At 55.7% G+C, this 230,686-nt stretch carries 220 protein-coding genes, 2 tRNA genes, 1 other RNA gene, 2 pseudogenes and 1 other annotated feature (2 of these 226 cut by a window edge); of the genes and pseudogenes, 127 read left to right on the forward strand and 98 right to left on the reverse strand.

All coding sequences use genetic code 11. The features are described from left to right. Positions 1-841: the 5' portion of a porin gene (locus tag FA91_RS08155; RefSeq protein ID WP_034914394.1), read on the reverse strand. Its footprint begins 239 nt before the window's first position; 841 of the gene's 1,080 nt are visible here — the first part of the coding sequence; the start codon lies at positions 839-841; its stop codon lies off the left edge, out of view. A gap of 449 nt (positions 842-1,290) precedes the next feature. Further along, positions 1,291-2,187: a LysR family transcriptional regulator gene (locus tag FA91_RS08160; protein WP_034914397.1), complete on the reverse strand. Its 897-nt coding sequence runs from the start codon at positions 2,185-2,187 to the stop codon at positions 1,291-1,293. Between the two features lie 101 nt (positions 2,188-2,288). On the opposite strand from FA91_RS08160, the gene FA91_RS08165 reads away from it, so the two are divergent. From FA91_RS08165 to spy, 7 genes are all read left to right on the forward strand, one after another. Next, entirely contained in the window at positions 2,289-2,618 is a 330-nt protein-coding gene (locus FA91_RS08165; RefSeq protein WP_034914399.1) for a YciI family protein, read from the forward strand. A 412-nt stretch (positions 2,619-3,030) separates the two neighbouring features. After that, entirely contained in the window at positions 3,031-4,251 is a 1,221-nt protein-coding gene (locus FA91_RS08170; protein WP_034914402.1) for an aspartate aminotransferase family protein, read from the forward strand. Further along, entirely contained in the window at positions 4,248-5,279 is a 1,032-nt protein-coding gene (gene astA, locus FA91_RS08175) for an arginine N-succinyltransferase (protein WP_034914404.1), read from the forward strand. Before FA91_RS08170 ends, astA begins: the two co-directional genes overlap by 4 nt. After that, positions 5,276-6,745, forward strand: coding sequence for a succinylglutamate-semialdehyde dehydrogenase (astD, locus tag FA91_RS08180; RefSeq protein ID WP_034914407.1), 1,470 nt, complete (start codon positions 5,276-5,278; stop codon positions 6,743-6,745). The genes astA and astD overlap by 4 nt, the downstream gene beginning before the upstream one ends. Beyond that, the gene (gene astB, locus FA91_RS08185; RefSeq protein ID WP_034914408.1) at positions 6,742-8,070 is read left to right on the forward strand and encodes an N-succinylarginine dihydrolase; all 1,329 of its coding nucleotides are present in this window, start codon (positions 6,742-6,744) and stop codon (positions 8,068-8,070) included. Before astD ends, astB begins: the two co-directional genes overlap by 4 nt. A 75-nt stretch (positions 8,071-8,145) precedes the next feature. Beyond that, complete coding sequence (gene astE / locus FA91_RS08190; protein WP_034914410.1) at positions 8,146-9,138, forward strand: succinylglutamate desuccinylase; 993 nt, start codon at positions 8,146-8,148, stop codon at positions 9,136-9,138. Positions 9,139-9,394: 256 nt separating this feature from the next. Beyond that, positions 9,395-9,883, forward strand: coding sequence for an ATP-independent periplasmic protein-refolding chaperone Spy (spy, locus tag FA91_RS08195; RefSeq protein WP_034914412.1), 489 nt, complete (start codon positions 9,395-9,397; stop codon positions 9,881-9,883). 69 nt (positions 9,884-9,952) lie between these two features. Here the strand turns inward: spy and cho are convergent, their stop codons facing one another. The 3 genes from cho to FA91_RS08210 form a co-directional block, all read right to left on the reverse strand. Further along, on the reverse strand, positions 9,953-10,816 hold the full coding sequence (gene cho / locus FA91_RS08200; RefSeq protein WP_034914415.1) for an excinuclease Cho: 864 nt from the start codon (positions 10,814-10,816) through the stop codon (positions 9,953-9,955). Between the two features lie 139 nt (positions 10,817-10,955). Then, positions 10,956-11,783 carry an ammonia-dependent NAD(+) synthetase gene (gene nadE / locus FA91_RS08205; protein WP_034914418.1) on the reverse strand — a complete coding sequence of 276 codons (828 nt, stop codon included), beginning with the start codon at positions 11,781-11,783 and terminating at the stop codon, positions 10,956-10,958. 185 nt (positions 11,784-11,968) lie between these two features. Beyond that, positions 11,969-12,739 carry a helix-turn-helix domain-containing protein gene (locus FA91_RS08210; protein WP_034914421.1) on the reverse strand — a complete coding sequence of 257 codons (771 nt, stop codon included), beginning with the start codon at positions 12,737-12,739 and terminating at the stop codon, positions 11,969-11,971. 94 nt (positions 12,740-12,833) lie between these two features. Here FA91_RS08210 and FA91_RS08215 point away from each other — a divergent pair, with 94 nt between their 5' ends. Both FA91_RS08215 and osmE read left to right on the forward strand, forming a co-directional pair. After that, complete coding sequence (locus tag FA91_RS08215) at positions 12,834-13,226, forward strand: hypothetical protein (protein WP_034914425.1); 393 nt, start codon at positions 12,834-12,836, stop codon at positions 13,224-13,226. A gap of 179 nt (positions 13,227-13,405) precedes the next feature. Beyond that, positions 13,406-13,741 (forward strand): osmotically-inducible lipoprotein OsmE, encoded by a 336-nt coding sequence (gene osmE, locus FA91_RS08220; RefSeq protein ID WP_034914428.1) that lies wholly within the window; start codon positions 13,406-13,408, stop codon positions 13,739-13,741. A gap of 50 nt (positions 13,742-13,791) precedes the next feature. On the opposite strand, the gene FA91_RS08225 is transcribed toward osmE, so the two are convergent. The 6 genes from FA91_RS08225 to FA91_RS20980 form a co-directional block, all read right to left on the reverse strand. Continuing rightward, the gene (locus tag FA91_RS08225) at positions 13,792-14,190 is read right to left on the reverse strand and encodes a DUF6515 family protein (protein ID WP_034914431.1); all 399 of its coding nucleotides are present in this window, start codon (positions 14,188-14,190) and stop codon (positions 13,792-13,794) included. 184 nt (positions 14,191-14,374) lie between these two features. Continuing rightward, positions 14,375-16,639, reverse strand: coding sequence for a catalase HPII (katE, locus tag FA91_RS08230; protein ID WP_034914433.1), 2,265 nt, complete (start codon positions 16,637-16,639; stop codon positions 14,375-14,377). Positions 16,640-16,805: 166 nt separating this feature from the next. Further along, positions 16,806-18,203: an L-cystine transporter gene (locus FA91_RS08235; protein ID WP_034914434.1), complete on the reverse strand. Its 1,398-nt coding sequence runs from the start codon at positions 18,201-18,203 to the stop codon at positions 16,806-16,808. A 162-nt stretch (positions 18,204-18,365) separates the two neighbouring features. Continuing rightward, entirely contained in the window at positions 18,366-18,944 is a 579-nt protein-coding gene (locus tag FA91_RS08240) for a metal-dependent hydrolase (RefSeq protein ID WP_034914436.1), read from the reverse strand. 116 nt (positions 18,945-19,060) lie between these two features. Next, positions 19,061-19,744: a hexitol phosphatase HxpB gene (gene hxpB / locus FA91_RS08245; RefSeq protein ID WP_034914437.1), complete on the reverse strand. Its 684-nt coding sequence runs from the start codon at positions 19,742-19,744 to the stop codon at positions 19,061-19,063. Between the two features lie 75 nt (positions 19,745-19,819). Beyond that, entirely contained in the window at positions 19,820-19,963 is a 144-nt protein-coding gene (locus tag FA91_RS20980; protein WP_156103066.1) for a hypothetical protein, read from the reverse strand. A gap of 388 nt (positions 19,964-20,351) precedes the next feature. Between FA91_RS20980 and FA91_RS08255 the strand changes: the two genes are divergently transcribed. Then, a complete protein-coding gene (locus FA91_RS08255; protein ID WP_034914439.1) occupies positions 20,352-20,891 on the forward strand; it encodes a YniB family protein in 540 nt (179 codons plus the stop codon). A gap of 25 nt (positions 20,892-20,916) precedes the next feature. On the opposite strand, the gene FA91_RS08260 is transcribed toward FA91_RS08255, so the two are convergent. Both FA91_RS08260 and ghoS read right to left on the reverse strand, forming a co-directional pair. Then, a complete protein-coding gene (locus FA91_RS08260) occupies positions 20,917-21,804 on the reverse strand; it encodes a fructosamine kinase family protein (RefSeq protein WP_034914442.1) in 888 nt (295 codons plus the stop codon). Between the two features lie 97 nt (positions 21,805-21,901). Next, positions 21,902-22,195 (reverse strand): type V toxin-antitoxin system endoribonuclease antitoxin GhoS, encoded by a 294-nt coding sequence (gene ghoS / locus FA91_RS08265; protein ID WP_034914446.1) that lies wholly within the window; start codon positions 22,193-22,195, stop codon positions 21,902-21,904. A 365-nt stretch (positions 22,196-22,560) separates the two neighbouring features. Here ghoS and FA91_RS08270 point away from each other — a divergent pair, with 365 nt between their 5' ends. The 15 genes and pseudogenes from FA91_RS08270 to FA91_RS08335 all read left to right on the forward strand — a co-directional run bounded on the left by FA91_RS08270 (position 22,561) and on the right by FA91_RS08335 (position 36,056). Continuing rightward, positions 22,561-23,316 (forward strand): DUF481 domain-containing protein, encoded by a 756-nt coding sequence (locus tag FA91_RS08270; protein WP_034914449.1) that lies wholly within the window; start codon positions 22,561-22,563, stop codon positions 23,314-23,316. 270 nt (positions 23,317-23,586) lie between these two features. Further along, positions 23,587-25,515, forward strand: coding sequence for a threonine--tRNA ligase (gene thrS / locus FA91_RS08275; protein ID WP_034914454.1), 1,929 nt, complete (start codon positions 23,587-23,589; stop codon positions 25,513-25,515). 3 nt (positions 25,516-25,518) lie between these two features. After that, entirely contained in the window at positions 25,519-26,070 is a 552-nt protein-coding gene (gene infC, locus FA91_RS08280; protein WP_072016891.1) for a translation initiation factor IF-3, read from the forward strand. Between the two features lie 97 nt (positions 26,071-26,167). Then, the gene (gene rpmI, locus FA91_RS08285; RefSeq protein ID WP_006118955.1) at positions 26,168-26,365 is read left to right on the forward strand and encodes a 50S ribosomal protein L35; all 198 of its coding nucleotides are present in this window, start codon (positions 26,168-26,170) and stop codon (positions 26,363-26,365) included. Between the two features lie 39 nt (positions 26,366-26,404). Next, positions 26,405-26,761 (forward strand): 50S ribosomal protein L20, encoded by a 357-nt coding sequence (rplT, locus tag FA91_RS08290; RefSeq protein WP_016169860.1) that lies wholly within the window; start codon positions 26,405-26,407, stop codon positions 26,759-26,761. A gap of 69 nt (positions 26,762-26,830) precedes the next feature. Then, positions 26,831-26,956, forward strand: a sequence feature (Phe leader region). Further along, a pseudogene (locus FA91_RS21215) lies at positions 26,840-26,881 on the forward strand (hypothetical protein). It overlaps the preceding feature by 42 nt. 79 nt (positions 26,957-27,035) lie before the next feature. Further along, complete coding sequence (gene pheS / locus FA91_RS08295) at positions 27,036-28,019, forward strand: phenylalanine--tRNA ligase subunit alpha (RefSeq protein ID WP_034914465.1); 984 nt, start codon at positions 27,036-27,038, stop codon at positions 28,017-28,019. A 15-nt stretch (positions 28,020-28,034) separates the two neighbouring features. Then, on the forward strand, positions 28,035-30,422 hold the full coding sequence (pheT, locus tag FA91_RS08300; RefSeq protein WP_034914467.1) for a phenylalanine--tRNA ligase subunit beta: 2,388 nt from the start codon (positions 28,035-28,037) through the stop codon (positions 30,420-30,422). Between the two features lie 4 nt (positions 30,423-30,426). Then, positions 30,427-30,726 carry an integration host factor subunit alpha gene (gene ihfA, locus FA91_RS08305; protein WP_017802142.1) on the forward strand — a complete coding sequence of 100 codons (300 nt, stop codon included), beginning with the start codon at positions 30,427-30,429 and terminating at the stop codon, positions 30,724-30,726. Between the two features lie 76 nt (positions 30,727-30,802). Continuing rightward, positions 30,803-31,786 (forward strand): vitamin B12 ABC transporter permease BtuC, encoded by a 984-nt coding sequence (gene btuC, locus FA91_RS08310; protein ID WP_034914471.1) that lies wholly within the window; start codon positions 30,803-30,805, stop codon positions 31,784-31,786. A 26-nt stretch (positions 31,787-31,812) separates the two neighbouring features. Further along, on the forward strand, positions 31,813-32,358 hold the full coding sequence (locus FA91_RS08315) for a glutathione peroxidase (RefSeq protein WP_034914473.1): 546 nt from the start codon (positions 31,813-31,815) through the stop codon (positions 32,356-32,358). Beyond that, a complete protein-coding gene (btuD, locus tag FA91_RS08320) occupies positions 32,358-33,098 on the forward strand; it encodes a vitamin B12 ABC transporter ATP-binding protein BtuD (RefSeq protein WP_034914476.1) in 741 nt (246 codons plus the stop codon). The genes FA91_RS08315 and btuD overlap by 1 nt, the downstream gene beginning before the upstream one ends. Positions 33,099-33,162: 64 nt before the next feature. Further along, positions 33,163-33,621: an NlpC/P60 family protein gene (locus FA91_RS08325; RefSeq protein WP_034914478.1), complete on the forward strand. Its 459-nt coding sequence runs from the start codon at positions 33,163-33,165 to the stop codon at positions 33,619-33,621. Between the two features lie 173 nt (positions 33,622-33,794). Then, positions 33,795-34,538, forward strand: coding sequence for an EAL domain-containing protein (locus FA91_RS08330; protein ID WP_034914482.1), 744 nt, complete (start codon positions 33,795-33,797; stop codon positions 34,536-34,538). Between the two features lie 81 nt (positions 34,539-34,619). Beyond that, complete coding sequence (locus FA91_RS08335; protein WP_034914485.1) at positions 34,620-36,056, forward strand: YdiU family protein; 1,437 nt, start codon at positions 34,620-34,622, stop codon at positions 36,054-36,056. A gap of 32 nt (positions 36,057-36,088) precedes the next feature. Here FA91_RS08335 and FA91_RS08340 read toward each other — a convergent pair whose 3' ends face one another. Both FA91_RS08340 and FA91_RS08345 read right to left on the reverse strand, forming a co-directional pair. After that, complete coding sequence (locus tag FA91_RS08340; RefSeq protein ID WP_034914489.1) at positions 36,089-37,135, reverse strand: 3-deoxy-7-phosphoheptulonate synthase; 1,047 nt, start codon at positions 37,133-37,135, stop codon at positions 36,089-36,091. 145 nt (positions 37,136-37,280) lie between these two features. Continuing rightward, a complete protein-coding gene (locus FA91_RS08345) occupies positions 37,281-38,114 on the reverse strand; it encodes a pyruvate, water dikinase regulatory protein (RefSeq protein ID WP_034914493.1) in 834 nt (277 codons plus the stop codon). Positions 38,115-38,551: 437 nt separating this feature from the next. Between FA91_RS08345 and ppsA the strand changes: the two genes are divergently transcribed. Further along, the gene (ppsA, locus tag FA91_RS08350) at positions 38,552-40,933 is read left to right on the forward strand and encodes a phosphoenolpyruvate synthase (RefSeq protein WP_034914496.1); all 2,382 of its coding nucleotides are present in this window, start codon (positions 38,552-38,554) and stop codon (positions 40,931-40,933) included. Between the two features lie 63 nt (positions 40,934-40,996). Here ppsA and rprA read toward each other — a convergent pair. Then, positions 40,997-41,107: antisense sRNA RprA (rprA, locus tag FA91_RS20480), an RNA gene on the reverse strand. 258 nt (positions 41,108-41,365) lie between these two features. Next, positions 41,366-42,478: an AI-2E family transporter YdiK gene (gene ydiK, locus FA91_RS08355; RefSeq protein WP_034914499.1), complete on the reverse strand. Its 1,113-nt coding sequence runs from the start codon at positions 42,476-42,478 to the stop codon at positions 41,366-41,368. Positions 42,479-42,693: 215 nt separating this feature from the next. Between ydiK and FA91_RS08360 the strand changes: the two genes are divergently transcribed. Together FA91_RS08360 and FA91_RS08365 are read left to right on the forward strand one after the other, a co-directional pair. Further along, positions 42,694-45,747: an FAD-binding and (Fe-S)-binding domain-containing protein gene (locus FA91_RS08360; protein WP_034914502.1), complete on the forward strand. Its 3,054-nt coding sequence runs from the start codon at positions 42,694-42,696 to the stop codon at positions 45,745-45,747. Next, a complete protein-coding gene (locus tag FA91_RS08365; RefSeq protein WP_034914505.1) occupies positions 45,747-46,178 on the forward strand; it encodes a hotdog fold thioesterase in 432 nt (143 codons plus the stop codon). The genes FA91_RS08360 and FA91_RS08365 overlap by 1 nt, the downstream gene beginning before the upstream one ends. A gap of 26 nt (positions 46,179-46,204) precedes the next feature. Here FA91_RS08365 and FA91_RS08370 read toward each other — a convergent pair whose 3' ends face one another. Next, positions 46,205-46,609: a hypothetical protein gene (locus tag FA91_RS08370; protein WP_034914509.1), complete on the reverse strand. Its 405-nt coding sequence runs from the start codon at positions 46,607-46,609 to the stop codon at positions 46,205-46,207. A 391-nt stretch (positions 46,610-47,000) separates the two neighbouring features. On the opposite strand from FA91_RS08370, the gene sufA reads away from it, so the two are divergent. The 7 genes from sufA (at position 47,001) to FA91_RS08405 (ending at position 53,667) form a co-directional block, all read left to right on the forward strand. Next, positions 47,001-47,375: a Fe-S cluster assembly scaffold SufA gene (gene sufA, locus FA91_RS08375; RefSeq protein WP_034914511.1), complete on the forward strand. Its 375-nt coding sequence runs from the start codon at positions 47,001-47,003 to the stop codon at positions 47,373-47,375. A gap of 5 nt (positions 47,376-47,380) precedes the next feature. Continuing rightward, positions 47,381-48,871 carry a Fe-S cluster assembly protein SufB gene (gene sufB, locus FA91_RS08380; protein WP_034914514.1) on the forward strand — a complete coding sequence of 497 codons (1,491 nt, stop codon included), beginning with the start codon at positions 47,381-47,383 and terminating at the stop codon, positions 48,869-48,871. 56 nt (positions 48,872-48,927) lie between these two features. Continuing rightward, a complete protein-coding gene (sufC, locus tag FA91_RS08385; RefSeq protein ID WP_034914516.1) occupies positions 48,928-49,674 on the forward strand; it encodes a Fe-S cluster assembly ATPase SufC in 747 nt (248 codons plus the stop codon). Beyond that, complete coding sequence (sufD, locus tag FA91_RS08390) at positions 49,649-50,932, forward strand: Fe-S cluster assembly protein SufD (RefSeq protein ID WP_034914518.1); 1,284 nt, start codon at positions 49,649-49,651, stop codon at positions 50,930-50,932. Before sufC ends, sufD begins: the two co-directional genes overlap by 26 nt. Continuing rightward, positions 50,929-52,152, forward strand: a complete 1,224-nt coding sequence (gene sufS / locus FA91_RS08395; protein WP_034914520.1) for a cysteine desulfurase SufS — start codon at positions 50,929-50,931, stop codon at positions 52,150-52,152. Before sufD ends, sufS begins: the two co-directional genes overlap by 4 nt. Positions 52,153-52,179: 27 nt before the next feature. Continuing rightward, positions 52,180-52,596 carry a cysteine desulfuration protein SufE gene (gene sufE, locus FA91_RS08400; RefSeq protein WP_034914522.1) on the forward strand — a complete coding sequence of 139 codons (417 nt, stop codon included), beginning with the start codon at positions 52,180-52,182 and terminating at the stop codon, positions 52,594-52,596. Between the two features lie 75 nt (positions 52,597-52,671). Continuing rightward, the gene (locus tag FA91_RS08405) at positions 52,672-53,667 is read left to right on the forward strand and encodes a L,D-transpeptidase family protein (protein WP_034914523.1); all 996 of its coding nucleotides are present in this window, start codon (positions 52,672-52,674) and stop codon (positions 53,665-53,667) included. 131 nt (positions 53,668-53,798) lie between these two features. Here FA91_RS08405 and FA91_RS08410 read toward each other — a convergent pair whose 3' ends face one another. The 5 genes from FA91_RS08410 to FA91_RS08435 form a co-directional block, all read right to left on the reverse strand. Continuing rightward, a complete protein-coding gene (locus FA91_RS08410) occupies positions 53,799-54,035 on the reverse strand; it encodes a major outer membrane lipoprotein (protein ID WP_007374746.1) in 237 nt (78 codons plus the stop codon). Between the two features lie 288 nt (positions 54,036-54,323). Beyond that, positions 54,324-55,736 carry a pyruvate kinase PykF gene (gene pykF, locus FA91_RS08415; protein ID WP_034914528.1) on the reverse strand — a complete coding sequence of 471 codons (1,413 nt, stop codon included), beginning with the start codon at positions 55,734-55,736 and terminating at the stop codon, positions 54,324-54,326. A gap of 404 nt (positions 55,737-56,140) precedes the next feature. Further along, positions 56,141-56,217, reverse strand: a tRNA-Val gene (locus FA91_RS08420). 2 nt (positions 56,218-56,219) lie between these two features. Beyond that, positions 56,220-56,296, reverse strand: a tRNA-Val gene (locus FA91_RS08425). Positions 56,297-56,627: 331 nt separating this feature from the next. Next, the gene (locus FA91_RS08435; protein ID WP_034914532.1) at positions 56,628-58,001 is read right to left on the reverse strand and encodes an MATE family efflux transporter; all 1,374 of its coding nucleotides are present in this window, start codon (positions 57,999-58,001) and stop codon (positions 56,628-56,630) included. A 221-nt stretch (positions 58,002-58,222) separates the two neighbouring features. Here FA91_RS08435 and FA91_RS08440 point away from each other — a divergent pair, with 221 nt between their 5' ends. Next, entirely contained in the window at positions 58,223-58,870 is a 648-nt protein-coding gene (locus FA91_RS08440) for a riboflavin synthase (RefSeq protein WP_034914534.1), read from the forward strand. A 37-nt stretch (positions 58,871-58,907) separates the two neighbouring features. Here the strand turns inward: FA91_RS08440 and cfa are convergent, their stop codons facing one another. Together cfa and punC are read right to left on the reverse strand one after the other, a co-directional pair. After that, positions 58,908-60,056 carry a cyclopropane fatty acyl phospholipid synthase gene (cfa, locus tag FA91_RS08445; RefSeq protein WP_034914536.1) on the reverse strand — a complete coding sequence of 383 codons (1,149 nt, stop codon included), beginning with the start codon at positions 60,054-60,056 and terminating at the stop codon, positions 58,908-58,910. A gap of 258 nt (positions 60,057-60,314) precedes the next feature. Next, on the reverse strand, positions 60,315-61,502 hold the full coding sequence (punC, locus tag FA91_RS08450; protein WP_034914539.1) for a purine nucleoside transporter PunC: 1,188 nt from the start codon (positions 61,500-61,502) through the stop codon (positions 60,315-60,317). A gap of 112 nt (positions 61,503-61,614) precedes the next feature. Between punC and punR the strand changes: the two genes are divergently transcribed. Beyond that, positions 61,615-62,529, forward strand: coding sequence for a DNA-binding transcriptional activator PunR (punR, locus tag FA91_RS08455; RefSeq protein WP_034914541.1), 915 nt, complete (start codon positions 61,615-61,617; stop codon positions 62,527-62,529). On the opposite strand, the gene purR is transcribed toward punR, so the two are convergent. Next, positions 62,526-63,551: an HTH-type transcriptional repressor PurR gene (purR, locus tag FA91_RS08460; RefSeq protein WP_034914543.1), complete on the reverse strand. Its 1,026-nt coding sequence runs from the start codon at positions 63,549-63,551 to the stop codon at positions 62,526-62,528. The two genes, punR and purR, sit on opposite strands and share 4 nt — an antisense overlap. A 283-nt stretch (positions 63,552-63,834) precedes the next feature. Between purR and FA91_RS20990 the strand changes: the two genes are divergently transcribed. After that, positions 63,835-63,924: a YnhF family membrane protein gene (locus FA91_RS20990; protein WP_152601410.1), complete on the forward strand. Its 90-nt coding sequence runs from the start codon at positions 63,835-63,837 to the stop codon at positions 63,922-63,924. Positions 63,925-63,967: 43 nt separating this feature from the next. Here FA91_RS20990 and FA91_RS08465 read toward each other — a convergent pair whose 3' ends face one another. After that, positions 63,968-64,783: a C40 family peptidase gene (locus FA91_RS08465; protein WP_034914545.1), complete on the reverse strand. Its 816-nt coding sequence runs from the start codon at positions 64,781-64,783 to the stop codon at positions 63,968-63,970. A 316-nt stretch (positions 64,784-65,099) separates the two neighbouring features. Here FA91_RS08465 and FA91_RS08470 point away from each other — a divergent pair, with 316 nt between their 5' ends. Further along, complete coding sequence (locus FA91_RS08470; RefSeq protein WP_034914546.1) at positions 65,100-65,438, forward strand: Grx4 family monothiol glutaredoxin; 339 nt, start codon at positions 65,100-65,102, stop codon at positions 65,436-65,438. A gap of 46 nt (positions 65,439-65,484) precedes the next feature. Here the strand turns inward: FA91_RS08470 and rnt are convergent, their stop codons facing one another. The 4 genes from rnt to FA91_RS08490 form a co-directional block, all read right to left on the reverse strand. Next, positions 65,485-66,135: a ribonuclease T gene (gene rnt / locus FA91_RS08475; RefSeq protein ID WP_034914548.1), complete on the reverse strand. Its 651-nt coding sequence runs from the start codon at positions 66,133-66,135 to the stop codon at positions 65,485-65,487. Between the two features lie 95 nt (positions 66,136-66,230). Next, positions 66,231-66,638 (reverse strand): lactoylglutathione lyase, encoded by a 408-nt coding sequence (gene gloA / locus FA91_RS08480; RefSeq protein ID WP_034914551.1) that lies wholly within the window; start codon positions 66,636-66,638, stop codon positions 66,231-66,233. A gap of 94 nt (positions 66,639-66,732) precedes the next feature. Then, positions 66,733-67,836: an alkene reductase gene (locus tag FA91_RS08485; RefSeq protein ID WP_034914554.1), complete on the reverse strand. Its 1,104-nt coding sequence runs from the start codon at positions 67,834-67,836 to the stop codon at positions 66,733-66,735. Positions 67,837-67,867: 31 nt separating this feature from the next. After that, complete coding sequence (locus FA91_RS08490; protein WP_034914557.1) at positions 67,868-68,461, reverse strand: TetR/AcrR family transcriptional regulator; 594 nt, start codon at positions 68,459-68,461, stop codon at positions 67,868-67,870. A gap of 162 nt (positions 68,462-68,623) precedes the next feature. Between FA91_RS08490 and FA91_RS20485 the strand changes: the two genes are divergently transcribed. The 3 genes from FA91_RS20485 (at position 68,624) to slyA (ending at position 70,101) form a co-directional block, all read left to right on the forward strand. After that, on the forward strand, positions 68,624-68,863 hold the full coding sequence (locus tag FA91_RS20485) for a DUF1289 domain-containing protein (RefSeq protein WP_072032301.1): 240 nt from the start codon (positions 68,624-68,626) through the stop codon (positions 68,861-68,863). A 125-nt stretch (positions 68,864-68,988) separates the two neighbouring features. Then, complete coding sequence (gene sodC / locus FA91_RS08500; RefSeq protein WP_034914561.1) at positions 68,989-69,507, forward strand: superoxide dismutase family protein; 519 nt, start codon at positions 68,989-68,991, stop codon at positions 69,505-69,507. Between the two features lie 156 nt (positions 69,508-69,663). Then, positions 69,664-70,101, forward strand: coding sequence for a transcriptional regulator SlyA (gene slyA, locus FA91_RS08505; protein ID WP_034914563.1), 438 nt, complete (start codon positions 69,664-69,666; stop codon positions 70,099-70,101). Between the two features lie 32 nt (positions 70,102-70,133). On the opposite strand, the gene slyB is transcribed toward slyA, so the two are convergent. Beyond that, the gene (slyB, locus tag FA91_RS08510) at positions 70,134-70,601 is read right to left on the reverse strand and encodes an outer membrane lipoprotein SlyB (protein ID WP_034914565.1); all 468 of its coding nucleotides are present in this window, start codon (positions 70,599-70,601) and stop codon (positions 70,134-70,136) included. 278 nt (positions 70,602-70,879) lie between these two features. On the opposite strand from slyB, the gene anmK reads away from it, so the two are divergent. The 5 genes from anmK (at position 70,880) to pdxY (ending at position 75,354) form a co-directional block, all read left to right on the forward strand. Continuing rightward, positions 70,880-71,995: an anhydro-N-acetylmuramic acid kinase gene (anmK, locus tag FA91_RS08515; protein ID WP_034914566.1), complete on the forward strand. Its 1,116-nt coding sequence runs from the start codon at positions 70,880-70,882 to the stop codon at positions 71,993-71,995. Between the two features lie 66 nt (positions 71,996-72,061). Continuing rightward, positions 72,062-72,364 carry an MliC family protein gene (locus tag FA91_RS08520; RefSeq protein ID WP_034919126.1) on the forward strand — a complete coding sequence of 101 codons (303 nt, stop codon included), beginning with the start codon at positions 72,062-72,064 and terminating at the stop codon, positions 72,362-72,364. Positions 72,365-72,387: 23 nt separating this feature from the next. Then, positions 72,388-73,044 carry a pyridoxamine 5'-phosphate oxidase gene (gene pdxH / locus FA91_RS08525; RefSeq protein WP_034914569.1) on the forward strand — a complete coding sequence of 219 codons (657 nt, stop codon included), beginning with the start codon at positions 72,388-72,390 and terminating at the stop codon, positions 73,042-73,044. A gap of 112 nt (positions 73,045-73,156) precedes the next feature. Continuing rightward, positions 73,157-74,431 (forward strand): tyrosine--tRNA ligase, encoded by a 1,275-nt coding sequence (gene tyrS / locus FA91_RS08530; RefSeq protein WP_034914572.1) that lies wholly within the window; start codon positions 73,157-73,159, stop codon positions 74,429-74,431. Positions 74,432-74,493: 62 nt separating this feature from the next. Beyond that, entirely contained in the window at positions 74,494-75,354 is an 861-nt protein-coding gene (gene pdxY / locus FA91_RS08535; RefSeq protein ID WP_034914575.1) for a pyridoxal kinase PdxY, read from the forward strand. Positions 75,355-75,402: 48 nt separating this feature from the next. Here the strand turns inward: pdxY and dtpA are convergent, their stop codons facing one another. Then, the gene (dtpA, locus tag FA91_RS08540; RefSeq protein WP_034914579.1) at positions 75,403-76,866 is read right to left on the reverse strand and encodes a dipeptide/tripeptide permease DtpA; all 1,464 of its coding nucleotides are present in this window, start codon (positions 76,864-76,866) and stop codon (positions 75,403-75,405) included. 195 nt (positions 76,867-77,061) lie between these two features. Further along, positions 77,062-77,313, reverse strand: a complete 252-nt coding sequence (locus FA91_RS20995; protein ID WP_156103068.1) for a hypothetical protein — start codon at positions 77,311-77,313, stop codon at positions 77,062-77,064. 18 nt (positions 77,314-77,331) lie between these two features. Here FA91_RS20995 and FA91_RS08545 point away from each other — a divergent pair, with 18 nt between their 5' ends. From FA91_RS08545 to FA91_RS08595, 11 genes are all read left to right on the forward strand, one after another. Continuing rightward, positions 77,332-78,351: a methionine ABC transporter ATP-binding protein gene (locus FA91_RS08545; RefSeq protein WP_034914582.1), complete on the forward strand. Its 1,020-nt coding sequence runs from the start codon at positions 77,332-77,334 to the stop codon at positions 78,349-78,351. Beyond that, the gene (locus tag FA91_RS08550; protein WP_034914586.1) at positions 78,344-79,012 is read left to right on the forward strand and encodes a methionine ABC transporter permease; all 669 of its coding nucleotides are present in this window, start codon (positions 78,344-78,346) and stop codon (positions 79,010-79,012) included. The genes FA91_RS08545 and FA91_RS08550 overlap by 8 nt, the downstream gene beginning before the upstream one ends. 18 nt (positions 79,013-79,030) lie before the next feature. After that, complete coding sequence (locus FA91_RS08555; RefSeq protein WP_034914589.1) at positions 79,031-79,834, forward strand: MetQ/NlpA family ABC transporter substrate-binding protein; 804 nt, start codon at positions 79,031-79,033, stop codon at positions 79,832-79,834. 446 nt (positions 79,835-80,280) lie between these two features. Continuing rightward, positions 80,281-81,294, forward strand: a complete 1,014-nt coding sequence (locus FA91_RS08560; RefSeq protein ID WP_034914592.1) for a zinc-binding dehydrogenase — start codon at positions 80,281-80,283, stop codon at positions 81,292-81,294. Next, positions 81,291-81,728 (forward strand): PaaI family thioesterase, encoded by a 438-nt coding sequence (locus FA91_RS08565; protein ID WP_034914594.1) that lies wholly within the window; start codon positions 81,291-81,293, stop codon positions 81,726-81,728. The genes FA91_RS08560 and FA91_RS08565 overlap by 4 nt, the downstream gene beginning before the upstream one ends. Then, positions 81,725-83,365: an ABC transporter substrate-binding protein gene (locus FA91_RS08570; protein ID WP_034914595.1), complete on the forward strand. Its 1,641-nt coding sequence runs from the start codon at positions 81,725-81,727 to the stop codon at positions 83,363-83,365. The genes FA91_RS08565 and FA91_RS08570 overlap by 4 nt, the downstream gene beginning before the upstream one ends. A gap of 2 nt (positions 83,366-83,367) precedes the next feature. Further along, on the forward strand, positions 83,368-84,333 hold the full coding sequence (locus FA91_RS08575) for an ABC transporter permease (RefSeq protein ID WP_034914597.1): 966 nt from the start codon (positions 83,368-83,370) through the stop codon (positions 84,331-84,333). Positions 84,334-84,335: 2 nt separating this feature from the next. Further along, the gene (locus tag FA91_RS08580; protein ID WP_034914599.1) at positions 84,336-85,214 is read left to right on the forward strand and encodes an ABC transporter permease; all 879 of its coding nucleotides are present in this window, start codon (positions 84,336-84,338) and stop codon (positions 85,212-85,214) included. Then, entirely contained in the window at positions 85,214-86,230 is a 1,017-nt protein-coding gene (locus FA91_RS08585; RefSeq protein ID WP_034914603.1) for an ABC transporter ATP-binding protein, read from the forward strand. Before FA91_RS08580 ends, FA91_RS08585 begins: the two co-directional genes overlap by 1 nt. Further along, positions 86,227-87,168: an oligopeptide/dipeptide ABC transporter ATP-binding protein gene (locus FA91_RS08590; RefSeq protein ID WP_034914606.1), complete on the forward strand. Its 942-nt coding sequence runs from the start codon at positions 86,227-86,229 to the stop codon at positions 87,166-87,168. The genes FA91_RS08585 and FA91_RS08590 overlap by 4 nt, the downstream gene beginning before the upstream one ends. A 15-nt stretch (positions 87,169-87,183) precedes the next feature. Further along, complete coding sequence (locus FA91_RS08595) at positions 87,184-88,707, forward strand: class I adenylate-forming enzyme family protein (protein ID WP_034914608.1); 1,524 nt, start codon at positions 87,184-87,186, stop codon at positions 88,705-88,707. A gap of 2 nt (positions 88,708-88,709) precedes the next feature. On the opposite strand, the gene FA91_RS08600 is transcribed toward FA91_RS08595, so the two are convergent. From FA91_RS08600 to FA91_RS08610, 3 genes are read right to left on the reverse strand one after another with little or no spacing between them, the layout of a single operon-like run. Then, the gene (locus FA91_RS08600; protein ID WP_034914610.1) at positions 88,710-89,552 is read right to left on the reverse strand and encodes a VOC family protein; all 843 of its coding nucleotides are present in this window, start codon (positions 89,550-89,552) and stop codon (positions 88,710-88,712) included. Next, complete coding sequence (locus FA91_RS08605) at positions 89,552-90,730, reverse strand: amidohydrolase (protein WP_034914612.1); 1,179 nt, start codon at positions 90,728-90,730, stop codon at positions 89,552-89,554. Before FA91_RS08605 ends, FA91_RS08600 begins: the two co-directional genes overlap by 1 nt. A 30-nt stretch (positions 90,731-90,760) precedes the next feature. Next, entirely contained in the window at positions 90,761-91,702 is a 942-nt protein-coding gene (locus FA91_RS08610; protein WP_034914615.1) for a sulfonate ABC transporter substrate-binding protein, read from the reverse strand. A 169-nt stretch (positions 91,703-91,871) separates the two neighbouring features. Between FA91_RS08610 and ssuD the strand changes: the two genes are divergently transcribed. From ssuD to FA91_RS08645, 7 genes are read left to right on the forward strand one after another with little or no spacing between them, the layout of a single operon-like run. Beyond that, positions 91,872-93,032 (forward strand): FMNH2-dependent alkanesulfonate monooxygenase, encoded by a 1,161-nt coding sequence (ssuD, locus tag FA91_RS08615; protein ID WP_034914616.1) that lies wholly within the window; start codon positions 91,872-91,874, stop codon positions 93,030-93,032. Between the two features lie 17 nt (positions 93,033-93,049). After that, positions 93,050-94,267 (forward strand): SfnB family sulfur acquisition oxidoreductase, encoded by a 1,218-nt coding sequence (locus FA91_RS08620; protein WP_034914618.1) that lies wholly within the window; start codon positions 93,050-93,052, stop codon positions 94,265-94,267. Between the two features lie 8 nt (positions 94,268-94,275). Further along, a complete protein-coding gene (locus tag FA91_RS08625; RefSeq protein WP_034914619.1) occupies positions 94,276-95,484 on the forward strand; it encodes an SfnB family sulfur acquisition oxidoreductase in 1,209 nt (402 codons plus the stop codon). Further along, the gene (locus FA91_RS08630) at positions 95,481-96,851 is read left to right on the forward strand and encodes an LLM class flavin-dependent oxidoreductase (protein ID WP_034914620.1); all 1,371 of its coding nucleotides are present in this window, start codon (positions 95,481-95,483) and stop codon (positions 96,849-96,851) included. The genes FA91_RS08625 and FA91_RS08630 overlap by 4 nt, the downstream gene beginning before the upstream one ends. Before the next feature lie 14 nt (positions 96,852-96,865). Continuing rightward, complete coding sequence (locus tag FA91_RS08635) at positions 96,866-97,657, forward strand: MetQ/NlpA family ABC transporter substrate-binding protein (protein WP_156103117.1); 792 nt, start codon at positions 96,866-96,868, stop codon at positions 97,655-97,657. Between the two features lie 2 nt (positions 97,658-97,659). Continuing rightward, complete coding sequence (locus tag FA91_RS08640; RefSeq protein WP_034914622.1) at positions 97,660-98,718, forward strand: ATP-binding cassette domain-containing protein; 1,059 nt, start codon at positions 97,660-97,662, stop codon at positions 98,716-98,718. After that, on the forward strand, positions 98,702-99,352 hold the full coding sequence (locus FA91_RS08645; RefSeq protein WP_034914625.1) for a methionine ABC transporter permease: 651 nt from the start codon (positions 98,702-98,704) through the stop codon (positions 99,350-99,352). The genes FA91_RS08640 and FA91_RS08645 overlap by 17 nt, the downstream gene beginning before the upstream one ends. Positions 99,353-99,369: 17 nt before the next feature. Here the strand turns inward: FA91_RS08645 and nth are convergent, their stop codons facing one another. From nth to ydgT, 9 genes are all read right to left on the reverse strand, one after another. After that, positions 99,370-100,002: an endonuclease III gene (nth, locus tag FA91_RS08650; protein WP_034914628.1), complete on the reverse strand. Its 633-nt coding sequence runs from the start codon at positions 100,000-100,002 to the stop codon at positions 99,370-99,372. Then, positions 99,999-100,700: an electron transport complex subunit E gene (locus FA91_RS08655; RefSeq protein WP_034914632.1), complete on the reverse strand. Its 702-nt coding sequence runs from the start codon at positions 100,698-100,700 to the stop codon at positions 99,999-100,001. The genes nth and FA91_RS08655 overlap by 4 nt, the downstream gene beginning before the upstream one ends. Further along, the gene (gene rsxG / locus FA91_RS08660) at positions 100,693-101,322 is read right to left on the reverse strand and encodes an electron transport complex subunit RsxG (RefSeq protein ID WP_034914635.1); all 630 of its coding nucleotides are present in this window, start codon (positions 101,320-101,322) and stop codon (positions 100,693-100,695) included. The genes FA91_RS08655 and rsxG overlap by 8 nt, the downstream gene beginning before the upstream one ends. Then, positions 101,322-102,383, reverse strand: coding sequence for an electron transport complex subunit RsxD (gene rsxD, locus FA91_RS08665; RefSeq protein ID WP_034914637.1), 1,062 nt, complete (start codon positions 102,381-102,383; stop codon positions 101,322-101,324). Before rsxD ends, rsxG begins: the two co-directional genes overlap by 1 nt. Then, on the reverse strand, positions 102,384-104,666 hold the full coding sequence (rsxC, locus tag FA91_RS08670; RefSeq protein WP_034914640.1) for an electron transport complex subunit RsxC: 2,283 nt from the start codon (positions 104,664-104,666) through the stop codon (positions 102,384-102,386). Further along, entirely contained in the window at positions 104,659-105,234 is a 576-nt protein-coding gene (gene rsxB, locus FA91_RS08675) for an electron transport complex subunit RsxB (RefSeq protein WP_034914643.1), read from the reverse strand. The genes rsxC and rsxB overlap by 8 nt, the downstream gene beginning before the upstream one ends. Next, positions 105,234-105,815 (reverse strand): electron transport complex subunit RsxA, encoded by a 582-nt coding sequence (gene rsxA / locus FA91_RS08680; protein ID WP_034914646.1) that lies wholly within the window; start codon positions 105,813-105,815, stop codon positions 105,234-105,236. The genes rsxB and rsxA overlap by 1 nt, the downstream gene beginning before the upstream one ends. A gap of 124 nt (positions 105,816-105,939) precedes the next feature. Then, the gene (locus FA91_RS08685) at positions 105,940-106,380 is read right to left on the reverse strand and encodes a DUF2569 domain-containing protein (RefSeq protein ID WP_034914649.1); all 441 of its coding nucleotides are present in this window, start codon (positions 106,378-106,380) and stop codon (positions 105,940-105,942) included. Positions 106,381-106,458: 78 nt separating this feature from the next. Further along, complete coding sequence (gene ydgT / locus FA91_RS08690) at positions 106,459-106,674, reverse strand: transcription modulator YdgT (protein ID WP_034919127.1); 216 nt, start codon at positions 106,672-106,674, stop codon at positions 106,459-106,461. Positions 106,675-107,150: 476 nt separating this feature from the next. Here ydgT and ytfQ point away from each other — a divergent pair, with 476 nt between their 5' ends. The 4 genes from ytfQ to yjfF are packed head-to-tail and all read left to right on the forward strand — an operon-like array spanning position 107,151 to position 111,688. Continuing rightward, positions 107,151-108,107 carry a galactofuranose ABC transporter, galactofuranose-binding protein YtfQ gene (ytfQ, locus tag FA91_RS08695; RefSeq protein ID WP_034914651.1) on the forward strand — a complete coding sequence of 319 codons (957 nt, stop codon included), beginning with the start codon at positions 107,151-107,153 and terminating at the stop codon, positions 108,105-108,107. Positions 108,108-108,161: 54 nt separating this feature from the next. Next, the gene (locus FA91_RS08700; RefSeq protein ID WP_034914652.1) at positions 108,162-109,688 is read left to right on the forward strand and encodes a sugar ABC transporter ATP-binding protein; all 1,527 of its coding nucleotides are present in this window, start codon (positions 108,162-108,164) and stop codon (positions 109,686-109,688) included. After that, complete coding sequence (gene ytfT, locus FA91_RS08705; RefSeq protein ID WP_034914654.1) at positions 109,681-110,700, forward strand: galactofuranose ABC transporter, ATP-binding protein YtfT; 1,020 nt, start codon at positions 109,681-109,683, stop codon at positions 110,698-110,700. Before FA91_RS08700 ends, ytfT begins: the two co-directional genes overlap by 8 nt. Beyond that, positions 110,693-111,688 (forward strand): galactofuranose ABC transporter, permease protein YjfF, encoded by a 996-nt coding sequence (gene yjfF, locus FA91_RS08710; protein ID WP_034914656.1) that lies wholly within the window; start codon positions 110,693-110,695, stop codon positions 111,686-111,688. Before ytfT ends, yjfF begins: the two co-directional genes overlap by 8 nt. A gap of 165 nt (positions 111,689-111,853) precedes the next feature. On the opposite strand, the gene araA is transcribed toward yjfF, so the two are convergent. Both araA and FA91_RS08720 read right to left on the reverse strand, forming a co-directional pair. Next, positions 111,854-113,350 (reverse strand): L-arabinose isomerase, encoded by a 1,497-nt coding sequence (gene araA, locus FA91_RS08715; protein ID WP_034914657.1) that lies wholly within the window; start codon positions 113,348-113,350, stop codon positions 111,854-111,856. After that, positions 113,337-115,043: a ribulokinase gene (locus FA91_RS08720; protein ID WP_034914660.1), complete on the reverse strand. Its 1,707-nt coding sequence runs from the start codon at positions 115,041-115,043 to the stop codon at positions 113,337-113,339. The genes araA and FA91_RS08720 overlap by 14 nt, the downstream gene beginning before the upstream one ends. Positions 115,044-115,402: 359 nt before the next feature. Between FA91_RS08720 and FA91_RS08725 the strand changes: the two genes are divergently transcribed. From FA91_RS08725 to FA91_RS08745, 5 genes are all read left to right on the forward strand, one after another. After that, on the forward strand, positions 115,403-116,386 hold the full coding sequence (locus FA91_RS08725) for an arabinose ABC transporter substrate-binding protein (RefSeq protein ID WP_034914663.1): 984 nt from the start codon (positions 115,403-115,405) through the stop codon (positions 116,384-116,386). Positions 116,387-116,458: 72 nt separating this feature from the next. Further along, a complete protein-coding gene (gene araG / locus FA91_RS08730; RefSeq protein WP_034914665.1) occupies positions 116,459-117,982 on the forward strand; it encodes an L-arabinose ABC transporter ATP-binding protein AraG in 1,524 nt (507 codons plus the stop codon). 16 nt (positions 117,983-117,998) lie between these two features. Then, positions 117,999-118,982: an L-arabinose ABC transporter permease AraH gene (araH, locus tag FA91_RS08735; RefSeq protein ID WP_034914667.1), complete on the forward strand. Its 984-nt coding sequence runs from the start codon at positions 117,999-118,001 to the stop codon at positions 118,980-118,982. A 13-nt stretch (positions 118,983-118,995) separates the two neighbouring features. Then, the gene (araC, locus tag FA91_RS08740; protein WP_034914676.1) at positions 118,996-119,913 is read left to right on the forward strand and encodes an arabinose operon transcriptional regulator AraC; all 918 of its coding nucleotides are present in this window, start codon (positions 118,996-118,998) and stop codon (positions 119,911-119,913) included. Positions 119,914-119,991: 78 nt separating this feature from the next. Further along, a complete protein-coding gene (locus FA91_RS08745) occupies positions 119,992-121,032 on the forward strand; it encodes an oxidoreductase (RefSeq protein ID WP_034914678.1) in 1,041 nt (346 codons plus the stop codon). 109 nt (positions 121,033-121,141) lie between these two features. Here FA91_RS08745 and FA91_RS08750 read toward each other — a convergent pair whose 3' ends face one another. Further along, positions 121,142-122,188, reverse strand: coding sequence for an SDR family oxidoreductase (locus FA91_RS08750; protein ID WP_034914680.1), 1,047 nt, complete (start codon positions 122,186-122,188; stop codon positions 121,142-121,144). A 110-nt stretch (positions 122,189-122,298) separates the two neighbouring features. Here FA91_RS08750 and FA91_RS08755 point away from each other — a divergent pair, with 110 nt between their 5' ends. Then, positions 122,299-123,228 (forward strand): LysR family transcriptional regulator, encoded by a 930-nt coding sequence (locus tag FA91_RS08755; RefSeq protein ID WP_034914683.1) that lies wholly within the window; start codon positions 122,299-122,301, stop codon positions 123,226-123,228. 56 nt (positions 123,229-123,284) lie between these two features. Here FA91_RS08755 and add read toward each other — a convergent pair whose 3' ends face one another. The 3 genes from add to malX all read right to left on the reverse strand — a co-directional run bounded on the left by add (position 123,285) and on the right by malX (position 127,210). Next, on the reverse strand, positions 123,285-124,295 hold the full coding sequence (gene add / locus FA91_RS08760; protein WP_034919129.1) for an adenosine deaminase: 1,011 nt from the start codon (positions 124,293-124,295) through the stop codon (positions 123,285-123,287). 101 nt (positions 124,296-124,396) lie between these two features. Then, positions 124,397-125,578, reverse strand: coding sequence for a MalY/PatB family protein (locus FA91_RS08765; protein ID WP_034914686.1), 1,182 nt, complete (start codon positions 125,576-125,578; stop codon positions 124,397-124,399). A gap of 42 nt (positions 125,579-125,620) precedes the next feature. Continuing rightward, positions 125,621-127,210, reverse strand: a complete 1,590-nt coding sequence (gene malX / locus FA91_RS08770; RefSeq protein ID WP_034919132.1) for a maltose/glucose-specific PTS transporter subunit IIBC — start codon at positions 127,208-127,210, stop codon at positions 125,621-125,623. Between the two features lie 180 nt (positions 127,211-127,390). Here malX and FA91_RS08775 point away from each other — a divergent pair, with 180 nt between their 5' ends. Then, positions 127,391-128,422, forward strand: coding sequence for a Mal regulon transcriptional regulator MalI (locus FA91_RS08775; RefSeq protein WP_034914688.1), 1,032 nt, complete (start codon positions 127,391-127,393; stop codon positions 128,420-128,422). 39 nt (positions 128,423-128,461) lie between these two features. On the opposite strand, the gene FA91_RS08780 is transcribed toward FA91_RS08775, so the two are convergent. Beyond that, entirely contained in the window at positions 128,462-130,015 is a 1,554-nt protein-coding gene (locus FA91_RS08780; RefSeq protein ID WP_051937109.1) for a YdgA family protein, read from the reverse strand. A 130-nt stretch (positions 130,016-130,145) separates the two neighbouring features. Then, on the reverse strand, positions 130,146-131,330 hold the full coding sequence (gene manA / locus FA91_RS08785; protein ID WP_034914689.1) for a mannose-6-phosphate isomerase: 1,185 nt from the start codon (positions 131,328-131,330) through the stop codon (positions 130,146-130,148). A 193-nt stretch (positions 131,331-131,523) separates the two neighbouring features. Here manA and fumC point away from each other — a divergent pair, with 193 nt between their 5' ends. After that, a complete protein-coding gene (gene fumC / locus FA91_RS08790; RefSeq protein ID WP_034914695.1) occupies positions 131,524-132,921 on the forward strand; it encodes a class II fumarate hydratase in 1,398 nt (465 codons plus the stop codon). A gap of 58 nt (positions 132,922-132,979) precedes the next feature. On the opposite strand, the gene tus is transcribed toward fumC, so the two are convergent. The 4 genes from tus to FA91_RS08810 form a co-directional block, all read right to left on the reverse strand. Next, positions 132,980-133,909 carry a DNA replication terminus site-binding protein gene (gene tus, locus FA91_RS08795; protein WP_034914698.1) on the reverse strand — a complete coding sequence of 310 codons (930 nt, stop codon included), beginning with the start codon at positions 133,907-133,909 and terminating at the stop codon, positions 132,980-132,982. 156 nt (positions 133,910-134,065) lie between these two features. Continuing rightward, positions 134,066-134,467 (reverse strand): H-NS family nucleoid-associated regulatory protein, encoded by a 402-nt coding sequence (locus FA91_RS08800; RefSeq protein WP_034914701.1) that lies wholly within the window; start codon positions 134,465-134,467, stop codon positions 134,066-134,068. 631 nt (positions 134,468-135,098) lie between these two features. Beyond that, positions 135,099-135,356, reverse strand: a complete 258-nt coding sequence (locus tag FA91_RS08805; RefSeq protein WP_034914703.1) for a DUF1471 domain-containing protein — start codon at positions 135,354-135,356, stop codon at positions 135,099-135,101. Positions 135,357-135,408: 52 nt separating this feature from the next. Further along, complete coding sequence (locus FA91_RS08810; protein ID WP_034914704.1) at positions 135,409-135,663, reverse strand: DUF1471 domain-containing protein; 255 nt, start codon at positions 135,661-135,663, stop codon at positions 135,409-135,411. 279 nt (positions 135,664-135,942) lie between these two features. Here FA91_RS08810 and FA91_RS08815 point away from each other — a divergent pair, with 279 nt between their 5' ends. Both FA91_RS08815 and msrA read left to right on the forward strand, forming a co-directional pair. Next, a complete protein-coding gene (locus FA91_RS08815; protein WP_034919138.1) occupies positions 135,943-136,614 on the forward strand; it encodes a TetR/AcrR family transcriptional regulator in 672 nt (223 codons plus the stop codon). Then, positions 136,614-137,147: a peptide-methionine (S)-S-oxide reductase MsrA gene (gene msrA, locus FA91_RS08820; RefSeq protein ID WP_034914706.1), complete on the forward strand. Its 534-nt coding sequence runs from the start codon at positions 136,614-136,616 to the stop codon at positions 137,145-137,147. The genes FA91_RS08815 and msrA overlap by 1 nt, the downstream gene beginning before the upstream one ends. A gap of 34 nt (positions 137,148-137,181) precedes the next feature. On the opposite strand, the gene FA91_RS08825 is transcribed toward msrA, so the two are convergent. After that, positions 137,182-138,423 (reverse strand): MFS transporter, encoded by a 1,242-nt coding sequence (locus tag FA91_RS08825; protein ID WP_156103118.1) that lies wholly within the window; start codon positions 138,421-138,423, stop codon positions 137,182-137,184. Positions 138,424-138,530: 107 nt separating this feature from the next. On the opposite strand from FA91_RS08825, the gene FA91_RS08830 reads away from it, so the two are divergent. Then, positions 138,531-139,424, forward strand: a complete 894-nt coding sequence (locus FA91_RS08830; RefSeq protein WP_034914711.1) for a LysR family transcriptional regulator — start codon at positions 138,531-138,533, stop codon at positions 139,422-139,424. Positions 139,425-139,548: 124 nt separating this feature from the next. Further along, positions 139,549-140,766 carry an ROK family protein gene (locus FA91_RS08835; RefSeq protein ID WP_034914713.1) on the forward strand — a complete coding sequence of 406 codons (1,218 nt, stop codon included), beginning with the start codon at positions 139,549-139,551 and terminating at the stop codon, positions 140,764-140,766. 5 nt (positions 140,767-140,771) lie between these two features. Here the strand turns inward: FA91_RS08835 and FA91_RS08840 are convergent, their stop codons facing one another. Further along, positions 140,772-141,128, reverse strand: coding sequence for a MerR family transcriptional regulator (locus FA91_RS08840; RefSeq protein WP_034919141.1), 357 nt, complete (start codon positions 141,126-141,128; stop codon positions 140,772-140,774). Between the two features lie 129 nt (positions 141,129-141,257). Here FA91_RS08840 and FA91_RS08845 point away from each other — a divergent pair, with 129 nt between their 5' ends. From FA91_RS08845 to bioD, 3 genes and pseudogenes are all read left to right on the forward strand, one after another. Continuing rightward, on the forward strand, positions 141,258-142,103 hold the full coding sequence (locus tag FA91_RS08845; protein ID WP_231566801.1) for an alpha/beta hydrolase: 846 nt from the start codon (positions 141,258-141,260) through the stop codon (positions 142,101-142,103). Then, positions 142,102-142,218, forward strand: a pseudogene (locus tag FA91_RS21355) (carboxymuconolactone decarboxylase family protein); the annotation flags it as partial. The gene FA91_RS08845 and the pseudogene FA91_RS21355, both read left to right, overlap by 2 nt. A gap of 154 nt (positions 142,219-142,372) precedes the next feature. Further along, positions 142,373-143,038 carry a dethiobiotin synthase gene (gene bioD / locus FA91_RS08850; protein ID WP_034914721.1) on the forward strand — a complete coding sequence of 222 codons (666 nt, stop codon included), beginning with the start codon at positions 142,373-142,375 and terminating at the stop codon, positions 143,036-143,038. Between the two features lie 43 nt (positions 143,039-143,081). On the opposite strand, the gene osmV is transcribed toward bioD, so the two are convergent. From osmV to osmY, 4 genes are read right to left on the reverse strand one after another with little or no spacing between them, the layout of a single operon-like run. After that, positions 143,082-144,215, reverse strand: a complete 1,134-nt coding sequence (osmV, locus tag FA91_RS08855) for an osmoprotectant ABC transporter ATP-binding protein OsmV (protein ID WP_034914722.1) — start codon at positions 144,213-144,215, stop codon at positions 143,082-143,084. Beyond that, entirely contained in the window at positions 144,215-144,862 is a 648-nt protein-coding gene (gene osmW, locus FA91_RS08860; RefSeq protein ID WP_034914724.1) for an osmoprotectant ABC transporter permease OsmW, read from the reverse strand. The genes osmV and osmW overlap by 1 nt, the downstream gene beginning before the upstream one ends. A 9-nt stretch (positions 144,863-144,871) precedes the next feature. Beyond that, complete coding sequence (locus tag FA91_RS08865; protein WP_034914725.1) at positions 144,872-145,807, reverse strand: glycine betaine ABC transporter substrate-binding protein; 936 nt, start codon at positions 145,805-145,807, stop codon at positions 144,872-144,874. Between the two features lie 18 nt (positions 145,808-145,825). After that, positions 145,826-146,542, reverse strand: a complete 717-nt coding sequence (gene osmY, locus FA91_RS08870) for an osmoprotectant ABC transporter permease OsmY (protein ID WP_034914727.1) — start codon at positions 146,540-146,542, stop codon at positions 145,826-145,828. Between the two features lie 383 nt (positions 146,543-146,925). Between osmY and FA91_RS08875 the strand changes: the two genes are divergently transcribed. Further along, positions 146,926-148,383 (forward strand): MDR family MFS transporter, encoded by a 1,458-nt coding sequence (locus FA91_RS08875; RefSeq protein ID WP_034914729.1) that lies wholly within the window; start codon positions 146,926-146,928, stop codon positions 148,381-148,383. A 32-nt stretch (positions 148,384-148,415) separates the two neighbouring features. Here FA91_RS08875 and FA91_RS08880 read toward each other — a convergent pair whose 3' ends face one another. Then, positions 148,416-148,709: a DUF1161 domain-containing protein gene (locus FA91_RS08880; RefSeq protein WP_152601350.1), complete on the reverse strand. Its 294-nt coding sequence runs from the start codon at positions 148,707-148,709 to the stop codon at positions 148,416-148,418. A gap of 52 nt (positions 148,710-148,761) precedes the next feature. Next, complete coding sequence (locus FA91_RS08885) at positions 148,762-149,121, reverse strand: DUF1283 family protein (RefSeq protein WP_034919142.1); 360 nt, start codon at positions 149,119-149,121, stop codon at positions 148,762-148,764. Between the two features lie 131 nt (positions 149,122-149,252). Between FA91_RS08885 and FA91_RS08890 the strand changes: the two genes are divergently transcribed. Together FA91_RS08890 and FA91_RS08895 are read left to right on the forward strand one after the other, a co-directional pair. Then, entirely contained in the window at positions 149,253-149,579 is a 327-nt protein-coding gene (locus FA91_RS08890) for a YnfA family protein (RefSeq protein ID WP_034919145.1), read from the forward strand. 175 nt (positions 149,580-149,754) lie between these two features. After that, a complete protein-coding gene (locus FA91_RS08895) occupies positions 149,755-151,287 on the forward strand; it encodes an MFS transporter (protein WP_034914735.1) in 1,533 nt (510 codons plus the stop codon). A 33-nt stretch (positions 151,288-151,320) separates the two neighbouring features. On the opposite strand, the gene ydfG is transcribed toward FA91_RS08895, so the two are convergent. After that, positions 151,321-152,067 carry a bifunctional NADP-dependent 3-hydroxy acid dehydrogenase/3-hydroxypropionate dehydrogenase YdfG gene (gene ydfG, locus FA91_RS08900; RefSeq protein ID WP_034914737.1) on the reverse strand — a complete coding sequence of 249 codons (747 nt, stop codon included), beginning with the start codon at positions 152,065-152,067 and terminating at the stop codon, positions 151,321-151,323. 155 nt (positions 152,068-152,222) lie between these two features. Between ydfG and FA91_RS08905 the strand changes: the two genes are divergently transcribed. Continuing rightward, positions 152,223-152,858, forward strand: a complete 636-nt coding sequence (locus FA91_RS08905) for a hypothetical protein (RefSeq protein WP_034914740.1) — start codon at positions 152,223-152,225, stop codon at positions 152,856-152,858. Between the two features lie 73 nt (positions 152,859-152,931). Continuing rightward, positions 152,932-153,378, forward strand: a complete 447-nt coding sequence (locus FA91_RS08910; protein ID WP_034914743.1) for a DUF441 domain-containing protein — start codon at positions 152,932-152,934, stop codon at positions 153,376-153,378. A gap of 41 nt (positions 153,379-153,419) precedes the next feature. Here the strand turns inward: FA91_RS08910 and FA91_RS08915 are convergent, their stop codons facing one another. Beyond that, on the reverse strand, positions 153,420-154,694 hold the full coding sequence (locus FA91_RS08915) for a Glu/Leu/Phe/Val dehydrogenase (protein ID WP_034914746.1): 1,275 nt from the start codon (positions 154,692-154,694) through the stop codon (positions 153,420-153,422). Positions 154,695-155,026: 332 nt separating this feature from the next. Between FA91_RS08915 and FA91_RS08920 the strand changes: the two genes are divergently transcribed. Then, positions 155,027-156,349, forward strand: a complete 1,323-nt coding sequence (locus tag FA91_RS08920) for a D-serine ammonia-lyase (RefSeq protein ID WP_034914749.1) — start codon at positions 155,027-155,029, stop codon at positions 156,347-156,349. Positions 156,350-156,458: 109 nt separating this feature from the next. Beyond that, positions 156,459-157,655: an enoyl-ACP reductase FabV gene (gene fabV, locus FA91_RS08925; RefSeq protein ID WP_034914755.1), complete on the forward strand. Its 1,197-nt coding sequence runs from the start codon at positions 156,459-156,461 to the stop codon at positions 157,653-157,655. Here fabV and FA91_RS08930 read toward each other — a convergent pair. Next, positions 157,633-158,544 (reverse strand): LysR family transcriptional regulator, encoded by a 912-nt coding sequence (locus FA91_RS08930; protein WP_051937111.1) that lies wholly within the window; start codon positions 158,542-158,544, stop codon positions 157,633-157,635. The genes fabV and FA91_RS08930 overlap by 23 nt on opposite strands. A 113-nt stretch (positions 158,545-158,657) precedes the next feature. Here FA91_RS08930 and FA91_RS08935 point away from each other — a divergent pair, with 113 nt between their 5' ends. The 8 genes from FA91_RS08935 to FA91_RS08970 all read left to right on the forward strand — a co-directional run bounded on the left by FA91_RS08935 (position 158,658) and on the right by FA91_RS08970 (position 167,332). Further along, positions 158,658-160,049 carry an NAD-dependent succinate-semialdehyde dehydrogenase gene (locus FA91_RS08935; RefSeq protein WP_034914759.1) on the forward strand — a complete coding sequence of 464 codons (1,392 nt, stop codon included), beginning with the start codon at positions 158,658-158,660 and terminating at the stop codon, positions 160,047-160,049. A gap of 48 nt (positions 160,050-160,097) precedes the next feature. After that, positions 160,098-160,517 (forward strand): thiol-disulfide oxidoreductase DCC family protein, encoded by a 420-nt coding sequence (locus FA91_RS08940; protein WP_034914763.1) that lies wholly within the window; start codon positions 160,098-160,100, stop codon positions 160,515-160,517. Between the two features lie 74 nt (positions 160,518-160,591). Then, positions 160,592-161,311: a GNAT family protein gene (locus FA91_RS08945; RefSeq protein ID WP_034914766.1), complete on the forward strand. Its 720-nt coding sequence runs from the start codon at positions 160,592-160,594 to the stop codon at positions 161,309-161,311. 113 nt (positions 161,312-161,424) lie between these two features. Then, positions 161,425-161,865, forward strand: coding sequence for a DUF2231 domain-containing protein (locus FA91_RS08950; protein WP_034914769.1), 441 nt, complete (start codon positions 161,425-161,427; stop codon positions 161,863-161,865). Next, positions 161,862-163,172 carry a sorbosone dehydrogenase family protein gene (locus FA91_RS08955; RefSeq protein WP_034914772.1) on the forward strand — a complete coding sequence of 437 codons (1,311 nt, stop codon included), beginning with the start codon at positions 161,862-161,864 and terminating at the stop codon, positions 163,170-163,172. Before FA91_RS08950 ends, FA91_RS08955 begins: the two co-directional genes overlap by 4 nt. A gap of 155 nt (positions 163,173-163,327) precedes the next feature. Then, complete coding sequence (locus tag FA91_RS08960; protein ID WP_034914775.1) at positions 163,328-164,110, forward strand: siderophore-interacting protein; 783 nt, start codon at positions 163,328-163,330, stop codon at positions 164,108-164,110. Positions 164,111-164,182: 72 nt separating this feature from the next. Further along, positions 164,183-164,704, forward strand: a complete 522-nt coding sequence (locus FA91_RS08965; protein ID WP_034914777.1) for a PadR family transcriptional regulator — start codon at positions 164,183-164,185, stop codon at positions 164,702-164,704. Between the two features lie 252 nt (positions 164,705-164,956). Next, complete coding sequence (locus FA91_RS08970; RefSeq protein WP_034914780.1) at positions 164,957-167,332, forward strand: membrane-bound PQQ-dependent dehydrogenase, glucose/quinate/shikimate family; 2,376 nt, start codon at positions 164,957-164,959, stop codon at positions 167,330-167,332. A 57-nt stretch (positions 167,333-167,389) separates the two neighbouring features. On the opposite strand, the gene FA91_RS08975 is transcribed toward FA91_RS08970, so the two are convergent. Next, the gene (locus FA91_RS08975; protein WP_034914783.1) at positions 167,390-168,283 is read right to left on the reverse strand and encodes an SDR family oxidoreductase; all 894 of its coding nucleotides are present in this window, start codon (positions 168,281-168,283) and stop codon (positions 167,390-167,392) included. A 333-nt stretch (positions 168,284-168,616) separates the two neighbouring features. Here FA91_RS08975 and ycgZ point away from each other — a divergent pair, with 333 nt between their 5' ends. Continuing rightward, a complete protein-coding gene (gene ycgZ, locus FA91_RS08980; RefSeq protein WP_034914785.1) occupies positions 168,617-168,868 on the forward strand; it encodes a regulatory protein YcgZ in 252 nt (83 codons plus the stop codon). A gap of 32 nt (positions 168,869-168,900) precedes the next feature. Next, on the forward strand, positions 168,901-169,200 hold the full coding sequence (locus FA91_RS08985) for a hypothetical protein (RefSeq protein WP_034914787.1): 300 nt from the start codon (positions 168,901-168,903) through the stop codon (positions 169,198-169,200). 13 nt (positions 169,201-169,213) lie between these two features. Here FA91_RS08985 and FA91_RS08990 read toward each other — a convergent pair whose 3' ends face one another. After that, positions 169,214-169,990 carry a MipA/OmpV family protein gene (locus FA91_RS08990; RefSeq protein ID WP_034914791.1) on the reverse strand — a complete coding sequence of 259 codons (777 nt, stop codon included), beginning with the start codon at positions 169,988-169,990 and terminating at the stop codon, positions 169,214-169,216. Between the two features lie 172 nt (positions 169,991-170,162). Here FA91_RS08990 and FA91_RS08995 point away from each other — a divergent pair, with 172 nt between their 5' ends. Both FA91_RS08995 and FA91_RS09000 read left to right on the forward strand, forming a co-directional pair. Continuing rightward, the gene (locus tag FA91_RS08995; RefSeq protein WP_034914793.1) at positions 170,163-170,885 is read left to right on the forward strand and encodes a response regulator; all 723 of its coding nucleotides are present in this window, start codon (positions 170,163-170,165) and stop codon (positions 170,883-170,885) included. Further along, the gene (locus FA91_RS09000) at positions 170,882-172,189 is read left to right on the forward strand and encodes an ATP-binding protein (RefSeq protein WP_034914795.1); all 1,308 of its coding nucleotides are present in this window, start codon (positions 170,882-170,884) and stop codon (positions 172,187-172,189) included. The genes FA91_RS08995 and FA91_RS09000 overlap by 4 nt, the downstream gene beginning before the upstream one ends. A gap of 40 nt (positions 172,190-172,229) precedes the next feature. On the opposite strand, the gene FA91_RS09005 is transcribed toward FA91_RS09000, so the two are convergent. Then, positions 172,230-172,631 carry a hypothetical protein gene (locus FA91_RS09005; protein WP_034914799.1) on the reverse strand — a complete coding sequence of 134 codons (402 nt, stop codon included), beginning with the start codon at positions 172,629-172,631 and terminating at the stop codon, positions 172,230-172,232. A 210-nt stretch (positions 172,632-172,841) separates the two neighbouring features. Here FA91_RS09005 and FA91_RS09010 point away from each other — a divergent pair, with 210 nt between their 5' ends. Further along, a complete protein-coding gene (locus tag FA91_RS09010; protein WP_034914803.1) occupies positions 172,842-173,234 on the forward strand; it encodes a NirD/YgiW/YdeI family stress tolerance protein in 393 nt (130 codons plus the stop codon). Positions 173,235-173,300: 66 nt separating this feature from the next. Continuing rightward, positions 173,301-174,926 carry an FAD-dependent monooxygenase gene (locus FA91_RS20090; RefSeq protein WP_051937113.1) on the forward strand — a complete coding sequence of 542 codons (1,626 nt, stop codon included), beginning with the start codon at positions 173,301-173,303 and terminating at the stop codon, positions 174,924-174,926. Positions 174,927-174,929: 3 nt separating this feature from the next. Here FA91_RS20090 and FA91_RS09020 read toward each other — a convergent pair whose 3' ends face one another. The 4 genes from FA91_RS09020 to FA91_RS09035 form a co-directional block, all read right to left on the reverse strand. Then, complete coding sequence (locus FA91_RS09020; protein ID WP_034914806.1) at positions 174,930-176,243, reverse strand: glycoside hydrolase family 10 protein; 1,314 nt, start codon at positions 176,241-176,243, stop codon at positions 174,930-174,932. 128 nt (positions 176,244-176,371) lie between these two features. Continuing rightward, positions 176,372-176,680, reverse strand: coding sequence for a hypothetical protein (locus tag FA91_RS09025; RefSeq protein WP_034914808.1), 309 nt, complete (start codon positions 176,678-176,680; stop codon positions 176,372-176,374). Between the two features lie 221 nt (positions 176,681-176,901). Then, positions 176,902-177,834: a ribokinase gene (locus tag FA91_RS09030; protein ID WP_034914810.1), complete on the reverse strand. Its 933-nt coding sequence runs from the start codon at positions 177,832-177,834 to the stop codon at positions 176,902-176,904. An 11-nt stretch (positions 177,835-177,845) separates the two neighbouring features. Further along, entirely contained in the window at positions 177,846-178,727 is an 882-nt protein-coding gene (locus FA91_RS09035; RefSeq protein WP_034914812.1) for an SIS domain-containing protein, read from the reverse strand. Between the two features lie 321 nt (positions 178,728-179,048). Between FA91_RS09035 and FA91_RS09040 the strand changes: the two genes are divergently transcribed. Together FA91_RS09040 and FA91_RS09045 are read left to right on the forward strand one after the other, a co-directional pair. Beyond that, positions 179,049-180,002: a sugar phosphate isomerase/epimerase family protein gene (locus FA91_RS09040; protein ID WP_034914814.1), complete on the forward strand. Its 954-nt coding sequence runs from the start codon at positions 179,049-179,051 to the stop codon at positions 180,000-180,002. A gap of 62 nt (positions 180,003-180,064) precedes the next feature. Continuing rightward, the gene (locus FA91_RS09045; protein ID WP_034914817.1) at positions 180,065-181,300 is read left to right on the forward strand and encodes an MFS transporter; all 1,236 of its coding nucleotides are present in this window, start codon (positions 180,065-180,067) and stop codon (positions 181,298-181,300) included. 264 nt (positions 181,301-181,564) lie between these two features. Here the strand turns inward: FA91_RS09045 and FA91_RS09050 are convergent, their stop codons facing one another. Beyond that, positions 181,565-182,176, reverse strand: coding sequence for a class I SAM-dependent methyltransferase (locus FA91_RS09050; RefSeq protein WP_034914819.1), 612 nt, complete (start codon positions 182,174-182,176; stop codon positions 181,565-181,567). A gap of 58 nt (positions 182,177-182,234) precedes the next feature. Continuing rightward, entirely contained in the window at positions 182,235-183,554 is a 1,320-nt protein-coding gene (locus FA91_RS09055; protein ID WP_034914821.1) for a PAS domain-containing methyl-accepting chemotaxis protein, read from the reverse strand. 342 nt (positions 183,555-183,896) lie between these two features. Between FA91_RS09055 and FA91_RS09060 the strand changes: the two genes are divergently transcribed. From FA91_RS09060 to pmrB, 6 genes are all read left to right on the forward strand, one after another. Further along, complete coding sequence (locus FA91_RS09060) at positions 183,897-185,234, forward strand: SrfA family protein (protein WP_034914824.1); 1,338 nt, start codon at positions 183,897-183,899, stop codon at positions 185,232-185,234. A gap of 2 nt (positions 185,235-185,236) precedes the next feature. Further along, positions 185,237-188,221 carry a virulence factor SrfB gene (locus FA91_RS09065; RefSeq protein WP_034919153.1) on the forward strand — a complete coding sequence of 995 codons (2,985 nt, stop codon included), beginning with the start codon at positions 185,237-185,239 and terminating at the stop codon, positions 188,219-188,221. Then, entirely contained in the window at positions 188,218-190,584 is a 2,367-nt protein-coding gene (locus FA91_RS09070; protein WP_034914828.1) for a virulence factor SrfC family protein, read from the forward strand. The genes FA91_RS09065 and FA91_RS09070 overlap by 4 nt, the downstream gene beginning before the upstream one ends. Before the next feature lie 118 nt (positions 190,585-190,702). Further along, a complete protein-coding gene (gene eptA / locus FA91_RS09075; RefSeq protein ID WP_034914831.1) occupies positions 190,703-192,331 on the forward strand; it encodes a phosphoethanolamine transferase EptA in 1,629 nt (542 codons plus the stop codon). Position 192,332: 1 nt separating this feature from the next. Further along, on the forward strand, positions 192,333-193,010 hold the full coding sequence (gene pmrA, locus FA91_RS09080; protein WP_034914833.1) for a two-component system response regulator PmrA: 678 nt from the start codon (positions 192,333-192,335) through the stop codon (positions 193,008-193,010). Between the two features lie 5 nt (positions 193,011-193,015). Beyond that, positions 193,016-194,104: a two-component system sensor histidine kinase PmrB gene (pmrB, locus tag FA91_RS09085; RefSeq protein WP_034914835.1), complete on the forward strand. Its 1,089-nt coding sequence runs from the start codon at positions 193,016-193,018 to the stop codon at positions 194,102-194,104. Positions 194,105-194,255: 151 nt separating this feature from the next. On the opposite strand, the gene FA91_RS09090 is transcribed toward pmrB, so the two are convergent. Next, positions 194,256-195,086, reverse strand: a complete 831-nt coding sequence (locus FA91_RS09090) for an oxidoreductase (protein WP_197060522.1) — start codon at positions 195,084-195,086, stop codon at positions 194,256-194,258. Between FA91_RS09090 and FA91_RS09095 the strand changes: the two genes are divergently transcribed. After that, the gene (locus FA91_RS09095; protein WP_197060493.1) at positions 195,085-196,095 is read left to right on the forward strand and encodes an AraC family transcriptional regulator; all 1,011 of its coding nucleotides are present in this window, start codon (positions 195,085-195,087) and stop codon (positions 196,093-196,095) included. The genes FA91_RS09090 and FA91_RS09095 overlap by 2 nt on opposite strands. Positions 196,096-196,104: 9 nt before the next feature. On the opposite strand, the gene FA91_RS09100 is transcribed toward FA91_RS09095, so the two are convergent. The 5 genes from FA91_RS09100 to FA91_RS09120 form a co-directional block, all read right to left on the reverse strand. Further along, a complete protein-coding gene (locus FA91_RS09100) occupies positions 196,105-196,374 on the reverse strand; it encodes a barstar family protein (RefSeq protein ID WP_034914840.1) in 270 nt (89 codons plus the stop codon). Further along, positions 196,375-196,812 (reverse strand): ribonuclease domain-containing protein, encoded by a 438-nt coding sequence (locus FA91_RS09105; protein WP_034914843.1) that lies wholly within the window; start codon positions 196,810-196,812, stop codon positions 196,375-196,377. Between the two features lie 57 nt (positions 196,813-196,869). Then, complete coding sequence (locus FA91_RS09110; RefSeq protein WP_034914855.1) at positions 196,870-198,450, reverse strand: methyl-accepting chemotaxis protein; 1,581 nt, start codon at positions 198,448-198,450, stop codon at positions 196,870-196,872. Between the two features lie 95 nt (positions 198,451-198,545). Next, entirely contained in the window at positions 198,546-199,559 is a 1,014-nt protein-coding gene (locus FA91_RS09115; RefSeq protein ID WP_034914856.1) for an AI-2E family transporter, read from the reverse strand. A 125-nt stretch (positions 199,560-199,684) separates the two neighbouring features. Then, positions 199,685-200,020 carry a helix-turn-helix domain-containing protein gene (locus FA91_RS09120; protein WP_034914859.1) on the reverse strand — a complete coding sequence of 112 codons (336 nt, stop codon included), beginning with the start codon at positions 200,018-200,020 and terminating at the stop codon, positions 199,685-199,687. A 337-nt stretch (positions 200,021-200,357) separates the two neighbouring features. Between FA91_RS09120 and FA91_RS09125 the strand changes: the two genes are divergently transcribed. After that, positions 200,358-201,521 (forward strand): efflux RND transporter periplasmic adaptor subunit, encoded by a 1,164-nt coding sequence (locus FA91_RS09125; protein WP_051937115.1) that lies wholly within the window; start codon positions 200,358-200,360, stop codon positions 201,519-201,521. Positions 201,522-201,541: 20 nt separating this feature from the next. Next, positions 201,542-204,700 carry an efflux RND transporter permease subunit gene (locus FA91_RS09130; RefSeq protein WP_034914862.1) on the forward strand — a complete coding sequence of 1,053 codons (3,159 nt, stop codon included), beginning with the start codon at positions 201,542-201,544 and terminating at the stop codon, positions 204,698-204,700. 86 nt (positions 204,701-204,786) lie between these two features. Here FA91_RS09130 and FA91_RS09135 read toward each other — a convergent pair whose 3' ends face one another. From FA91_RS09135 to FA91_RS09145, 3 genes are all read right to left on the reverse strand, one after another. Then, a complete protein-coding gene (locus tag FA91_RS09135; RefSeq protein WP_034914865.1) occupies positions 204,787-205,269 on the reverse strand; it encodes an Rrf2 family transcriptional regulator in 483 nt (160 codons plus the stop codon). 169 nt (positions 205,270-205,438) lie between these two features. Beyond that, complete coding sequence (locus FA91_RS09140; RefSeq protein WP_034914868.1) at positions 205,439-206,059, reverse strand: glutathione S-transferase; 621 nt, start codon at positions 206,057-206,059, stop codon at positions 205,439-205,441. A 31-nt stretch (positions 206,060-206,090) separates the two neighbouring features. Then, positions 206,091-206,963, reverse strand: coding sequence for an NAD(P)-dependent oxidoreductase (locus FA91_RS09145; protein WP_034914871.1), 873 nt, complete (start codon positions 206,961-206,963; stop codon positions 206,091-206,093). A 181-nt stretch (positions 206,964-207,144) separates the two neighbouring features. Here FA91_RS09145 and FA91_RS09150 point away from each other — a divergent pair, with 181 nt between their 5' ends. Together FA91_RS09150 and FA91_RS09155 are read left to right on the forward strand one after the other, a co-directional pair. After that, on the forward strand, positions 207,145-207,705 hold the full coding sequence (locus FA91_RS09150) for a flavin reductase family protein (RefSeq protein ID WP_034914874.1): 561 nt from the start codon (positions 207,145-207,147) through the stop codon (positions 207,703-207,705). Positions 207,706-207,837: 132 nt separating this feature from the next. Beyond that, a complete protein-coding gene (locus FA91_RS09155) occupies positions 207,838-209,022 on the forward strand; it encodes a sugar transporter (protein ID WP_034914876.1) in 1,185 nt (394 codons plus the stop codon). A gap of 21 nt (positions 209,023-209,043) precedes the next feature. On the opposite strand, the gene FA91_RS09160 is transcribed toward FA91_RS09155, so the two are convergent. Beyond that, positions 209,044-209,709 carry a TetR/AcrR family transcriptional regulator gene (locus FA91_RS09160; protein ID WP_034914878.1) on the reverse strand — a complete coding sequence of 222 codons (666 nt, stop codon included), beginning with the start codon at positions 209,707-209,709 and terminating at the stop codon, positions 209,044-209,046. Positions 209,710-209,800: 91 nt separating this feature from the next. Between FA91_RS09160 and FA91_RS09165 the strand changes: the two genes are divergently transcribed. Beyond that, the gene (locus tag FA91_RS09165) at positions 209,801-210,544 is read left to right on the forward strand and encodes an SDR family oxidoreductase (protein WP_034914882.1); all 744 of its coding nucleotides are present in this window, start codon (positions 209,801-209,803) and stop codon (positions 210,542-210,544) included. A 98-nt stretch (positions 210,545-210,642) separates the two neighbouring features. On the opposite strand, the gene FA91_RS09170 is transcribed toward FA91_RS09165, so the two are convergent. Beyond that, on the reverse strand, positions 210,643-211,494 hold the full coding sequence (locus FA91_RS09170) for an SDR family oxidoreductase (protein WP_197060494.1): 852 nt from the start codon (positions 211,492-211,494) through the stop codon (positions 210,643-210,645). Between the two features lie 102 nt (positions 211,495-211,596). On the opposite strand from FA91_RS09170, the gene FA91_RS09175 reads away from it, so the two are divergent. Continuing rightward, positions 211,597-212,496, forward strand: a complete 900-nt coding sequence (locus FA91_RS09175; RefSeq protein WP_034914887.1) for a LysR family transcriptional regulator — start codon at positions 211,597-211,599, stop codon at positions 212,494-212,496. Between the two features lie 107 nt (positions 212,497-212,603). Continuing rightward, positions 212,604-213,446 carry a helix-turn-helix transcriptional regulator gene (locus FA91_RS09180; protein WP_034914889.1) on the forward strand — a complete coding sequence of 281 codons (843 nt, stop codon included), beginning with the start codon at positions 212,604-212,606 and terminating at the stop codon, positions 213,444-213,446. A gap of 33 nt (positions 213,447-213,479) precedes the next feature. Here FA91_RS09180 and FA91_RS09185 read toward each other — a convergent pair whose 3' ends face one another. Next, a complete protein-coding gene (locus tag FA91_RS09185) occupies positions 213,480-215,072 on the reverse strand; it encodes an ABC transporter substrate-binding protein (RefSeq protein WP_034914891.1) in 1,593 nt (530 codons plus the stop codon). Between the two features lie 189 nt (positions 215,073-215,261). Further along, positions 215,262-215,690 (reverse strand): OsmC family protein, encoded by a 429-nt coding sequence (locus tag FA91_RS09190; protein ID WP_034914893.1) that lies wholly within the window; start codon positions 215,688-215,690, stop codon positions 215,262-215,264. A gap of 132 nt (positions 215,691-215,822) precedes the next feature. Here FA91_RS09190 and pepT point away from each other — a divergent pair, with 132 nt between their 5' ends. Further along, entirely contained in the window at positions 215,823-217,055 is a 1,233-nt protein-coding gene (pepT, locus tag FA91_RS09195; protein WP_034914895.1) for a peptidase T, read from the forward strand. Here pepT and FA91_RS09200 read toward each other — a convergent pair. After that, entirely contained in the window at positions 217,003-217,941 is a 939-nt protein-coding gene (locus FA91_RS09200) for an AraC family transcriptional regulator (protein ID WP_051937117.1), read from the reverse strand. The genes pepT and FA91_RS09200 overlap by 53 nt on opposite strands. Positions 217,942-218,037: 96 nt before the next feature. Between FA91_RS09200 and FA91_RS09205 the strand changes: the two genes are divergently transcribed. The 3 genes from FA91_RS09205 to FA91_RS09215 all read left to right on the forward strand — a co-directional run bounded on the left by FA91_RS09205 (position 218,038) and on the right by FA91_RS09215 (position 221,618). Then, the gene (locus tag FA91_RS09205; RefSeq protein ID WP_034914896.1) at positions 218,038-218,787 is read left to right on the forward strand and encodes an SDR family oxidoreductase; all 750 of its coding nucleotides are present in this window, start codon (positions 218,038-218,040) and stop codon (positions 218,785-218,787) included. 174 nt (positions 218,788-218,961) lie between these two features. Continuing rightward, positions 218,962-220,956, forward strand: coding sequence for a DUF2235 domain-containing protein (locus FA91_RS09210; RefSeq protein ID WP_051937119.1), 1,995 nt, complete (start codon positions 218,962-218,964; stop codon positions 220,954-220,956). 2 nt (positions 220,957-220,958) lie between these two features. Next, a complete protein-coding gene (locus FA91_RS09215; protein ID WP_034919166.1) occupies positions 220,959-221,618 on the forward strand; it encodes a DUF2931 family protein in 660 nt (219 codons plus the stop codon). 60 nt (positions 221,619-221,678) lie between these two features. On the opposite strand, the gene FA91_RS09220 is transcribed toward FA91_RS09215, so the two are convergent. Further along, positions 221,679-222,455, reverse strand: a complete 777-nt coding sequence (locus FA91_RS09220; RefSeq protein WP_034914899.1) for a transporter substrate-binding domain-containing protein — start codon at positions 222,453-222,455, stop codon at positions 221,679-221,681. 20 nt (positions 222,456-222,475) lie between these two features. Continuing rightward, positions 222,476-223,645 (reverse strand): methionine aminotransferase, encoded by a 1,170-nt coding sequence (locus tag FA91_RS09225; RefSeq protein ID WP_034914902.1) that lies wholly within the window; start codon positions 223,643-223,645, stop codon positions 222,476-222,478. A 107-nt stretch (positions 223,646-223,752) separates the two neighbouring features. Here FA91_RS09225 and FA91_RS09230 point away from each other — a divergent pair, with 107 nt between their 5' ends. Then, positions 223,753-224,598, forward strand: coding sequence for a LysR family transcriptional regulator (locus tag FA91_RS09230; RefSeq protein ID WP_034914903.1), 846 nt, complete (start codon positions 223,753-223,755; stop codon positions 224,596-224,598). Here FA91_RS09230 and FA91_RS09235 read toward each other — a convergent pair. The 3 genes from FA91_RS09235 to FA91_RS09245 all read right to left on the reverse strand — a co-directional run bounded on the left by FA91_RS09235 (position 224,595) and on the right by FA91_RS09245 (position 229,443). Then, the gene (locus FA91_RS09235; RefSeq protein ID WP_034914906.1) at positions 224,595-226,253 is read right to left on the reverse strand and encodes a methyl-accepting chemotaxis protein; all 1,659 of its coding nucleotides are present in this window, start codon (positions 226,251-226,253) and stop codon (positions 224,595-224,597) included. The genes FA91_RS09230 and FA91_RS09235 overlap by 4 nt on opposite strands. Before the next feature lie 226 nt (positions 226,254-226,479). After that, positions 226,480-228,006, reverse strand: coding sequence for a carboxylesterase/lipase family protein (locus FA91_RS09240; RefSeq protein WP_034919168.1), 1,527 nt, complete (start codon positions 228,004-228,006; stop codon positions 226,480-226,482). An 87-nt stretch (positions 228,007-228,093) separates the two neighbouring features. Next, positions 228,094-229,443, reverse strand: coding sequence for a VOC family protein (locus FA91_RS09245; RefSeq protein WP_034914909.1), 1,350 nt, complete (start codon positions 229,441-229,443; stop codon positions 228,094-228,096). A gap of 258 nt (positions 229,444-229,701) precedes the next feature. On the opposite strand from FA91_RS09245, the gene FA91_RS09250 reads away from it, so the two are divergent. Next, a complete protein-coding gene (locus FA91_RS09250; protein WP_034919171.1) occupies positions 229,702-230,625 on the forward strand; it encodes a LysR substrate-binding domain-containing protein in 924 nt (307 codons plus the stop codon). Here FA91_RS09250 and smrA read toward each other — a convergent pair. Further along, positions 230,622-230,686 carry the final stretch of a DNA endonuclease SmrA gene (gene smrA / locus FA91_RS09255; RefSeq protein WP_034914912.1) on the reverse strand. It continues 505 nt past the right edge of the window, so 65 of the gene's 570 nt are visible here — the last part of the coding sequence; the start codon falls outside the window, past its right edge; the stop codon is at positions 230,622-230,624. The two genes, FA91_RS09250 and smrA, sit on opposite strands and share 4 nt — an antisense overlap.

Consider the following 230,686-nt stretch of genomic DNA (forward strand, 5'->3'; position numbering starts at 1 on the left):
GCGCCACAATCTCAATGAGCTGCGCCTTATTGGCGTACCCGTTGCCGCCGGGTATCCAGGCCGCGTTGCGCGTTTCGCCGTACATCGCGGCAAGATAAAGCTGGTTCGCGTCATACTTCAGCGCCGCAGACCACAGTTCCGCACGGTCGCCTTTGCCCAGTTCAACGGCGTTCTGCGCCTCAGTACGCCCGACGCTGGCCCACGCGGCAACGGCGCCAATGCCGGAATCATCCACATACTGAATGGACGCGGCGTAGCCTTCACGGTTTGCACGTCGAACGGCCTCATCGCCGGTGCGCTCATTTTTACCCTGATACTGTGCCGCAATGCTCAGTCCATCCACCAGGCCGAAGAAATTGCTGGTACGCCAGGTTGCCACGCCGGTTGCGCGACTGGTGAGGAAAAGATCGCTGCCTGCGGAATCACCGCCGAACTTCGGCAGCATATCGGTGTAGGCCAGCACGTCGTAAATCAGCCCGATGTTGCGGCCATAATCAAAGGAACCGAAATCGCCAAATTTCAGGCCAGCATAGCCAAGGCGGGTGCGATTGTTCCTGTGTGCGCCTGCGGCCGCGTCTTCACTGTTGTTCAGCTGAAACTGATACTGCCAGACACCATAGCCGGTGATCCGCTCAGAAATCTGCGTTTCACCGATAAATCCGAAACGGGCATAGCTGTCATCCCCCTCTTTATTTTTATCGGAGGAGATGAGCCGGCTGACGTCAACCTTTCCGGTAAGATCCAGCTTGTTTCCGTCTTTATTATAAACGTCTGCGGCGTTGACACTGCTTATTCCAAGAAGGGCAGGGATGGCCCATGCCAGTAATTTACGCTTTATCATATTGAACACCCTGTTCGTTTTATTATTTGACGTCCGTTTGCGTCATGGAGAAATTACACAGCAAGGTGAGAGGAGAGAAATAAATACATGTAACAAAATGTAAAATAAGGACGGCGATCGCGTATTTTGCCGTAAAGCATAATAAATTGAGCATCATTGTGAAGAATATTTTAGTTAATTATTTGAAAATAATGATTTATTTATCATTATAATAACAATTTAAAATCAAATAAATAACGCAATGCTATTGATGGGCGTGAGCTATAAGTAATTATTCAGCGTTATATAAATAGCATTGAATTTTATTTGTAAAACTTAAGTGTTTCGATGTTATCGATTAACGTAATGCAATGGCCGCCGGTTTTTTATGGCGCCTGTTTTGCGCTGCACACGGCAGCGCTTATTTAATGCGATAACGCGCGCTTTCTTGCTGAGGCTGTCGACACGCTTTATTCGTTAAAATAGTCACACAACTCATCAATAAAAATCTTATAGCGGGTTTCGTTTGCCCGCGAAGCGTCATATAACACGTTCATCACCCGTTCGGGAATTTTATAGTCTTCCAACAGGGTAACGAGTTGTCCCTTTTTAACCGGTTGTTCAAGTCCCTTTTCATAACCCATCAGCACGCCCGCGCCTTTTAATGCCGCTTCGAGTATTGCCCCCCAATCGTTAATTGTCAGTCGGGAAGTTACCGTCACTTCTGTAAGCCCGTCGCTGCTGGTAAAGGGCCATTGACAGGTTAACCCCGCCGGCCACGGGGAAAAACCAAGGCACTCGTGATGTTCCAGGTCTGAGGGATGCGTCGGCCAGCCATGACTTGCCAGATACTGAGGGGCAGCACAGACAATAAGCCGGTAGGGCAACAACGGTTTCGCTGCAAGCCTGAGATGCTTATCGGGTTCGCCAATGCGGATGACCATATCAAAATCCTCAGAGGCCGGATTGATAACCTCATCGGACAGGGTGAGTTCAATACTCATTAGCGGATAACGCCCGAGAAACTGGCTCAAAAATTCCGCTAAGGCATAACGCCCGAACGTCACCGGCGCATTCAGCCGCAGCGTACCTGAAGGGATTTCGGCAGCGCCGCTTGCTTCTCTCTCGGCATTATCAATCGCCTGCAAAATGGCTTCGCACCGGCTGAAGTACAGAGAGCCGGTAGGGGTGAGGCTTTGCCTGCGTGTCGTTCTGTTGAGCAGGCGGGTTTCCAGCGTCTTCTCCAGCGCCGCTATATGGCGCGCCACCATTTGCGGAGACATGCTCAGCCTGGCGGCGGCGGCAACAAACGAACCTGTTTGTACCGCAGCAACAAAGGTTCGCATGCCCGTCAGTTTATCAAGCATTAACAACTCCGGGTTGTTTCAGAACGCCATACGGGTTCGTTTTAAAAACTGTGGATACGCATTATGCTTGTTTTTTACTTAATCTACAGGTCGGAGAATTGATGAGCATCTATATCGTAAGAATGGACCATCCGGAAGGTATCGAGTGGAATACCTTTGTTCGTGAACATGTGCTTTACCTGAAAGAGCTGATCAAACAGGGAAAACTGTTAGCGTCCGGCCCGCTGAAGAACACACCGCTGCGGGCTGGCTTTCTTATTTTCAGGGCTGAAACGCGGGATGAGGTTCAGATGATGGTCAAAGCAGATCCGTTTGCTCGTGAAAATCTCATTGCACACCTGGATATTCAGGAATGGGATCCATTATTCGGCCAGCTCAGCGCGCTGTCGAGTCATCTCACTGTCGATGAGTTGCAGGACCTGGTTGACTGAGAAAGGCGCCATTAACTGTTTGCTCTCGCCGCCAACCCAGCTACCTCGCAAGCGCTGTTTCCCTGCCCGCAAATCGTGCAGATGGGCAACAGGGGTGCATTAAGCGCACCCTTTTGAACAACAATGCTGCCAGCGATCACAAAAGCGATATTTTATTTTATAAATGCATAATTCATCTCTTTTCAATCTGGTGTTCCTGTCGCCATCAGACACTTATTCACTAATTATGCAAATTACCTGAATATGGATCGAACGTAACCTGTTGATATTCCGTTGTTGAAATCGATTTATGCATTTTTACCACTGGCTGGCATGAAGCATGCAATTTACAGTGAGAGCGCAATGAATCATTTCATTAACACTATCAATACTTTTCGTTCACCTTCCGGTGAGCGGTCAAACAGAGGCCGCCATGCAATCATCCGTATCACGTAATGATTTCGACCAATGGATTGTTCCAACTTATGCACCTGCCAGCTTTGTACCCGTTCGTGCGCAGGGCTCGACGCTCTGGGATCAACAAGGGAAATCCTATATCGATTTTGCCGGCGGCATCGCAGTCAACGCATTAGGACACGCCCATCCCGACTTGCAACAGGCGCTCACAGAGCAGGCGACGCGTCTCTGGCACACCGGCAATGGTTATACCAATGAGCCCGTACTGCGTCTGGCGAAAAGGCTGATCGACGCAACCTTTGCCGATCGCGTTTTCTTCTGCAATTCAGGCGCAGAGGCCAATGAAGCCGCGTTGAAGCTGGCGCGTAAGGTGGCGCACGATCGGGCAGGGGAAGAGAAAAGCGGCATTGTGGCGTTTAACAATGCGTTTCATGGCCGTACGTTATTTACCGTTTCAGCGGGCGGTCAGCCCGCCTATTCAAAAGATTTTGCTCCGCTGCCCGGTAATATTCAGCATGCCGTTTATAACGACCTTGCTTCTGCGGCAGCGTTGATTAACGACCAGACCTGCGCGGTGATCGTCGAACCGATTCAGGGCGAAGGCGGCGTGGTGCCTGCTGAACCTGCTTTCCTGCGCGGCCTGCGTGAACTTTGCGATAAACATCAGGCGCTGCTGATCTTTGATGAAGTGCAAACCGGCGTCGGTCGCACGGGCTGGCTCTATGCCTATATGCATTACAACGTCACGCCTGACGTGCTGACCACGGCAAAAGCGCTGGGCGGCGGTTTTCCTATTGGCGCGATGCTGACCACCGAGCCGCTGGCAAAGGCGCTCGGCGTGGGTACCCACGGCACCACCTACGGCGGCAATCCGCTGGCAGGTGCGGTGGGCGGTAAAGTCATGGAGCTGATTAACCAGCCAGAGGTCATGGCGGGCGTGGCGGAGCGACATCGCTGGTTTGTGGAGGCGCTGAACGACATCAATCAACGCCTGCACCTGTTCAGCGACATTCGCGGGCTGGGGCTGCTGATTGGCTGCGTGCTTAATCAGGACTTCAGCGGCAAAGCGAAACTGTTTAATCAGGCCGCCGCTGCTGAGGGCGTGATGGTGCTGATCGCCGGCGCCAGCGTGATCCGCTTCGCGCCCTCGCTGATCATCACTGAGCAGGAGGTGAAAGAAGGGCTGGCGCGGTTCGAACGTGCCTGCCGCGCGGTGGTTGAAGGAGCGGGATCATGATGGTGATCCGCCCCGTTGAGCGGGACGATCTTGCGCAGCTGCTGACGCTTGCCGGTAAAACCGGCGGCGGCCTGACCTCACTGCCAGCGGACAGCGACACGCTTTCCGCGCGCATCGAGCGCTCGCTGCAAACCTGGCAGGGTACGCTGCCGCGTGCCGAGCAGGGTTATGTGTTTGTGCTGGAAGAGAGCGAGAGCAGGAAGGCCGTAGGCATCTGCGCGATCGAGGTGGCGGTGGGGTTGCAGGAGCCGTGGTACAACTTTCGCGTAGGGACGCAAGTGCACGCCTCACGCGAACTGAACGTCTATAACGTGCTGCCAACGCTGTCGCTCAGCAATGACCATACCGGCAGCAGCGAGCTCTGCACGCTGTTTCTTGATGCTGACTATCGCAACGGCAAAAACGGCTATCTGCTTTCCAAATCACGCTTTATGTTTATGGCGGCCTTTCGCGATCGCTTTATGCAGAAGGTGGTGGCGGAAATGCGCGGCGTCATCGACGAAAATGGCCATTCGCCGTTCTGGGAAAGCGTCGGTAGCCGTTTTTTTTCCATGTCCTTCAGCGAGGCGGACTATCTTTGCGGCACCGGGCAAAAAACGTTTATTGCCGAACTGATGCCGAAACACCCGCTCTACATTGACTATTTGTCCCCTGACGCGCAGGCGGTAATTGGCGAAACGCATCCGCACACCGCGCCCGCCCGCGCGGTGCTTGAAGCGGAAGGATTTCGCTACCTTCATTACATCGATATTTTCGACGGCGGCCCGACGCTGGAGTGCGAGATTGATCGGGTTCGCGCCATCCGAAAAAGCCGCGTGGTAAAAGCGACGCGGGGCGAGCCAGATGAGACGCAGCCGCTCTGCCTGGTGGCGAACGAACGCTATCACGATTTCCGCGTCACCTTGTTGAATGCCGATCCCAGGGCGGAAACCCTGCCGTTAACAGAGGAGCAGGCAGCTATTTTACGCTGTGAAACGGGCGACGCGCTGCGCGTTGTAACATTGAGCCGGGAGGAAAAAACAGCATGACGCACTTTATTCATGGAGAATGGATTAACGGAGAAGGTGACAACGTCACGAAGTATCAGCCGGTGACCGGCGAGCTGCTCTGGCAGGGCAACGCCGCCAGCTCGCAGCAGGTTGCAGCAGCGTGCCTGGCCGCGCGCAAAGCATTTACCGGCTGGGCGCGACAGCCGTTCAGCTTTCGTCAGGGAATTGCTGAAAAATTTGCCGCGCTTCTGGAGCAAAACAAAGCCCGGCTGGCAGAGGTTATTGCTAAAGAAACCGGCAAGCCGCGCTGGGAAGCGCAGACCGAAGTGCAGGCGATGATCAACAAGATTGCCATTTCCGTTAAGGCTTATCATGAGCGCACGGGCGAAGCCGCCGGCGGCGAATCGTCGCTGCGCCATCGTCCGCACGGCGTGATGGCGGTGTTCGGCCCTTACAATTTTCCGGCTCATCTGCCAAATGGCCACATCGTGCCTGCATTACTGGCGGGTAACACCGTGGTATTTAAACCCAGCGAGCTGACCCCACTGACGGCAGAGCACACCGTGGCGCTGTGGAAAGAGGCGGGATTGCCGGACGGCGTGCTGAATATGTTGCAGGGCGGCCGCGAGTGCGGCCAGGCGCTGGCCGCACAGTCAGACATCGATGGCGTCCTCTTTACCGGCAGTGCGGCAACAGGCTATCAGCTTCATCGTCAGTTTGCCGGACAGCCGGATAAGATGCTGGCGCTGGAGATGGGCGGCAACAATGCGCTGATCGTCGAAGATTTTCAGGATATCGACGCGGCGGTCAACATCGCCATACAGTCGGCGTTTATCAGCGCAGGACAGCGCTGTACCTGCGCGCGCCGCATGCTGGTCAGGCGTGGCGCAGACGGCGATGCCTTTCTTGCCCGGCTGGTGGACGTGGCGGGCAGGCTTCAGGTCGGCGGCTGGGACGAGGAGCCACAGCCGTTTATGGGCAGCGTTATCTCGATTGCGGCGGCGGAACGGGTTTTTGCCGGATGGCAGGCGCGCGTCGATGCGGGTGGTGCGGTTTTGCTGGCGATGCGCTGGCCCGATCGCCGCAGCGCGATCCTGACGCCGGGCATCATCGATATCACCTCGCTTGAAAACGTGCCGGATGAAGAGGTCTTTGGCCCGCTGCTGGCGGTGATCCGCTATGACGATATCGATGAGGCAATAACACGCGCTAATGCCACGCGCTACGGGCTCTCCTGCGGGTTGATTTCGCCGCAGCGTGCGCTGTTTGAAAAGCTGTTGATCGAGGCGCGCGCCGGTATCGTCAACTGGAATAAACCGCTGACCGGCGCCGCCAGCAGCGCGCCTTTCGGCGGCGTGGGCGCCTCCGGGAACCATCGCGCCAGCGCATACTATGCGGCGGACTACTGCGCGTGGCCGATGGCGTCGCTTGAGTCGCCGGATCTGCAACTGCCTGCCGCGCTGTCGCCCGGTCTTGATTTCAGTCAGAAAGGAGGTGCGAAGTGAGCGTGCGTGAAGCCAATTTCGACGGCCTGCCGGGGCTGACGCATCACTACGCTGGCCTCTCCTTTGGTAATGAGGCGTCAACGCGTCATCAGCATCAGTTGTCTAATCCGAAACTGGCGGCAAAGCAGGGGCTGATGAAAATGAAGGCGCTGGCCGATATGGGCTTTGTGCAGGGAGTGATCCCGCCGCACGAGCGCCCGAATATCGCCGCGCTGCGGCAGATCGGCTTTGGCGGCAGCGATGCGCAGGTGGTGGAAAAAGCGGCCCGCCAGGCGCCGCACTTCCTTTCCGCCGCCAGTTCCGCGTCAGCCATGTGGGTCGCTAACGCCGCCACCGTATCGCCCTCTGCCGACAGCGCCGACGGGCGCGTGCACCTGACGGTCGCTAACCTCAATAATAAATTTCACCGCGCAATGGAAGCGCCGACCACCGGCGCGCTGCTGCGGGCAATTTTCAGCGATGCGCAACATTTTACGGTTCACGACGCGCTGCCGCAGGTATCAATGTTTGGCGATGAAGGCGCGGCAAATCACAATCGCTTAAGTACGGCCTACGGCGAACCCGGCGTGCAGCTCTTTGTGTTTGGCCGCGAAGAGGGCAACGGCGGGCTGGTGCCGGCGCGCTATCCGGCGCGGCAGACGCGGGAAGCCAGCGAAGCGGTCGCCAGATTGCATCAGCTTGATGAGGCGCGGACGGTGTTTGCGCAGCAGAATCCGGCGGTTATCGACCAGGGCGTATTTCACAACGATGTGATCGCCGTCAGTAATCAGCAGGTACTGTTCTGTCATCAGCAGGCGTTTTTGCATCAGGAAGCGCTGCTGGAAAGGCTGCGCGAAAAAGTGCCCGGCTTTGTCGCCATTGAGGTACCTGAGGCGCGCGTCAGCGTGGGGGATGCCGTGGCGACTTATCTGTTCAACAGCCAGTTACTCAGCAAAGCGGACGGTAAAATGATGCTGGTGCTGCCGGAAGAGGCGCGTCAGCAGGCGGGCGTGTGGCGCTATCTGTGCGAGCTGGTTGAGCGCGGCGGGCCAGTCGACCAGCTTCAGGTTTTCGACCTGCGCGAGAGCATGTGTAACGGCGGCGGCCCGGCCTGTCTGCGGCTGCGCGTGGTGCTGGATGACGCGCAGCAGGCGGCGGTCAACCCGGCGGTGATGATGAACGATCGGCTGTTTGTCACGCTGAACGACTGGGTCGATCGTCATTACCGCGATCGCCTTTCTCAGCAGGATCTGGCCGATCCGCAGTTGCTGACCGAAGGACGTGAGGCACTTGATGAACTGACAAGGCTGCTAGACTTAGGAAATGTTTATCCTTTTCAGCAGTAGTCATGGTCGACAATGCGCGTCGGAGACGGCGCGCCCCAGCGCAGGGAGGGCGAAAAACAGATAACAAGGAGACTTATGCAGGACTTTTTAGCACAGACATTAAGCGGTGGCGCGCCCACCCAACGCGCCGGTCGCAGCGATCATCTTAGCTGGCGCTGGCTCGACGAAGGCATTCTGGAAATAACACCGCACGCCGATGCGGCGCAGGCGGTGGTTGTGTCTGCCGGCCTGCACGGCAATGAAACCGCACCGGTGGAGATCCTGAATGCGCTGGTCAGTGAGTTGCTGTTGGGCAACCGGCCACTCGCTGTCCGACTGCTGGTGATTTACGGCAATCCGCCCGCGCTACGCGCTGGCAAACGCTATCTGCGCTGCGATATCAATCGGCTGTTCGGCGGTCGCTGGCAGCAGTATGAGGACTGCCCGGAAGCGCGTCGCGCCTGGCGTCTTGAGCAGGCGATGGAGACATTCTGGCAGGCGGGCGGCGGCGAAGAAGTGCGCTGGCACCTTGATTTGCATACCGCGATCCGCGGCTCTTACCATCCGCGCTTCGGCGTGTTGCCACTACGCAGGTCGCCGTGGCCGGATGATTTTATGCACTGGCTGAGCGCCGCAGGGCTGGAAGCGCTGGTGTTTCATCGCGCGCCGGGCGGCACCTTCAGCCACTACAGTTGCCAACATTTCAGCGCTGCAAGCTGCACACTTGAACTGGGCAAAGCGCGGCCGTTCGGCACTAACGATCTCAGTCAGTTCGATGCCGCCCGGCAGGCGCTGGCGGCATTGCTCAGCGGCGAACCGCTGCCTGCGGTAGCCAGCGCGCCGCAGCGCTATCGGGTTTCGCAGCAGATCACCCGCGATGCGGAAAGCTTCACGCTGCATATGAGCGGCGACACGCTGAACTTCACCGCCTTCCCGCAGGGAACGTTGCTGGCCGAGGCGGGCGAAAAGCGGTATTTCGTGCAGCAGGCGCGTGAATACGTGATGTTTCCCAATCCTGACGTGGCAATTGGCCAGCGCGCCGGGCTGATGCTGGTTGAGGATAACGCGCATAATGAAAAACTAAGCTGATACGTTTTCGCCGCACGGAAGCGGCGGATGTTTTATAGTATCTTCCTCCTTACTTTCTGCTTTTTTTACGTTGAAATTCATATCTGTTAGCAATTTCTCACGCAAATCTTCCTTTTTCCTCCACGATCGCTGCGCAATTATCTTTTACGCTTTCAGGGCTTTACTCAGCCTCTGAATTATTGACGTTCAGCGCAGTAAACTTCTCTTCGACAACGCGACATTGCGTCGCCCCAAAAGCAAAGTAAGGAATATAATGATGCGTAAATTAACTTCTCTTGTTGTGGCTGTGACACTGGCGATGGGCGCGGCAAATATTGTGCATGCAGCAGCGGATAACATGACTCCTGCACCGGCAGAAAAAACCACCCTCCCGATGCACAAGCCGATGCGTCCCGGCGGCATGCATGACATGTTTAAAGGCCTTAACCTGACCGATGCTCAGAAAGAGCAGATGCGCACTATTATGAAAGAGGCGCACAAAGATATGCCGCGTCCTTCACTGGAAGAGCGCCGCGCGATGCATGATGTGATTGCCTCAGACAGCTTCGATCGGGCGAAAGCCGATGCGCAGGCCACGAAGATGACGGCAGACAGTAAAGACCGTGCGCTGAAAATGATGGAGACGCAGAACAAGCTCTATAACATCCTGACGCCGGAGCAGAAAAAACAGTTTAATCAAAACTTTGAAAAGCGCCTGACCGAAAAACCAAAGCATGAAGGCAAGCTGCTTACACCAGCAAGTTAATCGTTTTTCTCGTCTCATGAAACCGCCGACGTTGCCCACCTTAAACCGTGGGCAGCATCGGCGGTTTTTTTATGACAACGGAATTATGGGAAATTTGCCGCCGATCACCGGTTTACACAATATTTTATAGCCGTCGCTGTCGAAACCCCGCGGCGTGGAGGTCAGGGCGCTCGCCTGCGACAGATCCTCAACCGATCCCAGGTAAAACCAGTTGTTGATAACGTGAATTTGCGTATGCGTGGCGCCTTCTTCAATGACGGCGACGGCGCCCTCCCACGGCCAGCACTGTACCCGAACCCGCTCCAGCGACGTCAGCAGACGCGCATGATGCGCCTCCGGCGTTTCTTTTCCGCAGCAGGCACCCGCGCAGCGCCCAAGGCTGGCGCGAAAGCAGGCGCGGTGCCTGGAGACGTTTTCCAGCCCCAGCAGGCCCAGACAGAGGCGCTGCTCATCGGCGATTTTTTGCAGCGTCTCAAGCGCCGCCCGGCGACTTGAAAAGAGGCCAAACAGGTCAGGCGTATGGGAAAAATCCACCTCTTTCGCGTAGACCACGCTCGGCTTGTCCTGCGAAATGCGTAGCGAGCAGAGCTGACGGTTTTTGCGCAGTCGTTTATTAAACAGCGGCTGCTGCACCTTAATCATTTGCGCTTCAAGCAGCAGCGCGCCAAGCTCGCCTGCGGTGGTGATATAGCTCACGCGCCGCGACTGTCGCAGCATCTTCGCCTCACCGGCGGTACGGAAATGGGACATCACCCGGCTGCGAATATTCACGCTTTTGCCGATATAGAGCGGCATGGTTTCGCTTTCACCGTGAAAAATATACACGCCCGGCAGCGAAGGTAAGCCTTCCAGCGAGTGTCGTAAGTGTTCGGGATACTGATAGATGGCCGCCGGTTCAAACTCCAGGCGATGGCTTGTTACACGTCTGCCCACATTGCACTCCGGTTACTGGTTACTTGTACAGTGTAACAGGCAAGCGGCGGAGAAAAAAGCAGCGAGTTATTCTTCGAAGGGCGCTGAATAGTTACGATAAAGTGGTAAGAAGAGGGCGGCTGTACGCCGCCCGGCCAGATTACTTCTTCCAGAAATCGTCGAACACCGTCACTGGCGGACGGCGTTTGTGTTCCGTTTTCAGATACCAGTTTTCGATGATCTTCGCCGCATCCGCATCAATCGTTTTCCCTTCCAGATAGCGGTCGATCATTTCATAGGTGACGCCCAGCGCCACCTCATCTTTCAAACCGGGACGATCGTCTTCAAGATCGGCAGTGGGGTGTTTCAGATAGAGATGTTCCGGGCAGCCGAGCGCTTTAAGTAATTGTTTACCCTGGCCTTTATTCAGGCGGAAAATCGGGTTGATATCGGTGCCGCCATCGCCGTATTTGGTGAAGAAACCGGTTACCGCTTCCGCCGCATGATCGGTGCCGACTACCACTCCGGCGGTCATACCGGCAATGCTATACTGCGCCTTCATACGCTCGCGGGCCTTCTCGTTACCGCGTACGAAATCGGACAGCGTAATGCCCGCGTCGCGCAGCGCTTTTTCGCTGGCGGCGATCGCTTCTTTAATGTTAACGGTCAGCACGCGGTCAGGCCTGATAAAATTGATTGCGTCCTGGCAATCCTTCTCATCGGCCTGCACGCCGTGCGGCAGGCGAACGGCGATGAACTGATAATCAGCGCTGCCGGTCTCTTCGCGCAGTTCGGTAATCGCCATCTGGCTGAGTTTGCCGGTCAGGGTCGAGTCCTGGCCGCCGCTGATACCCAGCACCAGCGATTTAATAAACGGAAAGGTTTTGAGGTAGGATTTTAAAAAGTCTACGCTGGTGCGGATCTCGCGATCGACATCGATTTCAGGCTTAACGCCCAGCGCGGTAATAATTTCCTGTTGCAGAGCCATTGACTTCTCCTCTGGTGAAGCGCCGCCGTTGGGCGCCAGGGTCTTAACTGTTTGCATTAAAATTAACGTGCCTGATGTAAAACAACAACTCCGGGTGCGTTTTTCAGGTCGTTACGGTTGCCATGAAGGTGCGTCGCAGGGCCAATCCGGGTTCATTAACAATAGCTTAATGCACTATTATTCAATTATATCTCATTGTTATGCTTCCTGATCTTCGCCTGTTCAGCAGGGGATTTACCGTTCATAAACTGCCCCGGCGTTTTACCGAAACGCTGCCGAAAAACCTCGATATAAGCGCTGACGTTGCTGTAACCGCTAAGCGATGCCACTTCTCCGACGGGGATGCCGGCATACAGCCACTGAAGAGAGACAACCACCTTTGCCTGTTGCCGCCACTGGCTGAAACTGAGCCCGGTTTGTTGACGAAATAAGCGGCTCAGACTCCTGACACTCAGGCCTGCCTGCTGCGCCAGACGCGCCTGATCCAGCATGCAGCCGGGGTTTTTCATTAACGTGTTCGCGACGCTTCGTGCCCGGCGATCTACCGGTAAGATTACCTGAAGCGGCAGCTCCGCCAGGTGCTCTGTTTCGTGGCGTAATACTGTCAGAAGCGTGTTCTGATACTCCACTGTGGAAGGCGCGGGAGCGTTGGTGAAGAGGCGTTCCAGAACGGCCAGGAAAAAAGCATCCATTCCATAGATCGCGGGCTGAGAAGGGAAAGGGATACGGCTCAACGGATTGAGATAGAGACTTTTACCGCTGACATGCGTCGGCACCCAGGCCCGGTGACGCAGACCCGCCGGAAACCACCCCACGGAACCTGGCGTGACAGCCCATTGCGCCAGCGCAGTTTCAATAATGATTATGCCACGACTCAGCCAGTAAAACTGGCCTGATTCATGTTGGTGCCAGGCGGTGGCATGTAGCGCCTCATATTCAAATATGGCGGTTTTCATCGCAATGGCCGATTAGCCGTATATCTTGTCCGAATAAGGATAATACATCACGCAGAAGTTTATGTAATGTTGATGCTTTACATGAGGAGACAAGATGAACGGTAGCAAAGAAATCATTACCGCTATGTTGCAGGATATCATTTGCCATCCTGTCCATGACGAGCAACTCATTGCCCGCTATTTCGATCCGGCGTATCAACAGTGCGTTGATGGCAAGTGGCTTGAGTACCGGGATTTTGTGAAACATATGGCGGTTCTTAAGACGCATGCAAAGGATATGGCGGTTGTCGTCAGGTCTGTTGTGGGTGAGGGCGACACGGTTTTTACCCACCATTATGTCACCGTGGAAAACAGGCAGGGCGTCAACAGCGAATTTGAGGTGCTGGCCTGCTTTACGCTCTCATCAGAAAAAATTGTACGCTGCGAAGAGTTAACCCGAATGATCGGTGGAAGTCATGATGACCATGACCTTGGCAGCAGAGTGTAAATCAGTGGTAAAAGACGTGCGTTTGACGCTGGAAAATTTTCCGTGCCAGCCAGATATGAGGCGCAGACGGCAGAATGTTAAAGAGTCTGAAACGTTTTTTTTCTGCGCCATAAAGTTGATAAATCAGTAGTTATGTTCCAGGCTTTATGTCACATGGATAATAAACGAGGAATAAGAATATGAATAAAGTAACAGGATTTATTGGTGCTGCTGTGGCTCTGGCCGTTCTGTCTGGCTGTACGGCATACGACCGTGCCGAAAGCTATGTGACTAAGCCCGTTGTTCAGGATGTTAAGAAAGGAATGACGCGTCAGCAGGTTCGCGATGTTGCCGGCCCTGCCTCGACTGAAATCACCATGGTTCACGCGCGCGGTACCTGCCAGACTTACGTACTGGGCGAACGTGACGGTAAGCCGCAAACCTATTTCGTAAGCTATAACGACACCGGTCGCGTCATGAACTACGGCTTCCAGAGCTGTAAAGAGTACGATACCGATCCGCAGGCAAACCAGTAAGGGTTGCGCGGACAGAGTGAATAAAAACGGCCACCCAGGTGGCCGTTTTTTTATAACCCCGGCGGACGCGGTACTTCCAGATACCGCCCTGAAATATCGCGCCGATAGTAGTGACCATCCTGCACGTAAAAACGCTCACCGTTATAGTCCAGCGCCTGCATCGAGCCTGAATATCGTTCGACGGGTGGCTCAACCATCACATAGCCATTATTGTTTTGCCGTTGGTAATAGCTGCCGTTCAGCACGTAATAGGTCAGTCCGCCAATCAGCACGGCCGCCGCCGCATCCGGCAGGAAGTTGTAATGACGCGGTCCGCCGCCCCAGCCCGGCCCGCCGCCCTGATGCCAGCCCGGCCCGCCCGGGCCGCCTGGTCCTCCACCCGGATGAGCAAAAACCAGCGTGGGCGAGACCAGCGTTAAGGCGATAAGCGTATTGATCACCTTTTTCATGACGTTTCTCCTGTTATGACTGTACTCAGCATCAGGCTGCCGCGATGAAAACGCAAGCGTCTCAACGTCGCTATTGGCAGCTGCTTACAGCGCTTAACGCATTCTTAACGCTCCCTCCATGAAGTGACAAAAAAAGGCAGCCGTTGAAGCGGCTGCCTGATATTTATGACCCCGTTAAAAAGGGTTAAGCAGGGACGCTTAGCGCCTTCTGACTGCGCGACCAGACGCGGTGGGCAGCCATTGCAGCGATAAACTCGCTCATCAGCACGCCCTCTGCTTTGCTGTCCGTCAGCAGGCCGTCTTCCTCTTCTTCATCGCCCAGGCCGAACTGGGGTTTGAAGCGACGCGCGTCGCCGCTCAGGCCGATAACCTTCAGATGCTTATAGGCTTCCAGCAGGAAGTAACGCGCGTCACCGCTCAGCAGCAGGGCGTCGATATTACCATCCGGCACGATAACCGCATCGAAGGTGAGCGACGGCAGACCGCTGAAGGTCGCGTCAACGGGAAGGTTAGAACCATCGTCCGCACGAACCTGGCCCATATGCGGCGCCAGCAACTTCGCGTGAACGCCTTCGGCTTTCAGCGCTTGCAGGATCGCCAGAACATCGGCGGCAACCACGCCGTCGCTGATTAACAGTGCGACCTGGCGTCCTTTGATCGAGCCGCTTGGAACGGCATACAGGCTCAGGCTCGCATCTTTCTTCAGACCGTTGACGTCTTTCGGCGGTGCGGTGTGCATCTTCTCGTCAGAGAGCGCAATGCCCAGATTTTCCGCCACGCCGTTCGCCAGCGACACGTCGATATGAACCAGGTGATCGACCACGCGCTCACGGATATAAGGGCGGGCAACTTTGCTCAGCTCAAACGAGAAGGCATCCACAATGTGCTGCTGCTCAATCGGAGTCTGGCTGTTCCAGAACAGACGCGGCTGCGAGTAATACTCACCGAAGGACGGGCTGCGCTCGCGCACCTTGTGGCCCTCAATGCGTTCCTGGTGGCTCTCAAAACCACCACGGTGCGGCGCTGGCGGCGTTTCACGCGGCCAGTTGTCGTTGATTGAGTTAGGCTCGTAATTGGCCGGGTTGGTATCGATATCCATCCGGTGCATGCCCTGCCGCTGGAAGTTGTGGTACGGGCAGGTTGGACGGTTAATCGGAATTTCGTGGAAGTTAGGCCCGCCAAGACGGCTGATCTGCGTATCCGTGTAGGAGAAAAGGCGGCCCTGAAGCAGCGGATCGTTAGTAAAATCCAGCCCGGGAACGATATGGCCAGGGTGGAATGCGACCTGTTCCGTTTCAGCGAAGAAGTTGTCCGGATTGCGATTCAGCACCATTTTACCAATCAGCTCAACCGGCACCAGCTCTTCCGGGATCAGCTTGGTGGCATCGAGCAGATCAAAATCAAATTTAAACTCATCCTCTTCAGGAATGAGCTGCACGCCCAGCTCATATTCGGGGAAGTCTCCGGCTTCAATCGCTTCCCACAGATCGCGGCGATGGAAGTCCGGGTCACGGCCGGTCAGTTTTTGCGACTCATCCCACAGCAGCGACGCCTTGCCCGCGACCGGTTTCCAGTGGAAACGCACAAAAGTGGCTTTGCCTTCGGTATTGATAAAGCGGAAGGTATGAATACCAAAGCCTTCCATCGTGCGGTAGCTGCGTGGAATGCCGCGATCGGACATGGCCCAGGTCACGTTATGCAGCGTTTCCGGCTGAAGAGAAACGTAGTCCCAGAAGGTGTCGTGAGCTGACTGACCCTGTGGAATTTCATTATGCGGCTCAGGTTTTACCGCGTGAACGAAATCCGGGAACTTGTGCGCATCCTGAATAAAGAACACCGGCGTGTTATTGCCTACAAGGTCGAAAACACCTTCATCGGTATAGAATTTCGTGGCGAAGCCGCGAATATCACGCACGGTATCCGCCGATCCCGCTCCGCCCTGCACGGTGGAGAAGCGTACAAACACCGGCGTCGCCTGCTCAGGATTGCGCAGGAAATCGGCTTTGGTGATGTCGCTCAGATCGCGATAGGGCTGGAAGTAACCGTGGGCAGCAGAGCCACGCGCGTGAACGATGCGCTCAGGGATGCGCTCATGATCGAAATGGGTGATTTTTTCGCGCAGAATAAAATCTTCAAGCAGCGTCGGGCCGCGTGTGCCAGCGCGCAGTGAATTCTGGTCGTCAGCAATGCGTGTGCCCTGATTGGTGGTCAGAGGGAAATTTTCACCGCCTTTACGGAAGGTTTCCAGCGCATCGATTTTAGCATTATGGGTGTCGGGCGTTTTCAAACTGCCGGGTGCGGTGGGCTGTTTTCCAGGAGGGGTGGGACGCGCATCGGGCTTGTGGGAACCATCTGAGGGCGCAAGAGAATCCATTCCCGGTTTTGCAGAGTCCGGCCCGGTCATCGGGGCATTGTGACTCAGCTCCTTATTATCGGTTTCTTTCGACATGCTTACTTGCTCCTGTAGTTATCGTATCTGACGCAGTTAACTATAGAACAGCACGTCGGATACGCCTGAGAAGCGCAGGGTTTTATCTTAAGAAAAGGCCAATAATTGGAAAAGGCTGCGGCAATTGATAAATAAACGGGCTGAAGACGATCAGCCCGCAGGATAATTAACGTTGTGCCAGTTCGAAATCGTGCCCGGCGTCACTGTTAAGTAACGATTTGTCAGTCTGCTTTAACCACTGGCTGGTAAGCGTGCCGGCAGTGATTGAACCGTTTACGTTCAGCGCGGTACGACCCATATCAATCAGCGGTTCGATGGAGATCAGCAGCGCAACCAGCGTCACCGGCAGGCCCAGCGTCGGCAGCACGATCAGCGCGGCAAAGGTAGCGCCGCCGCCGACGCCAGCCACGCCGGCAGAACTGAGGGTGACGATACCCACCAGCGTGGCAATCCACATTGGATCGAACGGATTGATCCCCACGGTCGGCGCAACCATCACCGCCAGCATGGTCGGATAAAGACCGGCGCAGCCGTTCTGGCCAATCGTTGCGCCAAACGAGGCGGCAAAGCTGGCGATAGAGTCAGGGATGCCGAGGCGACGGGTCTGCGCTTCGACGCTCAGCGGAATGGTCGCGGCGCTGGAGCGGCTGGTAAAAGCGAAGGTGATCACCGGCCAGACTTTACGGAAAAAGCGCTTAGGGTTTACGCCGTTTACCGACAGCAACAGAGCATGCACGGCAAACATGATCGCCAGGCCCAGATAGGAGGCCAGGACAAATCCACCGAGCTTGACGATGTCATTAACGTTAGAACTGGCGACCACTTTGGTCATCAGCGCCAGCACGCCGTACGGCGTCAGCTTCATGATCAGACGAACCAGCTTCATTACCCAGGCCTGAAGCACATCGATTGCCGCCAGCACGCGCTCGCCTTTTGGCCGATCGTCACGAAGGAGATGCAGGGCCGCCACGCCAAGAAACGCCGCAAAAATTACCACGCTGATAATGGACGTCGGGTTGGCGCCGGTCAGATCGGCGAAAGGATTTTTTGGCACAAACGACAACAGAAGCTGCGGCGTGGAAAGATCGGCAACCTTGCCCACGTAGTTGGTTTGCAAGGCAGCAAGACGTGCCGTTTCCTGTGCGCCCTGCACCAGACCGCTGGCATCCAGCCTGAAAAGCCAGGTCACGAACACGCCGACCAGCGCGGAAATAGCGGTGGTAAACAGCAGTACGCCGATGGTCAGCACGCTGATTTTACCCAGCGACGAAGCATTATGCAGACGCGCCACGGCGCTGAGGATCGAGGCAAAGACCAGTGGCATCACGATCATTTGCAACAGCTGCACATAGCCGTTGCCCACAATATTGAACCAGCTAATCGACTCTTTCAGCACCGCGCTTTCTGAACCATAAATAGTGTGTAGTACAAGGCCAAACAGCACGCCCATTACCAATCCCAGCAAAACTTTTTTGGAAAGACTCCAGTTGGCGCTGCCGCTTTTGGCAAGAACAATCAACAGCGCGACAAAAGCCACGATGTTGGCAATTAAAGGAAGGTTCATCCCGGATCTCCAGTCAGGTCGACGCGTATATTCGCGTCGTACAGCAGATAATTTTCTTCGTGCAGCAGAATGCCGCCCGGTGCGGAGCATGGTAACACTCACCAACGGGCGTCTATATATTCAAATGGAATGCTATATAACTAAAGTGGTTTTACCGGCGATTTAATGTGCATATTGCGTGTTTATCAAGCGGGAAAAACCGCTTTGCACCATTTGTAACGCGTCGGCGGGCCAGCTTCTCGCACTAAAAGAGGGCGACCAGATGGCGCAGCCAATCAGCGCAAAGCAGAGCAGCCGCTCCATCTGGTTACCTTTCTGGCTGGTCAGCAGCGGCAGGCGGAATCGCCAGCGGCACGGCCAGAGCAGCGGCACCCCGGCCGGCGTCAGCATATCCGCTGCGATATGGCTCAAATAACCTAATACTAATCCCTGAAAAACATCGGCCGGCACCAGTCCGTTCTGCGGGACTTTGAGCTGAAAAAGCGCCACGCCGCCCAGCACGGCAAGCAGGCTGTGTGTAAAGCCACGGTGACCGAAGGCGCGGGCAATTGGCTGGGAAACCCAGCGGAAACGCTGCCCTAAAAATGATTTAGGGTGATCGATATCGGGCAGCAGGCAGGTAAGCAGCGCGGCAGGAACGATATGCCACCAGTCGCCGCCAGCCAGTTCCGGCGTCAGTTCGATTCGGCGGGCAAAAATAGTGCTGGCGATGGCAAAAAGAAGATGGCCTTCAGCCGTCATGATAACATCCTGCATAACTGTCAATGCATCCAGTATAGAGATATATACAGTGCAGGGCATCAGTGACGGTGTAACCAAAGATGAATAACGATCGGGTTACACCGTTTTTATATCACTCAGGCGGCGGGATGGGCGCCGTGAAGGTGAGCAGCGGTCAGTTCATCAAGCGAACCTAATTTTACGTCTGCCAGCGCCCAGCGTGCATCGACGGCAAACTCTGCCGCTGGAACCACGATGGAACGCATGCGGGCGGCTTTGGTCGCCACCATGCCGTTGACCGAATCTTCCAGCGTCACGCAGTTGAGGGGATCGACGCCGAGACGCGCCGCTGCATCCAGATAAACCTGCGGATGCGGTTTGCTGTAAGGCAGTGATTCTGCCGAGGCCAGCACGTCAAAGTAGTCGCGCAGGTTAAACATTTCCAGCACCCGCTCAAGCATATGCAGAGGAGAAGCGGACGCCAGACCGATTTTCAGCCCTTCAGCACGACAGAGCTTCAGCGCAGACTCCACGCCCGGCAGCAGCGGCCGCGTTTCTTCAACCAGCGACAACGAACGCGCGATTATCCTGCGCGTCACCTCGGCCTGGTCCGGGCCTGACCACGGCAGCGTTTCGTACCACATACGCACCACCTGGTCGATGCGCAGGCCGAGGGTGTCCGGCAGTTCGCTGCGGCGTGACAGATCAACATCAAGGGTGGAAAAGATGTCCAGTTCTGCGCGATCCCACAACGGTTCGGAATCGATCAGCAGGCCATCCATATCGAAAATTGCGGCAAGCACAGGGCGGGTGTAAGACATTTTACGGCTCCGTTCAACAAATTGTGCTCACCATACCATGAACATGCCTCTCACAACATCGCCGCTCAGGCGGCCTTACTGACGGCAGATTTTCGCGCCAGCCAGCCATGAATAAGCAATAAGTAGGGCTTCTGCCTCGTTTCGGGCCTGCGCCAGCGCGTTATTCACCGCTTGTTCAACCAGGCTCGTCGGATTATCGCGCCGATCGCCCGGGGCCATAAGCGCCGGTTCACCCACGGCTCGCCAAACCTGCTCCAGCGTTATTTCGAGCAGATCGCAGCTTAACTGTCAGCCGCCGCGATGACCCTTTTCAGTGCGAACATAGCCGCGCTCTCTCAGGCCCGCCCTCAGGCGGCGAACAACGACCGGGTGAGTGCTCATCAACATTGACCGCTGCTCCGAGGTGCGTACTCCGCCATGCGCACCAGCACATGCAACATAGCGGAAAGCTTACTGTCTCTTTTCATGTAAATTAAAATTTCACATGAAACGCGCCAGGCGCAAACGGTCTTATTGCGCCGCCGGACATGACAGCCTGACTTTTTTCAGGCACATTTCTCAGCCAGTGGATAAACTTAAAGCCTAAAACTAAAGGACAGGAGTAAGCATGACTTATCAACAAGCTGGCAGAATTGCGATAGTGAAACGCATCGCTGGCTGGATCATTTTTATTCCCGCGCTGATTTCAACCGTGATTTCATTGATGCTTTTTCTGGAAAAAAGCCGCGAACAGCGTGAAGGGATTAACGCGGTGATGCAGGACTTTTCGCACGTGATGATTGATATGATCCGCTTTAACACCCATTTTCTGGATGTTTTCTGGAATCGTTCGCCGGTGCCGGATTTCAGTCACGGCAGCAATATCACCTTCTGGATTATTTACGTGCTGATTTTTGTCGGCCTCGCATTGCAGGCTTCAGGCGCAAGAATGTGGCAGCAGTCGCGTCGCGTGCGGGAAGGCATTGAAGACCAGATGATTCTGGAGAATGCTAAAGGCGCAGAAGGGCGTAGTCGTCAGCAGTTAGAGGAGAAAATCGTCATTCCTCGCCACACCATTTTTCTGCAATTTTTCTCGCTCTATGTGCTGCCGATAGTGATTGCCGTGGCCGGTTATTTCATTCTTAAGCTGCTCGGTTACATCACCTGACCTCCGCGCCGGCCCGGCATCATGCTCAGGCCCGCGCCAGATCGGCTTCATCAACGTCAAGCAGCGCGCCCACCGCCCGCTGCGCGTCTGCCAGCCAGCCGCCGCCAAAGACGTTGGCGCGGTTGAGCAAATAGTAAAGCTGGTAAACGGGCTGCCGCTGGCGATAATCTGCCGGAAGCGCCCACGTTGCCTGATAGCTTTCCAGAATCTCCTGCGGCAAATCGCTGTGCCAGGCGAGCATTGCCAGATCGCACTCTCTGTCGCCCCAGTAGCATGCCGGATCGAACAGCCACGGCCCGTCAGCGCTCCCTGCGCAGTTGGCGGGCCACAGGTCGCCATGCAGCAGCGAAGGCTGCGGGTGGTGCGCCACCAGTGCGCGCTGTACGCAGGTAACAATCAGGTCGATATCGCCATACAAAATGCCTTTTTCCGCTGCGAGCTGAAGCTGCCAGCCAATACGCTGTTCGGCAAAAAAGACCGACCAGCGTTTAACCCAGCTGTTTGGCTGCGGCGAGGTGGTGATGTTGTTGTCAAAGTCGAGGCCGAACTGGGGCTGATCGCTCCACTGATGCAGGCGGGCAAGCTGCGCGCCAAGCGTCTGTGCGGCTGCCGCATCCAGCGGATGGGGAGGGATATATTCAAGCAGGAGAAAACTCGTCTCCTTGTCGCTGCCCACGCCGTAAACGCGCGGCACACGAATGGTGTCGGTACGCGCGAGCAGGGCGAGCTGATCCGCTTCTGAGGTGAAATTGTCCAACATATCGCGGCTGTTACATTTTACAAAAACGTCGCGATCCGCGTGACGAATAAGCCAGGCCGGATGGACATCGCCACCCGGAAGCTGCGTGCGATGACTGATTTCTGCGCTGCTACCTGACTGCTCACTCAACAGACGACCAATGGCTGACCACATAGGGGTTTCCTCTTTTCGCTGTATATCGTTGGACGGCCTAACAGGGACGGTTAAATAATAATCAGAACCGGCAGCGTTGTATAGCAGTTACCGCCCGTCAGGCTTTGCTGTCTTTCAGAAATGCGTCCAGGTGCTGTACCTCGACCTCGGGCTTTTGCCCCAGCGCCATCTCACCCAGTCCCTCCGCCTGCTTGCGTATCTCTTCCTCACTCAATGCGCTGACGATACCAAAGCTGTTGGTGCCAAGCTCGTGCGGCTTTCCGTCTTTGTCGGCTAATGACGTGGTGAAGCCTCCATTCACCAACGCGCTGTTCAGTTCAAGAATGTCGGTTAAACCTTCTTCCTGGTAACGTAAAGTGACGACATACTGTGCTACCTGTGATGCGCTCATCGTTTGTCCTCATCGGTGGGGGAATTTTTTTCAGCATAGTTCATCCGGCAGCAACGGTAACATTATCAACGGGCGAAAGGGAAAAGAGCGATTTTCAAACGCGTGGTCGCATTTGGTTACTTTTTGACTTGTTAAGACATGGATTTTTCCATTTTCCAGATTATTACCTGCTGCTTATATGCTGTAAAAGTTTTAACCGCACCCTATAATGCCTCAGGCCTGTTGCGGCAGATGCTACCTATACGCCTGTGAAGAAACGCATAGCGACTTAATGAAATGTTACGATTTTTCGCGTAAAGAGCATTGATCGTACTACCAAATTCTTCACACTCACTTCCTTTAAACTGTTGTACGGATCACACGTAATGAAAGCGCTTAACAAGCTGTCTGTAGTTCTTTTGCTCTCCGGGGGAGCGCTGTGCCAGCAAGCCCTGGCGGATAATAATGTCTTTACCGTCATGGACGATCCGTCCACGGCAAAAAAAGATTTTGAAGGTAATGCGGCCGCCGGTTATCTGGCGCAAACCGGTAACACGACCAGTTCATCGCTTACCGCCAATACCAACATGACCTGGTATCAGACCAAAACCGCATGGAGCCTGTGGGGCAACGCCAACAACACCTCTTCGAACGATGAACGTTCATCTGAGACCTACCAGGTGGGCGGACGTTCGCGCTATAACCTGACCGATTTCGACTACCTGTTCGGCCAGGCAAGCTGGTTGAGCGATCGTTTTAACGGTTACGACGGCCGTTCCGTCTTCGTTGCGGGTTATGGTCGCCAGTTGCTGAACGGCCCGGTACATTCGCTTCGCATCGAAGCCGGTCCGGGCGTACGTTACGACGATTATCACGAAGGCGGCCACGAAACGCAGGCGCTGGCCTACGGCGCACTGAGCTATCAGTGGCAGCTCACCGATACCACGAAGTTTATTCAGGGCGTTTCCGTTCTGGGCAGCGACGACACCACGGTGAACTCCGAAACCGGTTTACAGGTCGCAATCAACGATCACTTCGCGCTGAAGCTGGCCTATAACGTGACCTGGAACCAGAACCCGCCAGAGTCTGCGCCGGACAAAACGGACACCAAAACCTCCGTTATGCTTTCTTACGCTATGTAATACGCACCGGGCCGGATCTCCCGGCCTGGTCTTATCCTCTCTGCGATAAAAATTCTTCTCTGCGCTTTCTTTGACCTGCCCTCTGTAGCGTGTAAGATACTCATCCTTCAGTGCTTTCGCTGATTGCGAAAATAGTGAACGTCTTAGCCAGGCGGAGCACCAAACGGACAACCGTAAGTCGGTTTCAAGTCTCATCGACCTGACACATTTTAAGAATCAACGTTGTATGTAGCCTTGCGTATGGGTTACCACTGCAATTAAGGATGTAACATGCCAGTAATTACTCTTCCTGATGGAAGCCAGCGTAGTTTTGATCGTGCCGTCAGCGTAATGGATATTGCCCTCGATATTGGCCCCGGTCTTGCCAAAGCCTGCATTGCCGGTCGCGTTAACGGCGAACTGGTGGATGCGGTTGATCCCATCACCGACGACGCCAGCGTGGCCATTATCACCGCGAAAGATGAGGCGGGTCTTGAAATCATTCGCCACTCCTGCGCACACCTGTTAGGGCACGCCATCAAGCAGCTTTGGCCCGGCACCAAAATGGCCATCGGCCCGGTTATCGATAATGGCTTCTATTATGACGTTGATATCGATCGCACCCTGACTCAGGAAGATCTCGAGCAGTTGGAAAAGCGCATGCACCAGCTGGCCGAAAGCAATTACGACGTGGTAAAGAAAAAGGTGAGCTGGCAGGAAGCGCGCGACGTGTTCGCGGCCCGCGGTGAAACCTATAAGACCATCATTCTTGATGAAAACATCAGCCATGACGATCGTCCCGGCCTGTATCATCATCAGGAATACATCGATATGTGTCGTGGCCCGCACGTACCTAACATGCGTTTTTGCCATCATTTCAAACTGCAAAAACTCTCCGGTGCCTACTGGCGCGGTGACAGCAACAATAAAATGTTGCAACGCATCTACGGCACCGCCTGGGCCGATAAGAAGCAGCTCTCTGCCTATCTACAGCGCCTGGAAGAGGCGGCGAAGCGCGATCACCGTAAAATCGGCAAGCAGCTCGACCTCTATCATATGCAGGAAGAGGCCCCGGGCATGGTATTCTGGCACAACGACGGCTGGACCATCTTCCGCGAACTGGAAGTGTTTGTGCGCAGCAAGCTGACTGAATATGACTATCAGGAAGTGAAAGGCCCATTGATGATGGACCGCGTGCTGTGGGAAAAAACCGGCCACTGGGAAAACTACAAAGAAGCGATGTTCACGACTTCTTCAGAGAACCGTGAATATTGCATCAAGCCGATGAACTGCCCCGGCCACGTGCAGATTTTCAATCAGGGTCTAAAATCATACCGCGACCTGCCATTACGTATGGCGGAGTTCGGCAGCTGTCACCGCAACGAACCGTCGGGCGCGCTGCATGGTCTGATGCGCGTGCGCGGATTCACGCAGGACGATGCGCACATCTTCTGTACAGAAGAGCAGGTGCGCAGCGAAGTAAACAGCTGCATTCGCATGGTTTATGACATGTACAGCACCTTCGGTTTTGAGAAAATCGCGGTAAAACTCTCAACCCGTCCGACAAAACGCATCGGTTCAGACGACCTGTGGGATCGCGCCGAAGCGGATCTCGCCGCGGCGCTGGAAGAGAACGCTATCCCGTTTGAGTATCAACCGGGTGAGGGCGCGTTTTACGGGCCGAAGATTGAGTTTACTCTGCACGATTGCCTCGATCGCGCCTGGCAGTGCGGCACCGTTCAGCTCGACTTCTCGTTACCGGGTCGCCTGAGCGCGTCCTACGTGGGTGAAAATAATGAACGTCAGGTGCCGGTGATGATTCACCGCGCTATCCTGGGATCGGTCGAACGCTTTATTGGTATTCTTACTGAAGAGTACGCTGGCTTCTTCCCAACCTGGCTGGCACCTGTGCAAGTGGTGGTGATGAATATCACCGATAGTCAGTCCGAATATGTTGCAGAATTGACCCGAAAACTTCAGAATGCGGGCATTCGTGTAAAAGCGGACTTGAGAAACGAGAAGATTGGCTTTAAAATCCGTGAGCACACTTTACGTCGTGTCCCTTATATGCTGGTCTGTGGTGATAAAGAGGTGGAAGCAGGCAAAGTTGCCGTTCGCACCCGCCGCGGTAAAGACCTGGGAAGCATGGACGTAAACGACGTGATCGCGAAGCTGCATGACGAGATACGCAGCCGCAATCTTCATCAACTGGAGGAATAAAGTATTAAAGGCGGAAAAAGAGTCCAACCGGCGCGTCCTAATCGCATCAACAAAGAAATTCGCGCCAATGAGGTTCGCCTGACTGGCGTCGATGGCGAGCAGATTGGCATTGTCAGTCTGAATGAAGCTTTGGAAAAAGCTGAAGAGGCGGGCGTTGATTTAGTAGAAATCAGCCCTAACGCCGAGCCGCCCGTTTGCCGTATCATGGATTACGGCAAATTCCTTTACGAAAAAAGCAAATCTTCTAAAGAACAGAAGAAAAAGCAAAAAGTTATTCAGGTTAAGGAAATTAAATTCCGTCCTGGCACCGATGATGGCGACTATCAGGTAAAACTACGCAACCTGGTTCGCTTTCTGGAAGAGGGCGATAAAGCCAAAATCACGCTGCGTTTTCGCGGTCGTGAAATGGCGCACCAGCAGATCGGTATGGAGATGCTTAACCGCGTCCGTAAAGATCTGTGCGAAGACACGGATTTAGCTATCGTTGAATCCTTCCCTTCAAAAATTGAAGGGCGTCAGATGATCATGGTGCTCGCTCCGAAGAAGAAACAGTAGGCCATAAAGTAATGACAATCCGTTGCGGTTCACGTCGCGCGGATTTTTATTCGCCTGTCTGATTCATTTTATTAACAATGCGAAGTGGATGTTTTAAATGCCAAAGATTAAAACTGTACGTGGCGCGGCCAAGCGCTTCAAGAAGACGGCTTCGGGCGGCTTCAAGCGTAAACACGCTAACCTGCGTCATATTCTGACCAAAAAATCGACCAAACGTAAACGTCACCTGCGTCCGAAAGGCATGGTGTCTAAAGGCGATCTGGGCTTAGTTGTAGCCTGTCTGCCATACGCATAAGTCATTATTTTTTAAATCAGAATATAACAGGAGAGCGTAATGGCTCGTGTAAAACGTGGTGTAGTTGCTCGCGCACGTCACAAAAAAATCTTAAAACAAGCTAAAGGTTACTACGGAGCACGTTCGCGTGTTTACCGCGTTGCCTTCCAGGCTGTTATCAAAGCTGGTCAGTATGCTTACCGTGACCGTCGTCAACGTAAGCGTCAGTTCCGTCAGCTGTGGATCGCGCGTATCAACGCAGCGGCCCGCACTAACGGTATCTCTTACAGCCGTTTCATTAATGGCCTGAAAAAGGCATCAATTGAAATCGACCGTAAGATTCTGGCTGACATCGCCGTATTCGACAAAGTGGCATTCACTGCACTGGTAGAAAAAGCGAAATCAGCGCTGGCGTAAGCCAGTTGAAAGAGGGAGCTTGTCTCCCTCTTTTATTATCTGTAGTCTGCACAAATGCTTATCGAAGGTCACAACATTATGAACGCTGCTTTTCGCTTCTTTTTTTACTTTACCACCTGAATCAGGGTGGCTTAAGCGCAAAGAAAAGAAACGAAAAATCGCGCTGAAAGCCTCCCTTGTGGAGGCTTTTTTGTTTTTGGCGCCGTGAAAATTGGACGAGCACTCGTCTCTGGAAAAAACAGACCGGCCATCGCGGCTGGAAGAAGAGGAAAGCATGTCACAGCTTGCAGAACTGGTGGCGAACGCGACAGCGGCCATAAACAACGCTCCGGACGTTGCCGCGTTAGATGCGGTTCGCGTTGAATATCTTGGGAAAAAAGGACACCTCACGCTGCAAATGACCACGCTGCGTGAACTGCCCGCTGAGGAGCGTCCGGCGGCTGGTGCAGTGATCAACGAAGCAAAGCAGCAGGTGCAGGAAACGCTTAACGCGCGCAAAGAGACGCTGGAGTCTGCCGCACTGAACGCCCGTCTGGCAGAAGAAACCATTGACGTGTCACTGCCGGGCCGCCGGGTTGAAAACGGCGGTTTACATCCGGTCACCCGTACCATTGACCGCATCGAAGCCTTTTTTGGCGAGCTGGGTTTTGCCGTAGCAACCGGCCCTGAAATTGAAGACGATTATCACAACTTCGACGCGCTGAACATTCCCGGACATCATCCGGCGCGCGCCGACCATGATACCTTCTGGTTCGACGCCACGCGCCTGCTGCGCACGCAGACCTCCGGCGTGCAGATCCGCACCATGAAAAATCAGCAGCCGCCGATCCGCATCATCGCGCCGGGCCGCGTCTATCGTAATGACTATGACCAGACACACACGCCAATGTTTCATCAGATGGAAGGGTTGATTGTTGATAAAAACATCAGCTTTACCAACCTGAAAGGCACGCTGAACGACTTTCTGCGCAACTTCTTTGAAGAAGATCTTCAGATCCGCTTCCGTCCTTCCTACTTTCCGTTTACTGAACCGTCTGCCGAAGTGGACGTCATGGGTAAAAACGGCAAATGGCTGGAAGTGTTGGGCTGCGGCATGGTGCATCCCAACGTTCTGCGCAATGTCGGCATCGATCCGGAAGTTTACTCCGGCTTTGCCTTCGGCATGGGTATGGAGCGCCTGACCATGCTGCGCTATGGCGTGACCGATCTGCGCGCCTTCTTCGAAAACGACTTACGTTTCCTCAAACAGTTTAAATAAGAGCGGGTAACACGAATGAAATTCAGCGAACTCTGGTTACGTGAATGGGTTAACCCGGCCATCGACAGCGCAGCATTGTCTGAACAAATCACCATGGCCGGCCTGGAAGTGGACGGCGTGGACGCCGTTGCAGGCGCATTTCACGGCGTGGTGGTGGGTGAGGTGGTTGAGTGCGGCCAGCACCCCAACGCCGACAAACTACGCGTAACGAAAATCAACGTGGGCGGTGAACGCCTGCTGGATATCGTCTGCGGCGCGCCAAACTGCCGTCAGGGCCTGAAGGTTGCCGTGGCAACGATTGGCGCCGTGCTGCCGGGCGATTTCAAAATTAAAGCGGCTAAGCTGCGCGGCGAACCGTCTGAGGGCATGCTCTGCTCTTTCTCCGAACTGGGCATTTCCGACGATCACAGCGGTATTATCGAGCTGCCCGCTGACGCGCCGGTCGGGACGGATATCCGTAAATTCCTTCAGCTTGACGACAGCACCATTGAGATCAGCGTCACGCCTAACCGTGCCGACTGCCTGGGCATCATTGGCGTGGCGCGCGATGTCGCGGTGCTGAATAAGCTGACGCTGAACGGGCCGCGCATTGAGCCGGTCGCCGCCACCCTTCAGGATACGTTTCCCATTCAGGTTGATGCGCCCGAGGCCTGTCCGCGCTATCTGGGCCGCGTGATTAAAGGCGTAAATGTAAGCGCCGCCACGCCGCTGTGGATGCGCGAGAAGCTGCGCCGCTGCGGTATCCGCTCTATCGATCCGGTGGTGGATGTGACCAACTTTGTTCTGCTGGAGCTGGGTCAGCCGATGCATGCTTTCGACCTGGATCGCATCAACGGCGGCATCATCGTGCGCATGGCGGAAGAGGGTGAAACGCTGACGCTGCTCGACGGCACCGAAGCAAAACTCAATGCGGATACGCTGGTGATTGCTGACCACCAGAAAGCGCTGGCAATGGGCGGCATTTTTGGCGGCGAGCACTCAGGCGTGAATGAAGCGACCTGCAACGTGCTGCTGGAGTGCGCCTTCTTCAGCCCGCTTGCGATCACCGGTCGCGCGCGTCGCCACGGCCTGCATACCGATGCTTCTCACCGCTACGAGCGCGGCGTCGATCCTGAACTGCAACACAACGCCATGGAGCGCGCCACGCGCCTGCTGCTGGAGATCTGCGGCGGCGAGGCCGGCCCGGTAATTGATGTTACGCACAATGAGGCGCTGCCGAAGCGCGCCACCATCACGCTGCGGCGTGAAAAGCTCGATCGCCTGATTGGCCATGTCATTGCCGATCAGGACGTCAGCGATATTCTGCAACGTCTCGGCTGTGACGTGACGGTTGCCGACGGCGCGTGGCAGGCCGTGGCGCCGTCATGGCGTTTCGATATGGAAATCGAAGAGGATCTCGTTGAAGAGGTCGCGCGGATCTATGGCTATAACAACATTCCCAACGTGCCGGTGCAGGCCAGCCTGGAGATGACGCGCCATCGCGAAGCGAATCTGTCGCTGAAGCGCGTAAAAACCATGCTGGTGGACAAAGGCTATCAGGAAGCCATTACCTACAGCTTTGTCGATCCTAAAGTTCAGGCGCTGCTCCATCCCGGCGAAGCGCCGCTGGTGCTGCCCAGCCCGATCTCCGTCGAGATGTCGGCCATGCGCCTTTCGCTGCTGACCGGCCTGCTGACGGCGGTGGAATATAATCAAAATCGTCAGCAAAGCCGCGTGCGTCTGTTTGAAGCCGGGCTGCGCTTTGTGCCTGATACACAGGCAAACCTGGGGATCCGTCAGGACGTTATGCTGGCAGGCGTCATCTGCGGCGCACGCCTTGAAGAACATTGGGATGTGGCGCGTCAGCCAGTTGACTTCTATGATTTAAAAGGCGATTTGGAATCCGTCCTCGATTTAACCGGCCGCCTGGCGGAAATCGAGTTCCGCGCCGAACCGCATCCGGCTCTCCATCCGGGGCAGAGTGCGGCAATTTATTTGCAGGGCGAACACGTCGGCATTATCGGTGTGGTACACCCGGAACTGGAACGAAAACTGGATCTTAACGGTCGCACGGTGGTATTCGAACTGGAGTGGGATAAGGTTTCAGACCGCGTCCTGCCTGATGCGAGCGATATTTCACGCTTCCCGGCAAACCGTCGCGATATCGCTGTTGTGGTAGCGGAAACGGTACCCGCAGCAGATATTATTGCGGAGTGTAAGAAAGTTGGCGTAAATCAGGTAGTTGGCGTAAACTTGTTTGACGTGTACCGTGGTAAGGGCGTAAACGAAGGTTTTAAGAGCCTTGCTATCAGCCTGATTTTACAAGATACCAGTCGGACACTCGAAGAAGAGGAGATCGCTGCAACCGTCGCCAAATGTGTTGCGGCGTTAAAAGAGCGATTCCAGGCAACCTTGAGGGATTGAACCTATGGCGCTTACAAAAGCTGAGATGTCTGAATACCTTTTTGAAAAGCTGGGGCTTAGCAAAAGGGACGCCAAAGAACTGGTGGAGCTGTTTTTTGAAGAGGTGCGTCGTGCTTTAGAAAACGGTGAGCAGGTGAAACTATCAGGATTTGGTAATTTTGACCTTCGCGACAAAAATCAACGTCCGGGACGGAATCCTAAAACCGGTGAAGACATTCCGATTACCGCGCGCAGAGTGGTGACGTTCCGGCCGGGACAGAAACTCAAAAGCCGCGTCGAGAACGCTTCGCCGAAAGAAGACTGATTTTTTATCCTGAAAAGGCCGCCTGTGCGGCCTTTTTCTTTGCGGTAACGCGCGTGCTCAACTCAATATCGTACGGATGACTCAACTTTCTACCTGCCGCGAACGTGCGCGGCGCCATCATCAGCGCTGGCTGGCCGGGCTGGTCGCCCTCACGCTGCTGCTTTTGCTGCTCAGCCTGTGCGCGGGCGAACGGTGGCTGCTGCCCGACCAGTGGCTGAATCAGGATGCCAGACTGTTTGTGTGGCAGCTTCGGCTGCCGCGTGCGCTGGCGGTGCTGCTGACGGGCGCATCGCTGGCCGTCGCGGGCGCGGTGATGCAGACGCTGTTTGAAAATCCGCTGGCGGAACCTGGCCTGCTGGGCGTGTCTAATGGCGCAGGAGTTGGGCTGGTGCTGGGCATCTTTGCGGGCAGCGGCTCGCTGTGGCAGCTCAGTATCTGTGCGATGGTCGGTGCGCTGACCGTTACGCTCGTGCTGCTTTTTTTCGCACGCCGCCAGTTGTCTGCCAGCCGCCTGCTGCTGGCGGGCGTCGCGCTCGGCATCATTTGCAGCGCAATCATGACCTGGGCCGTTTATTTCAGCACCAGCCTCGATTTGCGTCAGCTGATGTACTGGATGATGGGCGGCTTTGGCGGTGTCGACTGGCGCCACGGCTGGCTGATGCTGGCACTGTTGCCGGTGCTGATCTGGCTGTGCACGCGCTGGCAAACGCTGAATCTGCTGGCGCTGGGCAGCGTGTCTGCCCGCCAGCTTGGTCTTTCACTGATGTTAACCCGCAGCGGGCTGGTGCTGGCGATTGGCTGGCTGGCCGGCGTCAGCGTGGCGCTGGCGGGCGCCATTGGTTTTATCGGACTGGTGGTGCCGCACATTCTGCGGCTGAACCAGCTGACCGATCACCGCGTGTTGCTACCGGCCAGCGCGCTGGCGGGCGGCAGCGTATTGTTGGCGGCCGACATCGTTGCCCGTCTGGCGATATCCGCCGCTGAACTGCCGGTGGGCGTGGTCACGGCCACGCTCGGCGCGCCGGTCTTTATCTGGCTGTTAGTTAAACAGCGTGCTTAACTTTTTCACCTGAACAGGAGAACAGAATGACGCTTTATGATACCGAACTGATCACGATTGATGGCGACCGCACCCGTCTGGCTGAGTGGCGGGATAACGTCCTGCTGGTGGTGAACGTGGCATCAAAATGTGGACTGACGCCGCAGTATGAACAGCTGGAAAACCTGCATAAAAGATGGCAGGCGCAGGGATTCAGCGTGCTGGGCTTTCCCTGCAATGCGTTTTCAGGGCAGGAGCCGGGCAGCGAGGAGGAGATTAAAACCTTTTGCTCAACCACCTGGGGCGTCACCTTCCCGATGTTCAGTAAAATCGAGGTGAACGGGCCGGATCGCCATCCGCTCTATAAGGCGTTAATTGCCGCGAAGCCGGATGCCGTCGCGCCTGAAAACAGCGGTTTTCTGGAACGAATGAGCAGCAAAGGCCGTGCGCCGAAGCAGCATGGTGACATCCTGTGGAACTTCGAAAAATTCCTGATTGGGCGCGACGGCAACGTTCTGGCGCGGTTTTCACCGGATATGGAGCCTGAAAGTTCCGTCATTGAAGAAAGCATCAGGCAGGCGCTGGCGAAGTAATGCTGCTTTCGTGCCATGATCTGGCGGTACCGTCGCGGCTGGCGCCTGTTAGTGCGGACGTGACAAAGGGCGAACTGATCCATCTGCTGGGGCCAAACGGCGCCGGTAAAAGCACGCTGCTCGCCGCGCTCGCCGGACTGCTTCCGGCAGAAGGAGAGGTGCTGTTCGCCGGCCGGCCGCTTGCGGCATGGTCAGCGGTTGCGCTGTCGCGCCGTCGCGCTTTCCTGCACCAGCAGGCACCGAAGCCGGACATGATGCCGGTCTGGCATTATCTGAGTCTCCATCAACCCGCTGACGCGCCGCAGCGCGACGACATGCTGAACGCGATCTGTCAGCGTTTTCAGCTTGAGGACAAGCTGGCGCGCCCGCTTTATCAGCTTTCAGGCGGAGAGTGGCAGCGGGTCAGGCTGGCGGCGGTGTTCTGCCAGATTTCACAGCCGGAAGGCCAGCTTCTGCTGCTGGACGAGCCCCTCACCGGGCTTGACCTGGCGCAGCAGGCGGCGTTTGACGCACAGCTCGCGGCGCTGGTGGACACCGGCATTACCGCCATTGTCAGCGGTCACGATATCAACCACACGCTGCACCATGCGCGCAGCGTCTGGCTGATGAAAGAGGGAACGGTGATCGCCAGCGGCGCCGCCGACGAGGTGCTCCAGCCTGAACGGCTGAGCGAGGTGTACGCGATCCCGTTCCGTCGTCTGAATGTGGAAGGGCACGCGTTGCTGACCACCTTTTTTTGAGCGCCCGTTGCCTGACGCGCGCTTTTCCGGGTAGAGTAAACCGTCATATTTTCAGGGTTTCCCTATGCGCTGCTGGTTTCTGCTTCTGATTATTATGCTTGCGGGCTGTAGCCATCAGGCACCGCCGCCAAACGGACGCCTGTCTGATTCAATCACCGTCATTGCTCAGCTCAACGATCAGCTTGTGCAGTGGCGTGGCACGCCGTATCGCTATGGCGGTATGGGGCGCGGCGGTGTGGATTGCTCCGGCTTTGTTTTTTTAACCTTCCGCGATCGTTTTGCGCTTCAGCTACCACGAACCACCAGGGCGCAGACGGATATTGGCACGGAGATCGACAAAGACGATCTTCTGCCCGGCGACCTGGTATTTTTTAAAACCGGCGGCGGCGAGAATGGTCTGCACGTTGGCATTTATGACACTGATAACCAGTTTATTCACGCGTCCACCAGCCAGGGCGTTATCCGCTCCTCCCTGGATAACGTTTACTGGAAAAAAGTATTCTGGCAGGCGAGAAGGATCTGATGAAAACTTTTGTCTGCTTATCTGGTTGATATGTTGGTCAGAAGTCATCTTTTTAACGGATAATATGGTAGCGTTGTCATCGGATTGCGGTCGCCCGTTTCATCTCATGAACGTCAGGGATAGCGTGCTGAGAGTGCGGGCGGTGGGAATTGCCACTTTGCCTGGCGATAATAATGAAAATCTATCTGGAAGCGGATTACAAAAGCTACACGGCATTTTATCCCCTCTACAGCTTCGACGGGCGGCTGCTCGCTGTCGAACTGCTCACGCATTTTTCCCACAGTACGGCAAATGTCGCCATCCCATACGATATGCTACTGCCGCAGCTCAATGAAGCACAGCGCGTGGCGCTTTTTCAAAATCAAATAAACTGTGTGGAAAAGCACCAGGTTTTTTTTCGGCAGCACAATGTTAACGTGGCAATAAATATTGATGAGCTACTGGCAAAGGCAATACTTGAAAACGAAATGCTGTTGCACAGAATGGCTGCGCTCGAAATGATTTTGCTGGAAATCAGCGAAACATTTATCGGCATGAAAGAAGCAAAAGGAAATGATTTATTAAGTGGACTGAGTGAAAAATTTGCGTTATCGCTTAAAAACTACGGATCGGGTAAAGCACCCTCAACGGCAATCTACGATAATCTGTTCTGGCAGATTAAGTTTGATAAAGGGTTTATCCAACACAATTTTAATCGCCTTTCTTTCAAACCGTTTATTGGCAGCGTGATCGAGAATATTAAGCCGCACTGTCAGCAAATTATTGTGCAGGGTATTGACGATCTGGCCGCGCTGGAGAAAATCCGGCGCTTTGCGTTTAGCGGTATTCAGAGTTCGCTTTTCTCATTTGCCGGTGAAGAGACGCTTGATGCGCTGCTTCAGCCACCTGCCATACTGATCGAGCCGCCGACGCAATAACCCCGCACTCATTCCGTATTAAGCCACGCTCCTTCGGTCTACACTCAGGTCAATGTATTGAGGCAGTCGCAAGGAGTGAATATGCAATTTAACAACACCTGGCATGATGAGCTGGAGGGGTTCTACACCCGCGTCGCGCCCATGCCGCTGAAGGGTGCCCGGCTGCTTTATCACAGCGGCTCGCTGGCGCGCGAGCTGGGAATGGATGACGAGGCGGTGCGTGGCAATAGCGCGGTGCTGAGTGGCGAAGCACTGCTGCCCGGTATGCAGCCGCTGGCACAGGTCTACAGCGGTCATCAGTTCGGCGTCTGGGCCGGGCAGCTGGGCGACGGTCGCGGGATCCTGCTTGGCGAACAGCAGCTCCCGGACGGCAAAAAGTGGGACTGGCATCTGAAAGGCGCAGGGCTGACGCCTTATTCACGCATGGGCGACGGGCGTGCCGTGCTGCGTTCGACGCTGCGCGAGTTTCTCGCCTCGGAAGCGATGCATCACCTCGGCGTACCCACCTCGCGCGCGCTGAGCGTGATCGCCAGCGACGAACCGGTTTACCGTGAAACGGTCGAGCGTGGCGCAATGCTGCTGCGCGTGGCGGAAAGCCACCTGCGGTTCGGTCATTTTGAGCACGTTTTTTATGCGCGGCAGCCGGATAAGGTGCGCCAGCTTGCCGATTACGCCATCCGCCACCACTGGCCGCAGTGGCAGGAGGAGCAGGATCGCTATCTGCTGTGGTTCAGTGATGTGGTGAAGCGCACCGCGCGAATGATTGCGCGCTGGCAGAGCGTCGGCTTTGCCCATGGCGTGATGAATACCGATAACATGTCAATACTGGGGCTGACGCTGGACTACGGGCCTTATGGTTTTCTTGACGACTACCAGCCCGATTTTATCTGCAATCATTCGGACTATCAGGGGCGCTACAGCTTTGAAAATCAGCCGATGATCGGTCTGTGGAACCTGAACCGGCTGGCCCATGCGCTCTCCGATCTGCTTACTACCGAACAGTTAAAGCAGGCGCTGGCGGGATATGAAACTGAACTGATGCGCAGTTGGGGAGAACTGATGCGCGCGAAGCTGGGGCTGGTCACGCAAAGTCGGGAGGATAACGATCTGCTTACCGGTTTACTGTCACTGATGACGCGCGAAGGCAGCGACTACACGCTGACCTTCCGTTTGCTGAGCGCAACCGAACGGCAGCAGGCGCAGTCGCCGCTGCGCGATGAGTTTATCGATCGCGATGCGTTCGATAACTGGTACACGCTTTACCGGCGGCGGCTGGCGCAGGAAGAGATAAGCGATGCGGTGCGCCAGCAGCAGATGAAGCTCGCCAACCCGGCGATTGTTCTGCGAAATTATCTGGCGCAGGCGGTGATTGAAGCGGCGGAAAAAGGGGATATCAGCGTGCTGACGCGGCTGCATCAGGCGCTGAGCAATCCGTTTGAGGATGCGCCAGCCTTTGCCGATCTGACGCGGCGACCACCGGACTGGGGTAAAAAGCTGGAGGTGAGCTGCTCAAGTTGAAAAGCGCGCGGGAAACCCGTCCCGCGCGGCGATCAAAAACGTGTATCCACCGCCCTGGCGAGGGTGTCCAGCACCGCTTCGCTGTCCTTCCAGCCGAGGCAGGGATCGGTAATGGACTGACCGTAAACCAGCGGCATGCCGGGCTGCACTTTCTGCGTACCTTCCTCAAGAAAGCTTTCAATCATTACGCCGGCGATCGCGCGGGAACCGCCACGGATCTGCGCAGCGATGTCATCGGCCACGGTTTTCTGACGTTGATGTTGCTTCAGGCAGTTGCCATGGCTGAAATCCACCACCAGCTGTTCCGGCAGAGAAAAATCACGCAGCCTCGCCGCTGCCGCTGCAATATCTTCCGCATGATAGTTCGGCTGACGGCCACCGCGCATGATCACGTGTCCTGAGGGATTGCCGCTGGTCTGATAAATGGTCATCTGCCCGTGCTTATCAGGCGAAAGGAACATATGGCTGACGCGCGCGGCGCGGATCGCATCCACCGCAATCTGGATGTTGCCATCGGTTCCGTTTTTAAAACCTACCGGACAGGAGAGCGCCGAGGCCATTTCGCGATGGATCTGACTCTCGGTGGTGCGCGCGCCAATGGCGCCCCAGCTAATCAGATCGGCGATGAACTGGCCGATCACCATATCCAGAAACTCAGTCGCCGTTGGCATGCCGAGCGCATTGATATCCAGCAGAAGCTTGCGCGCCACGCCAAGCCCGTGGTTGACGCGAAAGCTGCCGTCCAGATCGGGATCGGAAATCAGTCCTTTCCAGCCGACGACGGTGCGCGGCTTTTCGAAGTAGGTGCGCATCACGATTTCAAGGCGCGAATGATATTTGTCGCGCAGCGCGGTCAGCCTGGCGGCGTACTCCAGCGCCGCTTTAGGATCATGCAGCGAGCAGGGGCCAATCACGACCAGCAGACGCGCATCGTCACCGGAAAGGATACGGGCGATACGTTGTCGTGACGCTGTCACGTTTTCTGCAATGGCAGAGGTAACAGGGTGCCGTTTAATCAGCTCATCGGGCGTAATAAGGCTTTCGATGCGCGCGGTCCGCAGTTCATCCGTTTTGTTCATAGCAATCTCTGAATTTTTGTCTTCGCAGCGGTGGTAGTACCGGGAAGTGATGGCGATCACAATAAACCAAACTGCGGCGATTTCAACTTAAAGTACGCTCAGATAAAAAGGGTCATTATTCTCGCCCTCTTCGCGGGCAAAACCGTCAGTACATGCGACGGGTCAGACCGGTGATGTCAAGGATGCGTGTGGCAATCTCCTCAACTGAATAGTTGGTGCTGTTAAGGTAGGGAATTTGATGCGTGCGGAACAGCGCTTCCACTTCACCCACTTCCAGCCGACACTGACGCATTGAGGCGTAACGCGTATTTTCGGCGCGCTCCTGACGAATAGCGGCAAGACGTTCCGGATCGATGGTCAGACCAAACAGCTTGTTCTGAAAGGTTTTCAACGCGGGCGGCAGCTTCAGATTATCCATATCATCGGCAATAAAAGGATAGTTGGCGGCGCGAATACCAAACTGCATCGCCAGATAGAGGCTGGTAGGCGTTTTTCCGCAGCGTGATACGCCAAGCAGGATCACCTGCGCTTCTTCCAGCCCGCGAAGAGAAATGCCGTCGTCGTGCGCCAGCGTGTAATCAATGGCCGCGATGCGCGCATCATATTTGCCGAGGTTGCTGGCCGTCAGGCCATGCGTGCGGTTGGCGACCGGCGCTGGCGCAATGCCCAGTTCCTGCTGGAGCGGCGCCACCAGTGACTGCATAATGTCCTGACAAAAGCCGTCGCTTTGCAAAATGATTTCGCGGATCTCCGGCGCGATAATGGAAATAAACACCAGCGGTCGCACGCCGCTGTGCTGATAAAGCGCATTGATCTGTCCCTTTACCGCCTGAGCGCGCTGAACATTTTCCACAAAAGGCAGCGTGACGCTGTTGATACCCACGGGAAACTGCGACAGCACGGCATGACCGAGTACCTCTGCGGTGATCGCCGTGCCGTCAGAAATATAAAAAACGCTGCGTTCGCTGCCAGTGTCCATCTTTTCTCCCGTTATGAAATGTGGTGTTAACCGCAAAACATGATGCCGTATTCGCAGTAAATTAAGAATAGCGACTCTGTGAGAAGAAGACATTCTTTTGCTGATGTTTCCCGTCATAACATTTATGAAATGTCGTTTCTGTAAACTATGCGTAAAAATAGCCCTTTCCTCAAAAAGCATTCTTAATGGCTATCAAAAAAAGCGTTGCGCAAATCCTTTTTCCTGAAAATGACGCTGCAAGTCTATTTCGTTAATTTTTAAGGATTTGTCTTATTTATACTGTTGCGCAACGGAATAAAACCGCGCGGAGTTTTCTTAAAAGTCGTTTTTTTTTCTGCTTGAACGATTCAATAGTTTCTTTCCTGTACGTGAATGTGCCAGGCTCAAAACGCATTATTAATCCCTTATAGTTAATAAATTTTAAAAGGATTGCTTCAATGTCCAATATAGGCGAGTTGCCGCTTGTGCTTTGGTATAACCAACTTGGCATGAACGATGTTGATCGTGTGGGAGGCAAAAATGCCTCCCTGGGTGAAATGATTACCAATCTGTCTTCGCTCGGCGTTTCCGTTCCGAACGGCTTTGCGACGACCTCCGATGCTTTTAATCAGTTCCTCGATCAAAGCGGCGTGAATCAGCGTATCTACGATTTGCTGGATAAGACCGATATTGATGATGTTGACGAGCTGGCTAAGGCGGGCAAACAAATTCGTCAGTGGATCGTGGAGACGCCTTTTCAGCCCGCGCTGGAGGAGGCGATCCGCGAGGCGTACCAGCAGCTCTCGTCTGACGACGCTGAGGCCTCGTTTGCCGTGCGCTCCTCAGCCACCGCAGAGGATATGCCTGACGCCTCCTTTGCGGGTCAACAGGAAACGTTTCTTAACGTGCAGGGTTTTGACGCCGTACTGATCGCGGTGAAGCACGTTTACGCCTCATTATTTAACGATCGCGCTATCTCTTATCGCGTGCATCAGGGCTATGACCACCGTGGCGTGGCGCTCTCTGCGGGCGTGCAGCGGATGGTACGTTCAGATCTGGCCTCAGCGGGCGTAATGTTCACCATTGATACCGAATCCGGTTTCGACCAGGTGGTCTTTATCACTGCGGCCCTCGGCCTTGGCGAGATGGTGGTGCAGGGGGCGGTTAACCCTGATGAATTCTACGTGCATAAGCCTACGCTTGAGGCCAAACGCCCGGCCATTGTCCGTCGTACCATGGGCTCGAAAAAAATCCGTATGGTTTATGCCGATTCGCAGGCCCACGGCGAGCAGGTCAGGATTGAAGACGTGCCGCAGGCGGATCGCGATCGTTTCTGCCTGACCGATGACGAAGTACAGGCGCTGGCCGCGCAGGCTTTGCAGATTGAAAAGCATTATCAGCGCCCGATGGATATTGAGTGGGCGAAAGACGGTCACACCGGCAAGCTGTTTATCGTGCAGGCGCGGCCCGAAACCGTGCGTTCAAACGGTCAGGTCATGGAGCGTTATACGCTTCAGGGCAAAGGCGATGTGGTGATTGAAGGCCGCGCTATCGGTCATCGTATCGGTGCGGGAGAAGTAAAAGTCATTCATGATATCAGCGAAATGAATCGCATCCAGAAAGGCGACGTGCTGGTGACCGATATGACCGATCCCGACTGGGAGCCGATCATGAAGAAGGCCTCCGCCATTGTCACCAATCGCGGTGGACGCACCTGCCACGCGGCGATTATCGCGCGTGAACTTGGTATTCCTGCGGTGGTGGGCTGCGGCCACGCCACGGACGTGCTGAAAGACGGACAGAGCGTGACGGTTTCCTGCGCGGAAGGCGATACCGGTTACGTCTACAAAGAACTGCTCGACTTTGAGGTGAAAAGTTCGCAGGTGGATGAGATGCCGCCGCTGCCGTTAAAAATCATGATGAACGTCGGCAACCCGGATCGCGCCTTTGACTTTGCCTGTCTGCCGAATGAAGGCGTGGGTCTGGCGCGTCTGGAGTTCATTATCAACCGCATGATTGGCGTGCACCCGAAAGCGCTGCTGGAGTTCGACCAGCAAACCCCGGCGATTCAGGCGCAGATCCGCGACATGATGAAAGGTTTTGACGATCCGGTTGAGTTCTATATTGCCCGACTGACGGAAGGGATCGCCACGCTTGGCGCGGCGTTCTCGCCAAAACGCGTTATCGTGCGTCTCTCCGACTTTAAGAGCAATGAGTACGCCAACCTGGTCGGCGGCGAGCGTTACGAACCGGAAGAAGAGAACCCCATGCTGGGCTTCCGTGGTGCAGGACGCTACGTGGCTGACAGCTTCCGCGACTGCTTTGCGCTGGAGTGCGCAGCGGTAAAACGCGTGCGCAACGACATGGGGCTGACCAATGTCGAAATTATGGTGCCGTTTGTTCGCACCGTGGCGCAGGCGAAGGCGGTGGTGGAAGAGCTGGGGCGTCAGGGCCTGACGCGTGGCGAAAATGGCCTCAAGCTCATTATGATGTGTGAAATTCCTTCGAATGCGCTGCTGGCCGAGCAGTTCCTGGAGTACTTCGACGGCTTCTCCATCGGCTCCAACGATATGACCCAGCTGGCGCTTGGTCTTGACCGGGACTCCGGCGTGGTTTCAGAGCTGTTTGACGAGCGCAATGACGCGGTGAAAGCGCTGCTGTCGATGGCGATCCGCGCCGCGAAGAAACAGGGCAAATACGTCGGTATCTGCGGTCAGGGGCCATCGGATCATGAGGATTTTGCCGCATGGCTGATGGAAGAGGGCATTGACAGCCTGTCGCTTAACCCGGACACCGTGGTGCAAACGTGGCTGAGTCTGGCGGAGATGCCTGCTAAATAATTAGCATCGCTAAGTCATAAACCCAAAAGGCCAGATTTTCTGGCCTTTTTTTACGGATTTTTTTTAAAAAAAAGCCCATCACATGGGATGGGCAAAGACTACACACAGCAATTCGTTAATTTTTTTCAAGGGTAAACCGTTGATCAAATATCATCGATTTAGTCGTGAACATGTGACTTATCTTATTAAGGTGGGAAGGATGAGTCTTTAAGAATCCTCTTATTAGTTAACCGATGGTAATCTTTTTTAATGCTTAGCGCTGATGAATACCTTAAAAGCTGTATTAAAGTTAATCAATTAACGCGCAACGTTTCTACAGCGCTCAAATAAGCGTCCGTTATGATAAAAATAACTAATCAAAGTAACTTAACGGGAAAGGAGAAACGTTCAGGAAACAGAGCAGCGGCCATGATTATGGCCGCAAAAGGTTAATTATTTTAATTCATGCTCAATTTCAGCAAGTTCTTCAACCACCTCCAGCGGATCATCGTGGGGCGCTGGCGCATCGTGCATCCAGACCAGCATCAGGCGATAAGAGACGGCCAGCACCACCGGCCCGATAAACAGGCCAATCATGCCAAAGGCGACCAGTCCGCCGATCACCCCGGAGAGGATCAGGATCATCGGCAAATCTGCGCCCATTCTGATCAGCATCGGGCGCAGCACGTTATCCAGCGTGCCCACCACACAGCTCCAGATCAGCAGCACCGTTCCCCAGGTGGTGTCACCGCTCCAGTAAAGCCAGATGATAGCGGGGATCAGCACCAGCAGCGGGCCGAGCTGAACCAGGCAGGAGAGGATCATCAGCACGGTAAGAATGGTGGCGTAAGGAATGCCGCAAATCGCGAGACCGATGCCGCCCAACACACCCTGTACCAGCGCGGTGACCACCACGCCGAGCGCAACGGCGCGGATCGCCTGTCCGGCCAGCAGCACGGCTGCATCACCGCGACGCGATGCGAGACGGAACGCAAAGTGACGAATGCCCTGCGCCACCTGTTCGCCACGCCAGAAAAGCAGCACACTGAACAGCAGCATCAGCCCAAGGTGCAGCATAAAGCGGCCAAAGTGACCGGCCTGGGCAAACAGAAACCCGCTGGTGCGCCCGATATAAGGCTGGATTTGCGTCAGCATCGCGCTGCCGCCGCCCTGGACAAGGTGATGCCAGCCCGAATAAAGCTTCCTGCCGACCAGCGGAATGCTCCTCATCCAGTGCATATCCGGCAGTTGAAACTGCTTTGAGGTTACCCACGCCACCACCGGCCCGCTGTTTTCAATCAGACTGTTGACCAGGATCGCCACCGGAATAATGAACAGGAGGATCAGAATCAGCGTCATGGCGATCACCGCCAGCGAGCGTCGTCCCCACAGCCAGCTCTGGAATTTGATCATCAGCGGCCAGCTGGCGATCACCACCATACTGGCCCAGGCGAAACCGAGAATAAACGGCTGAACCACCCAGACGCAGGCAACAATCAGCAGGGTGATAAACAGCAGGGAGAAGATGATTTGTGGGAAATCCCATCCTTTTTGTGCGATCTTCATGCGTAAACGTAACCTCAATAAAATAAGAACGATGTCGCTTTTCCTTGAAGCGTTCCCGGCTTCATCTTAATGATGCGGCATTAATCGCTTTTAAAACAGATCCGGCACGTTATTCTTTTCGCTGATGATTTTGAAATGGCGACAGGCCATAAAAAAATGTGATAAAACCCTTAAAGCGACAGTTTTTTTCACCTCAATTTTTTGGTCACCCGACAATGATCCCACAGATTTCTCAGGCGCCAGGCCTGGTTCAACTGGTGCTGAACTTTTTGCAGGCGTTAGAGCAGCAGGGCTTCACCGGCGATACCGCCACCAGTTATGCCGATCGCCTGGCGCTTTCAACGGATAACAGCATCTACCAGCTTCTGCCCGACGCGGCGCTTTTTCCCCGCTCAACCGCCGACGTTGCGCTGATCGCCCGACTGGCCGGGGAGCCACGCTTTGAGAGCCTGGTGTTCACCCCGCGCGGCGGCGGCACCGGCACCAACGGTCAGTCCCTGAACCAGGGGATCGTTGTGGATATGTCGCGTTATATGAACCGCATTCTCGACCTTAACGTCGAACAGGGATGGGTAAAAGTGGAAGCGGGGGTGATCAAGGACCAGCTTAACGCCTTCCTGAAGCCGTATGGCTACTTCTTCTCGCCGGAGCTTTCAACCAGTAACCGCGCCACGCTCGGCGGCATGATCAACACCGACGCATCCGGACAGGGATCGCTGGTGTACGGTAAAACCTCCGATCACGTACTCGGACTGCGCGCGGTACTGCTGGGCGGCGAGATACTTGATACGCGCCGGGTACCGGTATCGCTGGCTGAAGCCCTGGCGGCGGAGAAAACGCCGGAAGGGAAAATTTATCGTACGGTGCTGGAAAGCTGCCGCGACGGCAGGGCGTTGATCCTTGAGAAGTTCCCCAAACTGAACCGCTTCCTGACCGGTTACGACCTGCGTCATGCCGTCAGCGACGATCTACAGCATGTCGATCTCACGCGCATTCTCTGCGGTGCCGAAGGCTCGCTGGCGTTCATTGCGGAAGCGCGCCTTAATATCACCCCCATCCCGAAGGTTCGCCGCCTGGTGAATATTAAGTATGACTCCTTCGACTCGGCGCTGCGCAACGCGCCGTTTCTGGTGGAGGCGAAGGCGCTGTCGGTGGAAACTATCGATTCGAAAGTGCTGAACCTGGCACGGGAAGACATTGTCTGGCACTCGGTGAGCGAACTGATCGCCGACGTGCCCAACCGTGACATGCTGGGGCTGAATATTGTCGAATTTGCAGGTGATGATGAAGAGGCAATCAGTGAGCAGGTGACTTCGCTCTGCGCCCGGCTGGAAACATTAATGGCGGCGGGTGAAGCGGGCCTGATTGGTTTTCAACTGTGCGACGACCTGAGCGGCATTGAGCGCATCTACGCCATGCGTAAAAAAGCGGTTGGGCTGCTCGGCAACGCAAAGGGGCGCGCCAAGCCCATTCCCTTTGTGGAGGACACCTGCGTGCCGCCGCAGCATCTGGCGGACTATATTACCGAATTCCGTGCGCTGCTTGATGATCATCATCTCAGCTACGGCATGTTCGGCCACGTTGACGCAGGCGTACTGCACGTGCGGCCCGCGCTGGATATGTGCGATCCGCAGCAGGAGATGCTGATGAAACGGATTTCCGATGAGGTGGTGGCGCTGACGGCGCGCTATGGCGGCCTGCTGTGGGGCGAACACGGTAAAGGCTTTCGCGCGGCGTACAGCCCCGCCTTCTTTGGTGAGGCGCTGTTTACCGAACTGCGGCGAATCAAGGCGGCGTTCGATCCGGAAAACCGGCTCAATCCGGGCAAAATTTGCGCGCCACTCGGCGTCGATGAGCCGATGATGGCGGTGGATGCGGTGAATCGCGGCACCTTCGACAGGCAGATCCCGGTCAGCGTTCGCACCGACTGGCGCGGCGCCATGGAGTGCAACGGCAACGGGCTGTGCTTCAATTTTGACGTTAAAAGCCCGATGTGTCCGTCCATGAAGATCACCGGCGACCGCATCCATTCGCCCAAAGGGCGCGCGGCGCTGACGCGCGAGTGGCTGCGTCTGCTGGCCGGGCAGGGCGTCGATCCGCTGGCGCTGGAAAAGAGCCTGCCAGAGGAGAAGGTGAGCCTGCGCGGAATGATTGCCCGCACGCGCAACAGCTGGCATGCGAAGCGCGGCGAGTATGATTTTTCCCATGAGGTGAAAGAGGCCATGTCCGGCTGTCTCGCCTGCAAAGCGTGCTCAACCCAGTGCCCGATTAAAATTGACGTACCGAACTTTCGCGCCCGTTTCCTTCAGCTTTACCACACGCGCTATTTGCGCCCCGTCAGCGACCATCTGGTGGCCGGTGTCGAAAGCTATGCACCGCTGATGGCGAAAGCGCCAAAGGTCTTTAACTTTTTCCTGCGTCAGCCGCTGATGCGCGAAATGAGCAGGAAGCATGTCGGGATGGTGGATCTGCCGCTGCTCTCGTCGCCGAATCTTAAACAGCGGCTGGCCGGACAACCGGCGATGCGCACCACGCTTGAACAGCTTGAAAAAATGAGCGAGGAGGCGCGTGCGGGCTACGTGCTGGTGGTGCAGGATCCCTTTACCAGCTATTACGAAGCCCAATTGATTGCCGACTTTGTCGCCCTGATCGAAAAGTTAGGGTTTAAGCCCGTGGTGCTGCCGTTTTCGCCAAACGGTAAAGCGCAGCATATTAAAGGATTTCTGCAACGCTTTGCCCGCACCGCACGCAAGACATCCGACTTTCTCAACCGCGTGGCGGCGCTGGGGCTGCCGATGGTTGGCGTCGATCCGGCGCTGGTGCTCTGTTATCGCGACGAGTATCGTGAAGCGCTGGGCGACGAGCGCGGTGACTTCCACGTGCAGCTGGTGCATGAATGGTTGCAACAGGCGATGCCGCAAAGCGAGACAAAGGCGCAAAGCGGCGAAGCCTGGTATCTGTTCGGACACTGTACCGAGGTCACCGCGTTGCCATCGTCTTCAGCGCAGTGGACATCGATTTTTTCCCGTGTTGGCGCACGGCTGGAGAGCGTCAGCGTAGGCTGCTGCGGCATGGCCGGCACCTACGGACATGAAAGTAAGAACCTGAAAAACTCGCTCGGCATCTACGAGCTTTCCTGGCATCCCGCACTGCAACAATTTCCTCGCCAGCGCTGCCTGGCAACCGGCTACTCCTGCCGCAGCCAGGTGAAGCGCATTGAAGGAAACGGAATGCGTCATCCGCTACAGGCGCTGCTGGAGATTATTTGATGGCTATCTGGAAACGTGCGGCCACGCTGGAGACGTTGAACCAGCGCGGGGAGCAGACGCTGGCCGGACACCTCGGCATCGTCTTCACCGCCATCACTGACGACACGCTGGAAGCGACCCTGCCGGTTGATGCAAGAACGCGTCAGCCTTTCGGCCTGCTGCACGGCGGCGCCTCGGCAGCGCTGGCCGAAACGCTCGGTTCAATGGCGGGTTACCTGTGTACCGAAGGCAGCGACGTGGTAGTCGGTCTGGATATCAGCGCCAGCCACGTTCGTTCTGCCAGAGAGGGACGCGTTAAAGGCGTCTGTCGCGCGGCGCATCTGGGCCGCACGCATCAGGTATGGCTTATTGACGTATTCGATGCAGAAGGGCGGTTGTGCTGCGTCTCAAGGCTGACCACGGCGGTTTTGTCAGGCAGGCCAGAAGAGTGATATAATATGCATCTTTAAGACGGTTGCTACATGATCCATGAAGCCTGCTTAACAAAGTCGCTTTGCAGCCGGGTGGCCTGCTCCCAGTCGCCGTCTAACGCCAGTTGATGACATAAACGCGTCAGCGTATGGCGGCCGAGCTGCCAGGCCTGCATGCGAAACAGACGTTCGCGCCCGGCATTGCCTAATTCAAGCAGCAGACGATGATGCAGCTTGCCCAGCGCGTGCAGATAGCTACGATCGTCGCCGTTAAGCTGGCAAAGCTCCGCCATATCGAGGCAGGTATCATTATATTTACGCAATTGTTCAAGGGTGCATTCAGGACGGTTAATTTTTGCCTGGGCCATATAAAAATCGACGGTAATATCACGTACCGAAAATTTATATTCATCAATTTTATGCTGCAACCAGGCATTGACCGACAGCGTCATAAGACAAACTCCCTGTTAAATGATAATCATTATCATATATTACCCGCAGCATTATTCAATATCACCAAAAAAAATTTTATCCATAAATGCTGCCGTTCAGAAAAATTGGTAATAACGATGTAACTTCTCTCTTTATTGCCTGAAACCATGCTTAATTAAAATCGGCCAGGAAGATTTTTTATTTTTTTGTAATTTATCAATGGGTTATTAGTTAATACATTCATCGCGCATTGAATATACTAAACCTCGTGACAGGGTCTAAACTCTATAGAGACGGCGAAAAAAAGCGCTGTAAGCCTTAATCCCTGCAAAACAAGAGGTTGAAGCGATATTCAATATCACTAACATAGAGGCATTAGCCCACAGGGCTATCGACTCGTGAGGTAAATATATGCCATCAGCCACTACCACTTCTTTTTCTCCGGATGACTTCGTCTGGAAAGGCCTGACGCTGACTGACAGCGCTGCGCAGCAAATTATTGCGCTGGCCGGAAACGATCCGCACGTCAAGGGGCTGCGCCTGGGTGTCAAAACGTCCGGTTGCGCGGGCTTCGGCTATACGATGGATCTGGTTAAAGAGCCCGCCGATGACGATCTGGTTTTCGTTAACAACGGCGCGCACCTCTATGTGCCTCTTCAGGCCATGCCCTTTATTGACGGTACGGAAGTCGATTTCGTTCGCGAAGGCCTGAATCAGATATTCAAATTTAATAATCCTAAAGCTCAACACGCCTGCGGCTGTGGTGAGAGCTTTGGCGTTGAGTAAACCTTATGTCTCGTCCTACTGAAGCATCAGATGATGTGCAGATCTGGGAAGGAAACCAGCAGAAATATAAAGAAGGCTTCTTCACGCAACTGCAAACCGAAGAGTTTGAAAACGGTATCAGTGAAGAGGTGGTGCGCGCCATTTCTGCCAAACGCAATGAGCCGGAATGGATGCTCGACTTCCGCCTGAAGGCTTACGCGGCCTGGCTGGAAATGGAAGAGCCGCACTGGCTGAAGGCGAATTACAAATCGCTGGACTATCAGGATTACAGCTACTATTCGGCACCCTCATGCGGCAACTGCGATGACAGCTGCGCGTCTGAGCCCGGCGCGAAACAGGGCGGTGGCGCACAGCCGAGCTACCTGACCGAAGAGGTGGAAAACGCCTTTAACCAGCTCGGCGTGCCGGTGCGCGAAGGGAAAGAGGTGGCGGTAGACGCCATTTTTGACTCGGTTTCCGTTTCCACCACCTATCGCCACAAACTGGCGGAGCAGGGCATTATTTTCTGCTCGTTCGGTGAAGCGATCCACGATCATCCTGAACTGGTGAAAGAGTACCTCGGCACCGTTGTCCCGGCGAACGACAACTTTTTTGCCGCGCTCAACTCGGCCGTTGCCTCGGACGGCACTTTCGTTTACATCCCGAAAGGCGTGCGCTGCCCGATGGAGCTCTCCACCTATTTCCGCATTAACGCGGCGAAAACCGGTCAGTTCGAGCGTACCATTCTGATTGCCGATGAAGGCAGCTACGTCAGCTACATCGAGGGCTGTTCTGCGCCGGTGCGCGACAGCTATCAGCTTCATGCGGCGGTGGTTGAAGTTATCATTCATAAAGATGCGGAAGTGAAGTACTCCACGGTACAGAACTGGTTTGCCGGCGGCGAAGCGGAAGGTGGCATTCTCAACTTTGTTACCAAACGCGCGCTCTGTGAAGGCGAGAACAGCAAGATGTCGTGGACGCAATCGGAAACGGGTTCCGCCATCACCTGGAAATACCCCAGCGTGATTTTGCGCGGCGACAACTCAATCGGTGAATTTTTCTCCGTGGCGCTGACCAGCGGACATCAGCAGGCCGATACCGGCACTAAGATGATTCACATCGGTAAAAACACCAAATCGACCATCATCTCGAAAGGTATTTCTGCCGGAAAGAGTCAGAACACCTATCGCGGCCTGGTGAAAATCATGCCCACCGCGACCAACGCGCGTAACTTTACCCAGTGCGATTCGATGCTGATTGGCGCCGACTGTGGCGCGCACACCTTCCCGTATGTGGAAGCGCGTAACAATACCGCTCAGTTGGAGCATGAAGCGACAACGTCACGTATCGGCGAGGATCAGCTTTTTTACTGCCTACAGCGCGGTATCAGCGAGGACGACGCGATTTCGATGATTGTTAACGGCTTCTGTAAAGACGTTTTCTCCGAACTGCCGCTGGAGTTTGCGGTTGAAGCTCAAAAATTGCTGGCGATAAGCCTTGAACACAGCGTGGGCTGAGTCCTGACGTTTACGGTCATTGCGTGCAGTGCTGATGGCACTGCCAGGGAAACACTATGTTAAGTATCAAAGATTTACAGGTTAGCATTGAAGACAAAGCGATCCTGCGCGGGTTGGATCTGGAAGTGAAGCCCGGTGAAGTCCATGCCATTATGGGCCCGAACGGCTCAGGGAAAAGTACGCTTTCCGCCACGCTGGCGGGCCGCGAAGAGTATGAGGTTGTGGGCGGTTCCATCAACTTTAAAGGCAAGGATCTGCTTGAGCTGTCTCCGGAAGATCGCGCCGGTGAGGGCATCTTTATGGCCTTCCAGTATCCGGTTGAGATCCCTGGCGTCAGCAATCAGTTCTTCCTGCAAACGGCGGTTAACGCCGTACGCAAATACCGCGAGCAGTCTTCGCTGGATCGCTTCGATTTTCAGGACTTTATTGAAGACAAAATCCATTTGCTGGAGATGCCTGAAGATTTGCTGACCCGTTCGGTCAACGTCGGCTTCTCCGGCGGCGAGAAAAAACGCAACGATATCCTGCAAATGGCGGCGCTGGAGCCTGAACTGTGCATCCTTGATGAAACCGACTCCGGTCTGGACATCGATGCGCTGCGCATTGTCGCAAACGGCGTTAACACGCTGCGCGACGGCAAGCGCTCGTTTATCATTGTTACGCACTATCAGCGCATCCTTGATTATATCAAGCCGGATTTTGTGCACGTGCTTTACCAGGGCAAGATCGTCAAGTCCGGCGACTTCTCGCTGGTGAAACAACTGGAGGAGCAAGGCTATGGCTGGCTTACCGACCAGGAGTAGTGACAACGCCCTGCAACAGTGGCACCACCTGTTTGAAAGCCGCGGCGCCAGCCGCTCGTTGCAGGCGCAGCAGCACTGGCAGCAGGTTTTGCGCCTTGGACTGCCCACGCGTAAGCAGGAAAACTGGAAATATACCCCGCTCGACGGTCTGTTTTCCCAAAACTTCGTTCTGCCCGCCGCCGTCGCGCTTAAAGCAGATGAGGCGGCCGCGCACGCGCTCAATATTGATGCAGTTAAAATGGTGTTTGTTGACGGGCGCTTCCAGCAGGCGCTGAGCGACACGGCATTCGATCGGTTTGATATTCAGGTGACCGCGGCCGGCGAGCGTCGTGAACTGAACGCACCGGTGCAGCCTGATGTGTTCCTGCATCTGACCGAGAGCCTGGCGGAAGAGGTAACGACTATCCATCTGCCGCGCGGTCAGTCCGCTGCGCGCCCGCTCTATCTGCTGCATATCAGCAGCGGCAGCGGCGAGGCAGAGATGAGCACCTCACACTATCGTCACCATCTTCAGCTTGATGATGGCGCAGAGGCGACCATCATTGAACATTACGTCAGCCTGAATGAGACAACGCACTTCACCGGCGGGCGTTTTACCGCCAGCGTGGGCGACAACGCTGCGCTGACGCACTACAAGCTGAGTTTCGAGCACAGCAGCAGCTATCACTTTGCTCATAACGATCTGGTTATCGGTCGTGATGCGCGGGTACAGAGCCACAGCTTCCTGCTGGGTGCCGGTCTGTCGCGTCACAACACCAGCGTGCAGCTCAACGGCGAGGGGTGTGAGTTAGGCATCAACAGCCTGATGCTGCCGGTGGAAAAAGAAGTGAATGACAGCCGTACTTACCTGGAGCATAACAAAGGTTACTGCCAGAGCCGTCAACTGCACAAAACCATCGTTCGCGACAAAGGCCGCGCGGTGTTCAACGGCATGATCAAAGTGGCGAAGCACGCGCTGAAAACGGACGGACAGATGACCAACAACAATCTGTTGCTGGGCCGTCTGGCGGAAGTGGACACCAAGCCGCAGCTGGAAATTTATGCTGATGATGTAAAGTGCAGCCACGGCGCGACCATTGGTCGCATCGACGAAGAGCAGATGTTCTATCTGCGCGCGCGCGGTATCAGCGAAGAGTCAGCGCAGCGCATGATTATCTATGCGTTTGCCGCTGAATTAACCGAAGCCATTACGGATGACGTGCTGAAAGAGGCGGTGATGCAACGCATTGCGCAGCGTTTTCCCGGAGGCATTAAATGAGTTTTGATCTCGCCCGCATCAGAGCCGAGTTTCCTGTCCTGACCAGAGAAGTGAACGGTCAGCCGCTGGCCTATCTCGACAGTGCCGCCAGCGCGCAGAAGCCGCAGGCGGTAATCGATGCGGAGAGCCGCTTCTATGAGCATGGCTACGCCGCAGTGCATCGCGGTATCCATACGCTGAGCGCCGAAGCGACAACCGAAATGGAGAACGTGCGCACGCAGGCGGCGCGCTTTCTCAACGCCGCCTCGACGGAAGAGATTGTGTTCGTGAAGGGCACTACCGAAGGGATCAACCTTGTCGCCAGCAGTTGGGGCGGCAGCCAGCTCCAGGCGGGCGATAACATCATTCTGACCGAGATGGAGCATCACGCGAACATCGTTCCCTGGCAGATGGTGGCGAAGCGCGTGGGCGCTGAAGTTCGCTTTATTCCCCTGAATGAAAACGGCGAGCTGGATCTGTCGGTACTGCCGACGCTGATCGACAGCCGCACGCGTTTGCTGGCTTTAACGCACGTTTCAAACGTGTTGGGTACGGTTAACCCGGTCAAAGAAATTATTGCGCAGGCCAAAGCCGCAGGCGTGGTGACGCTGATAGACGGCGCGCAGGCGGTGATGCACCAGAAGGTCGACGTGCAGGATCTGGACTGCGATTTTTATCTTTTTTCAGGCCATAAAATCTATGGTCCTTCCGGCATCGGCATTCTGTACGGACGTAAAGCGCTGCTGGACATCATGCCGCCATGGGAAGGTGGCGGTTCGATGATCGCCACCGTCAGTCTGACCGAAGGCACCACCTATGCCGCAGCGCCATGGCGCTTCGAAGCCGGTTCGCCGAATACCGGCGGCATCATTGGCCTGGGCGCCGCACTGACGTGGGTCAGCGCGCTGGATCTGGATGTTATCCATCAGCGTGAACAGGCGCTGATGCGCTATGCGATGGATAAGCTCGCCACCGTGCCGGATCTGACGATTTATGGCCCGCAGTCGCGTTCCGGCGTGATCGCCTTCAATCTTGGTAAGCATCATGCTTACGATGTGGGCAGCTTTCTCGATCAGTATGGGATAGCCATCCGTACCGGCCATCACTGCGCCATGCCGCTGATGACGCATTACGGCGTTCCGGCGATGTGCCGCGCCTCCTTCGTTCTGTATAATAGCGAAGAAGAGGCCGACCGCCTGGCGGCTGGTCTGATACGTATACACCGTTTGCTGGGCGGCTGAGGCCGTCCGCAGACAAGGGAGGAAGGAATGGCCACGCTGCCGGACAAAGAAAAACTGGTGCGCAATTTTTCGCGCTGCGCTAACTGGGAAGAGAAGTATCTCTACATTATCGAGCTGGGCGCCACGCTGCCAGAATCCTCTGAATCCTTACATAAGCCGGAGAACGCGATTTCCGGTTGTCAGAGCCAGGTATGGATACTGATGCATACCGACGAGGCCGGGCGGGTGGTGCTGTATGGTGACAGCGATACGGCTATCGTTAAGGGACTGATTGCTATTGTTTTTATTCTTTATCAGCAGTTGACGCCCGCCGAAATCGTCGCCTTTGACGTTCGTCCCTGGTTCGGGCAGCTGGCGCTGACGCAGCACCTGACGCCAACACGTTCGCAGGGGATGGAAGCGATGATCCGCGCCATTCGCCACAAAGCACAGGTACTTTCATAACGCCAGATTGCTACACTTCTCCACAGGCCTCCCGTTTCGACGGGAGGTTTCTTTATGTTGAACGGGGAAATTTGCATGAGACCGCTGTTACATCTTGCCACGTTACTTTTTACGTTTACCGCCTCGCAGTATGCTCTCGCCACAGACTATCCATTACCCGCTGAAGACAGTCGCCTGATTGGCGAAAACGCGACTTACACCGTCCCTGCGGATGGCCGTTCACTGGAAGCGATTGCCTCGAAGTGGAAGATCGGTCTGCTGGGCATGCTTGAGGCCAATCCCGGCACCGATCCCTGGCTTCCAAAAGCAGGAACCACCCTGACCATTCCGCAGCAAATGCTGCTGCCGGACACGAAACGGGAAGGCATTGTGGTCAACGTCGCCGAACTGCGGCTCTATTATTATCCAAAGGATGAAAACAGGGTCATCGTCTACCCGATAGGTATCGGACAGCTTGGCGCGAATACGCCTGCGATGGTGACCAGCATCAGCCAGAAGATCCCGAATCCTACCTGGACACCGACGCCGAATATAAGAAAACGCTACGCCGCCGAAGGTAAAACGCTGCCGGTAACGGTGCCGGCCGGGCCGGACAATCCTATGGGGCTGTTTGCCATGCGTCTGGCGTACGGCAAAGGACACTATCTGATCCACGGCACCAATGCTGACTTCGGGATAGGGATGCGCGTCAGTTCAGGCTGCATTCGCCTGCGGCCCGATGACATCGAAGCGTTGTTTAACAGCGTACCGAAGGGCACACGGGTACAGATTATCAACCAGCCCGTAAAGTATGCCGTTGAACCGGACGGTAAACGCTATATAGAAGTGCATCAGCCTCTTTCCCATAACGAGAAAGACGATCCGCAGACAATGCCGTTGACGCTGAGTCCGGCAGCGAAAAAATTCGTTAAAAGTTCGCTAAGCGATCACGCAGTGATTAAGCAGGCGATGGAACGTCGCGCGGGGATGCCAATTCTGGTGAGCACGGGTGAGCCGGTTAGCGAAGCATCGGTAAATCCTCAGCAAAACGCCGTTGAAGCGCCGAAGAACAGTGAGGCTGGCCCTGAGTAGGGTCGATGCTGAACACACGTAGAAAGGGGCCTGAGGCGTTTTAACGCGCTGTACACAAGGAAGTGTCTGGCAGGTTGAAAAAAGGCAAAAAAAATGGCGCACACTGTGCGCCATTTTCAGTACCAGAACTCTTACTTACGGTAAGAGTGAGCCTGGTTATCCAGACGCTGGTTAGCACGAGCTGCGTCATCTTTAGCAGCCTGAACGTCAGAACGGATTGCGTTCACGTCGTTGCTCAGCTGGTCAACTTTAGCGTTCAGAGTCTGAACATCAGAAGACAGTTGGTCGATTTTAGCGTTGCTTGAACAACCGGCCAGCAGAGTTGAACCCAGAATTACCGCGCCCAGTACCAGTTTAGTACGATTCATTATTTATACCCTCTAGATTGAGTTAATCTCCATGTAGCGTTACAAGTATTACACAAACTTTTTTCTAATGAGAATAATTTTTTAATGAGAACGTGCTTAAATTTGATCGTTCGCTCAAAGAAGCATCGTCTTTGACTTTTAATGTAAAAAAAAGAGGGAAAACAGGTGGGTTTAATCGGATATGTCTTAGGTTTGGTGAAAAATCATACACCTCATTTCAGACAGGTTTCCTGCCTGAGCTGTAAAAAAAGCGCCACTGAGGGCGCTTTTTTATTCCTCACGTCATAATTACAGAACGTGAACGGACGACGTGTTGGTCGTACCGCTTGGTACCAGCGCGCCGGAAACCATTACGACGACGTCGCCTTTCTGAGCATAGCCGCTTGCAACCGCCGCTTCTTTGCCAAGACGATAGAAATCGTCAGTCGAGGCAATCTCTTTCACTACGCTGGTGATAACCCCTTTGCTGAGCAGCAGCTGACGCGCGGTCTGCTCGTTAGTGGTTAATGCAAGGATGGTGGCGTTAGGGAAGTATTTACGTACGGATTTGGCAGACTTACCGCCCTCGGTCGCTACCACGATCAGCGGCGCTTCAAGATTTTCAGCCGTTTCTACCGCGCCGCGGCACACCGCTTCGGTGATGCGCATTTTGCGATTCTCCTGCTGAGAATCAATGCGGCTTTTCATGACGCGATCGGTACGTTCGCAAATGGTCGCCATGATGGTGACCGACTCAAGCGGATATTTGCCTTTCGCACTTTCACCAGAAAGCATAACAGCATCGGTGCCGTCCAGAATGGCGTTAGCCACGTCGCCTGCTTCAGCGCGGGTCGGGCGCGGATTCTTAATCATGGAATCCAGCATCTGGGTGGCGGTGATCACCACTTTGCGTGCTTTATTACATTTTTTGATCATCATCTTCTGTGCGAAGATCACTTCTTCCACCGGAATTTCAACGCCAAGGTCGCCACGCGCAACCATGATGCCGTCGGAAGCTTCCAGGATCTCGTCGAAATTGTTCAGACCTTCCTGGTTTTCAATTTTAGAGATGATCTGGATGTGCTCGCCGCCGTGCTGCTTAAGGTGCTCACGGATCTCAAGTACATCTGAACGCTTACGAATAAAGGAAGCGGCAACGAAGTCAACGCCCTGTTCGCAGCCGAAAATCAGATCGCGTTTGTCTTTTTCAGCCAGCGCAGGCAGTTGGATAGAAACGCCCGGCAGGTTAACGCCTTTGTTTTCACCCAGGTCGCCGTTGTTCAACACGCGGCAGACCACGCTGTTTTCCGTCACGTCGGTTACGGTCATGCCGATCAAACCATCATCAACCAGCACGGTGTTGCCCACTTTCAGATCGCTGGTGAAACCGGCGTAGGTCACCGCCACGCGATCGCTGTTGCCAATCACCGCTTGATCGGTGGTGAACGTAAAGGTCTGACCCGCTTTCAGCGAAACGTCACTGCCGCCTTCCAGCTTCATGGTGCGAATTTCCGGGCCTTTGGTATCCAGCAGGATAGCCGCCTGGTGGCCGGTATTCTTCATCACGGCGCGCAGGTTAGTAATACGTTGACCGTGCTCTTCGTAGTCGCCGTGGGAGAAGTTGAGACGCATGACGTTCATGCCTGCTTCGAGCAGGTTAGTTAATACTTCTTCAGATTCAGTTTTTGGGCCGATAGTACAAACAATTTTTGTCTTTTTCATGACGAATTATCTATTAAGTTGTGATGGATGAGAAAGTGACGATCCCGGTACTGATAGTGTATTGCGAAGGACCGGAGAAGAATTTGTGCCTGGATAAGAAAAGACGATACAGACTAAGAATAGGTGACAGTAATGAGACGTGCAGAAGAAGTTGGCTGAAGGGTTCAGCGGGCGTATTGCCAGAGGCTATCGTTTTAAAAAAAGGGTCTACCATACGCTGGAACCATTCAGGTGAAACAACGTTTCGTATTATAGCGATTCAACTGCGTGAAAACCAATTAAAAAACGTGGTCTCATCAAGGAATTAGCGAATTCTTCAGGAAAGTAGCGTGAAAAAAGGGAGGGGATTTCCAGGAATTTATGGAGAACAAGCGCTGCCGTCTGCAATGAGAGGCGAAAGATAATGGTGCGTCCGAGTGGACTCGAACCACCGACCCCCACCATGTCAAGGTGGTGCTCTAACCAACTGAGCTACGGACGCACTGGTGCGTTCTAGAGGACTCGAACCTCCGACCCCCACCATGTCAAGGTGGTGCTCTAACCAACTGAGCTAAGAACGCTTTTTTTACTTCATCTTTCACACTGCGGCTTTGTTGGCTGCACTCGCTCACCCCAGTCACATACTGATGTATGCTCCTGCGGATTCGACGCGTTTGCCGCCGCGCCTCAGCGTGAAATCTTTCGTAAAAGCTTCAACTTTCACACTGCGGCTTTGTTGGCTGCTTCCGCACCACAGTGAAATACTTACGCTGTCCTGACGACAGCGGGGACGAATATTAACGACAGCGCCTGCGGCTGGCAAGCGGAAATCCGCATTTTTCTGCATGACTGCTGCGCAACTGTGCGAAGCGCAGCAATTTTAAACATACTGCTGACAAAACGATCGACAGCTCAGTGCGCTGCCCGCGTCAGAATTGTGCTGGCAGGCTGCCTCTGTAGATAGCGCATGCGGAAAACCATCATCGCCGCAGCGGAGGTAAGACCCACAATAAAGCCTGTCCAGAAGCCTGCCGGGCCCATTGGCTCAACCACCCAGTCGGTCAGCGCCAGCAAATAGCCCGTCGGTAAACCCAGCACCCAATAAGCGACAAAGGTAATAAAGAAGATGGAACGGGTATCTTTATAACCACGCAAAATGCCACTGCCAATCACCTGAATGGAGTCTGAAAACTGATAAATTGCGGCCAGCAGCATCAGATGCGAGGCCAGCGTCACCACTTCCGGGTTGTTGGTATAAAGCAGCGCAATGTGCTCGCGAAAAGTGACGGTGAATATCGCGGTCATTAAGGCAAGCGTGACGCCCACGCCCTGGGCCGTCCACGCCGAGATGCGCGCCGCCTCAGCAGAGCCCTGGCCCAGCCGGAAGCCCACGCGGATCGTCGTTGCCACGCCCAGTGACAAAGGCAGCACAAACATCAGCGAGCTGAAATTAAGCGCGATCTGATGCCCGGCGACGTTAACAATGCCCAACGGCGAAACCAGAATCGCTACCACGGCAAACAGTGTGACTTCAAAAAACAGCGCCAGCGCAACCGGCAGACCGAGCTTAAGCAGCCGCCAGAGCGTGGCGGTGTCGGGGGCGCTGAAATGTGTGGTCAGCCGGATATCGCGCATGGAACGTGCGCGGCGTACCCAAATGCTCATGGCGATAAACATGACCCAATACACCGATGCCGTCGCCACACCGCAGCCAACTCCGCCCAGCGCGGGCATGCCAAAATGACCATAAATAAAGACAAAGTTAACCGGAATATTCACCAGCAGACCCAGAAATCCCATCACCATACCGGGTTTGGTTTTTGACAGACCTTCGCACTGATTGCGCGCAACCTGAAAAAACAGATAGCCCGGCGCGCCCCACAGCAGCGCATGCAGATAGCCGACGGCCTTACTGGCAAGTTCAGGATCGATATCATGCATTGAACGGATCATAAAACCGGCGTTATAGAGCACCAGCATAATGAAAACGGCGACCAGTGCCGCCAGCCAGTATGCCTGACGTACCTGGTGCGCCACGCGATCGCGGCGGCCGGAACCGTTGTATTGCGCCACCACGGGCGTCAGCGACAACAGCAAACCATGACCGAAAAGAATAGCGGGCAGCCAGATGGACGTTCCGACCGCAACGGCGGCCATATCGGTGGCGCTGACATCGCCAGCCATAATCGTATCGACAAATCCCATCGCGGTTTGCGCAATCTGCGCCAGCATAACCGGAATGGCCAGCGCGAGCAGTTGACGCGCCTCTGTAAGGTACTTCTGCACGTTTACACCTGCTTATAATTTAAAATGAAAGGCAACTCTGCACCGTAAAAAAGCGATTTCTTAACGGAAGGCAGGGCAGGCGGCATAGTGTAATGCGCCAGCCGTAAATAGCCAATCAACGAACAGAAAGTCATGTATTTTATTGTGTGGTGGGTCAGAATTTGGATTCGGGCGTAATAAAGGGCAAACTACGCGCAGAAAATGAATAAAGAGGGCTGATTATGTTTACCGGTATTGTGCAGGGCACCGCCGAGGTGTTGTCGATTGAAGAGAAACCGAATTTTCGCACGCATGTTATCAGGCTGCCGACCGATATGCTGCCCGGACTTGAACTGGGCGCGTCCGTTTCTCACAACGGCTGCTGCCTGACGGTAACGCAGGTGGAAGGCGATCGCGTCAGCTTCGATCTGGTGAAAGAAACGTTGCGCATCACTAACCTTGGCGATCTGAAGCCGGGCGACTTTATTAACGTTGAACGCGCGGCAAAATTCAGTGATGAAATAGGCGGGCATCTGATGTCGGGTCATATTATGACCACGGCAGAGATCGCTAAAATTCTTATTTCTGAAAATAACCGCGAGATCTGGTTCAGGCCGCAGGACGCATTGCAGATGAAATACATTCTGCATAAAGGATTTATTGGCATCGATGGCATCAGCCTGACGGTGGGTGAAGTGACAAAGAGCAAATTTTGCGTGCACCTGATCCCCGAAACCCTGGCGCGCACCACGCTGGGCAATAAGCGGTTAAGGGATAAGGTCAATATTGAGATCGATCCGCACACCCAGGCGATAGTGGAGACCGTGGAGCGCGTGCTGGCTCGCCGCGAGCAGCAACTGAAGGATGCCGCAACGCTTGCAGAGCAGTAAATAAAAAGGGCCATAGCGGCCCTTTTTAACGTTGATGTCAGTGAGGAACGCGCATCCCGTCCGCCACGCCGTGACTGAACACCACCTGCCAGAGCTGGAGATCGCGCGCCCGAAAGGCACCCGCACAGGCGTTGAGGTAGTAGGTGAACATGCGTTTGAAGCGCTCGCCGTATTTTTCCGCGAGCTGCGGCCAGGCGGTCAGAAAACGTTCATTCCAGGCCATCAGGGTGCGGTCGTAGTCTGCCCCGAAGTTGTGCCAGTCTTCCATCACGAAATAGGGCTCGTGCGCCTCGGCAATATGGCGCACGGAGGGCAGGCAGCCGTTCGGGAAGATATATTTATCTATCCACGGATCGACATGGTCGCTGGTTTTATTCGCGCCGATGCAGTGCAGCAGAAAGAGTCCGTCAGGTTTGAGGTTCCGTTCCACCACGTTGAAATAGGTGGCATAGTTTTTCGGGCCAACGTGCTCGAACATTCCCACTGACACAATGCGATCGAACTGCTCATTCAAATCGCGGTAGTCTTCAAGCAGGATAGTGACATCCAGATCCGCGCAGCGTTCGATAGCCAGCTTCTGCTGTTCCGCCGAAATGGTCACGCCGGTCACGCGGACGCCATAGCGCTGCGCGGCAAACTGCGCCAGCCCGCCCCAGCCGCAGCCGATATCCAGGAGCGTCATGCCGGGCGCTAATTGCAGTTTGTCACAAATCAGCTTCAGCTTCGCTTCCTGCGCCGACTCCAGCGTGTCGGCTGTTTTCCACCAGCCGCAGGAGTATTGCATAAAGGGATCGAGCATCAGGGAGAAGAGGTCGTTGCCGAGATCGTAGTGCTCTTTGCCCACCAGCCAGGCGCGCTTGCGGGATTGCAAATTGGTCAGGCGCGCGGCGGCCACGCGCAGCGTATCTTTCAGATGATGAGGGAGTTGCTGGTCAAGTTTCGCCAGCAGGGCGCGATGAAAAAACATATCCAGCCGCTCGCACTCCCACCAGCCGTCCATATAACTTTCACCCAGCCCCAGCGAACCTTCCTGCATCACGCGCTTGAAAAAATCCGGATTTTTTATCTGAATATCCCACGGCTGGCCGCCGTTAATTTTTATACCGGCCTTATCCAGCATTTCGCGGGTGATGCGATACCAGTGATTTTCTTCAAAGCTCACTTCTTCTATAAACGATGAACTCATAGCTTCTCCATCACATCTGTGATTGAAACCTGAGAAAAAGAATAGTCAATTTCTACAGGAGTGTGAGAAAGAGCACGGCGCGGCCATGCCTGTTGTTCGGCGCTACAGAGGATTAAGAATTAAAGCAGTACGCCGGGAAACCGGCGTATAAAATCGAAGTCAGGCCGTAAAACATATTATTATTATGGCCGGAAAAAAGTATATGCTCACCCTGTACAATATTCAAATGTTCATTGTTAGCTCGCTAAGCAATAGGCGTTATTGCCGATGGCTGGCCGTGCTCAGCGTCATGCTGCGGCGTTTGCGCGCCTGTAACGCATAGCCCACTATCACCAGCGGCACGGTAGCTGACATCACCACGGCGGTGCCGGAAAGCGGTAAAGTGATGAAACGTGAAACCAGCAGGCTGGCTACGCAGCACAGACCGAGCTGGAGCGTATTTTGCAGCGCCGCCGCCTTGCCGCTTGCCTGCGGAAAAGGCGTTAATGCGCCCGATACCACGATGGGATAGATGGCGCCGTTGGCGGCGGCCATGCCGCAGAAAGGCGTCAGCAGAGCGAAAATTGTCGGCGCGGCCTGCTGCGAAATGAAAAAGAAGGACACAATGCTCAGACTGTAGAGCGCCAGCAGCCAGGGAAGCAGCGCGCGACCTTGTACTTTTTTCAATATCATGCGGCAGCCGTAACCGCCCGTCAGAAATGCCAGCGTCTGCGGGAAATAGCTCAACCCGATATCGCCCGGCGTCATTCCCAGTGCGGACAGAATAAAAGGCGACCCGGTAAGCCAGGCGAAAAAACTGGCGGAGCAGGCGGCGTAGATCAGCACGTTACCCACATAAACCGGTGACCTCAGTAAGGTAAAAAAGCGCGTTGGCTCGCCGTTACCCGCCGACGCACGGCGTACCGGCGAAAGAAACAGCGTGCAGATTAGCAGCACCACAGCGATCGCCATCAGCACGATAAAAATGCCGCGCCAGGTAAAGTGATTCAGAACCCATGCGCCAGCCAGCGGTGCCAGCGCGGGCGAAAGCGCCACCAGCGGCATAATGGTGGCAAACACTTTGTTTGCCTGGGTGGCAGAATAACGGTCAATAACCAGCGCCTGCCAGGTCACGGCGGCTGCGCAGATGCCCACGGCCTGAAGAAAACGCAGCCCCAACAGCGCCCATGCGGAATTCGCCCACCACATCATCGTGCAGCTCAGCGCAAAAATTCCCAGCCCCATCAGTAATACCGGACGTCGCCCGATGCGGTCTGAAAGCGGCCCCCAGATAAGTTGGGCGCTGGCAAAGCCTGCCAGAAACAGGCTCAGGCTGGCGCCGATCACGCCGGGTTGTGTGTGCAGATCCTGCTGCATGTCAGCAAAGGCGGGCAGGTACATATCAGTGGCGAGAAAGCCCACCACGCTTAAAAGCGCGAGGTAAAGGGTAAATCCGGGTGAAGGCATTTTATGCTCTTTATGGCAGATGAATGAAATGGCGCAAAGTGTAAACGCGTGCCACGCGCGCTGTGAAACGCTAATATTTGCATATTGCGTTCAAAAAATTTGCAGGCAGATTATGTGGTCAGAATATTCACTTGAAGTCATTGATGCTGTCGCCAGAAACGGCAGCTTCAGCGCGGCGGCAGCGGAGCTACATCGTGTGCCTTCTGCGGTCAGCTATACTGTTCGTCAGCTTGAAGAGTGGCTGGCTGTGCCGCTGTTTGAGCGCCGCCATCGCGACGTGGTGCTTACCGAGGCGGGAAAGGTTTTCATTCTGGAAGGTCGCACTGTTATCAAAAAAATGCTCGCAACGCGTCGTCAGTGTCAGCAGGTGGCGAACGGCTGGCGAGGCCAGATCAATATCGCCGTTGACCGCATCGTGCGGCCGCAGCGAACGCGACAAATGGTAGTGGATTTTTACCGCCACTTTCCTGATATCGAACTGCATCTGACCGCCGAGGTCTTCAACGGCGTCTGGGACGCGCTGGCGGACGGCAGGGTGGATATTGCCATCGGCGCGACGCAGGCGATTCCGGTCGGAGGACGTTACGCCTTCCGTGACATGGGCGCGCTGAACTGGCGTTGTGTGGTACAGGCCCGTCATCCGCTGGCGCAGTGTACAAAAGACATTGATGACGAGACGGTGCGGGAGTGGCCTTCGCTGGTGCTGGAGGATACGTCGCGTTCTCTGCCGAAGCGCACCACCTGGACACTGGATAATCAGCGTCGGCTGGTGGTGCCAGACTGGGAAAGCGCTGCTGATTGCCTGCTGGCGGGGCTGTGCGTCGGCATGGTGCCGGGGCATTTTGCACGCCCGTTGCTGCAAAGCGGCGCGCTACGTGAGTTGACGCTTGGCGCGCCGTTCCCTGACAGCCCCTGCTGCGTAAGCTGGTCGCGGGCGGCGGACGACTCGCCGGCAATGCGCTGGCTGCTGGATTATCTGGGCGATACCGATACGCTGAACCATGAATGGCTCAGCGAAAAACATTAGCGTCGATAGTCAAGGAACGGCCCGTCAGCGACCGAGCGGCGCTCAATCAGAGTGGGATGCACCTCAATGGTTTGCGGATCTTCGCGCTTGCTGGTGATCCTGTCCAGCAGCATCTCGAATGCGGTTTCGCCCAACTGTTGTTTAGGCTGGTGAACCGTGGTCAGCGCCGGGGTGAAGTAGCGGGCATTGCGCACATTATCATACCCGATCACCGATATGTCTTGCGGCACGCGCAGCCCCATTTCATCGGCCGCGCAAATTGCGCCCATCGCCATGACGTCGCCCCCGCAAAATACGGCGGTGGGGCGCTGCTTCTGCGACAGGATCTGCTGCATGGCGCGGTAGCCAGATTCCGGCTCAAAGTCGCCCTGCACCAGCCACTCGTTGCGTAGCGTGATGCCCGCTTCAGAAAGCGCCTTCAGAAATCCCGCATGGCGACCGCCGCCGGTATTGCGCTCCATCTGGCCGGGGATCACGCCGATATCGCGATGGCCGCGTTCAATCAGATAGCGTCCCACCAGGTAGCCGCCTTCGAAAGCATTATCCAGCACCGTATCGGTAAAATCGCCGCGCGATTCGCCCCAGTCCATCACCACCATCGGAATGTTGCGGCTGTTTTCCAGCAGTTCGATCAGCGCATCGGGATATTCAGAACACATCACCAGCAGCCCGTCGACGCGCTTTTGCGCCATCATCGACAGATACGCCTCCTGCTTTTGCAGATCGTTATGGGCGTTACCCAAAATCAGCGTGTAGCCTTTGGCAAAGCAGCTGTTTTCAATGGCTTCAATAATCTCAGCGAAATAGGGCGCTTCGCTTGAGGTGGCCAGCAGCCCGATGGTTCGGGTGTGATTGACTTTAAGACTGCGGGCAACCGCACTGGGTGAATAGTGAAGTTCTTTGATGGCGGCCCATACCGCGTCCCGCGTATTTTCAGCGACGAAGCGGGTTTTATTGATAACGTGTGAAACGGTAGTGGTGGACACCCCGGCACGCCTGGCCACATCTTTAATGGTTGCCATGAAATAATGACTCCTGCACTTATCGCAACTTATTGATAAGTCATTTGTTAAACGATTGCGTAAAGCGAAATTTCCCCGCCGCCTCTGAGACTGTGCTGCGTGCATGTCGGTGACGTCAGGAAGGAATAAGCGTTGGTGTTTGCGCAACGGCACAGCATTTTATTACGGGTTGCGCAACGAGGCCCGGATTCTAACAAGCTCTGCCAAAGAAAACGAGATTTTTACCGCCAGATATGGGAAAATTGATACCGGTACAACTATCAGGGTTATTAAGAGGGTGTAAATGGATACCGATCTGAAGTTCTCGCTGTTGACGACCTGCGCTGCGCTGTTGATGATTATCGCATTCAGCTTTACCGCCGTGATGCACTAAAAAAAAGGCCGATTAAGATCGGCCTTTTTTATTCTTTTTACACTCAGCGAATGGTTTTGGGCGTCATCACACGGCGCGCGCCAACATAATGACCCTGCCAGTAATCATCCGACAGCGCGCTTATCTGAATATCTTTTCCGGTACGCGGAGACTGAATAAATTTACCGCCGCCAAGGTACACGCCCACATGATCGGCCGTGCCGCGCCCGTTTATGCGGAAAAAGACCAGGTCGCCTTTTTCCAGCTCACCGCGGTCAATCTGCGCCGCGTCGCGCAAATGGTACATCTCGTTGGCGGTGCGCGGGATCTTAAACTTTACCAGGTCTTTGTAGGCATACCAGACCAGTCCGCTACAGTCGAAGCCGGTCTCAGGTGAGGTGCCGCCCCACTGGTAAGGTTTACCCAACTGGCCCATCAGCTTGTTCATCGCTGTTTCACGCGCTTTCTGATAGCGCGCGCGGTGCGCTTTGCTGAGTTTGAGCGGTGAGGAGGTTGCGTTATCGGTAAGCGCTTCACGCTCTTTCAGCGTTTTAATCCCCTGGCGACCGTAGCGTTTTTTTGAAGCATTGTTTTTTGCTGCCGCGAGGATTTGGGATTTGGTGACCTTGTGCGAGGCTGCCAGCTTTTTGTTAAGTTTGGCTTTTGCAGAAGAGGCAGTGCGGGGTTTGCGGGCGACGTCTTTTACTTTTTTCGTTGTTGTACTCTTCACCGTTTTGCGCTTGCGGCGATCGTCATCGCGTTCATTTTTGGCATTCGCCTTTTGGTGTTTTGCATTAACAGGCGTGCCGGGCGATGCGTGCGCCACAGTGACGAAAAGCTGAACAAAAGCCAGCATGATTATCGTGATAAATAGACGCATCGTTACCATTAACAGTTCGTGCTTTCGCCAGCGGCAAAAGCAGGGCAATAAGATTTATCTGCCTGTTGAGCAGACGGGCCAGGCAATTCTAATCTAACTTTTTGCCAAAAGGTAAGGTCTTTTTTGTTTCAATGACTCAGCGCAAGAAACCGTTGGCAAAAAAGCATGTGTTTTATTCAACCTGCCGTGAAAGCAATGACCCTACGAGCAAGGTAACGCGTCAGGAGAAATAACCCTGCTGAAAATGTCGTTTTCATCACGACGGCAGAGCCGCTACAATAAAAAGACACGACGTATCCGTTTGAGGAAGGCATTTATGAGCACTGTTGAAAAAATTGAGCGCCAAATCGCAGAAAACCCGATTCTGCTGTATATGAAAGGCTCCCCGAAGCTGCCAAGCTGCGGTTTCTCGGCCCAGGCCGTCCAGGCGCTTTCCGCCTGCGGTGAACGCTTTGCCTATGTCGATATTCTGCAAAATCCTGAAGTACGCGCTGAACTGCCTAAATACGCTAACTGGCCAACGTTCCCGCAGCTGTGGGTGGATGGCGAGCTGGTCGGCGGCTGCGATATCATTATCGAAATGTATCAGCGCGGCGAACTGCAACAGCTGATCAAAGAAACCGCGCAGAAGTATCCTTCAGACGCGGCGCAGTAAGCTGTTTCGAACGACAAATAAATAAGGCGGGATATCCCGCCTTTTTTTATGCCTCGTTTTCCATTGCCGGCAGCGGCCAGCCGCCCAGGCGCTTCCAGCGGTTAACCAGTTCACAGAACAGCTCGGCCGTCTGCTCGGTATCGTACAGCGCCGAGTGCGCCTGGCTGCTGTCAAAAGGAATGCGTGCCGCCGCGCAGGCTTTGGCCAGCACGGTTTGCCCCAGCACCAGTCCGCTCAGCGCGGCGGTATCAAAAGTCACAAAAGGATGAAAAGGGTTGCGCTTCAGGCTGGCGCGCTCGGCCGCCGCGTTGACGAAACTGAGATCGAAGGTGGCGTTGTGCGCCACCATGATTGCGCGATTGCAGCCCTGGTCCTTAATCCCTTTGCGCACCAGCTTGAAGATTTCATGCAGCGCATGATATTCGCTCACCGCGCCGCGCAGCGGATTGGTTGGGTCGATGCCGTTAAACGCCAGCGCTTCTGGTTGCAGAACGGAGCCGACAAACGGCTCGACGTGAAAGTGCAGCGTGGCATCTTTTTCCATCCAGCCATCCTGATTCATTTTCAGCGTTACCGCAGCGATCTCCAGCAGGGCGTTGCTTCTGGCGTCAAACCCTGCCGTCTCCACATCAATCACTACCGGGTAAAAACCGCGAAAACGGCCGCTAAGAACATTCATTTCGTTTGTTTCAGACATCAGGATCTCACTGGGGGAAAAAAGCAGCGCGCATTATGGCAAATTTCAGCGAGGGATGCAGCAGGGGAAACGGGTGCCGGACGGCACCCGTTGCGTCAGGCGCCGAGGCCGTGACCCGCGTGTTTGTTTTCAATCAGCTCGATTTTGTAACCATCGGGATCTTCAACAAAGGCGATAATCGTTGTGCCGCCTTTCACCGGGCCGGCTTCGCGGGTGACATTGCCGCCTGCCTGACGAATGCTGTCGCAGGTGGCGGCGACATCGTCCACGCCCAGCGCGATGTGGCCGTAGGCGTCGCCGAGGTTGTAACTGTCCACGCCCCAGTTCCAGGTCAGCTCAATGACAGCGCCTTCGCTCTCATCGGTATAGCCCACAAACGCCAGCGTATACTTGTACTCGCTGTTTTCGCTGGTGCGAAGAACGCGCATACCGAGCACATTAGTATAAAAATCGATGGAGCGTTGCAGATCGCCAACGCGCAGCATGGTGTGAAGTAAACGCATAACATCCTCTTGATAAGCGTCATCATCCGATAACGGTAAAAAAACAAGTATAGCGAAATTACCGCGCCGCTTCCGTAAAGAAGCGGGCGCAGGGTTAATCGGCGAGGGTTGGATAATCGGTATAGCCTTCGGCACCGCCGCCGTAAAAAGAATCGGGTTTGGGTTCATTCAGCGGTGCGTTTATACGCAGGCGTTCGACAAGATCCGGGTTAGCGATATAGACGCGGCCAAACGCGGCGGCATCAATCAGGCCCTGTTCAATCAGCGTTTCTGCTTTTTCGGCGGTATAGGCGCCGGCCCCGACAATCACGCCAGGGTACGCCTGACGTATCGCGTTGCGGAAGGCATCGCTGTAAGGCTTGCCACCCGCCCAGTCGGGTTCAGAGAGGTGCAGATAAGCCAGATTACGCTTCGCCAGTTCAGCGATGTAATAGAGCGCCGCCTGCTCCTGATCTTCGCCGTTGTCCAGCCCGTTGAACGGGCCCAGCGGCGAGATACGGATACCAATACGGTCGGCGCTCCAGCCATCGATGGCGGCATCGACCACTTCCAGCGCGAAGCGGGTACGGTTTTCAACGCTGCCGCCATAAATGTCGTCGCGCTGGTTAGAGGCCGGAGAGAGAAACTGATGAATGAGGTAACCGTGCGCAGAGTGCAGCTCCACCAAATCGAAGTCGGCCTCACGGGCGTTGATTACCGCCTGACGGAAGTCATTAACCACGCCGGGGATCTCATCCAGCGTCAGCGCACGCGGCGTGGAGGTTGCTTCACGAATCGCCTGGCCATTTTCATCACGCAGCGAGGTGCGCGTTTCGGCGTTGATTGCAGAAGATGACACCGGCGCCTTACCATCGGGCTGCACGCTGTTATGCGAAATCCGGCCGGTATGCCACAGCTGTACGGCGCTGTGGCCGCCATCCTGATGAATACCTGCGTTGATCGCTTTCCACGCGGCGATTTGTTCGGCTGAGTGCAGGCCAGGCGCGCCCGCGTAGCCTTTTGCCTGCGCAGAAATTTGCGTGGCTTCGGTAATGATCAAACCGGCGCTGGCGCGCTGACGATAGTATTCGCCCATCAGCGGCGTGGGGATGTCGCCTGGCTCAATGCTGCGCAGACGCGTCAGCGGCGCCATAAAAATGCGGTTCGGTACGGTAATTGCGCCTGTTTTTAATGGCGTAAACAGCTTATTCAATGGCATAGGTACTCCTGATAGACCGGTTAACGGTTTTTTAATGTGATCCTGAAAGAAGGCATTCGATATGCGCCAGCGCGTTCTCCAGCGCGGTCGATTCTCTGGCAATTTTGCTTTGCAAACTGGCCCCAAGCCACAGGGTATAAATGGTCTGTGCCAGCGCTGTCGCTGACGTTTTCAGCTTCAGGCTTCCTTCCTGCTCCCCCTGCGCAAGGGCATCGGCAAGAGTGGCAACCAGCGCTTTTGAACCGGTATCAAGCGCCAGGCGCATGGGCTCAGAGAGATCGCACACCTCCGCAGAGAGCTTCACGGAGAGGCAACCGGCAACGTTGTTCTCATAACGCCAGGCGTCAAGTGACTGTCGGTAATAGGCAACAAGGCAACTGCGCCGATCGCCTTTGTCGGCATTAAGCGCATTGAGCAGGCACTGATGATAGTGTGCAAAATAGCGTTCAAGCATCGCGACGCCGAACGCCTCTTTGGAGGGGAAATAGTGATAAAACGATCCCTTCGGCACCTCTGCCACCTTCAGTAGCTCAATCAGTCCCATGCCATTGAAGCCATGCTGTGTACAGAGCGTCTGGCCGATGGTGAGAAGATGTTCACGGGTATTAAATCGTGTTGTTTTCATGAGCGCCACCGTAACAGACCGGTCGGTCTGTTACAAATAGCGGCAGGGCGGACGGCACGAAGTGTTCATCATGAGAAAGCGCTCTCACTGAAATACCGTGGAAACTTGCGGTGACGGCTGATTCGATCTTCAATTAAAGAAAGTACTAAGTCAGGAGCGTCAGTGGCTGAACAGTTAGAGTTTTTTCCGGTTCCCAGTCCCTGCCGGGGAATTTGCCAGTCAGATGACCGGGGCTACTGCCGTGGCTGTTTACGCAGTCGCGATGAGCGTTTTCAATGGATGCAGTTCAGCGACGCGCAAAAGCGTGAGGTTCTCAGGCTCTGTCATCAGCGCTTCCTGCGTCTGCGGCGCGGCGTAAAAACCGAGGCGCCCGATCTGCCTGAGCAGCCTTCGCTGTTTTAATGCGCATACCTTTTCCGCGCGCCTTCGCATCATGTCGTAAAGAATCGTCAGCATGACGGGTTTAACGGGCATTTTTTTGCGCAGAAACCAGGCTTAAAGCTCCGGTAACAGAGACAGGTGAATTTATGAAACGATTGACATTAGTTGCGGCGCTCATCGCGGGCTGTAGCACAGCATATGCCGCCAGTGAAAAAGTAGAAATCAAACTGGCTACGGCGCAGGGCGCGGGCGAGAGTATTGGCTCGGTCACTATTGATGAAACAGAATATGGCCTGACCTTCACGCCCGATCTGAAATCCTTGCCTGCGGGTATTCACGGTTTTCACGTTCATGCGAACGGTAGCTGCGATCCGCAAACCAAAGACGGCAAAACGGTGCCGGCAGGTGCGGCGGGCGGACATCTGGACCCGCAAAAAACAGGTAAGCACCTTGGCCCATGGCAGCAGGGGCATTTAGGCGATCTGCCCGCCCTTTACGTCACCGACGACGGCAAAGCGACCTACCCGGTGCTGGCGCCGCGTCTGAAAAAACTGTCTGAGGTGAAAGGCCATGCGCTGATGGTGCATGTGGGCGGCGATAACCATGCGGACCATCCTGCGCCACTGGGCGGCGGCGGCGATCGCTTTGCCTGCGGTGTGATTTAACTGTCAACCTGCCGGTGCTTAATGCCTGACGTTTGAGCATCGGCAAGGCAATAATGCGAGGTGAACATAAGACGAATTTGTATTTTGTCTGGTAAACTCGCAGAATGACCTTTGATGAGGCATAATACATAGCAAGCTAATTATAAGGAGATTGAATTGGACACACCATTGGGAACAGACCTTGCAAGATTGGTACGCATCTGGCGCGCCCTCATTGATCAGCGTCTAAAGCCGCTTGAACTCACACAAACGCATTGGGTTACACTGCACAATATTCATCAACTGCCGCCAGAGCAGTCACAAATACAGCTTGCCAAAGCCATTGGCATTGAGCAGCCGTCGCTGGTTCGCACCCTGGATCAGCTGGAAGAAAAAGGGTTAATTACCCGCACCACATGCGTCAGCGACCGACGCGCCAAACGCATCAAGCTTACGCCGGAAGCCGCGCCGATTATCAGCGAGGTTGAGCACGTTATTGATGCGACGCGGGACGACATTCTTGCGGGTATTTCCCAGCAGGACGTGGATAAAATGGTGATGCTGATAGCGCATTTAGAAAAAAATATACTTGAACTTCAGCAGCGAAATGATTGAAAAAAACCGGCGGTAGCCGGTTTTTTTATGACTTAACGAGGCGAAACGGTAACCTGGCTGCCGTTTGAAGCCAGCATCACGCGCTGTCCAACGGAGAAGCGGCTTGCGGCCTGCTTTTGCACCACCAGAATAGTGTTGCCGTCGTCCTTGCGCACTTCCAGCTCTACGCCATTTGTTTTATTAACGGCACCCTGCACACCCTGACCGGCAACGCCGCCCGCCACGGCGCCCGCCGCGGTCGCCAGACTCCGGCCTGCGCCGCCGCCGATGGTATTACCCAGGAATCCACCCAGAACGGCACCGCCAATCGCGCCGATAACATTGCTGTCATCACCGCCCTGAATCTGAATTGGCCGGACATGAACCAGCGTCCCGTAGGAAACGCTTTGCACCTGTTTTGCTTCAGATGCGCTATAAACATCCCCGGAAAGCGTATCTGAATTGGTGCATCCTGCTAATGTCACTCCGGTAAGTGCCACGATTAATAAACGTTTTATCATCGTTAAAACTCCATTCTTATGTGCGCGCTGTGAAAAAAATACAGCAGTAACTTCATTATATGGCACGGGCTGCGCCCTGGTAACGTTTTAAAGAAAAAAACCGTCTCAGAGCGTAGCGCAGGTGGATTAAACCAGAAATAAATCAAACCGTAAAATCGTGCCGCGCTGCGAAAGGCCACAGCCAGTTTAAAAATGCACAGTTAATCATAGAATTGACGCGCTAATTTTGCGAATCTGTAGGGCGGATGCTTTGAATACCGTTACCCTGAAGGCAAATAATGAAATCGGGACGTTATATAGGCGTTATGTCAGGCACCAGCCTGGACGGCGTCGATGTGGTGCTGGCCGCCATTGATGAACGGATGGTGGCGCAGCAGGCCAGCTACTGCCATCCCTTTCCTCCGGCGCTGAGGGAAGACGTTCTGGCGATCTGCCAGGGGCAGTCGCTGACGCTGTCGCAAATGGGGCAGCTCGACTGCCGACTGGGTCGGCTTTTCGCTGAAGCGGTACAGATCCTGTTGCACCAGCAGGGATTAGGTAAAGAGGACATTACGGCCATCGGCTGCCACGGACAGACGGTGTGGCATGAGCCGCAGGGCGAGGCGCCGAATACGCTGCAAATCGGCGATAACAATCAGATCGTCGCCCTCACCGGCATTACCGTCGTCGGTGATTTTCGCCGCCGCGATATGGCGCTTGGCGGACAGGGCGCGCCGCTGGTTCCCGCTTTTCATCAGGCGGTTCTGATGCATCCTGGCGAGCGGAGAATGGTGCTGAACATTGGCGGCATCGCTAACCTGTCGTTGCTGATACCGGGAAAAGTCGCGGGTGGCTATGATACCGGCCCCGGCAATATGCTGATGGACGCCTGGATCTGGCGTCATCAGGGTGTCGGCTACGATAAAGACGGCGCATGGGGAAGCGGCGGCACCGTGGTCTGGCCGCTGCTTCAGCAGATGCAGGCCGATCCCTGGTTTGCGCTTCCGGCCCCCAAATCCACCGGCAGAGAGTATTTTAATCTGGCATGGATCGCGCGACAGCTGGCCCATTTTCCCGGCCTGTCACCGCAGGATGTGCAGGCGACGCTGGCCGAGCTGACCGCATCCACCATTGCGGAGCAGGTGAGTTTAAACGGCGGCTGTGAGCGACTGCTGGTATGCGGCGGCGGCAGCCGTAATCCGCTGCTGATGACGCGACTGGCAGCGCATTTATCGGGCACCCAGCTCATGACCACCGACGAAGCGGGCATCAGCGGCGATGATATGGAAGCGCTGGCCTTCGCGTGGCTTGCCTGGCGTACGCTTTCAGGCCTGCCCGGTAATTTGCCCTCGGTGACCGGCGCGCGCGAAGCATCGGTCATTGGCGCAATTTTCCCCGCCAACCGTTCGCGCTAAATACCGTTTTGTCCGCTGCGCAGGTGACGGGCAACGTTGACACAACATGGAGAACTTATGAAATTGCTGCTTCCGGGCCTCGCCCTGATTTTACTGTCGGGCTGTAGCTACTTCCAGCACGAGCAACAGACGCCGCAAACGCTGCATTATACCTGCGGCACGCTGCCGCTGACCGTGGTGCAGGACAATACGCGTCAGGAGGTCAGTATGATCCTCGACGGCACGCCGCTGACGCTTAAGCAGCAGATTGCCGCGTCAGGCACGCGCTACAGTGACGGAAACTATGTTTTCTGGTCAAAAGGGGACGATGCGTTTATCGAACGCAACGACAAAGTCATCATTAACGATTGCCGCCTGAACCACGGCTGATTTTCTGAGCAGAAGGCATTGCGATGAACGAGAGCGATAATTTACAACTGATTGCGCACATGCGCCGCCAGTACATTCGCGGCGGGCTGCGGCGCAGCGATCTGCCTGCCGATCCCCTGGCGTTATTTGAAAAATGGCTGAACCAGGCGGTAGAAGCCCAGCTTCCCGATGCCACCGCCATGAGCGTGGCAACGGTGGATGCCTCCGGCCAGCCCTGGCAACGCATCGTGCTGCTGAAGCATGTCGATGCGCGCGGCATGGTATTTTATACCAACCTCGGCAGCCGCAAGGCGCACCATCTGGAGCACAACCCGCGCATCAGCCTGCTTTTTCCGTGGCACATGCTGGAACGTCAGGTCATGGTGGTGGGACGGGCAGAAAAATTGTCGATGCTGGAGGTGATGAAATACTTTCACAGCCGCCCGCGCGACAGCCAGATCGGCGCATGGGTATCAAAGCAGTCGAGCCGCATTTCCGCGCGCGGCGTGCTTGAAAGCAAGTTTCTCGAGCTGAAGCAAAAGTTTCAGCAGGGCGAGATCCCACTGCCCAGCTTCTGGGGTGGTTTTCGCATCACCATTGACTCCATGGAATTCTGGCAGGGCGGCGAACATCGCCTGCATGACCGCTTTTTTTATCAGCGCGAAGAGGACGGCTGGAAAATCGATCGTCTTGCGCCGTGAAACCATGAAATAATCCCCTTAAGCGCTGGCACAGAGCAAGCCGGCGCTTTATTCTGTACGCCTTATTTTTCCCGAACACGCAACGGGTCGATGTATCAACATGGAGTCTCAGATGGCCAGCAGTAACCTGATTAAACAATTGCAAGAGCGAGGGCTTGTCGCCCAGGTAACGGACGAAGACGCGTTAGCAGCACGACTGGCGCAGGGGCCAATCGCACTCTATTGCGGTTTCGATCCGACAGCCGACAGCCTGCATCTGGGACATCTGGTGCCGCTGCTCTGCCTGAAACGTTTCCAGGATGCCGGTCACCGCCCGGTGGCGCTGGTGGGCGGCGCAACGGGGTTGATCGGCGATCCAAGTTTCAAGGCAGCCGAACGCAAGCTGAACACCGCAGAGACAGTCAACGAATGGGTTGATAAAATCCGTCATCAGGTGGCGCCTTTCCTGAATTTTGACTGCGGTGAAAACAGCGCCGTCGCCGCCAACAACTACGACTGGTTTGGCAGCATGAACGTGCTGACTTTCCTGCGCGATATCGGTAAGCACTTCTCCGTGAACCAGATGATCAACAAAGAAGCGGTGAAGCAGCGTCTGAACCGCGACGATCAGGGCATCTCTTTTACCGAGTTCTCCTACAATCTGCTTCAGGGTTACGACTTTGCCTGCCTGAATGAACGCTATGGCGTGGCGCTGCAAATCGGCGGTTCCGATCAGTGGGGCAATATCACCTCCGGCATCGATCTGACGCGGCGTCTGCATCAGAACCAGGTCTTTGGTCTGACCGTGCCGTTGATCACCAAAGCGGACGGCACCAAATTTGGCAAAACCGAAGGTGGCGCGGTCTGGCTCGACGCGAAGAAAACCAGCCCGTACAAGTTCTACCAGTTCTGGATCAACACCGCCGATGCGGACGTTTACCGTTTCCTCAAATTCTTCACCTTTATGAGCACGGAAGAGATTGCCGCGTTGGAAGAAGACGATAAAAACAGCGGCCGTGCGCCGCGCGCCCAGTACGTGCTGGCCGAACAGGTTACCCGTCTGGTACACGGCGAAGCGGGGCTGGCGGCCGCGCAGCGCATCACCAACAGCCTCTTTGCAGGCAGCCTGAGCGAGATGACCGAAGCGGACTTCGAACAGCTGGCGCAGGACGGCATGCCGATTGTTAAGCTGGCGCAGGGGCAGGATCTGCAACAGGCGATGGTCGATGGCGAGCTTGCGCCGTCGCGCGGCCAGGCGCGCAAGCTGATTGACTCTAAAGCGGTCAGCATCAACGGCGAGGTGCAGCTCAATGCGGACTATACGTTTGAGCAGGACGACCGTTTGTTTAACCGCTTCACGCTGCTGCGTCGCGGCAAGAAAAACTACACGCTGATCGTCTGGCAGTAACGGACGTTTTTTCGGGCCGGTTCGTCCGGCCTCTCTTCAGGGCAGGTTGTTCGGATTTACCCATGAAAAATATACTTTCGATTCAGTCTCACACCGTTTTCGGCCATGCCGGCAACAGCGCCTCCGAATTTCCTATGCGGCGCATGGGCGCAAACGTTTGGCCGCTTAATACCGTGCAGTTTTCCAACCATACACAGTACGGCCACTGGACCGGCGTGGTGATGCCGGCAACGCATCTGACCGACATTGTGAAAGGCATTGCCGATATCGACCGGCTCAGAACCTGCGATGCGGTGCTCAGCGGCTATCTGGGGTCGGCGGAGCAGGGCGAGCAGATCCTGGAAATCGTGCGTCAGGTTAAGGCGGCCAATCCCGACGCGTGGTACTTCTGCGATCCGGTGATGGGCCATCCTGAAAAAGGCTGCATTGTGGCGCCGGGCGTGGCGGAATTTCACGTCAGCGCCGCGCTGCCCGCCAGCGACATTATCGCGCCAAATCTGCTTGAGCTGGAGATGCTCAGCGGTGAGACGGTGGCCGATGTCGACCAGGCGGTTTCCGCCGCGCGCGCGCTGATCGCGAAGGGGCCCAACGTGGTGCTGGTAAAACATCTGGCACGCGCAGGACGTCGCAGCGATCGCTTTGAAATGCTGCTGGTGACCGCAGACGAAGCGTGGCATATCGACCGTCCCCTGGTGGACTTTGGCGTGCGTCAGCCCGTGGGCGTGGGCGATCTGACCAGCGGTCTGCTACTGGTGGATTTGCTGCACGGTAAAACGCTGCGCGATGCGCTGGAGCACGTCACGGCGGCGGTATATGAAGTGATGTTAAAGACGCATGAGATGGGCGAATATGAGCTTCAGCTGGTGGCGGCGCAGGATCTGATTGCCAACCCGCAGCAGCATTTCACCGCGGTTCAACTGTAGTCTCCCCCGAACCATAAAAAAGGCGACCTGCGGTCGCCTTTTTTTCGATTAACCCTGCGTCATCCGATTAAGTTTCGGCGCGGCCAGCAGCATCAGCAGCGCTATCACGCCGGTGACGATACCGATTTGCAGAAAGACGTCGCCGTAAACATGCAGCGACTGAAGCGGATCGGTAATGTTTTCCGGCACCGCCATCAGGTTCGCCACTTTTCCGGCAATCATCGCTGCGCCTGCGGTGGTCAGGAACCACGATCCCATGATAAAGCCCATCAGGCGCTGCGGCACCAGTTGCGCAACCATCGCCAGACCCAGCCCGGAGATCATCAGTTCGCCCGCACTCTGCAACGCATAGCTGAGGATCAGCCAGCTCACAGATACAATACCGAGCTGGTTCGCGAATTTCGCGCCCATCGGCAGCACCAGAAACGCGACAGCGCAGAGGATCATGCCCACCGCAAATTTATGCGGCATGGGCAGGCGATCGCCCATTTTGTTGTACGCCGCCGCTAGCAGCGGACTGAAAATCATAATCCAGAACGGGTTCAGCGCCTGAAACTGCTCTGGCTCAAAAGTCAGCCCGAAAATGCTGTGCTCAACGTTACGAATGGCAAAAAAGTTCAGCGAGGTGGGCATCTGCATATAGAGCACGAAGAAGACGATTGCTTCAACCATCAACAGGAAGGCGACGATCATCTTACGTCGCGCGGCGCCGTGAAGCGTGAAGGCTTCTTTGGCGAACACCAGCACGATGCCCAGCGCAATCACTCCCAGTACCATACGCGCGATGGTCTGATTATGCAGCAGCCAGGTGGAAAGCGTAATCAGCACCACGATGCCCACCAGCGTAGCCAGCAGCTTGCCGATGCGCAGCGGGGCGAAGTCGGGTTTGGAGCCGTACTGGCGTACCCACCTGCGGCAGATCATAAAGTTAACCAGCGTGATAAGCATGCCGACAAAAGACAACGAGAAAGCCACGCTCCAGCCGAATTTTGCCGCCAGCCAGGGCGTGGCCAGCATGGAGAAGAAGGAGCCGATGTTGATCGCCATGTAATACATGGTGAAGGCGCCGTCGAGGCGCGGATCGTTCTTGTCGTAACAGGTGGAAAGCAGGGAAGAGGGATTGGCCTTGAACAGACCGTTACCCACGGCGATGGTGGCCATGCCGACGTAGACCAGCGTGACGTCATGCCCTGACCAGGCGACCAGCCCGTAGCCAGCCGCCAGCACCAGCGTGCCCAGTACGATAACGCGCTTGGTGCCCAGCACTTTGTCGCCGAGCCAGCCGCCAACGGCGACCATGCCATAAACCAGTGCACTGAAGGAGGTGAAAAGCGAAATGGACTGACCTTCGGACATCCCCAGCATTTTCACCAGGTAGACTGCCATAATGCCTTGCAGTCCGTAAAATCCGAAGCGTTCCCAGAGTTCGATCGAGAAAATCAGATAGAACGCTTTAGGTTGTTTAAAAGCATTGAGGCTAGGCGCCTCGGTATGTTTGTTTGCAGTTGACACTGATACCTCTGTATTACGTAGCCTGATGCGACCAAAAAAACGTCGTCTTCGTACAAGGTGGGCATTCGCCGCATGATTATAAGATGGGAAAAACGGCGGTTAATTTCGCCGATCGCGCGGCGGCAGGCAAGTGTTTTTTCATATATCGTCAAACGCGTCGCGCATAGCGTTAACAGGAGGTATTGGGTTTGTTATTCAGATATAAATTTCAGGGAGCAAAAATAAAACAGAATTATTTGTGATGACCTTATGACCACATTTCGCCTGTTTTCGCACCGTTTTTTCGCCGCCGTCACGGCAGGAACAATTTTGTGACGGCTTCAATTCCTTTTGGCTATATCTCATTTCTTTAAAGTCTTTTTCAGGACTTTCATCGCTCCCTACTATCGCGGCAATGCAAAATGCTAATAATGCAGCAAAAATAATCAGTTCAATGAATCTCCACATAATTCCAACAGGCTATAAATGATCGTTCTACGTCATGTATCGAAATCATTCGCCACCCGCACCGGCACCATTGCCGCCGTTGACGATGTCAGCTTGCAGGTGGATGAAGGACAAATATACGGCATCGTCGGCTACAGCGGCGCGGGTAAAAGCACGCTGATCAGGCTGTTAAACGGGCTGGAAAAACCCACCAGCGGCAGCGTGATGATTTCCGGACAGGACATTGCGCAGGCAAAAGGCGAAGCGCTGCGCACCGCCAGACTGAAAATCAGCATGGTTTTTCAGCACTTCAACCTGCTGTGGTCGCGCACCGTCAGCGAAAACATCGCTTTTTCGCTGCAAATTGCTGGCGCGCCTAAAGCGGCTATCCGGGCGCGGGTAAAAGAGCTGATTGCGCTGGTCGGGCTGACCGGTAAAGAAGACGCTTATCCCTCAAAGCTCAGCGGCGGGCAGAAGCAGCGCGTCGGCATCGCGCGGGCGCTGGCGAATAACCCGGAAGTCCTGCTCTGCGATGAAGCCACCTCAGCGCTGGATCCGCAAACCACCGACGCCATTCTTGATCTGCTGCTGGACATTAATCGTCAGCTTAATTTAACCATCGTGCTCATCACTCATGAGATGTACGTGGTGCGGAAAATCTGCCATCGCGTGGCGGTGATGGAAAACGGACGCATCGTGGAAGAGGGCGAGGTGCTGTCGGTGTTCAGGCATCCTCGCGAGGCGGTCACGCGTCAGTTCGTGCGGCAGACCGGGGAGTCCGGCCACGCGCCGTTCAATCCGCATCTGGTCGATCGCGCCAGCGGCGCGGTACTCAAACTGACCTTCGTCGGCCAGACCACGCAGCAACCGGTGGTGGGTGAGCTGACGCTCAAGTATGGCCTGACGTTTAACATTCTGCACGGCACGATGACGCAGACCGCACAGGGCACCTTTGGCGAGCTGTGGCTCCAGGTGGCCGCACGCGGCGCGCAGCTTGATGCCATTCTCACCGATCTCCATGCTTACGCGATCACGACCGAGGTGGTGACCCATGATTGAAACATTATTTCCCCACCTGCGGCCTGAACAGCTGTGGGACGCCACCCTTGAGACGCTTTATATGACGGCGCTCTCTGGCCTGGCCACCTTTGTGTTGGGCATTCTGCTGGGACTGGCGCTGTTTTTGACCGCGCGCAACGGCATGTTCCAGAACCGTCTGATCTATTCCACCATTTCGGTGGTGGTCAATGTTTTTCGCTCCATCCCTTTTATCATCTTGATTGTGCTGCTGATCCCGTTCACCAAAACGCTGATCGGCACCATTCTCGGCGCAGACGCAGCGCTACCGGCGCTGATTGTCGGCGCGGCGCCTTTCTATGCGCGGCTGGTGGAGATTGGCCTGCGCGAGGTGGACAAAGGGGTGATTGAGGCGTCGCGATCGATGGGCGCGCGCATCAGCACGCTGATTTTCCGCGTGCTGCTGCCGGAATCCTCGCCGGCACTGGTGTCGGGGATTACGGTGACGTTGATTGCGCTGGTGAGCTACAGCGCTATGGCGGGCGTCATCGGCGCGGGCGGATTGGGTAACCTGGCTTACCTGGAAGGGTTTCAGCGTAACCACAGTGACGTCACGCTGGTGGCAACGCTGATGATCCTGGTGATCGTTTTTATCATTCAGTTTTTAGGTGATGTTGTTACAACACGGCTCGATAAACGTTAACTTCTGAGGGAATGCAACATGAAAAGAACACTGACACTGCTGGCGGCGGCGACGCTCAGCCTGAGCGCATGGGCGGATACGCTGACCGTTGGCGCATCGAACGTGCCGCATGCCGAAATACTTGAACAGGCGAAGCCGATTCTGGCAAAACAGGGTATCGATCTGGAAGTCAAACCGTTCCAGGACTACATCCTGCCGAACACCGCGCTGGCCAGTCGCGACATCGATGCGAACTACTTCCAGCACATTCCCTATCTGAACAGCGTGCTGAAAGATCACGCGGGTGATAAGAGCTACGACTTTGTCAGCGCGGGCGCGATCCATATTGAGCCGATTGGCATCTACTCTAAAAAGTATAAATCCCTGAAAGACCTGCCGCAGAATGGCCGCGTGATCATGCGTGACGCGGTGGCGGAAGAGGGACGCATCCTCTCAATCTTTGAAAAAGCGGGCGTGATTAAGCTGAAGCCGGGCGTCAGTAAAGTTGATGCGCGCATCAGCGACGTCGTCGAAAACCCTAAACACCTTAAGTTCCTGGCCAACGTCGAAGGCGCACTGCTGCCGCAGATGTATAACAATGACGAAGGGGATGCGGTGGTGATCAACGCCAATTACGCGATTGATGCGGGGCTTGATCCGGTTCACGATCCGATTGCGGTGGAAAGCGGTGAAAACAACCCGTATGCAAACATCATTACCGTGCATCGCGGCGATGAGAACAAGCCGGATGTCAAAGCGCTGGTGAGCGTGCTGCATTCGAAACAGATTCAGGACTGGATCCGCACCAAATACAAAGGCGCGGTGATCCCGGTGAATAATTGATAAAAAAGGCCGGGAAACCGGCCTTTTTTATTTTACAGACAGTATGGCAATAACGTCGTTGCGCATCTTACCGGACATCATTCCGCCTCAGGTCAACTCTCTTCAGTAAACTCTCGCTTATTTTTACAGAGTTCAATAACGCGGCAAAACAACAAAACTGCATTTATTAAGGCGTAAATGACTTATTCATTTTTTACGTTAGGTTTGCCGTTATTCTTTATTTACCTTTTCCGGTGATGGCGGAATAGTGATGTCATTATATTAAAAGACAACGGGGGGTAATGCCCTCAAGCGCTGACATGGCCGCGTCGGCACGACGTCCCGCCATTGTTTAACCTGCGAACAGTGATAAATAAATAAGACAGACGCAGGATGGCGTGTTGATATTTTTTGTCCGTCGCAACGGTGGCGACGGCAGAACTTTTTAATTTAATGACGGGGAAATAATGAAAGCTATTGTGTTGAGAGAGCACGGCACCAATGACGTTTTGCGCCTTGAGAAAAACTTTCCCGATCCGCAACCCGGCCCACAGGATGTTATTATTCAGGTTAAGGCCTCCTCGCTTAACTATCACGATATATTTACCCGCCGCGGCATGCCCGGCATTAATTTACCCTTGCCGGTAATTATTGGCCTCGACGTCGCCGGCGAAGTTATTGCCGTGGGCAGCGAGGTGACGCAGTGGCGTCCGGGCGACCGCGTGCTGGCCGATCCGATCAATCGCGTGGACGGCGGACTGCTGGGTGAAACCACGCACGGCGGCCTTGCCGAGCGCTGTCGGATACCTGCCCACCAGCTTATCGCGCTTCCGGATACGGTGTCGTTCGCCGAAGCGGCCGCGCTGCCGGTCGCTTATGGCACCGCGATGCGAATGATGCAAACCATCGGCAACGTGCGTGCCGGGGAGAAAGTACTGATCCTCGGCGCCAGCGGCGGCGTCGGCGTATGCTGCGTACAGCTGGCTAAACTGGCGGGCGCCTGGGTTATCGCCTGCGCGGGCAGTGAAGAAAAAGCGCAGCGGCTGCGTGAGCTCGGGGCGGATGAAACCATCCTCTATCGTGAAGAAGACTTTATGAAAACGATCTTTGCCCGCCACGGCAAACCGTCGCGCCGACGCAGTGCGGACGAACCGGGCGGGGTGGACGTGGTGGTGAATTTTACCGGCGGCGATAGCTGGGTGAAGTCTTTGCGGGTACTGCGCGTTGGCGGCAGATTGCTGACCTGCGGGGCGACGGCGGGCTTCGCGCCGCAGGAGGATATTCGTTATATCTGGACGTATGAACTGCGCATTCTCGGCTCAAACGGCTGGGAACGCGAAGATCTGACGACCCTGCTGGCACTGGTTGCCAGCAAAAAATTGCGCGTGGTGATCGACAGGCAGTGGCCGCTTGAGCAGGGCGCGGAGGCGCTGGCCTCACTTGAAGCGCGCCGCGTGTTCGGCAAGGTGGTGGTGGGATGACGCGACAACTCTCTCGCGCGGAACTTGAGACCGCCTTCAGAAACTCGCCCTTTATTCATTTCCTTAACCTTCAGATTGAAAAAATCGACTATCAGCATGAAACGCTGATCGTCCATGTGCCGATGCGTGCCGAATTTGAACGCAAGGCGGGCAGCGGACAGTGGCACGGTGGGCCGCTGGCATCGGTCATTGATACCGTTGGCGACTTTGCGCTGGGCATGCTGCTCGGCCAGGGACTGCCCACCATTAACTTTCGCGTCGATTACCTCCGTCCAGCCATTCATACCGATCTGCGCGTTGTCGCCTGCGTGAGACGCAGCGGCCGCAGCGTGGGCGTGGCGGATGTTGATGTTTTTAACCAGCAGGGGCAACTGCTGGCGATTGGCCGGGCGAGCTATGCCACATCGGTCATTGTTAACGAGGGGAAAATATGAATATCGATCGTCAACGTCGCCGCCTGCTCACCCTGACGGGCGCAGGCGCAGTGCTCGCAACCGTGGGGAAAATCAAGGGTTTCTCCCTGGTCGGTAATGCGGTAGCGGCAGACTTAGCAGTCAGGACGCCGAGGCGCGGCGGTACGCTGATTATCTCGTGGGGCGGGCTTGAGCCACAGGCGCTTTACGTGCCGGGCGGCGGCGGTTCTGCCCCTTTTCAGACCTCAACCAAAATTCTTGAGCGGCTGCTGAAACTGGATAACAACCTCGTCTTTCAGCCTGCGCTGGCCGAATCAATAACGCCTTCCGACGATTTCAAAACCTGGACGCTCACGCTGCGTCAGGGGGTGAAATGGCACGACGGTCAGGACTTTACCGCCGACGATGTGGTGTTCAATGCCATCGAACACTGGAAGGCGCTCTCGGCGGGGATCGCGCTTAAATCGCTGGAAAAAGCCGAAGCGGTAGATCCGCATACCGTTAAGCTTTACTTCTCCGTGCCGGTGCCGGCCTTCTTCCTGAAATCAACGCTGGCCGGACAATATCAGCTGGTGCTGCCCAAACATCTCTACGCCGGGCGGGATATCCTCACCAACCCGGCGAACAATCGCCCCATCGGCACCGGCCCGTGGCGCTATGGCAACTGGGTTCGGGGCAGCTATGTTGAGTACGCGCGCAATGAGCACTATTGGGGGGCCGGGCAACCGTGGCTGGACAAATTAATCGTTCGCTGGTGGGGCGACGCGGCCTCACGCACCGCCGCGCTGGAAACCGGCGAGCTTTCCGTAGGCTATTCAAACCCGGTGCCGGCGCGTGAAATTGATCGGCTGGTGAAAAGCGGTGATGTCGTGCTGGATACGCGCGGGTATGAGAACTCCGCCTGGACCGTGACGGCGGAATTCAACCAGCGGCGCGAAAACGTGAAGCGCCGCGAGGTGCGTCAGGCGATTCTGCATGCCATCGATCGCCAGTTTATTATCAACACTATTTACTTTGGTCGTGGCAAAGCCGCCGTCTCGCCGATATTCAGCAGCAACAGCCTGTTTTTCACTGCCGATGTCCCGCAGTATCCGTTCGATCCCGAAAAAGCAAAACAGCTTCTTGACGCGGCGGGTTTACCAGAGAAAAACGGCACGCGCTTCACCGTTAACCTGCTTGCGGCGGCCTGGTTCGAAGAGAACGCCAGACTGGGCCAGTATCTTAAGCAGGCGCTGGAAGATATCGGCATTGCCGTGCGACTCGACTCGGTCGATCGCGCCACGGCGCTGAAACGGATCTACAGTGATTATGATTACGATATCGCCCTCTCTAACTTCACCGCGCCCATTGAGCCTGTCCCCACCGTCACGCAATTTTTTACCACCGACGGCATTGTCAAAGGCGCGGCGTTTCGCAACGCCACCGGCTACAGCAGTCCTGAAATGGATAAGCTGGTCGGGGAGATCACCATCGAAACCGACGAGACAAAGCGAAAAACGCTGATCCACCAGTTTGCGCATCTCGCCAGTACCGATGTTCCTATTGTGCCGCTGATAGAAATGCAGTCATTTACCCTGGCGCGCAAAAACGTTCGTCAGTTCACCACCGATGCGAACGTGCAGGGCACCTCCCTTAACGACGTCTGGCTGGCGGAGTAGTTATGTTGCGTCTCATTCTGCGTCGCCTCGTCCAGGGAATACCGCTGCTCTTTGGCGTGGTTATTCTTAATTTTGCGCTGATGAAGCTTGTGCCCGGCAGCCTGCTTGATGTGATGACGGCGGAACAGCAGGTTACCGATCCGGCGATGATCGCACGGCTTCGTCACCTCTACGGCCTTGATCAGTCGGCGTGGGCGCAGCTGCTGCACTACCTTGGCGCCGTTCTTCAGTTCGATCTCGGTTATTCGTATCGGCAAAACATGCCGGTGGCGGCGGTGATCTTTGCGCATCTGCCCGCCACGTTAATTCTGATGCTGGCCAGCATTGCGCTGGCGGTCATTATCGGTATGAGTGCCGGCGTGCTTTCCGCTCTGAGGGTGAACAGCATCTGGGACACCCTCATCTCGCTGCTGGCGGTGCTGTGCTTTGCTGCGCCTGGCTTTTGGCTGGGGATCATGATGATTATCTTTTTTTCGGTGAAGCTCGGCTGGTTTCCGGTCGGCGGCATGGAAACCATCGGCGTCAGCCTCTCTCCGTGGGCGAAGGCCGTAGACTTACTGCATCACCTGGTGCTGCCCGCGGTGGCGCTGGGGCTGTTTTATGCCGCCACCTATGCGCGTGTGATGCGCGCCGCCATGCTGGAAGTCAGCGAAATGGATTACGTGCGAACGGCGCGCGCAAAGGGGCTGAGCCGCAGCCGGGTGATCGTTGCGCATATGCTGCGAAACGCGCTGCTGCCGGTGGTCACACTGCTGGGATTGCAGTTGGGCACGGTGCTTGGCGGCAGCATTGTTATTGAGGCGGTATTCAGCTGGCCAGGAATCGGACAGGTGTTATTTGACAGCGTCATGAGCCGCAACTATCCGGTGGTGCTGGGCGTACTGGTGCTGAGTTCACTGCTGGTGGTGCTGATTAACATTCTGGTGGATCTGATTTACGCGCGGCTCGATCCGCGCATAAGGAGCTGACAATGTCGCTAACGCTTATCCCGACGCGGCCTGGCGCGTTAACGCCGCGTTTCGCTTTCCTCCGCGCTTTTGGGCGCCACGCTGGCGCGGTTACCGGCGCCTTTATTCTGCTCATGGTGGTTATTACCGCTCTGACGGCTGACTGGCTCTATCCGATCAATCCCCTGCGAATTGTGGCGATGCCGGAAATCTGGCCATTTGAACAGAGCCGCTACCCACTCGGTACGGACTCGCTGGGGCGGGACATTGCGGCGATGCTGGTGCACGGTTCGCGGGCCACGCTGATGATCGGTCTGAGCGCAAGCCTGGCTGCCACGCTGATTGGCGTCACCGTCGGCGCGACGGCGGCATGGTTTGGCGGCTGGGCGGACGATCTGCTGATGCGTCTGGCCGAACTCTTTCAGGTGATCCCAAACGTGGTATTCGTGCTGACCGTGGTCTCGGTACTGGGCCCGGAAATGATCAACATTATCATTGCGGTAGGGTTGATTTCATGGCCGCCCATTGCCCGACTGACGCGGGCAGAGTTTCTTACCTTCAAAGATCGTGAGTTCGTGCTGGCCTGCCGCGCCAGCGGCATGAGCAATACGCGCACGGTGGTTGCAGAGATCCTGCCGAACGTGCTGCCGCCGGTCATCGTACTTGCCTCGCTGGTGGTGGCGGGTGCCATTCTCTATGAATCCGTCATTTCATTTCTTGGGCTCGGCGACCCCAATCTCGCCAGCTGGGGGCGGCTGGTGGGAGAAGGGCGTACGCTGATCCGCTCATCATGGTACATCTGCGCCGTACCCGGATTTGCCATCATGCTTACCGTATTGGCGTTGAATCTGCTGGGCGACGGTCTTAATGATGCCCTCAACCCGAAACTCAGGGAGCGATAATGCAACCGCTGCTCGACATGCAACATCTCACCCTGACGCTGCGCACGCGAACGCAACGCGTAGTGGCGCTGGATAATTTGTCTCTGACGCTCTGGCCAGGCGAAACGCTGGCGGTAGTCGGCGAGTCAGGCTGCGGTAAATCGTTGACCGCACTGGCCATGATGGGCCTGTTGCCGCCGCGGATTTCGCAAGTAGAGCACGGTCAGATAGGCTTTGAAGGAAGTGACATTGTCACCATAAGCGAGCGCGCACGGCAGCGGCTACGTGGACGGCGCATGGCGATGATATTCCAGGACCCGATGAGCGCGCTCAATCCGGTAAAAACCGTCGGCAGCCAGCTGATTGAAACGCTCCGCGTGCATCTGGGGCTGGATGCGCGCACGGCGCGCGATCGGGCCGTAACGCTGCTCAGGCGCGTACATATTCCTGACGCCGAAAAGCGAATGGATGAGTATCCGCATCGTCTCTCCGGCGGAATGTCCCAGCGGGTCATGATTGCCATGGCGATTGCCTGCGAGCCGGCCCTGTTGATTGCTGATGAACCGACTACCGCGCTGGATGTGACTATTCAGGCGCAGATACTGGCGCTGCTGCGCGAGTTACAGCAGCAGTCCGGCATGGCGCTGATGCTGATTACGCACGATCTTGGCGTGGTAGCGGCAATGGCGCAGCGGGTGGCCGTGATGTATGCGGGACGGAAAGTCGAAGAGGCGCCCGTCGATACGCTCTTCGCCTCGCCCGCGCACCCCTATACCCAGGGATTGCTGCGTGCCACGCCGCGAACGGGGCAGCACGGTGAAAGGCTGATGGATATCCCTGGCCGGGTGCCCGCGCTGGCGGATCTGCCTGTCGGCTGCGCCTTTTACGACCGCTGTTCACACGCCCAACCACGCTGTCTTCAGCGGTCGCCTGCGCTGACGCCGCTGGCGGAAAATCACTCGGCAGCCTGTTTTGTGGCGCAGGATCGCGCTCTTTTACGTCACCAGCCGCCACGACAGGCAGGAGTGACAGGATGACGCCCGTTCTCGAAGCAAACGATCTCACCGTCCGCTATCCCACCAAAGACGGCACGGTTTACGCCCTTTCAGGCGTCAGTTTACAGCTGTTCCCGGGCGAAACGCTGGCGGTGGTCGGTGAGTCCGGCTGTGGAAAATCCACGCTCGGCAAAGCGTTAATGCGGCTTATCGCATCCCGGGGGTCGATTAAAATTCACTCAGAAGAGGTCAGTACGCTGAGTAACGCTAAGCTCCTGCCGTTTCGACGGCGGGTACAAATGGTGTTTCAGGATCCGCAGGGTTCGCTCAACCCGCGCCAGCGCGTCGGCACCAGCATTGCCCGACCGCTTCAGGTGGCAGGCTGGCAGCGTCGCGATATCGCCCGGCGCGTGGAGGCGCTGCTGGAGCAGGTTGGGTTACCCGCGGAGTCTGCCAGCCGCTATCCCCATGAGTTTTCAGGTGGGCAGCGACAGCGGATCGGCATTGCGCGCGCCCTGGCGACGGAGCCGGACGTGGTGATCTGCGACGAACCCGTATCGGCGCTGGATGTCTCCGTTCGCGCGCAGGTCATTAATCTGATGCGTGATATTCAGCAGCGTATGAACGTCGCCTACCTCTTTATCTCTCACGATTTGTCCGTGGTGGAGTATCTGGCCGACAGAGTCATGGTGATGTATCTCGGCCGGGTGGTAGAGAGCGGGCCAACGGCTGCGCTCTGGCAGCATCCCGCGCATCCCTATACCGCCGCGCTGCTGGCCGCGGCGCCGGTGGCCGATCCCAGTCAGCCGCAGGCGCAGGCGTTACTGGAAGGTGAAGTGCCGGGGCCGCTGTCGCTGCCGCAAGGGTGCGCCTTTCATACCCGCTGTCCCCGTGCGCAGGCGCGGTGCCGACAATTGCGCCCTGAACTTATTCCTTTTACCGCAGACCGCCAGGTGGCCTGCCATTTTCCCCTCGACTAACCAGAGAGACAGGCAATGAACACACTGAAAAACCTGGGCGATTTGATCGACAGGCATCTGCCGCTTGAACGCACCGCCATCGTCGATTTACGCGACCCGTTGCAGCCGAAAGAGTACAGCCATCGCGAAATTGATGAACTGGCCGGGGGCGTTGCCCACTTTCTTCTGGCGCAGGGATTTGATCGCGGCACTACCATCGCCATTGCCGCGCTGAATCGGGCGGAATATATTGCGGTTTACTTCGGCATTATGCGCGCCGGTATGGTGGCGGTGCCGCTGAATATCAAAGTCCCGCGCGAAACGCTGCACTACCTGGTAAAAGATGCCGGTATCCGCCTGGCTTTTGTGGATGAAGAACGATACGAGGCGCTGAACGCCGTGGTGCCGACGATAAATTTCGATCGTCGGGAAGAGTTTGCGCAGACTGTTCAGCCACAGGCGTGGGCCGGGGTACAGCCGCAGCCGGACGAACTGGCGATGATACTGTATACCTCCGGTTCAACCGGCCGTCCCAAAGGCGTACCGCTCACCCATGCCGGTCAGCGTTGGGCGCTGGAGGTCACGCAGCTCGGCGTTGAGGCGGATGGCCCGCAGCAGCGCTATCTGGTCGCGCAGCCGCTGTTTCATATGAACGGACTGTTCTTCGTCAAACGGGTGTTTGCCGCGAATGGCCTTCTTGTTGTGCTGCCGTTCTTTAATACCGAACGCTACCTGGACGCGCTGTCGACCTGGCGCATTAATGTGGTCACCGCCGTGCCCACCATGTTCGCCCGATTATTACGCGATCACCGCCTGCTGGAGGCCCATGACTTCAGCGCGCTGAAGCGCGTCATGCTGGGATCGGCCCCGATGACGCACGGGCTGCTGACGCGGATCAAAACCGCTTTTCCCGGCGTTGTTATCACCCACGGATACGGAACGACCGAGGCCGGGCCGGCGGTTTTCGGGCCACACCCGGCGGGCATTCCTACGCCGCCTTTGTCATTAGGCTATCCGCTGGCGCAGGGCGAGATCGAACTGACAGGCAGCGACGCACCCGGACAGGGCGTACTGCGCATGCGCAATCCGGCGGTCACGCCGGGTTATCATCAACTGCCGCAAAAAAGCGCGGCGGTGCTTAACGACGGCTGGTATGACAGTGGCGATATCATGCGCAGAGATGAGCAGGGCTTTTACTATTTTGTTGGCCGCGCGGACGATATGTTTGTCTGCTCAGGTGAAAATATTTATCCGGCTGAGGTGGAGAAAACGCTGGAGTCGCATCCGCAGGTACGGCATGCCTGCGTGGTGCCGCTGCCCGATGAAGAGAGAAGCCAGGTGCCCGTCGCCTTTGTAGTGCCTGAACCCGACAGCACACTGAGCGCTGAGGCGCTGAAGCAGCATGCCCTGGCGCATGCGCCCGCGTACCAGCATCCACGGCGCATTGCCTTTGTCGCTGAATTGCCGTGGGCGGGCACCAATAAAATCGATCGTCAGGCGTTGCTGCGGCAGGCCGTTGAGCTGGAAGCGCGCAGCGGCTGGCTGCCGGTCAGCCGCTGAGGTTATGCCGCGTGAAAACGCAGCGCGAGGTTGAACGCGTTTTCCGCGCCGACCAATAGCGCATTATCGCCTTCGGTGAAAGGGATTTCGCCATCGATCAGGCGTTCTCTGGCCTGCTCCAGTGACGACGTGGTCAGGCCGAGCGCCGCCATGCGTGGCGAACCGTCGAAGCCGTCGGGCAGAGAACCGTACTGATTCAACACCGCGTCGGGCGTCAGAAAGCTTACAACAGACCGGCCTGCCCGCAGACGCAGTGATCCGTTCTCGGCATGCAGCGTTGCGCTGGGAAACAGCCGCTGGTAGACCGACGCGGCCTGCGCGGGCGCTTCTGAGGCGATAACAAAATCACGGATGTTAATCACGCCGTTAGGGTGATGCTGCCACGCGGTCTGCCAGACGGCCTCCGGCGTCAGGTGCTGACAAAAAAAGCTGCGCCCGTTCGGCACGCTTTCAGGTTTCAGTCTGACGGTACAAAAACGCGCCTCCTGCTGGTGTCCGTCGGGCAGAATGACCGGGCGAAAAAAGCGTTGCGGCGCCTCACCAGCCAGATCCTGCTGACGCAGACGTTGCCAGACGGCATCTGCGTCCTGCGTTTTCCAGACCAGCCCGTTGAGGCCCGGCGGCGATGTCCAGATGGCGCTGCGCTGTTCGCCCGCGCCGGATCCATAGCCCAGTAACTCCAGGTAGTTCTCGCCGAAAACGGCCAGGTGATTGCTTGACCCCAGCGAATGGTGGCCTCTGGCGGTAAGCTGGAAACCAAGCCGCCGGAAGCGCGTTTCCGCCTCATCCAGACGACCGGCAACATTAATCACCACGTGATCGAGTTCGGGGATCGGTTCAGGCATCAGAGGCTCTCCGCGTCATGCGTCAGGGTGGAGGTTATTGTTTGTCCCGACGACGCCAGCGTGCTCAGCGCACGTTCTGCCAGCCGACTAAAATAGTGCGCCGCCGGGGCGATGAGCGCTTCGTCAGGCGTAAAGCACGGATGATGAAGGCCAAATTCGCTGGCGCTGCCAATGCTGACAAAAGCGCCGGGGATCTGTTGCAGATAAAACGCGAAATCTTCGCCGCCCATCTGTAAACCGGCGTCCTCCACGCGATAGCCGCTTTCCGCCGCCACCGCTTTAGTAAATTCAGCCCACGCTTCGGTGTTATTCAGGGCGGGCGGGCCAGGCTGCCAGATCAGCTCGCCGCGCGCGCCCATCGCGGCGGCGACGCCGTCAATAACCTGACGGATGCGCGTGGGGATCCCCTCGCGGATCCGGTCATTATGCGTGCGTACCGTGCCTTCCAGTTCCACGGTTTGCGGCAGGACGTTCCAGGTATTGCCGCCTTCAATACGTGTCACGCTCACCACCACCGACTCAAGGGAACTGTAGGTACGGCTCGCCAGGGTTTGCAGCGTGGCGACGATATTGCTGGCGGTGACGATGGCGTCCACGCCTTCCTGCGGTCGGGCAGCGTGGGCGCCTTTTCCGGTCACGCGGATGGTGAAACGATCGACGTTGGCGTAAAACGCGCCGCCTTTGGTTCGCAGCGTGCCCAGCGGGTATTCCGGGGCATTATGCATACCAAAAACCGCCTGAACGCCCTCAAGCGCGCCGGCATCCAGCAGCTGTTTTGCCCCGTTGAAGGTCTCTTCTGCCGGCTGGAAAAGAAGGCGTACGCGGCCGGGCAGCGACGCCTCGCGCGCTTTCAGCAGCTGCGCCGCGCCGAGCATCACCGACGTATGAATATCATGACCGCAGGCGTGCATTACGCCGGCGGTCAATGATTTAAAGGGAACCGACGTGGCTTCCTCAATGGGCAGGGCATCAATATCGGCGCGCAGGGCGATCAGCCTGTCACCCTCGCCAATCTCTGCCACCACGCCGGTTTTCAATCCCATATCAATTTCGCGAATTTGCGCCTGTTGCAGCCACTGACGAATGCGCGCGGTGGTGGCAAACTCCTGGTTCGACAGTTCAGGATGCTGATGCAGTTCTCGTCGCCAGGCGATGAGCTGTTGTTCAAACGTGGACATAGACTCTCCCGTGAAAAATGTAATATGGCCTTACTTCTTGTCCAGCGACCAGGTGGCGCTGCGGACGTCGATTTTTACCGGCAGCAGGCCGATGCGGGTAAAGGTGTCCGCCAGCGCCTGCTGCTCTTTAAACACCTGCGGCGTCATACGTTCGGCCCCATAGGGTAACCTGCTCAGCGCACGCTGCCAGATGGGCTGCGGCAAACCGGTGGAAGTGGAGAGAATTTTTGCCGCCTCCTGCGGATTTTTGTTCGCCCAGTCGCTCAACGTGCCTAACTGATCGACCACCTGCTTCGCGGTCTGCGGCCAGGTATCGGCGAATTTGCGGCTCGCCAGATAGAAGGTGTAGTGCGGCACCAGCCCTTCCGCATTTTTCACCAGCCGGGCGTTGGCGTTGGTTTCCGCGTCGGCATAGTAAGGATCCCAGATAACCCAGGCGTCCACCGCGCCACGCTGAAATGCCGCGCGCGCGTCGGCAGGCGGCAGATAAACGGGCGTAATGTCTTTATAAGTCAGTCCGGCCTCTTCCAGCGCGCGCACCAGCAGATAGTTGACGTCCGAGCCCTTATTCAACGCCACGCGCTTGCCTTTCAAATCGGCCACGGTTTTGATCGGCGAATTCTGCGGCACGACAATCGCTTCGGTTTTCGGGTTGGCCGGCGAGTGGCCCAGATAGACCAGATCGGCTTTTGCGGCCTGGGCGAAGGCTGGCGGGGCATCGCCGGTGGCGGCCAGATCGATACTGCCAATATTCAGCCCTTCCAGCATTTGCGGGCCGGCAGGGAATTCAATCCACTTCACGGTAATCCCTTGCTTTTTGAATTCGCTGTCCAGCGTGCCGCGATATTTCAGCAAAGCAAAAATATTGGCTTTCTGAAAGCCAATATTCACCGTTTCTGGCGCGGTTTCGGCCCGCGCGATCTGACCCGAGAGAACAGCGCTTAACAGACCGAACAGCACGATTTTTTTCACAATCAGCTCCTGAGGCAGAATGGTTTTTACCCAACATAACAAACCCCCGGCCAGAGGCTTAACGACTAAAATTCATATGGTTAGAAAAAAATATCATGCCTTCCTGAGCAAAAGTTGTTGCAAGATGGCTTATCGCCAGTTCGACAGAATCGTTATACAGGAAGGGTTTATGAGTGACGCACATATCAGGGTTTTTTGGTTTCTTCCTACGCACGGCGACGGGCGTTATCTGGGCACCAGTGAAGGCGGGCGGGCGGTGGATCTGCCTTACTTACAGCAGGTGGCGCTGGCCGCCGACAACCTCGGTTACTACGGCGTACTGATCCCGACCGGCAAAAGCTGCGAAGACGCATGGCTGGTGGCCTCGGCGCTGGCGCCGTTGACGCGTCGGCTGCGTTATCTGGTGGCGGTGCGCCCCGGCCTGCAACCGCCGAGTCTGGCGGCACGCATGGCCGCCACGCTGGATCGCCTCTCCGGCGGACGGCTACTTATCAATGTGGTCACCGGCGGCGATCCGGTAGAAAACAAAGGCGACGGCATTTTCCTCAGCCACGCCGAACGCTATCAGGTCACGCGTGAATTTCTCAACGTCTATTCACGGCTGCTGAAGGGCGAAAAGGTGGATTTCACCGGTGAGCACATTCGGGTGGAGGGCGCGGAGGTGCTGTTTCCTCCGGTGCAGAAGAACGGGCCGCCGCTCTACTTTGGCGGTTCGTCCGATGCCGCCATTGACGTTGCGGCGGAGCAAATCGATACCTATCTGACATGGGGCGAACCGGTTGAGCAGGTGGCTGAAAAGCTGGCGGTGGTACGCGAGCGCGCGGCGGCAAAAGGGCGGACGCTCTCTTACGGCATTCGTCTTCACGTCATCGTGCGGGAGACAGAAGAGGAAGCCTGGGCGGCGGCTGACCGTCTGATTGCGCATCTTGACGATGACACCATCGCCGCCGCGCAGAAAATTTTCTCTCGCATGGACTCCACCGGCCAGGCGCGCATGAGCGCGCTGCATAAAGGGTCGCGTGAATCGTTAAAAATCGCGCCGAATTTGTGGGCCGGCGTCGGCCTGGTACGCGGCGGCGCCGGCACCGCGCTGGTGGGTAATCCGCAACAGGTTGCCGCGCGCATCCGTGAATATCAGGCGCTGGGCATCGATAACTTTGTGCTTTCCGGCTATCCGCATCTTGAAGAAGCGCATCGCTTTGCCGAACTGGTGATGCCGTTGCTGCCGCTGGACGCGGAAAGCGACAGGCCGCAGCGCATCGTCAATACCGGCCCGTTTGGTGAAACCATCGGCGGCGACCGTCGTCCGGCCGACGCGCGCCAGCCGTGACGGAAAAAGGAGGCGGTATGCAACATCATCATGGCGAACCCTGGCAGTCACCGGACGCGGCCAAGGTTATCAACACTGAACAGGATGCTATCGACGCTGCTCATGCGGTGGCGGCGCTGGCAATGGGCGAAGCGGCGCAGCGCGACCGCCAGCGCATCTATCCGCTGGAGGCGCTGGCGTTGTTCAGCCGCTCCGGCCTTGGCAGTATCTCTGTTCCTGCCGCGTTGGGCGGCGGCGGCTTGTCTTATCGCACGGTGGCGGAGGTATTCCGCATCATTTCTGCCGCCGATCCCTCACTGGGACAGATCCCGCAAAATCACTTCGGCATTATCCAGTTCATTCTTGACCAGGGAACGGCGGCGCAACAGCGCGATCTGCTGGGCGCGGTGGTGGCCGGGCAGCGGCTCGGCAACGGCGGGCCGGAAAAAAATACCCGCCATACCCGCGACGTTCGCGCGCGTTTGCAGCAGCGTGAAGAGGGGCTGCGGCTCACCGGCGAGAAGTTCTACTCCACGGGCGCGCTCTTTGCCCACATTGTGGTCACCACCGCGCTGGACGATGACGGCGCAGCGGTGATGATTTTTGTTCCGCGCCTGAGTGCCGGGCTGACGGTGATTGATGACTGGTCCGGTATGGGACAACGCACCACCGCCAGCGGCACCGTGCGGTTTCAGGAAGTGACGGTTGACGCATCACGGGTTATTCCGCTGCCGACGGACGAGAAACCGTCGCTGCGCGGCGCGGTATCGCAGCTTATTCAGGCAGCCATCGACGCGGGGATCGGGCGTGGCGCTTTCGATGAAGCCTGTGAGTTTGTCCGTCACCACTCACGACCGTGGATTGATGCCAACGTGGAGCGTAACGCCGACGATCCGCATCTTCAGGCCGATGTCGGCCGCGTCTTTACAGAGCTGCATGCGGCCGAAGCCCTGCTGCGACGTGCCGCGCGGATTGTTGATGAATGCCGTGGTTCCTCACTCACGGCAGAAGAGGCCGCGCGCGCTTCAGTTGCCGTGGCGGAAGCAAAGGTGCTGACCACCCGCATTGCGCTGAAGGCCAGTGAAAAACTGCTGGAATGGGGCGGCAGCCGCGCCACGCTGAGCGAACATGGGCTCGATCGGCACTGGCGCAACGCCCGCACGCACACGCTGCACGATCCGGTGCGCTGGAAATACCACGCAATCGGTAATTACTACCTCAACGGCATTTTTCCGGCGCGACACGCCTGGATTTAAGGAGCGGTATGACTTTCAGTCAGGTAACGCCTAAAAATAAAGCCACGCTGATTACCACATCGGAACAGGCGCTTAACGTGGCGCGCGAGCTGGCGCAGGTGTTTCGTACCACCTCTGCCCAGCGCGATCGCCAGCGGGAACTGCCCTTTAAGCCGCTTGAAGCGCTCTTTGCTTCCGGCCTTGGCGCGATAACCGTTCCCGCAGCGTTTGGCGGCGCGGCGGTGCCGACCGCGGTGCTGGCAAAGGTGATTAGCCTCCTGAGCGAGGCGGACGCGGCAATCGGACAAATTCCGCAAAACCACTTCTACGCGCTGGAAGTCCTGCGGGTCAACGGCAGCGAGGCGCAGCAGCAGCGTTTTTATCAGGAGGTGCTGGCGGGCGTACATCTGGGCAACGCGCTGGCGGAGTTCAGCAGTCCTGCCGCTCATCATCGCTTCACCTCCGTGCTGGCAAAGGGCGATGCGTATCAGCTCAACGGACGAAAATTTTATGCCACCGGCGCGCTGTTCGCGGACCGCATTCCTGCCGCCGCGCGCGATGCGGAAGGTAAAGAGCAGTTAGTTTTTGTGCCGCGCTTTCAGGCTGGTGTCAGCGTCATTGACGACTGGTCGGGCTTTGGTCAGCGCACCACCGGCAGCGGCACGGTGACATTCGATGCGGTACAGGTGAACGCCGACGATATTGTGCCGTTTCAACGCGCCTTCGAGCGCCCGACCACCGTCGGCCCGTTTGCGCAAATCATGCATGCCGCCATTGATTACGGCATTGCCCGCGCGGCATTCAGCGATATGCTCAATTTTATCAATACCCGCGCCCGCCCCTGGCCTGATTCGGGCGTTGCGCAGGCGAACGACGATCCGTTAATCATCGATCGCGTTGGGCAGCTTGCCGCAGATTTGCAGGCCGCCGAAGCGCTGCTCGATGAGGCGGGCGACGCTATCGATTTCGCGCAAAAAGATCCGCAGGCCGAAAGCGTGGCGGCGGCGTCGATTCAGGTTGCCTGCGCGCGCGCGTGGACAACGGAACGCGCGCTGGAAGCGGCCAACCTGCTGTTTGAACTCTCCGGCACCCGCGCGGCCCTTGCGGAGCATAATTTCGATCGCCACTGGCGCAATGCCCGCACCCATACGCTGCACGATCCGGTGCGCTGGAAGTATCCGATAATCGGCAACTATGTGCTGAACGGCGTACTGCCGCCACGGAGGGGAACGCTGTGAGCCTGCCCGCAAAAGAGATCCTGCTGAATGCCTTTACGATGAACTGCGTAGGGCATATCCATCATGGCATGTGGACGCATCCCGACGATCGTTCAACGGAGTTCAATACGCTTGGCTACTGGACCGAACTGGCACGCACGCTGGAGCGCGGCCTGTTCGACGGGCTGTTTATTGCCGATATCGTCGGCGTTTACGATGTCTATCAGCAGGGGATCGGCCTGACCGCCAGCGAATCAATTCAGCTGCCGGTTAACGATCCGCTGCTGCTGGTTTCCGCCATGGCCAGCGTAACCGAACATCTGGGTTTTGGGCTGACCGCCAACCTCAGCTACGAAGCGCCGTATCTTTTCGCCCGCCGTTTCTCCACCCTCGATCATCTGACTAACGGACGCGTCGGCTGGAACATCGTCACCGGCTATCTGGACAGCGCCGCGCGGGCGATGGGGCAGAAAATGCTGGCGGATCACGATCGTCGCTACGATATGGCCGACGAGTTTCTCGACGTCAGCTATCAGCTGTGGGAGGGAAGCTGGGAAGACGACGCGGTGGTGGCTGATCGGCAGCGTCGCCTCTACGCCGATGCGGCGAAAATTCATCCGGTGCGGCATCATGGCGAATTTTATCAGGTCGACGGCTGTCATCTTACGTCACCTTCGCCACAGCGTACGCCGCTACTCTATCAGGCGGGCAGTTCCGCGCGGGGTATCCGTTTTGCCGCGCGCCATGCCGAATGCACTTTTGTTAACGGCAGTACGCCGCAGGCAATGCGTGCGCAGGTGGAGCGGTTGCGCCAGGCCGCGGTGGAGGCCGGACGGCAGCCGGACGATCTGAAAATCTTTATGGGTATTGCGATTATCGTGGCGCCCACGGAGAAAGAGGCGCACGAAAAGCATCAGCACTACCTTCGCTATGCCAGCCCCGAGGCGGGCATTGCGCATTTTTCCAGCTCTGTCGGCGTCGATCTGTCAACGCTTGGGCTGGATGAACCCCTGGTGAGCGGTAGCACGCGGGCCATTGAATCTGTCGCCAGAGCCTGGAGCGGCACAACGAAGCGCCAGTTGCTGGAGCAGCACGCGCTGGGCGGTCGTTACGCGCTCATTGTCGGCGATCCGCAGCAGGTGGCGACAGCGCTGCTCGCCTGGGTGGATGAAACGGGAATCGACGGTTTCAATCTGACCCGCATCGTGAATCCGCAAAGCTATATCGATTTTATCGAACTGGTGGTGCCGGAGTTACAGCAGCGCGGGCGCTATAAAACCGCCTATCGGCCCGGCACGCTGCGTAAAAAATTATTTAATCAGGATCGGCTTTCGTCGCGTCATCCTGCCGCACGCTGGCGCTATCCTGCTCATGAGGAGAAACAATGATCTTTACCCGTGCAATGACGTTCGTTTTGATTGCCGCTCTGTCCGGCAGCGCCGCCGTTGCCTCGGCGGCGGATTACAGCGGCCCGCTAAAAGTGGGCACCACCTCTGCGTTTGCACCGCCGCTGGAAACGGCGGTTGAGGAAGCCAAAAAGCAGGGACTGAAGGTTGAGCTGATCGAATTCAGCGACTGGACGGCGCCTAACGTGAGTGTGGAAAATGGCGATATTGATGTGAATCTTTTTCAGCATCAGCCATTTCTTGATAACGCCAACCAGCAGGGCGGCTTCCATCTGGTTAAGTATGCGCCCGCCATCATTAACAACGTGGGACTGTATTCCATAAAACACACCGCGCTGGATCAAATCCCGGATGGCGGCACGGTTGCCATTGCGAACGACCCTGTTAATGGCGGACGCGGTTTGCTGCTGCTGCAAAAAGCCGGACTGATTACCCTTAAACCCGGCGCGGGCCTGAAATCCACCGTGGACGACATCGTGGATAATCCACGCCATCTGAAGATTATTGAAGTGGAAGCGGTGCAGCTCTCCCGCTCGTTACAGGAGGTGGATCTCGCGCAGGGCTATCCGCACTACCTGCGCGCGTCGGGCGTTATCGATCCCAATAACGCGCTGATGTTCGATGGGCTTGAGCATCCTGAATATGTGATTCAGTTTGTTATTCGCGACGGACACCAGAACGACCCGCGCCTGAAAAAGTTTGTTGATATCTATCAGCACTCACCGGCAGTTCGCGCCAGCCTGGATAAATTTTACGGCAGGCTCTATCAGCCAGGCTGGAGCCAGTAACGATGCGCGTTCGTTTTGGCGATGAAACCGCCCTCGCGCAGGCAAAGCACGTCTCGGTACAGGGGCTCTGCAAGCGCTACACCGGGCAGAAGATCGATGCGTTACACAACGTTGATCTGCACATCGGACACGGCGAGATTTTTGGCATTATCGGCCGAAGCGGCGCTGGCAAGTCCTCGCTGATCCGCTGTCTGAACCGGCTGGAAGATCCCTCATCGGGCACCGTGCAGGTGAATGGCGTGGATATCAGTCGCCTTTCCCGCGACGAGCTGGTGAACTGGCGTCGTCAAACCGGCATGATTTTTCAGCATTTTAATTTGCTGTCGGCCAAAACGGTTCGGGAAAATATCGAACTGCCGCTGCGCGTCGCCGGTATCGATCGGGCGCAGCGGCGGCGAAAAGTGGATGAGCTGCTGGCGCTGGTTGGACTCGAAGCGCATCAGCATGCATGGCCCGCCCGGCTTTCGGGCGGGCAAAAGCAGCGTGTCGGCATTGCCCGCGCGTTGGTGCATGGGCCAACGCTGCTGCTCTGTGACGAAGCGACGTCGGCGCTTGACCCGGAAACCACGCGATCGATCCTCGCGCTGCTGCGCGATATCAATCGCATGCAGGGCATTACCATCGTGCTGATTACCCATGAAATGGACGTCATTCACGATCTCTGTCACCAGGTGGCGGTGCTGGAGCAGGGCAGGATCATTGAGCAGGGGCCGGTCTGGCAGGTGTATGGCGATCCCCGGCACGAAACCAGCCGGATACTGCTCAAGCCTGAGCGTCACGAATTGCCCGATTCCCTTGCGTCGTTCTTCACCACGCAGCCGGTATCGGCGCGCTCCCGACCGCTGTTCACGCTGCGCTATAACGGGCAGGCGGCGGTGCCGCCGCTGGCCGATATTCTCGCCGCCTCCGGCGCCGAAACGGTGCTTATTGAGAGCGCGCTGGAATGGGTGCAGGGCCGACAGGTTGGCGAACTGCTGCTGCTCGGTACCGCAGGCCAGCCTGATATTAATCCACAACTGGCAAGTGCCGTAGAGGTGAAAGGCTATGTCACTTTCAATTGATCGTTTATGGCAGGGATTACTCGATACGCTGATGATGGTCGGCGTTTCATCGCTGTTGGCGCTGCTGCTCGGCCTGCCGCTGGCGGTGATTCTGGTGATGACCGATCGCGATAATCTGTTTGCCAGCCCGCTGCTGAATCGCGTGCTTGGCTGGCTGGTGAATCTGTTTCGCTCAATACCGTTTCTGATCCTGATGGTGGCGCTGATCCCGTTAACCCGGCTGATTGTCGGCACTACCTACGGCGTCTGGGCGGCGGTGGTGCCACTGACGCTGGCGGCCACGCCGTTTTTCGCCCGCATTGCCGAGGTCAGCCTGCGTGAAGTGGACAACGGGGTGATTGAGGCGGCGCAGGCGATGGGATTCCGGCGAAGACACATTATCTGGCACGTGCTATTGGCCGAGGCGCGGCCAGGCATTGTCAGCGGTTTTACCATTACGCTGGTAACCATGATTAATGCCTCGGCGATGGCGGGGGCGATTGGCGCTGGCGGTCTGGGCGATCTGGCCTATCGCTACGGCTATCAGCGGTTTGATACGCAGGTGATGCTGGTGGTGATCGTCGTGCTGGTGGCGCTGGTCACGCTGCTTCAGCTTATGGGCGACCGGCTTTCCCGCCGTCTTAACCATCGCTAACAGAATGCCTCCGACGGCTATTCCGTTTTCTCCGGGTATTCGCACAGATCTTCAATCAGACAGGCGCCGCAGCGGGGTTTACGCGCCACGCAGGTATAGCGACCGTGCAAAATAAACCAGTGGTGGCAGTCAACCTTAAACGCGGTCGGCACCACCTTCAGCAGCTTCTCTTCCACCTGCTCAACGTTTTTACCTGGCGCAAAGCGGGTACGGTTGCAGACGCGAAAGATATGCGTATCCACGGCAATAGTCGGCCAGCCGAAGGCGGTGTTCAGCACCACGTTGGCGGTCTTACGACCCACGCCCGGCAGCGCTTCCAGCGCGGCGCGATCCTGCGGAACTTCGCCGCCGTGTAGCTCCATCAGCATACGGCAGGTTTTAATCACGTTCTCCGCTTTACCGTTAAACAGGCCAATGGTTTTGATGTATTCCTTCACACCGTCGACACCGAGCGCCAGCATCGCCGCGGGCGTGTTGGCTACCGGATAAAGCTTTGCGGTGGCTTTATTGACGCTGACGTCGGTCGCCTGCGCGGACAGCAGCACCGCAATCAACAGTTCGAAGGGGGTGGTGTAAACCAGTTCCGTGGTGGGATGCGGGTTATCGTCCCGCAGCCGGATCAGTATCTGCTGTCGTTTTTCCCTGTTCACAACGCGCTCGCTTTCCCTTCTGGCAGAGTGTGTGCTTTTTGACGGGCGGCCGCCGCCGCACGCGCCTTCAGTTTATTATCAATAAGGTATTTCGCCGCCAGCAGCATGCCCAGCCCGATAAACGCGCCCGGCGGCAGCATTGCCAGCAGCATCGGCGAGTCAAAATGCACCACCTGCACGCGCAGCACTTTTGCCCAGGGCCCGAGCAGCTGATCGGCGCCGTTAAACAGCGTGCCGTTGCCGATAATTTCACGCAGCGAGCCGAGCACAAACATCACGCTGGTGGCGCCAAGGCCAATCGCCATGCCGTCCAGCGCCGACAGCGGCACGCTGCTGCGTGAGGCGACGGCTTCGGCGCGTCCCACCACAATGCAGTTGGTGACGATCAGCGGGATAAAAATCCCCAGAGACTGATAAAGGCCGTAGGCGTAAGCGTTGATCAGCATCTGCACGCAGCTCACGACGGCCGCAATGATCATCACATAAATCGGAATACGAATTTCCGACGGCACCCAGCGACGAGAGGCCGAAATGGCGCTGTTGGTGCAGGTCAGCACCAGCGTGGTTGCCAGGCCAAGGCCGAGCGCGTTAGTGGCGGTGGACGTCACCGCCAGCAGCGGGCAGAGGCCCAGCAGCTGAACCAGCGCCGAGTTATTTTTCCACAGTCCGCCGACCAGCAATTCTTTGGCTTCACTCATTGGCATCTCCACAGGGTGTCAGCGAGGCAAGTTGCCCCGGCAGCGTTTCACTATACAGGGTAGCGCGTTTCACCGCATTCACTACGGCGCGCGGGGTGATGGTGGCGCCGGTGAACTGATCGAAATCGCCGCCGTCTTTTTTCACCGCAAAATGCACATCGTTTTTGCCGTTCAGGCGCTTACCGTTGAAGCTGTTGATCCAGTCGGAAATGCGTAGCTCAATTTTGTCGCCCAGACCCGGCGTTTCATGATGCTCGACCACGCGCGCGCCCAGCACCGTGCCGCTGAAATCGGCGCCGACGATTAACTGAATTGCGCCCGAATAGCCGTCCGGTGCGGTGGCTTCAACGGCAATTGCCACCGGCTTATCGTCCTGGCGCGCCAGATAGAGATGGTGAGCGCCGGCGCCCAACGCGGCATCGGTGACAACGTAACACTCTTTCTGAATCGCATTGTTATAAAAAGAGGGCGGTACCACCTGATCCAACAGTACCTTTTGCTGTAGCACGGTCTGGTGATCGATCGTGGGTTTGGTCACCGCGTTAATCACGGCGGTCACGCCGGTGGTCACGGCGGCGAACAGCGCCAGCCTGACGCCGTTTTTACGAATTGCATCCCGCATCATTTCTCCTTGCGATGGCCGTAGACACGCGGCTGCGTGTAGTAATCGATCAGCGGAACGGCGATGTTCGCCAGCAGCACGGCAAAGGCCACGCCGTCCGGGTAGCCGCCGAAGCTGCGGATCAGCCAGATCAGCATGCCGATCAGCGCGCCGTAAAGCAGCCGTCCTTTATTGGTGGTGGAGGCCGTGACCGGATCGGTAGCGATGAAGAAAGCGCCCAGCATGGTCGCGCCGGAGAAAAGATGAACCAGCGGTGAGTTCAGCGAATCGGGCGAGAAGAACCAGCCAACGGTTGAAAACAGCGCCAGCGACAGCAAAAAACTGAGCGGAATATGCCAGCGGATGCTGTTGTTCCATAGCAGGAACAGGCCGCCCGCCAGATAAGCCATATTTACCCACTGCCAGCCCAGCCCGGCGATCACGCCATGATAGATGGGCAGCGCGCGCAGCTCGTCGGCGCTGTGCCCGGCACGCAGGCCGGTTTTGAAGGTATCCAGCGGCGTGGCCTGGCTGACGCCGTCCACGCCAAGCTGCAACTGCTGCATGCTGTGGCCATCCAGAGTGTGGCCATGAAATATCATGCTGAGCGTATCGATAAAGCCCGGCGTGATTGACTGGAGCGCGTCCGGCGGCAGCCAGCTGGTCATCTGCACCGGGAATGAGATAAGCAGCACCACATAGCCCACCATCGCCGGATTAAACGGATTCTGCCCAAGGCCGCCGTAAAGTTGTTTCGAAATAACCACCGCAAAAACGGTACCAATCACCACTATCCACCAGGGCGCCAGTGGTGGAATGCTGATGCCAATCAGCAGCGCGGTCAGCAGCGCAGAGTTGTCGCCCAATGTTTTACCGAGCGGCATATGGCGCAGCCGCAGAATCGCGGCTTCGGCGCCGATCCCGGCGGCGGCGGCAATCAGCACCTGGACAAGGGTACCCCAGCCAAAGAAGTAGCTCTGGGTGACGATACCGGGCACGGCGGCGAGCAGCACCAACAGCATGATAGTGCTGGTGCTACGCTGGTTGTGCGTGTAGGGAGAGCTGGCGATACGAAAAGCCATTTAGTCCTCTTCTTGCGTCGAATGCTGCGCTTTACGCGCTTTTACGCGGGCAATGGCCGCCGCCACCGCCGCTTTACGGGGATCGTCGGAAGCATCGGGCGCTTCTTCTGCACTGTTCTTTTCGGCGGCCGCAGCCGCTGCTTTCTTCGCTTTTGCGCGGGCAATGGCGGCTTCTACGGCCGCCTTGCGCGGATCGACCGGCGCGTCGGCCGCAGGCTGCCCGGACGCAGCAGGCGCGGGTTCAGCCGCAGCCACTGCCTTTTTCGCTTTCGCGCGGGCAATGGCGGCTTCCACCGCCGCCTTGCGCGGATCGACCGGCGCGTCGGCTACAGTCTGCCCGGACGCAGCAGGCGCGGGTCCAGCCGCAGCCGCTGCTTTTTTCGCTTTCGCACGGGCAATGGCGGCTTCCACCGCCGCCTTGCGCGGATCGACCGGCGCGTCGGCTACAGTCTGCCCGGACGCAGCAGGCGTGGGTTCAGCCGCAGCCGCTGCCTTTTTCGCTTTTGCGAGGGCGATGGCGGCTTCTACGGCCGCCTTGCGCGGATCGACCGGCGCGTCGACCGCAGGCTGCCCGGACGCAGCAGGCGCGGGTTCAGCCGCTGCCTTTTTCGCTTTTGCGCGGGCAATGGCGGCTTCTACCGCCGCCTTGCGCGGATCGCCCGCCTGGCGGGTTGCGGGTTCCGTTTCCGACTGTTTTTCTGCCTGATGCGCACGCGCCAGCGCGTGCTGCGCCTCGGCCTGCTGCTCCGCTGACTGTTCGGTGGCCGCCTGTTTCTTCGCTTTCACTCTTTCCCGCGCCGCATCGATTTCATGTTGACTGGTATCGCTGACGGTGCGTTTTGCCTGCTGATGGCGGGCTTCGCGCGCCAGTTTCTCGCGCTCAAGCCGAACCTGGCGAGCTTCAAAGCGGGCTTTCGCCTGCACGGTACGTTCCGCTTCAAGGTCGATGGCGCGAATTTCAGCCTTCTCCTGGCGGTAATACTGCACCAGCGGAATATTGCTTGGGCAGACGTAAGCGCACGCGCCGCACTCAATACAGTCGGCGATGTTATGCTCGCGGGCTTTGTCATGATCGCCGCCGCGGCTGTACCAGTAAAGCTGCTGCGGCAGCAGCGCGGCGGGGCAGACGTCAGCGCAGGCGCTACAGCGAATGCAGGATTTCTCTTCGTCGTTATCGCCCATCTCGCTGGCCGACGGCGCAAGAATACAGTTGGTGATTTTAACCACCGGTACATCCAGCCCCGGCAGCGTGAAGCCCATCAGCGGGCCGCCCATCACCACCATCTGGCCGGGTGCAGGGGTGAAATCGGCATTGTGCAGCAGATGGCTGATCGGCGTGCCCAGGCGGCTCCAGACGTTGCCGGGCCGACCGACGGATTCGCCCGTCAGCGTTACCACGCGCTCGGTCAACGGCTCGCCGTCGATAACCGCACGTTTTACCGCCCAGGCTGTGCCAACGTTCTGCATCAATACGCCGATATCGGTTGAGCGCCCACCGTGCGGCACTTCCAGGCCCGTCAGGATGCGGGTGAGCTGTTTTGCGCCGCCGGAAGGGTATTTGGTGGGGATCACGCGGATTTGCATATCTTTTGCGTCGCCCAGCGCCATTTTCAGCGCGGCGATGGCTTCCGGCTTGTTATCCTCAATACCGATCAGCACGCGTTCAGCCTGAAGCAGCCAGCCGAGTATCCGGCTGCCCGTCAGTACCTCGGCGGCGCAGTCCTGCATCAGGCGATCGTCGGCGGTGATGTAAGGCTCACATTCCGCTGCATTAATAATCAGCGTCTTAACGCCGCGCAGGCCGCCTTTGAGTTTGGTTGCGGTAGGGAAACCCGCACCGCCCAGCCCGGCGACGCCCGACTGGTGAATACGTTCAATAATCGCGCTGCGCTCTGCCTGTTGATAATCCACTATTGGCTGACGTTCGCACCAGCGATCCTCGCCATCCGGCGCGATAAACACGCAGAGTTCGGCCAGCGCGGACGGGTGCGCGGTAATGTGCGGCGCAATGGCGGTAACCGTACCGGAGGTAGGGGCATGCACCGGCAGCATTCTGCCGCGACCAAAGGTCAGCGCATCGCCGCGCAGCACCTTATCGCCAGGGCTGACCAGCAGTTCGCCTTCGTGACCGATATGCTGCTTAACAGGAATAATAAACTGCGACGGAAGAGGCAGCTGACGCAGCGGCGCGCCGTTAGACTGGGTTTTCATCTCCGGCGGATGGATGCCGCCTTTGAAATCCCACAGCCGCTCTTTTTTAAACAGGTTGAGAAGGTTACGCATGGTGTTCCACAGGAATGACTCTGACCGGGATGGTATTAAGATCCCACTTCCAGTTTTCAGTGGTGGCGGCGACCGGACGCATTTCAATGCAGTCAGTCGGGCAGGGTGCGACACAGAGATCGCAGCCGGTACAGACGTCGCTCAGCACGGTGTGCATGGCGCGCGTGGCGCCAACGATAGCATCCACCGGGCAGGCCTGAATACATTTGGTGCAGCCGATGCAGTTTGCTTCGTCAATCCACGCCACCGTCCGCACCGGTTCGCGGGCGGCTTCATCGCCCAGCGGCTGCGGTTCGACGTTCAGCAGCGCGGCCAGCTTCAGCATGGTTTGCTCACCGCCCGGGGCGCACTTGTTGATCATTTCACCGTTGTTGCCGACTGCATCTGCATAAGGGCGGCAGCCGGGATAGCCGCACTGACCGCACTGGCTCTGCGGCAGAATGGCGTCGATCTGTTCGACAATCGGATCTTCTTCGACCCGGAAACGGCGTGAAGCATAGCCCAGCAGGCCGCCAAACAGCAGGCCAAGCGCGCTCAAAACCGCAATAGCAATCCAGACGGCGCTCATCAGAATTTCACCAGCCCACTGAAGCCCATAAACGCCAGCGCCATCAGTCCGGCGGTAACCAGCGCAATCGATGAACCTTTAAACGGCGCGGGTACATCGGCCAGCACCAGACGTTCACGAATACCGGCAAACAGCACCATTACCAGCGAAAAGCCAATCGAGGCGCTGAAACCGTAAAGGGCCGCCTGGAGGAAGGTGTGGTTAAGGTTGACGCTCAGCAACGGCACGCCAAGCACTGCGCAGTTGGTGGTGATCAGCGGCAGAAATATGCCCAGCAGGCGATAAAGATCCGGGCTGGTTTTGCGCACTACCATCTCGGTAAACTGCACGACGACCGCAATCACCAGGATATAGGCCATGGTGCGCAGATAGACGAGATCGAGCGGCAGCAAAATAAGATGGTTGACCAGCCAGGCGCAGATCGAGGCCAGGGTGATAACGAAGGTGGTGGCCAGTCCCATGCCGATTGCCGTTTCCAGTTTTTTGGAAACGCCCATAAAGGGACAGAGGCCGAGGAACTTCACCAGAACGAAGTTATTCACCAGCACTGTGCCAATAAAGAGAAGCAGGTAATCGGTCATTATTTCGCCTGAGAAATTGAAAAGCCGCCCATTATCGAACATCAGCGGCTCAGGAACAACACTACAACGTTAAGGTTAGCGCCATACCGCACTGAGGATTAAATTTATGGCGTTTTTTTCTGCGTCAGGGCTCGATAAAGGTGCGTTTTACGCGCTCTGAACGCCGGAACCAGGGGGCGAGGAAGGCCGCCGCCAGCAGCGCTATCAGCAGGGTGCGAATAGCCGCGTCATCGCTGACCGGCGAAAAAGCAAAGGATTTGATCGCCAACAGCACCGTCAGCAGCAGCCAGATAATGTAATGGCGTGGCAGCCGACGAGATCGTTTAAAGAAGAGCCAGGTCACCCAAATGCTGTAGATCCATACCAGCAGCGAGGTCAGCAGCGAAAGGCTCCACTGAAGCATAAAAGCCTGCGTATTGGTGACCAGCGCTTCGCGCAGCGCCGGATCAAAGAGGGCGCTCAGATACATCGCGAGCACCAGCGCGCTGGTCAGCATGGTCATCAGCAGCCAGGCCAGCGGCACCAGCAGCAGTCCGCCAATGCGCGGTTTAGATTCTACAGTCACAGATAATCCTTTTAAAACGTTGCCCAAACGCGTCACGCACGATAAGGAAAAGGATTATACAGGGAATGGGCAGGAATTCTAAATCACATAGCGCCAGACGGTTTTCGGCACGCAACCGACGTCAAACAGGCGGCCACCGGACGCCAGTTCGGCGCGACGATGATCGGCAGCGCGATACATATTAATAATTTCTTTGCTGTCAGTGAGCGAATAATTGAGGTGGTCGAACAGTTTTTCGAGGCTTTCCAGCGAACTTACTCTACGAAATTTCAGCAGATATTCTTGAACTGTAATGTTGGCTGTCAGGTGAGTATTGAGAGGCACCAAGTATAAAGTTCAGCGACACCCTGTCCATAGCGTTGAGGCCGCTTTCGCACGAATTCAGACTAGCGCGTAGAGGCAGATTCTTAAAAGCGGCGGCGGCTGGAACCTTATTCGATCTCCGTCCTGTGTTATTGGTCACATTTTCCAAAACTAATTCTGTATGCGTCGTGAAGGTGATGAATAGCAGAATTGAACAGGATGTTGTAATCGCTTCCATAGCGTACTGAGTTAAGCGCTTATCTTTATTACACTTATTTAACATGTCGCCTTGCGCGTTCAGCCGTTTTGTCCTTGCGTCGTGGAGTCTGCGCGGTGGTTCTGTGCGACGTAACCTCCTTTAATTGTTGTATTTTGTGAGCATTGTCCAAAATGTTTCCCGTCAGATAGTCCAGGCTTTGAGAGCCTTAAACCCTGAACAATAATCTCCCCTCAGAGGAAAATATATCATGTGGAAGCGTTTACTTTTAACCACTCTCATCAGCGCCAGCCTCTCCGGCGCCGCGATGGCTGAATCCATGACGGTTGGCTTTTCACAGGTGGGTTCGGAGTCTGGCTGGCGAGCGGCCGAAACCAGCGTTGCGAAAAGCGAAGCGCAAAAGCGCGGCATTACGCTGAAAATTGCCGACGGACAGCAGAAGCAGGAGAACCAAATCAAGGCGGTGCGCTCGTTTATTGCTCAGGGCGTGGACGCTATCTTTATCGCGCCGGTGGTGCAAACGGGGTGGGAGCCGGTACTTGAAGAAGCGAAAGACGCTAAAATCCCGGTTTTCCTGCTGGATCGCGCCATTGTGGTCAAAGACAAGTCGCTCTATATGGCGGTGGTGACGGCGGATAACGTCTATGAAGGTAAGTTGATCGGCGACTGGCTGGTGAAGGAGAAAAACGGCAAGCCGTGTAACGTTGTGGAGCTTCAGGGCACCGTGGGCGCCAGTGTGGCGATCGATCGTAAGAAAGGCTTCGCCGACGCCATTAAGGATGCGCCGGGCATTAAAATTGTTCGTTCCCAGTCCGGCGATTTTACCCGCAGTAAGGGTAAAGAGGTGATGGAAAGCTTTATCAAAGCGGAAAACAACGGCAAAAATATCTGCATGGTGTACGCCCATAACGATGACATGGCGATTGGTGCTATTCAGGCCATTAAAGAAGCGGGTCTGAAGCCCGGCAAAGATATTCTGACCGGTTCAATTGATGGCGTACCGGATATTTATAAAGCGATGCTGGCAGGCGAGGCGAACGCCAACGTTGAGCTGACGCCAGATATGGCAGGCCCGGCTTTTGACGCGCTGGCTAAGTTTAAGAAAGACGGCACCATGCCGCCAAAAATCATCAAAACCGAGTCAAAACTCTTTCTCTCAGCCGACGCGCAGTCTCAGTTAGACAAGAAAAAAGGCATGGGTTACTAACCCCGGCGCCGCCTGTTTATCGGGCGGCTCTTTTTATGGTTGAGGCAAAGCCGTATGACTGACCCGACAACTTCTCCTCCAACGCTGCTCACCATTCGCGGCGTCAGTAAAACCTTTCCCGGCGTGAAGGCGCTGGATAACGTCTCTTTCGATATTCGCCCCGGCGAGATCATGGCGCTGCTGGGTGAAAACGGAGCCGGAAAATCTACCTTGATCAAGGTGTTAACGGGCGTTTACCAGCGCGACGGCGGCACCATTGAGCTTGAAGGGCGAGCTATCGCGCCACGCAACACCGCCGAAGCGCAGGAGATGGGCATCGGCACCGTTTATCAGGAGGTAAACCTGCTGCCCAATATGTCGGTTGCCGACAATCTGTTTATTGGCCGTGAACCCCGCCGGTTTGGTTTTATCGATCGCGGCGCGCTGGTACGCGATGCGCAGCGGCTGCTTAACCGTTACGGGTTCGATCTTGACGTTACGCGCCCGCTCGGCCAGTTTTCCGTGGCGATGCAGCAGATTATCGCCATCTGCCGCGCGGTGGATCTCTCCGCAAAGGTATTGATCCTTGATGAGCCGACCGCCAGCCTTGACGCCAGCGAAGTCGGGATGTTGTTTACCCTGATGAATCAGCTTAAAGCGCGCGGAATGAGCCTGATTTTCGTCACGCATTTTCTCGATCAGGTTTATAAAGTAAGCGATCGCATCACCGTGTTACGTAACGGGCAGTTTGTCGCCACGCACGACACGCGCGCGCTGTCGCAGTTGGCGTTGATAAAGCTGATGTTAGGGCGCGATCTGCTGGAAACGGCGCTACAGCGCGCAGGCAGCACGCTGAAAAGCAACCAGCCGGTGGTGGAATTTAAAGAGTATGGCAAGAAGGGCACGCTGGCACCGTTCAGCCTCAGCGTCCGGCCGGGCGAAGCGGTTGGGCTGGCAGGGCTGTTAGGCTCCGGCCGAACCGAGACCGCCGAGCTGCTGTTTGGCATTCGTCGCGCCGACAGCGGCAGCGCCTTTATCAAAGGCAAAAAACGCACCATCCGCACGCCCGCGCAGGCGTCACGTCTTGGCATGGGGTTCTGCCCGGAAGATCGTAAAACCGACGGCATCATTGGCGCCGCTTCGGTGCGGGAGAACATCATTCTGGCGCTTCAGGCACAGCGCGGCTGGCTGAGGCCGATTGCGCGGCGCGAGCAGCAGCAGATTGCCGAACGTTTTATTAAAAGCCTTGGCATCCGCACGCCGCACGCGGAACAGCCGGTTGAGTTGTTATCGGGCGGTAATCAGCAGAAGGTGCTGCTGTCGCGCTGGCTGGTGACGCGGCCACAGTTTCTGATCCTTGATGAACCTACCCGCGGTATTGACGTCGGCGCCCATGCGGAAATTATTCGTCTTATTGAGTCTCTGTGCGCCGACGGGCTGGCGCTGTTGGTTATCTCTTCCGAACTGGAAGAGCTGGTCGGTTATGCGGATCGCGTGCTGATCCTCCGGGACCGCGAACAGGTTGCGGAAATTCCGCTGGAACAGCTTTCCGTTTCGTCAATCGTCAACGCGATTGCCGAGGGAGGCGGCCAGCATGTCTGAATCACCTCTGACTGCGGGGAAACCGCCGATGTTAAAACGCAGGCTGCCGCCGGGTATTCCGCAACTCGCCGCGCTCGCGCTGGTGCTGATTGTGGACAGCCTGGTAGCGAACAATTTTTTCGCTATCCATCTTCAGGACGGCAGGCTGTTTGGCAGCCCGATTGATATTCTCAATCGCGCCGCGCCGGTTGCGCTGCTGGCTATCGGTATGACGCTGGTGATCGCCACCGGCGGTATCGATCTTTCCGTCGGTGCCGTGATGGCGATCGCCGGTGCGACCGCCGCCACGCTGACGGTGGCCGGACACTCGCTGGCGGTGATTATCATAGTTACCCTGGCGAGCGGGCTGCTGTGCGGATTGTGGAACGGCATTCTGGTGGCATTGCTGAAGATCCAACCTTTTGTGGCGACGCTGATTTTGATGGTCGCCGGACGCGGGATCGCACAGTTGATTACCCAGGGACAGATTGTCACTTTTGACAGCGAGTCGCTGGCAAAAATCGGCAGCGGCACGCTGTTGCTGTTTCCTGTTCCGGTATGGATAACGTTGCTGATGGCGCTGCTGGTCTGGCTGCTGACCCGCAAAACGGCGCTGGGCATGTTTATTGAAGCGGTGGGAATTAACCTCCGCGCGGCGCGAAATGCCGGGGTAAACGGCTGGCTGGTAGTGATGACTACCTATGTGCTGAGCGGCTTGTGCGCGGCGGTGGCTGGTCTGATCGTTGCTGCCGATATTCGCGGTGCCGATGCCAACAACGCCGGATTATGGCTGGAGCTGGATGCGATTCTGGCGGTGGTAATTGGCGGCGCATCGCTGATGGGCGGGCGGTTCAACCTGCTGCTTTCGCTGACCGGCGCGCTGATCATTCAGGCGATGAATACCGGTATTTTGCTGTCGGGTTTTCCGCCGGAACTGAACCAGGTGGTGAAAGCGGTGGTGGTGATGGCGGTGCTGCTGATTCAGTCTCCGCGCTTTATTCAACTGTTTAAAAGAGGGCGCCACGGTGGTTAAACGACATTTACCGCTCATCATTACGCTGCTGGTGTTTGTGGCCGGTTATCTTTTTTGCCTGTCGCAGTTTCCCGGTTTCGCCTCTACGCGCGTTATCGCCAACATTCTGACCGATAACGCATTCCTCGGTATTATTGCCGTTGGCATGACGTTTGTGATCCTCTCCGGCGGTATCGATCTCTCAGTGGGGGCGGTAATTGCCTTCACCGGCGTATTTCTGGCGCGGGCGATGGGTGATTTTCATCTCAATCCGTGGCTGGCGTTTGGGCTGGTGATGGTGATGGGGTCGGCCTTTGGCGCGCTGATGGGCTGGTTGATCGATGCGCTGAAGATCCCGGCGTTTATCATCACGCTGGCCGGTATGTTTTTTCTGCGCGGCAGCAGCTATTTGATTGCGGAAAGTTCAATACCGGTTGACCATCCGCTTTATGCCACGCTTTCCAGCATGGCGTGGAAGATCCCCGGCGGCGGACGGCTCAGTCTGCTGGCGCTGGTGATGCTGTTGGTGGTGGTGATGGGCATTATTCTGGCGCACCGCAGCCGCTTTGGTAATCAGGTTTACGCAATTGGCGGCAACGTGACGTCTGCGCAGTTAATGGGCATTTCGACGCGCAGCACGACGGTGCGGATTTATATGCTGTCGTCGGCGCTGGCTACCCTGGCCGGTATCGTTTTTTCAATTTATACCTCGGCGGGCTATGCGCTGGCGGGGATGGGCGTGGAGCTGGATGCCATCGCTTCGGTAGTGATTGGCGGCACGCTGCTTTCCGGCGGCGTCGGCACCGTGCTTGGCACGCTGTTTGGCGTACTGATTCAGGGATTGATCCAGACATGGATCAACTTTGACGGCACGCTGAGTTCGTGGTGGACAAAAATCGCTATCGGTATTTTGTTATTTGCTTTTATCGCGCTTCAGCGTCTGTTAACAGTAATGTGGGATCGCCAGCAAAACGCGCCGGTGAAAAGGATTGCGGTGACGGAGGAGTGAGGTGAACAGGGCGGCGGCTTCATTCCCGGCGCCCCGTTTTGGAAAAAAACATGCGCATTACAGATACGGCATGGAGCCGTCCCTGGCGCGCCGGCTGGCACCTCCATGTGCCTCCTTGCCTGTATGTTTTAAAATATCAATGACGCCTCAGCCGCTATCCCATTCCTAACGCTGATTCAGCCGGTAATACGCTTCGTTCCAGCGCAGTGCGTCGCGGAAGCCATGCAGCGTGGTCTCTTCATCAATCACCAACACCTCAATGCCGTGCATCTCGCCGTACTGCCGCATATCGTCGACCGTGAGCGCCTGGCTGAACACGGTATGATGCGCGCCGCCGCCCAGAATCCACGCCTCAGATGCGGTATTCAGTGACGGTTGGGCTCGCCACAATGCGCGCGCTACCGGCAGTTTTGGCAGCGGTTGCGGCTGTTCGATGGCGTCGACAACGTTCACCAGCAGGCGGAACCTGTCGCCCATATCAATCACGCTGGCGTTGACCGCGCGCCCGGCAGGGGCGGAGAATATCAGCCTCGCCGGATCGGCCTTGCCGCCAATGCCAAGGAACTGCACATCAATCAGCGGGCGTGACTCTTTAGCGATGCTGGGACACACTTCAAGCATGTGCGAACCCAACACTAACTCGTTGTCCGGCGAAAAGTGATAGGTGTAATCTTCCATAAACGACGTACCGCCCGGCAGCCCGGTCGCCATCACTTTGAAAATATGCAGCAGCGCGGCGGTTTTCCAGTCGCCTTCACCGGCGAAGCCGTATCCCTGCTGCATCAGGCGCTGAACCGCCAGCCCCGGAAGCTGCGTCATACCGTGCAGCGTCTGGAAGTTGGTGGTAAACGCCATGCAGCCTTCAGCCTGTAAAAAGCGCGTAATGCCCAGTTCAATGCGCGCCGCATCGAGCACGTTCTGGCGCTTTTCACCGTTAACAGCGGCGGCGGCGGTAAATTCATACAGGCTTTCATATTCATCGATCAGCGTATTCACATCACCATCGCTGACCTGATTGATCACCTCAACCAGATCGCCGACGCCCCAGCCGTTCACCGCATAGCCAAACTGGATCTGCGCCGCCACCTTATCGCCTTCGGTCACCGCCACTTCACGCATGTTGTCGCCAAAACGCGCCACTTTTAGCTGCTGGCTGGCCTGTTTCGCCGCCGCCGCGCGCATCCATTTGCCGATGCGCATCTGTGCGGTTTTGTCCTGCCAGTGGCCGGTGATCACGCTGTGCGGCAAACGCATCCGCGCACTAATAAAACCGAACTCGCGTCCGCCGTGCGCGGTCTGATTCAGGTTCATAAAATCCATATCCATGCTGTCCCACGGGATTTCAGCATTGAACTGGGTATGAAATTGCAGCAGCGGCTTATGAAGAACCGACAGGCCGCCGATCCACATTTTTGCCGGCGAAAACGTATGCAGCCAGGCGATCAGGCCCAGACAATCCTGCGCGTGGTTCGCTGCGCGGCACAGCGCCAGCGCCTCGTCAGGGCTTTTCACCAGCGGCTTCAGCGTCAGCACGAACGGCAGTTGACCGTCGCGATTCAGCCCGTCGACCACCTGCTGCGCGTGCTGCTCAACCTGACGCAGCGTTTCCGCGCCGTACAGATGCTGCGTGCCAATAACAAACCAGACCTTAAGCTGGGACATCGTATTCTCCTTGATCGGTAAACTGCCGGGCGGCGTATTGCGGCTCGGCCGCATCACACCACTGAAGGTATCGTTGATAAAGCTGCCGGAAACGCGCAACGCGGCTGGCATCGGGCTGAAGGGTGACCTCAATCGGGCTGGCCATCTTGCTCTGTGCGACAGGAACATCGGTATAAACCCCCGCGGCAACGGCGGCAAAAATCGCCGCACCCAGCGCGCAGCACTCGTCCGAGGCGACAATCTCCAGCGGACGGTTCATCACATCGCAACACACCTGCATAATGGCCGGCGATTTGCGGGCAATGCCGCCGAGCGCCAGCACGTTTTCCACCGGGATCGCCTGCTCTTCAAAACACTCCATAATGGCGCGCGCGCCAAAGGCGGTGGCGGCAATGAAACCGCCAAACAGCGTGGCCGCATCGGTGCCAAGGTTGAGATCGGCGATGACGCCTTTCAGGCGCTGATTGGCATAAGGCGTACGGCGGCCGTTGAACCAGTCCAGCACCACCGGCAGATGATCCAGCTGCGGATCGACGGCCCATGCCTGAGTGAGATCGTTGAGCAGCGTGCCCTGAATTTCCGCCAGATCGGCGCGCAGGTGCGGATGTTTTTCTGCGGCCTGCGCCAGCGGCCAGCCGAGCAGGCGGCTGAACCAGGCATACATATCGCCAAAGGCCGACTGGCCCGCTTCAAGGCCAATCGCGCCAGGCACCACGCTGCCGTCCACCTGACCACAAATGCCGCCAATAGCGGCGTCGCCGACCCGGTCTGCGTCAGCGATCAGAATGTCGCAGGTTGAGGTGCCAATCACTTTTACCAGCGTGTAGCGCCCGGCACCGGCGCCGACCGCGCCCATATGACAGTCAAACGCGCCGCCCGCGATTTTCACCCCGGCAGGTAAGCCAAGCCGAACGGCCCACTCGTCGGTGAGTGCGCCAACCGGCACGTCCGCCGTCCAGGTATCGTGAAAGAGCGGGCAGTCAAGCTGTTCCGTCAGGAGCGGATCAAGCGCCTGCAAAAAGGCTTTATCGGGCAGGCCCTGCCAGTCGGGATGCCATAACGATTTGTGTCCGGCCGCGCAGCGTCCGCGACGCACGGCAGCGGGCGCAGTGGTGCCGCTCAGCAGGGCGGGCACCCAGTCGCACAGCTCTATCCATGAAACGGCGGCCTCGCGCACGGCGGCATCTTCCCGGCTGACGTGCAGAATTTTTGCCCAAAACCACTCTGACGAATAGATGCCGCCGATATAGCGTGAATAGTCAGGAAACTGGCCGCCCTGGCAAAGCGCAGTGATCTCTTCGGCTTCCTGAATGGCGGTATGATCTTTCCACAGCACAAACATTGCGTTGGGGTTTTCCGCGAATTCGGGCCGCAGCGCCAGCACCTTGCCGTCGCGATCGATAGGGGCGGGCGTCGAGCCCGTCGAATCAACGCCAATGCCCACCACCTGCTGGCGTTGTTCAGGCGTCATTTGTGTGACAACGTCACTGATGGCCTGCGTCAGCGCGTCGATATAGTCCTGTGGATGATGGCGAAACTGATTCAGGCGACTTTGACAATATTTACCCTGCTGCCAGCGTGGATAAGCAACCACCTGCTTAAACAGTTCCTGCCCGGTGGCACAGTCCACCGCCAGCGCGCGCACGGAATCACTGCCAAAATCGAGACCTAGTGTAATGGCACCCCTCTGCATATCTTTTCTCCAGACGCTCGTTCCACGGTCTGAATACCCTAAGAAGCTGTGTCATCGGGCGTTAGGCTAAGGTCGCTACAGATATGCACTTTTCTGCCGTCTCCCCCTATTCTGTGACCGGCTTCAAATGTTGCAAAAAGGTTAATTTTGCTGAATCTATGGACAAAATGGCTGTAGTTTCAGGGTGTGATAATGCTCTCCCTTTTAATGTTCAGTTACCGCTAAAACTACCGCTCGTCGGTTGCTTTACCCCTGTATCAACCGAAACACTGGCCGTTTGAAGCCCTTCACCGGGCCGCGTCAAGACGATAAACGTTACAACAGGCCGCAAAAAGCGGTCGACTTTGCCGGAGAGCCTTATGCACAAAATTACCCACGCGCTGGCCGCCGTTGGCCTCGCTGCCGTTATGTCACATTCGGCTATGGCCGACACCATGAAGCTCGGTTTTCTGGTTAAACAGCCGGAAGAACCCTGGTTTCAGACCGAATGGAAATTCGCCGACAAGGCCGGGAAAGAGCTGGGCTTTGAGGTGATCAAAATTGCCGTGCCGGACGGTGAGAAAACCCTTAATGCCATCGACAGCCTGGCGGCCAGTGGCGCAAAAGGTTTTGTTATCTGCACGCCCGATCCAAAACTGGGATCGGCAATCGTCGCCAAGGCGCGCAGCTATGATCTGAAGGTGATTGCCGTTGACGATCAGTTTGTGACCGCCAAAGGTAAGCCGATGGACAGCGTGCCGCTGGTGATGATGGCGGCAACCAAAATCGGCGAACGTCAGGGGCAGGAGCTCTATAAAGAGATGCAAAAGCGCGGCTGGGATGCAAAAGAGACCGGCGTGATGGCGATCACCGCCGATGAGCTGGATACCGCGCGCCGCCGCACCACCGGCTCAATGGATGCGCTGAAGGCGGCAGGTTTCCCGGCGGCGCAAATCTATAAGGTGCCGACCAAATCCAACGATATTCCCGGCGCTTTTGATGCGGGCAACTCTCTGCTGGTTCAGCACCCGGAGGTCAAACACTGGCTGGTGCTGGGCATGAATGACAACACCGTGCTGGGCGGCGTGCGCGCCACGGAAGGGCAAGGCTTCAAAGCGCCAGACGTGATCGGTATCGGCATCAACGGCGTGGATGCGGTAAGCGAACTCTCCAAAGGTCAGGCCACCGGTTTCTTCGGTTCGCTGCTGCCAAGCCCGGACGTGCATGGCTATAAAAGTATCCAGATGCTCTACAACTGGGTGACCAAAGACGCTGAACCGCCGAAGTTTACCGAAGTGACCGATGTGGTGCTGATCACCCGCGAAAATTTCAAAACCGAGCTGGAGAAAAAGGGACTGAAGTAATCAGGCAGATGCGGGCGGAGCCGATAACCGTTGGCTCCGCAGCGGGTACGGTAACCTTTGCAGGAGTGAAACATGAGCATGCAATCCGCCTATCTCAGCTTTCGCGGTATCAGCAAAACCTTTCCCGGCGTGAAGGCGCTTTCAGATATCAGCTTTGACTGCGCTGCCGGACAGATCCATGCGCTGATGGGAGAAAACGGCGCGGGCAAATCGACGCTGTTAAAGATCCTCAGCGGCAGTTATCAGCCCACCAGCGGCGAGATCGTGCTGCGCGGCGAGCCGGTTCGTTTTACGCATACCACCGCAGCGCTCGATGCCGGGGTGGCCATTATTTATCAGGAACTGCACCTGATCCCCGAAATGTCGGTGGCAGAAAATATCTATCTGGGCCAGTTACCGCAGCGCGGCGGCCTGGTTAATCGTTCGCTTTTGCGTTATGAGGCGGGCGAGCAGTTAAAAAATCTGGGGATGGATATCGATCCCGATACGCCGCTGAAGGCGCTGTCGCTGGGGCAGTGGCAGATGGTGGAGATCGCCAAGGCGCTGGCGCGAAACGCCAAAGTCATCGCCTTTGACGAACCCACCAGCTCGCTCTCCGCCCGTGAAATTGAACATCTGTTCCGGGTGATCCGCCAGTTACGCGACCACGGCCGCGTGGTGCTGTATGTCTCGCACCGCATGGAGGAGATCTTTGCGCTGAGCGATGCCATTACCGTATTTAAAGACGGGCGCTACGTCCGCACGTTCAACGACGTTGCCACGACCAGCCATGATGATCTGGTGCAGGCCATGGTAGGCCGTGAAATTGGCGATATTTATGGTTATTCGCCACGTCCGATCGGCGAGGTTCGTCTGGCGCTGAACGACGTGCAGGCGAAAGGGGTACGTAAGCCGATCTCGCTCAGCGTGCGCGCGGGGGAAATTGTTGGCCTGTTCGGGCTGGTCGGCGCGGGACGCAGCGAACTGATGAAAGGGCTGTTCGGCGCCACCAGGCTGACCGGCGGCGAACTGCGTCTTGACGGGCAGCCGCTGACCATTCGCGAACCAGGCGACGCCATTCGCGCCGGTATTCTGCTCTGTCCGGAAGATCGCAAAGCGGACGGCATCATTCCCGTTCACTCGGTACGCGACAACATCAACATCAGCGCGCGGCGCAACAATGTCAGCGCGGGCTGCCTGATCGACAACAAATGGGAAGACCAGAACGCCGCCTCACATATTCGCTCGTTGAATATCAAAACGCCGTCTGCCGATCAGCTGATTATGCATCTTTCCGGCGGCAACCAGCAGAAGGCGATCCTTGGCCGCTGGCTGTCGGAGGAGATGAAGGTCATTCTGCTGGATGAACCCACGCGCGGTATCGATGTGGGCGCGAAAAATGAGATCTACAGCCTGATCTACGCACTGGCAGAGAAGGGCATTGCCGTACTTTTCGCCTCCAGCGACCTGCCGGAAGTGATGGGGCTGGCGGACAGAATAGTGGTGATGCGCGAAGGCGCCATCGCCGGAGAACTGAGCCATGACCAGGCCACCGAAGCGCTGACGCTGGGCCTGGCCATGCCGAAAACAACGCAACGTGCCGCAGTTGTGGCCTGATCCAGGGAGTAAAAAGATGTCAACCTCAACAACCACGCCGGCGGCACCTTCACGCCATCGTTTTAACCCCGGCCGTATCTGGGATAACTTTGGCATGCTGGTGGTCTTTGCCGTGCTGTTTATCGGCTGCACCGTTTTCGTGCCTAACTTTGGTACGCTTATCAATATGAAAGGGCTGGGGCTGGCGATGTCCATGTCCGGCATGGTGGCCTGTGGCATGCTGTTTTGCCTGGCGTCGGGCGACTTTGATCTCTCGGTGGCCTCTGTCATCGCCTGCGCGGGCGTTACCACGGCAGTGGTTATCAACATGACCGAAAGCCTGTGGATTGGCATTGCGGCCGGTCTGCTACTGGGCGTTGCCTGCGGTTTCGTCAACGGATTTGTTATCGCCAGACTGAAGATCAATGCGCTGATCACCACGCTGGCGACCATGCAGATCGTGCGCGGTCTGGCCTATATTTTTTCCGATGGCAAAGCGGTCGGTATTGAAGACGAGCGCTTTTTCGCGCTGGGCTACACCAACTGGCTCGGCGTGCCTGCGCCGGTCTGGCTGACGCTCGCCACCATGGTGATTTTTGGTTTTCTGTTGAACAGAACCACCTTCGGGCGCAATACGCTGGCCATCGGCGGCAATGAAGAGGCGGCCAGACTGGCTGGCGTGCCGGTGGTACGGACGCGCATCATCATTTTCATCCTTTCCGGGCTGGTTTCCGCCGCCGCAGGCATTATTCTGGCATCACGCATGACCAGCGGCCAGCCGATGACCTCGCTGGGCTACGAGCTGATTGTGATTTCAGCCTGCGTGCTGGGCGGCGTCTCACTGAAGGGTGGCATCGGTAAAATTTCCTATGTGGTGGCGGGCGTGCTGATCCTGGGGACGGTAGAGAATGCGATGAATCTTCTCAATATCTCGCCTTTTTCACAGTATGTCGTGCGCGGTTTGATATTGTTAGCGGCAGTTATTTTCGACCGTTACAAACAGAAAGCGAAAACGGCCTGACCCGGAGGCGGTTATGTATCATCGTTTGGCGCCCGTTACCCAGCCCAATCCGCTGCTGCCCGGCTATCCGTTTAATGCCTGGCTGGTGGCGGGCCTGACGCCGATTGGCGCAGGGGATTCGCTGGACTTCTTTATCGACCGCCCTGGCGGCATGAAGGGCTATATCATTAATCTGACCACGGCGGGCCGGGGGCAGGTGTTCAGCGGCGAGCGCGCGTTTGACTGCGAACCAGGAGATTTGCTGCTTTTTCCGCCGCAAACGCCTCATTTTTACGGACGTTCGCCCGGCAGCGACTGCTGGCACCACCGCTGGATCTACTTCCGCCCGCGCGCTTACTGGAGCGACTGGCTGGCGTGGGAGGAGGAAAAACATGGGGTCGGACGGCTGCGGCTGCCGGAGCGGCTACGCGGCGAGTTTGACCGTCTTTTTGCCAATATCGAGCAGACCCACACCTCCGGCCGCCGCTTTGCGGAGGAGCTGGCGATGAATCTGTTGGAGCGGCTGCTGCTGCGCGCGGTGGAGGAAGATCCGCGCAGCCATCAGAAAATTCGCGATGCGCGGGTGATCGAAGCGTGCCAGTTTATCACCGGCAACCTGGCGGGCGAGGTGAAGATTGATGACGTGGCGAATCACGTCTGTCTTTCACCTTCGCGTCTGGCGCATCTTTTCCGCGAACAGATGGGCGTGAATCTGCTGCGCTGGCGAGAGGATCAGCGCATTATTCGCGCCCGGCTTTTGTTGCAAACCACCCAGGAACCCATCGCCACCGTCGGTCGGCTGGTCGGTTACGACGATCAGCTCTACTTCTCGCGCGTGTTTCGCAAGCGGGTTGGCGTCAGCCCCAGCGATTTTCGCCGCCGCTCGCTTGACGCGCATGACGCGCTGGTGGCGCTTGAGATGTGGGAATTACCGCGAAGTGCGAATGAATAAGCATTTCAGCGAAATCTCCCTTGTTCACAGCCTGTCGATGGTCTTAAATCAACAGGGTCTGAGATAAAAGGAGTGCAAATGAGCGAAAAAATTCGTGTTGGGCTGGTCGGTTACGGCTTCGCCAGTAAAACATTTCATGCGCCACTGATTGTCGGCACTGAAGGCATGACGCTGGCGGCCGTATCGAGCAGCGATGCAGGCAAGGTGCATGCCGACTGGCCGGAAACACAGGTAGTCAGCGATCCTCAGGCTCTCTTTGCCGATCCCTCGCTTCAGTTAATTGTTATCCCCACCCCCAATGACACCCATTTTCCGCTGGCAAAAGCCGCGCTGAATGCGGGAAAACACGTGGTCGTTGATAAACCGTTCACCGTGACACTGTCACAGGCGCGTGAACTGGATATGCTGGCAAAATCCAAAGGGTTGCTGCTGTCGGTGTTTCATAACCGCCGCTGGGACAGTGATTTCCTGACGCTGAAGACGCTGCTGGCGGACGGCGCGCTGGGCGAAGTGCGTTATTTTGAATCGCATTTCGATCGCTTCCGGCCTGAAGTTCGCAACCGCTGGCGCGAGCAGAAGGGCGCCGGGAGCGGTATCTGGTACGATCTGGGGCCGCATGTTATCGATCAGGCGCTTCAACTGTTTGGCTCGCCTGTGGCGATCAACGTTGATCTGGCGGAACTGCGTCCCGGCGCGCAAACCACCGACTATTTTCACGCGGTGCTGACCTATCCGCAGCGCCGCGTGGTGCTGCACGGCAGTATGCTGGTGGCTGCCGAATCGGCACGCTATCAGGTGCACGGCACGCGCGGCAGCTTTGTGAAGTTCGGCCTTGATCCGCAGGAAGACGCACTGAAGGCTGGCGCGCGTCCTCCGCAGGCTAACTGGGGCGAGGACAAGCGCGATGGCGTATTGACGCTGGCGGAGGGCGACAGGATCGCCGCTCAGACCCTGCCGACCATGCCGGGTAATTATCCGGCTTATTATGCGGGCGTGCGCGATGCGATTAATGGCGAAGGTAGCAACCCGGTGACGGCGGAAGAAGCGATTCAGGTTATGGAGCTTATCGAGTTAGGTATGCAGTCCGCCGAGAAACGCCAGACGCTTTCCATGAAGTAAAACGCGGGGCGTTGCGCTCCGGCGCGCAAGTTACGACAGAGAAGCCATTCGCGCCTGCGAATGGCTTCTCAATGCCGGTGCTGCACATGTGCGTGGGGACGCTGTCAATTCAGGGAATAAGCCGTAGTTGTCGAAATTGTGTAAACAGCCGATAAAACATCTGTTCAGTTTCACAATAATGATGAAACCCGGCGCGTCTCAGCTTGCTCCCGTCAGCAAACATATCGTAGTCCCAGCCTAACACGAAATCGACAAACTCCCACCCCGCCAGCTGCCCGATGCGGTTTTCCTGAAGAGAATGTTTGCTGGCAATATCCTGCCACAATGCCGCTTTATCGGACATCACCTCCTTCAGGGACATCGGCAGTGGCGGGGCAACCGCCAGGTCAAACCAGGCGGCAATCTTTGGCCACATCTCCTGCCATCGAAACAGATCGCCATTGTTAACATTAAATGCCTGATTTTTCGCCGCTGTCCCGGTGGCCGCCCAGACGGTGGCTTTCGCCAGCATCCCTGCGTCTGTCATTTCGATCAGGCTGGTCCAGGCACCGGGTTTACCCGGAAAACGAAAGGGCAGATGCAATTCTTTACAGAGAGAAGCATACACCGCCAGCGAGAGCGCCAGATTCATCGGATTTCCCGTTGAAATACCGCCGACGACGCTGGGGCGCAGGGCGGTCCAGTGCCAGTTTTTACCGGCCTGTCGATCTTCAATCAATGCCTGCTGCGCCACATTAAATTCTGGCGGCATATGGCCTTCATCACTTTCCCGTGCGGGCGTTTTAAAGGGGCCAAGGTGCGCACCGTAAACTTTGTAACCCTGCATCAGACTGACATGCTCAAGCCGCGAGGCGTTTTCTGCTGCGGTCAAAACGTTGTCAAGCATGCGAAGATTGGGTTCGACCAACCCGGCCCAGCTGTCAGCATGCTGATAAGCGGTATAAAAAAGATGAGTGACCTCCAGCGGTTTTAACAACGCAAGCGTTGCTGCTTTATCATGGAGATCGACGGACAGATAGCGAACGCCGGGACGATCTTTGCCGCCACGGCGCGACAGCCCAATAACCTGCCAGCCCGTTTCTACCAGCTCTTCAATTAACTTATTCCCTGCCACGCCATTCGCCCCGGCGACCACAGCTACACGTTGATTGTTCATCGATGTCATTCTCTTTGAGTAAGATTCGAACGGCAGCATGACCCATAAATTTTTCAGGCAGAAGAGGATGCTTTCTAATATTATTTATAAAAAAAACTTTGGGCAGGCACATGAACAAGCTGAAAGCGATGGAAATTTTCGTGCGCGTCGCCGAAACCGGCAATCTTTCGGCAGTTGCCAGGGAACGCAATCTGACTCAGCCCGCGGTCAGTCAGCAAATTGTCGCCCTTGAGCAGCTGCTCGGCACCGTCCTGCTGTTTCGAACCACTCGCTCTGTCACCCTCACAGAGGCTGGCGAACGTTACTATCACCAGATTGTGCCGGTTCTGGATGCACTGGCTGAAACAGAAGACAGCCTGTTCACACAGCGCCAGCAGCTTACCGGAACGTTGCGCATACAGGCGCCTTCCGGGCTCGGTCAGAAACTGATTACGCCGGTAGTGATCGCTTTTCAGCAACAACATCCCGGGCTGATCGTAGAATTAATGCTGGAAGATCGTCTTTCAGACATCGTCAGTGAAGGTATTGATCTGGCAATCAGACTCGGCAAACCGGTCAGACAAAATCAGGTTATCAGGCAGTTGGGGGAAGTTGAACGTGTGCTGGTTGCTGCGCCCGCCTACCTGCACGGCGCAGGTACGCCCGCAACGTTGTCCACCTTAGCGGATCATCGTTCTGTGCGCTACAGCGGGCTGGCTGAAGGAGACGCGCTGACGCTGGAAGGGCCAGACGGTAAAGAAACGGTTCTTCTGAAAACTGTTTTTCGCGCCAATAACAGTTTATCGCTGATCACCGCACTGGAAGAAGGCATGGGCATCGGCAGCATCCAGAAACCGCTGGTTGCTGAACATTTGCAGAAGGGAACACTTGTTCACCTGTTGCCACAGTACCGTTGGGCGCCTCTCACGCTGTATGCGTTATATCCCTCAGGACGTTTTATCCCGCTGAAAGCACGCATGCTGACCGACGCATTGATAAGCAGCCTTGAGAACATTGACGGGATAAAGCCCGTTTCCGGGTGGAACGTGAAACGGCAATAAAGCGCGGCGCTCCGCGAACCTCAGCATCCCTGCTGTGCATGACTCTGCTATTCCCGTTACGCCTGAATGTTTGTCGATACCTTTTTACGTATGGCGGCCTTTTCGGCATCGCTCAGGAACGCAATTTTCAGGCCATTTTCCTGCGCCGCGCGGATCTGCGCCTGACTCAATCCTGCCTGCGGTGCGGCGACGTTATACTCATGCGCCAGTTCAATGCCCTGAACCGCCGGATCGTCGGTATTGATGGTTGCCAGAATTCCACGTTCGAGGAACGTTGCCAGCGGGTGGTGCGCCAGCGATGACACCGTGCTGGTCTGAATATTCGAGGTCAGGCAGGATTCAATACCGATATGATGCGCCGCAAGGAAATCCATCAGTTCCGGATCGTCAACCGCTTTCACGCCATGACCGATGCGCTCGGCGCCAAGCTCGCGGATCGCCTGCCAGATGCTCTCCGGGCCGGCGGCTTCGCCGGCGTGCACGGTGATGTGCAACCCGGCATCGCGCGCCCGATTAAAGTGGCTGAGGAACTGACTGCCGGGAAAGCCGATTTCATCGCCCGCCAGATCCAGCGCCGTGATGCCATCGCGATGAGCCAGTAAACCCTCCAGCTCCTGCAAACAGGCGTCTTCGCCAAACGTGCGGCTCATAATACCAATCAAACGCACCTCGATATCATACCGCTGGCAGCCTGCGCGAACGCCATCAATGACCGCTTCAACCACGCCCGCTATCGGCAAAGAGTGGGTCATGGCCATATAGCCAGGTGAAAAACGCAACTCGGCGTAGTGGATACCGGCTTTTGCCGCGTCCTCAACGTTTTCCTGAGCAATCCGACGGCAGGCATCCAGTGACGCCAACACTTTTACGCCCCAGTCCAGCTTCTGCAAAAAACTCACCAGATCCGGTTCATTTTTCGTCACCTGGACATGCGGGCGCAGCGTCTCCAGCGTGGTAGCGGGCAGGGTAAGGTTAAATTCGCGACCTAAATCAAGAATGGTTTGCGCGCGGATGTTGCCGTCAAGATGACGATGGATATCGGTAAGGGGAAGCTGAGGATCAATCATGATGGCGCACTCTGTTAATTTTTCATAAAAGTGCATAACAGTATAAAAACAATTTGCGCAACTCCGCCAGCGAATTGCGCATCATAACAATTAACTGCCGTTTATTTATGCACAAGGCAGTCCTGAATGGCGGCAATCAGCCCATCCAGCCCGCGATCGAGCTTACTGCGCGGACAACCCACGTTGAGGCGGAGAAAACCCCGGCCCTCTTCACCGTAGGTATCACCCGGCATGATGGCGACTTTTTGCTGCTCAATCAGCCTCTGCTGCAACAGGCCATCATCGATCTGTAGTGGCCTTAAATCGATCCACGCCAGATAGGTCGCCTCCGGCGGCGCCCAGTAGAGAACGGGAAAAGTGTTGTTCAGTCGATCGGCAACCCGCCGAAGGTTTTCGGCCAGGTAACTGCGTAATGCATCCAGCCAGCGCTCGCCCTCACGATAGGCGGCGATATGTGCTGCCACCGCCATGACGGCCGGGGACGACAGACCATCGGCCTGTTTCAACGCCTGAAACCAGGCAAGACGATCCTGCTCATCGCTGATAAAACCATATGCGCCGGTCAGGGCAGGGATATTGAAACTTTTAGAGGCCGACGTGAACAAGGCCCAGCGATCGTGCGCCACCGCCGACCAGGGCGTGTGCGGCGTCGCGCCTGTCACCATATCCATATGAATTTCATCGCTGATCACCCGCACGTCATAGCGCTGACACAGTGACGCCATCTGCGCCAACTCCTCGCGCCGCCACACTTTACCGGTAGGATTATGCGGACTGCACAACAGCAAAATTTTGCACTGCGGCTGCGCCAGCAGCGCTTCAAGCGCAGCCATATCGCACCGCCACGTCGCGTCCTGCTTATGCAGCGGCAGCGCGCGCACCGTGCGCTGGTTGCCTTCAATGACCTTGTAAAAGGCGTCGTAGGCTGGCGTGTGGATCACCACGCCGTCACCCGGCGACGACCAGCGGCGGATCATCTGCGCCACCATATAGATCACCGATGGCCCGTAAACAAGCTGCCGTCTGTCAACAGTCAGCCCGAAGCGGTGTTGATACCAGTGGCACACGGCGGAGAGAAAATCATCATGCTGCCAGCGGCTGTAGCCAAACACCCCGTGCGCGACGCGCTGTTGAAGCGCATCAATCACGCACGGCGCGGTGGCAAAATCCATATCCGAGATAGTGAAGGGCAGTAAATCGTCGTGGCCGAAGCGGTCGGTGATAAAATCCCACTGGGTGCACCAGCTACCGCGGCGATCCACCACCCGATCAAAATCAAACATAGTCACCTCAATAAAAACGGGCCTGAACGGCCCGATCTGACCTCATGCGGACGCGGTGGGCATCATGCTCGCCATCTCATCCTTTACCGACTGAACCTGCGGCCCGATGACCACCTGAAGATTGTGCTGGTTCAGATGAACCACGCCAATGACCCGGTTGGACTTCAGCGCGGCGTCATCCACCAGGCTCATGTCTTTGACCGACAGGCGCAGGCGCGTCAGGCAATTATCCAGCGAGGTGATATTTTCCACACCGCCCAGCGCTGCCAGAATGGCCGGCGTATTGTAGCCGGACTTACCGGCCACCGCGGCGGAGAACGTTTTTTCGACGCTGGCGCTCTCCAGCTCACGGCCAGGCGTTTTAATATTAAAACGGGTAATGGCAAAGCGGAAAATCAGGTAGTAGCTGACGAACCAGATGGCGGCCACCACCGGCACCAGATACCATTTGGTCTGCAAACCGTGCAGGATGCCGAACACCACAAAATCGATCACGTTGCCGTCGGTGTTGCCGATGGTGACGCCCAATACCGCCATCACCGTAAAGCCCAGCCCGGTCAGCACGGCGTGGATCAAATAGAGGAACGGCGCAACAAACAGGAACAGGAACTCAACAGGTTCGGTGGTGCCGCCGACCACGCAGGCCACCACGCCGGAAATCAGCAGTCCCTTAATTTTATGACGGTTTTCAGGCCGTGCGCAGTGATACATCGCCAGCGCCGCGCCAGGCAGGCCACCGAGAAACGCCGGCATCTTACCCTGCGACAAAAAGCGGGTCGCGCTTTCGGCAAAGCCGCCGGAAGTGGGGCAGGAGAGCTGCGCCTGGAAAATAGTTAATGCGCCGCTGACGGTATGACCGCAAACGTCCATCGTGCCGCCCGCATCGGTGAAACGAATAATGGCCACCAGAATGTGTTGCAGACCAAACGGCAGCAGTAAACGCTCGCCGGTGCCAAATATCATCGGGCCAAAATCACCGGCACCATTGATGACCCAGCCCAGACCGGTGATTGCTGCGGCGAACCATGGCCAGATCAGCGGAATAACCAGGCCTGCCAGACCCATCACCACCGTGGTGATGATTGGCACGAAGCGCGTGCCGCCAAAAAAAGCCAGCGCATCCGGCAGGCGGATGGTGTGAAAACGCTCATGCAGCAGAAAAACAATGATGCCGACGATAACCGCGCCGAGGATCCCGGTATCAATCGACTGAATGCCGATAATATTCTGGATGTTGTTGGCTTTCAGTATCGCCGCATCGGTAGTGGGTAAAATCCCTTTTGCGTTAAGCCAGAAGTTTACCGCCAGATTCATTACCGCAAAGCCCACGAAACCAGAGAAGGCGGCAACGCCTTTGTTTTCCCGCGCCATACCCAGAGGGATGGCAATGGCAAACATCACCGGCAGGTAGCTGAAGGCGAATGACCCCATTTTACTCATCCAGGTAAAAATGAGCTGAAGCACGGTATTCCCCAGGAAAGGGATCAGGGTGATCACATCGTGGCTACTGAGCGAACTGCCGATCCCCATCAGGATCCCACAGAAAGAGAGCAGCGCAACGGGCAACATAAAGGTCTTTCCAAGGCTCTGGAAAAACTCCCAGAGCGTGATTTTCTGTTTGGTGGCGGACATAGGTTCTCCTGGCAAAAAAATGCTCAGCCACTGCTGAGGTAAAAAATGATAAAACGTTTTACCGACCATGAATGCGCGAGCGATCACACTCCTGATACGCTTAAGAGTTTTCTTTAATTTCATGAAGGTGTAACGTTTTACCCATGGCGCTAAAAGCTGATACCAGCAACGGGTTAAAAAATGTCGCAGAAGAAAATTACCATCAATGATGTTGCTGACGAGGCGGGTGTTTCGGTCACTACTGTATCTATGGTGCTGTCCGGAAAAGGGCGTATTTCAACAGCGACCGCAGAACGGGTCAACCAGGCGATTGAAGCGCTGGGATTTGTCCGCAACCGTTCGGCGGCCATGCTGCGCGGTGGTGAAAGCGGCGTGATTGGGCTGATCGTGCGTGACATCTGCCATCCTTTTTATGCGGAAATGACCGCCGGACTCAGCGAAGGGCTGGAAGCGCAGGGCAAGGTGCTGTTTCTGACGCAAAGCGGCGCGCACGGTCAGAATATCGATCGCTGCTTTGATTCTTTGGTGGCGCAAGGCGTGGAGGGGATTGTATTGGGCGGCGGCGCGGAAAACGCGGCCCATCTGGTGGGTAAAGCACGCGAGCAGCAGATCGCGTTGATCTGCGCGTCACGCGCGTCAAGCCTTGATGAGACGGATACCATTCGCCCTGATAACCTGCACGCTGCGAAAATGGCAACCGAGTACCTGATCCGTCGCGGTCATCACTGCATTGCGTGGCTGGGCGGCTCCGGCTCGTCACTCACCCGCGCGGAGCGCATTGGCGGCTACTGTGCCACTCTGATGCAATACGGTTTGCCCTTCCGCAGCGAGTGGATCGTCGAATGTGGACGCCAGCAGCGCGACGTGGCCGCATTGACCGAGCAGCTGATCCATCAGCATCCCACTATCACCGCCGTGCTGTGCCATAACGCCTCTGTCGCGCTGGGATGCTATTTCGGCCTGCAACGCACCGGCAGAACCATCGGTAAGGGCGCAGTAGACAGCTATTATGGACAGCAGATGGCGTTGGTAGGATTTGGCGACGTGCCGGAAGCGGAACTCACCGATCCACCGCTGACTTTTGTCACCAGTTCGGCGCGGGAAATCGGTCGCAGCGCAGCGCAACGGCTGTTACAGCGGATGGCGGACAGGCAGGGGGCGGTACAGAGCGTGATCCTGCCGCCGATATTGATTGAGCGGGGATCGGCATAAAAAAGGGGCGCCGAAAGCGCCCCGATAAAAGGTTTACTATTAAGGCTGCTGCAACGGCACATTTGGTTGCGCCTGAGGTTGCGCCGGCGCCTGCGGCGCGGGCTGAACCTGCGGCATCATACCGCCAAGCATGTAGCGCGCCAGGAACTGATCGAGCGGCAGCTTATCGCCATTCATGGTCACCTGGCCGGAAGCGTATTGCAGACGGGTGACAATGTTGTTGTCCTGCTGCGTGGTCAGCTTAAACATCTGGCCCATCGCCGCCAGGCCTTTGACCTGCTGCTCGGCCAGTTTCTTCGCATCGTCTTCCTTGTAGCCTTCCGTCATCGCCACACGAGTCATCAGCTCGGTCGCCATGTCCATTGAGATGGTCAGCTTGCCGTCCAGCGTTTTCAGGACGTTATCAACCGCCTGGCCGATATCCTGCGGCTGGGCGTTACCGCCGGCGGGATCTTTAAAGTGAACGGCCAGGTTGAAACTGCTTTCGCCTTTATCATTTTTCCAGCTCAGCGGCGCGATGTTCACTACCGGATCGCCTTTCAGCAGCAGCGGCAGATTGGTGCTGAAAATTTCACTCATTCGCTGCTGATAGCGCTCAGGATTATCGCTGATGCCGGGCTCATTCATCAGCGCCTGCACCTGCTGATTGTAGTTTTCAGAGAAGGCTTTCATGGCTTTGGCATCAAACTGTGACAGCTTGATGCCAAGCTTCGCCTGGCCGAAGTTCTGCTTCTGCACCTTCAGCGCATCCAGGGTGTAGTCGATGCTGCCCGAGATCAGGCTCTTATCAGAATCAAATGAGGATTTACCGTTCAGGCCTTCCGCGGTAAACGCTTCTTCGCCGTTGACCGCTGCCGTGAGTTTTTTCAGCGAGATGTGCTGATCGCCGATACGCATGCCTTCCGCGCTCAGATGCGTATTGGCGTCCAGCGACAGGCCGTTAGCGGTAAAAAGTACCGGCATGTCGTACTGATTTTTCGCGGTGAGCAGCACGCTCTCCAGCTCGCCGTTTAAGCTCACCTTATCGCCTTTATCATCAGCATCGACCTTGAAGGTGCCGCCGTTGGAGGCAAAACGTTCGCCGGTTTGCGCATTGTTATAATCGACCGGCAGCAAATGGATATCGGATGCCGTTGCGCCGCCGTAACCAATACGGGTTTCGGCCTTCACGATGGATTCGCCTTTGGTCATTTCAAACAGCTTTTTAACCGCATCGGTATTTTCCAGCTGCGTATGCACCGACGCCATGCTTGGGATCAGGTTAAACTTTTTCAACTGCGCCAGCGGAAAGGGGCCGTGATCGATTTTCTCGTTAAAAACCACGCTCTGGCCTGGTTTAATGATGGAATTGTCTTCGGTTTGTGAACTGGACTGAAGTACGAACCGCGCGGTACTGCTGAACACGCCACGGTTAAAATCCTGATAGCTGAGCCGTAAGCGGCTCTCTGGCGCCATGGTATTTAACTGAGCATTTGCGTTTTGCACCAGCTCGCCCATGTTTTTCTCAAGCTGCTTACCGGTAAACCAGGCGGCGCCGGTCCAAATCACGCCAAGCGCAACGACCACGCCTACTGCTATCTTCGTCTTTTTCATTTGCCATTCGTCCTTTAAGTCCTGGTGCCGACACGTCCGCCCTGCGGACAACTGCCCGGCGATAAAAAAACGCCCACCGGGCGTTTTTTGCTTAAAACCTGAATAATCATAGCAATTACCGCCGTTAACGTCAGCCGCTATTGCGCAAATCATTCCAGGCTCTGGCGACGCGCCCGTTACCGGCGAGCGTAACGGGAAACTCATTCGCCGCGACAAAACAGGATTCGCCCGGTTTCAGCGAGAGGCTCTCTTCACCGTGGCTGACCAGCGCCTGGCCGTCGATACAGAACAGAATGGCCGCGCTCGTCTGCCGAACGGTAACGGGTTCGGCACTCAGGTGGTGGATTGAAAAAGCGAAATCCTCCACCGGCACCGGGAAATGCTGCGTCGCGCCATCGCTTACCGGCTGTGTCAACAGGCTGGCAAACGGTTTCGCTTCAAATTTCAGATTATCGAGCAGTTCCGGGATATCGATATACTTGGGCGTCAGGCCGGCGCGCAGAACGTTATCCGAATTGGCCATGATCTCCAGCGCCACACCTTGCAGATAGGCGTGCGGCGTCTGCGCGAAGAGAAACATCGCTTCGCCTGGCTGAAGTTCAATTACGTTCAGCAGTAGCGGCGAGAAGAGGCCGCTGTCGTCCGGATAAAATTCCGCAATCAGGCGAACGGTTTCCCACGGTTCGCCGTGCTGTCCGCGCAGTGTGGCTTTGAGCACATCAATCGCAAGACTTTTTTCTTCACCTTCCAGCGAAAGCAGGGCGGCAAACAGCGTCGCCAGGCCGTCGGTGTCAGGCAACTGAAGAAAATGTGCAATTGCCGGATGCGCGCCGGATAACGGCTGAAGAAGTGAAACGATTTCGTGCAGTTCGCGAAAGCCGTTGATCGCTTTGAAAGGCGTTAAGGCATACACCAGCTCCGGCTTGTGATTCGCATCTTTATAATTACGATGGCCGGCGGTAAGGTCGATGCCTGCTGCATTTTCCTTTTCAAAGCCCTTTTCGGCTGCCGCTTTGCTGGGGTGAACCTGAATGGAGAGCGGCTGATCGGCACACAGCACCTTAAACAGAAACGGTAACTCGCCAAAGCGGGAGGCGACTGCCGCACCCAGCAGCGCGGTTTTGTCCGCGTCAATGACCTCACGAAGCGAGCGCGTTTCTGCTCCGATCCTGACAGATGACGGGCTTTTGGGATGCGCGCCCATCCAGAGTTCCGCCATCGGCAGCCGTTGCGGATTTTCAATACCGTAAAGTTCCGTTAATGCGCGGGGGCTGCCCCAGGCGTAATGTTGCAGCGAATTAATTAATTTTTGCATGTGGATTCACCAAAAATTTATATATCGCGTGTATTAAAACAGAAAACGGCGGTAAAGAGTCAATGCGTCATGAAATAAGCGTAATGCTGTCTCATAATGTTAAATTATTGTATGTCACCTCTGGCCCGCATCCTGCTTTTTGTGAGAGGGTAAGTGACTTATCTGTTAACTGTTGATACTTAAGGAGAGCACAATGGCCGCCAATCGCATCGAAAAAGATTCAATGGGATCTGTCGACGTACCGGCTGACAAACTGTGGGGCGCGCAGACGCAACGCTCGCTGGAACACTTCCGCATCTCAACCGAAAAAATGCCGGTCGAGCTGGTTAATGCGCTGGCGCTGACCAAGCGCGCGGCGGCGAAGGTCAATGGCGATCTGGGACTGCTGCCGGCCGAGCGTACCGACGCTGTCATTCGCGCGGCGGATGAGGTGCTGGCAGGCAAGCACAGCGCAGAGTTTCCGCTCGCTATCTGGCAGACCGGCTCCGGCACGCAGACAAACATGAATATGAATGAGGTGCTGGCGAATCGCGCCAGTGAACTGCTTGGCGGTGAGCGCGGCATGTCGCGCCTGGTCCATCCTAACGATGACGTTAATAAAAGTCAGAGCTCCAATGACGTTTTCCCGACCGCGATGCACGTAGCGGCAGTGATTGCGGTGAAAGAGCACCTTATTCCACAGCTCAATGCGCTGCGGGATACGCTGAACCAGAAAGCAGAAGCGTACAAAGACATTGTGAAGATTGGCCGTACCCACCTTCAGGATGCCACGCCGCTGACCCTCGGCCAGGAGATCTCCGGCTGGGTGGCGATGCTGGAACATAATTTCAAACATATTGAGCAGAGCATTCCGCACGTCGCCGAACTGGCGCTGGGGGGAACTGCCGTTGGAACAGGGCTGAATACGCATCCTGAATACGCGGTTCGTGTCGCGAAAGAGCTGGCCGATCTCACGCATCAGCCTTTCGTCACCTCACCCAACAAATTTGAAGCGCTTGCCACCTGTGATGCGCTGGTTCATGCGCATGGCTCACTTAAAGGGCTGGCGGCCTCGTTAATGAAAATCGCCAATGATGTGCGCTGGCTCTCATCCGGGCCGCGCTGCGGCATTGGGGAAATCGCTATTCCTGAAAATGAGCCGGGCAGTTCAATCATGCCAGGGAAAGTGAATCCGACGCAGTGTGAGGCGATGACCATGCTCTGCTGTCAGGTTATTGGCAATGACGTTGCGGTCAATATGGGCGGCGCCTCCGGTAATTTTGAACTGAATGTTTATCGTCCGATGATTATTCATAATTTCCTTCAGTCGGTTCGCCTGTTAGCAGATGGCATGGACAGTTTTAATCATCACTGCGCCGTTGGCATTGAGCCAAATCGCGATCGTATTTCGCAGTTGCTTAATGAATCGCTGATGCTGGTCACCGCCTTAAATACGCATATTGGTTACGATAAAGCCGCTGAAATTGCCAAGAAGGCGCATAAGGAAGGACTGACGCTGAAAGCATCTGCGTTAAAACTGGGCTACCTTACCGAAGAACAGTTTGATGAATGGGTACGTCCTGAGGAAATGGTAGGCAGCATGAAATCCTGATTTCCATCCTGTTGTAAAAGGCGAAGGTTTCTTCGCCTTTTTTTTAGTTTAATAAATTTTAAATCAGCCGATCGCTGTAGAGATGAAGACGAGGAACGATCGAATACAGGGGTTTTGCATCAGGCTTGTAACGATATGTCACTTTAGTTTGATCATAATTCAGCAGTTCACCAATTTTTGGTACGCTGGCCGCATCCGGGCAAAGCGCAATCAATGGAGAAGGGCAGGCGAATTGCGTCTGCTTTTGTTGTTGTTTATTCCACACTCTCGCTATTGGCTGGACCTTTACCGGACGTTTAATCCTGAGGACGGCTGAGGCAGGAAGCGATTTAATTGCGGCCATCTCTTCTTCTAATTTTTCCGCCCACTGCTCCCGGCTCCACGGCGCGACTGAACGCCCCGCAGCAATGCTTTTCTCCAGATTATGCAGGATCTCTTTGCGGCTGACTTTTTTAATAATATGCTTGTTTGCCCAGCCAAAACGCACGGAATCAGGCGCGTCGAGAAGCGTAATTGAACGATATGCGTTCAGCGTTATAAGGCCAGGGATATGTGTATGGACAAATTCAAAGCGTTCTTCACTGGCCACGCCCGACTCAATGGTAATAATTTCTTCGAGCCGTTTCTTCAGGTTATTAATGCTTTCTGTCATCTGATGGATCGCCATAAACGCTTGGGGCGCTGCTTCAAGGCATATTACACCCGGTAAACGCACGGCAGCTTTCGTACTGATCGTTTCCGACTGATGATGTATAAAAAGACGGGTGAAATGTTTGAGTGTGCGGTCAAGAGCGGGTTGGGCCAGATGCTGCTCAACCGCAATCTGGTTAACAGGCTCATGCTCGTTTCCCTTATTGATAGCAGGTAATTCAAACACGCGGGCAGCAAGCAACCGTTGCTCTTGCAGCCTGTCGCAAAGCGCAGAAAGGCACGTTTCCAGGTCGGCGACGCAGCGGTGCAACCTGTCGATAGCATCATGGCGACTCATATTTATCCTTAGTTACAACATGCTTTAAAGCTGGCAAATACTTCGCAGTGATATTCGTTATATTAGCAAAGCTATTAATGATTAAAGAAGGAAAATTAATAAGAGCAGGGGAGACGATGCTGGCTGCGCCGATGGGGCCGACGCAGCCGGGAGAAATTAAATCAGGAAGTCTTCCAGTTTTTTACCCTGGTCAAGCGCCTGCTTAATAATTGCAGGCGTACGACCCTGACCGGTCCATGATTTGGTTTCGCCATTCTCGTCTTTATACTGGTATTTTGCCGGACGCGGTGCACGCTTGGAACGTGATTTAGCAGAACCCGCATCAACAGAAGTCAGTTCGCTAAGATCGATACCGTCGTCGAGCAGCATTTGACGATATTTAGCCAACTTCTCTTCTTTTTCTTTGATTTCAGAAGCCAGTGCCGCTTCCGAATCACGACGCTCGTTAACAACGGCTTCGAGTTTTTCCAGCATCTCTTCAAGTTCAGTTAAAGAAACTTCACGAGCCTGTGCACGAAGAGTTCGAATGTTATTTAATACTTTCAGAGTTTCGCTCATAAAGAAATCCGTAGTGTTGGGTTGAAAATTAATCAGTGTACGATTCGAAAGCCAGTGTACAGATAAATTCGTCGGTAAAAAACACCTAATTAATAAAATAATGCGCAATTACCACTATTTTTCTTTTTTTATGCGAAGACGATCAACCATCAGATGTAAATACATTTACATTATTGAGACAAATCTTAACGGATAAGTACCGTTTTACGCCGGCACTTAATGTTGATGCGATTAAGTCATGTTACTGAACGCGATAAAGAAAAAGGGAAGGCAAATAAGCCGCGTTCGATTATCATTCGATTTATCCGACACCATGCGGTGAATAGTCATAAAAGAAATTTACGTTATCGCTTCCTTCGTTAAGGCGGATAAAAGACCGGAACAATCAGAATGGTAAGTTAGTATCCTATTTTAGTTACAACATACCAAGGTAATTATAAAATCCTCGCTTTAAATTCATACTCCTGATGAGACACAGAGTCGCGTCATATTAAAACAAAGTCAGGCAGGTTGAAGGGTGTTACTACTGAAGAAACGAAGCGATGAAATAATGAGTGAAGGGGAGGTGAATAGGCTTATCGTTTTCAACTCTCTGCCGTCAGAGGATTACTGACGGCAGTTGAGGCGGGCGTTAATTATAGATAATGGCGGTGCCATGAAGATTGTTCTGACCAGAGGTCGAAACGATGCGGAACGCCTTTGCGCCAACGCGATCGGCTTTTGTCGACAGCTGCGATTCCAGCGAGGTGAGACTGCTGCTGCCAGTCGCACTTATTACGCCTGCACGTTGTTGTTCAACGGGTGTATTTACCACTAACTCCGCCGCCGCAGCGTTAAAAGCAAACACGCTAAATATTGTGGAGACGATTAACAGTGTTACGTTTTTCATAAAATTTACCTTAAGGGTAGGGAACTCAGATTTAATTACGCACGCTGCGTAATTATTGATAAATTGCAGCGGTCGCGTGCATACGATTATTTCCGGTAGTGGAAACGATTCGGAAAGATTTGGCACCAGCGGCGTCTGCTTTTTCAGCCAGTTGTGATTCCATTGAAGAAAGATTCGTTCCTGATACGGAAATCACGCCCACTTCTTGTTGCTGCGCTGGCGCATTGTCAATGAGCTCGGCAGCAAAGGTTGAAGAAGAAAGAGCGGTAAGGAGTAAAGTGGTAAACAGGATGCTGTAACGTTTCATAATGCGCCTCGAAATATCGTAAAAGGGTTGTCAGGATCGTATTAAATAACGATCGATAACTTAATGTTACGCGGGGAATTTCAGCGCGTCAATGCTATTTATTAATGATTGATAATAAATGCAATAACTAACTGATAATGTTGATTATTTATTTTATTAGTGAATTATATTTTAATTGTGTTACCGTGGTTACTGTGCAATGGACTGCGCCCGGCATGCCAACGCATGCTTTTTTATCGTATTAAGCAGGTTACCGGAACGCTAGTGGCGGGAGACGTGATGACTGATAGTGAAATTTGTGCAGCAAAAAGCCGCGGAAGACCTAAGACGTTTAACCGCGAAGCGGCGATCGATAAGGCGCTGGAGCTGTTCTGGCGACACGGCTATGAGGCCACCTCACTATCCGATCTCGTGGAAGCAACAGGTGCTAAGGCGCCCACGCTCTATGCCGAATTCACCAATAAGCAGGGCATGTTTCGCGCCGTTCTCGAACGCTATAATGAAAAGTTTGGCGAGCAGCGTAAAGCTGCACTGGCCTGTCCTGAACGCAGCGTGGCTGAGGGCATTGAGCACTATTTTCGCGCTACCGCCGTCTGTTTTACCGACGGTAAAAAGCCATCGGGCTGCTTTTTTATCTGCACCTCGACGGCGCTTTCCGCCGACGCCACAGAAGTGGCTGAGATGCTTCATGAACAGTCGCTCAGCCAGGAAAATCATCTCAAGGCATTTCTGCTGGCGCGGCAGAAAACCGGCGAGCTGGATGCTGAAACGGATATCAACGCGCTCTCTGCCTGGCTTGGTTGTATTCTTCAGGGGATGTCGGTGCGCGCTCGCGCAGGGACCACGCGTGCGGAGCTGGATAGCATTATTGATACACTTATGCTGCAATGGCCCGTGCTTAGCCGCCTGGGCTGCCATACTGCCCGTCACGCATCAGATAAGGAGTCTTAATGACCACAGAATATGCAATCATCGCCGGAGGCTGCTTTTGGTGTACCGAAGCGGTTTTCAAGCAAATCAATGGCGTTGAATCCGTTGAAAGCGGATACATTGGTGGCCACACCGCCAATCCGACCTATCGTGAAGTGTGCAGCGGCGAAACCGGCCATGCAGAAGCTATCCGGCTGGGCTTCGATCCTGAAAAGATCGGTTATGGTGAGTTGCTGGATATCAGCTTTGCCACACACGATCCGACGCAGTTAAACCGGCAGGGCAATGATATCGGTACCCAGTATCGCTCCGCTATTTTTCCGCTGAATGAATCGCAGGCGGTTGAAGCAAAGGCAGCGATCGCCCGTGCGCAGGCCGATCATCAGGAAACCATCGTGACGACTATTGAAGCCGCGACGGAGTGGTATCCGGCGGAGGATTATCATCAAAATTACTGGGAAGGTGAGGGACAGGAGAACCGTTACTGTCTGGCCGTTATCCCGTCCAAGCTGCAAAAATTACGCAAGCGCTATGCGGAACGCACCCGCTCATGATGTAAAAGCCTCCTGCCCGGAGGCTTTTTTTTGCTCAAAGCCCCTTACTTTTCAAGCGAAGCGCCACCAGTAGCGCCACGACCAGCATCAGGCCGATAAACGCACTGATGCCATTCCAGCCAAACTGCCGCCAGAACACGCCGCCCAGCGTGCCCGCCACGCTGGAGCCCAGGTAGTAGCTGAACAAATAGAGCGACGAAGCCTGTCCTTTAGCACGCCGCGCGCGCGGGCCTATCCAGCCGCTGGCGACAGAGTGCGCGGCAAAGAAGCCTGCGGCAAACAGCATCATGCCTGGCAGAATCAGTAAGAGATTGCTGAACAGGGTGATCAGCAGCCCCGCCAGCATCAGGGCGGTCGAGAAGAGCAGCACGCGTGCTCTGCCATATTTCGCGGTCATCGCGCCCGCTTTCGGTGAGCTCCATGTGCCGGTCAGATAGACTACCGACAGCAGGCCGACCGTCGCCTGACTAAGAGAGAACGGCGCCGCCAGCAGGCGATAGCCAATATAATTGAACAACGTCACAAAGGCGCCCATCAGCAGGAAACCCTCCGCAAACAGCAACGGCAGACCGCTGTCACGCCAGTGCAAACGGAAATTGATCGCCAGGCTGCGTGGCTTCAGCGAAATCGGGCGGAAATGGCGTGAAGGCGGGAGAATTTTCCAGAACATCAGCGCCGCCGCCAGCGCGAAACAGCCGATGACCATCACCGCCACGCGCCATGAACTGAAATCGGTGATCACGCCACTCAGCAGACGTCCGCTCATGCCGCCGATAGAGTTGCCGCTGATATAAAGCCCCATCGAAAAAGCGATGACGCCAGGGTGCATCTCTTCACTGAGATAGGTCATGCCCACCGCCGCCACGCCGCTGAGCGAAAGCCCGATCAGCGCTCGCATGATCAAAATACCATGCCAGCTGGTCATGGTTGCTGAGAGCAACGTACAGACCGCCGCCAGCAGCAGCGCAGTTACCATCACCGATTTTCTGCCGATGGCATCAGAGAGCGGCCCGGTGACCAGCAGTCCCAGCGCCAGCAGGCCGGTGGAAACCGATAACGAAAGGCTGCTGGCGGCAGGCGATACGCCAAACTCCTGCGACAGGACAGGCAGAATAGGTTGCACGCAATAAAGCAAGGCAAAGGTAGCCAGTCCCGCAGAGAAAAGCGCGAAGGTGACCCGAATAAAGGCCTTGGTGCCGCGTCGGATATAGAGGTTTTTAGCAGGGTGTGCTCCGGAAGGTTGTTGAACAATTTCTTCCACGTCGGAGCCGGACATTGAACGATTCACACATAATCCTGTTTACAATAATCAGCAGGGTTACTGTAAATAAGCAGTAATATGATGTCTAATATATTAATTATCTCAAATGATATATTTAAAGTATGAATATAGAGCTACGCCACCTCCGTTATTTTATTGCCGTTGCTGAAGAACTGCATTTTGGCCGCGCCGCGCGACGCCTTAATATCTCGCAGCCGCCTCTGAGCCAGCAAATCCAGGCGCTTGAGCAACAGCTTGATGCCCGACTGTTTGCCCGTACCAATCGAAGCGTGCAGCTCACGCCCGCCGGAGAACACTTTCTGCATGATGCGCGTCAGATTATGCAGAGTGTGACGCTGGCGGCCGATAAAGCGTCACGCATTCATCACGGCCATCAGGGCGAATTGCGGATTGGTTTTACCTCTTCCGCGCCGTTTATCGCTACGGTGTCTGATGCGCTCTTTACCTTCCGCCAGCGCTATCCGCATGTCCATATTCAGATGCAGGAGATCAATACCCGGCAGCAGCTTGAGCCGCTGCTTGATGGTCGGCTTGATCTGGGCGTGATGCGCAATACGCCGCTGCCTGACGTTCTCAACCATCAGCTGATGCTGCGCGAGCCGCTTTGCGCCGTGGTGCATCGTGCGCACCGGCTGGCGGGCAAAGAGAGTATTTCTGTCAGCGAACTGGCTAACGAACCTTTTGTTTTTTTTGATCCCCAGGTAGGCACGGCGCTCTATTCAGAAACGCTGGCCATGCTGCAACGTTACGGTATCGTGCCGGATATTGCTCAGGAAGTCGGTGAGGCGATGACGATTATCGGGCTGGTCGCCACAGGGCTGGGCGTCTCCATTTTGCCCGCTTCATTTCGCCGCATCCGACTGGATGATGTCTGCTGGCTGCCGCTGCGTGAAAAAGACGTCTGGTCAGAAGTGTGGCTGGTGTGGTCGACGCGACGTGAGATGAGCGCAACGATCCGGCACATGAAAGCGCTGCTGCTGGCGAATGATTTCTGAACGGAGAAGGTTTTTTGTGTGCAGTAAATCACATTTCTAATCAAATATTTGACGCGGTCAGCTAACTGTTCCACCATGGTCTGAGGGTTTATTTTGAAGCGTGAAAATAAGTGGAGGCAGGGGTGTGATAACGGACGGTCAGCCAGGCCACATCGACCAGATCAAGCAAATTAACGCAGGTGCTGTCTATCGCCTGATCGATCGCTTCGGGCCTGTATCACGCATTGATTTATCCAAAAAAGCCCAGCTTGCACCCGCAAGTATCACAAAAATCGTGCGCGAAATGCTGGAAGCGCATCTGGTGCAGGAGACGGAGTTTCAGGATGCAGGCAGCCGCGGCCGTCCCGCGATTGGATTAACGCTCGACACCGTCGCCTGGCATTTCCTCTCGGCGCGTATCGGCAATGGCGAAATCACCCTGGCTCTGCGCGAGCTTAGCAGCAAACTGGTGGTGGAAGAGCTGCGCCCGCTTCCCGTTAACGATGACAAGCCGCTACTGAACCGCATCATTGCTGAAATCGACGCTTTTTTTGTCCGCCATCAAAACAAACTTGAACGGCTTACTGCTATCGCTATCACCTTGCCGGGCATTGTTGATGCGAAAACCGGCATTGTCCAGCGGATGCCATTTTATCAGGTAGATGCCATGCCGCTCGGCCCTGAGCTCGAGAAGCGCACGGGTCTGCCGGTCTATATTCAGCATGATATTTGTGCATGGACGATGGCGGAAGCGCTGTTTGGCGCCTCACGCGATATAAAAGATGTGATTCAGGTTGTTATCGATCATAACGTTGGCGCAGGTGTGATAACCGGCGGCAGGCTGCTGCACGGCGGCAGCAGTACGCTGGTGGAAATAGGGCATACGCAAATTGATGCCTGGGGCAAACAGTGCTATTGCGGCAATCACGGTTGCCTTGAAACCGTCGCCAGTATCGAAAGCATGTTGGAACTGGCGGCGCAGCGGCTGCCTGCCTCGCCGCAATCCACGCTTCATCATCTGCCGCTGAGCATCGAGTCGCTCTGTGACGCTGCCCTGGCGGGCGATCTTCTTGCCAGAGACGTGATTACCGGCGTCGGACATAATGTCGGACGTATTCTGGCCATTATGGTTAACCTTTTTAATCCGCAAAAGATCCTGATTGGATCACCGCTTAATCAGGCCAGCGAAATTCTCTACCCCGCTATCGCAGACTGCATTCGCCGACAGTCTTTGCCCGTTTACAGCCAGCAGATCGCCGTTGAAGCCACGCATTTTTACAACATCGGCACCATGCCGGGCGCCGCGCTGGTGAAAGAGGCGCTCTATAACGGCACGCTGTTGGTCAGGCTGCTCCAGGGGTAATGCTCTCAGGGACACTTCTGTTGGCTCAGTGCTTTTACCAACTCCGCCCGTTGTGTTTCGAGTGCACAAATATGTTTTTCAACCTCAGCAAGGTGCCTCAAAAGTGCGGCCTGTGTTTCCGGGCAAAATTCAGCCTCTTCCCTGGCACGCATACAGGCAGGAAAACCACAGATTTCAGAGAGGGTAAACCCTGCGGCGATTAAACGGCGAATCTGGCGAACCTCGGTAACCGACTGATCGTTAAAGTAACGATAACCATTACTGCCACGTATTGACGTAACAAGCCCGTGTTTATCGTAATGACGGATTGCCCGCACGCTGACCTCTGACCGTTCTGATACTTCGCCAATAGATAAATGCATCTTATCGCCTTCTTTTCTCTTGACCCTGACATCAGTGTCAGGGTGCAGCATAGCCTGAAATGACTTTCTGAGGAGTTTATCATGCTGTTATTTCGCGCTTCCCGCTTCTTGCTATCGGTTTTTCTGCTGATGTTTTCTCTGCATCTTTATGCAGCACAAAAGAGTTACTTTCTGACCGCGCCTGACGGTACCCGGCTGGCGGTACAGGAAGCGGGGGACCCCAACGGCACGCCCGTCATTCTTATCCACGGATTACTGGGGAGCCACCTGAACTGGGAAAATCAATTACAGGATGACCAGCTAAAGCATTTGCGGCTGATTACGTATGATTTAAGAGGACATGGTCTTTCCGGCAAACCGGAACAGGATTCTTCGTACCGGGAAGGCAAACGCTGGGCGGAGGATCTTGCAACGGTCATTGAAGGAAGTCATGCAGCCAGGCCGCTGCTGGTTGGCTGGTCTCTAGGCGGGGCGGTTATCACCCAATATCTGGCTGCCTATGGCGATCGTCAGATCCGGGGAGCCATGTACGTCGATGGCGTGGTTGAGTTAACGCCAGTGCTAATCCCGGCGCATCCGGCCGTCTATGAAGGCATGACATCAGCAGAGTTGAAAACGCACCTCAATGGAGAGCGCGACTTTCTCAGGTTGTGTTTTCACCAGCAGCCGGACAGCCGCACGTTTGAACAACTTATCGCCAGCGCCGCGATGGCCTCCTGGTCAATGCAGCGCGCGGTGCCGGGTATGCGTATTCCCCTTGAGCAGGGGCTCGGCTCCGCCCGTGTTCCGTTACTCTTTATTTATGGCAAGTATGATGCACTGGTTAACCCGCAGGCCTCTCTGGCACGGGCCAAAAGTATTAACCCGCAGATACGCTCACTGATATATGCTGATTCCGGACATGCGCCGTTTAATGAAGAACCCTCCAGGTTTAACCGCGATTTAGCCGAGTTTGCTGCTCAACTTCATTACTGATGAATATTTTGCACCGCTTCATGACTTTTTTTCTGATAGTGAAATTTCCGACCTGACCTTTGCCATTTCCCTGATGTCAGCGTTTAACCGACTTGCCATCGGCATGAGGCAATAGATTAGCGCGCGTATTAACAAAATATCGACGCAACTTTGTTATGACAAAATCTTGCGCTAACGCAAGCTGCCCATGCTCATGCTGTCCTACTATTTCTGCCTCAGTGATTTTTGTTATTTTTTTTGGCCGATGGTGGCCAGTGGGGTGGGACAGCATGAAACGTTTGTTTATTACCGGTACCGATACTGAAGTGGGAAAAACGGTGATCAGCCGCGCCCTGTTACAAAAACTGGCAGAAGGCAATAAGCGTACCGTCGGCTATAAACCCGTCGCCAAAGGAAGTCAGCAAACGGAAGAGGGCATCCGCAATAAAGATGCGCTGATCCTTCAGGAATCGTCGTCAATTGCGCTTCCTTATGCTGCAATCAATCCAATAACGCTGCTGGAAGATGAGATCAGCACCAGCCGCGATACGCCCGTCGACTATGCAAAACTGAGCGAAGGGCTGATGTCACTGCATGAGCAGGCCGATCACGTGGTGGTTGAAGGCACCGGGGGCTGGCACAGCCTGATGAACGATCTGCGTCCGCTCTCCGCCTGGGCAGTGGATGAAAAACTGCCGGTGGTGATGGTGGTCGGTATCAAGCTGGGTTGCATCAGCCATGCATTGCTGACCGCGCAGGCGATAGCAAACGATGGGTTGCCGCTGCTGGGATGGGTGGCGAATCGTATCAATCCGGGGCTGGCGCATTACGCAGAAATCATTGAGGTTTTACGCTGTAAAATTGATGCGCCGCTGTTGGGTGAATTGCCCTATCTGCCGCGTGCTGAATCGCGCGATCTGGCGAAATATATCGATCTGAGCGCGATAAAACGCTAAAAAAATGGCACCAAACAGGTGCCATTAGATGAGTAACGTAGTATCAGGGATTCAGCGCGCGGCGCGTGCGACCTGAACTGAGATAGCTGGCGATATAGTCCTGAGAAATCTCTCCGCTGTAGCGGCCTTCCTCATCCACAATCGGCATCCATACCATATTGTGCTCATACAGTTTTGACAGCACCACGCGCAGGTTCTCTTCTGCACGTCCGGTAACGGTAAATTTATGCAGAAGTTCGCTGCATTCCCCGCTGGCGCCACGCGCTTCCCGACGTTTGACAAAGCCCAGCGGCTTGCCGTCTTCATCCACCACGGTGACCGAGCGCATATCGTTATCGTCCATCGTGCCAAACGCTTCCGCCAGCGGGGTTGAACGCCTGACGGTGATGGTTGGCTGCTGATCGGTAACGTCGCCCGCGGAAACCAGCAGCAGGCGCTTCAACGTGCGGTCCTGGCCGACAAACGAGCCGACAAACTCATTGGCCGGTTTCGCCAGCAGTTCGTCCGGGCTGGCGCACTGCACAATTTTGCCCTGACCAAACACTGCAATACGATCGCCCAGCTTCAGCGCCTCATCGATATCATGGCTTACCAGCATTACCGTTTTTTTCAGCTGGCGTTGCATATCCAGAAATTCATTCTGAATGACTTCGCGGTTAATCGGATCGACCGCCCCGAACGGCTCATCCATCAGCAATACCGGTGGATCTGCTGCCAGGGCGCGGATTACGCCGATACGCTGTTGCTGACCGCCAGAAAGCTCACGCGGATAGCGATGCAGGAATTTTGTCGGATCGAGCGCGACCATGCTCATCAATTCACTGGCCCGCTCACGACAGCGCTTTTTCTCCCAGCCCAACATGCGTGGCACAACGGTGATGTTCTCTTCAATGGTCATGTTGGGAAACAGACCAATTTGCTGGATCACATAACCAATATTGCGCCGCAGCGTCACGGTGTCCATACCGCTGGTGTCTTCGCCGTTAATCAGTATCTTGCCGCTGCTGGCGGGGATCAGACGGTTAATCATCTTCAACGTGGTGGTTTTGCCGCAGCCGGACGGGCCAAGCAGCACGCACATTTCACCTTCCGGCACGTTCAGGCTGACGTTGTCCACCGCGTTAAACGAGGTGCCTTTCTGCGTAAAGGTTTTGGTGAGGTTTTCCAGTTTTATCATTATCGAATCCCCTTAGGAGTCAGCGCCAGCTGCAAACGGTGCAGCAGCCAGTCGAGAATAATTGCCAGCAGGCAAATCATCAGCGCGCCTGCAATCAACATGCGAATATCACTGCCGCTGATGCCATCCAGCAGCAGCAGGCCGAGGCCGCCCGCGCCGATGACGGCGGCAATGGCCATTACGCCAACGTTCATCACCACGGCGGTACGGATGCCGCCAAAAATAACCGGCAGCGCCATCGGGATCTCAACCCAGCGCAGACGCTGCCAGAACGTCATACCAATGCCGCGTCCGGCTTCGCGCAGGCCGCCCGGCAGATTTTCCAGCGCGGTATGCGTGTTGCGCACAATCGGCAGCAGAGAGTAAAGGAATACGGCGGTAACCGCGGGCAGTACGCCAATTCCCTGACCGATCATCGAAAACAGCGGGATCATCAGGCCAAACAGGGCGATGGACGGAATGGTCAGCACAATGGTGGCGAGGCCGAGGATCGGCGTTGCCAGCCATTTGTAGCGCACAATCATGATGCCGAGCGGTACGCCGACGACGATCGCCAGACCCACGGCCAGACCCACCAGCCACAAATGCTGAAACGTCAGGGAGGCCAGGTAGCCCGCGTTATTAATCATGTAGTGAATAGTTTCCATTCTGCCTCCTTAGAGCAAGCCTTTAGATTTCAGAAAATCGCTCGCCACCTGTTGTGGAGACTGATGGTCGATATCAACGCGTTTATTCATTTCAGTAATGGCTTCATCGGTGATCAGCGGCGACAGGCTGTTCAGCGCCTCTTCCAGGCCGGGATGGCTGTCCAGCGTGGCTTTGGTTACCACTGGCGTAACCGCATAGCTGGGGAAGAAGCCTTTGTCGTCTGTTAATACCTTCAGATCGAACCCCTTAACGCGGCCGTCGGTGGTGTAAACCAGTCCTGCATCAACGAAGCCGTCGCGGATGGCGTTATACACCAGGCCGGGATCCATCTGACGGATTTGCGGGCGATCCAGCGGCATATTGTAAGCTTTTTGCAGCGGTTTCATGCCGTCCGAGCGTCCTGAAAACTCCAGATCCAGGCCTAACAACCAGTTATTATCCGGATCGTTTTTACGCACCTCTTCCACTTTCGCCACCAGCTGGGACATCGTTTCGATATGCTCGGCCTCGGCGCGTTTGCGCTGCATGGCGAACGCGTAAGTGTTGTTCATCGGGGCCGGATTCAGCCAGACCAGCCCCAGTTTGCTGTCCAGTTTTTTCACCGTGTCATACGCTTCCTGCGGCGACATTTGCTTATTGATATGGTTGAAAATAATCAGTGACGTACCGGTATATTCCCAGGTCATATCAACCTGCTTGTTGATCATCGCGTTACGGCCAATGGTGGTGGCGATATTGGTCTTCGGCTCAATCTGAAAGCCTTTTTTACGCAGATACATTGTCGTCATCGCCGAGAGAATGTGCTGCTCGGTAAAACTTTTCGTCGCAAAAACGATAGGTTTTCCGGCGTCGGCGGCAGCGGCGCCTGCGCTGAGCGCCAGCGTCGCACTTAATGCCAGCGCGGTGTTGCGCACCCAGCGGGTAAAGAGTGTGGCCTTAGCCATATGTCTGCTCCTTAATTCTTATACAGCCGTATGTGGGCTGAGCAGGCGACCTAATCCGGCCAGTAACATATCGAGGATCAGCGCAAAAAGTGCCGTTGCGGCAGCGCCAAGGATCAGGGTAGGGAAATCGTTCAGATAGATGCCGGGGAAAATCAGTTCACCGTAGCTGCTCGCGCCGATCAGGAACGCCAGCGGCGCGGTGCCCACGTTTATCGCCATCGCCACGCGGATTCCAGAGAGCATCACCGGCCAGGCATTAGGAAGCTCCACCTGACGCAGCCGTTGTCCTTTGGTCATACCGATGCCGTTGGCCGCTTCAATCAGCGAGGAGGGAACGGAGCACAGCCCGGAATAGGTGTTTCGCACAATCGGCAGCAACGATGCCAGGAATAACGCAACAATCGCGGGCCGATCGCCAATACCAATAATGACCATCGCCAGCGCCAGTACCGCCAGCGGGGGCAAGGTATTACCGACGTTAAAGATTTGCATCACGTATTCCGCCCAGCGGCGGGCGAAAGGGCGGCTGAGGATGATGCCGCTGGGAATACCGACCAGCAAAGCAAACAGCATCGACCAGAACACCAGGAACATATGTTGCCTGCCCAGGTAAATCAAATCGACCTGGCGGGCTTTGATGGTATCAACGCCGAGGCCGTAAACCAGCAGCGCCACAATGGCGATAACGAATAGTACCGCCAGTGCCGTGCGCCGCAAAAACGTCGCGTTTTGCATAAGTTTCACTCTCCCTGGTTTTTTCAGGATACGGGCATGCCCTTGTTATAGTGACAAACAGCACAACAACATCAATCGCGCATAAGGCGATATCCGCCTGGTTTGTGCCGGGTAAAATGGTTAAAAAAGATACATCAGGTGTTTTTTAACGCCAGATGACCAAAAAGTACCTTAAACTCTATAGCAGCGTGCCCTCTGTTCCGCCAGTTTCAGGCGGAAAATCAGCAGGATAGTTTTCGCACTAAAGCGCTGTAACTCGCTTTATTACAGGTCTGAGGGTAAAAAAGAGAATTTCTGGCGTCACCGGTGACAACGTCACATTTTGAGGGTTTTACGTCGGTTATCGATAAATTCACGGTTGTTACAGGAAAGCATTCACGTCTATGTCTGAAAGCACGCACGAGCCGGTTGCCGGACGCCCGCTGATTCTTATTGCCTGCATGCTGGCAATGTTCATGGCCGCCATTGAAGTCACCATTGTAGCCACCGCGATGCCGACCATTGTTGCTGAGCTGGGAGGATTTGCGCAGTTTAGCTGGGTATTTTCGATTTACCTGCTGACGCAGGCGGTAAGCGTACCGATCTATGGGCGGCTGGCCGATATCTGGGGACGCAAACGGGTCTTTTTTATCGGCACTTCACTCTTTTTACTGGGCTCGGTACTGTGTGGCTTCGCGCCGGGCATGCAGTGGCTGATCCTGTTCCGCGCCGTGCAGGGGCTGGGAGCGGGCGCAATCATGCCGCTGACCGCCACCATTGTTGCCGATGTTTATCGGCCCGAAGAGCGGGCCTCTATACAGGGCTGGCTTTCCAGCGTGTGGGGCGTGTCAGCAATCGTTGGCCCGCTCAGCGGCGCATGGATTGTGCAGCACCTTAACTGGGCGGCGATCTTCTGGGTTAATGTGCCCATCGGCATCGTTTCCATGCTGATGCTGGCACGCTGGTTTAGCGAACCGGGCCACCATCAGCAGCAACGTCTGAACCTGGCAGGAAGCGGTTTGATGATGCTGTCGGTGACGGCGCTGCTTGCCGCGCTGTTACAGGCGCAGGAGCCAGGCTGGTGGTCTTTGTGTCTCTTTGTGCTGGCGGTGCTCTCCGGCTGGGCGCTGGTACGCCATGAAAAGCACGCGCCGGAACCGCTGTTTCCGCATGCCATCTGGCAAAGCAGAACGCTGCTGGCAGGCAATATGGGGAACCTGGCTATCGGCGCGGCAATGATGGGCATCAGCGCTTTTTTACCCACGTGGATTCAGGGCGTAAACGGCGGAACGCCGCTTCAGGCTGGCAGTGCCCTGGCAATGATGTCGATTGGCTGGCCGCTTGCCAGCACCTTCAGCGGTCGGTTGATGCATCGAACCTCTTACCGTTTCACCGCGCAGACCGGCTCGTTATTGCTGATTATCGGCACCGGGCTGTTATTGCTGTTAAACAGCCACAGTTCGATTCTCCAGTCCGGTCTGACGGCCTTTGTAATTGGCAGCGGTATGGGTATGACCAGCACCACCTTCCTGATCTCGGTACAGAATTCAGCACATCATTCGATACGAGGGATCTGCACGGCGTCAATTATGTTCAGCCGCCTGTTGGGTTCGGCGCTGGGCACGGCAGTGATGGGCGCGGTGCTGAATTATAATCTTCTTATCCGCCTGCCTGACAGGCAGGATCCGGTGCAGCAGGTGATGTCGCACGCAGAGCGCGCAGCGATGGGTGCGCAGGGGCTGGCGGAGGTGACGGGGCAGATTGCCGCTTCGCTGCACTGGGTATTTGCGGTGTCGGTGATTATCGCGACAGCCAGCCTGATAGTTTCACGCGCATTGCCGATTAAAAGGCCGGGTGACTAAATGAATAAAGGCCGCGAAAGCGGCCTTTATTATCAGGAAGAGGGCGAGTCCTGGGAAGAACCTGCATTCGCCGGTACGGGCTGCTCGCTTTCGCCCCCGTTGCGTTTATAGACGATTTTCTGTGAATCATTTTCGCAGTGACCAACCACCTGGCCGCCTGCGCTGTCAGCCTGATCGTTGGGAACAACGTCAAGGGTGAAACCCGATTCCGGCACGCCGTTATTAATGATTTTCTGGCTGATATCTGCCTTAACCGATTCGCAAGATGCCTGGGCTGCGAGAGGAGAGGCAATAATCAGCGCGATAACCCACTTGTAACCTTTCATCATCTTATCCTTTTGCTTAGTATCAGCGAATAACTATAGCAGCCATTTATCATCAGGGCGTGATCAGACGACCGCTGCGGCGATCCAGACAGCGAAGCGTGTTTGGCTCCCAATAAGCGTTTACGTTAGCGCTTTGTTCACAGCTATCGCGATTATCATAGGCGCGGTCAGCCTTATCGAACTCTTTTTCAACGCGGGTATTCACCTTCCTGCGTAGCATATGGGTTTGATCCCACTGCTCTTTTTCCTGCCGGGCCTGCTCGTTGCTCAGCGCATTGTTGCCGTTATCAATAATCAGGCGATCGGTTTGCGCCTGCGCGATACCGTTCATGCTGAACAGCGTACCGGCAAGCACCAGCAGCAGAGCAGCCTTGCCCATACATTTTTGCTTGTGTGTCATCATCGTTTTCACCGTAAATTCTCTTGTTTGAAACGCAACGCCCGCCGGAGCGGCTGCATGGATCACGTTATGTAGTATATCATCACCCGCAAATAGCTCACCAGCCGCCCGCATCTCGTTTAGGGTTGAGAGAGATTTCTATGCTGTTCAAAACAACGCTGCTTTTTTTTATTACCGCGCTGGCTGAAATTATCGGCTGTTTTCTGCCGTGGCTCTGGCTGAAAAAACAGGGGAGCGTGATGCTGCTGATACCTGCGGCCGCCAGCCTGGCGCTGTTCGCCTGGCTGCTGACGCTCCATCCCGCCGCCAGCGGCCGGGTATATGCCGCCTATGGCGGTGTGTATGTGGTAACGGCGCTCCTCTGGCTCCGTTTTGTGGATGGCATAAAACTCAGCTATTACGACTGGCTGGGCGCTGCCGTCGCGTTCTGTGGGATGCTGATCATGGTCGCGGGATGGGAAAGAGGCTAGCGGTATAAAGCCGAAACCAGATGCTTTTTGAAAATGTGATTTAACTTCCAATACGGTCTTTAAGATACTTGTATGGTAGGTGCCGCGAACGTGAATGACGCGGTCGTCAACCATATCGGATCTTAATTGTCAGAGAGGCCTCGATCCTCTCTGGCAGCCACGGAAGGGTCATCCTATGTCACAAAAGAACAGAAAAATCACCATCCCTGTCAGTTTGGGTTATGGCGTCACGGATATTATGGGCGGAGGCGCCTTTACCGTTATCGGCGCGTGGTTATTGTTTTTTTACACCACCTGGGTTGGTCTGACGCCGATGCAGGCGGCTTCCATCGTGGCGATTGCCCGTATTGTGGATGCGGTTGTCAGCTTATTTATGGGCAGCATCACTGACCACTTTTATAAAACATATTTCGGCAAAAAATTTGGCAGACGCCGTTTCTTTTTACTGGCGGGCGCGCCGCTGATGCTGGTTTATGCCCTGTTATGGGTTAATGGCATGAGCTACGGTTTTTACCTTACCGTCTATCTTGCTTTTGAAATTATCGCCGCGATGGTGCTTATTCCCTGGGAAACGTTGCCGTCGGAAATGACCCGAGATTTTAATTCACGGACAAAACTCTCTACATGCCGCATGTTCCTGTCGGCATCAGGCACTTTTCTGGCCACCTTTATTCCCGGTTTACTGATTCATCATTTCGGCGAGGACAATCCTCATGCGTATTTAATCAACGGTATTGTTTTCGCCGTCCTGTTTATGGTGTGCGTCTTTATTTCCTGGAAGGTCACCTGGGAGCGCGAGTTAACGCCGGAGATGCTGGCAGAGTTGGAACGTGTCGCGCCGCAGGCCACGGTTGTGGAAAGACTTGTCTCTGTGCTCGCGCTGTTTAAGGAATATGCCTCAACGCTTCGGGTTCGTGCGTTCCGCAAGCATCTGGCCATTTACCTTCTCTCATTTACCGCGAAAGATATTTACAACACGGTGTTTGTTTTTTTCTGCGTCTACTGCCTGAACATTTCTGCTGCGCTGGCGGGAACGCTGCTTTCGATGAGTATTGTCGGGCTCCCGGTGACGCTGCTGGCAGGCGTGGCGATCATCAGATACGGGCCGGCACGTCTTTATACGTTTGCCTACAGTCTGATGCTGCTGTGTCTGGTGGGTTTGTTGATGGTTTATCAGTTTCCGGGCGACTATAACGTTGCGCTTTTAGTTGTCCTGGCGGTGCTTTATCAGGTCGGGCGTTGCGTGCTTGAATTCACGCCCTGGAACGTATTTCCGTTTATTCCGGATATTGACGAATTAATCACCCGCCAACGCCGCGAAGGCTTATTTGCAGCCGTCATGACCTTCTCACGTAAAACGACGATAGCTGTTGCCACCTTTATGGTTGGCATGCTGCTTCAGGCGGGAGGATTTATAAAGGGAAGTCAGACGCAGCCTGAAAGTGCCGTGCAGACCATCGCCGTTATGTTATTTGCGGGCACGGCAGGGTTACTGCTTCTCGCACTCTGGCAGGCATTAAGTTTTCATCTGAATAAGCAGACGCATAAAATATTTGTTGATGAGGTGGATCGGTTAAAAATAAGCGGTGCGGAACGTCACGCAGCGCCAGAAATACGAAAAGTGGTGGAGGATCTGACCGGGCACAGTTACGATAAACTCTACGCGGAATTTACCCAGCCTGGGCAACATTTAACGCCGCATAAATGACGTCCGGCGGCCAGCCTGCTGGCCGCCCCATACTCAACGCTTCGCGACTTTTAATCCTGCCAGCGTCTGGCACACCGGCATCATTTCCAGCGTATTGATGTTGACATGCTTCGGCAGCGTGGCCACCCACCAGACCGCTTCGGTAACGTCTTCAGCGGTTAACGGCTCGGTACCTTCGTAAACGTTACCGGCTTTTGCGTCATCGCCCTTGAAGCGCACGTTAGAAAACTCCGTGCCGCCCACCAGGCCTGGCTCAATGTCCGTCACGCGAAGCGGAGTGCCGTGCAGGTCGGTGCGTAAATTGAGGCTGAACTGGCGAACGAAGGCTTTGGTCGCGCCATAAACGTTACCGCCCGCATAAGGCCAGTTACCGGCGGTGGAGCCAATATTAATAATGTGCCCCGCGTTTCGCTCAACCATGCCGGGCAGGATCGCGCGGGTCATGTAGACCAGACCTTTATTGTTGGTATCGATCATGGCTTCCCAGTCATCAAGGCTGGCCTTATGCGCAGGCTCCATCCCCAGCGCCAGGCCTGCATTATTCACGAGCACGGCGATGTTTTGCCAGTCGGCGGGGAGACTTTGCAATGCGTCTTCAATCTGCGCGCGGTTACGCACGTCCAGCCTCAGCGTATAAAGATTGTCGCCCAGCTCTTCTTTCAGGGCCTGAAGGCGTTCGCTGCGTCGGCCGGTGGCAATCACACGGTGACCCTGTGCGATAAAGCGGCGGGTGATGCTCTCTCCAAAGCCGGCGGTGGCACCAGTAACAAATACAATCATCTCACTGTTCCTCAACACATTTTGGGGGTTACACACCTTAGCACTTCACCGTGAGAATGGTAAGGCTGACGCTTATTCCTTTAAAAAGACCGGATTTCACGGCGATAAAAGAGTAATTTGTCAGCATGATCTTTCCTCTGGACAGGAGAAGTGGAATGACTGTTATCGCCTGCCTGCATGCGGCCAGAAGCAACATTGCGCTTTATGAAGATGCGCTGCGCGGGCTCGATTTCAGCGATGTTGAACTGCTGCATCGCGTTGAGGGCGAACTGCTGGCAAGCGTTGCCGATGCGGGAGACGTCACCGAGGCGATCGCGGATGCGACACGTCAGGCCATTCATGAGCTGTGTGACTACGCCGATGCGGTGATCGTTACCTGCACCACGCTTGGGGTGGTGGCATGGGACGCCAGCCAGTTCAGCAAACCGGTGATCCGGGTTGATGCCGCGCTGGCGAAAGTCGCGTCGCGCTATCAGGGTTCGATCCTTGTGCTTTGCACCGCGCACGCCACGCTGGCGGCCACCACCCATCTTTTTGAAGCGTTTATTCCTCCCGAACGTCTGTCGGTCGAGCTGATACCAGGAGCCTGGGTGTGGTTCAATGCGGGCGATTTCGACGGCTACTACCGGGAAATTGCCGGTTATATCCAGCAACGCCCGGAGTCACCGCTGGGTTGCATCGTACTGGCGCAAATATCGATGGCCGGTGCGGAAAAACAGATTAACAGCACGCTCTCGGTACTGACCGGCCCGGCAGTGAGTTTGCAGGCCGCCATTGATGCGCTGTATTAAGCAGTAAAAAAGCTGGCAGGTGAGATTAAAGCGTTTTAAGCTGCCGTTATAACGACTTACATCAGGAAAGAGAATGTTCGATATCACGCTGCTGATTCTTTTGGGGCTGGCCGGCATGAGCTATTTCAGCCACAACATGGCGGTGACGATTGCGCTGCTGGTACTGATTATTGTGAAAATGACGCCGCTCAGCAGTCTGTTTCCGTGGATCGAAAAGCAGGGTGTATCAATCGGCATCATTGTTCTGACCATTGGCATGCTGGCGCCGATTGCCAGCGGTGCCATACCCACCAGCACGCTGATACAATCATTTCTTAACTGGAAATCGCTGCTGGCGATCGCCGTCGGGATCTTCGTTTCGTGGGTAGGCGGGCGCGGCGTTACCCTGATGGGCAGTCAGCCTGGCGTGGTGGCGGGGTTGATTATCGGGACAATTATTGGCGTTTCGCTGTTTCGCGGCGTGCCGGTCGGGCCGCTGATTGCCGCAGGGCTGGTTTCGTTGTTCATCGGCAAATCGTAACGAGCAACGAAAAAGGGCGGAAGCTTTCCGCCCGATGCTGCTTAACCCGGATAGATACCGCGATCTTTACGCGCCATCAGAATACGCTCACAGGCAACAATATAGGCTGCGGTGCGCAGGCTGCACGACTTCTCTTTCGCTTTATCCCACACGTGAACCATCGCTTCGGTCATAATCTTATCCATGCGGTCGTTGATTTCGCCCTCGCTCCAGAAGAAGCTGGCCATATCCTGTACCCACTCGAAATAACTCACCGTTACGCCGCCCGCGTTACATATCACGTCAGGCACCACAATGATGCCGCGTGAGCTGAGCATATCGTCGGCATCCGGGAAGGTGGGCCCGTTAGCGCCTTCCAGCACCAGCTTACAGCTCAACTGCTCAGCGCGCTCGCGGGTTATCTGTCCTTCCAGCGCTGCCGGGATCAGGATATCCATGCTCACCGACCAGAATGCCTCGCTGTCAACGGTCTCTGCGCCAGGGAAACCGGCAATATTTTTATGCGCTTTTTGCCAGTCGGCGAGGGCGGCAAGATCGATGCCGTCGGCGTTAAACAGCGTTGCCGAATGATCCTGAATCGCCACCACATAGGCACCCGCTTCCACAAACAGTCGCGCCGCTTCGCTACCTACGTTACCAAAACCCTGTACGGCAATTTTCGCGCCCTGAATGCGGATGTTAGAGCGACGCGCCACTTCTCGGCCGGTCACAAAGACGCCGCGTCCGGTGGCTTTTTCCCTGCCGAGCGAGCCGCCCAGATGAATAGGCTTACCGGTGACCACGCCGGTTACCGTGGTGCCGTGATTCATTGAGTAGGTATCCATCATCCACGCCATCACCCGTGAATTGGTGCCGACGTCCGGGGCAGGGATATCTTTCTGCGGGCCAATAATCAGACCGATTTCGCTGGTATAGCGGCGGGTCAGTCGCTCCAGTTCACCGTCCGACAGCGTAAACGGATCGACGCGGATACCGCCTTTTGCGCCGCCGTAAGGCAGATTTACCGCTGCACACTTGATGGTCATCCATGCCGAAAGCGCCATCACCTCGTTTAAGTCAACGTTGGGATGGTAACGAATGCCGCCTTTGCCCGGCCCGCGCGACAGGTTGTGCTGCACGCGAAAACCCTCGAAGTGACGAATGGTGCCGTCGTCCATCTGTAAGGGGATATCAACAATCAGCGCGCGTTTGGGGTGACGCAGCGTATCGATCCAGCGAGTAAGGTCGCCCAGATAGGGCGCCACGCGGTCAATCTGTTGCAAATAAGTTGACCAGGCTGTTGTGCTGCCTTCAGAAACGTATGATAGCTTTTCCATAAGAAACCTTAGTGTGATAAGTGATATCTACTACGAAATCGGTAATTTTTTGGTGCATACGACTTATACGCCGGTAATTTAACACCAAACTGAGGTTTTCAATTCTTTAAATTATTGTGAAATTTTATAGGTAATTACATTTCAGACCCTCTGTAACGAATAATTAGTTATTGTGTTGGTCACAAAGAGAATCGGTTCAGAAAAAAAGGCCATTTTTATGCAGTAAATCTGCATAGCAGGCGGTTAATCGCTATTTTTCAAAAGTTTGAACAAGCTCAAACTTTGTTAAGCTTCTCTTATCACCTTTTGGTTAAGAAAGAGGAAAGGGTCAAATGGATGTCACCACAAAACAGCTTTTGACGCGGTTTCCGCTATTGGAACGCCTGCGTCGTCTGGAACCCGTCACCTGGATCAACCCGCTGGCGGGATCGGTTGATACTGAATTGTCCGGCACGGGACGCCAGGTTGAAGAGATGTCGGCACGTCTGCGCCGATTTGCGCCCTGGCTGATGAAGGCGTTCCCGGAAACCGAAGCCGCACAGGGGATTATCGAATCTGATATCGTGGCTATTCCTGCTATTCAGCACACGCTCAACACGCGTTATGGCTGCGTTCAGAACGGCCGCCTGCTGCTGAAAAAGGACAGCCATCTGCCCATTTCTGGCTCAATCAAAGCGCGGGGCGGCATTTGCGAAGTGTTGACGCACGCGGAGCGGCTGGCCGTCGGCGCGGGAGTGCTGAACGAAAACGACGACTACAGCATACTGCTGTCGGCGCGCCACCGGTCGTTTTTTTCCGGCTATCGCATTGCCGTCGGCTCAACCGGCAATCTGGGGCTCTCCATCGGTATCGTGGGCGCCCGGCTCGGTTTTAAGGTCAGCGTGCACATGTCTGCTGATGCGCGTCAGTGGAAAAAAGACCGCCTGCGCGCGCATGGCGTCGAGGTGATTGAACATGCGCAGGATTACGGCGTGGCGGTTGAAGAGGGAAGGCGCGAGTCCGCCAGCGATCCGGCCTGTTACTTTATTGATGATGAAAACTCCCGCACGCTGTTTCTGGGCTATGCGGTGGCAGGCGAGCGCGTCAGACGTCAACTGGCTGCCCGCAACGTCATTGTCAACGCCGCGCATCCGTTGTTTGTTTATCTGCCCTGCGGTGTGGGCGGCGGGCCGGGAGGCGTGGCATTTGGCCTGAAGCTGGCGTTTGGTGACGCGGTACACTGCATCTTTGCCGAACCGGTTAACTCGCCCTGTATGCTGCTGGGCGTGCATACCGGGCTGCATGATGCCATTGCCGTGCAGGATCTGGGCATCGACAATAAAACCATTGCGGACGGTCTGGCGGTGGGTCGCCCGTCTGGTTTTGTCGGGCGCACAATGGCAGGGCTGCTGTGCGGGTTTTATACGTTGCAGGACAGCGAGATGCTCGACCTGCTCCGGCTGTTGAACCATGATGAAGGGATCTCGCTGGAGCCGTCGGCGCTGGCCGGTTTGCCCGGCCCGTGGCGGCTTTGGCAGCAGCGCGAGGCGCTGGCGGCGCAGGGGATAACGACGGCAATGCTGCAACAGGGAACACATCTGGTCTGGGCTACCGGCGGCGGTATGGTGCCGGAAGCTGAAATGGCGCGCTATCTCGCGCCGCAGGCGGATAAATAGCAGACGATTTCGTTACCTTATCCACGATAACTGTCTGACGACTTTGCCTGAATCGACACAAGCAGGTATTCTACTGCCCAAATTTAATGAGAGTCCACATGAGGTCTTCATGATTATTAAACCACGCATTCGTGGCTTTATCTGTGTAACTGCCCATCCGGTGGGTTGCAAAGCTAACGTCAAGAACCAGATTGATTATGTTACCCGGCAGGGTGCCATCGCCAACGGCCCGAAAAAAGTACTGGTTATCGGCGCCTCTACCGGCTACGGCCTCGCGGCGCGCATCTCTGCCGCCTTTGGCTGTGGTGCGGACACGCTGGGCGTGTTCTTTGAGCGTGCGGGCGAAGAGACCAAACCCGCTACCGCTGGCTGGTACAACTCTGCCGCTTTTGAAGAATTCGCTGAAGCAAAAGGCCTGTATGCGAAAAGCATCAACGGCGACGCTTACTCGGACGAGGTCAAGCAGAAAACCATCGAGCTGATTAAACAGGATCTCGGCCAGGTCGATCTGGTGGTTTACAGCCTGGCCGCGCCGCGCCGCACCCATCCAAAAACCGGGGAAGTGTTCAACTCGACGCTGAAGCCGGTGGGCAAGCAGGTGACCATCCGCGGTCTGAATACCGATAAAGAGACCATTAGCGAATCCACGCTGGAGCCTGCCACCCAGCAAGAGATCGACGGCACCGTCGCGGTGATGGGTGGCGAAGACTGGCAAATGTGGATTGATGCGCTGAAGGACGCAGGTGTGCTGGCGGACGGCGCGAAAACCACCGCGTTCACCTATCTCGGTGAAAAAATCACCCACGATATCTACTGGAACGGCTCCATCGGCGAAGCGAAAAAGGATCTGGACAAGCGCGTGCTGACTATCCGCGATACGCTGGCAGACAAAGGCGGCGACGCACGCGTTTCGGTGCTGAAAGCGGTGGTCACGCAGGCCAGCTCGGCGATCCCGATGATGCCGCTCTATCTGTCACTGCTGTTTAAGGTGATGAAAGAGAAAGGAACGCACGAAGGCTGCATTGAGCAGGTGTACGGCCTGTTTAAAGAGAGTCTGTACGGCGCTTCGCCCATCGTTGATGATGAAGGCCGTCTGCGCGCGGATTATAAAGAACTGGCGGCGGACGTGCAGGACACGGTAGTGGCGCAGTGGCCGACCGTGACTAACGATAACCTCAACGACATTACCGATTTTGCCGGGTACAAAAAAGAGTTTATGCACCTGTTCGGTTTTGGCGTTGAGGGCGTGGATTATGACGCCGACGTTAACGCCGACGTCAAAATCAGGAATCTGGTGCAGATGTAATTCTGGCCACGTCAAGGCTCGTCTGCGGACGGGCCTGTTCCTGCAACAGGGCAATCATCGCCCTCAGATTGCCATTCTCCCCGTTTTTTCGCCACACCAGCCAGATATCCAGATGACCTGCCTTATCGGCGAGCGGCCAGGCCTGCACGCTGTCTCTGCCCGGCATCGTTTCCAGCATGCTCCGTGGAATAAGCGCCAGCCCCGCGCCTGCGCTGACGCAGGCCAGAATGCCGTGGTAGGACTCCATCTCAAAAATTTTACCGGGCATCGCGTTGGCGCGCGCAAACCAGTTTTCGAACAGACGGCGATAGGAACAGTTGGTGCGAAACGCATAGAGGGTCGCGCCGGAAAGCGCGTGTGCGCCGGTTATCGCCGGATGGTTTAACGCCGAGATCAGCACCATCTCCTCGGGGAAGGCCGCTATGCCGTCCAGCTGTGGATGCATGGGCGGCCCGTCAATAAATACTGCGCTGAATTCGCCCGCCAGCAAACCGTCGGTCATCGCTCCGGACGGGCCGGTTGACAGAGACAGCTCAACCTCCGGCCACTGTTGATGATAACGCGCAATCAGCGGTGGCAGCCTGACGGCGGCGGTGCTTTCAATGGCGCCCAGGGTAAATACGCCGGCCGGCTGACCGCCGGCTATGCGCTGCTTCGCTTCTGCGGTGAGATCTAAAATGCGCGTGGCGTAATCCAGCAGCGTTCTCCCCGCGTCGGTGATATGCAACCGCAGCTTTTCCCGATTAAACAGCAGCGTGCCCAGCTCCTCTTCAAGCTGGCGCAGCCGGGTGGAGATGTTCGACGGCACGCGATGCAGCTTTTCCGCCGCTGCGGTCACACTGCCTTCTTCAGCGATAGCGCGAAAAACTTCAAGCTGGGTGATATCCATAAACTTTCTCAATTCAGGTAAGTTATTTTCATTATTATTCATTTTATGAGAAAGAGTGGCAAGCCTATGATGACCTCATTGATGTATCAATCCTTTCGCTTTATGGAGACGTTATGACTGCATTATCCTCCGTTCAGACCGGTGCTGTTTCCCGCAATCCTTTCACCGGCGACGTTATTACCGTCCTGCCATTTGCCGCTGCGGCGGAAGTCGAACATGCGCTCGAAAGCAGCTGGCAGGCTTTCCAGGGCTGGCGCAAAAGCGATACCGACGCGCGCGCCAGCCTGCTGACGGCAATGGCGCATGCGCTACGCAATCATGCCCGCGAACTGGCGGCAATGATGAGCGATGAGATGGGCAAACCAATCGTTCAGGGCGTCAGCGAGGTGGAAAAAAGCGCCCGCCTGTGTGAATGGTACGCACAACACGGGCCGCTTTTCCTTCAGCCGGAACCCGCGCTGGTTGAAAACAACAAAGCGTTTGTTCAGTACCTTCCGCTGGGGCCGATCCTGGCGATTATGCCGTGGAACTTTCCCGTCTGGCAGGTGCTGCGCGGCGCCGTGCCGATTATAATGGCGGGAAACAGCTACCTGCTTAAGCCTGCGCCAAATGTCATGGGCTGCGCGCTGCTGCTGGAAAAGATCCTCACCGAGGCCGGAGTTCCGGCGGGGTTGTTCCGTGTTGTCAATGCCGATAATGACGCGGTGTCTACGCTGATTAACGATCGCCGCACCGCCGCCGTCACCCTGACCGGCAGCGTTCGCGCCGGTGCTGCTGTTGCCGCGCTGGCCGGCGCAGCGGTCAAGAAATGCGTGCTGGAGCTTGGGGGTTCGGATGCGTTTATCGTACTGGCAGATGCCGATCTTGATGCGGCGGTGGCCGGCGCCATTTCCGGGCGCTTTTTGAACAGCGGGCAGATCTGCATTGCCGCGAAGCGGATTATTGTTGAATCATCTGTTTTTACGGCCTTTCGCGACAAGTTTGTTGCCGCCGTTGCCGCGCTGCCTGTCGGCGATCCGCGCAACGAAGCCACCTACATCGGCCCGATGGCGCGTTACGATCTGCGTGATGAGCTGGATGCGCAGGTACAGGCAACGCTGGCTGAAGGGGCGGAGTGCCTGCTTGGCGGCCATATAATGCAGGGCGAAGGCAACTTTTATGCGCCGACGGTGCTGAGCAACGTCAGGCCCGGCATGACCAGCTTCCGTCAGGAGCTGTTTGGCCCGGTTGCCTCACTGATTGTCGCGAAAGATGCGGACGACGCTGTTGCAATGGCCAACGACTCTGAATTCGGCCTGGGCGGCAGCATCTGGAGCCGCGATATTGAGCAGGCTACTTCTCTGGCGGCGCGTATCGAAACCGGCGGCGTATTTATCAACTCACCGACGTTTTCCGATCCGCGCGTGCCGATCGGCGGGGTGAAAAACAGCGGCTTTGGCCGTGAACTGTCGCGCTTTGGCATTCAGGAATTCACCAATGCCCAGACGGTCTGGCGTGAGAGTTGATGCCGGCATAAAAGCGGTGTAACGTCGCGTTTTGCCTGCGGAGGGATAATGAACGCGATGACGAAAAACGCCACCGGGCGTATCGTGTTGTACGACGGCGTGTGTAAACTCTGCAATGGCTGGGTCAACTTCCTGTTGCGTCACGATAAACGCCGCACCGTCAGGCTGGCGGCGGTGCAAACCGATAAGGGAAGGGCGCTGCTGACGCAGGCAGGGTTGTCGCCCGACAACATTAACACCATTGTACTGTTGGAGGGCGATCGGGTTTACCTGCGCGCCGCAGCGATTTTCCGTGTGCTGGCCGGGCTGCCGTGGCCGTGGCGGGCGCTCGGCATCCTGCGCTACTTCCCTGAAGGGATAAGCAATCGCTGTTATGATCTTATCGCCCGCAACCGATATCGCCTGTTCGGGCGCTTTGACGCTTATCAGAAACCACGCGCCGATTATCCGGGGCGCTTTCTTGACTGATCCATCGTTGTCTGGACAACCTCTCCTCACTTACTCTATGTTATTGTTTTGAGCCGTAACGACCGAGGTGTTTTTTGTCTGAGAACGATAACGAGTATCAGCAGCCGGTAGGCGCAAGCCTTGAAGGCTGGACATCGCGACCGCGACCGGAGCGAGTCACCATGCAGGGGCGTTTTTGCCGTCTGGAACCGCTTGACCCCCAACTTCATTTAGCCGATCTCTGTGCCGCATGGGCAGATCCTGAAGATGAAAAGGACTGGACCTATATGCCTTTCGGGCCGTTCAGGAACGAAGGAGAATTCCGCCGCCATCTTGATGCGACGGGCGGCAGCAGCGATGCGCTGCACTATACGGTTATCGATCTGACGACAGATCGCGCAGTTGGCACCCTGGCGTTAATGCGTATCGAACCGGGGCACGGTGTGATTGAAGTGGGATTCGTTACGTTTTCCCGCTACCTGAAACGCAGCCCGCTCTCAACCGAGGCGCAATTTTTATTGATGAAGTACGTCTTCGACCAGCTTGGCTATCGCCGCTACGAGTGGAAGTGCGACAGCCTGAATGCGCCTTCATGCAACGCGGCGCGGCGTCTGGGCTTCAGTTTTGAAGGAACGTTTCGTCAGGCCATCGTCTATAAAGGGCGCAACCGCGATACCAACTGGTTTTCCATCATTGATAAAGAGTGGCCCTCTGTTCGGGAGGCTTTCGAACAGTGGCTGAAGCCAGAAAACTTTGATGAAGACGGTAAACAGCGCCACAGCCTGGCGGCTCTGCGTGACAACGTCACAAAGTAAGCGTTAATTTTTTGTGATATTTCCCGACATAAAGGCATTAAACTTACTAACCTTTTACCAAACCGCGTGACGACAATCTGGTCGTCACCGTTTACGGTAAAAGGAGTAAGTTCATGACGTCTTCGGCGCTACACCACGCTTCCCGACCTGTTGGTTTTGTCTATTCACTGCTTGACCCGGTGCCGCTGGGATTTTTTGTCGCGGCATGGATCTTTGATGTGATCTATCTCTTCAGTACGGAAATTACCTGGACGCAGTCGGCCAGCTGGCTGATTGTTTTCGGTCTGATCCTCGCCATCATTCCCCGTATTATCAGCCTTGTGCATCTGGTGAAGGGCCGCAATCTGCCAGGACGCTCCGCGCTGAATCTCCATTTCTGGCTGTCGGCGCTGGCCGTCGTGCTGGCCATTTTTAATGCTTTCGTTCACAGCCGCGATGCCTGGGCAGTGGTGCCTTCCGGCGTCATTCTCTCCACCCTGGTGGTTTTACTGCTGCTGATCGCCAACGTCCAGCTCGCCGTCCGTACCCGCTACGCTTATGGAGAAGCCCGATGAAAACGTCTCTGAAACTATCCCTGTTGACGCTCTCCATCACGCTGATGATCAGCGGTTGCGACGACAGCGCTAAAATCGATCCCGCGCGCCAGACCGGCGCAAACCCTGAACTGCCTGCGGCACAAAACTTTCTGCTACCGCCCATGCAGGTGCCGCGCGGTGCAGCCTGGAAGCAGGGCGAGAAACCCACCGTGGCCGACGGGTTAAAAATTGAAAAAATTGCCGATGGCCTGCAACACCCACGCCAGCTCACCACTCTGCCTAATGGCGATATCCTGGTGGTGGAAGGCAACAGCCCGCCGGGTGTGACCGCCAAACCTAAAGAGCTGATCATGGGGCTGGTGCAAAAAGCCTCCGGCAAAGGCGGCGCGGGCGGCAACCGTATCACGCTGCTCAGAAGAAGCGCCGACGGCCAGCACTGGGAAAAACACCCCTTTCTGAATAATCTTTTTTCACCGTTTGGCGTGCAGCTGATCGGCGACACGCTCTACGTGGCCAATGCCGATGCCATCATGAAATATCACTATGACAGCGGCGCAACCTCAATCACCGATCCCGGCACCGAACTGACCGATCTTCCCGGCGGGCCCATCAACCACCACTGGACCAAATCGCTGCTCGCCAGTCCGGACGGCAGTAAGCTCTATGTGGGCGTCGGCTCCAACAGCAACATCACCGAAAACGGCACGGGCGCGGAATACCGTCGCGCGGCGGTACTGGAAGTGGATGTGGCCAACGGGGCAAGCCGTATCTTTGCCAGCGGCCTGCGCAATCCGACCGGCCTGCAATGGGAGCCGCAAAGCGGCAAGCTGTGGGCGGTGGTGAATGAACGTGATGAAATCGGCGCCGATCTGGTGCCGGATTATCTCACCTCGGTGCAGGATCAGGGCTTTTACGGCTGGCCCTACAGCTATTACGGCCAGCATGTGGATGAGCGCGTCAAACCGCAACGGCCCGATTTGGTTAAAAAAGCCATCAAGCCTGACTACGCCCTCAGCTCGCACGTTGCGCCACTGGGCCTGCTGTTCTATACCGGCGACAATCTTCCGGCAGAGTATCGCGGCGGCGCTTTTATCAGCGAACACGGCAGCTGGAACCGTAAACCACTGAACGGTTATCAGGTGGTCTGGGTGGCTTTCAAAGACGGCAAACCCCAGGGGATGCCAAAACCTGTCGTGACCGGTTTCCTGACTGACGATCAGAAAAACGTACGCGGTCTGCCGGTGGGACTGAGTATGGATAAGGAGGGCGGCCTGCTGATTGCCGATGATGCCGGTAATACCGTCTGGCGCGTCTCCGCACGCTAACATGCTCCGCGCCGTCGTCCGACGGCGCTTTTCACCCTCGATCGCACAAATTCACCCCTCCTGCCGCTTGCGCTTAAGATATATCATAGATATATTCCCACTCTGTTGAGTGAGAATCATTCATAATAATGTGCCGACGCTATGCAGGAGATCCCATGCAGGATAATCAACCTTTTTCTCGTTTACCCCAGCGCGTCAGAAATGAACTGCGCTTTCGCACCATTGACGTGCTGAGCACCCGCCAGGTTGCGGGTTGTTTTAATCGTATTGAATTTGGCGGCGACGCGCTGAAGGGCTTCAATTCAGCAGGCTTCGACGATCATATCAAAGTCTTTTTCCCCAACGGCGGTGAGCTGAATTTACCGGAAATCACCTCCGAAGGCGTGGTATGGAAAGATGGCGTACGGCCTGCTGCACGCGACTATACGCCGCTGGCGTTTGACGGTGACGCAGGGCGCCTGACGCTCGACTTTTATATTCATCAGGCCGGTCTGGCAAGCGACTGGGCGGTGCAGGCGAAGCCGGGCGATAAACTGACGATTGGCGGGCCGCGTGGATCGCTGGTGGTGCCGGAAGATTACGCTTTCCAGCTCTACGTATGTGATGAAACCGGGCTGCCCGCCTTTAAGCGCCGCCAGCAGGGGCTTTCGGGTGGTGACATCAGGCTGTTTGCCTTTGCTGATGAAGCCGCAGGACGCGATTACCTGGGCGATACCGGTAGCGTAACGGTGAGTTGGCTCGGCAGTGGCGCGATGACGCTGGCAGCGGCAGACGAGCTGATTGCGCAGTTTGCGTCTCTCTCGCTGCCCGATAATGACTATTTTATCTGGCTGACGGGCGAGGGCGCTGCGGTGAAAAAACTGGGCGACTATTTTATTGCGCAGCGCGGGTGCGAGGCAGAGCGGGTTCGCGCGGTGGCTTACTGGCATCAGAAATAGCCCTGGTCACCGTGTTGAAATTACGCGATGGGCAGAATACTATCGTCTCCTGATTTTTTTCCGGGACAGGTGATGACACAGGATCTCCACGCAGGCCGTGAAGAGTGCGGCGCCAGGCGCAGAAAACGCCGTGAAAAAATGCTTGATGCGGGCGATATTCGCCTGCTGATGCTGCATTTTATTGGTCAGGGCGCGGCGCATGGCTATGAGCTGATTAAATCTGTTGAAGATCTGTCACGGGGCGAATACACGCCCAGCGCCGGGATCGTTTACCCCAACCTGACGCTTCTTGAAGACGCGAACTGCATCAGCGCTGTTGATCCGCATGCCAGCCGAAAAACCTGGCAACTGGAAGAGGCGGGCCGCCGCCAGCTGGCTGAAAACCAGCCTCTCTTACGCGATATCGTTTCCCGCCTCACCTCGCTGGCGGTGCTGGTGAATAATCGCAGTATTCCGGAGGTCGAGCGCGCCATTTATAACTTCAAAACTGCGCTCAATGCGCAGCTTTCGCAGCAAAACCTGTCGCAGGAAAAGCTGCATAAGATTATTGATACGCTTGACGAAGCCGCTAAAAAAATTGAACGCGGCTGCTGATAATCTGCTGCGCACGTCTAATCAGGCGTGCGCACTGCGAATTTATCCGCTGTATAAACAGCCCTGACCTGCCCGATTCCCTCATTACGACTACTATTAATACCGGTACTGTTTCCGCAACGTAATTATCACGCCAACAGCTTAAAATATCTGTAGTTTTTTTATTTATGAAATGTAGTTAAATTTATGCTGTGGAAATGTAAACGCTTACACGGGTGATTTTTGCCCGTCGTGTCAACTGAGAGAATCAGAATGGTTAACAAATTAACAAGTATTGTTATAGCGATAATTGGTGTCGCTATGCTTTATATGGGCGCAAAACTCCTGATGGTGGGGGGCACCTTTTTTTATCTGGTGATGGCGATTGGGCTGCTGATCACCGCCTTCGCCCTGTTTAAAAATAAAAGAATCGCGCTGACCCTTTATGCCGTGCTGATGTGGATTGTCCTTGCCTGGATAATTTACGAGGTGGGCTTTGATAAATGGCAGTGGATACCACGCGGCGACCTTATTGGTCTGATTGGCGTGTGGCTGGCAATGCCGTGGGTGGTTCGTTCGCTCTCTCAAAGAGAGGCGCCTTCACGAGCCTCTGCGTTTCATCCTTTTCTTGGCGGCACCGTTATCGCCATGATTGCGATTGTTATCGGGCTGATGTTCTACGATCCCTATCCGCAAGAAGGCAATATCACCACCAAACGCAATCCGACCGATATGGATGTGGCGGGCAATGACTGGTCAGCTTACGGCGGCACCAATAACGGCCTGCGCTTTTCATCGTTAAAGCAGATCACCAAAGACAACGCCAGCAGCCTGGAAACGGCGTGGACTTATCACACCGGCGATCTGCGCGATGAGAAAGATGCATCGGAATATACCTTTGAAGCGACACCGCTGAAGGTGAATAACACGCTCTATTTCTGTACGCCGCATAATGAAGTGCATGCGCTGAATCCCGAAACGGGCGAACTGAAGTGGAAGTATGCCACCAGCAAAGATCGCTCTTACCTGCAACAGCATCAGACCTGCCGCGGCGTCAGCTATTATGACGCCGCAAACGCGCCAGCTGAACAGAACGCGGCTTCGCCCGCGGCCTGCCGCAAGCGTATTTTTAATACCACCACCGATGCCCGTCTGCGCGCGCTGGATGCCGACACCGGCAAACTGTGCGACGATTTTGGCGATCATGGCGTGGTGGATCTGCATGCCAATATGGGAACGCTGCGTCCTCATGCGCTGATGCAAACCGCGGCGCCGCTGGTAGCCGGCAACCTGGTGGTCGTTGGCGGTTCGGTCATGGATAACGGCTTTAATGCCGGAAACCCGTCGGGCGTTATCCGCGCCTATGACGTCATCAGCGGCCGACTGGTCTGGAACTTTGATCCGGCCAGTCCGGACAGCACCCAGCCCATTGCGGCGGGCAAGACCTACCCACAGGATACGCCGGTGGCCTGGGCAACGCTGAGCGCTGACGTCAAAAACGGCCTGGTTTACGTGCCGTTTGGCAACGCCTCGCCGGACGAGCTGGGCACAAAACGTATTGCCGACAGCAACACGGAAAAATTCCGCGATACGCTGGTGGCGCTTGATTTGAAAACAGGCGCGTTCCGCTGGCGCTTCCAGTCCTCTAAAAATGACCTGTGGGATCGCGATAATCCTTCGCAGCCATCGCTGCTGGATATCGATTATCAGGGGCAACGGCAGCCTGTGGTGATCCTGCCGACGAAAACCGGCAACCTGTTTGTGCTGAACCGGCTCACCGGTCAGGCTGTTTATCCGGTCAATCAGCGTCAGGTCTCAACCACAGGCGGCGTGGCAGGGGAAAAATTTTCGCCCATCCAGCCCGTTTCCGCACTGAATTTTATTCCTGAGCCGCTTAATGAAAAATCCATGTGGGGGCTGACACCATTCGATCAGATGGCCTGCCGCACGGAATTTAAATCGTTGCGCTACGATGGCAATCCATGGACGCCATCAACGGAAGGCGGTTCACTGATCTTTCCCGGTAATATTGGCGTTTTCAACTGGGGCTCGGTGGCCGTCGATCCTGAACGTCAGATCCTTATCGCTTCGCCGGTTCGTCTGGCCTACAAATACAACCTGATCAAACGCACGCCGCAAAACGCCAGAGACCGTCTGTTTACCAAAGACGGCACGCCTTACTGGAACGAGAACTTTGAGGGTGATTACGCTATTCACATTCAGCAGTTTGCGTCCGGTTTGGGCATTCCCTGTATTGCGCCGCCGTGGGGCCGCATGGTGGGCGTGGATTTGACCTCCGGTAAAACAACGTGGTTGCGCCGCACCGGCAACACTAAAAATCTCAACACGACTTTCCTGCCGGGCCGGTTCCCGATTGGTTTCCCGATGGGCATGGTCGCACACGGCGGGCCATTGACTACTGCGGGTGATGTGGTGTTTCAGGCGGCAACGGCGGATAACTTTATTCGCGCTTACGACGTCAATAACGGCAGGCTGCTATGGGAAAACGAGCTTCCTGCTGGCGGACAGGCAACGCCATCAACCTACATGGGCGCTGATAACAAACAGTACGTGGTTATTGCCGCGGGTGGTCATGGCTCTCTGGGAACAAAGACCGGGGATGCGGTGGTTGCCTATCGGCTGAAATAGCATTGCGGAAATAAAAAGGGTGGCATAAAGCCACCCTTTTTTTTTGCTTTGGATGAATTACAGCGTGCCTGTGCCGCCGTCTGAACACCATACCTGACCTGAACTGTAGCTGCTCTCAGTTGACGCCATCGTGACATACAGCGGGGCGATCTCCGCAGGCTGGCCGGGACGTCCCAATGGCGCAGTGGCGCCAAACTGCTGCACTTTTTCCTGCGGCTGCCCACCGCTGGATTGTAATGGCGTCCAGTAAGGGCCGGGGGCAACGGCGTTAACGCGGATCCCTTCCTTACCGAGCTGCTGCGCCAGCGCTTTGGTAAAAGCAACAATCGACGCTTTCGTCTGCGCATAGTCCAGCAGAATGGCGCTTGGCGAATAGGCCTGTACGGAGGACGTATTGATAATCGACGCGCCGCGCGGCAGATGATCGACCGCAGCTTTGGTTATCCAGAACATTGCATACACATTCGTTTTAAACGTGGCGTCAAAATCTTCCGTGCTCAATGTGCGGATGGATTCATTAAACTGCTGACGGCCAGCGTTATTGACAAGAATATCCAGGCCGCCCAGTTTGCTGACGGCATCGCTCACCAGCTGCTGGCAAAACGATTCAGAGCGGATATCGCCAGGCAGGGCCACGGCGCGACGGCCTTCTGCTTCGATCAGCGCAATGACTTCTGCTGCGTCGGACTCTTCTTCCGGCAAATAACTGATGGCGACATCGGCTCCTTCACGCGCATAGGCAATGGCCACCGCACGGCCAATACCGGAGTCGCCGCCGGTGATTAACGCTTTTCTGCCCGCCAGACGACCGGAACCACGGTAGCTTTTCTCGCCATGATCCGGAACGGGGATCATTTTACTGGCGAGACCGGGCACGGGTTGTGGCTGCTCAGGGAAAGGCGGTGCAGGGTAGTCGATGGTGAGTAGTGATTTTTTTTGATGTTCGCTCATAAATTGCACCTTAATTTGTCTTAAACCGACTTTAAGCCTGGCAGAGATGTGACATTTGTCACGCCTCGTCACCAAGTCACCCGACGCTATGGTTGTTTTTTAGGCGCTAAATAAGAGAGGATAACGCCTTGTGTCGTACCCTAAAAAGCCTGATGGCAGCGCGAGAGAGAGCAATTAAAAAAGTATCAGGAGAACCGGGCTGCGGACCGCACTTTTTGCTAAAAAAATCGCCGGTTTTGTCTCTTTTAAATCTATACAGATTTTTAATTTTTGTATAACTTACGCTTCATTAAAATTAACAGGACTTGCGCTAACGCTAAAGAGGATTTGAAAATGCGGCAGGACGAGTTTAAACCTAAAACAGAACATGAAATAGCACGGTACTTCAGCATGGTTGATCAGGCTATTCCTTCCCATCAGGACACGCTGGGGCAAATCGTAATGGAAATTATCAAGTCGGGAAAACCCGTTAACCGCAAAGCCATCTGTTCTAAACTGCTGATGCGCCTTGAACACTCTTCCAGTGCGGAAATGGAAAAGCATCACCACGAACTGATTGGCATATTATTTGGACGTGACCAGTAAGGATTACCCGTCTACCGATTCTGAGAACAGGTATGAACAGAAGTGACAGTGACAAGCTGACCGATATACTGCTGGGAGAAGCGGTGCTGTCGGTAATTAAACAGCAAAAGAATCTCAACGCTGCAACGCTGCTCGAGAGGCTGCAAGGGATGGCGGCGAGTGAGCAGGACAGCGCCCGTTATACTGCCTGTCTTGATGCGATAGCAGTTATAAAAAAAACCGAAACCTCGTCCGCCACGCAGCGTCTGATGCGCAACCTGCCGGCCGCGGAAGATAATGTTATTCGTTTTGATACAGACAATCGCAAACCTTCAGGCCGCAACAAGCACTGACCCGCGCGTTTTATTAAAACTGGTAATTCAACCCGACCATGCCCATCGCGTTACTGCTTTTTTCCGCCAGCGGACTCTCTTTCGCATCGTTAATAAGAATTCCCCAGCCCAGCGCGCTGTTTACACGCCAGTGCGGCGACAGTTGATATTGCCAGCTCAGGCCAGGGGTTATTTTAGAGAAGCCGGAAGAGGGCGTGTAAACCGAATAGTGTCGTTCACTGCTGGCGCTCTGCTGCGGCGTGATGCCATACCAGCTTTGCATATAATCGCTGCTGTTCCACATACCGGAAACGCCCAGCGTTAATTTTTGTTGCTCATCGCGGTATATATCATAGCCCACGGAGAGCGTTGCGCTGGCACCCTGATCGCTGTCGCCGGCGGCAAGATATTTTAACGTGGCATTAAAACGACCTGGCTGCCAGCGTAAAAAAGCGCCGTAAAGCACGGTCGAATCAATGTCTTCCAGCCCGTTAAGCGCCGAAACGTCCGACGAATCGCGCCCGCTGCTGTAGCCAACAATCGGCCCGATACTGACGTCGTCAGTCAACGGCAGTACCACGCTTAATTCGTCTCCCTGCAAACGCAGCCTGCCATTAAATAATTGCGCCTGCGGCACCGGAGAAATATGATATTTATCTGCGCCGCTATAGTACGGTACCCATGCCGCGCCCAGCCCCACTGAGGCATTATATTCTTCTGCCCGTGCGCTATTCATGAAAGCAGCGGCCATCGTCATGTAAATAAGCAGACCCGACCGGTGAATAAAATGCAGATTACCTGACGCGTTCATAACCTTCTCCCGACAATGAATGTTGCGGCTATCTTATTATTATAAAAAGCAAAATCCATGACTGATTTATTTCACCGGGTGTCATGACATGTCGTGACATTTTTCCCGTTACCGTTGCTGTGGATGAGCACGTAAAATAGATCTTTTACCTCCCCCTGTTCAGAGAGGCGTGATGAACCTGCAAAGCGTTAAAAAGCCCCGAATTGTCATTCTTGATGATGAAAACGAACTGCGGCTGATGTTGACGCGTTATTTGCAGGCGCAGGGATTCCAGGTGCGCGCGGTGGCCGAGAGCGGGCGACTTAACCATTACCTGCAACGTGAGCGCTACGATTTACTGATCCTTGATATCATGATGAAACCGGAGGATGGCCTGACGGTGTGTCGTCGCCTGCGTCGTGAAGGCCAGATGATCCCGATACTGATGCTGACGGCGCGCGGCGATCCGATTGACCGCGTTATCGGTCTGGAAACCGGGGCCGATGATTATCTGGCCAAGCCTTTTTTACCGCAGGAACTGGTCGCGCGCATTCGTGCAATCTTTCGACGTCAACAGCTGGACAGCGGCGCGGTGCCGCATCTGCCGTCACGGGTTGTCTTTGGTCCCTTTACGCTGGATCTTGATCAGCGGGAACTGTATCAACAGGGTGAACGGGTGGTGCTGAACAGTGCCGAAATGCAGCTTCTTCTTGCGCTGGCGGGAACGCTGAACAGGCCGGTCAGCCGTGAAAATCTGATGGCGCGTGCGCGGGGTCGCGACTACAACGCCCATGACCGCAGCGTTGATGTTCAGGTGCTGAGGTTGCGTAAGATCCTTGAGAAAGATCCCGCTGCGCCAAGATGGATTAAAACCGTCTGGGGCTCTGGTTATATGCTTTCGGGGCAGGCGGAATGAGGCACCTCCGCTGGCCGAACTCATTAAAAAGCCGTTACGGGTTGCTGTTGATCCTGCTGGTGTTAATTACGCAACTGCTCTCAACGCTGGTTTTCCTTCACTATGTGCAGCGGCCTCGCGTTAATGACGCCGCTCACCTTCTTGCCGCGCAGGCGCAGATGCTGAATACCATCCTGCGTTCCGTTCCGCCGCAGGACAGACCGCGTTACGTCAGGCAGCTCAATGCACAGAGCGCGCCGCCGCCCGGTCTGGAAGAACCGGATTCCGACGGCCTGCGCGGCTTTGTTCGCGGTTTTGACCTGCAACGCTTCGTGCAGCAGTTGCGCGTTCGTCTGCCTGACGATATGGACGTGCGCTGGGAGCCTTCTCCGGCACGACGCTTCTGGTTTCGTATCCACATCGCCGGTGAAGCCTGGTGGATCACGCTGCCCAATATCCAGGCCGAAAGCATCACCGGCTGGGGCATCGCACTGTTGCTGTCGCTGCTGCTTTCCATCGTTGCACTGGCGGTGGCCTGGTTTACCCATCGTCACTTTACCCGGCCGTTAACGCGGCTGGTGCGTGCTGCACGCGCGCTGGGCCGGGGCGATAAACCGGCACCATTAGCACTGAGCGGCCCGCGGGAAATCGTTGAGGTCAGCATGACCTTTAATCAGATGTTACAGGGACTGTCCGACCTGGAGGAGAAGCGCGCGGTATTGCTGGCCGGTATTTCACACGATATTCGCACGCCGTTAACCAAGCTGCGTCTGGCTATCGCCATGACGCCCGGGCGCGAGGCAGCGGAAGAAGATTATCAACGCTACTTCGATGATATCGATGGCATCCTGCAACAATTTATCGAATATGCGCGTGGTGAAAGCCATGAGCCGATGGAAAAGGGCGATCTTAACCTGCTGTTAAGCGCGCTGGCACAGGATTACGCCGGGCTGGGAATATTTTTTGATTTGCGACTGGAGCCGCTGCCGGATTTCTCATGGCGGCGAACCAGTATTCTGCGATTGTGCATGAACCTTATGCAAAACGCGGCGAAATATGGCGTAAAAGAGCTGGAAGTTGCCAGCTGGCATCATCAGGGCTATGCATGGATTGCCATCAGCGATCGCGGGCCTGGCATTCCTGCCGATGAGCTGCATGAAATTACTCAGCCTTTTAATCGCGGCAGGCGCAATATGCAGCTCAGCGGTGCCGGGCTGGGGTTAGCGATTGCCGAGCGCATTGTTGCGCAGCATCAGGGTGAACTGCGGATCAGCAATCGCGAACGCGGTGGCCTTGAGGTGGTTTTTACGCTGAGGATGCGGTGAAAATAGCGCCAGCGCACAACGGCGGCGCTATCAAAAGGGATCAGCCTGCGGTAGTAGGTTCTTCAGCAAAGCTTGGTTTATCTTTCTGTACGGAGTAGGCGACGCGCTTCACCTGACCGGCTTCGGTGGTGATCTCCACCGGCTGAATGGTGACCTGACCAAACCCAAACAGAGTGCGCACATAGCCGCCAACTTTATGTTTACCGGGCGCCATTCGCAACTCTTTGCTTTCGCCGCGAGCCAGCATGCCCGCATCGTTGCCATCGACCGTGAGGAAGACGGATGAACCATCGTCAGCCCGGCTGGAAATGTGCGAGACACTGACCTGGGCGGGGCCGGATGTAAACGCCTGAGACGTCTCTGCTTCCGCTGCCGGATGCTTAGCACAGCCGGTCAGCGCCATAGCGGCAACGGCCGCCGCCAGAGTAAAACGGAACATCATAAGACCTCATTTTCCTCGAAGGATATAGAACAGCCTATTTTAACGTTTCTGCCTGGGTATATACAGCGGGGAAGCGTTAGGGTTCATCTTAATTTGTTAAAATTTTCCGCAATGCCGTCATTTTATTCGCCTTTCCTGTCAACTTTGCCACTCTGTGCCATGCTTTAGGAAATATGTCGAAAACGGCACAGCCTGCAATAAGGAGATAAGATGAAAAAGATGCTGACACTCGCCGCCATTCTGGTAATGAGCTGCAATGCAATGGCAGAGAAAGGCGGATTTAAAGGTGGAGACGCGCCGCCGCCGCCGCATAAACAGGATGCCGGTTATAAAGGTTCTGAAGATACGAATGAAGGCAAAAGCAGCGATGTTCGTTCGCTTCGTGATGGCGCCTGGGTAACGCTGGAAGGCAATATCATTAAAAAGACCGGCAAAGATCGTTACGATTTTCGTGATAAATCCGGCGTGATAGAGGTGATTATTCCGCAGGCAGCATGGAAAGGTAAAGAGCGGGGCGCGGACGATCTTCTCCGCATCAGCGGCTATGTAAAAGGACAGGGCAAGACCAGACATGTTGACGTTCAGCGGCTGGACGAGCCGTAAGCTTCCGATACAGCCCCATAAGGGGCTTTTTTTGTGCGCCGCAACGTCCGGAACAGAGGAGATCGGATGCAGAATGAAAAATGTGAAGTGCTGGTCGTTGGCGCCGGCCCAACCGGACTGATGGCGGCCTGCCTGCTCGAACAGTGCGGCATTCACGTGAAAATCATCGACAAGTCGATCTCCGCCTCGCAGGAGTCGCGCGCAGCAGTGATGTCGGCGCGCTCGCTTGAGCTGTTTGCCTCACTGGGAATGAGTGAAACGGTGCTGGCGCAGGGGGCAATCACGCGCAATATTGACTTTTTCATCTCTGGTCGCCATCAGGGCGGGCTGGACTATGCGCACTGCACGTCTGTCGACACGCCTTTTCGATTTATTCTGATGATCCCGCAGTCCAGAACTGAAGCCATCATGCTGGACAGACTTCAGTCGCGCGGTATTCACGTGCAACGGGGCGCAGAACTGGTCGCGCTACGTATGCTGGCAAACGGCGCCGAAGCCGACGTAGTCAGTGCCTCCGAACAGAAAACCATTGAGGCGAATTATATCATTGGCGCAGACGGTGGTCACAGTACCGTCCGGCATTTGCTCGGTCTCGGTTTCGACGGCGAAAAATATCCGCAAAATTTTTTGCTCGGCGACGTGCATGTTGACTGGCAGTGGGATCACGAGCGGTTTCGTATCTTTATGCATGGCGAACGCATCGGACTTTTTTTGCCGCTGGGCGGCAACGGTCTGTCGCGCGTCATGACGACCGACATGAACGGTGGATCGGACAACGATGCGGAACAGCTGCGCCTTGAAACATTGCAACAGGCATTCAGTGAGGCCGCGCAGGTCCCGGTGAAGCTCAGCAATGCGCGCTGGCTGACAAAGTTCAGCACCCATCACCGCATCGTCGATCGTTATCGTTCGGGACACATATTTGTCGCGGGTGACGCCGCGCATATTCACTCTCCGGCAGGCGGCCAGGGAATGAATACCGGTCTACAGGATGCGGCAAATCTGGTATGGAAAATCAAAAACGTTCTGCATCACCACGCCGCGGCGCCGCTGCTGGACAGCTATGAGTATGAAAGACTGCCCGTCGCGCGCGAAACGCTGGCATTTACCGATAAGATTTTTCATCTTGCCGCCGGACAAAAAGGCTGGCGGGCCAGCTTCCGCGACCGTATTGCACCGCTGCTGATTGGCCCGGCGTCGCGCCTGCATAGCGTGCAGGAGAGGGCGTTTCGAAAATTTGGTCAGCTTGATATCCGCTATGCCCGGGGCAGCTACATTTCTGATATCAGCGAGAGTGATTCACCGGCCCAGCCCGGCGATCGCGCGCCTGACGCGCAGATAACCCGACATCAGGATCTGTTCGATCTGCTGGCAGGTTACCGTTTCACTCTTATGCTGCTTTCACGCAAACCGCTTGAGCCGCAACACGCGGAGTCATATCTAAAACGGCTTTCCTCCGTCAGAGCATCGCTGTCGCAGACGCTGCTGCTCGCGCCGATGACCACAGGCAGTCACGCAGCGGTGATAAGCCCTACGTGCAACGATGTCTTTACTCAGTACGGTTTGCAAGATGACAGCTCTCAGGCGGTGTTATTGATCCGGCCTGATGGTTTTATCGCCTGGCGCAGCAATGACGATAATCTTACGGCGGCAGATGCCTGGCTTACACGTTTTTTTGCGGCGCCTGCCTGAGCCTCAGCGACTGCCCGCGCCGTTCCAGCGCGCTTTGAGCAGGTTAACCGCCTCCTGCACTTGTGGCTGATTGAGATAGTCTTCCCTGAACAGAATAGTGCCGTCGACCTCCGGCAAAGAGTCGTTTAAATCGAGCTGTTTTTTCAGTTCCGGCACGCCGCTGCTTATTGTCCACTCTGGCTCAACCGTTGAGGGCATTCCCACTTTGTACAACGCCACGCCGATATACAGACGGGTATGGGTGGGCTTCACCACGTCGGCCCACCATCGGGTTAATTCATCGTAGCGGGCGGCCTGGCGCGAGAACGGCCAGTAAATCTGCGGAGCAATATAATCCAGCAACCCTTGCTGTACCCAGCGGCGGGTGTCGGCATAGGATTCATCATAGGCGGCCGCACCACGGGTATCGGATCCGGCCGGATCGTGCGAGCGGTTGCGCCACACGCCCGCAGGACTGACGCCAAAGCCGACGGCAGGTTTTATCTGTTTAATAGTGCGTGAAACCTGTTCAATAAGCTGCTGAGTATTATGGCGTCGCCAGTCCGCTTTTGAAGCAAATCCCTGGCCATATTTCCTGAAGGTTTCGCTGTCGTTGAGCGGAGAACCCGGCGTCTCGGCATAAAAATAATCATCAAACTGTACGCCATCAACGGGATATTGCGTAACCACTTCGGCCACAATGCTGGTTATCCAGTCACGTACCTCCGGAATGCCCGGATCGAGAACATAACGTTCGCCGGCGGTGCGCACCCAGTCACGATGCAGCAAAAATACGCTGGCGGGATGCAATGACAGCGTTTGATTCAGTTCTGACACCGTTGACGTTTTCGTATTAACGGTGACGCGATAGGGATTAAACCACGCATGAACTTTAATGCCGCGCTTGTGGGCTTCATCCAGCACAAACTGAAGCGGATCGTAACCGGGATTGTCACCAACCCGGCCGGTCAGCATATCTGACCACGGCAAGATTTTTGATGACCAGAGCGCCGTGCCGTCGGGTTTAACCTGAAAAAAGAGAGTATTGACGTTCAGACTCTGCAATTTATCCAGCTTTTGTATCAGCGCCTGCTGCTGCTGGCTGATACGCGCGGAGGCGCTGCGCGCGGTGATCGAGCTGACAGGCGGCCAGTCGAGACGTGACACCGTCGCCAGCCAGACGCCTCGCACAGGTTGCTGCGGCTGAGGAAGTTGGGCCGCAGTTGGATGTTCCGCTACGGGAGGAAAGGGCGTCACTAACGATTTCGGCGGTTCCGTGGCGCAACCGGCAAGCAGAAGCGCGCTGAAAATCAGCGCGCCAGGCCGTTTGAAAGGCATGATCGAAGGGTCGTGCCGGGAAAAAGGGATAACAGGCTCCGGTTGTTTCTTATCATTGCGATGAAAAGCATTGTCTTACTATTCGCAGTAATGTCAACGTGTTGTGAGCCAGATTATCGCATCAGCGTTCAGGTAAGATCTGACGCTGGCAACGCTTTCAGCAGGTTTTCCGGCACAGTCGTTTTTGGCAGGGGAAGCCGGAACAGCTTGCTTTCCGGCTCAAGCGATACCGTGCGCAAATGGCGGTTGCAGATGAACCATATTTCGTCGCGATCGTTTGACAGGATGTAATAGGCGTCGGAGGTTTCAGAGGGATTAAAGCATCCCAGCGCACGATATGCCGTGCCTGAACTGAAGCCACTTGCCAGAGGGAGCGGCCGCGGACCATTAGCAAGCTCTTCGATTCTCAGATACAGACCAGTTTCCAACCAAAGCATAAGTTATAACGCTTCATCAAAGGGGGAGTTTACTGAGTATAGCTGCGGAACGGTAAGTCATCGTTCCAATTCATGTAACACCAGAAGCGTTCTGTATTTTAAAGCCTGATTGCACTGTGCAAATGTCAATAAGCCGCCGTGATTAAGCAAAACCAGAGTGCTAAGCTTTAGCCCTCTGGCGATAAACTCTTGCTGGCTACAATCAGGCTTTTTGGCCGTTTTCAGCCGAACAGTCGCTGATGATTTTGCGTAAGAGCATGTGCAACATCAGGCAGCATCGGGAAAGAGCTTTGACCGCCGTATTTCTGAATTGAACATGAACTGATTTCAGCAGCGAAAGGAATACCTTCTTCCAGCGGAAGTCTGTTGACCAGACAATATGCAAGCCCGCCAATGAATGAGTCTCCGGCACCGGTTGTATCAACAACATCCGGGCAGAATACGGCCGGAAAGTGCCGCGCACCCTCATCGCCGGATAGCACTGCGCCTTTTTCTCCCAGCGTAATAATCACCCGATCCTTCACCCGCTGATGCAGGCTTTCCGCGCAGGTTAACGCCTCTCTGACCGACGTTACCGGCCCTGCACTCATAAAGCTCGCTTCCGTCTCATTGACGACCAGAAAATCGACCTGACTGAGAGCCTGCGCAGAAATATCGCGGGCAGGGGCGTTGTTCAATAAAATTTTGCAATCATGTTGGCGCGCCAGGGTAATAGCGCGTTCAACCAGGCGATCGGGTATTTCAGATTGCAGGATAACCAATGGCCGATCGATGAATAAATCAGCATTAATATCGTCCTCAGCGATCAGATAGTTTGCGCCTTTGATTATGGTACTGCAATAATCACCGGATTCCAGGATCTGAACGATGCCAATACCTGAGGTTTTTCCGCGTTGGGAAATCTTGTCAACTGAAACACCGTTTTCGTTAAGTGATTTAATCAGTTCTGCGCCATAAATATCATTTCCAACGCATCCAACCATGTTGACATTCAAACCCAGCTTGGCGCACTGAACTGCCTGATTAGCACCTTTTCCACCCGGCATCAGCATCAATTCGTTGCCGGTAAATGTCTCCCCAATTTCCGGTAGACGATCCTGCTGGACAAGAATGTCATAGTTAAGACTGCCAATAACAACAACATTATGTTTCATCATTTAAGCCCTTAATTGGCGGTGCGCTTGGACACAACCGCATTTCTGGTATTGTGTAAACTTGTCTGGCTTTTTTCACTGGTCTTGCTGGCAATAATGGTAAAAATGGCATCCAGAATATTCAGATGCACAATACGCGTGGTGGCATTTTCACCGGTAATGGGATTGTTCTTTACCGATGAAATAATTGAATGTTTGGCAATCAGGCTTAATGGGCTATTCGGATAGTTGGTCAGGCAGATAGTTTCCGCACCATTGTCATTAGCAGCTTTAACCATTTGGATAATATCGGTAGTCTGGCCTGAATGCGAAATCGCCAGTAATATATCGCCAGGTTGCATTAATGAGGCGGTCATTAATTGCTTGTGGCTATCACTAAATACTGAAGAGAATATGCCAATCTTCAACAGCTTGTGATTGAAGTCATCACAGATTGAACCTGAACCACCGCAACCGGCGATAAATATTTGTGCAGTTTTCGGTTTATCAATAAACAAATAGGCGACCGCTTTAATCACCTTTGCGTTAATTACACTCAGTGATTCCTGAAGTGCAAGCACCGAGTTTAGAAACGTGCTCTCAAGAACCTGTTCAACGTATTGTTCTGACTCAGGAATTACCGGAATATCCACAACGTCTTCCTGACGGGTAACCTGCTGCGCGATATTAACTTTAAGATCGTGAAAACCAGTGAAACCAAGTTTTTTCGAAACTTTAGTGATGCTGGACACGCTGACATTAAGATAATTCGCAATATCAGTGATACGCATTTTTGATAATGACTGCGGATTATCGTCAATGAAACGGGCAATTGAGCGTTCTTTCTTTCCCAGCTCAGGAGCCAGAGTTCTGGCCAGCAGGAATATTTCACTTCCCTTAAGTCTGTTATGCATTTCGCGCACTCATTAAACACTTTACCTTTACGCTAACATGGCGCACAGGTAAAAAGTGTTAAGTAGATCACATGCTGTAAATCGTTTTACTGATGGGTTTTACTCTCAGTAAAATAAAACAATTGATTGCGAGGGTTTTATTTTACTACCAGTAAATAACTATTTTAACGTGATGATTTACATGCATTTTACTGCCAGTAAAATTTCACCACGAAAAACACACCGTTAATTTTATTAGCGGTAGTATTTTATATTCTCTCTTTACGCTGGTAATAAAGTCACTTATAACGATCGGGAAATCATCCTTTAAGGTATCTAAAAATGAAATTTTCCTCTCGCATTAATTCATTCCGTTCTCGATCCGAGTTGTTTGAGGCGAAGAACAATATGGACACGTGTGACCTTATTACCCGTATGGGTACTGTTAAAGGTTTGACACATATTGAACTGAATTACCCGGAGCATTTTATCGGTCAAAGCAAAGAGCTGATTAAAAAAACGATCGCGGATAACAATTTGCAGGTGGGTGGCATTGCTCTGCGTTATAACAAGGATTTTATTGACGGTGAGTTCACCAATCCTGACGCCGCACTGCGCGAGAAGGCCATTGAGATTACCCTCGAAGCCGCAGAGGTCTGCAAATATCTCGGCGGCAATACGGTTACACTGTGGTTTGGCTACGATGGCTATGATTATCCGTTCCAGCAGGACTACTTCCGCGCCTATGAATGGCTGGTTAGCGCGTTACAGATCGTAACAAAGGCGCATCCTGATATGCAGTTCAGCTTTGAATATAAGCCATATGAACCCCGGACTTTCTCATTTATTGGTGATGTCTCATCAACCCTGATGCTGATTGAGGATGTTGGTTCTGACAATCTGGGTATTACTCTCGATTTCTGTCATATGATAATGAAGAAAGAGAATCCGGCATTTTCGCTGTTTCAGTCGGCGCGCAGAAATCGCCTGGTTGGCTTCCATCTGAATGATGGTTATGGGCATTTTGATGACGGTCTGATGCTTGGTTCAGTGCATCTTATGCAAACCCTGGAATATATCTATTATGCGAAACGCGTAAATTTCAACGGTCTGATTTATTTCGATACATTCCCAAGTCGTGAAGATCCGGTTGCCGAATGCGCTCAGAACATCCACATGTACAAAGCACTGTCTGACTTTATTGATCGCCTTAGCATCGAAGAAATCGATCAGCTGATCAAAAGTCAGGATGCATTAAAAGTGCAGGGCATGATGATGAAAATGCTCGCAAAATAATTAAATAACTTAAATCTTACCTCGTATTTACAACCAATCAGTGCCAGTCACTGGGGGAAACTATGTTTGATAAAATAGGTTTGCCTAAAAACTTGCTGTGGGGCTATATCGGCCTGGCTATTTTTATGATCGGCGATGGCGTTGAACAGGCGTGGATATCCATCTGGCTGGTTGAGAAGGGGCTGTCAGTAGCTCAGGCCTCGTATCTGATCACGGCATATGGTGTCACCGTCACGCTGGCAGCCTGGGTGACAGGCGTGTTAGTGCAGACGCTTGGCCCGCGCAAAGTGATGGTCTATGGCTTGATCACCTTTGTCATTGGCAGTATTGGTTTTATCGCCGTCGGGCTTAAGACCATGCACATGGCGTGGATGGTGCCTTTTTATGCTATTCGGGGCATCGGCTATCCCTTGTTTGCCTACTCATTTCTGGTATGGATTAACTACAGCACACCCGTGGCGAGACGATCTACCGCAGTGGGCTGGTTCTGGTTCACCTTCTCATTAGGTTTAAGTGTTATTGGTCCATTCTTCTCATCTCTGGCCTTACCGGTGTTGGGAGAAATTCATGTGCTGTGGTTAGGGATGGTGTTTGTCATCGTTGGCTCAGTGCTGGGGATCTGGGTGAACCGTGATGTGGTGCCTGCATCCGAAATACATCCTTTCAGCGCGGCTGAGTTAATCAAAGGCATAACCATATTACAGAGGCCGGTGATTGCTATCGGACTGGTGGTAAAATCGGTAAATGGGATCGCCCAATACGGTTTGGCCACGTTTCTGCCGCTGTACCTGATAAGTTTCGGCTACAGTAAAACCGAGTGGCTGCATATGTGGTCAGCAGTATTCCTGGTGGCTATTTTCGCGAATCTGTTCTTCGGCTTCTTTGGCGACAAATTCGGCTGGCGAACAACGATCATGTGGGTGGGTGGCTTTGCGTATGCAGTAGTGCTGATTCTGGTATGGGCGGTACCGCAGGTGCTGGGCCATAATTTCTATGTAATGGCGTTCGTACTGTGTTTATGCGGCATTACCATGGCCGGATATGTTCCTTTATCTGCGCTTTTCCCAATGCTGGCACCCGACAGTAAGGGCGCTGCAATGTCGGTATTAAATCTTGGCGCAGGTCTGGGGGCATTTATCGCACCGGCGATAACCGCCTTGTTCTACACGTCGCTTGGGGCAGGAGGCGTGCTGGGAATTTATGCAGGACTGTATTTGTTGAGTGGTGTGCTCACGCCATTCCTCAAAACCCCGGAAGAACTTGGTGAACAGATAGAAATGAAGGACAAAACTGCCTGACAGGTAATGACGTGTTGTTTCTGAAAACCCAGTCGATGCACTGGGTTTTTTACAGGCTTTAATTTGTTGTAATGGGGAGGCGATCCGGACATAGATGAACCATTACAGTCAATTTAACATAATATACATTATGTGCACCGACATGGCGGAGATTGAAAAATTGCCCTCCGTGCGTATCCCAGACCAGTTCTTGCTTGTCCGTCATTCACCCATTCGCGAAATCACGTAGCATGCTGGCATTAACCGTTTCACGCTGATGAACCGTTACGATCCATCGCGTTGTGCCAGCCAGACAGTATGACCAAGACATTCAGCATCCCCGGCCACCATTTTTACAACGTGAAAGCCATGCTCATGCAAAAGCTGTTCATACTCTGCCGCAGCCAGACTGGCATGATAAAGCGCTTCACCTTCAAATGTGCCAATGGCTTCGCCGTTACCTGGGCCGCTGGTAAACATTAATGCCGCTTTGCTTGCCGCGTGCTGACGGAAGCGCGTAAACATTTCACGCTGATCTTCACGCGTCAGATGAAAAAAACTGTCCCATGCGATCAGCCCATCGAATTTTTCCGTCAGCGCCAGCGCCCGCATATCGGCTTGCAACCAGTGGTGCCGGGGAAAACGTTGTTGGCAGGCATCAATCATCGCCTGTGAGCTATCAACACCTGTAACCTGAAATCCCTGTCGGATAAAATACTCCGCAACCGGCACGCCGTTGCCGCAGCCGATATCAAGTATCCGCCCGCCTGCGGGCAGCAGGTTCAGAAAGCTGTCGAGCCAGGGCTGCTCAAAAAGATGGGTTAAACGCTGATCCCCAAATGCTTTGGCATGCCGTTGATAAATTCCAATGATATTTTTTGCCAGCGGATTGGACATCAGCTCTCTCTTTTAGCGGCTCAGGCATTTTTCAGCCCGACTGAACCCGTTATCTTAATTACTCTTTCAACTGCTCATTAACATGCTCAATGGCCTGAACAACTTCGGCCGAATGCGATTGTATCCCGACAATAACATTGCCTGCTTCTTTAATCAGTGAAACGCCCAAATCAGCCCTGACAAGGTTAGCCGTAATGTTTTTTTGTGCCGTGCTGGCCAGCGTCTGATTGCAGTCCACCACGCTGGCAATTTCCTGGGTGGCACTGTTGATATTGGCCGCCAGCATGCGGACTTCATTGGCCACGACGGCGAAGCTTCGACCATGCGTCCCTGCCCTCGCCGCCTCAACGGCGGCGTTCAGCGCCAACAGGTTGGTCTGATTGGCGATGGAACGAATGGTATCAACCAGAATACCAATCTGCGCCGACTGGCTGCTCAGCCCATTGATATCTTCCGATACTTTGCGCAGCTCGCTGGCGATTTCATTCATTTTTTGCACGCTGTTTTCAACAACAATCACGCCCTGCCGCGTATCGGCATTGGTCTCCAGCGCCGCTTTATAAGCGTGTTCGGCGGCTTCCCGCTCCTGTTTGTTTTTATTCATTTGCGCCGTGACGTCGGTGGCAAATTTCACTACTTCATACAGCTTTTTGTTTTCATCAAAAACCGGATTGTAGGTCGCGCGGAGCCAGATCTTTTCACCCTTTTTATTCACGCGCTCATAAAAGCCCGAGGCGAAATTTCCCTGACGCAGCTTTTGCCAGAAATCCTTATACTGCTGACTGTGATAAAGCTCAGGGGTACAAAATATACGGTGGTGCTGCCCAATAATTTCATCGCTTCTGTAACCGGTGGTTTTCAAAAAATTTTCGTTGGCGTGAAGCACGTTGCCATCCAGATTGAATGAGATAACCGCCATTGAACGGTTAATCGCATTGGTCATCGCCCGTTGCTCCTGGGCATCAAAGATCCTTTCAGTAATATCTGACGCCAGTTTGACAATCTTTATCACTCTGCCGCTGCGATCTTTAATCGGGACATAGTTGGCTTCCAGCCAGACAGGACGTCCAAACCTGGCAAGGCGCAAAAATTTATTGCTGAAACTTTCTCCGCGACGCAGTCGCGCCCAGAACTCCGCATAGGCAGCCGAATTGTTGAAACTGTCCGGGCAGAGAATGCGGTGATGCTGGCCGATCACCTCGCCTGCCGTGTAGCCCATAATGTCCAGAAATAGTCCATTCGCCGAAAGAATTTGGCCTTCAGGGGTGAACTCAATCATCGCGATAGCGTTATGCAGCGAGTTAATGGTTTCGCGGGAGTTGCGTAAGGGAGAGTGCGCAACACGTGATAAAACCGCTGATTTAATGCTGTTGATCATTCTGTAACCTTTTTAGAAATTATTAATATCGTCACAGAAAGGGTTATCGGCAAAAGCGGGCAAAAATTCACTTTTAAATCGCGCACAATTTAAAAGCACGCGATTAGCGTGTTTTGTCAAAAATTTCTCATGGTTTTGCAGACCTGAGATATTTTTTTTGCGGCAATTTTATGTGATTTTTTAGCAGCTTCCTGCACATTTACTGATTCCATTGGCAAAACAATCACTGCTTTACCCTCTTATTTACGTCTTCAATTTAAGTCAAATCGCCTAAAGTAATGCTATGCCCGGATAACATTTTAATTTTTCTCTCCGGTTTTCTGACGAAAAGGTTCTTTTTGCGTGGCTAAAACATTCTTACGCAGCGGAAATTTAGACGCCGTTCTGGCCCTGGGCGAAAACGGTTTGCCGGTTTACCTTTCAGCCCTTCAACTTCGCGAGACGTTACGTCTGCGAAAACAGCAGCACATCGCCGACTGTCTGGCGATCCCGCAGCCTAACGACGCGGGCGATCGCCTTGACTGGTACGCACCCGTGTCGGGCAAAATCTCCTCCTGGGCAGGCGCGACTGACAGCGCACGCAGTCAGGCGCTCAGCCAGCTGGTGGCGTGTCAGCAGGCGGTTGCCGACCTCTGTCAGCGCGCACAGAATTCTGAAAAACCGGGCCAGAAACTGTTTGGCGCCCTGCTCGCTAAGGCTTTACAGTTTCCCGATCAAAATTTTGTCTATTTAGTCGGCGGTAAACCCGTCATCACCTTCTGGGGTTTTGTCAGTCTGGAAAAGAAAACCCGGCTGGATGCGCTGGATTGTCTGCGTACCGAACCGGAAGAGATCCCGATGTTGTCGAAACGGGTTGATATCCCGCCGCCGCCGATCATTGTCGCGCCGCCTGTACCTGTGCCCGAGCCGACTATTGTCTTGCCGCCTGCGCCACAGGAACCCGCAGCGGAGCCTGCACCGTTTACTCCGGTCGCGGTTGCGCCCGCAAGAAAAAATCTTACCCTGCTGCGCTACGGCTGGACGTTACCTGCCGTCGCCTTGTTAATTGCGCTGGGCGTTCAGTTGAAAAGCTGTGTTTCACAGCCGCAAACGACGCCGGCTGTCCAACCGCCTGTCAACGTTGAGCCGGTGGAGCCGCCTGCACCTACTCCCGCGCCACCCGTTGCCAAACCGGTGCAGGCGCCCGAACTGCCGCTTGCGCCTGCCAGCAGCACTCAGGTGAATGCTCCTCAACCTGAGCCTCAGGCCGTGCCGCCAACAGAGGCCGTCAGTGAAGAAGCGGCAATACCTGTTGCCAAAGATGATCTGGTGATGCCAACGGATGCGGTAAAACTGGGCTCAACTAAATTCCTTAATGGTAACTGGCGCGCCCTGCCCGGCGGAAAAAATCCGGTAACCGGCAAGCCGCCAGGCCTGCGCTACCAGATGAAAAACGGCAAAGGAACGCTGAAGCTGACCCAGGGTGACGGCGTAAGCTGCCGCGTGGATGTGTTCGCTGGCCTGATGAAATCAGGAAACCTGGTGATCAACAGCCGCACCAAAGCAAAATGCAGCGACGGTTCCCGCTATCAGATGCCGGACCTGGTCTGCAAACAAGGTATTAGCGGCCCGGCTGAGTGTAGCGGACAGTATGATGCTAATACGGTATTACCGATGACGATGAAGCGTGAGAGTAAATAATGATGCTGGCTGCGATCACAGATTTTAAATCCACGATGACGCTGATTCAGAACAGCGGCATTCAGTTTCTGGACTTTGCATTGACGCCGATCCACGACGCCGACATGCCAGGAAAATTTGTCCGTCAGACTGCGAACGGCCCGCTGCTGCGCCTGAATTTCAATGCGCAGAGCGGTAAGTATTTGCTGCCGGTCAACGCGGGCGGCATGCCTGAAGTGGTCAAGCCGGAGTTCAGCTTTTCGCTTGAGCAGTCGCTACAACTGTTAAACGGCGTCTGGCTGCCGCTGCCTTTTTTCCGCTTCAACCCGCCGCGCACCTTTATCGGCGGCCCGGACAACTGGGCGCGCATGCAGATCCTCGCGCTCGACAGGCCCGATCCCAATGGTAAAACCCATCGTCTTTGTCTCGCATTTGAAACCCGCGTCTGGCCGGAGGGTGAAGATGAATCGCTGGCGCTGAATGAGAGCGACGTTAAAAACGGCGTCAGTTTTGCACTGGCTCATCGTAGCAACGAGCTGGGCGAGTTTCTTGATCACACCTGGATTGATGGCTGGCTGCGCGAAGCGTTCAGCGAACGTGCCGCTGCGGTTGAAGGTCGGCCGCAGGTGAATATCCGTACCGCGCTGCGTGAATTTGAATACCAGGCGCACTATCTGAATATGCTGCATCTGCTGGGAGAGCAACTTGCGCTGCCCGAGCTGAAAATCAGCGCCGCCACGCTCCAGGAACCTGCCGTTGCGGTAGATTTGATCCTTGATGTCGGCAACTCGCATACCTGCGGCATCATGGTTGAAGACCATCCTGACGACCCGCATGGCCTTAAGCATACCTATGAGCTGCATCTGCGCAATCTCAGCGCACCGCACCAGCTCTATAATGAGCTGTTTGAAAGCCGCGTCGAATTTGCGCAGGCCAGTTTTGGTAAGCAGAATTACGCTATCGAAAGCGGGCGCGATGACGCGTTTATCTGGCCCTCCATCACTCGTGTTGGCCGCGAAGCGACTCAGCTGGCGCTGGCGCGCCTGGGCACCGAAGGCGCTACCGGCATCTCCAGCCCGCGGCGCTATTTATGGGATGAAGAGAGCTATACGCCAGGCTGGCGTTTCAGCCGCACGCCGGGCAGCGCCGCCCAGGAGCCGCTGGCGACCGCCGCGCCGCTGACCTTTTTAATTAACGATGAAGGCCAGCCGCTTTACAACCAGCCGACGGAAGAGCGCCTGCCGGTGTTCTCGCCGCAATACAGCCGCAGTTCGGTGATGAGTCTGATGCTCTCTGAACTGCTGGCGCAGGCGCTGATGCAGATGAACAGCCCTGCCCAGCGGCAGAAAATGCTGCACAGCAGCGCGCCGCGCCAGCTACGTCATATCATTTTGACGTTGCCTTCCGCGATGCCGAAGCCGGAACGGGAAATATTTCGCCGCCGCATGCAGGAAGCTATCGCGCTGGTGTGGAAAGCGATGGGCTGGCATCCGGCTGATGACGACTTTACCAGCGAAAAAGATAAAGCGAAGAGTCTGGTGCCGGTGCCGGTGGTACAGATGGAGTGGGACGAAGCCACCTGTGGGCAGATGGTCTACCTCTACAACGAAACCCAGGTTAACTTTGGCGGCCGCGCCGAAGACTTTTTTATCAGCATGGCGCGGCCGGATCGCGTGCGCGCCGCTGATGAGCCGCCGGGGAAAACGCTGCGCATTGCCTCCATTGATATCGGCGGCGGCACCACCGATCTGGCTATCACGCAGTACCGGCTGGACGACGGCGTCGGCAATAACGTCAAAATCATGCCGCGCCTGCTGTTCCGCGAGGGATTTAAGCTGGCGGGCGATGACATTCTGCTGGATGTGATCCAGCTTTATGTGCTTCCCGCCCTTCAGGCGGCCTTCAAACAGGCCGGCATGGCTAATCCCGAAGGCGTGATGACGCGGTTGTTCGGGCACGAAGGTCGGCTCGACGGACAGTCCACCCTTCGCCAGCAGGTGACGTTGCAGATTTTTATGCCCGTAGGCCAGGCGATCCTTGAAGCCTATGAAAGCTTTGATCCGCTTGATTTGAGTGCTGAAGTTGACGCCCGCTTCGGCGAGCTGCTCGGGCAGCCGCCAACGCAAAAGCTGCTGGATTACATTAACCGTGAGATCCAGCGTGAGCTACCCGGCGATGCAGCCGGGTTTGATATATTGCAGGTGCCGCTGATTGTGCGGTTGAGTAAACTGCATGCCGAATTTCTTTCGCCACGAATGAATATCACGCAGAGTCTGCGATCGATGTCGGAAGTGGTGGCGGTTTATGACTGCGACGTGCTGCTGCTGACCGGCCGACCTTCTCGCTTCCCCGGCGTACAGGCACTGTTCCGTCATCTTCAGCCGCTGCCGGTCAGCCGCATTCTCTCGCTGGATGGCTATCACACGAACGACTGGTATCCGTTTAACAAACAGGGGCGCATTGAGAACCCGAAATCCACCGCGGCGGTGGGGGCGATGCTCTGCCTGTTGTCGCTGGATCTGCGGCTTGCGAACTTCTGGTTCAAAGCCGGTGATTTCCAGCCCTATTCAACCATTCGTTACCTTGGCATGATTGACAGCAACGGCGCACTCAGCGGTGAAAACGTCTGGTATGCGGATATCGACCTCGACGACGAAAAATTCAGCCTGGATTCGCGTCAGCGTTTCCAGGTGCGCGGCGCGTTGACGTTGGGATTTCGTCAACTGGATAACGACCGCTGGCCAGCGTCGCCGCTCTACACCCTTTCTATTGTCGATCCGCAGCTGGCACGCAGCGTCGCGGGCGATAAGGTATTAAAAATCAAACTTGCCGTTACGAAGGACGCGGGCGAATTTGGCCCGGAACGGTTTGAAATCGCCGAGGCCGCACTGGACGATGGCACACCCGTGCCGCTTGAGCACCTGCGTCTGAAATTAAATACGCTGGCCAGCAGCGGATCGGGGATCACCCATTACTGGATCGACAGTGGGAGCGTATATAAGAAATGAAACCGTTGACGCCAAAACAGATGTCGGGACAGTTCGGCAAAAAACTGGATGTGTTGGTAAAAGCGATTGACCGCGCCGCGCTTTGGCTGGAGAGCGCGCGGGAAACCTCGCCTCGCCTGAATATGGAAGCCGATCGGCTGGGCATCAAGCTCTGTCGTCAGCGCAATAAAGCCGCTCATCTGGCCGCCGCGGCAGGAAAAGAGTGCGCGATTGGCCTGTTCGGACTCTCACAGGCGGGAAAGTCCTATCTGATTAATGCGCTGGCCGTCAGTGAAAAAGGCCGACTGGAGATAGCGCTTGGCGCGGAAACCCTCGATTACAGCGCACTCAACCCACAGCAGTTGACCGGCACAATGGTGACCCGCTTCACCGGCCAGCAGGTACGCGTGGATAATGAGTGGCCGGTGCAGTTATCGCTACTCAGCGAGGAAGCCCTGATTGCCGTTATTACTGAAATGGGGGCAAACCGCAACGGCGAGGCGACGCCGGACGAACAGCAGATCGGCGATCGGCTGAAAAACGTCGGTATGTATCGTCAACCTCAGGCGGTTGACGGCCTCACCCGCCACGACGTGGTGGCGCTGTGGGACAGGCTGTCCGCCAGTCAGACCGCCAGCAGTAAAGCGCTGGAAACACATTTCTGGCCGTTGGCCGTCGATCTGGCGCCGTCGCTCAGCGTTGACGATCGCGCCCGCCTGTTCTCTCTGCTGTGGCATGATGATCGCGCGCTGACGGCGCTCTATCGCCAGCTTGCGCACATTCTTGCCGTCTGCGCGCCACGCGTGCTGGCCCCGCTCTCTACGCTGGACGATCCCACGCTGAGCATCCTGAACGTAAGTGGTCTGCGCTATTTCAACGCCGCGATCGACAGGGTGATTCAGGTGCTGCCCCAGGTGGAAGGACGCAACCTCAAACCGGTGAACGTTGCCCTTTCTGAACTGGCGCTGCTCAGCCGTGAAGTGACGCTGCCCTACTACAGCGCGCCGCGTGAAACGATGTTTGAACAGGTCGATCTGCTCGATTATCCGGGGATCGAAACGCCTTCTGTTGTGCCTGACGATGCACAGCATGAGATGGCGCTGGCCTTTCTTACCGCCAAGCGCTCTTTTCTTCTCACATATGCCGCCGAGCGGCAGGATGTCAATCTGTTGATGGTGTGCAGCGCCGTCAGCCAGCGCAGTGATTCGCGCATCGTTGGTCGCGTACTGGATAACTGGGTAAAACAGACGCAGGGCGAAAACAGCCAGGTGCGTGGCCGACGCAAACCGGGCCTGATCTGGGCGCTGACGCCGTTCGATCAGCGTATCACGCACGGGCAAAATTATGACGCGGCGGTGCAGCGTTACGTTGGCAATCCTGGCGATGCCTGGGGCTCAATGCTGGCGATGGATGATAAAGGCGTCAGGCGGATGGCAGGCTGGCTGATGACCGAGGTACGTCGCGAGATCAAGATGGAGCGGCTGGATGAACAACGTGAAGAGCTGCGCCGTGAACTCAATGATAATCTGCTGGGACGCTGGTATCTGGTTTCAGAAAGAGAGGAGCCGGAAGCGCGCCAGCGCGTGGCCGAAACGCTGCTTAAAGCGCTCCAGGTGCGAACCGGCGTGCATGGCGAACTGCTTGAACGGCTGCTCCCCGATCGTGAAACGCTCAGGCATCTGTTTCTACAGCGGCAACGCCCCGGCGAACGTCCGCAGGAGCATGTGCTGAGCGAAGACGATCCTTTTGGCATCGGCATGAGCATCGATTTGCTGAGCGACGAACCCGTTCCGGCGCTGCTCAATCCGGAGGTGGCGACTGACGAGCCGGAAGCGGAGTTCGCCCATCAGGTTTACCGCCTGTGGGTCAATATTCTGCGCCAGCTGCCGGATCGCGCACCGTTGCTGGAGCTGCTGGGCGTTTCCAGGGCGACGCTGGAGATGCTGACGGAGGAAATGGTTACCGCCAGCATCCGCCTTGATATTGAAGGCGCGCTGGTCAATATTCTCAACGACCGCGAAGCGGCGGGTATTCCCGCAGAGATGATCGCCGACCGCCAGGTATCGCGCGCGCTGAGCGTGCTTGGCGATTTTGTTGCCTGGCTGGGTTTTCAGCATCTGCCGGAAGCGCAGCGCCCGGAGAGTAAAATTAATCGCGGGCAGAAAATCTTCGCCAAACCGGAGGCGGGCCCCGCGCCTGGCGAGCGCCTGACTCGTCTGGCGTTGAAACCCAACAATCATGCGGCATTCTACATTTACGACTGGCTGGTGGGGTTGAATGAGATGATTTTACAGAATGCCGGCTGGTCCGCCGCCCGCGAAATTGACAGCGCGCATCGCGCCGAACTGGCTGCCATTTTGAAACTGACCGCAGGCGGAAAGTGAAGAGTAAACGACGCTGACGCTTCTGCTTATACGGTCGCGGCAAAGCTTTAGCGTCTTAAGGTTATCCTAATCTTCATTTGCGATCCTGAATTCCCCAACGGGTTTTCAGGATTTAACTATGTTTGCATATTCCCGACCAGTGATTGGTCGCGTTAGCTGGCTGATACTGTTTTCTCTCTATATTGCGCTGTTTTTAAACCTGGCTTTTTACCACAATGTTTTAAAGGCCATGCCGTTGACCTCCGCTCGCAACGTGATGGTATTTCTCTCCATGCCGGTGGTTGCCTTCAGCGTCATTAATATTGTGGTCACGCTGGCTTCATTTCTGTGTCTGGATCGTATAGTCGTTGCGCTTTTTATCCTGATGTCGGTGTTGGCGCAGTATTTTATTCAGAATTACGGCATTATTCTCGATCGCTCAATGATCCTGAATATGCTGGATACCACTGCCTCAGAAACCTTCGCATTAATGACGCCGCAACTGCTTGCGACGCTGTTCTTTGCGGGGATTGTGGTCATCGCCGCGAGTTTCTGGCTGCGTCATAAGCCTTATCCCTCTCTGATGTCGGCGATGGTTTATCGTCTGCTGAACATCCTCTGTTCTGGCCTGCTGATTATCATCGTTGCGCTACTGTTTTATAAAGATTACGCCTCGCTGTTTCGTAATAACAGAGAACTGGTCAAGTCGCTGAGTCCGTCTAACAGTATTACCGCCGTGCTTTCTTATTATCAGCACCACCGGCTACAGAATTTGCCGCTGATAAAAATTGGCGAAGATGCCAGGCTCGATCATGCAGTGGCGGGAAATACCAAAAAAAGACTGACTATTCTGATCGTTGGCGAAACGTCGCGCGGCGCTAATTTTTCGCTGGGCGGTTACGGTCGTCAGACCAACCCCCGTCTTGCGCAGGATAACGTTATCTATTTCCCTCATACCCAATCCTGCGGCACCTCTACGGCCGTATCGGTACCCTGTATGTTTTCAAATATGCCGCGCGCGCATTATGATGACGTTCGGGCAGGTCATCAGGAGGGGCTGTCAGACATTCTGCAACGCGCCGGGATCGAGGTGCTCTGGCGTGAAAATGATGGCGGCTGTAAGGGCGCGTGCGATCGCGTTCCTCATCAGGATATGAGTAGTCTGAATCTGCCGGGCATGTGCATTAAAGGCGAATGCTATGACGAGGTGCTTTTTAATAAGATCGAAGAGTATATTTCTCATCTTAACGGTGATGGCGTTATTATTTTACATACCATCGGCAGCCACGGCCCGACTTATTATAATCGTTATCCGCCTGCGTTCAGAAAATTCACGCCGACCTGCGATACCAATGAAATTCAAACCTGCTCAAATGCGCAACTGGTCAATACCTATGACAACACGCTACTCTATGTTGACTATATTGTTGATAAAGCGATTGCCGTATTGAACGAGCATCAGGATCGTTTCACCGGCAGCCTGATCTATCTTTCCGATCACGGTGAATCGCTGGGCGAAAATGGCACCTATCTGCACGGTATGCCCTATGCCATCGCGCCTGATGTGCAAACACATGTGCCAATGTTAATCTGGCTCTCCGACGATTATCAGAAGCGCTTTGCCGTGACGCGTGACTGTTTGCAAAAACGGGCCACGCAGCCTTATTCACAGGACAATCTGTTTTCAACAATGCTGGGTATGACCGGCACCGTAACCAGGGAATATCGTGCCTCAGATGATATATTGTCAGCGTGCCGGGTGAAATAAGATGAAAATTTTAGTCGTTGAAGATGATGCGCTTTTACGGCAAGGATTGTTGCTGGCACTGGAAGGCGAAGGCTATATTTGTGACGGTGTAACCTCGTCACGTGAAGCCGAAGCCTCTCTTACGTCGGGACTGTACAGCCTGCTCATTCTGGATTTAGGTCTGCCTGATGAAGACGGACTTTGCCTGCTGTCGCGGCTTCGCCGACAGAGAAAAGCGCTGCCTGTGTTAATTCTGACGGCGCGTGACACCATTAATGAACGCATTGCCGGACTGGACGCTGGCGCAGACGACTATTTGATCAAGCCCTTCGCCCTGGATGAGCTGCTGGCGCGCATCCGCGCGCTGATCCGTCGTCATCTGAATCAGGCTGACAACGTGGTGACGGCAGGCAATATGAGCATGGACATGGTGCATCGTCAAATCCGGCTTGATGACAAGCTTCTGGAACTTACGCCGAAAGAGTATTCCCTGCTTTGCCGCCTGATGCTGAAGGCAGGCCAACCGGTTCACCGCGAAATATTATTTAATGACATTTATAACTGGGATACCGAACCTTCAACCAATACCCTTGAGGTTCATATCCATAATCTGCGCGACAAGATTGGTAAGTCAGCCATTCGCACCGTGCGCGGCTTCGGCTATGCCTTATTAAAACCCGATAAAAGTGAGCCTGAATGAATCTCATGGCCGGCTGGCGGCAAAACCATACCACCCTTCGTTTTCGATTGCTGATGGCTATCGGGCTGATTATTTTTTTCTGCCAGGTGATTAGCGTGATTTGGCTGTGGCATGAAAGCAAGGAGCAGATTGAGCTGCTGGCCAACGCCTCCCTCGACCATCAGTTCCGGCAAAAGCACATTCATAAAGAGATCCGCGAAGCCGTCGCCAGCCTGGCGCTGCCGAGCCTGATCATGATCTCGCTGACGCTTACCCTTTGCTTTCAGGCAATCAAGCGCATTACGCGCCCTCTTTTTGAACTGCAAACCCATCTTGAAAACCGTACGGAAGATAATCTTCAGCCCATCGCCCAGGTGAGTTCTGTACGGGAAATTGATGCGGTCACCCATGCGATTAATCAGCTTGTTTCCCGAATATCCACCAGCCTGGAGCGTGAAAGGCTGTTTACTGCCGATGTGGCGCATGAGCTGCGCACGCCGCTTGCCGGCCTGAGGCTGCACCTGGAACTGATCGAGAAAAAAAACGGTGTGAACGTACAGCCGCTGATCCAGCGCATCGATTCAATGACAACCAGCGTGTCGCAGCTTCTCCAGCTTGCGCGCACGGGGCAATCGTTCACCTCGGGTAATTACCAGAGCGTTTCTTTACGTCAGGACGTTGTTTTCCCCCTCCGTAACGAGCTGGAAAGCATGCTGTCGCAGCGGGAGCAACGTATGGAGCTTATCTGTCACCAGGACGCGCAGGTTCGCGGCGATGCCACATTGTTGAAAGTATTGCTGCGCAATCTGGTTGAAAATGCCCATCGTTACAGCCCACGACAGACAACCATCACGCTACGGCTGGAGAATGCTTCCCAGCCGATGCTGTGTGTTGAGGATCGTGGGCCCGGTATCGATGAAAGTAAAACGGGTGAGCTGAGTAAGGCATTTGTCCGCATGGATCGCCGCTATGGCGGCGTTGGCCTGGGATTGAGTATCGTGACGCGCATCGTGCAGTTGCATGACGGGCAATTCTTTCTTGAAAACGCCGCGCCGACGGGCTGCCGTGCCAGCGTTGTGTTTCCGCCCTCTTCAGGCGGTAAACCAGATGCTTAAATACAGGATGGCGGCGCTGATGCTCATGAGAACGGAAACATATTCGCTTAACGTTGCTGTCAGTATGAATTTCATTTTACTCTCCTCAAAGGTTGAAGAGAGTTTTTCACAGCTTGCTTAAGATAGTATTAAGCTCGTTTTAAATTTTACCTCAGCCGTCGGTAGAGAGCGTAAGCGATTGCCAGGCGTCAATTTCCTGCTGAAGAGAGGCAATTCTGTCCGATACCAGCGTCAGCGCATCGCTACCGAGCAGAAGCTGAGGCGGTGGATTATCAGATGCCACCAGCGCCAGCACGGCGTCGGCCAGCTTGTCCGGGTTACCGATCTGGCTGCCGCTTTTGCTCTGCCTTGAGGCGCGAATGGGATCGAATAACGCGTCATAATCGCTGATGGATCGTGCCGTACGTACCATTGAGCGCCCGGCCCAGTCGGTGCGGAAAGAGCCAGGGCAGAGCGCGGTAACGTGCACGCCAAACGGCGCCATCTCGGCGCGCATTACCTGTGAAATTCCCTGGAGCGCGAACTTGCTTCCGCAGTAGTACGCGATGCCCGGCATTGTGATCAGGCCACCCATTGAGGTGACATTAACGATAAATCCACGGCGACGCTGGCGAAAAGCGGGCAGAAAAGCCTTCGCCACCGCGACGGCGCCAAATACGTTTACCTCGAACTGGCGACGCATCTCTTCGACAGACGACTCCTCCAGCACGCCTTCGTGACCGTATCCGGCATTATTAATCAGTACGTCAACCGGCCCGTACTTTTCTTCAGCCTCACGCACCACATCGTCAATGCGCTCAAATTCCGTGACATCGCACAGTACAGCATGCGCGGACGGGAGTGCTGCCCGGAGCGCGTCGCGCGATGAGGCGGAACGCACGGTGCCGATAACCTGATGCCCCGCACGAACGGCGGCAGAAGCAATCGCCAGACCGAAGCCTGAATTCGCGCCGGTAATAAAAAAGGTTTTCGCTGACATAATGGATAAACTCTCCTTGATTAAAGTGGAGTTTGCAAAATACTCTTTACTACCACGCCCTTCGATTGCGGATCATCGTAATATGTTGCTCAATCCTGTTTTTCCGTCGTCCTCGCGCGCGCTCAGAGAGCAGCTTGTCACGCTGGCAGACGCGCTGGCGCCCGCGCCAGGTTACAACGCCACCCTGCTTGATGCAGTAAGAATTTTACGCACCGAAACGGTGCTTAATGACGTGCCCGTGCTTTACAAACCCGGGGCGGTGTTTGTCCTGCAAGGCAGTAAAACAGGCATGCTGGAAAACGAGCTCTACCTTTACGACGAGGAGCATTATCTGGCCGTTGCGCTGCCCGTTCCTTTTCGAATGCAGTCCGAGGCCAGCCCGGCGCGACCGCTACTGGCGATCTATGTGGAGTTTGATATGCAGACCGCCGCTGATATCGTGATGCAGATTGAGCGACACGCGCAGCTGCCGTCGCACAGGCCGCGTGGCCTGGTATCAAGCAAAACCGGGCCGGACGTGCAGTCGCTGCTACTGCGCCTGCTGACGGCCCTTGGCAAACCGGCTGAGGCTGCCGTGCTTGGCAGCGCGCTGCTGCGCGAGCTGCATTATCGGGTGCTGATCGGCCCGCAGGGCGGCGCTCTCGTTGCCGCATTGCAGCAAAAAGGGGTTGCAGGACGGGTCGTTCGCAGCCTGAGCTGGCTTCGGGAAAACTACAGTACGAAAATCGCCCTCGCCGATCTGGCAAAAGCGTCGGGCATGAGCGTGTCTTCCTACCATATCCATTTCAGGGAGGTAACCGGTAGCAGTCCGATACAATATCTGAAAGCAATGCGGCTGCATGAAGCACGACTGATGATTGCCGGTCAGCACCGCACCATCGCCGATGTCGCCGCGCAGGTTGGCTATGCAAGTACCGCGCAGTTCAGTCGTGACTTTAAGCGGCATTTTGGCCGTACGGCGTCGGAAGAGGTGAAATGGGTGCGCCGCCATCTCGGCGAAGAGATGCGCTGAAGTGAGGCGCTAATGAAGCCTCAATACCAGTCCGCCCGCCAGTACGGCTTCGGCTTCATGTAATACCGCACAAATATCATCAAACTGTGCGGGATCCGGGTGGCGTGAAAGATGGCGCAGCGTGATACGTACCGGTAAATCAATCAGGCCAGTCAGCGCATCCCACAGCGCATCAAGGTTGTGACCAAAATTATCGTCCAGCGTGAAACACTGAGCAAAACGGCGATAAAAACCCTCAACGTCCTGGATATGGTCAAAATCGAAGCTGACTTTATTCATCTATTTCACCTGCTCGAAATGGCGATAATGGTCGCGGGTGAGGTAGATCATGCCATCGCTTGACCAGATCAGCCGATCGCTGCCGCGTCGTCCGCAGCGATAGTTCACATCCGCTTCAAACCAGCGGCGATCCTGCTGCTGCGGTAGCCGTCCCTCGCGATTCGAGAAGCGGTCGCCGCCAATCGCCCTGCCCGGCAGAATGTCACAGAGATTACCGCTGGCCGGCTGCCATCCCTGACGGCGTGCCTCATCTTTTGTGAGATAGTAAGACGGCAGGCGCTGATGCTGGCGCAGGTAGTCAGCCACGCGCTGCTGCTGAGTAAGCGTGCTGATATCGCCGTTGTCATGGCCAGGCGTGGTATCTGAAGAGGGGTGGCGAAGACCGGCGATGGTCGCTACCAGAGCGAAAATCGCCGCAATGATAAGTTTTTTATTCATGGCGGAATTGTAGCCGCCGCGAGGCCGGAGATCTACGGCCTTGCGGCGGCCAGCAGATCAGCGCTTGTACGGCGCCAGCTTAAATACGCTGACGCTGCGCAACAGGTGCTCGGCCTGCGTTTGCAGCGACTGCGCCGCCACGGTTGACTCCTGCGACAGCGAGGCGTTTTGTTGGGTAGCGGAATCCATCTGGGTAACCGCAAGGTTCACCTGATCGATTCCGACGCTCTGCTCACCGCTTGCCAGCGAAATCTCCGCCACCAGCGAACTGACACGCTGCACGTGATCGACAATATCCGCCATCGATTCGCCCGCGCGCGCCACCAGTGCATTACCGGCGTTGATGCGCGACACCGAGCTGTCAATCAGCGTTTTGATGTCTTTGGCCGCCGTCGCTGAGCGCTGGGAAAGCGCGCGAACTTCTGACGCGACGACCGCAAAGCCGCGCCCTTCCGTACCCGCTCTGGCGGCCTCAACCGCCGCGTTCAGCGCCAGAATATTGGTCTGGAAGGCAATGCCGTCGATTACGCTGATAATGTTGCTAATCTGATGAGAAAAGTTGTGGATGTCGCCCATCGTCTGCACCACTTCTTCAACCACGTTCCCACCCTGCTGCGCCGCAGAGGTGGCGGTTAAAGCAATATCACTCGCATGGCGGGCATTGTCGGCATTCTTTTTCACTACCGAGGTCAGCTCTTCCATCGAGGCTGCCGTCTCTTCCAGCGCGCTGGCCTGCGCTTCATTGCGCGAGGAGAGATCCTGACTACCCAGCGCGATCTGCGCCGAGGCGGTGGCGATGGTTTCTGTGCCTTCACGCACATCGGAGACGATGCGGGTCAGGTTGCCGTTCATCTCTTTCAGCGCCGCCATCAGGGAAGCGGTTTCATCACGCCCTTTCACCTCAATCTGCGTCTGGAGATCGCCTGCGGCGACCGTTTGCGCGATTTTCACCGCCTGCGCCAGCGGCCGCGTGATACTGCGCACCAGCCACCAGGTAATGATACTGCCCGCCAGCAGCGCCGCCAGCATAGAAACCAGCAACAGCAGACGGGTGCGCTGCCAGGCGAGCTGATTATCCGCTTCAATCCGTTGATGCATTTTAACGGTATGTTCAAGCACCTGAGCGACCGTCTGATCGATCATCTGCGTTGGCAGGCGGTCAATACCGGTGACAAGATGGTCAACGCGCTGCGCGCTGGTGATATCACCCGGCTGCCAGGCCTGAAGCGCGGTAAGATAGTGCTGCTCAAGCTCCGCATGAAGCGCTCTGGTTTTTACCACCTCGGCGGTGGACATGCCCACCGCAGGCATGGCGGCGATAAGCTTATCCAACAGCGTTTGCGTCACCTGACTCTGTTCGGTAAACGACGCTTTGAATTTATCGAAATTTTTTGGATCCTGCCCGCGCAGCAGCAGGTTCTTCCACTCCTGCACCTGAATTTTAAACTGCACCTGCGCATTGCGTGCAGTATCAATAATCTGCTCAATCTGCATTTCCTGCCGCATGATCTGGCTGTTTTGCCGCAGCGAATTTTCATTGGTAATCAGGCCGGTCAACCCGATAAACAGGGTGGCGGCGAGTAAAATGGCGGCCAGTACCCCCAGCCGCAGGCTGATTTTAAAATCTGATAATTTCATAGGTCGCCCCGGTGATGGCAGATCCCGAACCTTTTCGGGATCTTCTGACCAGGTTATCGACGTAAAAGGCGGGAACTTTACTGTGCGGCTGACTGTTAAATCAATCGGGCGTGAGAAAGTTCACTCTTCAGATAGGCGTAGTACAACGGTGCGGCTACCACGCCCGCCAGACCGAATGCAGACTCGAAAACCAGCATCGCCAGCAGGATCTCCCAGGTTTTCGCATTGATACGCGAACCAAAAATCCGTGCATTGATAAAGTACTCCAGCTTATGCACCAGTATCAGGAAAATAATGGCGATCACCGCTGCTTTCAGGGAAATTGAGAGACCGATCAGCGTAATAACGGTATTAGAGATCAGGTTGCCGATAATGGGCAGCAGTCCGGCAATAAAGGTCAGCACCACTACCGTTTTGGCAAAGGGAAAATGCAGGCCGAACAGCGGCAGCACGCCAAACAGGAACCCGCAGGTCAACAGCGTATTCACCAGCGACACTTTGAGTTGTGCGAAAACCACGTTGTGAAATGAGGCAGCCAGCAGGGTCAGGCGCTGCAACAGCGCCTGTTTGAGCGGAGCATTTTTTATACCGTCATGACTGACTCGGAGCGAAATGATGGCGCCCAGCAGCATGCCGATTAACATGGTGGCAAAGGTATGCGCCGCCGTGCGGCCAAACGTCTGCACCACCACCAGATGCTCCCGCAGCCAGGTAATCAGCTGGTGTTGCAGCTCATCAATATCAGCAGGCAGATAACGCGTCACCACCGGCGACAGCGTGCGCTGCGCGTCTTCCAGCAGCTTGCTGGCTGCCGCGTGGAAGGCGGCAAGATTGTGGAAATCATGCAGCAGGAAACCAATCAGTTTTGTGATGCCCAGCACCAGCGCCATCACCACGATCAGGGTGAGGAAAAAGATAATGATCCAGCGCGCCAGCGGGCCTTTGACCAGACGCTCGACCCAGGGTGTCAATGCCAGTACCGTTTCATAAACGATAAAGCCCGCCAGAAAACACGGCAGCAGCCGCAGCGGGAAAATCATTAAAAGCGCAAAGAGCACCAGCAGATAGCTGGCCGCTTCAGAGGTATTGCGTTTGTTGAGTGACAACATCGGGTTGACGATTCCTGTCTGAAATTAAAAACTCGCTACAATTCAGACAGTATACGCTCTCCTGAGCGGCACGAGCGCCAGTGACAGGTAAAAAAAACGGGCGCCATGCCCGCTTTGCTACGGGTTCAGGCGCTGACCTGAACCTGACGACGCCATGCGCCCGGCGACTGACCGAACTGACGCTTAAAGCTACGGTTAAACGACTGCTGTGAATCAAAACCAAAGGAGATCGCCACTTCCAGAATTGGTTCAGCGCCGCCGGCCAGTCGCTCAGCCGATTTTTTCAGGCGACGCGCGCGGATGTATTCACCCAGGGCATAGCCGGTGTGTTGTTTAAACATCCGTTGCAGGTGCCACTTAGAGTAGCCCGCCCGCTCCGCCACGGTATCTAAATCCATTTTCCCTTCAATATGGCTATCGATCCACTCAACCAGATCGTTAATGAAATCATCATGGCTCATAGTCTTTCCCCTTCAGAACCTCGCCAACGAGGTTGACCTTCTCCCCATACCGGGGTAAAAGGTATCTTTAATGAATGCACTTATGCACAATAGTAGAAGCACTAATTTAATGCAAGTTTAATTGTTGCATTAAATGCGATCTTCTGACACTCTTCCTCTCTCCAATTTATTAACACCCTCTTGACAGAAAAGTGCTAAATGCAACAATAAAACTTGCACTATCTTTTCCTCCTTTTTACAATCCACCTGTTTAGTGCATCTGTAAAAGATACACTTTGTGCGCTTTTCCGTACTCTGCTTCTTACGTCGTCATGCAACTGCTACAGGGACTCACATTATGAAATCTATCGCCTCGCCGCGCCTGCGGCCCGTCGCGCTACTTCTGCTTACCGCTCTTGTGCTGGCGGGATGCGATTCAAAAAGCGCCGAACAAAGCGCACCGCCCGCACCGCAGGTCAGCGCCGCCGCCGTTGAACAACAGACCGTCAGCCAGTGGGATAATTTCAACGGACGTATTGAAGCGGTACAAAGTGTCCAGCTTCGCCCGCGCGTTACCGGCTATATCGATCGCGTTAACTACGTTGAAGGCCAGGAAGTAAAAAAAGGCGATGTGCTGTTTACCATTGACGCGCGTACCTACCGCGCTGAACTGGCGCGTGCCGAAGCCGAACTGGCGAGCGCCCGTTCGCAGGCGCAGCAGGCGCGTAGCGAGTCGGGGCGAACGGAAAAGCTGATTGGCTCTCAGGCCATCTCACGGGAGGCGGCGGAACAACGTCGCTCGGCAGCCAGCCAGGCGCAGGCTAACGTGCTGTCGGCCCAGGCCGCGGTGGATATGGCGCGGCTCAATCTGGATTTCACCCACGTCACCGCCCCTATCGACGGTCGCGCCAGCCGCGCGATGATCACCAGCGGCAACCTGGTGACCGCCGGAGACAGCAGCAGCGTGCTGACCACGCTGGTCTCGCTGGATACCGTTTATGTTTACTTTGACGTTGATGAGGCAACCTTCCTGCGCTATCAACAAAGCCAGCGCAGCGGTGAAGGCGCTGGTCATGCCGGTGAACCGCTGCCGGTCAAAATTGGCCTGGTGGGCGAAGACGGCTACCCCCATGAAGGGCGGGTGGACTTTACCGATAACCAGTTGATTGCCAGCACCGGAACCATCCGCATGCGTGCGCTGCTGGATAATCGCCAGCGCCGCTATACGCCGGGTCTGTTCGCACGGGTTCGGCTTCCCGGCCGCGCGGACTTCCCTGCCCTGTTGGTATCCGATAAAGCCGTGCTGACCGATCAGGATCGCAAATACGTTTATGTCGTGGATGGGCAGAACAAAGCACAGCGTCGCGATATTCAACCCGGCCAGTTGGCTAACGGGCTGCGTATTGTGCAGCGCGGTCTTAAGCCAGGCGATCGGGTGATCGTTGATGGCGTTCAGAAAGTCTTCATGCCGGGCATGCCGGTTAACGCAAAAACGGTGCCGATGACGCCAGCCGCCCTTTAAACTGACCCGCAGGAACCGCTATGGATTTTTCCAGATTTTTTATCGACCGGCCGATTTTCGCCGCCGTGCTGTCGATTCTGATTTTTGTCTCCGGACTGATTGCCATCCCGTTGCTGCCTGTCAGCGAATATCCCGACGTGGTGCCGCCCAGCGTTCAGGTTCGCGCAGAATATCCCGGTGCCAACCCGAAAGTGATTGCCGAAACCGTTGCCACGCCGCTGGAAGAAGCGATCAACGGCGTTGAAAACATGATGTACATGAAATCAATTGCCGGTTCCGATGGCGTGCTGGTGACCACGGTGACCTTCCGTCCGGGTACCGATCCCGATCGGGCGCAGGTGCAGGTGCAAAACCGCGTGGCGCAGGCGGAAGCAAGGCTGCCGGAAGACGTGCGCCGCCAGGGCGTCACCACGCAGAAACAGTCGCCGACCATGACCTTAGTGGTGCACCTTGATTCGCCGGACGGACGTTATGACTCGCTCTATCTGCGCAACTACGCCCAGCTGAAGGTAAAAGATGAGCTGGCGCGGTTGCCCGGCGTCGGACAGGTACAGATTTTTGGCGCGGGCGAATATGCCATGCGCATCTGGCTCGATCCGACAAAAGTGGCGGCGCGCGGGATGACCGCCAACGACGTGGTTGCTGCCGTGCAGGAGCAGAACGTACAGGTTTCTGCCGGGCAGCTTGGCGCGGAGCCGATGCCAACCAAAAGCGACTTTTTGCTCTCCATCAACGCCCGCGGGCGTCTGCAAAGTGAAGAAGAGTTCGGCAATATCATCCTGAAAAGCGGCGATGACGGGCAGATTGTTCGCCTGCGCGACGTCGCGCGCATTGAGATGGGCTCCGGGAGCTATGCGCTGCGCGCGCAGTTAAACAATAAAGACGCGGTAGGCATCGGCGTGTTCCAGGCGCCTGGCGCTAACGCCATCGATCTGTCGAATGAAGTGCGCGCCAAAATGGCTGAGCTGGAGACGCGCTTCCCGGCGGGCGTCACCTGGAAGGCGCCTTACGATCCCACCATTTTTGTCCGTGACTCGATCAGTTCGGTGGTGCATACCCTGCTGGAAGCCGTGCTGCTGGTGGTGCTGGTGGTGATCCTGTTCCTGCAAACCTGGCGCGCTTCGATTATTCCGCTGCTGGCGGTGCCGGTTTCGGTGGTCGGAACGTTTACCGTGCTCTATCTGCTTGGCTTCACGCTGAATACGCTGAGCCTGTTCGGGCTGGTGCTGGCGATAGGTATCGTGGTGGATGACGCCATCGTGGTGGTTGAGAACGTCGAGCGTAATATTGAAGAGGGTCTGGCGCCCCGCGCGGCGGCGCATCAGGCGATGCGCGAGGTCTCCGGGCCGATCATCGCTATCGCGCTGGTGCTGTGCGCGGTATTCGTGCCAATGGCGTTTCTTTCTGGCGTCACCGGCCAGTTCTATAAACAGTTTGCGGTGACCATTGCGATTTCAACGGTCATCTCTGCCATCAACTCTCTGACGCTGTCGCCCGCGCTCGCGGCGCTGCTGCTGAAGCCGCACGGCGCGCCGGCGGATCGTCCCACACGGGTGATCAACGCCCTTTTCGGCTGGCTGTTCCGCCCGTTTAACCGCTTTTTCAACCGCAACTCAGCGCGCTATCAGGGCGGCGTGTCACGCATCCTGCGTCGGCGCGGCGCCGTGTTCGGCGTCTATATTCTGCTGCTGGTTGGCGCGGGCGTGATGTTCAGGCTGGTTCCCGGCGGTTTTATTCCTACGCAGGACAAGCTCTACCTGATCGGTGGCGTTAAGATGCCGGAAGGCGCATCGCTGGAGCGCACGGACGCCGTGATCCGCAAAATGAGTGACATCGCGCTGCATACCGACGGCGTGGCGGATGCCATTGCCTTTCCGGGTCTGAACGCGTTGCAGTTCACCAATACGCCGAACACCGGCACGGTCTTTTTCACGCTTAAGCCGCTGAACCAGCGGTCACGCAGCGCGGCGGAGATCAATGCTGAAATTAACGGCAAGCTGGCGCAAATTCAGGAAGGCTTTACTTTCTCGATCCTGCCGCCGCCAATCCTCGGGCTGGGCCAGGGTTCTGGCTATTCCCTCTATATTCAGGATCGGGCGGGCCTCGGCTACGGCGCGCTTCAGGATGCGGCGAGCGCCATGGCGGGCACCATCATGCAAACGCCGGGCATGCACTTCCCGATCTCAACTTATCAGGCCAACGTGCCGCAGCTGGATGCGCAGGTCGATCGCGACAAGGCGAAGGCGCAGGGCGTGGCGCTGAACGATCTGTTCGGCACGCTGCAAACCTATCTCGGCTCGTCTTACATCAACGACTTCAACCGCTTTGGCCGCACATGGCGCGTTTATGCGCAGGCAGACGGTCAGTTCCGCGACAGCGTCAGTGATATTGCTGATTTACGCACCCGCAACGCGCGCGGCGAAATGGTGCCGATTGGCAGCATGGTCAATATCGCCACCACGTACGGGCCGGATCCGGTGATTCGCTATAACGGTTTCCCGGCGGCAGATTTAATTGGCGATGCCGATCCGCGCATGCTCTCCTCCGCCGAGGCGATGCAAAAAGTGCAGGCGCTCGCCGAACAGATCCTGCCTCCCGGCATGAATGTGGAATGGACCGATCTGAGCTATCAGCAGGCGACGCAGGGAAATGCGGCGGTGATCGTCTTCCCGGTCGCCGTTCTGCTGGCCTTCCTGGTGCTGGCCGCGCTCTATGAAAGCTGGACGCTGCCGTTAGCGGTGATCCTGATCGTGCCGGTCACCATGCTGTCGGCGCTGTTTGGCGTCTGGCTGACCGGGGGCGATAACAACGTCTTTGTGCAGGTCGGGCTGGTGGTGTTGATGGGACTGGCCTGTAAAAACGCCATTCTGATCGTTGAGTTCGCCCGCGAACTGGAGATGCAGGGACGCACCATCATGGAAGCGGCGCTGGAGGCATGTCGCCTGCGCCTGCGTCCCATTGTAATGACCTCTATCGCCTTCATCGCCGGGACAATTCCGCTGATGCTGGGCCACGGTGCCGGTGCCGAAGTGCGTACCGTTACCGGCATCACGGTGTTCGCCGGCATGCTTGGCGTAACCTTGTTTGGCCTGTTTCTGACGCCGGTGTTCTACGTTGCGCTGCGCAAGCTGGTTACGCGCCGCGAGAACGCCGCAGAAACACCCGCGCTGGAAAGCTGAGCCGTCGCCGCCGTCCTTGCGAGGGCGGCACGCGGGCATAAAAAAAGCCGGACGCACACTGCGTCCGGCTTTTTCTCTGGCAACGTCTAAAGGTCCGCTTTTTCCTCGGCGGTCTGCAATTCGCAGCTTCCTTCGGGATAACGACGATCGCGATCGTGAATATCTTTCAAGGCGTCTGCCACCGTGCGCTTCGCCAGTACGTCCAGCGAGGCCTGCTCGGCTTCGCGGGCCAGCTCTTTAAAATACCAACAGGCGTTGGCGCTCACCAGACAGCGCGGCGGGACTTCCGGTCGCCCTGCCATCAGCGGCTTATCTTCCAGCACCGAAAGATAAATATCACACAGGGTAATCTCCTGCGCCGGACGACCCAGACGGATGGTGCCCGAGCGGCCGAGCGTGGAGACGATGATGCCGTCCCGGGTCAGCGGCACCATCATTTTGCGCACAAAACTCGGGTTTGCATTCAGGCCCATCGCCAGAATTTTGCTGGTGCTGCGTTTACCTTCCCGCTCCGCATGGGCCACACAGAGCACCATTTGTAAGGCCGTAGGAAAACGAATATCAAGCATGTTCAGATCCTTGCTTTTAAACGCCGGTTGGCGCCTTTATAAAAAAGCATTAAAAATCAGTTAACTATAAAAAAAACCACGTCGTTAATATAACAAATATTGTTGCATTTTAGAAGAAACGACGTTAGCGATTACTGCTATTTACGCTATTGCATTGAATAACATAAAATTATGTCTTTAACTGGTTAGCGTCCACCACCCTTTCCAGCACCGGCAAACCCCGTACATTTTCTGCAATCTGGACGAGTTTTGGCGTATGTTGCTCAAACCAGGCTTTTCGCGGCCGCCAGCACATTATTACCGGAAAATAAGCGTCAAGCAGACTGACCTGCTCGCCAAACCAGTATGGCCCTTCCCCTGCCTGGCTCTCCAGCCAGAGATAGAGCGACTCGCGGTAGCGATCGGTCGAGCTTTCCAGCTCTTCTGGCGCCGTGTTGACCCAGCGTGCGGGATAGTCGCCGTAGGTCAGCGTGGGATAAACGTTGGCCACCAGCCAGATCAACAGGCGATAAAACTGCTGACGCTGCGGGGTGCCCGCCGACGGTGCGAGATGCGGGTTCTCATCCAACAGCATCAGGGCAATGGCGGCGGTTTCGGTCATAACAGAACCGTCAGCGCGCACCAGCGTCGGCACCTGCGCCAGCGGATTAACCGCCAGCAAACGCTCCCGCGCCGGGCCGGGCTTATCAAAACCTGTCACGTCCACCAGTTGATAGGCTTCGTCCGCCAGCGTAAACATGATTTCGCTAATGGCCGAACCCCAGCCAGGCGCGCCGTACAGTTTCTGCATAAAGACCTCCGTGCGGTTCTACAGGGCGTGCTTACAGCGTCTTCTCACTCAGATAGTGATAAACCACTGATAAATCATTTTCGCCATAGCCGGCGTTTACCGCTTCCTGCCAGACATCGGCGATCAGCCGCAGTCCCGGCAGTTCGCTGTCTTTAGCCGCCGACAGCGCCAGCCTGGCATCTTTCAGTGCCCAGGTCAGCTGCATCTGAGGATCGTAGCGCCCTTCTTTCATCATTTCCAATTTGGCACTGGCGTACGGCACGGCCAGCGGCCCGCCCTCCAGCACTGACCAGAGATCGTCAGAAGTAAAGCCAAACTCTTTCGCCATCTGCATGCTTTCGGACAGCCCCTGCACCATCGAAATCAGCCAGGCGTTGACCACCAGCTTCATTTTCGAAGCCGAACCGGCCGCGCCCAGCCACTTTGTCGCTTTTGAAATGGCGGCGAATACCGGTTCAACGGCGGCGGCGCGCTGGCGGTCGCCGCTGGCCAGCACCACGATTTGCGCATTTTCCGCCGGCGTTTTGGTGCCGGAAACCGGCGCATCGATAAACACGACGTCGGGACGACGTTCGGCAAAAAAGCCGATCAGTTTTTCCGTGGCCTCAACGCCAATTGTGCCCATTTGTACCACGATGGCACCGTTTTTCAGCGCTGAAGACGCCTGCTCAAGAACGCTCTCCGTTGTCGCCGCATCGGCGAGCATGGTGATAACCACGCCGGCCTGCTCAACGGCCTGCTGGGGCGAGTTAGCCAGGGTCAGACCGGCCGCTTTAAGATCGTCGCCACGCGATTTAGTCCTGTTCCAGCCTGAGGTCGAAAAGCCGTTTTTCAGTAAATTCGCTGCGAAGGCATGGCCCATCGCACCTAATCCTAATACCGCCACCGCGGGATGCTGACTCATAAACGTTCTCCTTTAGCTAAGCGCGACCGCAGCCACACACTGTCTCCAGGGTAGCGCACCCGCACAATAATTTCTTCTTTATCGAATGAAAACGCCGTGCGGGAATTCGTAACGGGGTGTGAATGTCTGCCAGCATCGGCCAGGGTCATCTATAATTATCCCGTTAACGGGAGAAATAATGATGACTCACCAGATGAAAAAAATTGATTTTCCGGTCAGCAACGTGCGCCATTTTCTGGAGCCAGGCCCGGTGGTGTTGGTTTCATCGCAGCATGATGGCGAAACGGATATTATGACGCTGGGCTGGCATACCGTTCTTGAATTTTCCCCCTCGCTAATCGGCTGTATGATCTCCGCCGGAAACCACAGTAACCAACTGATTCGTCAGAGCGGTGAATGCGTCATCAACCTGCCCACCTCCTCGCTGCTGGAGACGGTGGTGAAAATCGGCAACTGTAGCGGCACGCGATGCGACAAATTTCATGATTTTGCCCTGACGGCGGAAAAAGGCGAACGCGTCAGCGCGCCGTTGATTGCAGAGTGTCATGCCAGTTTTGAGTGCACGCTTCATAATGATCAACTGGTGGACGGCTTCAGCTTTTTTATTTTTGAAGTAATTAAAGCCCATGTTGCCGCATCTCCTGAAAAACCGGAAACGATCCACTACTGCGGCGACGGCGAATTTATGCTTTCCGGCAAACACGTCAGTCGCCGTTCGCTGTTTCGCCCCGACATGCTGTAAATATGAAATGGCTGATTTACAAAAAAGGCGAATTTTCGATGTCTTATTAATGTGATTTGCATCACAATATAGCGATACTTTTTCGACTTCGTCTCAGCGAAATTAATCACTTATCAATAAGCTGTTAACCTGATGCAATCAACTACTGTTTCACGCAAAACGGCGTGGCTGCGCGTCATCCTGCTCGCCGTTGCCGCCTTTATTTTTAACACCACCGAGTTTGTGCCCGTCGGTCTGCTTTCTGACATCGCCGACAGCTTCTCGATGCAGACCGCGCAGGTCGGCCTGATGCTGACTATTTATGCCTGGGTGGTGGCGCTGCTTTCGCTGCCGCTGATGCTGCTGACCAGCCAGGTTGAGCGCCGCTTTCTGCTCATCGCTATCTTTATCCTGTTTATCGCCAGCCACGCCTTTTCCACCGTTGCGTGGAGCTTCAGCACGCTGGTGGCGTCACGTATCGGTATTGCGCTGTCGCACGCTATTTTCTGGTCGATCACCGCGTCGCTGGCGATCCGTGTGGCACCCGCCGGGAAAAAAACGCAGGCGCTGGGCATGCTGGCAACCGGCACCGCGCTGGCGATGGTGTTGGGCCTGCCGCTGGGTCGTCTGATCGGACAATACCTTGGCTGGCGAATCACCTTTGGCGTCATTGGCGGCGTGGCGTTGATCACCCTGATCTGCCTGGCAAAGCTGTTGCCGCCGCTACCCAGCGAGCACAGCGGCTCGCTGAAAAGCGTGCCGATGCTGTTTCGCCGTCCGGCGCTGGTGGCGCTGTATGTGTTGATCGCAGCCATTGTGACCGCGCATTACACCGCCTACAGCTACATTGAACCGTTTATCCAGAACGTGGCGCAAATGAGCGATAACTTCACCACGCTGCTGCTGCTGATATTTGGCGCAGCGGGCATCGTCGGCAGCATACTGTTCAGCACCTTCGGCAACCGCTATCCGGCCAGCTTCCTGGTGACGGCTATTGCGCTGGTTTCCGCCTGCATGCTGACGCTGTTTCTGGCCGCCACGCACGCCATCGCTATCGCCTGGCTGTGTATCATCTGGGGAATGGCGATGATGATTATCGGCCTGGCGGTGCAGGTACGGGTGCTGAATCTGGCGCCGGATGCGACTGACGTGGCGATGGCTTTGCTCTCCGGGATCTATAATATCGGCATCGGCGGCGGCGCGCTGCTGGGCAATCAGGTGAGTCTGCATCTCAATATGGGCAGCATCGGCTACGCGGGCGGCACCATTGGACTGTTTTCGCTGGCGTGGTGCCTGTGGAGCATTCGTCGCTTTCCACAGCTCAGAAGCCACGGTTGACGCCTGCCGGTCAGGGCGCCATTACTTCGCGTTGTTTAACGTGGTTCTGGCGTCCCATCCCGCCATCATCATTGTGACCATCCCTTCCAGTTCCGCCCGGTTTACGCCGTCCCGCGCCAGAATGGACATGCCGTTTTGCAGGGTTTGCACCACGCGCGCGAGCGCCGGTATATCGACCTGCTCCGGGATCTCACCCGTTTCCACAGCCTGACGCAGCCGCGCCTCGAGGCGTTGAAAAGTAACCGCGCGCATTGACCGGACGACCTCGCCCAGTTCGCTGTGTCCCTCGCTGCCCACCATCGAAAGCGTCACCATGCAGCCGTTCGGGATCTCGCTGATGCCCTCCGTCAAGGCGCGAGCGGAATCCATCAGCAGCGCTGTCACCGCCTCGCGAGCCGTAGCGGCTGACAGAAATCGCTCCCAGATCAGCGATTCATAGCATGTGCGATAGTGACGCAATGCCTCCAGATAAAGCGCTTCTTTCGATCCGAAGGCCGCGTAAAGGCTGGGCGAACCAATTCCCATCGCGGCCGTGAGATCCGAAATGGAAGTGGCTTCATACCCCTTTTGCCAGAACAGACGCGTTGCTTTTGCCAGTGCGGCGTCCGGATCGAACGCGCGCGGGCGTCCACGCGCGCGTGAAGGCGTATTTTTAGCGGACTGTGCCGTTTTCTCTGATTTATGCATGGATCGTTATATAAACCGATTGACGGGTTTGTGCAACCATCCTAATTTATGTGTCGATCACTACATAAATATAATCACAGAGGAACAGGCAATGAATGAACTGACAGGTAAGCGCGCGCTGGTCACCGGCGGGTCGCGTGGTATCGGTGCCGCTATTGCACTGGCGCTGGCGGAAAAAGGCGCAGATGTCGCTCTCACCTACGAGCACGCGGCGGACAAAGCCGCCGGCGTGGTTAAAGCTATTGAGAACAAGGGGCGGCGCGGCTTTGCCATTCAGGCCGACAGCGCAGATGCGGCTGCGGTGACGCGTTCCGTCAATGAGGCGGTCAGCAGCCTTGGCGGTCTTGATATTCTGGTAAACAATGCGGGGATCGCCCGTTCGGGTTCGCTGCCGGAGATGAGCCTGGAGGAGATTGATGCGCTACTTAATATTAATATCCGTGCAGTGATCCTCGCCTCACAGGCCGCTATTCCGCACCTTAAACAGGGTGGGCGGATCATCAGTACCGGCTCGTGCCTGGCGGAGCGCGTACCAATGGCGGGCGTGACGGTTTACTCATTGACCAAGTCGGCGCTGCTCGCCTTCACACGAGGCCTGGCACGCGATCTCGGCCCGCAGGCCATAACGGTCAACCTCGTACAGCCGGGACCGATCGACACCGATATGAACCCGGCGGCCAACGGCGATTTTGCTGAGGGAAACCGTAAACAGACGTCGCTGGGCCACTACGGTAAACCTGACGATATTGCCGACGCGGTGGCCTTTCTGGCCAGCGCGGCAGCAAACTACATCACCGGCACCGCGCTGACGGTAGATGGTGGTTCTAACGCCTGAAAAAAAAACTCGCCGCTGGTGTTGCGGCGAGTTTTTACCACCGTCGGGTGAAGCTTAATATTGCCCGCTCGACGATTTACACCCTGCTAATGTCGGCATCAATCCGCAAAGGCATCCAGCTCCTCCTGACTGAAATCGGCCGCCGCCGCAACGCGTTGCTGCTCATCCAGTAAAGCAAGGCGCGATTTCAGCGCACGCCGCACGCCGGCGTGGGCATCGGCACCCAGAATCAGCCGCAGCGGCGGAGACTGATGATCGGCCACGTTCAGCATTGCATCGACCATCCGTACCGGATCGCCTTTAATTACCCAACCGCCGCTGTCGAGCGATTTCCTGATCTGTGCGGAAGCCGTACCTTCGTAATCGGGTAAAGGTTCAGGCCGCACAAGCGCATTGCCAAAATCCGTTCGGGCCGGGCCGGGTTCAACAATGACAAAATCAATACCAAACGGGCTGACTTCCTGGGCAACCGATTCGATAAAACCTTCAATTCCCCATTTTGATGCATGATAAAGACTGAATCCCGGATAGGCTATCTGGCCACCCTCGCTTGAGATCTGTAGGATACGGCCTCCCCCCTGACGCCGCAGGTGAGGAAGAGAAGAACGTATCAGTACGATCGATCCGATGAGGTTGGTATCGATAATGTCACGCAGATGCCGATCGTCAGTTTCCTCTGCCGCCCCGAAAACGCCGTAACCCGCGTTACTTACAATACGATCGATGCGTCCGGAAAACCTGAACGCCTCATCGACTGCATTGCTCACTGCCAGGGTGTCACGCAGGTCAGCCTGAATTAAATGAAACTGCTCGGGATAGCGTTCTTTAAGTTCATGCGTTTTGCGCAGATCGCGAGTCAGCCCCACGACGTTATCACCACGGGTAAGAAGTTTTTCAGTCAGGATCCGGCCCAGTCCGGAAGAAACACCGCTTATCATCCAGGTCTGCATAATAAAATCTCCACTCCAGATTAATGAGATTTATTATTGTCAGATCTTACTCATGTATACTATACCAACAATACTCAATAAACTGTTGGTTAAAAACGAACAATGTCACAACCTTCTTTCAACGATCTGAATGCGTTCATTACCGTTGCGGACTACACCAGTTTTCGACAAGCCGCGCAGGTTTTGAATATTGCGCCCTCTTCGCTCAGCCATACCATCCGGCAGCTGGAAGAGACGCTTGGCGTTCGCCTTTTTAATCGCACCACCCGAAGCGTAGCGTTAACGGAAGCGGGCCACAGCCTGCGCGCAACGCTGGTTCCCGCGCTGAAAGAGGTCAATCTCGCGCTGGAAAACATCGCCCTATTTCGGGCATCACCCGCTGGCACGTTACGTATCAACGCCCCCGAAACGGCGGCAGCAATCCTGTTGCACAAGGTGGTGCCGGACTTTCTGGCAAGATACCCGGACGTGTCGCTTGATATTGTTGCTGAAGGCCGCCTGATAGATATTGTCGCAGAGGGGTTCGATGCAGGGGTTCGCCTGGGAGAAAGCCTCGCTCAGGGAATGAATGCCGTGAGGTTTGGCGGCCCGGTGCGATTTATCACTGTGGCATCAGAAGGCTATCTTTCCGGGCGGCAGGCCCCCGCCGTTCCGGACGACCTGCGCCGGCATGAATGCATTCGACATCAGTTGCCCAGTGGCAAACGTTACCAGTGGGAATTTTCACGGCAGGGACAGGAGATCACCATTGATGTTCCCGGCCGTCTTACATTAAATACTATCCCGCTGATGATCGCTGCCGCCGTTGATGGGCTGGGGATTGCCTGTGTCCCGGAAAGCGCAGTGATGGCGGAACTGGCATCGGGCCGCCTCCGGCGTCTTCTTGACAACTGGAGCCCGCCTTTTCCGGGGCTTTATTTATATTATCCGGGAAACCGTCAGATGCCCCCGGCGCTGAGAGCATTTATCGATTTAATAAAGGAAGTTAATCATCATGGATAGGTATGATGCCGGAGGCATTAACCTGGCGGCGAACCCGCGGTGAGAATACACATTGACCCGTCGCCAAAACCAGCCAGGCTTTACAGAGTCATTGAGGAGAAAACACGTTGATACCGGACTGCAAACTGCTGGGACACTACCTGAAAGATCGTCGAGGAAAACTCGATCCTGAGAGCTTTGGTATTTCACCACGCCGCCGTCGTACGCCGGGCCTGCGCCGCGAAGAAGTGGCACAGCGCGCCAACGTCAGCGCCACCTGGTATACCTGGCTTGAGCAGGGACGCGGCGGCTCCCCGTCCGCCGAGGTGCTGGACAGGCTGGCGCAGGCGCTGCGGCTCAGCGCCGTAGAGCGTGAACACCTTTTCTTGCTGGCGCAGCAGCGGCCACCGCAGGCGCATTACCGGCCGGATGAGCAGGTTTCGAAACAGCTTCAGCGCGTGCTGGATTCGCTGGAGCACAGCCCGGCGCTGATCAGAACCGCCACCTGGGACATTGTTGCCTGGAACGACGCGGCCAGAGCGGTACTGAAAGACTACACGCTGATGGCGGTGCCACAACGCAATATTATGCGCATCCTTTTCACCGATCCGCTCGTACGCGAAAAGATGATCAACTGGCAGGCCGATGCGGCTTCCGCCGTGGCGGCATTTCGTGCTGAGGTTATTCGCGCGGGCGCGCTGGAACAGGTTAAGGAACTGGTCGAAGAGCTGAGCGAAAGCAGTACAGAGTTCAGCCGCTTCTGGCAAAGCTATGACGTGCAGCATCAGGGCGAAGGCGTGAAGCACGCGCGTCATCCACTGGTGGGCGATCTGGCGTTTGAATATTCGTCGTTTACGCTGGATGGTCAGCCTGATTTGGGACTGGTTATTTACACACCGGCGAATGCGGAACATCGCTCAAAAGTAGACCGGATACTTGACCACTGGCGGCAAAACCGCCAGGCGGGATGAGCGGCCTGCGTTTAAGGCGCAGGCCGCAGCGGGCTATTTGAGATCAACCTGATAGAAAATATGTTTGCCAAAAGGATCCACTTCATAACCGGTCACTTCTTTGCGGACGGGTTCGAAAATGGTCGAGTGCGCAATCATCACCGCAGGCGCCTGATCGTGCATGATTTGCTGCGCCTGACGGTATAGCTGAATGCGTTTGTTATGATCCTGCTCGGCGCGCGCGCTGGTGATAACCGTTTCAAAAGGCTTGTAGCACCACTTCGACGAATTGGAACCGCCGTTGGCCGAGGTGCAGCTGAACAACGGGCCAAAAAAGTTATCAGGATCGCCGGTCGCGGTCGTCCAGCCCATCAGCGCCGCCTGATGCTCGCCATTCTTCACTCTTTTCAGGTACTCGCCCCACTCAAAGCTGACAATATTGGCTTTGATGCCGACCTTCGCCCAGTCGGCCTGAATCATCTCCGCCATGCGCCGCGCGTTAGGATTGTAAGGCCGCTGAACCGGCATCGCCCACAGATCGATGGTGGTGCCCTCTTTGATCCCCGCCTCTTTCAGCAGCGCTTTTGCCTTATCAGGCGCGTAGTCATAATCTTTCAGATCCTGATCTGCGCTCCAGACGCCGGGCGGCAGCAGATTTTTCGCCACAGTACCGGTTCCCTGAAACACCGCCTGAATAATGGCGGGTTTGTTGATCGCCATGGTGAGCGCCTGACGCACCCTGACGTTATCCAGCGGCGCTTTTTGGGTATTAAACGCGAGGAAACCGGTATTCAGACCCGCTTTTTGCATCAGCGTAACGTCTTTGTTCTCCTTCATACGCTTAAGATCGGCCGGATTCGGGAATGGCATCACCTGACACTCGTTCTTCTCAAGTTTGGCAAAACGCACCGAGGCGTCCGGCGTAATGCTGAACACCAGCCGATCAAGTTTCGCTTTACCCTGCCAGTATTCCGGGAAGGCCCGGAACAACAGTCGGGCATCTTTCTGATAACTCACCAGTTGAAACGGGCCGGTGCCGACAGGATCACGATCCACTTTTTCCGGCGTGCCCGCTTTCAGCATGGCGTCGGCATATTCGGCGGAAAGAATGGAGGCGAAATACCAGCCGAGATCGGCAAGAAACGGCGCTTCGGCATGCGCCAGGGTAAAGCGCACCGTATGGTCATCCACTTTCTCAATTTTCTGGATCAGCGAACCAAACTCCAGGCTTTCAAAGTTGGCGTAGGTGCCGTTTGAAACCTTGTGATAAGGGTTGTTGGGATCTTTCTGCCGCATAAACGAGAAAATGACGTCGTCGGCATTGAAGTCGCGCGTCGGTTTATAGGTTTTGCTGCTGTGGAACTTCACGCCCTTGCGCAGATGGAAGGTGTACACCTTGCCATCCGGGCTGACTTCCCAGCTTTCCGCCAGGCTCGGCACCAGTTCCGTCGTGCCAGGTTTGAAATCCACTAACCGGTTATAAAGCGGCACCGCGCTGGCATCAACGCTGGTGCCGGAAGTGTATAACTGCGGATTGAAGTTTTCAGGCGAGCCTTCAGAGCAAAAAACCAGCGTTTTCGCCGCCGCGCCAGAGGCTACCGCCAGCGTCAGCGCGGCCACGGTTGTCCGTAGTAGCGATCCTTTCATTATTATCTTCTCTCATTGTGATTGTTTTATATCTGTCCAGAGCCTTTAACAATCTAATCGCTACGGCGATGCGGGGCCAGCAAAAAAGCCGGTTTCAGGCTATTCATTTTGGTTATATTTCAGGATGTTGGCCGGGCGGAGGAAATGCGAAGAGACTTTCCCGCCCGTGACGGACGGGAAAGGTGGGGATCAGTTCAACTGGTAATCGAGCGTAATATCCGTATTCATTAACTGAGAAACCGGACATCCCTCTTTGGCCTGATTGATGATTTTCTCGAAGGCCGCGTCATCAATACCCGGTAGTTTAACCCGGCTTTGTAGCGCGACTTTGGTGATTTTGAAGCCTTCGCCTACTTTATCCAGTGAAACGTCCGCCACGGTATCGATGCTCTCCGGCGTATAGCCTTCATTGCCCAGCATCAGCGAAAGCGCCATTGAAAAGCAGGCGGAGTGCGCCGCACCAATCAGCTCTTCCGGGTTGGTGCCCGGCTTGCCCTCAAAACGGGTATTAAAACCATAAGGCTGCTCTTTCAGCGCGCCGCTCTCGGTAGAGACCGTGCCTTTACCCTGTTTAATATTACCTTCCCAGTGTGCCTGCCCTTTCTTATGAATGGTCATATCTGTCTCCCGTTTGATTTACACAGGTATTCAGTATAGTTATGTCTCAGCACTTTGCCGGATGAAGGCTTGCAATCGCCTGGAAGCTGACCGTAAATAGGGCCTGTCGCTTACTGCTTACAGGAAAACAGCATGACCACACTGGCCGAACAGCTTACCTCCCGCTTTTATCGTTATTTATCCGTCACCAGCCAGAGCAACGCGGCATCAGACGTGCTGCCGAGCACGCCCGGTCAGCATGATATGGCCGCCATGCTGGCGGAAGAGCTGCGCGAAATGGGGCTTCAGGAGGTGGTTGTCGATGAATTCGCCACGGTAACCGCCGTCAAGCCGGGCAATCGCCCTTCTGCGCCGCGTATTGGTTTCATCACCCATATTGACACCGTTGATGTCGGGCTTTCGCCGCATATTCACCCGCAAACGCTGCGTTTTGAGGGCGACGATCTCTGCCTGAATGCCGAACAGGATATCTGGCTACGCACCGCTGAACACCCCGAAATCGCGGCTTATGCAGGACAGGAGATTATTTTCAGCGACGGCACCAGCGTGCTGGGCGCGGACAACAAAGCGGCGGTCACCGTGGTGATGACGTTGATGGAAAACCTCACCGATGCCACGCCGCACGGCGACATCGTGGTGGCCTTCGTACCTGATGAAGAGATCGGCCTGCGCGGCGCAAAGGCGCTGGATCTGGAAACGCGCTTTAACGTCGATTTTGCCTGGACCATTGACTGCTGCGAACTGGGTGAAGTGGTATTTGAGAACTTTAATGCCGCCGCCGCCGAGATCCATTTTACCGGTGTGACCGCGCATCCTATGTCAGCAAAAGACGTGCTGGTTAATCCGCTGCTGATGGCCTGGGATTTTATCAGCCATTTTGATCGTCAGGAGACGCCGGAACACACTGAAGGACGCGAAGGCTACATCTGGTTTAACGATATGAACGCCAATGCCAGTGAGGCGCGACTGAAGGCGTCAATTCGCGATTTTGACCTGGCCTCTTTCCGGCAGCGGAAACAGCAAATTGCCGACGTCGCGGAGAAAATTGCGGCGAACTATCCCGCCGGCAAGGTCACCTTCACTCTCAGCGACACCTACAGCAACATCAGCAATGCCGTTGGCGAAGATCGCCGGGCAATCGATCTGATTTTTGAGGCAATGAGGCAGCTGGATATCGAACCGAAAGTCACGCCGATGCGCGGCGGCACCGACGGCGCGGCCCTCTCCGCAAAAGGCCTGCTGACGCCCAATTTCTTTACCGGCGCGCATAACTTTCACTCTAAATTTGAATTTTTGCCGATCGCCTCGTTTGTTAAATCGTATCAGGTTGCGGAAAAACTGTGTCTTCTGGCTGCGGCTGACTGAGCGAGGCGAAACGCGTTGGCGCGATGCCCACGTAGCGGCTGAAGGCGACGCTGAAGGCGCTTGCCGAACGGTAGCCCGTTTGTTCGGCAACGCTGGCCACACTCTCTTTCCCCAACAATAAACGCTTTGCCCGGGCCATACGCCAGGCAAGCAAATAGGCCATCGGCGCGACGCCCATCGCGCGACTGAATCGTTCAAAGAAAGCCGACCGCGACATGGCGGCGGCTTTTGCCAGCTCTGCCATCGTCCAGCTGCGGGTGATATCGCCGTGCATCTGACGCAGCGCTACGGCCAGCCGTTCGTCTGCCAGGCCTGCGATCAGCCCCGGCGTGGCGGCGGTTCCGTCTGACGATCGCAGTGCTTCGATCAGCAATACCTCAAGCAGACGCGCCAGGATCACCTCGCGCGCCGGGCGCCTGGCGCGCCACTCATCGCTGACCAGCTGCACCAGCGTGGCAAGACGGCGTTCTCCGCGCACATGGACCTGTTTCGGCAGAAGAGAAACCAGCAGTCCCGCGTCGGGCGACGCAAAGACACAGTGACCGATAAGCAGCCGGACATCCGCTGGGCCATGTTGCTCGCCCGATCTGATTTCGCCGTCCGGTTGGGTAACCGGCGCAATGGCAAAGTGTTCAGGGGAAGGCGGTTCCGCACTGGTCATGGTGAAATCACTGGCGGCGGGCAGCAGGACAAAATCGCCCTGTCTGAGCAGCCGCGGCGCAACCCCGTCAATCGTCAGGCAGCAGCAACCTTCCATCACCGCACAATAAAAAGGCTGTGCGACATCCGTTCGCCTTACGCCCCAGCGACCTGCGCCGTTGACCACTTTTGTATAACGGGCGGCGGGTTGTAACAGCGTCACCACTTCCGCTAAAGGATCGATCATCTCTGGACTCCTGCGAAGAATATGCGGACGGATAATTATAGCCAGTCCGGCGCTCAACGCTTAGGCTTTTCTTTCTTAAACCTGAAGGAGTTGATGATGAAAACGATACTGATTACCGGTTGTTCTTCCGGCTTTGGTCATGAAACGGCGCGCTGGTTCCTCGATCGTGGCTGGAAGGTGATCGCCACCATGCGTACGCCAAATCAGGATCTCTTTCCGCAGAGCGAAAATCTGCGCCTGATCGCGCTGGACGTGTCCAGTGCGGAGAGCATTCAACAAGCCATTGAAGCAGCCGGAGAGATTGATGCGCTGGTAAATAACGCCGGTATCGGCCTGCTGGGCGCGCTTGAGGGATTTTCTGTGGAGGCTATACGGGAGGTATTTGCGACGAACACGCTGGGCACTATCGCCATGACCCAGGCGGTGCTGCCGCAGTTCAGAACGCGTAAGGACGGCGTCATCGTCAACGTCACCTCAACGGTTACGCTGAGGCCGCTGCCTCTGCTCTCTGTTTATACGGCCAGCAAGGCGGCGGTGAATGCCTTTACCGAATCGCTGGCGCTTGAGCTGGCGCAGTTCAACGTTCGCGTGCGGCTGGTGCTGCCGGGCCGCGCACCAACCACCCGCTTCGGCCAGAATGCGCAGGCGCGTATGGCAGGCGCTATTCCCGACGCTTACAGCGCGCTGGCTGAGGGGATTTTTAGCGAATGGGCCAGCTCAACGGAAGAAGTGACGCAGTCGCAGCAGGTTGCGGAAGCGGTCTGGCAGGCGGTCAACGACCCCGCCACGCCGATGCGCACGCCTGCGGGCAGCGACGCGGTCGCGCTGGCCGCTTCGCTTGATTAAAAAGCGTCAGCGCGTTCGATAAAACATGCTGACCGGCAGGTTATGCAGTGATATTCAGATCCCTTTTGAATAAGAATTTTTGTGATCTTTATAGCTAACCTGCTGAAAAACTCTGATTCAATTTTATTTCAAAGGTAAACTATCACTCTGTTTATTATCCAGAAGGAGCTGGATATGAGCCTTTACCTGCCCGGAAACGATCTTTACTATCTGCCCAGACAAGACCTCGCCCCGGAAAGTTTTGAATGTATTATTCCGCCCTGGAAAGCCTGGCATGACATCCAACGCATGTATCTCTTCTCTGACGACGCCATCTACAGCGAGAAAGTCGTGCATATGTACCTGCGTGATTATAATCCTAATGGCGCGGCTCCCGAGCCTTGTCACACCAGGGAGGAGGAAAAGTTTAAATGCATGCTTTTCAGCGGAGAAGTGGTAAAAATCAACCCGTTCGGCCAGCCGGAAAGGTTATTCTACATTGACGCCGTTGGAAAGCTGATATGCCATGACCCTTCAGCATTCACTTTTGGCCGTATCGACAAAATAATCAGCGCATTTGATGCGGCGGTGCAACGCCGGGATTACAGCCATTGCAGCGGAAAACCGCGTGCAACCTTCCGACCCGGATGGTGGTCTTCCGTTGCCGACGAACCGGCAGTGTCATCCGAACCTTACCAGCGCGCTGTCCGCGAATTGTTGCCGCAGGAGGTCACGCTGGTGGTGGGAATTTTCTTCGACGGCACCGGCAATAACGCGGTGAATGTCAGAAACATGCTTGCCGCATGTAGCGGTGAGCATTTCCGGATCGACAATGAAGATGTTGAATCCATTCTGGCCGAAACGGCGCATGAACAAATGGGCGTTTCCGGCACAGGCGCTTTCAGCTACACCAGCTATTACACAAACGTACACTGGTTGAGTACGTTGTACAGGCAAATGATCTCGCCGGTAAATGGCTGCATACAACGAGCTGTATATGTTGAGGGAATAGGCACGGTTAATGGAGAGCCCGATCGAGTTTTGGGTATAGGAATGGGAATCTCCGACACCGGGGTGCTGGCGAAAACCGATCGGGCGATTGCTGAACTGGCTGGCGCAATTAATACCGTCCGCGACAACCTGAACTCCCCTTTTAAAATCATAGCGCTCAAATTCGATATCTTTGGCTTCAGTCGCGGTGCGGCAGCCGCACGTCATTTTGCCAATCGCGTACAGGCACAGGACACCGCGCTGGCCAGCGCTATTCGTGAGGGAATGGCGGACGCCGATTACAGCGGTGAGCCCTGCGGCGTAACCCGTTTTATCGGCATCTTTGACACCGTCGCCGCCATCGGCACCCCCACAAATGGCCTCAATCCGCACAGCGCAGATACGGGAAGCGTCAGACTTCGCCTGCGTCCCGGCGTGGCGGAAAAAGTGTTCCACCTTACGGCACGGCACGAATGCCGTTTCAACTTTGCCCTTAACAGCGTCAGCCCTGCCTGGCCTGAGATGTCGCTGCCCGGTGTTCATGCCGATATTGGCGGTGGTTACCTGCCGCTGGTACGCGAAGATCTCTTTCTCTCCCGTCCGTACGGAGAAACGGTGCCGCTTCAGCGGCCTGATGAACACACGCGGGTGTGGCGCACAGTGCGCAGCGAACGGGTGGATCTTCACTATGCCCCCGCTATGGCGCCGTTGCTGCGCAACCAGGAGGTGGTGATTGAAACCTGGTCAGACGATCGGATGCCGCTGGATCGCTACGGTAATATGCAGAAACGCAGCTTTGCCGCGCTGGCGGTGCGTAACCGGCGGGTTAAAAATGACTGGTCGAAGGTGGCTTTACGGGTAATGATTGAAGCCGCCACCGGAGCGGGCGTAGTGTTTGATCCACTTGATTCAGAAAACCCCGCTCTGGCACTGCCTGCTGAGCTCCAGCCACTTTGCGACAAAGCGCTGGCGCAGGCCAGAGCAGCGTGTAAAAAGCAGTTTTATGACGCGTTCACCGCCGAGGAAATTGCGCTGATTGCGCCTTATATTCACTGCTCAACGCACTGGAATGCTATTAAGCTCAGCGACCGCGGCCTGATTATCGGTGGCGCGTCTCCATCAGAGACGCTCAGTTTCCCTCACCGGCCCGATCTGCGCTGGCAACGCACGGTCTATAACATGGACGGAAAAAAACAGTGAAAATGCATATCGCTTTACTCATCGTTATTATGAGCCTGACCGCCTGTCAGAAAACCACCAAAACTTCCCCGCTGTCGCGCGGCGACTGGACGCTTCCTTTTGGCGACTGGAAGTTTGCCTTCTTTACGCCCTATGCTCTGCCTGCGCTGGTCACGCACGTGCGGCTTATTGATACTGCCGGTTACCTCTATCACTTTTTTGACCTCGACCCTACCCGTGATGACCATATGACGAGAGAGGCATGGAGCAGGACAACCCGGAGCGCTTCTCTCCGGTTTAACCACGCCAGCTTTCCCCCGCAGTATATGGTTTTCTGCTGGGATTCGATCATTGATATGAAAGTTTACGAAACCAGCATCTTTTTCCCGCGGTCGGTCTGGGAAAAAATGAGAACGCCTGCCAGCTATAAAGCCCGTTCCGGCGCCACCGTATGGTACAGCACCATGCTGTTCGGGCTCGCGCCGGAAGGAAAGGTCAGAGTCTGGTTGCAGGACGTGGGAGAGCATCCCAATTATCTGATACCTGGTTTAAAGATGAAAACCGTCTCCGGCGACCAACTGGATATCTGCCGCGACATAACGAAACATCCAAATGGATATAAATATTACGGCGATACGCCCGCCTTCATTAAAGGAAAAACCTACCCTTACGGCGAATGGTAAACGGCAACAAAAAGGCCGTGCAAGATCTGCTACGGCCTTTGCCATGCTGCGTTGCGCCGTTTACTTTACCGCGACGTCAATGCCGGGAAAGAATTTCGCCGCCAGCCGATTGACGGTACCATCGGCCTGCACTTTACCAATTGCTGCATCCAGCGCCTGCTTCATTCTGGCATCGTCCTTGCGCAGACCAAAACCGATGCCGACGCCCAGCACGCCCTCATCCTCTACCGGGCCGCCGGCGAAACTGAAGCCTTTGCCCTGCGGTTTAGCCAGAAAACCCGACTGCCCGGCCGCTGACATCACCAGCGTGCCGTCGAGCCGTCCTGCCAGCATATCGTTATAGACCTGGTTCTGATCCTGATAACTGGTGACGGTTACGCCTTGCGGTTCCCAGTGCTTTTTAGCGAACGTCTCCTGGATTGAACCCTGTAACACGCCGATGTTTTTACCCTTCAGCGCCTCTGCGTCCGGTTTCAGACCCGCGCCCTCTTTACCGATTAACTGGCTGGGAATGCGATAGATCGGACGGGTAAAAGCAATGCTTTTCAGACGAGCTTCAGTGATATTCATCGCCGAATTGATCGCGTCGAATTTTTTCGCCATCAGACCGGGGATCAGCGCGTCAAAGCTGCTCTCCACCCAGCTGCACGTAAAGTTTCCCGCCTGGCAAATGGCCTTGCCCAGTTCGATATCGAACCCCTCAAGCTCGCCCGCCGCGTTACGGCTTTCGAACGGCGGATATTGTGATTCAACGCCGTAGCGCAGCGTTTCCTGCGCCATGACCGACACCGATGAGAGCAGCCCCAGCGCGACAAACAGTGCATTCAGTTTTTTCATTATTTTCCCTCAGGTCTGGTTTAACGAGGCGTTACCCGGCACAGCGCCTGTGCGCCTGCCCGCAGCGTGGCTTCATCTTTGGCAAAAGAGAGTCGGATCAGTTTATTGTCCGTGCCGTCCGTGTAAAACGCCGACAGCGGAATAGTGGCGACGCCATAATCGACGATTAACCGTTTTACCATTTCGCTGTCTGCTTCGTCACTGAAATCGGCAAAGCTGGCTAACATAAAAAATGAACCGGCCGACGGCAGCAGGCGAAACGGTGATTCCTCCAGTAGCGAAACCAGCAGATCGCGCTTTTGCTGATAAAAATCGCCAAGGCTGAGATAGTTCTCCGCATTAAGCAGGTAGTCTGCAAACGCTACCTGCATCGGCGTGTCGGCGGCATACATCATGAACTGATGCACTTTAACCAGTTCATCCATCAGTTCGGCAGGCGCGAGGCAGTAGCCCACCCGCCAGCCGGTCACGTGAAACGTTTTCCCGAAAGAAGAGACGATAACGCTGCGCTGCGCCAGTTCCGGATGTGTGGCCATGCCATGATGCTGGCGGCCGTCAAAAAGTATGTGTTCATAGACTTCATCTGACAGCACCACGATGTCGCTGTTGCGGGTGATCTGCGCCAGCTCATCAAGATCCTCTCCGCTCAGCACCTGAGCGCTGGGATTGTGCGGGGTATTGATGATGATCATACGCGTCCGGCTTGTCACCGCCGCACGCACCGCGTTCCAGTCAATGGTAAAATCGGGGGCTAGCAGCTTCAGTCCTATCGGGGTCGCGCCCTGTAAGCGTACCATTGGCGCATAGCTGTCAAAGGCCGGCTCAAAGAAGATCACCTCGTCGCCGCTATGCACCAGCCCGCCAATGGCTGCATAAAGCCCCTGACTGGCGCTGGCGGTGATCAACACTTCGCTGTGTGCATCGTAGCGCTGGCCATAAAGCGCCTGCACTTTCGTGGCCAGCGCCTCTTTCAGCGGTGGGTAACCTGTCATGGGCGCGTACTGATTCATGCCGCGCGACATCGCGGCGGTGACGCCGTCGATCAGCGCCGGATCGCAGGGAAAGTTAGGTGCGCCCTGCGACAGGTTAATGGCATGGTGACGGGCGGAAAGCTCGCCGATAACCGCAAAGATGGTGGTGCCGACGTCCGGTAGTTTAGAACGCTGCGGTACGGATGAGAGGATTGTCATACGGGCTCCATCAGGCGGGGAAACTGTCATTCAACGTGAGTGTGCTTGAGTGAACAAGCGAATTGTTGTCATAATAGCCATGACTTTTCTTCATGCCTGAGGGTGCTATGCCGCCACGCTCGCTGCCGCTCAATGCGGTACATGCTTTTATTGTTACCGCCAGACACCTCAACCTGACGCATGCCGCGCGTGAACTTTGCATCACGCAGGGCGCGGTGAGTCGGAAGATCGCCTCGCTGGAGGACTGGCTCGGCTTTACGCTTTTCGTCCGGCATGCGCGCGGCCTGCACCTCACCGCGCAGGGCGCCAGCCTGCTCCCGGTATTTAAAAACAGCGTGGAACAGATGCTGGAAGCCGCGGAACAGGCGATAAGATCGCCCGTTACCGTTCGTCTCAAGGCGCCCACCTGCGCGATGCGCTGGCTGGTGCCGAAGCTGGTGGCGCTGGAGAAAGCGCGCCCGGCGCTTCACGTATCGCTGACCACCACCGTCGATCACAACACGCAGCTGGAAAATTTCGACGCGGCAATCCTCTACGGTACGCTCCCCCCCGGTGCGCATCGTCTGTTTGATGAAATTCTGACGCCGGTGATGGCGCCCGGCCTGATCGACACCCCCGCGCTCGCGCTGGACGATCTCGCCCGCTTCACCTTTCTGCACCCTACTGCCGACGGACGTGACTGGATGCTGTGGCTCCACGCACAGCATGCCAGCGTGGCGATGGTGCGTAATCAGCATTTCGATACGATGGATTTGGCGATCGGCGCGGCGGTGCAGGGGTTTGGCGTAACGGTAGCGGATGTCACGCTCGTTGAGGAGGATCTGGCGATGAAACGGCTCGTCGCGCCCTTCAGCGCGACGGTAAAAACGGGCGCGGTTTACAGTTTCCTCCAGCGCCCGTCATCAGCCACGCCACAGCTTGCAGACGTTGCGGCGTGGCTGCTGACCGCTTAGAAAGAAACCCATTCGTCGGCGGAGGCAGAGGCCGGTTTAGCCAGCAGCGGTCTGCCCGGCGCGGCGGCGACAGGCTTCACTACCGTCGCGCGCGGCGTGTCGGCGGAGAGGCGGAATTTGGCAACTGACAGCGTCAGCTCTTCCGTCTGTCGTTCCAGCGAGCTGGCGGCGGTGGAAACCTCTTCCACCAGCGAGGCGTTCTGCTGGGTCACGCTGTCCATTTCGGTGATCGCCGTGCCTACCTGAGAAATACCTTTACTCTGCTCTTCAGAGGCGGAGGCGATTTGCTTCATGATCTCCGTCACTTCCCCGACGGATTTCAGGATGTCGCCCATGGTGCTGCCCGCTTCGTTTACCAGACGCGATCCGTCGTCCACGCGACTGACCGAATCCGCAATCAGCGTTTCGATCTCTTTTGCCGCACCGGCGCTGCGCTGAGCGAGATTACGCACTTCACTGGCGACCACGGCAAAACCACGTCCCTGTTCTCCTGCTCGTGCCGCTTCCACCGCGGCGTTCAGCGCCAGGATGTTGGTCTGAAAAGCGATGCTGTTGATGACGTTCGTGATCTCGGCAATTTTTTGCGAGCTTCCCGCAATGCCCTGCATGGTGGTCACCACATTGCCGACCAGTTTGCCGCCCTTGCTGGCGGTTTCAGAGGCGCTCTGCGCCAGCTCGCTGGCATGACGGGCATTATCGGCATTGAATTTCACCGTCGCCGTCAGTTGTTCCATGCTGGCCGCCGTCTGTTCGAGCGCAGCCGCCTGCTGTTCGGTACGCGATGAGAGATCGTTATTACCCGATGAAATTTCCGCCGCGCCGCGATAGATATTGTCCGTCCCGCTGCGAATGGCGCTGACCGCGTCGCGCAGGCTTTCCTGCATTTCACGCAGCAGCGGCACCAGCTTGCCCACGCAGTTGCGGCCAATATCCGCCAGCGGCTGGCTGAGATCGCCTTCGGCAATCAGTCGGAAATGCCGCCGCATGCCCTCAAGCGGGCGTACCAGCATAGTGACCAGGTAGCGATCGGCGAACAGCAGAATCAACAGTCCGGCAATCACCGCCACCACAATCACCGTTTTGGTTACCGCCGTCAGTGCATCAACGGTAACCCGCGTGGCATCCAGCTTTTCACCGGCGGCCACGTTAAATTTTTCCAGCGTGGCGCCAAAGCTTCGGCTGAGGGCTGGAGTAACGGTTGCGGCATGATGCCGGAAATCATCCAGTGTGGGCTGCTGTGCCAGGCGCATTTGCGGCGCAACACCGTCATCAAGGAGTTTCTGCCAGCTGGCGATCACCTCATTGGCATAGGCAGGATCAATCGGGCCAGGCGCCTGTGCTTTAAAGTCATCAAGCTGTTTTGCCATGCTGTCCAGCGCCTTCTGCGCGGAGGCCATATCCGCCTGCGCGGTGGCGCTGCCCGCCTGACGTGAATCCACCGCGCGCGAGAGGCGGGTGATAAAGCGGAAATATTGATCGTTGCCTTTGCTGAGGGTGGTCATCTGGCTGACCAACTGGCGATCAACCTCATTGCCTGCGCTCAGTGAATTCAGAGAATGAACGCTGTAGACACCCACGGCCGTCCATAACAGACTAAACAGCCCCAGCGTCCACAGCATCACGCTGCGTATAGTAAAATTTTTAAAAATATTCATAACGACTCCATTGTAATTACCGGTCTGATTCGTCCTGCACACCGGACGCTTATCGTTCTTATCGGCAATCTGTCACAAAGCCTGAATCGTTATGCTTTTACATTCAAAACCTTACCAGCCGTCGCGTTTCTGTTAAGTGCTTGCTACTTATATAATTTTCAAATCTGTCATCATGCTAAGTAAAAATAATAATTTAACGATGAAATTATTTTGTCATTGAACAGCCCTACAGGCGCACCATTCTCCCCATCAGCAGGCGAAACAACTGCGTCCGGCGGCGCATAAACCGATCTTCCAGTTTCAGCACCGGCTGACTGCCTTCGCCAAACCGCATCACCCTGTCCTCGTAGGGACGCCAGGCGGGCCAGGCAATCTCCCCGTTTAACTGATGTGAAAAAGGTGAAACATCCCTGGCGAAGTTAAGCCAGTATTCGCTAATCTGACGGGCGAAAGCGCGATCGCTTTCGGTAACAGGCCCGCCAGCCATTGGCGCGGGAAGCTTATCCAGCGTGTTGAAAACGTAAGCAATTTCGCTGCCGTGCCAGGCGCCATCGGGTTGAAGATCGCGGGCGTTTTCTGCCACATAATCAAACCAGTAGCGCCAGACCGGCATGCCGCAGCGGTGCTGCGCCCGCGCGGCGACATAACCCATTGTGGTAAATGTCATGTCTCTGGCGACCTGGCGGCCAAGTTCGCTGTCATCGTAGACGCCGTCATACAGCAGACGAATTAACTTAAGCCGCAGGCCAAAACGTTGTGTCTTGCGTACCTGGGTGATGACACGTGCGGGGTCAACGCCAAAATAGCTCAGGACGCTGGCCTCGTCGCTGTTGCTGCCGATCATCAGCGGCAGCGGCTGCTGCCGTCCGCCGCGAAGAACGCTGAGGATCGGTTCCGGCAGAACGCTGTCGCCCGCGATGCCCGTCGGCCCGACAGAGAGCGCGGGTTCAAGCGGCCAGAAAGCATCCGCAGGCAGTGCGCGAAGCTGCGCTGCGCTTGCGTTTTCGAGGCCGAGGCGTCTGGCCACCGCCACGCCTTTTTTTAAGGCGTCCTCACGCGTAACGTCCGGCAGCGCGTAGGCGCTTTGCGCAATGCCTTTGTGGAAAAGCCCGCTGGCGAGCGGTGAACAGAACAACGACAGCACGCTGCGCGCGCCAGCAGATTCGCCAAACAGCGTGACGTTCGATCTGTTGCCGCCAAACGCAGCAATATTGCGCTGCACCCATTGCAGCGCGGCAATCTGATCGAGCAGCGCAAAATTATTGACCACGCCGCCCTCTGTATACTCCTCGTCCAGCGCCGGATGCGCAAAAAAACCGAGGTGACCGAGGCGATAATTGATCGTCACGACCACCGCGCCGCGCGCCGCCAGCGCACGGCCTGAATAGAGCGGCAGCCCGCCCGCCCCCAGTGTAAAGCCGCCGCCATGCAGCCAGACCATCACCGGCAGCGGGCGCGACGTTTCGGGATCGGGCGTCCAGACATTCAGATAGAGGCAATCTTCGCTGAACGTGCCGGGATCGCCACCGCCAGCTTCTTCGCAGAATTCGCGATTTTGCCAGCTGGCGCAGCCCCATCGTGTGGCGGCGCGCGCGCTGTGCCAGGGTTCTGTCGGTTTGGGCGGCTGCCAGCGCAGCGGCCCGACGGGCGGTGCCGCGTAGGGGATGCCTCTGAAAACGAAAACACCTTCCTCATAGTCGCCTTCCAGGGCGCCCTCTGCCGTCTCAACCCGCAATAAACGTTCGTTTTGCATTTTTTCGCCCATAAATAGCCTGCTAACTATTATTCCAGGCGAGGCGGGAATGTCTACCCATAGAGCGGATTTGCAGACAATACTTAATCAGCGCGCCAGACCGCAACGGCGCAGACTCTCCTGCTCCTTCTGCTGATAAAGGCTGAATTCACTGACTACCGCGCTGCCCAGCGCTGCCTCAAACGCCTGCTGGCTGGCATTACCGTGCGCGCGCGCCTGCTCTGCGCCGCCCAGATTTGACTGAAAAATGCCCGCCGCGCTGACCGGCAGGAAATCCTCATACACTATCGGCGTGGCGATCAGGCAGCCTTCGTCAATCAGCTTCTCCCGGTCGGCGGCGGGATGAAAAGCGTCAGGATGCGCCAGGCCTTTTTCCGTTACCTGCCAGCTAAACCAGGCCAGTCCCTGAGTGCGCAGCGTGCGCGCGTCGTCCGGAAAGGCGCTGAACACCGCGGCAAGCTGCTGCTGGTGCGTGACATTGTCACTATTCAGACCCGCTTTGGTTAACAGTTCGTCATAAAGCTGGCGCCCTTTGACGGTCAGAGCCGCGCCACGCTGTTCGATTTCGCCAAAGCGCGCGGTGTGTGTTCCTTCCAGCCTGTCAGTAAAACGCACCGGTTCCTCCAGCGCCTTAAAGCTGGTCTGACGCAACAGCAGCGGCACCCTGCGGCGCGGCGGCCCTTCGATAATGGCTTTTGGCGTGATGCCAACCTGCGGCATCAGCGCCTGTACGCGGTCGATATCCAGCGTGCGTGGCGTGAGGTGATTGATATGGCAGCCGGCAAAGCAAACGACATCAGCAATCAGCCGGTGCTGCTGGCTCAGCGCGTTATAGGTGTTGCTGTCAACGCGCGTCTGAGTATGCCAGCGAAACGTCTCCAGAGCTTCAGCAATGAAGTCCTGCGCCTGCTCAGCATTGAAGCCGCCCTGCTGCTGATGCAGGTTCACCAGCTCGCGGCAGCGCGGCGTAAAGATATCGCGGGCGGCAAGGATCGCCTCTGCCCTGGCGCGCAGCGTGGCGTCGTCAATCAGCTCCAGCCGAAGCAGCGAGGTAAAAAGGCGGAACGGATTGTTTTTCAGTGCGCGATCCCCGACCGGACGAAAAGCCGTAGAGTGAACCGGCACGCCCGCCTGCGAAAGATCGTAATAGCCGACCGGCTGCATGCCCATGATGGCAAAAATTTGCCGCAGCATCGCCAGCTCCGCCGCGGTGCCCACGCGGATCGCGCCATGACGTTCAACGCTCAGACGACGTAGCTCATCGGTGGCGTCGAGCTGCTGTTTTAACGCGGGTTCACGTTCCAGCACCTCATTATTTACCTGCTCAACCAGCGTCAACAGCGTTCCGTATTGGGGTACCTCTTGCTGATACATCGCTGACATCGCGCTGGCGAAGGACGCACGCAGGTCATCGGCGGCTATCCAGATGTTTTCCATTGGTCGCTCTCCTGATTCGGGATTGTTTTTAGCGTAACGGAAAGGCCATCGACGTGAGTAAAAAAACCGATAAAGTGTGATCGCGGCCGCGTCGCATCGGTTTTCATAAGTAACAGACATTGTTGAGGGAATGAATGGCGCAAAAAAGTGATGGATAACACGGTAAAAGCACCAAATGTTAATTATTATTTGCAATAAGGTTAACAAAATTGGAGGCAATCGCTTGCCGGGCCGTTCATGCCCTGCGTACGCTATCTTATGGAAAAAAATTACCTTTTTAATCAGCGCATTCGCCTGCGCCATCTGCATACCTTTGTGGCCGTCGCTCAACAGGGAACGCTGGGACGCGCGGCGGAAACCCTGTCGCTCAGCCAGCCCGCTCTCTCTAAAACGCTTAATGAACTTGAAGCGCTAACCGGCGCACGACTTTTTGAACGTGGGCGCCTTGGCGCACAACTGACCACCATGGGCGAGCAGTTTCTGATCCATGCGGTGAAGATCCTTGATGCGCTGAATCACGCGGGCCAGTCACTGCGCGCTTCTGAACAGGGCGATCCCGCCGTGCTGCGTCTCGGCGTCCTGACCACGGTGGCGTTAGGCATGCTGCCTTCCATACTCGACCGCTTCCATCAACAGCAGCCACAGGCGATAGTGCAGGTCGCCACGCTGCATAACAACGTACTGATTGCAGGCCTGAAAGCGGGCGAATTTGACGTTTGTATTGGCCGGATGGCCGAAGCAGAAATGATGAACGGGCTTAATTATGAACTGCTGTTTCTGGAGTCGCTACGGCTGGTAGTGAAGCCCGACCATCCGCTATTAAGTGACAATGTCACGCTTTCCCACGCGCTCGCCTTTCCGGTGGTTATCTCTCCTGAAGGCACTGCGCCACGCCGCATCGCTGAAGCCATGCTGGAAAAACAGGGGTGCCATCTGCCCGCCACGCTGGTAGAAACGTCCTCCACTTCCCTCGCCCGACAACTGGCGCTGCGTTACAACTATGTCTGGTTTGTGCCTTCCGGCGCGATAAAAGAGGATCTGCTGCACGCCTCGCTGGCTGCGCTGCCCATTGCCTCGCACGAACCGGGCGAGCCGGTGGGGATCATGACCCGCTCAGGCGTGCCGCTCAGCCTCAGCGCAGAAGTGTTAATGACCACCATTCGCCGTTCTCACGCTGGCTAGCGGCTACGCTTGGCATGGCGCTCGCGATTGTCCAGCCGCGCCTGTTCGCTTTTGCGCAACG

It is taken from the genome of Erwinia sp. 9145, assembly GCF_000745075.1.
Taxonomy (GTDB): domain Bacteria; phylum Pseudomonadota; class Gammaproteobacteria; order Enterobacterales; family Enterobacteriaceae; genus Erwinia; species Erwinia oleae.

Coding starts and splice junctions, on each gene's coding strand:
- FA91_RS08160 (WP_034914397.1), bottom strand. CDS start 2,187: ATGCTTGATAAACTGACGGGCATGCGAACCTTTGTTGCTGCGGTACAA.
- FA91_RS08165 (WP_034914399.1), top strand. CDS start 2,289: ATGAGCATCTATATCGTAAGAATGGACCATCCGGAAGGTATCGAGTGG.
- FA91_RS08170 (WP_034914402.1), top strand. CDS start 3,031: ATGCAATCATCCGTATCACGTAATGATTTCGACCAATGGATTGTTCCA.
- astA (WP_034914404.1), top strand. CDS start 4,248: ATGATGGTGATCCGCCCCGTTGAGCGGGACGATCTTGCGCAGCTGCTG.
- astD (WP_034914407.1), top strand. CDS start 5,276: ATGACGCACTTTATTCATGGAGAATGGATTAACGGAGAAGGTGACAAC.
- astE (WP_034914410.1), top strand. CDS start 8,146: ATGCAGGACTTTTTAGCACAGACATTAAGCGGTGGCGCGCCCACCCAA.
- spy (WP_034914412.1), top strand. CDS start 9,395: ATGCGTAAATTAACTTCTCTTGTTGTGGCTGTGACACTGGCGATGGGC.
- nadE (WP_034914418.1), bottom strand. CDS start 11,783: ATGGCTCTGCAACAGGAAATTATTACCGCGCTGGGCGTTAAGCCTGAA.
- FA91_RS08210 (WP_034914421.1), bottom strand. CDS start 12,739: ATGAAAACCGCCATATTTGAATATGAGGCGCTACATGCCACCGCCTGG.
- FA91_RS08215 (WP_034914425.1), top strand. CDS start 12,834: ATGAACGGTAGCAAAGAAATCATTACCGCTATGTTGCAGGATATCATT.
- osmE (WP_034914428.1), top strand. CDS start 13,406: ATGAATAAAGTAACAGGATTTATTGGTGCTGCTGTGGCTCTGGCCGTT.
- FA91_RS08225 (WP_034914431.1), bottom strand. CDS start 14,190: ATGAAAAAGGTGATCAATACGCTTATCGCCTTAACGCTGGTCTCGCCC.
- katE (WP_034914433.1), bottom strand. CDS start 16,639: ATGTCGAAAGAAACCGATAATAAGGAGCTGAGTCACAATGCCCCGATG.
- FA91_RS08235 (WP_034914434.1), bottom strand. CDS start 18,203: ATGAACCTTCCTTTAATTGCCAACATCGTGGCTTTTGTCGCGCTGTTG.
- FA91_RS08240 (WP_034914436.1), bottom strand. CDS start 18,944: ATGACGGCTGAAGGCCATCTTCTTTTTGCCATCGCCAGCACTATTTTT.
- hxpB (WP_034914437.1), bottom strand. CDS start 19,744: ATGTCTTACACCCGCCCTGTGCTTGCCGCAATTTTCGATATGGATGGC.
- FA91_RS20980 (WP_156103066.1), bottom strand. CDS start 19,963: ATGGCCCCGGGCGATCGGCGCGATAATCCGACGAGCCTGGTTGAACAA.
- FA91_RS08255 (WP_034914439.1), top strand. CDS start 20,352: ATGACTTATCAACAAGCTGGCAGAATTGCGATAGTGAAACGCATCGCT.
- FA91_RS08260 (WP_034914442.1), bottom strand. CDS start 21,804: ATGTGGTCAGCCATTGGTCGTCTGTTGAGTGAGCAGTCAGGTAGCAGC.
- ghoS (WP_034914446.1), bottom strand. CDS start 22,195: ATGAGCGCATCACAGGTAGCACAGTATGTCGTCACTTTACGTTACCAG.
- FA91_RS08270 (WP_034914449.1), top strand. CDS start 22,561: ATGAAAGCGCTTAACAAGCTGTCTGTAGTTCTTTTGCTCTCCGGGGGA.
- thrS (WP_034914454.1), top strand. CDS start 23,587: ATGCCAGTAATTACTCTTCCTGATGGAAGCCAGCGTAGTTTTGATCGT.
- rpmI (WP_006118955.1), top strand. CDS start 26,168: ATGCCAAAGATTAAAACTGTACGTGGCGCGGCCAAGCGCTTCAAGAAG.
- rplT (WP_016169860.1), top strand. CDS start 26,405: ATGGCTCGTGTAAAACGTGGTGTAGTTGCTCGCGCACGTCACAAAAAA.
- pheS (WP_034914465.1), top strand. CDS start 27,036: ATGTCACAGCTTGCAGAACTGGTGGCGAACGCGACAGCGGCCATAAAC.
- pheT (WP_034914467.1), top strand. CDS start 28,035: ATGAAATTCAGCGAACTCTGGTTACGTGAATGGGTTAACCCGGCCATC.
- ihfA (WP_017802142.1), top strand. CDS start 30,427: ATGGCGCTTACAAAAGCTGAGATGTCTGAATACCTTTTTGAAAAGCTG.
- btuC (WP_034914471.1), top strand. CDS start 30,803: ATGACTCAACTTTCTACCTGCCGCGAACGTGCGCGGCGCCATCATCAG.
- FA91_RS08315 (WP_034914473.1), top strand. CDS start 31,813: ATGACGCTTTATGATACCGAACTGATCACGATTGATGGCGACCGCACC.
- btuD (WP_034914476.1), top strand. CDS start 32,358: ATGCTGCTTTCGTGCCATGATCTGGCGGTACCGTCGCGGCTGGCGCCT.
- FA91_RS08325 (WP_034914478.1), top strand. CDS start 33,163: ATGCGCTGCTGGTTTCTGCTTCTGATTATTATGCTTGCGGGCTGTAGC.
- FA91_RS08330 (WP_034914482.1), top strand. CDS start 33,795: ATGAAAATCTATCTGGAAGCGGATTACAAAAGCTACACGGCATTTTAT.
- FA91_RS08335 (WP_034914485.1), top strand. CDS start 34,620: ATGCAATTTAACAACACCTGGCATGATGAGCTGGAGGGGTTCTACACC.
- FA91_RS08340 (WP_034914489.1), bottom strand. CDS start 37,135: ATGAACAAAACGGATGAACTGCGGACCGCGCGCATCGAAAGCCTTATT.
- FA91_RS08345 (WP_034914493.1), bottom strand. CDS start 38,114: ATGGACACTGGCAGCGAACGCAGCGTTTTTTATATTTCTGACGGCACG.
- ppsA (WP_034914496.1), top strand. CDS start 38,552: ATGTCCAATATAGGCGAGTTGCCGCTTGTGCTTTGGTATAACCAACTT.
- ydiK (WP_034914499.1), bottom strand. CDS start 42,478: ATGAAGATCGCACAAAAAGGATGGGATTTCCCACAAATCATCTTCTCC.
- FA91_RS08360 (WP_034914502.1), top strand. CDS start 42,694: ATGATCCCACAGATTTCTCAGGCGCCAGGCCTGGTTCAACTGGTGCTG.
- FA91_RS08365 (WP_034914505.1), top strand. CDS start 45,747: ATGGCTATCTGGAAACGTGCGGCCACGCTGGAGACGTTGAACCAGCGC.
- FA91_RS08370 (WP_034914509.1), bottom strand. CDS start 46,609: ATGACGCTGTCGGTCAATGCCTGGTTGCAGCATAAAATTGATGAATAT.
- sufA (WP_034914511.1), top strand. CDS start 47,001: ATGCCATCAGCCACTACCACTTCTTTTTCTCCGGATGACTTCGTCTGG.
- sufB (WP_034914514.1), top strand. CDS start 47,381: ATGTCTCGTCCTACTGAAGCATCAGATGATGTGCAGATCTGGGAAGGA.
- sufC (WP_034914516.1), top strand. CDS start 48,928: ATGTTAAGTATCAAAGATTTACAGGTTAGCATTGAAGACAAAGCGATC.
- sufD (WP_034914518.1), top strand. CDS start 49,649: ATGGCTGGCTTACCGACCAGGAGTAGTGACAACGCCCTGCAACAGTGG.
- sufS (WP_034914520.1), top strand. CDS start 50,929: ATGAGTTTTGATCTCGCCCGCATCAGAGCCGAGTTTCCTGTCCTGACC.
- sufE (WP_034914522.1), top strand. CDS start 52,180: ATGGCCACGCTGCCGGACAAAGAAAAACTGGTGCGCAATTTTTCGCGC.
- FA91_RS08405 (WP_034914523.1), top strand. CDS start 52,672: ATGAGACCGCTGTTACATCTTGCCACGTTACTTTTTACGTTTACCGCC.
- FA91_RS08410 (WP_007374746.1), bottom strand. CDS start 54,035: ATGAATCGTACTAAACTGGTACTGGGCGCGGTAATTCTGGGTTCAACT.
- pykF (WP_034914528.1), bottom strand. CDS start 55,736: ATGAAAAAGACAAAAATTGTTTGTACTATCGGCCCAAAAACTGAATCT.
- FA91_RS08440 (WP_034914534.1), top strand. CDS start 58,223: ATGTTTACCGGTATTGTGCAGGGCACCGCCGAGGTGTTGTCGATTGAA.
- cfa (WP_034914536.1), bottom strand. CDS start 60,056: ATGAGTTCATCGTTTATAGAAGAAGTGAGCTTTGAAGAAAATCACTGG.
- punC (WP_034914539.1), bottom strand. CDS start 61,502: ATGCCTTCACCCGGATTTACCCTTTACCTCGCGCTTTTAAGCGTGGTG.
- punR (WP_034914541.1), top strand. CDS start 61,615: ATGTGGTCAGAATATTCACTTGAAGTCATTGATGCTGTCGCCAGAAAC.
- purR (WP_034914543.1), bottom strand. CDS start 63,551: ATGGCAACCATTAAAGATGTGGCCAGGCGTGCCGGGGTGTCCACCACT.
- FA91_RS20990 (WP_152601410.1), top strand. CDS start 63,835: ATGGATACCGATCTGAAGTTCTCGCTGTTGACGACCTGCGCTGCGCTG.
- FA91_RS08465 (WP_034914545.1), bottom strand. CDS start 64,783: ATGCGTCTATTTATCACGATAATCATGCTGGCTTTTGTTCAGCTTTTC.
- FA91_RS08470 (WP_034914546.1), top strand. CDS start 65,100: ATGAGCACTGTTGAAAAAATTGAGCGCCAAATCGCAGAAAACCCGATT.
- rnt (WP_034914548.1), bottom strand. CDS start 66,135: ATGTCTGAAACAAACGAAATGAATGTTCTTAGCGGCCGTTTTCGCGGT.
- gloA (WP_034914551.1), bottom strand. CDS start 66,638: ATGCGTTTACTTCACACCATGCTGCGCGTTGGCGATCTGCAACGCTCC.
- FA91_RS08485 (WP_034914554.1), bottom strand. CDS start 67,836: ATGCCATTGAATAAGCTGTTTACGCCATTAAAAACAGGCGCAATTACC.
- FA91_RS08490 (WP_034914557.1), bottom strand. CDS start 68,461: ATGAAAACAACACGATTTAATACCCGTGAACATCTTCTCACCATCGGC.
- sodC (WP_034914561.1), top strand. CDS start 68,989: ATGAAACGATTGACATTAGTTGCGGCGCTCATCGCGGGCTGTAGCACA.
- slyB (WP_034914565.1), bottom strand. CDS start 70,601: ATGATAAAACGTTTATTAATCGTGGCACTTACCGGAGTGACATTAGCA.
- anmK (WP_034914566.1), top strand. CDS start 70,880: ATGAAATCGGGACGTTATATAGGCGTTATGTCAGGCACCAGCCTGGAC.
- pdxH (WP_034914569.1), top strand. CDS start 72,388: ATGAACGAGAGCGATAATTTACAACTGATTGCGCACATGCGCCGCCAG.
- tyrS (WP_034914572.1), top strand. CDS start 73,157: ATGGCCAGCAGTAACCTGATTAAACAATTGCAAGAGCGAGGGCTTGTC.
- pdxY (WP_034914575.1), top strand. CDS start 74,494: ATGAAAAATATACTTTCGATTCAGTCTCACACCGTTTTCGGCCATGCC.
- FA91_RS20995 (WP_156103068.1), bottom strand. CDS start 77,313: ATGTGGAGATTCATTGAACTGATTATTTTTGCTGCATTATTAGCATTT.
- FA91_RS08545 (WP_034914582.1), top strand. CDS start 77,332: ATGATCGTTCTACGTCATGTATCGAAATCATTCGCCACCCGCACCGGC.
- FA91_RS08550 (WP_034914586.1), top strand. CDS start 78,344: ATGATTGAAACATTATTTCCCCACCTGCGGCCTGAACAGCTGTGGGAC.
- FA91_RS08555 (WP_034914589.1), top strand. CDS start 79,031: ATGAAAAGAACACTGACACTGCTGGCGGCGGCGACGCTCAGCCTGAGC.
- FA91_RS08560 (WP_034914592.1), top strand. CDS start 80,281: ATGAAAGCTATTGTGTTGAGAGAGCACGGCACCAATGACGTTTTGCGC.
- FA91_RS08565 (WP_034914594.1), top strand. CDS start 81,291: ATGACGCGACAACTCTCTCGCGCGGAACTTGAGACCGCCTTCAGAAAC.
- FA91_RS08570 (WP_034914595.1), top strand. CDS start 81,725: ATGAATATCGATCGTCAACGTCGCCGCCTGCTCACCCTGACGGGCGCA.
- FA91_RS08575 (WP_034914597.1), top strand. CDS start 83,368: ATGTTGCGTCTCATTCTGCGTCGCCTCGTCCAGGGAATACCGCTGCTC.
- FA91_RS08580 (WP_034914599.1), top strand. CDS start 84,336: ATGTCGCTAACGCTTATCCCGACGCGGCCTGGCGCGTTAACGCCGCGT.
- FA91_RS08585 (WP_034914603.1), top strand. CDS start 85,214: ATGCAACCGCTGCTCGACATGCAACATCTCACCCTGACGCTGCGCACG.
- FA91_RS08590 (WP_034914606.1), top strand. CDS start 86,227: ATGACGCCCGTTCTCGAAGCAAACGATCTCACCGTCCGCTATCCCACC.
- FA91_RS08595 (WP_034914608.1), top strand. CDS start 87,184: ATGAACACACTGAAAAACCTGGGCGATTTGATCGACAGGCATCTGCCG.
- FA91_RS08600 (WP_034914610.1), bottom strand. CDS start 89,552: ATGCCTGAACCGATCCCCGAACTCGATCACGTGGTGATTAATGTTGCC.
- FA91_RS08605 (WP_034914612.1), bottom strand. CDS start 90,730: ATGTCCACGTTTGAACAACAGCTCATCGCCTGGCGACGAGAACTGCAT.
- ssuD (WP_034914616.1), top strand. CDS start 91,872: ATGAGTGACGCACATATCAGGGTTTTTTGGTTTCTTCCTACGCACGGC.
- FA91_RS08620 (WP_034914618.1), top strand. CDS start 93,050: ATGCAACATCATCATGGCGAACCCTGGCAGTCACCGGACGCGGCCAAG.
- FA91_RS08625 (WP_034914619.1), top strand. CDS start 94,276: ATGACTTTCAGTCAGGTAACGCCTAAAAATAAAGCCACGCTGATTACC.
- FA91_RS08635 (WP_156103117.1), top strand. CDS start 96,866: ATGACGTTCGTTTTGATTGCCGCTCTGTCCGGCAGCGCCGCCGTTGCC.
- FA91_RS08640 (WP_034914622.1), top strand. CDS start 97,660: ATGCGCGTTCGTTTTGGCGATGAAACCGCCCTCGCGCAGGCAAAGCAC.
- FA91_RS08645 (WP_034914625.1), top strand. CDS start 98,702: ATGTCACTTTCAATTGATCGTTTATGGCAGGGATTACTCGATACGCTG.
- FA91_RS08655 (WP_034914632.1), bottom strand. CDS start 100,700: ATGAGTGAAGCCAAAGAATTGCTGGTCGGCGGACTGTGGAAAAATAAC.
- rsxG (WP_034914635.1), bottom strand. CDS start 101,322: ATGCGGGATGCAATTCGTAAAAACGGCGTCAGGCTGGCGCTGTTCGCC.
- rsxD (WP_034914637.1), bottom strand. CDS start 102,383: ATGGCTTTTCGTATCGCCAGCTCTCCCTACACGCACAACCAGCGTAGC.
- rsxC (WP_034914640.1), bottom strand. CDS start 104,666: ATGCGTAACCTTCTCAACCTGTTTAAAAAAGAGCGGCTGTGGGATTTC.
- rsxB (WP_034914643.1), bottom strand. CDS start 105,234: ATGAGCGCCGTCTGGATTGCTATTGCGGTTTTGAGCGCGCTTGGCCTG.
- rsxA (WP_034914646.1), bottom strand. CDS start 105,815: ATGACCGATTACCTGCTTCTCTTTATTGGCACAGTGCTGGTGAATAAC.
- ytfQ (WP_034914651.1), top strand. CDS start 107,151: ATGTGGAAGCGTTTACTTTTAACCACTCTCATCAGCGCCAGCCTCTCC.
- FA91_RS08700 (WP_034914652.1), top strand. CDS start 108,162: ATGACTGACCCGACAACTTCTCCTCCAACGCTGCTCACCATTCGCGGC.
- ytfT (WP_034914654.1), top strand. CDS start 109,681: ATGTCTGAATCACCTCTGACTGCGGGGAAACCGCCGATGTTAAAACGC.
- araA (WP_034914657.1), bottom strand. CDS start 113,350: ATGTCCCAGCTTAAGGTCTGGTTTGTTATTGGCACGCAGCATCTGTAC.
- FA91_RS08720 (WP_034914660.1), bottom strand. CDS start 115,043: ATGCAGAGGGGTGCCATTACACTAGGTCTCGATTTTGGCAGTGATTCC.
- FA91_RS08725 (WP_034914663.1), top strand. CDS start 115,403: ATGCACAAAATTACCCACGCGCTGGCCGCCGTTGGCCTCGCTGCCGTT.
- araG (WP_034914665.1), top strand. CDS start 116,459: ATGAGCATGCAATCCGCCTATCTCAGCTTTCGCGGTATCAGCAAAACC.
- araH (WP_034914667.1), top strand. CDS start 117,999: ATGTCAACCTCAACAACCACGCCGGCGGCACCTTCACGCCATCGTTTT.
- araC (WP_034914676.1), top strand. CDS start 118,996: ATGTATCATCGTTTGGCGCCCGTTACCCAGCCCAATCCGCTGCTGCCC.
- FA91_RS08745 (WP_034914678.1), top strand. CDS start 119,992: ATGAGCGAAAAAATTCGTGTTGGGCTGGTCGGTTACGGCTTCGCCAGT.
- FA91_RS08750 (WP_034914680.1), bottom strand. CDS start 122,188: ATGAACAATCAACGTGTAGCTGTGGTCGCCGGGGCGAATGGCGTGGCA.
- FA91_RS08755 (WP_034914683.1), top strand. CDS start 122,299: ATGAACAAGCTGAAAGCGATGGAAATTTTCGTGCGCGTCGCCGAAACC.
- add (WP_034919129.1), bottom strand. CDS start 124,295: ATGATTGATCCTCAGCTTCCCCTTACCGATATCCATCGTCATCTTGAC.
- FA91_RS08765 (WP_034914686.1), bottom strand. CDS start 125,578: ATGTTTGATTTTGATCGGGTGGTGGATCGCCGCGGTAGCTGGTGCACC.
- malX (WP_034919132.1), bottom strand. CDS start 127,210: ATGTCCGCCACCAAACAGAAAATCACGCTCTGGGAGTTTTTCCAGAGC.
- FA91_RS08775 (WP_034914688.1), top strand. CDS start 127,391: ATGTCGCAGAAGAAAATTACCATCAATGATGTTGCTGACGAGGCGGGT.
- FA91_RS08780 (WP_051937109.1), bottom strand. CDS start 130,015: ATGAAAAAGACGAAGATAGCAGTAGGCGTGGTCGTTGCGCTTGGCGTG.
- manA (WP_034914689.1), bottom strand. CDS start 131,330: ATGCAAAAATTAATTAATTCGCTGCAACATTACGCCTGGGGCAGCCCC.
- fumC (WP_034914695.1), top strand. CDS start 131,524: ATGGCCGCCAATCGCATCGAAAAAGATTCAATGGGATCTGTCGACGTA.
- tus (WP_034914698.1), bottom strand. CDS start 133,909: ATGAGTCGCCATGATGCTATCGACAGGTTGCACCGCTGCGTCGCCGAC.
- FA91_RS08800 (WP_034914701.1), bottom strand. CDS start 134,467: ATGAGCGAAACTCTGAAAGTATTAAATAACATTCGAACTCTTCGTGCA.
- FA91_RS08805 (WP_034914703.1), bottom strand. CDS start 135,356: ATGAAAAACGTAACACTGTTAATCGTCTCCACAATATTTAGCGTGTTT.
- FA91_RS08810 (WP_034914704.1), bottom strand. CDS start 135,663: ATGAAACGTTACAGCATCCTGTTTACCACTTTACTCCTTACCGCTCTT.
- FA91_RS08815 (WP_034919138.1), top strand. CDS start 135,943: ATGACTGATAGTGAAATTTGTGCAGCAAAAAGCCGCGGAAGACCTAAG.
- msrA (WP_034914706.1), top strand. CDS start 136,614: ATGACCACAGAATATGCAATCATCGCCGGAGGCTGCTTTTGGTGTACC.
- FA91_RS08825 (WP_156103118.1), bottom strand. CDS start 138,423: ATGTCCGGCTCCGACGTGGAAGAAATTGTTCAACAACCTTCCGGAGCA.
- FA91_RS08830 (WP_034914711.1), top strand. CDS start 138,531: ATGAATATAGAGCTACGCCACCTCCGTTATTTTATTGCCGTTGCTGAA.
- FA91_RS08840 (WP_034919141.1), bottom strand. CDS start 141,128: ATGCATTTATCTATTGGCGAAGTATCAGAACGGTCAGAGGTCAGCGTG.
- FA91_RS08845 (WP_231566801.1), top strand. CDS start 141,258: ATGTTTTCTCTGCATCTTTATGCAGCACAAAAGAGTTACTTTCTGACC.
- bioD (WP_034914721.1), top strand. CDS start 142,373: ATGAAACGTTTGTTTATTACCGGTACCGATACTGAAGTGGGAAAAACG.
- osmV (WP_034914722.1), bottom strand. CDS start 144,215: ATGATAAAACTGGAAAACCTCACCAAAACCTTTACGCAGAAAGGCACC.
- osmW (WP_034914724.1), bottom strand. CDS start 144,862: ATGGAAACTATTCACTACATGATTAATAACGCGGGCTACCTGGCCTCC.
- FA91_RS08865 (WP_034914725.1), bottom strand. CDS start 145,807: ATGGCTAAGGCCACACTCTTTACCCGCTGGGTGCGCAACACCGCGCTG.
- osmY (WP_034914727.1), bottom strand. CDS start 146,542: ATGCAAAACGCGACGTTTTTGCGGCGCACGGCACTGGCGGTACTATTC.
- FA91_RS08875 (WP_034914729.1), top strand. CDS start 146,926: ATGTCTGAAAGCACGCACGAGCCGGTTGCCGGACGCCCGCTGATTCTT.
- FA91_RS08880 (WP_152601350.1), bottom strand. CDS start 148,709: ATGAAAGGTTACAAGTGGGTTATCGCGCTGATTATTGCCTCTCCTCTC.
- FA91_RS08895 (WP_034914735.1), top strand. CDS start 149,755: ATGTCACAAAAGAACAGAAAAATCACCATCCCTGTCAGTTTGGGTTAT.
- ydfG (WP_034914737.1), bottom strand. CDS start 152,067: ATGATTGTATTTGTTACTGGTGCCACCGCCGGCTTTGGAGAGAGCATC.
- FA91_RS08905 (WP_034914740.1), top strand. CDS start 152,223: ATGACTGTTATCGCCTGCCTGCATGCGGCCAGAAGCAACATTGCGCTT.
- FA91_RS08910 (WP_034914743.1), top strand. CDS start 152,932: ATGTTCGATATCACGCTGCTGATTCTTTTGGGGCTGGCCGGCATGAGC.
- FA91_RS08915 (WP_034914746.1), bottom strand. CDS start 154,694: ATGGAAAAGCTATCATACGTTTCTGAAGGCAGCACAACAGCCTGGTCA.
- FA91_RS08920 (WP_034914749.1), top strand. CDS start 155,027: ATGGATGTCACCACAAAACAGCTTTTGACGCGGTTTCCGCTATTGGAA.
- fabV (WP_034914755.1), top strand. CDS start 156,459: ATGATTATTAAACCACGCATTCGTGGCTTTATCTGTGTAACTGCCCAT.
- FA91_RS08930 (WP_051937111.1), bottom strand. CDS start 158,544: ATGGATATCACCCAGCTTGAAGTTTTTCGCGCTATCGCTGAAGAAGGC.
- FA91_RS08935 (WP_034914759.1), top strand. CDS start 158,658: ATGACTGCATTATCCTCCGTTCAGACCGGTGCTGTTTCCCGCAATCCT.
- FA91_RS08940 (WP_034914763.1), top strand. CDS start 160,098: ATGAACGCGATGACGAAAAACGCCACCGGGCGTATCGTGTTGTACGAC.
- FA91_RS08950 (WP_034914769.1), top strand. CDS start 161,425: ATGACGTCTTCGGCGCTACACCACGCTTCCCGACCTGTTGGTTTTGTC.
- FA91_RS08955 (WP_034914772.1), top strand. CDS start 161,862: ATGAAAACGTCTCTGAAACTATCCCTGTTGACGCTCTCCATCACGCTG.
- FA91_RS08960 (WP_034914775.1), top strand. CDS start 163,328: ATGCAGGATAATCAACCTTTTTCTCGTTTACCCCAGCGCGTCAGAAAT.
- FA91_RS08965 (WP_034914777.1), top strand. CDS start 164,183: ATGACACAGGATCTCCACGCAGGCCGTGAAGAGTGCGGCGCCAGGCGC.
- FA91_RS08970 (WP_034914780.1), top strand. CDS start 164,957: ATGGTTAACAAATTAACAAGTATTGTTATAGCGATAATTGGTGTCGCT.
- FA91_RS08975 (WP_034914783.1), bottom strand. CDS start 168,283: ATGAGCGAACATCAAAAAAAATCACTACTCACCATCGACTACCCTGCA.
- ycgZ (WP_034914785.1), top strand. CDS start 168,617: ATGCGGCAGGACGAGTTTAAACCTAAAACAGAACATGAAATAGCACGG.
- FA91_RS08985 (WP_034914787.1), top strand. CDS start 168,901: ATGAACAGAAGTGACAGTGACAAGCTGACCGATATACTGCTGGGAGAA.
- FA91_RS08990 (WP_034914791.1), bottom strand. CDS start 169,990: ATGAACGCGTCAGGTAATCTGCATTTTATTCACCGGTCGGGTCTGCTT.
- FA91_RS08995 (WP_034914793.1), top strand. CDS start 170,163: ATGAACCTGCAAAGCGTTAAAAAGCCCCGAATTGTCATTCTTGATGAT.
- FA91_RS09000 (WP_034914795.1), top strand. CDS start 170,882: ATGAGGCACCTCCGCTGGCCGAACTCATTAAAAAGCCGTTACGGGTTG.
- FA91_RS09005 (WP_034914799.1), bottom strand. CDS start 172,631: ATGATGTTCCGTTTTACTCTGGCGGCGGCCGTTGCCGCTATGGCGCTG.
- FA91_RS09010 (WP_034914803.1), top strand. CDS start 172,842: ATGAAAAAGATGCTGACACTCGCCGCCATTCTGGTAATGAGCTGCAAT.
- FA91_RS20090 (WP_051937113.1), top strand. CDS start 173,301: ATGCAGAATGAAAAATGTGAAGTGCTGGTCGTTGGCGCCGGCCCAACC.
- FA91_RS09020 (WP_034914806.1), bottom strand. CDS start 176,243: ATGCCTTTCAAACGGCCTGGCGCGCTGATTTTCAGCGCGCTTCTGCTT.
- FA91_RS09025 (WP_034914808.1), bottom strand. CDS start 176,680: ATGCTTTGGTTGGAAACTGGTCTGTATCTGAGAATCGAAGAGCTTGCT.
- FA91_RS09030 (WP_034914810.1), bottom strand. CDS start 177,834: ATGAAACATAATGTTGTTGTTATTGGCAGTCTTAACTATGACATTCTT.
- FA91_RS09035 (WP_034914812.1), bottom strand. CDS start 178,727: ATGCATAACAGACTTAAGGGAAGTGAAATATTCCTGCTGGCCAGAACT.
- FA91_RS09040 (WP_034914814.1), top strand. CDS start 179,049: ATGAAATTTTCCTCTCGCATTAATTCATTCCGTTCTCGATCCGAGTTG.
- FA91_RS09045 (WP_034914817.1), top strand. CDS start 180,065: ATGTTTGATAAAATAGGTTTGCCTAAAAACTTGCTGTGGGGCTATATC.
- FA91_RS09050 (WP_034914819.1), bottom strand. CDS start 182,176: ATGTCCAATCCGCTGGCAAAAAATATCATTGGAATTTATCAACGGCAT.
- FA91_RS09055 (WP_034914821.1), bottom strand. CDS start 183,554: ATGATCAACAGCATTAAATCAGCGGTTTTATCACGTGTTGCGCACTCT.
- FA91_RS09065 (WP_034919153.1), top strand. CDS start 185,237: ATGCTGGCTGCGATCACAGATTTTAAATCCACGATGACGCTGATTCAG.
- FA91_RS09070 (WP_034914828.1), top strand. CDS start 188,218: ATGAAACCGTTGACGCCAAAACAGATGTCGGGACAGTTCGGCAAAAAA.
- eptA (WP_034914831.1), top strand. CDS start 190,703: ATGTTTGCATATTCCCGACCAGTGATTGGTCGCGTTAGCTGGCTGATA.
- pmrA (WP_034914833.1), top strand. CDS start 192,333: ATGAAAATTTTAGTCGTTGAAGATGATGCGCTTTTACGGCAAGGATTG.
- pmrB (WP_034914835.1), top strand. CDS start 193,016: ATGGCCGGCTGGCGGCAAAACCATACCACCCTTCGTTTTCGATTGCTG.
- FA91_RS09095 (WP_197060493.1), top strand. CDS start 195,085: ATGGATAAACTCTCCTTGATTAAAGTGGAGTTTGCAAAATACTCTTTA.
- FA91_RS09100 (WP_034914840.1), bottom strand. CDS start 196,374: ATGAATAAAGTCAGCTTCGATTTTGACCATATCCAGGACGTTGAGGGT.
- FA91_RS09105 (WP_034914843.1), bottom strand. CDS start 196,812: ATGAATAAAAAACTTATCATTGCGGCGATTTTCGCTCTGGTAGCGACC.
- FA91_RS09110 (WP_034914855.1), bottom strand. CDS start 198,450: ATGAAATTATCAGATTTTAAAATCAGCCTGCGGCTGGGGGTACTGGCC.
- FA91_RS09115 (WP_034914856.1), bottom strand. CDS start 199,559: ATGTTGTCACTCAACAAACGCAATACCTCTGAAGCGGCCAGCTATCTG.
- FA91_RS09120 (WP_034914859.1), bottom strand. CDS start 200,020: ATGAGCCATGATGATTTCATTAACGATCTGGTTGAGTGGATCGATAGC.
- FA91_RS09125 (WP_051937115.1), top strand. CDS start 200,358: ATGAAATCTATCGCCTCGCCGCGCCTGCGGCCCGTCGCGCTACTTCTG.
- FA91_RS09130 (WP_034914862.1), top strand. CDS start 201,542: ATGGATTTTTCCAGATTTTTTATCGACCGGCCGATTTTCGCCGCCGTG.
- FA91_RS09135 (WP_034914865.1), bottom strand. CDS start 205,269: ATGCTTGATATTCGTTTTCCTACGGCCTTACAAATGGTGCTCTGTGTG.
- FA91_RS09140 (WP_034914868.1), bottom strand. CDS start 206,059: ATGCAGAAACTGTACGGCGCGCCTGGCTGGGGTTCGGCCATTAGCGAA.
- FA91_RS09145 (WP_034914871.1), bottom strand. CDS start 206,963: ATGAGTCAGCATCCCGCGGTGGCGGTATTAGGATTAGGTGCGATGGGC.
- FA91_RS09150 (WP_034914874.1), top strand. CDS start 207,145: ATGACTCACCAGATGAAAAAAATTGATTTTCCGGTCAGCAACGTGCGC.
- FA91_RS09155 (WP_034914876.1), top strand. CDS start 207,838: ATGCAATCAACTACTGTTTCACGCAAAACGGCGTGGCTGCGCGTCATC.
- FA91_RS09160 (WP_034914878.1), bottom strand. CDS start 209,709: ATGCATAAATCAGAGAAAACGGCACAGTCCGCTAAAAATACGCCTTCA.
- FA91_RS09165 (WP_034914882.1), top strand. CDS start 209,801: ATGAATGAACTGACAGGTAAGCGCGCGCTGGTCACCGGCGGGTCGCGT.
- FA91_RS09170 (WP_197060494.1), bottom strand. CDS start 211,494: ATGCAGACCTGGATGATAAGCGGTGTTTCTTCCGGACTGGGCCGGATC.
- FA91_RS09175 (WP_034914887.1), top strand. CDS start 211,597: ATGTCACAACCTTCTTTCAACGATCTGAATGCGTTCATTACCGTTGCG.
- FA91_RS09185 (WP_034914891.1), bottom strand. CDS start 215,072: ATGAAAGGATCGCTACTACGGACAACCGTGGCCGCGCTGACGCTGGCG.
- FA91_RS09190 (WP_034914893.1), bottom strand. CDS start 215,690: ATGACCATTCATAAGAAAGGGCAGGCACACTGGGAAGGTAATATTAAA.
- pepT (WP_034914895.1), top strand. CDS start 215,823: ATGACCACACTGGCCGAACAGCTTACCTCCCGCTTTTATCGTTATTTA.
- FA91_RS09200 (WP_051937117.1), bottom strand. CDS start 217,941: ATGATCGATCCTTTAGCGGAAGTGGTGACGCTGTTACAACCCGCCGCC.
- FA91_RS09205 (WP_034914896.1), top strand. CDS start 218,038: ATGAAAACGATACTGATTACCGGTTGTTCTTCCGGCTTTGGTCATGAA.
- FA91_RS09210 (WP_051937119.1), top strand. CDS start 218,962: ATGAGCCTTTACCTGCCCGGAAACGATCTTTACTATCTGCCCAGACAA.
- FA91_RS09215 (WP_034919166.1), top strand. CDS start 220,959: ATGCATATCGCTTTACTCATCGTTATTATGAGCCTGACCGCCTGTCAG.
- FA91_RS09220 (WP_034914899.1), bottom strand. CDS start 222,455: ATGAAAAAACTGAATGCACTGTTTGTCGCGCTGGGGCTGCTCTCATCG.
- FA91_RS09225 (WP_034914902.1), bottom strand. CDS start 223,645: ATGACAATCCTCTCATCCGTACCGCAGCGTTCTAAACTACCGGACGTC.
- FA91_RS09230 (WP_034914903.1), top strand. CDS start 223,753: ATGCCGCCACGCTCGCTGCCGCTCAATGCGGTACATGCTTTTATTGTT.
- FA91_RS09235 (WP_034914906.1), bottom strand. CDS start 226,253: ATGAATATTTTTAAAAATTTTACTATACGCAGCGTGATGCTGTGGACG.
- FA91_RS09240 (WP_034919168.1), bottom strand. CDS start 228,006: ATGCAAAACGAACGTTTATTGCGGGTTGAGACGGCAGAGGGCGCCCTG.
- FA91_RS09245 (WP_034914909.1), bottom strand. CDS start 229,443: ATGGAAAACATCTGGATAGCCGCCGATGACCTGCGTGCGTCCTTCGCC.
- FA91_RS09250 (WP_034919171.1), top strand. CDS start 229,702: ATGGAAAAAAATTACCTTTTTAATCAGCGCATTCGCCTGCGCCATCTG.